This is a genomic window from Stenotrophomonas sp. YJH_SMC_53 (assembly GCF_059369995.1).
In genome coordinates, this window is the sequence record NZ_JCAFTF010000004.1 from 1 (window position 1) to 227,347 (window position 227,347).

207 protein-coding genes, 1 tRNA gene and 1 pseudogene (1 of these 209 cut by a window edge) are annotated in these 227,347 nt (G+C 66.6%); 106 read left to right on the plus strand and 103 right to left on the minus strand.

Annotated elements, in window-relative coordinates:
* Together AC5P7X_RS07175 and AC5P7X_RS07180 are read right to left on the minus strand one after the other, a co-directional pair.
* Positions 1-10,155: hemagglutinin repeat-containing protein (locus tag AC5P7X_RS07175; protein ID WP_495214670.1), on the minus strand; the 10,155-nt coding region annotated here is incomplete at its 3' end.
* A 21-nt stretch (positions 10,156-10,176) separates the two neighbouring features.
* A complete protein-coding gene (locus tag AC5P7X_RS07180; RefSeq protein WP_495214672.1) occupies positions 10,177-11,865 on the minus strand; it encodes a ShlB/FhaC/HecB family hemolysin secretion/activation protein in 1,689 nt (562 codons plus the stop codon).
* A gap of 422 nt (positions 11,866-12,287) precedes the next feature.
* On the opposite strand from AC5P7X_RS07180, the gene AC5P7X_RS07185 reads away from it, so the two are divergent.
* From AC5P7X_RS07185 to AC5P7X_RS07200, 4 genes are all read left to right on the plus strand, one after another.
* Entirely contained in the window at positions 12,288-12,680 is a 393-nt protein-coding gene (locus AC5P7X_RS07185; protein WP_053498144.1) for a barstar family protein, read from the plus strand.
* Between the two features lie 133 nt (positions 12,681-12,813).
* On the plus strand, positions 12,814-15,405 hold the full coding sequence (gene mutS / locus AC5P7X_RS07190; protein WP_495214673.1) for a DNA mismatch repair protein MutS: 2,592 nt from the start codon (positions 12,814-12,816) through the stop codon (positions 15,403-15,405).
* 189 nt (positions 15,406-15,594) lie between these two features.
* Positions 15,595-17,238, plus strand: coding sequence for a catalase (locus AC5P7X_RS07195; protein ID WP_005415744.1), 1,644 nt, complete (start codon positions 15,595-15,597; stop codon positions 17,236-17,238).
* A 107-nt stretch (positions 17,239-17,345) separates the two neighbouring features.
* Positions 17,346-17,948, plus strand: coding sequence for a DUF937 domain-containing protein (locus AC5P7X_RS07200; RefSeq protein WP_065178082.1), 603 nt, complete (start codon positions 17,346-17,348; stop codon positions 17,946-17,948).
* 38 nt (positions 17,949-17,986) lie between these two features.
* Here the strand turns inward: AC5P7X_RS07200 and AC5P7X_RS07205 are convergent, their stop codons facing one another.
* A complete protein-coding gene (locus AC5P7X_RS07205) occupies positions 17,987-18,394 on the minus strand; it encodes an RNA-binding S4 domain-containing protein (RefSeq protein ID WP_005415742.1) in 408 nt (135 codons plus the stop codon).
* A 9-nt stretch (positions 18,395-18,403) separates the two neighbouring features.
* Positions 18,404-18,643, minus strand: a complete 240-nt coding sequence (locus tag AC5P7X_RS07210; RefSeq protein ID WP_053498135.1) for a hypothetical protein — start codon at positions 18,641-18,643, stop codon at positions 18,404-18,406.
* Positions 18,644-18,705: 62 nt separating this feature from the next.
* Between AC5P7X_RS07210 and AC5P7X_RS07215 the strand changes: the two genes are divergently transcribed.
* Entirely contained in the window at positions 18,706-20,166 is a 1,461-nt protein-coding gene (locus AC5P7X_RS07215; RefSeq protein ID WP_171958153.1) for an MATE family efflux transporter, read from the plus strand.
* An 82-nt stretch (positions 20,167-20,248) separates the two neighbouring features.
* On the opposite strand, the gene AC5P7X_RS07220 is transcribed toward AC5P7X_RS07215, so the two are convergent.
* The 10 genes from AC5P7X_RS07220 to ffh form a co-directional block, all read right to left on the minus strand.
* Positions 20,249-20,656 (minus strand): DUF1801 domain-containing protein, encoded by a 408-nt coding sequence (locus AC5P7X_RS07220; RefSeq protein WP_053498491.1) that lies wholly within the window; start codon positions 20,654-20,656, stop codon positions 20,249-20,251.
* 38 nt (positions 20,657-20,694) lie between these two features.
* The gene (locus AC5P7X_RS07225) at positions 20,695-21,129 is read right to left on the minus strand and encodes a DUF1801 domain-containing protein (protein WP_070489271.1); all 435 of its coding nucleotides are present in this window, start codon (positions 21,127-21,129) and stop codon (positions 20,695-20,697) included.
* Positions 21,130-21,207: 78 nt separating this feature from the next.
* On the minus strand, positions 21,208-21,588 hold the full coding sequence (locus tag AC5P7X_RS07230) for a DUF6404 family protein (RefSeq protein ID WP_053498494.1): 381 nt from the start codon (positions 21,586-21,588) through the stop codon (positions 21,208-21,210).
* An 82-nt stretch (positions 21,589-21,670) separates the two neighbouring features.
* Positions 21,671-22,072 (minus strand): 50S ribosomal protein L19, encoded by a 402-nt coding sequence (gene rplS, locus AC5P7X_RS07235; protein ID WP_005415736.1) that lies wholly within the window; start codon positions 22,070-22,072, stop codon positions 21,671-21,673.
* Positions 22,073-22,226: 154 nt separating this feature from the next.
* Positions 22,227-22,985, minus strand: a complete 759-nt coding sequence (gene trmD / locus AC5P7X_RS07240; protein WP_005415735.1) for a tRNA (guanosine(37)-N1)-methyltransferase TrmD — start codon at positions 22,983-22,985, stop codon at positions 22,227-22,229.
* 8 nt (positions 22,986-22,993) lie between these two features.
* Entirely contained in the window at positions 22,994-23,506 is a 513-nt protein-coding gene (rimM, locus tag AC5P7X_RS07245) for a ribosome maturation factor RimM (RefSeq protein ID WP_329841592.1), read from the minus strand.
* Between the two features lie 44 nt (positions 23,507-23,550).
* On the minus strand, positions 23,551-23,811 hold the full coding sequence (gene rpsP / locus AC5P7X_RS07250; protein WP_005415733.1) for a 30S ribosomal protein S16: 261 nt from the start codon (positions 23,809-23,811) through the stop codon (positions 23,551-23,553).
* Positions 23,812-23,910: 99 nt separating this feature from the next.
* The gene (locus tag AC5P7X_RS07255; protein ID WP_188248309.1) at positions 23,911-24,723 is read right to left on the minus strand and encodes an aminotransferase class IV family protein; all 813 of its coding nucleotides are present in this window, start codon (positions 24,721-24,723) and stop codon (positions 23,911-23,913) included.
* Positions 24,720-25,790, minus strand: a complete 1,071-nt coding sequence (locus AC5P7X_RS07260; protein WP_070489277.1) for an NAD(P)H-dependent flavin oxidoreductase — start codon at positions 25,788-25,790, stop codon at positions 24,720-24,722. The genes AC5P7X_RS07255 and AC5P7X_RS07260 overlap by 4 nt, the downstream gene beginning before the upstream one ends.
* Before the next feature lie 152 nt (positions 25,791-25,942).
* Entirely contained in the window at positions 25,943-27,319 is a 1,377-nt protein-coding gene (gene ffh / locus AC5P7X_RS07265) for a signal recognition particle protein (protein ID WP_005408591.1), read from the minus strand.
* A 122-nt stretch (positions 27,320-27,441) separates the two neighbouring features.
* Here ffh and AC5P7X_RS07270 point away from each other — a divergent pair, with 122 nt between their 5' ends.
* Entirely contained in the window at positions 27,442-28,236 is a 795-nt protein-coding gene (locus AC5P7X_RS07270; protein ID WP_005415730.1) for a cytochrome C assembly family protein, read from the plus strand.
* 41 nt (positions 28,237-28,277) lie between these two features.
* Here the strand turns inward: AC5P7X_RS07270 and AC5P7X_RS07275 are convergent, their stop codons facing one another.
* The 4 genes from AC5P7X_RS07275 to radA form a co-directional block, all read right to left on the minus strand.
* Positions 28,278-28,736, minus strand: a complete 459-nt coding sequence (locus tag AC5P7X_RS07275; protein WP_495214675.1) for a YqhG/Tai3 family protein — start codon at positions 28,734-28,736, stop codon at positions 28,278-28,280.
* Between the two features lie 92 nt (positions 28,737-28,828).
* Positions 28,829-31,135: a tetratricopeptide repeat protein gene (locus tag AC5P7X_RS07280; RefSeq protein ID WP_171958145.1), complete on the minus strand. Its 2,307-nt coding sequence runs from the start codon at positions 31,133-31,135 to the stop codon at positions 28,829-28,831.
* A 49-nt stretch (positions 31,136-31,184) separates the two neighbouring features.
* Positions 31,185-33,041 carry an ATP-binding protein gene (locus AC5P7X_RS07285; protein WP_053498505.1) on the minus strand — a complete coding sequence of 619 codons (1,857 nt, stop codon included), beginning with the start codon at positions 33,039-33,041 and terminating at the stop codon, positions 31,185-31,187.
* A 112-nt stretch (positions 33,042-33,153) separates the two neighbouring features.
* Positions 33,154-34,530, minus strand: a complete 1,377-nt coding sequence (gene radA, locus AC5P7X_RS07290) for a DNA repair protein RadA (RefSeq protein ID WP_005408586.1) — start codon at positions 34,528-34,530, stop codon at positions 33,154-33,156.
* Positions 34,531-34,680: 150 nt separating this feature from the next.
* On the opposite strand from radA, the gene AC5P7X_RS07295 reads away from it, so the two are divergent.
* Positions 34,681-36,738, plus strand: coding sequence for a putative bifunctional diguanylate cyclase/phosphodiesterase (locus AC5P7X_RS07295; RefSeq protein ID WP_495214677.1), 2,058 nt, complete (start codon positions 34,681-34,683; stop codon positions 36,736-36,738).
* Between the two features lie 158 nt (positions 36,739-36,896).
* On the opposite strand, the gene cyoD is transcribed toward AC5P7X_RS07295, so the two are convergent.
* The 4 genes from cyoD to cyoA are packed head-to-tail and all read right to left on the minus strand — an operon-like array spanning position 36,897 to position 40,913.
* Positions 36,897-37,238 carry a cytochrome o ubiquinol oxidase subunit IV gene (cyoD, locus tag AC5P7X_RS07300; RefSeq protein WP_005415725.1) on the minus strand — a complete coding sequence of 114 codons (342 nt, stop codon included), beginning with the start codon at positions 37,236-37,238 and terminating at the stop codon, positions 36,897-36,899.
* Complete coding sequence (gene cyoC / locus AC5P7X_RS07305; RefSeq protein ID WP_005408583.1) at positions 37,238-37,876, minus strand: cytochrome o ubiquinol oxidase subunit III; 639 nt, start codon at positions 37,874-37,876, stop codon at positions 37,238-37,240. Before cyoC ends, cyoD begins: the two co-directional genes overlap by 1 nt.
* The gene (gene cyoB / locus AC5P7X_RS07310) at positions 37,873-39,870 is read right to left on the minus strand and encodes a cytochrome o ubiquinol oxidase subunit I (RefSeq protein ID WP_032954024.1); all 1,998 of its coding nucleotides are present in this window, start codon (positions 39,868-39,870) and stop codon (positions 37,873-37,875) included. Before cyoB ends, cyoC begins: the two co-directional genes overlap by 4 nt.
* A gap of 2 nt (positions 39,871-39,872) precedes the next feature.
* A complete protein-coding gene (gene cyoA / locus AC5P7X_RS07315) occupies positions 39,873-40,913 on the minus strand; it encodes a ubiquinol oxidase subunit II (RefSeq protein WP_005415723.1) in 1,041 nt (346 codons plus the stop codon).
* A gap of 353 nt (positions 40,914-41,266) precedes the next feature.
* Here cyoA and AC5P7X_RS07320 point away from each other — a divergent pair, with 353 nt between their 5' ends.
* Together AC5P7X_RS07320 and AC5P7X_RS07325 are read left to right on the plus strand one after the other, a co-directional pair.
* Positions 41,267-41,902: a GyrI-like domain-containing protein gene (locus AC5P7X_RS07320; protein WP_495214678.1), complete on the plus strand. Its 636-nt coding sequence runs from the start codon at positions 41,267-41,269 to the stop codon at positions 41,900-41,902.
* Between the two features lie 13 nt (positions 41,903-41,915).
* Entirely contained in the window at positions 41,916-42,248 is a 333-nt protein-coding gene (locus AC5P7X_RS07325) for a hypothetical protein (protein ID WP_206620226.1), read from the plus strand.
* 95 nt (positions 42,249-42,343) lie between these two features.
* Here the strand turns inward: AC5P7X_RS07325 and AC5P7X_RS07330 are convergent.
* From AC5P7X_RS07330 to AC5P7X_RS07345, 4 genes are all read right to left on the minus strand, one after another.
* A tRNA-Thr gene (locus AC5P7X_RS07330) sits at positions 42,344-42,419 on the minus strand.
* An 85-nt stretch (positions 42,420-42,504) separates the two neighbouring features.
* A complete protein-coding gene (locus tag AC5P7X_RS07335) occupies positions 42,505-42,831 on the minus strand; it encodes a hypothetical protein (protein WP_111201640.1) in 327 nt (108 codons plus the stop codon).
* A gap of 51 nt (positions 42,832-42,882) precedes the next feature.
* Entirely contained in the window at positions 42,883-43,893 is a 1,011-nt protein-coding gene (locus AC5P7X_RS07340) for a 2-hydroxyacid dehydrogenase (RefSeq protein ID WP_171958140.1), read from the minus strand.
* 97 nt (positions 43,894-43,990) lie between these two features.
* Positions 43,991-46,864 (minus strand): autotransporter domain-containing protein, encoded by a 2,874-nt coding sequence (locus AC5P7X_RS07345; RefSeq protein ID WP_495214679.1) that lies wholly within the window; start codon positions 46,862-46,864, stop codon positions 43,991-43,993.
* A gap of 236 nt (positions 46,865-47,100) precedes the next feature.
* Here AC5P7X_RS07345 and AC5P7X_RS07350 point away from each other — a divergent pair, with 236 nt between their 5' ends.
* The 5 genes from AC5P7X_RS07350 to AC5P7X_RS07370 are packed head-to-tail and all read left to right on the plus strand — an operon-like array spanning position 47,101 to position 53,109.
* Positions 47,101-47,628: an RNA polymerase sigma factor gene (locus AC5P7X_RS07350; RefSeq protein WP_080352916.1), complete on the plus strand. Its 528-nt coding sequence runs from the start codon at positions 47,101-47,103 to the stop codon at positions 47,626-47,628.
* The gene (locus AC5P7X_RS07355; RefSeq protein ID WP_329841522.1) at positions 47,625-48,593 is read left to right on the plus strand and encodes a FecR family protein; all 969 of its coding nucleotides are present in this window, start codon (positions 47,625-47,627) and stop codon (positions 48,591-48,593) included. Before AC5P7X_RS07350 ends, AC5P7X_RS07355 begins: the two co-directional genes overlap by 4 nt.
* A gap of 11 nt (positions 48,594-48,604) precedes the next feature.
* Positions 48,605-51,403, plus strand: coding sequence for a TonB-dependent receptor plug domain-containing protein (locus AC5P7X_RS07360; RefSeq protein ID WP_053498522.1), 2,799 nt, complete (start codon positions 48,605-48,607; stop codon positions 51,401-51,403).
* Between the two features lie 45 nt (positions 51,404-51,448).
* Positions 51,449-52,405, plus strand: a complete 957-nt coding sequence (locus tag AC5P7X_RS07365) for a hypothetical protein (RefSeq protein WP_188248300.1) — start codon at positions 51,449-51,451, stop codon at positions 52,403-52,405.
* Complete coding sequence (locus AC5P7X_RS07370) at positions 52,402-53,109, plus strand: hypothetical protein (protein WP_495214680.1); 708 nt, start codon at positions 52,402-52,404, stop codon at positions 53,107-53,109. The genes AC5P7X_RS07365 and AC5P7X_RS07370 overlap by 4 nt, the downstream gene beginning before the upstream one ends.
* 82 nt (positions 53,110-53,191) lie before the next feature.
* On the opposite strand, the gene AC5P7X_RS07375 is transcribed toward AC5P7X_RS07370, so the two are convergent.
* From AC5P7X_RS07375 to murJ, 9 genes are all read right to left on the minus strand, one after another.
* A complete protein-coding gene (locus tag AC5P7X_RS07375) occupies positions 53,192-53,857 on the minus strand; it encodes a lysoplasmalogenase (protein WP_171958134.1) in 666 nt (221 codons plus the stop codon).
* Positions 53,854-55,737, minus strand: a complete 1,884-nt coding sequence (locus tag AC5P7X_RS07380; protein ID WP_495214681.1) for a M61 family metallopeptidase — start codon at positions 55,735-55,737, stop codon at positions 53,854-53,856. The genes AC5P7X_RS07375 and AC5P7X_RS07380 overlap by 4 nt, the downstream gene beginning before the upstream one ends.
* 161 nt (positions 55,738-55,898) lie before the next feature.
* Positions 55,899-56,477: a hypothetical protein gene (locus tag AC5P7X_RS07385; RefSeq protein ID WP_329841512.1), complete on the minus strand. Its 579-nt coding sequence runs from the start codon at positions 56,475-56,477 to the stop codon at positions 55,899-55,901.
* A 58-nt stretch (positions 56,478-56,535) separates the two neighbouring features.
* Complete coding sequence (locus tag AC5P7X_RS07390; RefSeq protein ID WP_329841511.1) at positions 56,536-56,763, minus strand: hypothetical protein; 228 nt, start codon at positions 56,761-56,763, stop codon at positions 56,536-56,538.
* A gap of 311 nt (positions 56,764-57,074) precedes the next feature.
* Complete coding sequence (ispH, locus tag AC5P7X_RS07395) at positions 57,075-58,025, minus strand: 4-hydroxy-3-methylbut-2-enyl diphosphate reductase (RefSeq protein ID WP_005415710.1); 951 nt, start codon at positions 58,023-58,025, stop codon at positions 57,075-57,077.
* Positions 58,026-58,052: 27 nt separating this feature from the next.
* Entirely contained in the window at positions 58,053-58,577 is a 525-nt protein-coding gene (gene lspA, locus AC5P7X_RS07400; RefSeq protein ID WP_005415709.1) for a signal peptidase II, read from the minus strand.
* Positions 58,577-61,408, minus strand: a complete 2,832-nt coding sequence (ileS, locus tag AC5P7X_RS07405) for an isoleucine--tRNA ligase (protein ID WP_495214682.1) — start codon at positions 61,406-61,408, stop codon at positions 58,577-58,579. The genes lspA and ileS overlap by 1 nt, the downstream gene beginning before the upstream one ends.
* The gene (locus AC5P7X_RS07410; protein WP_005415707.1) at positions 61,405-62,352 is read right to left on the minus strand and encodes a bifunctional riboflavin kinase/FAD synthetase; all 948 of its coding nucleotides are present in this window, start codon (positions 62,350-62,352) and stop codon (positions 61,405-61,407) included. Before AC5P7X_RS07410 ends, ileS begins: the two co-directional genes overlap by 4 nt.
* Positions 62,353-62,426: 74 nt before the next feature.
* Positions 62,427-64,031, minus strand: coding sequence for a murein biosynthesis integral membrane protein MurJ (gene murJ / locus AC5P7X_RS07415; protein WP_095377769.1), 1,605 nt, complete (start codon positions 64,029-64,031; stop codon positions 62,427-62,429).
* A 116-nt stretch (positions 64,032-64,147) separates the two neighbouring features.
* Here murJ and rpsT point away from each other — a divergent pair, with 116 nt between their 5' ends.
* The gene (rpsT, locus tag AC5P7X_RS07420; protein ID WP_005408560.1) at positions 64,148-64,417 is read left to right on the plus strand and encodes a 30S ribosomal protein S20; all 270 of its coding nucleotides are present in this window, start codon (positions 64,148-64,150) and stop codon (positions 64,415-64,417) included.
* 194 nt (positions 64,418-64,611) lie between these two features.
* Here the strand turns inward: rpsT and cgtA are convergent, their stop codons facing one another.
* From cgtA to rplU, 3 genes are all read right to left on the minus strand, one after another.
* Positions 64,612-65,664, minus strand: coding sequence for an Obg family GTPase CgtA (gene cgtA / locus AC5P7X_RS07425; protein WP_495214683.1), 1,053 nt, complete (start codon positions 65,662-65,664; stop codon positions 64,612-64,614).
* 177 nt (positions 65,665-65,841) lie between these two features.
* Positions 65,842-66,105 carry a 50S ribosomal protein L27 gene (rpmA, locus tag AC5P7X_RS07430; RefSeq protein ID WP_005415704.1) on the minus strand — a complete coding sequence of 88 codons (264 nt, stop codon included), beginning with the start codon at positions 66,103-66,105 and terminating at the stop codon, positions 65,842-65,844.
* Positions 66,106-66,123: 18 nt separating this feature from the next.
* Positions 66,124-66,432, minus strand: a complete 309-nt coding sequence (gene rplU, locus AC5P7X_RS07435) for a 50S ribosomal protein L21 (RefSeq protein ID WP_005408557.1) — start codon at positions 66,430-66,432, stop codon at positions 66,124-66,126.
* Positions 66,433-66,749: 317 nt separating this feature from the next.
* On the opposite strand from rplU, the gene uvrA reads away from it, so the two are divergent.
* From uvrA to AC5P7X_RS07450, 3 genes are all read left to right on the plus strand, one after another.
* Positions 66,750-69,743, plus strand: a complete 2,994-nt coding sequence (gene uvrA / locus AC5P7X_RS07440) for an excinuclease ABC subunit UvrA (RefSeq protein WP_053501121.1) — start codon at positions 66,750-66,752, stop codon at positions 69,741-69,743.
* Positions 69,743-70,150 carry an acyl-CoA thioesterase gene (locus AC5P7X_RS07445; RefSeq protein ID WP_053501120.1) on the plus strand — a complete coding sequence of 136 codons (408 nt, stop codon included), beginning with the start codon at positions 69,743-69,745 and terminating at the stop codon, positions 70,148-70,150. The genes uvrA and AC5P7X_RS07445 overlap by 1 nt, the downstream gene beginning before the upstream one ends.
* 90 nt (positions 70,151-70,240) lie before the next feature.
* Entirely contained in the window at positions 70,241-70,966 is a 726-nt protein-coding gene (locus AC5P7X_RS07450) for an enolase (RefSeq protein ID WP_235649520.1), read from the plus strand.
* 92 nt (positions 70,967-71,058) lie between these two features.
* Here the strand turns inward: AC5P7X_RS07450 and AC5P7X_RS07455 are convergent, their stop codons facing one another.
* Positions 71,059-71,505, minus strand: a complete 447-nt coding sequence (locus AC5P7X_RS07455) for a copper chaperone PCu(A)C (protein WP_495214684.1) — start codon at positions 71,503-71,505, stop codon at positions 71,059-71,061.
* A 34-nt stretch (positions 71,506-71,539) separates the two neighbouring features.
* Between AC5P7X_RS07455 and AC5P7X_RS07460 the strand changes: the two genes are divergently transcribed.
* The 4 genes from AC5P7X_RS07460 (at position 71,540) to AC5P7X_RS07475 (ending at position 75,222) form a co-directional block, all read left to right on the plus strand.
* Positions 71,540-72,316, plus strand: coding sequence for an enoyl-CoA hydratase/isomerase family protein (locus AC5P7X_RS07460; RefSeq protein ID WP_070489574.1), 777 nt, complete (start codon positions 71,540-71,542; stop codon positions 72,314-72,316).
* 87 nt (positions 72,317-72,403) lie between these two features.
* On the plus strand, positions 72,404-73,324 hold the full coding sequence (tesB, locus tag AC5P7X_RS07465) for an acyl-CoA thioesterase II (RefSeq protein ID WP_005408551.1): 921 nt from the start codon (positions 72,404-72,406) through the stop codon (positions 73,322-73,324).
* Positions 73,325-73,327: 3 nt separating this feature from the next.
* The gene (locus tag AC5P7X_RS07470; RefSeq protein WP_372485722.1) at positions 73,328-73,822 is read left to right on the plus strand and encodes a pathogenicity-like protein; all 495 of its coding nucleotides are present in this window, start codon (positions 73,328-73,330) and stop codon (positions 73,820-73,822) included.
* A 182-nt stretch (positions 73,823-74,004) separates the two neighbouring features.
* Positions 74,005-75,222 carry an RNA polymerase sigma factor gene (locus AC5P7X_RS07475; protein ID WP_495214685.1) on the plus strand — a complete coding sequence of 406 codons (1,218 nt, stop codon included), beginning with the start codon at positions 74,005-74,007 and terminating at the stop codon, positions 75,220-75,222.
* A 59-nt stretch (positions 75,223-75,281) separates the two neighbouring features.
* Here AC5P7X_RS07475 and AC5P7X_RS07480 read toward each other — a convergent pair whose 3' ends face one another.
* Positions 75,282-75,842: an EF-hand domain-containing protein gene (locus AC5P7X_RS07480; RefSeq protein ID WP_495214686.1), complete on the minus strand. Its 561-nt coding sequence runs from the start codon at positions 75,840-75,842 to the stop codon at positions 75,282-75,284.
* Positions 75,843-75,998: 156 nt separating this feature from the next.
* On the opposite strand from AC5P7X_RS07480, the gene AC5P7X_RS07485 reads away from it, so the two are divergent.
* Positions 75,999-76,754 (plus strand): arginyltransferase, encoded by a 756-nt coding sequence (locus AC5P7X_RS07485; RefSeq protein WP_053500802.1) that lies wholly within the window; start codon positions 75,999-76,001, stop codon positions 76,752-76,754.
* Between the two features lie 37 nt (positions 76,755-76,791).
* Positions 76,792-78,000, plus strand: a complete 1,209-nt coding sequence (locus AC5P7X_RS07490; protein WP_495214687.1) for an endonuclease/exonuclease/phosphatase family protein — start codon at positions 76,792-76,794, stop codon at positions 77,998-78,000.
* Between the two features lie 85 nt (positions 78,001-78,085).
* Here AC5P7X_RS07490 and purT read toward each other — a convergent pair whose 3' ends face one another.
* Positions 78,086-79,273 (minus strand): formate-dependent phosphoribosylglycinamide formyltransferase, encoded by a 1,188-nt coding sequence (gene purT, locus AC5P7X_RS07495; RefSeq protein ID WP_139726818.1) that lies wholly within the window; start codon positions 79,271-79,273, stop codon positions 78,086-78,088.
* 137 nt (positions 79,274-79,410) lie between these two features.
* Here purT and AC5P7X_RS07500 point away from each other — a divergent pair, with 137 nt between their 5' ends.
* From AC5P7X_RS07500 to AC5P7X_RS07520, 5 genes are read left to right on the plus strand one after another with little or no spacing between them, the layout of a single operon-like run.
* Positions 79,411-80,292, plus strand: a complete 882-nt coding sequence (locus AC5P7X_RS07500) for an SPFH domain-containing protein (RefSeq protein WP_053500808.1) — start codon at positions 79,411-79,413, stop codon at positions 80,290-80,292.
* A 45-nt stretch (positions 80,293-80,337) separates the two neighbouring features.
* Positions 80,338-80,517, plus strand: coding sequence for a type II toxin-antitoxin system antitoxin (locus tag AC5P7X_RS07505; protein WP_065178114.1), 180 nt, complete (start codon positions 80,338-80,340; stop codon positions 80,515-80,517).
* Positions 80,514-80,693 carry a DUF4177 domain-containing protein gene (locus AC5P7X_RS07510; protein WP_005415690.1) on the plus strand — a complete coding sequence of 60 codons (180 nt, stop codon included), beginning with the start codon at positions 80,514-80,516 and terminating at the stop codon, positions 80,691-80,693. The genes AC5P7X_RS07505 and AC5P7X_RS07510 overlap by 4 nt, the downstream gene beginning before the upstream one ends.
* Positions 80,694-80,696: 3 nt before the next feature.
* Positions 80,697-81,290 carry a PH domain-containing protein gene (locus AC5P7X_RS07515; RefSeq protein ID WP_065178115.1) on the plus strand — a complete coding sequence of 198 codons (594 nt, stop codon included), beginning with the start codon at positions 80,697-80,699 and terminating at the stop codon, positions 81,288-81,290.
* Positions 81,291-81,299: 9 nt separating this feature from the next.
* Positions 81,300-82,109 carry a M15 family metallopeptidase gene (locus AC5P7X_RS07520; protein ID WP_329841497.1) on the plus strand — a complete coding sequence of 270 codons (810 nt, stop codon included), beginning with the start codon at positions 81,300-81,302 and terminating at the stop codon, positions 82,107-82,109.
* Positions 82,110-82,615: 506 nt separating this feature from the next.
* Here the strand turns inward: AC5P7X_RS07520 and AC5P7X_RS07525 are convergent.
* The 4 genes from AC5P7X_RS07525 to AC5P7X_RS07540 all read right to left on the minus strand — a co-directional run bounded on the left by AC5P7X_RS07525 (position 82,616) and on the right by AC5P7X_RS07540 (position 86,238).
* Positions 82,616-82,987, minus strand: a complete 372-nt coding sequence (locus tag AC5P7X_RS07525) for a DUF423 domain-containing protein (RefSeq protein WP_005415687.1) — start codon at positions 82,985-82,987, stop codon at positions 82,616-82,618.
* A gap of 105 nt (positions 82,988-83,092) precedes the next feature.
* Positions 83,093-84,166, minus strand: coding sequence for a polyketide cyclase (locus AC5P7X_RS07530; RefSeq protein WP_005415686.1), 1,074 nt, complete (start codon positions 84,164-84,166; stop codon positions 83,093-83,095).
* Positions 84,167-84,400: 234 nt separating this feature from the next.
* A complete protein-coding gene (locus AC5P7X_RS07535) occupies positions 84,401-85,042 on the minus strand; it encodes a response regulator (protein WP_006424175.1) in 642 nt (213 codons plus the stop codon).
* The gene (locus AC5P7X_RS07540) at positions 85,042-86,238 is read right to left on the minus strand and encodes a sensor histidine kinase (RefSeq protein ID WP_053497662.1); all 1,197 of its coding nucleotides are present in this window, start codon (positions 86,236-86,238) and stop codon (positions 85,042-85,044) included. Before AC5P7X_RS07540 ends, AC5P7X_RS07535 begins: the two co-directional genes overlap by 1 nt.
* A 151-nt stretch (positions 86,239-86,389) precedes the next feature.
* On the opposite strand from AC5P7X_RS07540, the gene AC5P7X_RS07545 reads away from it, so the two are divergent.
* The 5 genes from AC5P7X_RS07545 to AC5P7X_RS07565 are packed head-to-tail and all read left to right on the plus strand — an operon-like array spanning position 86,390 to position 89,411.
* Positions 86,390-86,986, plus strand: coding sequence for a GNAT family N-acetyltransferase (locus AC5P7X_RS07545; protein WP_005415684.1), 597 nt, complete (start codon positions 86,390-86,392; stop codon positions 86,984-86,986).
* A complete protein-coding gene (gene minC, locus AC5P7X_RS07550) occupies positions 86,932-87,777 on the plus strand; it encodes a septum site-determining protein MinC (RefSeq protein ID WP_049413254.1) in 846 nt (281 codons plus the stop codon). Before AC5P7X_RS07545 ends, minC begins: the two co-directional genes overlap by 55 nt.
* A gap of 35 nt (positions 87,778-87,812) precedes the next feature.
* Complete coding sequence (minD, locus tag AC5P7X_RS07555; protein WP_346607752.1) at positions 87,813-88,622, plus strand: septum site-determining protein MinD; 810 nt, start codon at positions 87,813-87,815, stop codon at positions 88,620-88,622.
* Between the two features lie 2 nt (positions 88,623-88,624).
* The gene (gene minE / locus AC5P7X_RS07560) at positions 88,625-88,885 is read left to right on the plus strand and encodes a cell division topological specificity factor MinE (protein WP_005408532.1); all 261 of its coding nucleotides are present in this window, start codon (positions 88,625-88,627) and stop codon (positions 88,883-88,885) included.
* 46 nt (positions 88,886-88,931) lie between these two features.
* Positions 88,932-89,411 carry a hypothetical protein gene (locus tag AC5P7X_RS07565; RefSeq protein ID WP_053497660.1) on the plus strand — a complete coding sequence of 160 codons (480 nt, stop codon included), beginning with the start codon at positions 88,932-88,934 and terminating at the stop codon, positions 89,409-89,411.
* Between the two features lie 63 nt (positions 89,412-89,474).
* On the opposite strand, the gene AC5P7X_RS07570 is transcribed toward AC5P7X_RS07565, so the two are convergent.
* From AC5P7X_RS07570 to AC5P7X_RS07580, 3 genes are all read right to left on the minus strand, one after another.
* Positions 89,475-90,719, minus strand: coding sequence for a DUF819 family protein (locus AC5P7X_RS07570; RefSeq protein WP_005415680.1), 1,245 nt, complete (start codon positions 90,717-90,719; stop codon positions 89,475-89,477).
* Positions 90,720-90,859: 140 nt separating this feature from the next.
* A complete protein-coding gene (locus AC5P7X_RS07575) occupies positions 90,860-92,938 on the minus strand; it encodes a S9 family peptidase (protein WP_495214689.1) in 2,079 nt (692 codons plus the stop codon).
* A gap of 233 nt (positions 92,939-93,171) precedes the next feature.
* The gene (locus AC5P7X_RS07580) at positions 93,172-95,136 is read right to left on the minus strand and encodes an OPT family oligopeptide transporter (RefSeq protein ID WP_049435318.1); all 1,965 of its coding nucleotides are present in this window, start codon (positions 95,134-95,136) and stop codon (positions 93,172-93,174) included.
* A 199-nt stretch (positions 95,137-95,335) separates the two neighbouring features.
* Between AC5P7X_RS07580 and AC5P7X_RS07585 the strand changes: the two genes are divergently transcribed.
* Together AC5P7X_RS07585 and AC5P7X_RS07590 are read left to right on the plus strand one after the other, a co-directional pair.
* Complete coding sequence (locus AC5P7X_RS07585) at positions 95,336-96,484, plus strand: acetyltransferase domain-containing protein (RefSeq protein WP_495214690.1); 1,149 nt, start codon at positions 95,336-95,338, stop codon at positions 96,482-96,484.
* 79 nt (positions 96,485-96,563) lie between these two features.
* Positions 96,564-98,318: a peptide MFS transporter gene (locus AC5P7X_RS07590; protein ID WP_253134266.1), complete on the plus strand. Its 1,755-nt coding sequence runs from the start codon at positions 96,564-96,566 to the stop codon at positions 98,316-98,318.
* A 56-nt stretch (positions 98,319-98,374) separates the two neighbouring features.
* Here AC5P7X_RS07590 and AC5P7X_RS07595 read toward each other — a convergent pair whose 3' ends face one another.
* Together AC5P7X_RS07595 and AC5P7X_RS07600 are read right to left on the minus strand one after the other, a co-directional pair.
* Positions 98,375-100,363, minus strand: a complete 1,989-nt coding sequence (locus AC5P7X_RS07595) for an alpha/beta hydrolase family protein (protein WP_053497655.1) — start codon at positions 100,361-100,363, stop codon at positions 98,375-98,377.
* Between the two features lie 163 nt (positions 100,364-100,526).
* Positions 100,527-101,162, minus strand: a complete 636-nt coding sequence (locus AC5P7X_RS07600) for a LysE/ArgO family amino acid transporter (protein ID WP_005415673.1) — start codon at positions 101,160-101,162, stop codon at positions 100,527-100,529.
* A 138-nt stretch (positions 101,163-101,300) separates the two neighbouring features.
* On the opposite strand from AC5P7X_RS07600, the gene AC5P7X_RS07605 reads away from it, so the two are divergent.
* From AC5P7X_RS07605 to AC5P7X_RS07620, 4 genes are all read left to right on the plus strand, one after another.
* Positions 101,301-102,206 (plus strand): LysR family transcriptional regulator ArgP, encoded by a 906-nt coding sequence (locus tag AC5P7X_RS07605; protein WP_005415672.1) that lies wholly within the window; start codon positions 101,301-101,303, stop codon positions 102,204-102,206.
* A 183-nt stretch (positions 102,207-102,389) separates the two neighbouring features.
* A complete protein-coding gene (locus tag AC5P7X_RS07610; RefSeq protein ID WP_053497651.1) occupies positions 102,390-102,869 on the plus strand; it encodes a GNAT family N-acetyltransferase in 480 nt (159 codons plus the stop codon).
* Positions 102,870-103,023: 154 nt separating this feature from the next.
* The gene (mqo, locus tag AC5P7X_RS07615) at positions 103,024-104,715 is read left to right on the plus strand and encodes a malate dehydrogenase (quinone) (RefSeq protein ID WP_005415670.1); all 1,692 of its coding nucleotides are present in this window, start codon (positions 103,024-103,026) and stop codon (positions 104,713-104,715) included.
* Positions 104,716-105,069: 354 nt separating this feature from the next.
* Positions 105,070-107,262: a TonB-dependent siderophore receptor gene (locus tag AC5P7X_RS07620; RefSeq protein WP_329841487.1), complete on the plus strand. Its 2,193-nt coding sequence runs from the start codon at positions 105,070-105,072 to the stop codon at positions 107,260-107,262.
* Positions 107,263-107,390: 128 nt separating this feature from the next.
* On the opposite strand, the gene AC5P7X_RS07625 is transcribed toward AC5P7X_RS07620, so the two are convergent.
* Positions 107,391-107,711, minus strand: coding sequence for a hypothetical protein (locus AC5P7X_RS07625; protein WP_329841485.1), 321 nt, complete (start codon positions 107,709-107,711; stop codon positions 107,391-107,393).
* Positions 107,712-107,863: 152 nt separating this feature from the next.
* Here AC5P7X_RS07625 and AC5P7X_RS07630 point away from each other — a divergent pair, with 152 nt between their 5' ends.
* On the plus strand, positions 107,864-108,811 hold the full coding sequence (locus tag AC5P7X_RS07630) for a nucleoside hydrolase (RefSeq protein WP_005415667.1): 948 nt from the start codon (positions 107,864-107,866) through the stop codon (positions 108,809-108,811).
* A 4-nt stretch (positions 108,812-108,815) separates the two neighbouring features.
* On the opposite strand, the gene AC5P7X_RS07635 is transcribed toward AC5P7X_RS07630, so the two are convergent.
* The 6 genes from AC5P7X_RS07635 to AC5P7X_RS07660 all read right to left on the minus strand — a co-directional run bounded on the left by AC5P7X_RS07635 (position 108,816) and on the right by AC5P7X_RS07660 (position 114,745).
* Complete coding sequence (locus AC5P7X_RS07635; protein ID WP_171958110.1) at positions 108,816-110,075, minus strand: MFS transporter; 1,260 nt, start codon at positions 110,073-110,075, stop codon at positions 108,816-108,818.
* Positions 110,076-110,153: 78 nt separating this feature from the next.
* Entirely contained in the window at positions 110,154-111,167 is a 1,014-nt protein-coding gene (locus AC5P7X_RS07640) for a hypothetical protein (RefSeq protein ID WP_329841484.1), read from the minus strand.
* A gap of 84 nt (positions 111,168-111,251) precedes the next feature.
* Positions 111,252-112,607, minus strand: a complete 1,356-nt coding sequence (locus tag AC5P7X_RS07645; protein ID WP_329841482.1) for a sensor histidine kinase — start codon at positions 112,605-112,607, stop codon at positions 111,252-111,254.
* Positions 112,604-113,344, minus strand: coding sequence for a response regulator (locus AC5P7X_RS07650; RefSeq protein WP_005415664.1), 741 nt, complete (start codon positions 113,342-113,344; stop codon positions 112,604-112,606). The genes AC5P7X_RS07645 and AC5P7X_RS07650 overlap by 4 nt, the downstream gene beginning before the upstream one ends.
* Positions 113,345-113,401: 57 nt before the next feature.
* Positions 113,402-113,947, minus strand: a complete 546-nt coding sequence (locus tag AC5P7X_RS07655) for a redoxin family protein (RefSeq protein WP_095377751.1) — start codon at positions 113,945-113,947, stop codon at positions 113,402-113,404.
* Between the two features lie 3 nt (positions 113,948-113,950).
* Positions 113,951-114,745, minus strand: coding sequence for an alpha/beta fold hydrolase (locus AC5P7X_RS07660; protein ID WP_329841479.1), 795 nt, complete (start codon positions 114,743-114,745; stop codon positions 113,951-113,953).
* Between the two features lie 342 nt (positions 114,746-115,087).
* Here AC5P7X_RS07660 and AC5P7X_RS07665 point away from each other — a divergent pair, with 342 nt between their 5' ends.
* From AC5P7X_RS07665 to AC5P7X_RS07690, 6 genes are all read left to right on the plus strand, one after another.
* Positions 115,088-115,732 carry an HvfX family Cu-binding RiPP maturation protein gene (locus AC5P7X_RS07665; RefSeq protein WP_206620963.1) on the plus strand — a complete coding sequence of 215 codons (645 nt, stop codon included), beginning with the start codon at positions 115,088-115,090 and terminating at the stop codon, positions 115,730-115,732.
* A gap of 100 nt (positions 115,733-115,832) precedes the next feature.
* Positions 115,833-116,309, plus strand: a complete 477-nt coding sequence (locus AC5P7X_RS07670; RefSeq protein WP_069139051.1) for an HvfA family oxazolone/thioamide-modified RiPP metallophore — start codon at positions 115,833-115,835, stop codon at positions 116,307-116,309.
* Between the two features lie 56 nt (positions 116,310-116,365).
* The gene (locus AC5P7X_RS07675; protein ID WP_346607745.1) at positions 116,366-117,211 is read left to right on the plus strand and encodes an HvfB family MNIO-type RiPP peptide maturase; all 846 of its coding nucleotides are present in this window, start codon (positions 116,366-116,368) and stop codon (positions 117,209-117,211) included.
* Complete coding sequence (locus AC5P7X_RS07680; protein ID WP_495214696.1) at positions 117,204-117,392, plus strand: HvfC/BufC family peptide modification chaperone; 189 nt, start codon at positions 117,204-117,206, stop codon at positions 117,390-117,392. The genes AC5P7X_RS07675 and AC5P7X_RS07680 overlap by 8 nt, the downstream gene beginning before the upstream one ends.
* A gap of 9 nt (positions 117,393-117,401) precedes the next feature.
* Positions 117,402-117,938, plus strand: a complete 537-nt coding sequence (locus tag AC5P7X_RS07685) for an HvfC family peptide modification chaperone (RefSeq protein WP_495214697.1) — start codon at positions 117,402-117,404, stop codon at positions 117,936-117,938.
* Between the two features lie 82 nt (positions 117,939-118,020).
* Positions 118,021-118,659, plus strand: a complete 639-nt coding sequence (locus AC5P7X_RS07690) for a ferric reductase-like transmembrane domain-containing protein (RefSeq protein WP_053497626.1) — start codon at positions 118,021-118,023, stop codon at positions 118,657-118,659.
* Between the two features lie 136 nt (positions 118,660-118,795).
* Here AC5P7X_RS07690 and AC5P7X_RS07695 read toward each other — a convergent pair whose 3' ends face one another.
* From AC5P7X_RS07695 to AC5P7X_RS07720, 6 genes are all read right to left on the minus strand, one after another.
* The gene (locus AC5P7X_RS07695; RefSeq protein ID WP_053497624.1) at positions 118,796-119,932 is read right to left on the minus strand and encodes a metallophosphoesterase; all 1,137 of its coding nucleotides are present in this window, start codon (positions 119,930-119,932) and stop codon (positions 118,796-118,798) included.
* A 102-nt stretch (positions 119,933-120,034) separates the two neighbouring features.
* Positions 120,035-121,576: a TerC family protein gene (locus AC5P7X_RS07700; RefSeq protein WP_138952972.1), complete on the minus strand. Its 1,542-nt coding sequence runs from the start codon at positions 121,574-121,576 to the stop codon at positions 120,035-120,037.
* A 43-nt stretch (positions 121,577-121,619) separates the two neighbouring features.
* Positions 121,620-121,844, minus strand: coding sequence for a helix-turn-helix domain-containing protein (locus AC5P7X_RS07705; protein WP_171957758.1), 225 nt, complete (start codon positions 121,842-121,844; stop codon positions 121,620-121,622).
* Positions 121,844-122,311 carry a DUF2975 domain-containing protein gene (locus AC5P7X_RS07710; protein ID WP_032954010.1) on the minus strand — a complete coding sequence of 156 codons (468 nt, stop codon included), beginning with the start codon at positions 122,309-122,311 and terminating at the stop codon, positions 121,844-121,846. The genes AC5P7X_RS07705 and AC5P7X_RS07710 overlap by 1 nt, the downstream gene beginning before the upstream one ends.
* Before the next feature lie 204 nt (positions 122,312-122,515).
* On the minus strand, positions 122,516-123,097 hold the full coding sequence (locus AC5P7X_RS07715) for an NMCC_0638 family (lipo)protein (protein ID WP_495214698.1): 582 nt from the start codon (positions 123,095-123,097) through the stop codon (positions 122,516-122,518).
* A gap of 94 nt (positions 123,098-123,191) precedes the next feature.
* Entirely contained in the window at positions 123,192-123,623 is a 432-nt protein-coding gene (locus AC5P7X_RS07720) for a pyridoxamine 5'-phosphate oxidase family protein (protein ID WP_053497616.1), read from the minus strand.
* A gap of 285 nt (positions 123,624-123,908) precedes the next feature.
* On the opposite strand from AC5P7X_RS07720, the gene AC5P7X_RS07725 reads away from it, so the two are divergent.
* Positions 123,909-124,346 carry a hypothetical protein gene (locus tag AC5P7X_RS07725; protein ID WP_495214699.1) on the plus strand — a complete coding sequence of 146 codons (438 nt, stop codon included), beginning with the start codon at positions 123,909-123,911 and terminating at the stop codon, positions 124,344-124,346.
* A 37-nt stretch (positions 124,347-124,383) separates the two neighbouring features.
* Entirely contained in the window at positions 124,384-124,890 is a 507-nt protein-coding gene (locus tag AC5P7X_RS07730) for a PaaI family thioesterase (RefSeq protein ID WP_188248272.1), read from the plus strand.
* Between the two features lie 9 nt (positions 124,891-124,899).
* On the opposite strand, the gene AC5P7X_RS07735 is transcribed toward AC5P7X_RS07730, so the two are convergent.
* The 4 genes from AC5P7X_RS07735 to AC5P7X_RS07750 form a co-directional block, all read right to left on the minus strand.
* Entirely contained in the window at positions 124,900-126,642 is a 1,743-nt protein-coding gene (locus tag AC5P7X_RS07735) for a GGDEF domain-containing protein (RefSeq protein WP_495214700.1), read from the minus strand.
* Between the two features lie 162 nt (positions 126,643-126,804).
* On the minus strand, positions 126,805-127,830 hold the full coding sequence (locus AC5P7X_RS07740) for an AI-2E family transporter (protein ID WP_495214701.1): 1,026 nt from the start codon (positions 127,828-127,830) through the stop codon (positions 126,805-126,807).
* A gap of 116 nt (positions 127,831-127,946) precedes the next feature.
* A complete protein-coding gene (locus AC5P7X_RS07745) occupies positions 127,947-128,999 on the minus strand; it encodes a sensor domain-containing diguanylate cyclase (RefSeq protein WP_053497609.1) in 1,053 nt (350 codons plus the stop codon).
* 149 nt (positions 129,000-129,148) lie between these two features.
* The gene (locus AC5P7X_RS07750; protein ID WP_053497607.1) at positions 129,149-130,153 is read right to left on the minus strand and encodes a LacI family DNA-binding transcriptional regulator; all 1,005 of its coding nucleotides are present in this window, start codon (positions 130,151-130,153) and stop codon (positions 129,149-129,151) included.
* Positions 130,154-130,248: 95 nt separating this feature from the next.
* Here AC5P7X_RS07750 and AC5P7X_RS07755 point away from each other — a divergent pair, with 95 nt between their 5' ends.
* From AC5P7X_RS07755 to AC5P7X_RS07775, 5 genes are read left to right on the plus strand one after another with little or no spacing between them, the layout of a single operon-like run.
* Complete coding sequence (locus AC5P7X_RS07755; protein ID WP_188248270.1) at positions 130,249-131,301, plus strand: sugar phosphate isomerase/epimerase family protein; 1,053 nt, start codon at positions 130,249-130,251, stop codon at positions 131,299-131,301.
* Positions 131,302-131,328: 27 nt separating this feature from the next.
* Complete coding sequence (locus AC5P7X_RS07760) at positions 131,329-132,546, plus strand: nucleoside permease (protein WP_005415643.1); 1,218 nt, start codon at positions 131,329-131,331, stop codon at positions 132,544-132,546.
* Between the two features lie 12 nt (positions 132,547-132,558).
* Positions 132,559-133,683 (plus strand): Gfo/Idh/MocA family protein, encoded by a 1,125-nt coding sequence (locus AC5P7X_RS07765; protein WP_495214703.1) that lies wholly within the window; start codon positions 132,559-132,561, stop codon positions 133,681-133,683.
* 19 nt (positions 133,684-133,702) lie between these two features.
* Positions 133,703-134,569: a sugar phosphate isomerase/epimerase family protein gene (locus tag AC5P7X_RS07770; protein ID WP_206620969.1), complete on the plus strand. Its 867-nt coding sequence runs from the start codon at positions 133,703-133,705 to the stop codon at positions 134,567-134,569.
* Between the two features lie 18 nt (positions 134,570-134,587).
* Positions 134,588-134,884, plus strand: coding sequence for a c-type cytochrome (locus AC5P7X_RS07775; RefSeq protein ID WP_005415640.1), 297 nt, complete (start codon positions 134,588-134,590; stop codon positions 134,882-134,884).
* Between the two features lie 10 nt (positions 134,885-134,894).
* On the opposite strand, the gene AC5P7X_RS07780 is transcribed toward AC5P7X_RS07775, so the two are convergent.
* The 6 genes from AC5P7X_RS07780 to AC5P7X_RS07805 all read right to left on the minus strand — a co-directional run bounded on the left by AC5P7X_RS07780 (position 134,895) and on the right by AC5P7X_RS07805 (position 139,847).
* Positions 134,895-135,653 (minus strand): 3-keto-disaccharide hydrolase, encoded by a 759-nt coding sequence (locus tag AC5P7X_RS07780; protein WP_053497599.1) that lies wholly within the window; start codon positions 135,651-135,653, stop codon positions 134,895-134,897.
* Positions 135,653-136,228 (minus strand): gluconate 2-dehydrogenase subunit 3 family protein, encoded by a 576-nt coding sequence (locus AC5P7X_RS07785; RefSeq protein WP_005415638.1) that lies wholly within the window; start codon positions 136,226-136,228, stop codon positions 135,653-135,655. Before AC5P7X_RS07785 ends, AC5P7X_RS07780 begins: the two co-directional genes overlap by 1 nt.
* The gene (locus tag AC5P7X_RS07790) at positions 136,228-137,913 is read right to left on the minus strand and encodes a GMC oxidoreductase (RefSeq protein ID WP_206627239.1); all 1,686 of its coding nucleotides are present in this window, start codon (positions 137,911-137,913) and stop codon (positions 136,228-136,230) included. Before AC5P7X_RS07790 ends, AC5P7X_RS07785 begins: the two co-directional genes overlap by 1 nt.
* 27 nt (positions 137,914-137,940) lie before the next feature.
* Positions 137,941-138,837 carry a hydroxypyruvate isomerase family protein gene (locus AC5P7X_RS07795; protein ID WP_346607588.1) on the minus strand — a complete coding sequence of 299 codons (897 nt, stop codon included), beginning with the start codon at positions 138,835-138,837 and terminating at the stop codon, positions 137,941-137,943.
* Between the two features lie 318 nt (positions 138,838-139,155).
* Complete coding sequence (locus AC5P7X_RS07800; protein WP_171957768.1) at positions 139,156-139,380, minus strand: hypothetical protein; 225 nt, start codon at positions 139,378-139,380, stop codon at positions 139,156-139,158.
* Positions 139,381-139,454: 74 nt separating this feature from the next.
* Positions 139,455-139,847: a tetratricopeptide repeat protein gene (locus AC5P7X_RS07805; RefSeq protein WP_329841463.1), complete on the minus strand. Its 393-nt coding sequence runs from the start codon at positions 139,845-139,847 to the stop codon at positions 139,455-139,457.
* A gap of 469 nt (positions 139,848-140,316) precedes the next feature.
* Between AC5P7X_RS07805 and AC5P7X_RS07810 the strand changes: the two are divergent.
* Together AC5P7X_RS07810 and AC5P7X_RS07815 are read left to right on the plus strand one after the other, a co-directional pair.
* A pseudogene (locus AC5P7X_RS07810) lies at positions 140,317-140,834 on the plus strand (tyrosine-type recombinase/integrase); the annotation flags it as partial.
* 81 nt (positions 140,835-140,915) lie between these two features.
* Positions 140,916-141,287, plus strand: a complete 372-nt coding sequence (locus tag AC5P7X_RS07815) for an H-NS histone family protein (RefSeq protein WP_171957771.1) — start codon at positions 140,916-140,918, stop codon at positions 141,285-141,287.
* 92 nt (positions 141,288-141,379) lie between these two features.
* On the opposite strand, the gene AC5P7X_RS07820 is transcribed toward AC5P7X_RS07815, so the two are convergent.
* The 5 genes from AC5P7X_RS07820 to AC5P7X_RS07840 all read right to left on the minus strand — a co-directional run bounded on the left by AC5P7X_RS07820 (position 141,380) and on the right by AC5P7X_RS07840 (position 148,762).
* On the minus strand, positions 141,380-141,757 hold the full coding sequence (locus tag AC5P7X_RS07820; protein WP_171957772.1) for a tetratricopeptide repeat protein: 378 nt from the start codon (positions 141,755-141,757) through the stop codon (positions 141,380-141,382).
* 10 nt (positions 141,758-141,767) lie between these two features.
* Positions 141,768-142,607: an RHS repeat domain-containing protein gene (locus tag AC5P7X_RS07825; RefSeq protein ID WP_425520225.1), complete on the minus strand. Its 840-nt coding sequence runs from the start codon at positions 142,605-142,607 to the stop codon at positions 141,768-141,770.
* A 142-nt stretch (positions 142,608-142,749) separates the two neighbouring features.
* Entirely contained in the window at positions 142,750-143,166 is a 417-nt protein-coding gene (locus AC5P7X_RS07830) for a tetratricopeptide repeat protein (RefSeq protein WP_049416238.1), read from the minus strand.
* Positions 143,153-147,688, minus strand: coding sequence for an RHS repeat-associated core domain-containing protein (locus tag AC5P7X_RS07835; protein WP_495214704.1), 4,536 nt, complete (start codon positions 147,686-147,688; stop codon positions 143,153-143,155). Before AC5P7X_RS07835 ends, AC5P7X_RS07830 begins: the two co-directional genes overlap by 14 nt.
* A gap of 501 nt (positions 147,689-148,189) precedes the next feature.
* Complete coding sequence (locus tag AC5P7X_RS07840) at positions 148,190-148,762, minus strand: single-stranded DNA-binding protein (protein ID WP_043034165.1); 573 nt, start codon at positions 148,760-148,762, stop codon at positions 148,190-148,192.
* A gap of 291 nt (positions 148,763-149,053) precedes the next feature.
* Here AC5P7X_RS07840 and AC5P7X_RS07845 point away from each other — a divergent pair, with 291 nt between their 5' ends.
* The 3 genes from AC5P7X_RS07845 (at position 149,054) to AC5P7X_RS07855 (ending at position 154,941) form a co-directional block, all read left to right on the plus strand.
* Positions 149,054-150,085, plus strand: coding sequence for a LacI family DNA-binding transcriptional regulator (locus tag AC5P7X_RS07845; protein WP_053496894.1), 1,032 nt, complete (start codon positions 149,054-149,056; stop codon positions 150,083-150,085).
* A gap of 356 nt (positions 150,086-150,441) precedes the next feature.
* Positions 150,442-151,344 (plus strand): ABC transporter ATP-binding protein, encoded by a 903-nt coding sequence (locus AC5P7X_RS07850; protein WP_005412555.1) that lies wholly within the window; start codon positions 150,442-150,444, stop codon positions 151,342-151,344.
* 12 nt (positions 151,345-151,356) lie between these two features.
* Positions 151,357-154,941 carry an ABC transporter permease/M1 family aminopeptidase gene (locus AC5P7X_RS07855; protein ID WP_329841461.1) on the plus strand — a complete coding sequence of 1,195 codons (3,585 nt, stop codon included), beginning with the start codon at positions 151,357-151,359 and terminating at the stop codon, positions 154,939-154,941.
* A 132-nt stretch (positions 154,942-155,073) separates the two neighbouring features.
* Here the strand turns inward: AC5P7X_RS07855 and AC5P7X_RS07860 are convergent, their stop codons facing one another.
* The 5 genes from AC5P7X_RS07860 to AC5P7X_RS07880 form a co-directional block, all read right to left on the minus strand.
* Entirely contained in the window at positions 155,074-155,391 is a 318-nt protein-coding gene (locus AC5P7X_RS07860; RefSeq protein WP_329841459.1) for a hypothetical protein, read from the minus strand.
* 141 nt (positions 155,392-155,532) lie between these two features.
* Complete coding sequence (locus tag AC5P7X_RS07865; RefSeq protein WP_005415624.1) at positions 155,533-155,919, minus strand: SseB family protein; 387 nt, start codon at positions 155,917-155,919, stop codon at positions 155,533-155,535.
* Positions 155,920-156,046: 127 nt separating this feature from the next.
* Positions 156,047-157,762, minus strand: a complete 1,716-nt coding sequence (locus AC5P7X_RS07870; protein ID WP_495214705.1) for an alpha-amylase family glycosyl hydrolase — start codon at positions 157,760-157,762, stop codon at positions 156,047-156,049.
* Positions 157,762-159,249 (minus strand): MFS transporter, encoded by a 1,488-nt coding sequence (locus AC5P7X_RS07875; protein WP_053496886.1) that lies wholly within the window; start codon positions 159,247-159,249, stop codon positions 157,762-157,764. The genes AC5P7X_RS07870 and AC5P7X_RS07875 overlap by 1 nt, the downstream gene beginning before the upstream one ends.
* Positions 159,246-161,447 carry a glucosidase family protein gene (locus AC5P7X_RS07880; RefSeq protein WP_329841457.1) on the minus strand — a complete coding sequence of 734 codons (2,202 nt, stop codon included), beginning with the start codon at positions 161,445-161,447 and terminating at the stop codon, positions 159,246-159,248. The genes AC5P7X_RS07875 and AC5P7X_RS07880 overlap by 4 nt, the downstream gene beginning before the upstream one ends.
* A 237-nt stretch (positions 161,448-161,684) precedes the next feature.
* On the opposite strand from AC5P7X_RS07880, the gene AC5P7X_RS07885 reads away from it, so the two are divergent.
* Together AC5P7X_RS07885 and AC5P7X_RS07890 are read left to right on the plus strand one after the other, a co-directional pair.
* Positions 161,685-163,739: a glycoside hydrolase family 97 protein gene (locus AC5P7X_RS07885; protein ID WP_329841830.1), complete on the plus strand. Its 2,055-nt coding sequence runs from the start codon at positions 161,685-161,687 to the stop codon at positions 163,737-163,739.
* Positions 163,740-164,013: 274 nt separating this feature from the next.
* Positions 164,014-166,770, plus strand: a complete 2,757-nt coding sequence (locus tag AC5P7X_RS07890; RefSeq protein ID WP_171957780.1) for a TonB-dependent receptor — start codon at positions 164,014-164,016, stop codon at positions 166,768-166,770.
* 326 nt (positions 166,771-167,096) lie between these two features.
* Here the strand turns inward: AC5P7X_RS07890 and AC5P7X_RS07895 are convergent, their stop codons facing one another.
* Positions 167,097-168,710 (minus strand): alpha-glucosidase family protein, encoded by a 1,614-nt coding sequence (locus AC5P7X_RS07895; protein ID WP_053496882.1) that lies wholly within the window; start codon positions 168,708-168,710, stop codon positions 167,097-167,099.
* A gap of 214 nt (positions 168,711-168,924) precedes the next feature.
* Between AC5P7X_RS07895 and AC5P7X_RS07900 the strand changes: the two genes are divergently transcribed.
* A complete protein-coding gene (locus AC5P7X_RS07900) occupies positions 168,925-169,923 on the plus strand; it encodes a polyprenyl synthetase family protein (RefSeq protein WP_253136511.1) in 999 nt (332 codons plus the stop codon).
* Positions 169,924-170,181: 258 nt separating this feature from the next.
* Here the strand turns inward: AC5P7X_RS07900 and AC5P7X_RS07905 are convergent, their stop codons facing one another.
* On the minus strand, positions 170,182-170,973 hold the full coding sequence (locus AC5P7X_RS07905; RefSeq protein WP_053496878.1) for a dienelactone hydrolase family protein: 792 nt from the start codon (positions 170,971-170,973) through the stop codon (positions 170,182-170,184).
* A 133-nt stretch (positions 170,974-171,106) separates the two neighbouring features.
* Here AC5P7X_RS07905 and AC5P7X_RS07910 point away from each other — a divergent pair, with 133 nt between their 5' ends.
* Entirely contained in the window at positions 171,107-171,703 is a 597-nt protein-coding gene (locus AC5P7X_RS07910; protein ID WP_053496876.1) for an SMI1/KNR4 family protein, read from the plus strand.
* Positions 171,704-171,763: 60 nt separating this feature from the next.
* Here the strand turns inward: AC5P7X_RS07910 and AC5P7X_RS07915 are convergent, their stop codons facing one another.
* The 4 genes from AC5P7X_RS07915 to AC5P7X_RS07930 form a co-directional block, all read right to left on the minus strand.
* The gene (locus AC5P7X_RS07915) at positions 171,764-172,297 is read right to left on the minus strand and encodes a hypothetical protein (RefSeq protein ID WP_053496874.1); all 534 of its coding nucleotides are present in this window, start codon (positions 172,295-172,297) and stop codon (positions 171,764-171,766) included.
* Between the two features lie 99 nt (positions 172,298-172,396).
* Positions 172,397-173,806 (minus strand): UDP-N-acetylmuramoyl-L-alanine--D-glutamate ligase, encoded by a 1,410-nt coding sequence (gene murD / locus AC5P7X_RS07920; RefSeq protein WP_053496872.1) that lies wholly within the window; start codon positions 173,804-173,806, stop codon positions 172,397-172,399.
* Entirely contained in the window at positions 173,787-175,139 is a 1,353-nt protein-coding gene (gene murL, locus AC5P7X_RS07925; protein WP_329841454.1) for a UDP-N-acetyl-alpha-D-muramoyl-L-alanyl-L-glutamate epimerase, read from the minus strand. The genes murD and murL overlap by 20 nt, the downstream gene beginning before the upstream one ends.
* 76 nt (positions 175,140-175,215) lie before the next feature.
* Positions 175,216-177,810, minus strand: a complete 2,595-nt coding sequence (locus tag AC5P7X_RS07930) for a bifunctional aspartate kinase/diaminopimelate decarboxylase (protein WP_061479209.1) — start codon at positions 177,808-177,810, stop codon at positions 175,216-175,218.
* A gap of 75 nt (positions 177,811-177,885) precedes the next feature.
* On the opposite strand from AC5P7X_RS07930, the gene AC5P7X_RS07935 reads away from it, so the two are divergent.
* Positions 177,886-178,761, plus strand: a complete 876-nt coding sequence (locus AC5P7X_RS07935; protein WP_495214706.1) for a PhzF family phenazine biosynthesis protein — start codon at positions 177,886-177,888, stop codon at positions 178,759-178,761.
* A 71-nt stretch (positions 178,762-178,832) separates the two neighbouring features.
* Positions 178,833-179,711, plus strand: coding sequence for a PhzF family phenazine biosynthesis protein (locus AC5P7X_RS07940; protein ID WP_495214707.1), 879 nt, complete (start codon positions 178,833-178,835; stop codon positions 179,709-179,711).
* Between the two features lie 99 nt (positions 179,712-179,810).
* Here the strand turns inward: AC5P7X_RS07940 and AC5P7X_RS07945 are convergent, their stop codons facing one another.
* The gene (locus AC5P7X_RS07945; protein ID WP_005415607.1) at positions 179,811-180,242 is read right to left on the minus strand and encodes an OsmC family protein; all 432 of its coding nucleotides are present in this window, start codon (positions 180,240-180,242) and stop codon (positions 179,811-179,813) included.
* 372 nt (positions 180,243-180,614) lie between these two features.
* Between AC5P7X_RS07945 and AC5P7X_RS07950 the strand changes: the two genes are divergently transcribed.
* The 4 genes from AC5P7X_RS07950 (at position 180,615) to AC5P7X_RS07965 (ending at position 182,889) form a co-directional block, all read left to right on the plus strand.
* Positions 180,615-181,013 (plus strand): HU family DNA-binding protein, encoded by a 399-nt coding sequence (locus AC5P7X_RS07950; protein ID WP_005415606.1) that lies wholly within the window; start codon positions 180,615-180,617, stop codon positions 181,011-181,013.
* Positions 181,014-181,306: 293 nt separating this feature from the next.
* Positions 181,307-181,615: a DUF3861 family protein gene (locus tag AC5P7X_RS07955; protein WP_005415605.1), complete on the plus strand. Its 309-nt coding sequence runs from the start codon at positions 181,307-181,309 to the stop codon at positions 181,613-181,615.
* Positions 181,616-181,671: 56 nt separating this feature from the next.
* Positions 181,672-182,211, plus strand: a complete 540-nt coding sequence (locus tag AC5P7X_RS07960) for a hypothetical protein (protein WP_329841452.1) — start codon at positions 181,672-181,674, stop codon at positions 182,209-182,211.
* Between the two features lie 81 nt (positions 182,212-182,292).
* On the plus strand, positions 182,293-182,889 hold the full coding sequence (locus AC5P7X_RS07965) for a YceB family lipoprotein (RefSeq protein WP_005415603.1): 597 nt from the start codon (positions 182,293-182,295) through the stop codon (positions 182,887-182,889).
* Positions 182,890-182,927: 38 nt separating this feature from the next.
* On the opposite strand, the gene AC5P7X_RS07970 is transcribed toward AC5P7X_RS07965, so the two are convergent.
* Together AC5P7X_RS07970 and AC5P7X_RS07975 are read right to left on the minus strand one after the other, a co-directional pair.
* On the minus strand, positions 182,928-183,470 hold the full coding sequence (locus AC5P7X_RS07970; protein WP_005415602.1) for a type 1 glutamine amidotransferase domain-containing protein: 543 nt from the start codon (positions 183,468-183,470) through the stop codon (positions 182,928-182,930).
* Between the two features lie 129 nt (positions 183,471-183,599).
* Positions 183,600-184,067 (minus strand): SET domain-containing protein, encoded by a 468-nt coding sequence (locus AC5P7X_RS07975; protein WP_012479369.1) that lies wholly within the window; start codon positions 184,065-184,067, stop codon positions 183,600-183,602.
* 211 nt (positions 184,068-184,278) lie between these two features.
* Between AC5P7X_RS07975 and AC5P7X_RS07980 the strand changes: the two genes are divergently transcribed.
* From AC5P7X_RS07980 to AC5P7X_RS08000, 5 genes are all read left to right on the plus strand, one after another.
* Positions 184,279-184,734: an SUF system Fe-S cluster assembly regulator gene (locus tag AC5P7X_RS07980; protein ID WP_049414161.1), complete on the plus strand. Its 456-nt coding sequence runs from the start codon at positions 184,279-184,281 to the stop codon at positions 184,732-184,734.
* A gap of 18 nt (positions 184,735-184,752) precedes the next feature.
* Complete coding sequence (gene sufB, locus AC5P7X_RS07985) at positions 184,753-186,228, plus strand: Fe-S cluster assembly protein SufB (RefSeq protein WP_019659402.1); 1,476 nt, start codon at positions 184,753-184,755, stop codon at positions 186,226-186,228.
* 74 nt (positions 186,229-186,302) lie between these two features.
* Positions 186,303-187,067, plus strand: a complete 765-nt coding sequence (sufC, locus tag AC5P7X_RS07990; protein WP_049414163.1) for a Fe-S cluster assembly ATPase SufC — start codon at positions 186,303-186,305, stop codon at positions 187,065-187,067.
* Positions 187,067-188,329, plus strand: a complete 1,263-nt coding sequence (sufD, locus tag AC5P7X_RS07995) for a Fe-S cluster assembly protein SufD (protein WP_053496862.1) — start codon at positions 187,067-187,069, stop codon at positions 188,327-188,329. Before sufC ends, sufD begins: the two co-directional genes overlap by 1 nt.
* Complete coding sequence (locus AC5P7X_RS08000) at positions 188,326-189,582, plus strand: cysteine desulfurase (RefSeq protein WP_005415596.1); 1,257 nt, start codon at positions 188,326-188,328, stop codon at positions 189,580-189,582. Before sufD ends, AC5P7X_RS08000 begins: the two co-directional genes overlap by 4 nt.
* 54 nt (positions 189,583-189,636) lie before the next feature.
* Here AC5P7X_RS08000 and AC5P7X_RS08005 read toward each other — a convergent pair whose 3' ends face one another.
* Positions 189,637-190,128, minus strand: a complete 492-nt coding sequence (locus tag AC5P7X_RS08005) for a hypothetical protein (RefSeq protein WP_372485639.1) — start codon at positions 190,126-190,128, stop codon at positions 189,637-189,639.
* Positions 190,129-190,196: 68 nt separating this feature from the next.
* On the opposite strand from AC5P7X_RS08005, the gene AC5P7X_RS08010 reads away from it, so the two are divergent.
* From AC5P7X_RS08010 to AC5P7X_RS08070, 13 genes are all read left to right on the plus strand, one after another.
* Positions 190,197-190,736 carry a GNAT family N-acetyltransferase gene (locus tag AC5P7X_RS08010; protein ID WP_065177925.1) on the plus strand — a complete coding sequence of 180 codons (540 nt, stop codon included), beginning with the start codon at positions 190,197-190,199 and terminating at the stop codon, positions 190,734-190,736.
* Positions 190,733-191,065, plus strand: coding sequence for a non-heme iron oxygenase ferredoxin subunit (locus tag AC5P7X_RS08015; protein ID WP_495214709.1), 333 nt, complete (start codon positions 190,733-190,735; stop codon positions 191,063-191,065). Before AC5P7X_RS08010 ends, AC5P7X_RS08015 begins: the two co-directional genes overlap by 4 nt.
* 174 nt (positions 191,066-191,239) lie before the next feature.
* Positions 191,240-191,644, plus strand: a complete 405-nt coding sequence (locus AC5P7X_RS08020; RefSeq protein WP_329841444.1) for a hypothetical protein — start codon at positions 191,240-191,242, stop codon at positions 191,642-191,644.
* A gap of 149 nt (positions 191,645-191,793) precedes the next feature.
* On the plus strand, positions 191,794-194,085 hold the full coding sequence (locus AC5P7X_RS08025) for a TonB-dependent receptor (RefSeq protein ID WP_495214710.1): 2,292 nt from the start codon (positions 191,794-191,796) through the stop codon (positions 194,083-194,085).
* 71 nt (positions 194,086-194,156) lie between these two features.
* Positions 194,157-194,876, plus strand: a complete 720-nt coding sequence (locus AC5P7X_RS08030; RefSeq protein WP_005415590.1) for a tetratricopeptide repeat protein — start codon at positions 194,157-194,159, stop codon at positions 194,874-194,876.
* Between the two features lie 10 nt (positions 194,877-194,886).
* A complete protein-coding gene (locus tag AC5P7X_RS08035) occupies positions 194,887-195,564 on the plus strand; it encodes a Fe2+-dependent dioxygenase (protein WP_495214711.1) in 678 nt (225 codons plus the stop codon).
* Positions 195,565-195,728: 164 nt separating this feature from the next.
* Complete coding sequence (locus tag AC5P7X_RS08040; RefSeq protein WP_053496847.1) at positions 195,729-196,130, plus strand: hypothetical protein; 402 nt, start codon at positions 195,729-195,731, stop codon at positions 196,128-196,130.
* 145 nt (positions 196,131-196,275) lie between these two features.
* A complete protein-coding gene (locus AC5P7X_RS08045; protein WP_495214712.1) occupies positions 196,276-198,696 on the plus strand; it encodes a TonB-dependent receptor domain-containing protein in 2,421 nt (806 codons plus the stop codon).
* A 169-nt stretch (positions 198,697-198,865) separates the two neighbouring features.
* A complete protein-coding gene (locus AC5P7X_RS08050) occupies positions 198,866-199,504 on the plus strand; it encodes a PepSY-associated TM helix domain-containing protein (protein WP_053496843.1) in 639 nt (212 codons plus the stop codon).
* 40 nt (positions 199,505-199,544) lie between these two features.
* On the plus strand, positions 199,545-200,063 hold the full coding sequence (locus AC5P7X_RS08055; RefSeq protein ID WP_053496842.1) for a DUF2271 domain-containing protein: 519 nt from the start codon (positions 199,545-199,547) through the stop codon (positions 200,061-200,063).
* Between the two features lie 75 nt (positions 200,064-200,138).
* A complete protein-coding gene (locus AC5P7X_RS08060) occupies positions 200,139-200,942 on the plus strand; it encodes a DUF4198 domain-containing protein (protein WP_053496840.1) in 804 nt (267 codons plus the stop codon).
* 56 nt (positions 200,943-200,998) lie between these two features.
* Positions 200,999-201,970 (plus strand): FAD:protein FMN transferase, encoded by a 972-nt coding sequence (locus tag AC5P7X_RS08065; protein WP_053496839.1) that lies wholly within the window; start codon positions 200,999-201,001, stop codon positions 201,968-201,970.
* A complete protein-coding gene (locus AC5P7X_RS08070; protein WP_053496837.1) occupies positions 201,967-203,571 on the plus strand; it encodes a sulfite reductase subunit alpha in 1,605 nt (534 codons plus the stop codon). The genes AC5P7X_RS08065 and AC5P7X_RS08070 overlap by 4 nt, the downstream gene beginning before the upstream one ends.
* Before the next feature lie 414 nt (positions 203,572-203,985).
* Here AC5P7X_RS08070 and AC5P7X_RS08075 read toward each other — a convergent pair whose 3' ends face one another.
* The 4 genes from AC5P7X_RS08075 to AC5P7X_RS08090 form a co-directional block, all read right to left on the minus strand.
* A complete protein-coding gene (locus tag AC5P7X_RS08075; RefSeq protein ID WP_329841439.1) occupies positions 203,986-204,594 on the minus strand; it encodes a HutD/Ves family protein in 609 nt (202 codons plus the stop codon).
* Positions 204,595-204,628: 34 nt separating this feature from the next.
* Complete coding sequence (locus AC5P7X_RS08080; RefSeq protein ID WP_010483599.1) at positions 204,629-205,354, minus strand: murein L,D-transpeptidase catalytic domain family protein; 726 nt, start codon at positions 205,352-205,354, stop codon at positions 204,629-204,631.
* Positions 205,355-205,371: 17 nt separating this feature from the next.
* Positions 205,372-206,457, minus strand: coding sequence for a L,D-transpeptidase (locus tag AC5P7X_RS08085; RefSeq protein ID WP_053496834.1), 1,086 nt, complete (start codon positions 206,455-206,457; stop codon positions 205,372-205,374).
* Between the two features lie 352 nt (positions 206,458-206,809).
* Positions 206,810-207,136: a ComEA family DNA-binding protein gene (locus tag AC5P7X_RS08090; RefSeq protein ID WP_032953992.1), complete on the minus strand. Its 327-nt coding sequence runs from the start codon at positions 207,134-207,136 to the stop codon at positions 206,810-206,812.
* A gap of 199 nt (positions 207,137-207,335) precedes the next feature.
* Between AC5P7X_RS08090 and AC5P7X_RS08095 the strand changes: the two genes are divergently transcribed.
* The 4 genes from AC5P7X_RS08095 to murU all read left to right on the plus strand — a co-directional run bounded on the left by AC5P7X_RS08095 (position 207,336) and on the right by murU (position 210,964).
* A complete protein-coding gene (locus tag AC5P7X_RS08095) occupies positions 207,336-208,829 on the plus strand; it encodes a M20 family metallopeptidase (protein WP_053496832.1) in 1,494 nt (497 codons plus the stop codon).
* Positions 208,830-208,898: 69 nt separating this feature from the next.
* Positions 208,899-209,168 (plus strand): GlsB/YeaQ/YmgE family stress response membrane protein, encoded by a 270-nt coding sequence (locus AC5P7X_RS08100; protein ID WP_005415577.1) that lies wholly within the window; start codon positions 208,899-208,901, stop codon positions 209,166-209,168.
* Between the two features lie 63 nt (positions 209,169-209,231).
* Complete coding sequence (locus tag AC5P7X_RS08105) at positions 209,232-210,257, plus strand: aminoglycoside phosphotransferase family protein (RefSeq protein ID WP_065177936.1); 1,026 nt, start codon at positions 209,232-209,234, stop codon at positions 210,255-210,257.
* The gene (gene murU, locus AC5P7X_RS08110) at positions 210,254-210,964 is read left to right on the plus strand and encodes an N-acetylmuramate alpha-1-phosphate uridylyltransferase MurU (RefSeq protein ID WP_329841435.1); all 711 of its coding nucleotides are present in this window, start codon (positions 210,254-210,256) and stop codon (positions 210,962-210,964) included. The genes AC5P7X_RS08105 and murU overlap by 4 nt, the downstream gene beginning before the upstream one ends.
* A gap of 526 nt (positions 210,965-211,490) precedes the next feature.
* Here the strand turns inward: murU and hda are convergent.
* The 3 genes from hda to AC5P7X_RS08125 are packed head-to-tail and all read right to left on the minus strand — an operon-like array spanning position 211,491 to position 214,503.
* The gene (hda, locus tag AC5P7X_RS08115) at positions 211,491-212,198 is read right to left on the minus strand and encodes a DnaA regulatory inactivator Hda (protein ID WP_053500213.1); all 708 of its coding nucleotides are present in this window, start codon (positions 212,196-212,198) and stop codon (positions 211,491-211,493) included.
* Positions 212,198-213,367: an AI-2E family transporter gene (locus AC5P7X_RS08120; RefSeq protein WP_053500214.1), complete on the minus strand. Its 1,170-nt coding sequence runs from the start codon at positions 213,365-213,367 to the stop codon at positions 212,198-212,200. Before AC5P7X_RS08120 ends, hda begins: the two co-directional genes overlap by 1 nt.
* Positions 213,364-214,503, minus strand: coding sequence for a DUF2066 domain-containing protein (locus AC5P7X_RS08125; protein ID WP_032953985.1), 1,140 nt, complete (start codon positions 214,501-214,503; stop codon positions 213,364-213,366). Before AC5P7X_RS08125 ends, AC5P7X_RS08120 begins: the two co-directional genes overlap by 4 nt.
* Before the next feature lie 99 nt (positions 214,504-214,602).
* Here AC5P7X_RS08125 and purM point away from each other — a divergent pair, with 99 nt between their 5' ends.
* The 7 genes from purM to AC5P7X_RS08160 all read left to right on the plus strand — a co-directional run bounded on the left by purM (position 214,603) and on the right by AC5P7X_RS08160 (position 219,523).
* Entirely contained in the window at positions 214,603-215,661 is a 1,059-nt protein-coding gene (gene purM / locus AC5P7X_RS08130; RefSeq protein WP_111175579.1) for a phosphoribosylformylglycinamidine cyclo-ligase, read from the plus strand.
* Positions 215,662-215,682: 21 nt separating this feature from the next.
* Entirely contained in the window at positions 215,683-216,171 is a 489-nt protein-coding gene (locus AC5P7X_RS08135) for a hypothetical protein (protein WP_053500217.1), read from the plus strand.
* Entirely contained in the window at positions 216,168-216,590 is a 423-nt protein-coding gene (locus AC5P7X_RS08140) for a hypothetical protein (RefSeq protein WP_329841429.1), read from the plus strand. The genes AC5P7X_RS08135 and AC5P7X_RS08140 overlap by 4 nt, the downstream gene beginning before the upstream one ends.
* Before the next feature lie 38 nt (positions 216,591-216,628).
* Positions 216,629-217,291 carry a DUF2238 domain-containing protein gene (locus AC5P7X_RS08145; protein WP_005415568.1) on the plus strand — a complete coding sequence of 221 codons (663 nt, stop codon included), beginning with the start codon at positions 216,629-216,631 and terminating at the stop codon, positions 217,289-217,291.
* Positions 217,288-217,947, plus strand: coding sequence for a phosphoribosylglycinamide formyltransferase (purN, locus tag AC5P7X_RS08150; protein WP_065185831.1), 660 nt, complete (start codon positions 217,288-217,290; stop codon positions 217,945-217,947). The genes AC5P7X_RS08145 and purN overlap by 4 nt, the downstream gene beginning before the upstream one ends.
* 68 nt (positions 217,948-218,015) lie before the next feature.
* Positions 218,016-218,837 carry a DUF3108 domain-containing protein gene (locus tag AC5P7X_RS08155; RefSeq protein WP_005415566.1) on the plus strand — a complete coding sequence of 274 codons (822 nt, stop codon included), beginning with the start codon at positions 218,016-218,018 and terminating at the stop codon, positions 218,835-218,837.
* Positions 218,838-218,839: 2 nt separating this feature from the next.
* Entirely contained in the window at positions 218,840-219,523 is a 684-nt protein-coding gene (locus AC5P7X_RS08160) for a DUF3108 domain-containing protein (RefSeq protein ID WP_005415565.1), read from the plus strand.
* A 122-nt stretch (positions 219,524-219,645) separates the two neighbouring features.
* Here the strand turns inward: AC5P7X_RS08160 and AC5P7X_RS08165 are convergent, their stop codons facing one another.
* The 3 genes from AC5P7X_RS08165 to AC5P7X_RS08175 are packed head-to-tail and all read right to left on the minus strand — an operon-like array spanning position 219,646 to position 221,483.
* Positions 219,646-219,963: a hypothetical protein gene (locus tag AC5P7X_RS08165; protein WP_053500219.1), complete on the minus strand. Its 318-nt coding sequence runs from the start codon at positions 219,961-219,963 to the stop codon at positions 219,646-219,648.
* Positions 219,960-221,231, minus strand: a complete 1,272-nt coding sequence (gene murA / locus AC5P7X_RS08170) for a UDP-N-acetylglucosamine 1-carboxyvinyltransferase (RefSeq protein ID WP_005415563.1) — start codon at positions 221,229-221,231, stop codon at positions 219,960-219,962. The genes AC5P7X_RS08165 and murA overlap by 4 nt, the downstream gene beginning before the upstream one ends.
* A gap of 21 nt (positions 221,232-221,252) precedes the next feature.
* Positions 221,253-221,483: a BolA family protein gene (locus AC5P7X_RS08175; RefSeq protein ID WP_005408396.1), complete on the minus strand. Its 231-nt coding sequence runs from the start codon at positions 221,481-221,483 to the stop codon at positions 221,253-221,255.
* Positions 221,484-221,537: 54 nt separating this feature from the next.
* Between AC5P7X_RS08175 and AC5P7X_RS08180 the strand changes: the two genes are divergently transcribed.
* The 8 genes from AC5P7X_RS08180 to AC5P7X_RS08215 form a co-directional block, all read left to right on the plus strand.
* Entirely contained in the window at positions 221,538-222,539 is a 1,002-nt protein-coding gene (locus AC5P7X_RS08180) for a KpsF/GutQ family sugar-phosphate isomerase (RefSeq protein ID WP_329841426.1), read from the plus strand.
* A gap of 66 nt (positions 222,540-222,605) precedes the next feature.
* Positions 222,606-223,154, plus strand: coding sequence for a KdsC family phosphatase (locus tag AC5P7X_RS08185; protein ID WP_065177942.1), 549 nt, complete (start codon positions 222,606-222,608; stop codon positions 223,152-223,154).
* Positions 223,151-223,726: an LPS export ABC transporter periplasmic protein LptC gene (lptC, locus tag AC5P7X_RS08190; RefSeq protein WP_005415560.1), complete on the plus strand. Its 576-nt coding sequence runs from the start codon at positions 223,151-223,153 to the stop codon at positions 223,724-223,726. The genes AC5P7X_RS08185 and lptC overlap by 4 nt, the downstream gene beginning before the upstream one ends.
* 101 nt (positions 223,727-223,827) lie before the next feature.
* Positions 223,828-224,394, plus strand: coding sequence for a lipopolysaccharide transport periplasmic protein LptA (gene lptA, locus AC5P7X_RS08195; RefSeq protein ID WP_495214714.1), 567 nt, complete (start codon positions 223,828-223,830; stop codon positions 224,392-224,394).
* The gene (gene lptB, locus AC5P7X_RS08200) at positions 224,394-225,113 is read left to right on the plus strand and encodes an LPS export ABC transporter ATP-binding protein (protein WP_005415558.1); all 720 of its coding nucleotides are present in this window, start codon (positions 224,394-224,396) and stop codon (positions 225,111-225,113) included. Before lptA ends, lptB begins: the two co-directional genes overlap by 1 nt.
* A gap of 40 nt (positions 225,114-225,153) precedes the next feature.
* Complete coding sequence (locus AC5P7X_RS08205; protein WP_495214715.1) at positions 225,154-226,575, plus strand: RNA polymerase factor sigma-54; 1,422 nt, start codon at positions 225,154-225,156, stop codon at positions 226,573-226,575.
* A 58-nt stretch (positions 226,576-226,633) separates the two neighbouring features.
* Positions 226,634-226,951 carry a ribosome hibernation-promoting factor, HPF/YfiA family gene (hpf, locus tag AC5P7X_RS08210; protein ID WP_005415556.1) on the plus strand — a complete coding sequence of 106 codons (318 nt, stop codon included), beginning with the start codon at positions 226,634-226,636 and terminating at the stop codon, positions 226,949-226,951.
* A gap of 21 nt (positions 226,952-226,972) precedes the next feature.
* Positions 226,973-227,347, plus strand: partial view of a PTS sugar transporter subunit IIA gene (locus AC5P7X_RS08215; protein WP_053500223.1) — the 5' portion only. Its footprint extends 78 nt past the window's final position; only the first 375 of its 453 coding nucleotides appear in the window; its start codon is at positions 226,973-226,975; the stop codon falls past the right edge of the window.

The window sequence follows — 227,347 nt, forward strand, 5'->3', positions numbered from 1 at the left end:
CTTCATCGAGATGTTCTTGCCGGTCAGCGTGGTGTTCTGCCAGGTGCTGCTCTCGGCATTGGCCTTGCTGCTGCCAACACTGGCTTCGGCGTACACGTACACGCCGGTCTGCGCCCCTACCGAGACGCCCACGCCGACTTCGGCACCGGCATTGCTGCTCTTGCTGCGGTCGGTCACATGCGCCTTGCCTGCTTCCAGCAGGATGTCGCCGGCCGAATCCAGGCTGAGGGTGTTGCCTGCACTCAGATTGCCCTGCACCACGTGGATGTCGCCCTGGGTGCTGGTCAGGTTGACGTTGCCGCCGCCCTGGATGGTGGAGCCACGCGACACCCTGCTGCTGCCATCGGCACTGCTGTTGGCGGTCTTGAAGCCGATGCCTGCTTCAGCACGGAACAGTTCGCCACTGCCGCCACGGCCGGACAGTGCCGAGATCGCACTGGCTGCCTGGTACGCGTTGGCGCCCGCTGCCATGCCCTGCATCTTCTGCAGGCGATCATCCGACTGACGGGCCGCGTCCACGTTGTTGATCAGGTCGATCAACGGCGACTTCACCCGCGCGAACACGCCGATCTTCAGGTCCTTGTCGCTCTGCGAGTAGTGGCCGCTTTCGTCGGCGGTCAAAAGCTCGATCTCGGCGGCGGTGATGTTCACGTCCTTGGTCGCCACCACGTTGCTGGCGGTCTGCGTGTACTTGCCGCCAGCCGTCAGGTTTACGCTGCCGCCCAGGCTGCCGATGCTGCTGGCCACCTGTGACACCTGCGCGCTGTCGTCCTGGTGCTGCTCGCGGTGCCAGCCGGAGAACTTCTCGGTATCCGATATCTGTACCGTGCCGATCGCCTTGCTGTCGGACGTATTGGCGTTGCTGACCGTATCCTGCCCGCTGCGCACCAGCAGATCACCGGCCGCACGGATGTTCACGTCCTTCTCGGCGGCGATGTTGGCTGCGGTCAGGCTGATGTTGCCCTCGGTGGTGGCCATGCGCACGCCGCCGCCGACCGACAGCTGCGTGCCAGTGATGGTGTCACTGCTACCGCTGCCCTGGCTCTGCGAGTTGTTGGTACCGAACGGTAGGCCGCTGGTGTTGTTGGCAAAGCCCCAGCCCTTGCCGCGGCTGCTGCTGTCGCTGCGCTCGGTGTTGTGGGCCACGTCGAACACGATGTCCTTGGTGGCCAGCAGCACAGCGTTGCCCTCGGCCGACATCTGCGTGCCCTGGCTGAGGATCGAGCCGCCGTTGGCAATCAACGTGAGATCGCCACCTGCAGCCAACTGGCTGACACGGGCATCACTGGTCGAATGGCTCTGCTCGCTGTTGGTGCGCTGGCTGCCGGCAGTCACCACGGTCGAAGTGGTGGCCGCACGCAGGCCGGAGGCTGCGCCTTCAGCGGTGCGGGTGATCCGCCCCATCGCCGAGCCACTGTCGGCCATGCCGTCGGTGGTTGAATCGCGGGCGCTGCGATAGGCCTTGGTCGGGTCGTAGGTCACGCCCACCGAGAACCCGCTGGACTTGCTGGCCTGGCTGGATTGGCTGTCCGTGGTGTCCTGTCGCGCCAGCAGCGCAATGTCCTTGCCCACCAGTGTCAGGTTCTCGCCTGCGGCGACGTCCGAGGCCTCGATCGTCAGTGTGTTTCCAGCATTGATCAGCACATTGCCGTCGCGCGAGGCGATCGCCGATCCCACCTGGGTGGTGGACTGCTCGGCGTGGGTGCTGCTGTTCTTCGCGCTGCTGTAGCCGACCGATGCCACGCCGTTGCCAAAGCCTCCGGTAACGCCGGATTTCTTTTTGCTCTCGCTGGACTCACTGCTGTGATGGTCCTCGGCGGCAGTGATCAGCACATTGTTGCCAGCCCCCAGAATCACGTTACCGGTGGCATCGACCACCGCACCTACCGCAGTCAGATCGCGGCCAGCCGTGATGTTGATGCGCTCGCCCTGGATCGCCGTGCCGATGGCATAGCTGTCGCTGGCGTCGACGCTGCGCGTGGTGGTGGTGCTGGAGAGTGTCTTCTTTTTCTTGTCGTAGCTGTCCAGGCTGTAGTCGTGCGTCTCGTTGGCCGAGAGCAGGTTGACGTCGCGGCCCGCAGCCACGCTTACCGCGCCGTCATTGCTGTCGACCAACGCGGCTGTAAAGCTCACGTCCCGGCCCGCGTTCAGCAGCAGATTGTCCCCGGCCTGCAATGTACTGCCGCGCACCGTCTCATCACGCTGGCTGACCTGCAGCGAGCTGCGCTTGCCTGCATTGGCAAAATCCCGGCTCTCACTGTCCACCAGCGCCTGGCTGTTGATGTCCCCACCGGCCTGCAATGCCAGGCCACCACCAGCATTGATCTGCGCTGCAGCAAGGTTGATGTCCTTGCCAGCGGCCAGCACCACGTCGCCAGCGCCCTGCACCGACGAGGCAGCGTGTGTCGTCTTGCTGCTGCGCTGGTGGTTGCGTTCATCGAAGGTGGCGTCGCGGCGCTCCTCCAGCGCAATCGCGCCAACATCCAGAGTGCCGCCTGCGGCCAGCTGGGTCAGGCCGTCGGCGCCGGCGTTGCGGATCTGTGCGGCCTGCAGGCTGATGTCACCGCCAGCCACCACCGACAGCATGCCGTCGCCACTGGGGTTGGTTACATACAGACCAGCAACCCGATCAATGCGGTTGGTCTCGTACTGGTAGGTGCCACCGCCCTGCTGTGTCTCCACCGTGGAGGCCACCGTGACATTGCCCGCGGCCTTGACCGACAGCGCATCAGTGGCCGTCACGGCGGCACCGACAACGCGGATGTCCTTGTCCGACGACAGCCCGACGTACTGGCCGGAAATGCTGCCGCCCAGATGCTCGATGTTGCCGGCATCGATGGTCACCAGCTTGCGGCCAGCGATGTTGCCGGTGTTGACCAGGCCATTACCCAGTTTGATATCGACATTGGCGCCGGCCAGCAGTGCACCGTTGCCGTCCAGATCGCCCGGGCGCAGGCGCAGGTAGACCTGCGGCACCAGCGCGGTGGTGGTGCTGCCATCGGCCAGGGTGACGGTCTGCTCGACCAGCCAGACGATGTCACTGGTCAGCTGTGCCATCTGCGCTTCGGTCAGCGCCACGCCGGGGCGAAGGCCCCATTCGCTGGCCACCGTGGCACCGGCCTCCAGCAGCGCGCGGTACTGCGCCTCGTCACTGGCGTAGCCGTCCAGGAAGCGGCGACCGGTCAGCTGGCCGATCTGCTCGCGCACCAGCTTCTGCTCGTAGTAGCCATCACCCAGCCGCTTCTGCACGGTATCGGGCGAGTAGCCCATCTGGCCCAGCAGGTGGTCCGAACTCAGCCAGGTCTTGTGGTCGGTGAAGCGCGGATCGGTCTCGACCAGATAGTGGCCGCCGTTGGGATTGACGTTGAACAGGCTGGCGCTCGGCGTGCGCGTGTCCGGTGCACCCATCGCGATGCGATCCGGCGATCCTCCACTGGCTGCGACCACGCGCGGCCCGGACGTACCGGTGTTGCCGCTCACGCCGCCGACGCTGCTCCCTTGCTGGGTACTGGCACCATCGGCCGCCTGTGCCAGCGCGCGTTCGGCACCGGTGCCGGCGGACTGGCCCGGCCCCTGCGCACCGCCATGGCCCGGCCCATCCGGCAGCGCCTTGGGCCCCTGCACGTTGAGGTTGGCCATGGCCGAACCGTTCTGCACGTTCGGCGCGTTTCGCCCCTGGTTGAGGTTGCTCAGGTCACCGACGTCGATGACCAGCGTGCCTCCACTGGTGATGCTGCCACCGATCCTGCCGATCTCCTCGGAGATCGTCTCATTGCTCCAGGTGACCCGTTCGTTGCTGTAGGTGTGGCCCACATTATTGAATTCATGGGTGCGGAACAGCGTCTGCGCCAGATTCTCGACCTTCGCCGTCGCGGTCAGCCCCACGATGCTCAGGTTGCCCCCTGCGGCGATGCTGCCGTAGTGGTTCTTCAGGTTGTTCGTGCCGATGCGCATCGCCCCGCCGGAGCGGATCACCGCATCGGCGCCTACTCCGGCGCCGAGCACATCTTCGGTCACCGTCCGGGTGGCAATGCGGTACTGCTCGTTGCTGCTGACATTGTTGCCACCCGAGCCGCGCGGATTGGTCAGCGTATGATCCGGATCGTTGTAGTCCTTGTAGGTCCACAACTGCACGCAGTTGGTGGTGCAGGTTCCGTAGTTGCTGGAATAGGTCAGCTTGTCGTCGACATAGCGGAATGGCGGCGCATCGGGATGCAGGGTGCTCAGCTCGGCGAACGGGTCATCCGCGCCGACGCGCACCTGGTCCGGATTGACCTGGTTGTCTTGGCGACCGACGTAGTACATCACCACCGTGCCATCCTGCACGTTCAGGCGCGCGCGTTCGCCCAGGCCGGCATACAGGCCACCGCGCCCGAAGAAGTAGGCACTGGTCTTCGAGCTCAGGCGCACCACCGCGCGATGCACGGTGAAGCCATCAGGCGTGATGTGCGGCGTGTCTTCGAGGATGTCGGCCGGGTCGAGGTAGTACACCTCGTGCGCGGAGTAATGGCTGGTACTGCGGATGTCCTCGGTGCCGTTCTTGCCGTTGCGCCACCATGCCGGGCGATCCAGCCGCACCGGATCCATCACGGTCCTGGTCTGCGAAACGACCACGTTCTCGCGGATGTTGTTGACCTCCTGCGCATCGATGGACAGGTTGCCGCTCACATCGATGACCGAGCTGATGTTGTCGATCCGCCCGGCAATGCCGCTGGCGATCCGGTCGGCGCCGAGCGCGCCACCGATGGCCGCATCACCGCCGCTGTAGATCAGGCCCTTGCCGGTGTTCTGCAGTTCGCGCACGCCCAGGTCCAGCCGCTCGCGTGCGGCCACGGTGCCGACGCGGGTGGCACCACCGGCCTCTTCGGCGCGGTTCTTCAGCACGCCGGTGGAGATCGCCACGCGATCACCGTAGATGCGCCCGGTACCGAGATTGTCGATTTCGCCGGCCTCCAGGAGGGTCAGCGCGCCATCAATCAGGCCCCGGTTGGTCAGCTGGCCACGGGCATTGAGGTGGGTCGTGCCCTGGCTGGAGATCTCACCCGAAGCCGCATTGGTGATGTTCTGGGCGTTGAGGTCGAGGTTGCCACCGCGCACCACGCCCTGGTTGTCGAGGTCGCCGGACAGGTTCAGCGACAGCGTGCCGTTGGCGATCCATTCGCCACGTTGGCGCATGCCCTGCTGCAGGGTGAGGCCGAGGTCACGCTGCGCATGCACCTGGCCATCTTCGCTGAGCGCACGAGCGACCAGGGTCTGGCTGCCATCGGCGCGCAGCAGGCCACCGCTGTTGGCGACGTTGTCCGCCTGGCTGTCCAGATTGCCGCCGGTGCTGATCACGCCGCCGGTGTTCTGCAGCTGGCCGTTGATCTCCAATCGTGCACCGCCATCGGTGACGACCTGGCCCTGGCTGTTGTCCAGCCACTGTGCGCCGAACTGCAGCTGGCCCGCCTGCAGGCCACGCGTGCCGTCGCCGCCACGGGTGTTGCGGTTGTCCACGCTGGCGGCCGTGAGGGTCAGCAGCTGGCCGGCCGCGATCGCGCCGGCGGCGTTATCCAGGTGCCCGCCCAGGGTCAGGTCGAGGTTGCGCCCGGCCTGCACGCGACCACTGGCATTGGCCAGGCTCGCCGTCTGCAGCGACAGATTCGCGGCGCTGGCAAGTGTTCCACCGCCACTGTTGTCGACGCGGGCCAGCAGCAAGCGCGCATCGCCTTGTGCATTGACTGCGCCGCCACGGTTGTCCAGCACGCCACCATCCAGCTGCAGCTTCCCGGCCGCCAGCAATCCACCGCTGCCGGCGGTGGCGCGGTTGTCGATGTCCTGCCCGGCCGTGTTGATGGCCAGGTCGGCCGCCGACTGCACGCGACCGCCCTGGTTGTCCATCGCGCCACTGCGAACGATCAGGTCGCCCTTCTGCGTGCCCAGCGTGCCGGCGCGGTTGTCCAGCCGCTGGCCGCGGGTATCGATGTCCAGCTGGCCGCCCAGCAGCGTGCCGCGCTGGTTGACCAGGCCGTTGCCCTGCAACTGCAGCCGTTCGCCGGCCTGCATCGCGCCGTCGCTGTTGTCCACGCCTGCCGCCGTGGTCGCGCTCAGGTCCTTGCCAGCGACCAGGGTGCCGTGGCGGTTGTCGAGACTGCCGGCGCCCAGGGTCATCGTGCCGGTGCTGGACAGCAGCCCCTGCTCGCCATTGTCGAGACGACCGTCAACGCCCAGCACCAGCGCGCTGCCGCCCGCATGCACGGTGCCGCCCTGGTTGCCGAGGCTGGCCGCGGTGACCGTGCCGGCACCGCCCAGCAGGATGCGGCCCTTCTGGTTGTCCAGCGCCTGGCCGATCGCCAGCGTGGAGTGACCGCTGCCTGCACCCTGCAGCGTGCCCTGTGCATTGATCAGCTGCTGCGCGGTGAGATCCAGCACGCCATTGCCCGCCAGCGTGCCACCACGATTGTCCAGCACACCCTGTACGCGCAGGCGCAGCGCGTCTTCACCGGTTGCGGTGAGCGTGCCACCGGCGGTGGTCAGGGTATCGGCGGTGATGTCGACGCGGCGCGCCGAGGTGGTTGCCGCGGTCAGATCGAGGTTGGCGCCATCCAGCGCGAAGCTGCCATTGCTGAGCACGCTGCCGCCGTTGCCCAGCAGGGTCTTCGCCGAGACCTGCAGCTGGCCGCTGCCGGCGTGCTGGATCCTGCCTGCACTGTTGTCGAGCGTCTGTGCCAGCAGGGCCAGGTCGCCATTGCTGGCCAGCGTGCCACCGGCATTGCCCAGCGTCGTGGCCTTGATGCGACTGGCGCCTTCGCCGCTGGCGATGATGCGGCCACCGGCGTTGTCGAGCGTAGTGGCCTCAAGGTCGAGGCGATCGGCGCCCAGCGTCGCGTCACGATGATCCACGTCGCCAGCACGCAGGGTCAGCGTGGCCGAGGAGACCAGCGTGCCCTTGCTGCCGTCCAGGCGGCCGGTGGTGATGTCCAGGCCCTGGTTGCCGGCCTGGCGGATGCTGCCGCCACTGTTGTCCAGCCGTGCGGAAGTGACCGTCAGGCGATTGGCATTGCTGGCGATCGTGCCTTCGTGGTTGTCCAGCGCAGCGACGATCTGCAGCGTGCTGTCAGCCGTTCCGGCACCGCTGAGCGTGCCCTTGCGGTTGATCAGTTCACCGGCCTGCACATCCAGTGCCCCGTTGCCGGCGATCGTGCCGCCGCTGTTGTCCACGCCCTGCGCCACGTGCAGCCGCAGCGCGTCGCTGCCGGTCGCGCTGAGGTTGCCACCGGTGTTGTCCAAGCGCTGCGCATCGATGGCAATGCGCTCTGCCTGGGTAGTGCTGCCGGCCCCCAGCAGCAGGTCGCCGCCCTCAAGTTCCAGCGCCGACTGGCTGAGGATGCGGCCGCCCGCACCCAGCAGGCTGTCGGCGCGGATCTGCAACGTACCGCCGCCGGCGTGTTCGATTGCACCGCTGCGGTTGTCCAGGCTTGCCGCCTGCAGCCGCAGATCACCGGTACCGGCCAGGCGGCCGCCGTTGCTGTTGTCCAAGCGCTCTCGGGCCTGCACCTGCAGCGCGCCGCTGCCTGCCGCCAGCACCTTGCCGCCCTGGTTGACCAGGCTGCCAACCTGCAGCTGCACCTGGCCATTGCCGGAGATGCCGCCGCCGCTGTTATCCAGCGTGTCGCGCACCGTCAGCGCCACGCCCTGCGTGCCGGCCGACTGCAGCGTGCCCTTCTGGTTGTCGATGCGACCGGCGTCGATGCGCAGGCCGCCGTTGCCGACGATCTGGCCGCCCTGATTGTCGAACGCATGGCGCACGTCCAGCGCCAGCGCCGAGACACCCTGCGAGACGATCTGGCCCTGGCGGTTGCGCAGTGCCCCGGCGTGGATCTGCACACTCTGCGCCGATGTCGTGCCACCACTCACGTCCAGCTCGCCGCCGGACAGCACCAGCGCGCCGTTGCTGAGCAGACGCCCTTCGCTGCCACGCAACGTATCGGCCTGCACGCTCAGGATGCCGGTGCCAGCCTGCTGAACCAGGCCGTTGCTGTTGTCCAGCGTGGTCGCGACCAGTGCCAGATCGCCGTTGCCGGCCAACGTGCCGCGGGCACTGTTGTCCAGCGTCGTGGCCTTCACCGAACTGGCCCCGGTACCGAGCGACAGCAGGCTGCCGCCGCGGTTGTCCAGCGTCGCGGCGAGGATGTCGAACGCCGCCGCACTGAGCGAACCGTTGCGCAGATCGGCGTTGCCGGTCGACCATTGCAGGCGGCCCAGGGTACTCAGTCGCCCACCGCTGCCGGCCCAGTCGCCCGTATCCAACGCGAGACCACCGCCACCGGCGTGTTCGATGCGGCCACCGGCATTGCCGACCTGGCCTGCGCGCAACGCCAACTGCGTGGCATTGGTGGCCAGCAGGCCACCGTCGTTGTTGAACAGGCCCTGCACCGTCCACGACGATGCCGCTTTGCCGGCGTGGCGCAGTTCACCACCGCGGTTGTCGAGCGCCTGCGCATCCAGCGACAGGTCGCCGGCCACGCTCAGCGCACCCTTCTGGTTCGACAACAGGCCCACCCGCAGCGCGGCATCGCCATGTACCTGCAGCGTGCCGCCATCATTGCGCAGATCGCCACCCGCCCGCAGCGCGGCCACACCCAGGCGGCCTCCACTGTTGTCGAGGCCGGCACGTGTGGCGAGCGATACCGCACCACCGTTGGCGATGCTGCCGCCGTCGTTGTCCAGCGTACCGGCGATGGCGATCAGGCCCTCGGCCAGGGGCAGCTCCGGCGACGTCGGCGTGCCCGCCGAGCCGCCATTGCCGCCTCCGGTTCCCGGCGTTCCCGGCGTGCCGGTTCCGGGTGTTCCGCCGCCATTGCCGGGCGACGCGCCGCTGCCAGCGCTGCTCCCGTTACCACCTGATGCCATGGCATCCAGTGCACCCAACAGGCCATTGCTACGGTTGCTGGCTGCGTCGGCCTTGAGTGCCAGCGCTTGCACACCGGTCTGTTGAATGGCGCCGCCATGGTTGCGCAACCCCTGCGCCTGCAGCTGCAGGCGCTGTGCATTGAGCGTGCCGTTGCTGTTGTCCAGCGTGCCACCGGCGGTGATCGCAACTTCGCGCGTGGCCGCGATGGTGCCGCCATTGGCAAGATCGCCACCGGCCTGCACGCGCACGTTCTGCCGCGACTGCAGGGCGCCTGTGTTTTCCAGCCGGCCATCCACCGTCACCACCAGCTCGCCGGCCTGTGCGCCAATGCTGCCGGCATTGCGCACGCCCACGCCGTGCTCATTGCCGACCAGCCAGATCTTGTTGGCGAACATGCCGCCCAGCGCACCAACGTCCAGCGCGAAGGCCGGCGCCTCGCCGCTGGCCGCGGTCGCACTGGCCTGGCTGTGGTCGGCACTGACCACGTTGTTGCCCAGCGTCGCCTGCAACTGATTGGCCCAGATGCCGGCGTTGACCTGCAACGAACGGGTGATCAGGTCGGTGTAATCGGCACGGCTGGTGTCCAGGCCATCGCCATCGATCTGGATCGCGCCCCCTGTGACGCGGTAGCCCTCAAGTGCGCCTGCACCCGTGAACATCGGCGTGCCGGTGGTCAGGGTCACCCGGCTGGCATTGAGGAAACCGCCGCCATTGACCTGGATGCCGGCCGGGTTGGCAATGATCACCTCGGCGCGCTGCCCGGCCACTTCCACATAGCCGTTGAGCCGGCTGGCCGGACCATTCACTTCATTGAGGATGACCCGTGCACTGCCGGTGGCAAGCCACGGGTTGCCCTGCACCCAGCCGCCCAGCTGCGTCTGCACCTGGCCGCGGGCGTTGTTGAGGATGACGCCATCGCGGCCCACGTCGAACTGCGAATAGCGGTTGCGCGACACACCCGCCGCCGACGGCGTGGTGATGTTCACCATCGGCACGCCATTGGGTGCCGTCACCATCGTCGGCCGTTCACGGCCCGGCGCATTCGGATCGGAAATGATGCGCGCATCGGACTGCGCCAGCGCAGGCGTTGCCAGGCTGACCCAGCCCAGTGAGCACATCAGTGCGAAGCCCAGCGGCGACAGCGCAGCGCTCTGCCGGCCCGGCACATGGCCGACCAGGCCACCGCCGCCCTTCACCAGCTCCGAAGCCACCTGCCAGACGCGCAGCGCGCGGTTGAAAACCAGACGATAGATAGTGTTCATGTCACGTGTCCTTGTGGCAGATCAGTAGCGCCAGGCCAGGCTGAAGCCGAATGTGGTGTAGTCGGTGGGGAAATGGGCGGGTTTGCGCAGCGCCGAACCCACGAAGCCATCCCAGGAAAGCTGCTGCCAGCCGCCGCGCAGGCCCAGTGCCATGCCGGCCAGGTCATGGCCGGACTGCCACTGCGCGGATGGGCCGCCGATGCGGCCGTAGTCGGCAGCCACGTAGAACTCCTGGCCGCCACCGATACCGAGCGAAAGATCGTTGCGCAGCGACCAGCCGCGCTCACCGCTGAGCGAGCTTTCACCATCGAAACCGCGCACGGTATAGCGGCCGCCGATGGCGAAGCGGTCCTGTGGCGAGAGCGGCGTGCGGTTCCACTGCGCCCGCCATGCGGCGGTGTAGCGCAGGCGCTGCCTGCCCAGCTGGAACGGCACGCTGAACTGCGCGTCGGCGGTAATCAGCTTCATCCGCGAGGTCCCTTCCAGCGGCAGCGTCGGATCCCACTGCTGCGCCATCTCTTCTGGCGAGCGCAAGGCGTGGAAGGCCCCCGTGCCACGCCGGTAGGCCACGCTGGCATCGAGCGTGGCGTTGCCGATGAACTGCTTGTGGGTCAGGCCCAGTTCCCAGCCCGCGGTGCGGCGACGCTGTACTTCGATCTCGGTATCGTCGATGTAGTTCTTCGACTCTCGCTGCCAGCCGCGCGCGTAGGCGCTGAACTTGACCTTGGCATTGCGCAGCAACAGCCGGTCCACCCGCGCTTCGGCGTTTTGGCTGCGGCCGCTGTAGTCATAGCTTTCAAAGGCACCAACCACGTTCTGGCTGTAGTCGTAAGCGCTGGCGGTGGCACCGAACAGCCAATACCCGTAGGGCACGTCGTAGTGCGCGGTCCAGCTGTTGGTGTCCTTGCCGCGGCCGTTGAACACGCCACGGCCCGCACTGACGTAGAACAGCTCGTTCAGGCCCAGCGGATTGTCCAGCGACAGCGTCGCGTTGGCCTGCAGCTTGCCGGTGCCGCGGCTGCCGGCATCGTCCAGGGTGACGCTGGCGCGCACCGGCGAGCGCTGCGTCCAGTCGATCTGCAGGTCGCTCTGGCCCGGCGCCGCGCCCTCGCCGTCGGCCGGCGCGATCTTGATGTCGGCGCTGACGGTGGGCACGCGCTGCAGGTTCTCCAGGCCCTGCTCGATGTCACGCAGGTTGAGCAGGCCGCCACTGCGGATCGGTAGTGCATTGGCGAGGGCCGGATGCCGTCCCTGCGGATCGGAGAACGCGGCCTCGCGGAACCGGCCCGGCACCACCGACAACGCCAGCGTGCCCTGGTTGAGGTCCTGCGGTGCCGACAGCACGCGCGTGGTGACATAGCCACGCGCGATGATCGCGTTCTGCACACGCTTCATCACCACGTTGATGCCTTCGGTCCCCAGGCAACGGCCGGTGGCCGGATCGTCGACCGGATCGGCGGCCGCCAGTGCCCAGCCGAAGCGTTGGCTGCCTTCGCCTTCCAGCACGATGCGATCGATGCGTACGCACGGGTGCTCCTGCGCCGGCAGGCGGTCGCTCTCCTTCTGCGCGTCCCGCTCCAGGCGGACGTCGGGGCGTTGTTCCTGCTGCTCGCGCAGCACGCGTTCGCGCTCCTGCTGCCGCAGCAGTTCCTGCGCGGCGGGATCACCGGCCTGCTGGGCGGTCGCCGGCCATGCGGCAACGGCGAGCATCAACGACCAACCACGATGGAGCCTCGGCCCCGGGTGCTTCTTCCCTGTTTCCACGCTACGTTCCATTCGAAATCGTCCTGCCAGCCGCGGTGCTGCAGGAACGTGAGCCGAGGCTGCGCCACCATGGACAGCCACGGCATCGCGCGACAGGCGCAATGCCGCAGTACAGATCGGCCGGCGCGGGAGTTTCTGAAGGATGAATTTCCGCAGGGCGCGCGTCAGCCCGGCGCAAGGGCTCGCGGCAAAGCGTTGGCAGGTGGCGGAACGAGCGTTCGCCTCGTACCTGCAAAGCGGCACATGCGGCTGCACGACAGCCGTGCAGCGAAGTGCAGCCGCGAAGTATGCGGTGCACGGCCCACGCCCGCAAAGCGAATCCGTTCAGCCGCACACACCCTGCGCGCGGGTCACGCTACAGTCGGCGCATGACCATCGTCCTACAGATTGAAGGCGCCGCCATCGATGACATCGCCAGCCTGTACGCGGAGATCAACCGCGTGTTCATGGCTGGCGAGGCGTGGCAGCTCGGGCCAAGCCTGGATGCGCTGGACGACCTGCTGCATGGCAGTTATGGCGCGTTGGCCGGCCAGGCGCAGGCCACGCTGATCTGGCGCGATATTGCCCACAGCCGCACGGCCCTGGGCATGGAGACCACCCGCCAATGGCTGCAGGCAAAGCTGGACACACCGGGCAGCTTCAATACGCAGGCCATTGCCCACCAGCTGCAGGCCCTGCAACGGGGCGAAGGCCCGACCTACTTCGAGATCGTCATGGAGATTTTCACCAGCCACCGGCAGATCACGCTGGTCCCGGCCTGACTCCTTTACGTGCCGTACCGGCCTGCCACCGGTGGCGGCAGCCCTGCGCCCCAGCAGTTACCATGGACGGCCCTGTACCCGCTCCGCTGCGGCCGCCCTCCGGCGTGGCCGGATGCCCAGATCCACGAGTCCCATGTCCAAAGACAAGTCCGCCGAACACACCCCGCTGATGAAGCAATTCTTCGCAGCCAAGTCCGAGTACCCGGACCTGCTGCTGTTCTTCCGCATGGGCGACTTCTACGAGCTGTTCTACGACGATGCGCGCAAGGCCGCGCGCCTGCTCGACATCACCCTGACCCAGCGTGGCAGCTCCGGCGGCGCACCGATTCCGATGGCCGGCGTGCCGGTGCATGCCTACGAGGGCTACCTGGCACGGCTGGTGGCGCTGGGCGAGTCAGTGGCGATCTGCGAGCAGATCGGTGACCCGGCGCTGGCCAAGGGCCTGGTCGAACGCAAGGTGGTGCGCATCGTCACCCCCGGAACCGTCACCGACGAAGCGCTGCTGGACGAGCGCCGTGACACCCTGCTGATGGCGCTGTCGCGCACGAAGCAGGGCTACGGCCTGGCCTGGGCCGACCTGGCCGGTGGCCGCTTCCTGGTCAACGAAGTGGAAACCGACGATGCGCTGGAAGCCGAACTGGCCCGACTGGAGCCGGCCGAGCTACTGGTGCCCGACGAAGAAAACTGGCCGGAATTCCTGCGCCAGCGCACCGGCGTGCGCCGCCGTGCGCCGTGGCTGTTCGATGCCGACAGTGGCCGCCGCCAGCTGCTGAATTTCTTCAAGCTGCATGACCTGAGCGGCTTCGGCATCGATGACAAGCCACGTGCGACCGCTGCCGCAGGTGCCCTGCTCGGCTATGTCGAGGAAACCCAGAAGCAGCGCCTGCCGCACCTGACTTCGATCGCGATGGAAACCGCCGGCGAGGCGATCGCGATGAATGCCGCCACCCGTCGCCACCTGGAACTGGATACGCGCGTCGACGGCGATACCCGCAATACCCTGCTGGGCGTGCTCGACAGCACGGTGACGCCGATGGGCGGCCGCCTGCTGCGGCGCTGGCTGCACCGCCCGCTGCGCCTGCGCGAGGTGCTGGTGCAGCGCCACCATGCGGTGGAAACCCTGATCGATCGCGGCAGCGACGCCGACATCCGCGAACAGTTCCGCCGCCTGGGCGACCTGGAACGCATCCTCACCCGCGTCGCGCTGCGCTCGGCGCGCCCGCGCGATTTTTCCACCCTGCGTGATGGCCTGGGGCTGCTGCCCGCCGTGCGCGAGGTGCTGGCGCCACTGGATTCGCCGCGCCTGCAGGCCCTGCATACCGCGCTGGGCGAACACGATGAGTGCGCGCAGCTGCTGGCCAGCGCCATTGCCGAAATGCCGCCACTGAAGCTGAGCGACGGCGGCGTGCTGGCCGACGGCTTCGATGAAGAGCTGGACGAGCTGCGCCGCCTGTCCACCCATGCTGACCAGTTCCTGGTCGATCTGGAACAGCGCGAACGCGAAAGCAGCGGCATTCCCACCCTGAAGGTGGGCTACAACCGCGTGCACGGCTACTACATCGAGATCAGCAAGGGCCAGTCCGACCGTGCGCCGGTGCACTACACCCGCCGCCAGACGCTGACCAATGCCGAGCGCTACATCACCGAAGAACTGAAGGCGTTCGAAGACAAGGTGCTGTCCGCGCGCGACCGTTCGTTGTCGCGCGAGAAATACCTGTACGAGCAGCTGCTGGACACCCTCGGCGAACAGCTGGAACCGTTGAAGCAGTGCGCCGCTGCGCTGAGCGAACTGGACGTGCTGGCCGCCTTCGCCGAGCGCGCGCAGGCGCTGGACTGGTCGCGGCCGGAACTGGAAACGGCACCGTGCCTGAAGATCGAGCGTGGCCGCCATCCGGTGGTCGAAGCGGTGCGTGAGCAGCCGTTCGAACCGAACGACCTGGACTTGCATCCCGACCGTCGCATGCTGGTCATCACCGGCCCGAACATGGGCGGTAAATCGACCTACATGCGGCAGAACGCGCTGATCGTGCTGCTGGCCCACATCGGCAGCTTCGTGCCGGCCAGCCGTGCGGTTATCGGTCCGATCGACCGCATCCTGACCCGCATCGGCGCCGGTGACGACCTCGCCCGCGGGCAGTCGACCTTCATGGTCGAGATGGCCGAGACCAGCTACATCCTGCATCACGCCACCGCCCATTCGCTGGTGCTGATGGACGAGATCGGCCGCGGCACCTCCACCTACGACGGACTGGCGCTGGCCGATGCGGTCGCACGTCACCTGGCCTACCAGAACCGCTGCTATACGCTGTTCGCGACCCACTACTTCGAGCTGACCGCGCTGGCCGACGAACAACACGAGGGCGGCCGCAGCGGCATTGCCAACGTGCACCTGGATGCCGTCGAGCACGGTGAAGCGCTGGTGTTCATGCACGCGGTGAAGGACGGTCCGGCCAACCGCAGCTTCGGCCTGCAGGTGGCCGCACTGGCCGGCCTGCCGCGCACTACCGTGGCGCAGGCACGGCGGCGCCTGGCCGAGCTGGAGCAGCGCGGCGGTGAAAGCCATGCCGCCGAGCTGGCGCCGCAGGCATTGGATGCGCCGCAGCAGTTCGGCCTGTTCAGCGCCCCGGCCAGCAAGGCGCAGGAAGCGCTGGCGGCGATCGACCCGGACGAACTGACGCCCAAGCAGGCGCTGGAAGCCCTGTACCGGTTGAAAGCGCTGCTGTAACTGCAACGCATAGAGACGGCCTCCGGCTGCCATGCAGGAGGCCTCTTGAAAGTCTCTGCAAATCCGATTCTGCGTTTCAATTGACAGAATCTATCGATCTGAACGGATCATTCGATTATTCATTTCATCTGGCCCTAGCTAAAGTCGAGTGAAGATGTTCCACCCCGTCTTCACCCGCAGGAGCCAGCCATGAGCCAGTCCGATAACAACAGTCCCAAGTGCCCGTATCACACCGCTCCGTCGCCGGCAGAAGGCGCCCAGCAGCAGCGTGAGCTGAGCACGACGCCGAAGCAGAAGCACGGCGACGATCCGGTCACGCCGATGACCACGGCCTTCGGCGCACCGGTGGTGGACAACCAGAACAGCAAGACCGCTGGCCCGCGCGGCCCGCTGCTGATGGAAGACGTGTGGCTGCTGGAAAAGCTGGCCAACCTCAACCGCGAGATCATTCCCGAGCGCCGCATGCATGCCAAGGGATCGGGTGCGTTCGGTACCTTCACCGTCACCCACGACATCAGCAAGTACACCCGCGCCAAACTGTTCGAGAAGGTGGGCAAGCAGACCGAGATGTTCGCGCGCTTCACCACGGTGGCCGGCGAGCGTGGTGCCGCCGACGCCGAGCGTGACATCCGCGGCTTCGCACTGAAGTTCTACACCGAAGAAGGCAACTGGGACCTGGTCGGCAACAACACGCCGGTGTTCTTCCTGCGCGACCCGCGCAAGTTCGCCGACCTCAACAAAGCGGTCAAGCGCGACCCGCACACCAACCTGCGCAGCGCGCGCAACAACTGGGACTTCTGGACACTGCTGCCCGAAGCCCTGCTGCAAGTGACCGTGGTGATGAGCGACCGCGGCATTCCGCGCAGCTTCCGCCACATGCATGGTTTCGGCTCGCACACCTACAGCTTCACCAACGCCGACAGCGAGCGCTTCTGGGTCAAGTTCCACTTTGTCAGCCAGCAGGGCATCGAATCGCTGACCGACGCGCAGGCGCAGATCCTGGTCGGCCATGACCGCGAAAGCCACGGCCGCGACCTGTTCGACGCGATCGAGAAGGGCGACTTCCCGAAGTGGAAGCTGTTCATCCAGGTCATGCCGGAGCTGGAGGCGGAAACCTACCGCATCCATCCGTTCGACCTGACCAAGGTATGGCCGAAGAGCGACTACCCGCTGATCGAAGTGGGCCAGTTCGAACTGAACCGCAACCCGGTCAATTGGTACCAGGACGTGGAGCAGTCGGCGTTCGCACCGAGCAACCTGGTGCCGGGCATTGGCCCGTCGCCGGACAAGATGCTGCAGGCACGCCTGTTCGCCTATTCCGATGCGCAGCGCTACCGGCTGGGCGTGAACCACCACCAGATTCCGGTGAACGCCGCACGCTGCCCGGTGCACAGCAATCACCGCGATGGTGCGATGCGCGTGGATGGCAACTACGGCGGCCTGCCGCATTACGAACCGAACAGCTATGGCCAGTGGCAGGAACAGCCGCAGTACCGCGAACCGCCGATGAAGATCCGCGGCGACGCCGACTTCTGGAACTTCCGTGAGGACGACGCCGACTACTTCAGCCAGCCCGGTGCGCTGTTCCGCAGCTACAACCAGGCACAGAAGGACCGCCTGTTCGCCAACACCGCCCGCGCCCTGGGCGATGCACCGGACTTCATCAAGCAGCGCCACATCGACAACTGCAGCAAGGCCGACCCGGCCTACGGTGCCGGCGTCGCCGCAGCCCTCAAGGCGCTGGCCAGCCAGCCATCGGATCCGTTCAAGCCGGCGCAACCGGAAGCGGACTTCCCTACTGCGACCCCGGGCGCGGAAGACATCGAACTCTGATCGCCCTCCCCGTGTACGGCACGCCGCCTCCCTGTGAGGCGGCGTCGCCGTTTTAACGGTCCGCGTCGTACCTTCTGCACGCCCCACCCCAATCAAGGAATCCGCAGATGAGCCTGACCGATGAACTTCTCGCCAAACTGCAGGGCGCGCCGCTGCAGCAGGTCTCCCAGCAGCTCGGCATCAGCGATACCCAGGCCTCCGGTGCGATCAGCGCCGCACTGCCGGTGCTGATGGGCGCGCTGGGCAACAACGCCTCGCAGCCACAGGGCGCACAGGCGCTGCTCGGCGCACTGCAGAACAACCACAGCGGCCTGGACCTGGGCAGCGTGCTCGGCTCGGTACTGGGCGGCGGTGGCGGTGGTGCCGCCAGCGATGGCGCCGGCATCCTCGGCCACATCTTCGGCGGCAGCCAGCAGAAGGTCGAAAGCGGGCTGGCGCAGGCTACCCAGCTCGACAGCGGCCGCACCAGCCAGTTGCTGCAGATCCTCGCACCGATCGTGATGGCCTTCCTCGCCCAGCGTCTCGGTGGCGGCCAGGCCGATGCCGGCTCGCTCAGCCAGGCGCTTGGCCAGGAAAAGCAGCACGTGCAGCAACAGGGTGGTCTTGCCGGTGGCCTGCTCGGCAGCCTGCTGGACCAGGACGGTGACGGCCAGCTCGGCGTGGGCGATCTGCTGAAGATCGGCGGCAGCCTGCTCGGCGGCAAGCGCTGACGCCTGCGGGCGCCGGACCTGGTCCGGCGCCGCATCATTTACAGCGCGTCAATATCGCCCAGCGCGCGGATCAACCGGCGCGCGCGCTTGTCCGGCTTGTGCTCCGGCGGCTGGAACCCATCGCGCGCGGCGATGCGCAGCGCACGCTGTTCGGCACGACGCGCCTTGGAGGCCTCGCTCTCGGCATACAGCTGCTGCGCCGTCGCTGCGGGCCCGCGCTGATCGCTCAGGCCGAGCACCTGGACCTCGAAATGCTCTTCACCACGGTCGACCTGAAGCTGCTCGCCCACGCGCACCGCGCGTGAGGATTTCGGACGCTGCCCGGCAACGCTGACCTTGCCGGTCTCGATCGCCTGCTTGGCCAGGCTGCGGGTCTTGAAGAAACGGGCCGCCCACAACCAGATGTCCAGGCGGACACTGGGTGACAGCGGGGAAAGCTCGGGCATGGGGGCAGACTACTCCAGTGGCTTGTTGAGGGGACGCGGGTTGTCCGGGTCGGCCCGGCAGCCGGTGCCGCCGATCAATGGCCGCACCCCGGAGGCCAGGTCCTGGCGCTGGCTGCCGACCAGACACTCGGGACGGTCGGTTGGCCGGATCTGGGTATCACCCAGCCGGTCGTCCATCGAACATGCGGCCAATACGACGCTGATCAAGGCCAGCGCCAGCCTCCGCTCCACCTGCAGTCGTTGATGCATTGCCACATCCCGCAAACCGGCTTGGTGCTAGTGTGCGCCTCCCGGGATTCGATCACCACTCCATGGCCAAGGCACCGCTTGACCTGACCTCCGGCCCGATCGGGCGCAATCTCCTGTTGTTCTCCCTGCCGATCCTGGCGGGCAACATCGCGCAGTCGCTGAACGGCTCGGTAAACGCGGTCTGGGTGGGGCGCTTCCTCGGCGAGGCGGCACTGACCGCCACCGCGAACGCCAACAACATCATGTTCTTCCTGATCGGCTCGGTGTTCGGTTTCGGCATGGCCTCCACCATCCTGATCGGCCAGGCGATCGGCGCGCGCGACATCGTGCAGGCGCGGCGCGTGGTCGGCACCAGCGCCACCTTCTTCATCGGCCTGTCGGTGATCATCGCCCTCGCCGGCTGGTTCATGGCCCATCCGCTGCTGGCGGCGATGGGCACGCCGGCCGCTTCGCTGCCATTGGCCGAGGCCTACCTGCAGATCATCTTCCTGGCGATGCCGACGCTGTACGCGTTCGCCTTCCTCACCGCCGCGCTGCGCGGTGCCGGTGATTCGCGCACGCCGTTCCGCTTCCTGATGGTGTCGGTGGCGCTGGACATCGTGCTGAACCCGGTACTGATCTTCGGCATGGGGCCGTTTCCCGCGCTGGGTATCGCCGGCTCGGCGTGGGCCACGCTGGTCGCGCAGACGCTGTCGCTGGCCGGCCTGCTGCTGTACATGCGGCACAAGCGCCACACCCTGTGGCTGGGCCGCGCCGACATGCGCCTGTTCAAGCTCGACATGACCATCCTCAAGGCGCTGGTGGTCAAGGGCGTGCCGATGGGCCTGCAGATGGTGCTGATCTCGCTGTCGGTGATCCTGCTGATGACCATGGTCAACCAGTACGGGACCGACACCGGCGCGGGCTACGGCGCTGCCCTGCAACTGTGGAACTACCTGCAGATGCCAGCGATGGCGATCGGTGCAGCGTGCTCTTCGATGGCCGCACAGAACGTGGGGGCGCAGCGCTGGGATCGCGTGCGCGGCACCGCGCGCCAGGGCGTGCTGTTCAACTTCCTGCTGACCGGCGCGTTGATCCTGCCGCTGGTGCTGTTCGATCGCCAGCTGCTGGCGCTGTTCCTGCCACCGGCCAGCCAGGCGCTGGAGATCGCGCGCCACCTCAACCACGTAGTGATCGGCTCATTCCTGTTCTTCGGCGTCAGCTTCGTGATCTCCGGCGTAGTGCGCTCCACCGGCGCGGTGATTCCGCCGCTGCTGATCCTGGCTGGCTCGCTGTGGGGCGTGCGCGTGCCGTTCGCCGAACTGCTGCAGCCGTACTGGGGCGCCGATGCGATCTGGTGGAGCTTCCCGGTCAGCTCGCTGGTGTCGATGCTGCTGTCGCTGGCGTATTACCGCTGGGGTGGCTGGCGCAAGGCGAAGATGATGGGCAAGCCCTCGCATGCCGAAGAACTGGCCACGCCCTCTGAGATTCCCGCCTGCCCACCCTCGCCGGTGGCCGACCCGGATGCAGCACTGGAGCGGTAGTGCCGCCACGTTGAGGTGGGTGCGGACCGTTGGTCCGCACAGGCCTGTCAGCCGAGCATGGGCTCGGCTCTACAGAAGACGGTCAGCGCTTCTTCTTCGCCGCGTTGAACGTCGCCGCCGCGCGCAGCAGCGCCTTGAACGCAGCGGCATCCGGCATCGCGCCTTCATGGATGTCGATCGCACGCCGCGTGTTGCCGTCCAGGCTTGCGTTGAACAGCCCCTTTGGATCGGCCAGCGCCGCACCGTTGGCGAAGGTCAGCTTCACTGCCTGCTTGTAGGTCTCGCCGGTGCACAGGATGCCGTTGTGCTCCCACACCGGTGTACCCCGCCATTTCCAGGTTTCCTGCACGTCGGGCAGCGCTTCATGGATCAACGCACGCACGCGTGCCAGTGTTTCACCGCGCCAGTCTGCCAACTCGGCGATGCGTGCATCGATCAACTCGGTGGCCGGTGTTCCGGCATCGGCCGGGTTGGGGGCATGCGTGGCCATCAGGAGCTCTCGTCGGGAAAGGAATGAGAAGGTCGGGGTTACATGCGCTCGCCGGGCAACGCGGCGGCCTGGCGCACCCAGTCGAGGAACTGTGCCTCATCCAGCAGGCCGTCCTGCGGGATGTGCAGGTAACGCGTATCGGCGCTCCTGGACGGCTCGGGCGGCACTGGCGCCAGTGCCGCGCCACGGAAGAACGCCACCTTGATGTAGCGGGTGAAGCAATGGAAGCCGAGAAACCACCCTTCGCCCGGCGCAACCGCATACATCGGCGAGTTCCACTTCACCGCCTTGTGCACCCCAGGTACGGCCTGCTCGATCAATGCATCCAGTCGCGCGCCGATCGGACGTTTCCAGTCCGGCATGGCGGCGATGTATGCCTGCACCGGCGCATCGCCCTCGCCCTTGGCGATCTGCGGGTTGCCACCGGACAGCAGCGTGGGCGCAGTGGAAGGTGCGGTTCGCTTGGCAGGCATCGCACGCTACGTCCATCGGGATGAAGCTGCAGCCTAGCGCGGGCCCGCCCGGTGGTCACGGCGCAGTGCGCCATCGGCTCAGCCCGCCTGCCGTGCGCGGAACCGGCGCCAGTCCGGCAGCTTGCGGTGGCGGCGCAGCGAGCGCATCAGCGCTGCCATCACGATACCGAACAGCACGCCAGCCGACAGGCCGGCCACCAGCAACAGCGCCAGCGGGCGCTCGCTGCCCTGCCACAGCATCAGCCACATCAGCGCGGTCCAGAACAGCCCGAACAACAGGCCCTGCACCAGCGCATTGGTGCCGAAGCCGGCCAGGATCGGTGGCGGCAGGGCAATGCCCAGGCGCCATAGCAGGCGGTGCAGCAGCGGCGCCGACTGCACGCGCGCCAGCCCCTTGCCGTCGAGAAAGCGCAGTGCCGACTGGATCACGGCGGGATAGCGCGGGTTGATGTCGCTCATCAGCTGATCGTGGCCGATGCGATGCCGGAAACGCAAACGGCCACCCGAAGGTGGCCGTCGCGGCAACAACCGAAGTTGTTTATCAGGCCTTGTCGGCCAGACGGGCAGCCTTGGCGGCAGCAGCGGCAGCCAGGTCTTCCTTGATGCGGGCAGCCTTGCCTTCCAGGCCACGCAGGTAGTACAGCTTGCCGGCGCGGACCTTACCACGACGCTTCACTTCGACCGAGTCGATGATGGCGCTGTGGGTCTGGAAAACGCGCTCGACGCCGTAGCCGTGCGAGATCTTGCGCACGGTGAACGAGGAGTTCAGGCCGGCATTCTTGGTGGCGATGACGACGCCTTCGTAGGCCTGCACGCGCTCGCGGCTGCCTTCCTTCACCTTCACGTTGACGACAACGGTGTCGCCCTGGCTGAACTTCGGCAGTTCACGGGTGATCTGGGCGGATTCGAATTCCGCGACGATGGACTTGTTCAGCTTGCTCATGGGTTACACCGATTCTTGTTCGGGTGGGCGTGTCGTATCGACAACGTGGGCTCATGCAGTCACCGGACTGTGCTGCACGTTTGTTTTGGGTACTGCGCGCGCCAACCGGGGCTGGCGGGAATTGGCCATGATAGCCGATAAAGCCAGCCCTGCGCTAGGGGCTGGCCTTCTGGTTCCGGGCCTGGCGGCCCTGCTCCAGCAGTTTGCGGTCGGCCTTGCCCAGTGCCTGTTCATCCAGCAGGTCCGGGCGCCGCTGGGCGGTCCGGAGCAGCGACTGCTGGCGGCGCCAGGCGGCGATGGCCGCGTGGTTGCCCGAGCGCAGCACCTCCGGCACGTCCCCCAGCGGGTGCTGGGCCGGCTGGCTGTAATGCGGGCAGTCGAGCAGGCCGAGGTCGCCCTCGAAGCTGTCCTGCGCCGCCGACTCCGCATCGTTCAGGGCACCGTCCTGCAGGCGGGCCACGGCGTCGATGATCACCGCCGCGCCCAGCTCGCCCCCGGACAGCACGTAGTCGCCGAGGGAGATTTCCTCGTCGACATTGGCCTCCAGGAAACGCTCGTCGATGCCCTCGTAGCGGCCACAGAGCAGGACCATGCGCGGCAGCGCCGCCAGTTCCCGCACCTTGGCCTGGGTCAACGGCGCGCCCTGCGGACTGAGGTAGATCACCCGCGCCGGGGTGGGATCGGCCTCTCGGATCGCCTGCAGGCAGGCCTGCAGCGGCTCGATCAGCATCACCATGCCCGGACCGCCGCCGAACGGACGGTCGTCCACGCGGCGGTAGTTGCCTTCGGCGTAATCACGGGGATTCCAGCCATGCAGGCTGAACAGCCCCTTCTCCTGTGCACGCCCGACCACGCCCAACCCAGCGGACTGGGCGAGGAACTCGGGAAACAGGGTGATGACGTCGAAACGCATGCTCACACTCAGAACTCGGGATCCCAGTCGACCACGATCAGGTTGGCCTCGAAATCGACCGATTTGACGAAGTCCGGCTGCACGAACGGAATCATCCGCTCGCGGTCACCCCGGACCACAACCACGTCATTGGCGCCGGTGCTGAACAGGTGCGAAACCTGGCCCAGGGCGACGCCCTCGGTGGTCGTCACATCCAGGCCTTCCAGGTCCACCCAGTAATACTCATCGGGCTTCGGCGGCGGCAAGGCACTGCGGGCCACGTAGATCTCGGTGCCGCGCATCGCTTCGACCACATCGCGATCCTCGACCCCGGGAAAACGGGCGACCAGGTGCTTGCCGCTATCGCGGCCGCGCACACCTTCAACCGTGGTTTCCACGCCGGATGGGCTGCGCACGATCCACGGCTGGTAACGGAAAATGGCGGAACGTGGCTCGGTCCAGGACTCGAGCTTGATCTCGCCGCGCACACCAAAAGCGCCGACAACCCTGCCCAGCAGGATGCGGCGCTCGATATCTTTCATCTGCTTCAACCAAGAGGGCCACGCCGAAGCGTGGCCCGTCAGGATCAGGCCGCAGCGGCCTGGGACTTGGTCGCTTCCTTGATCAGGTTGCGGACCTTGTCGGTCGGCTGGGCGCCGTTCTTGACCCAATGGTCAACGCGGGCCAGGTCCAGCTCGATGCGCTTCTCGGCGCCCTGGGCGACCGGGTTGTAGAAGCCAACGCGCTCGATGTTGCGGCCGTCGCGCGCGCTGCGCACGTCGGTGACGATGATGTGGTAGAACGGACGCTTCTTGGCGCCGCCGCGGGTCAGTCGAATCTTGACCATGGTGTTTTTCCTATTGCCCAGTCGCCAGGATGGCGAGGTAAGCGGGCGATTATAGCGGCAGATCGCGGCCGGGCCAACCCCGGGGATGAACTCCCGGGGTCAGATCCCCTTTGCGGCGCAAAAGGGATCTGACCCCAATTTGTCCCAGGCCACCGCCGCCAGCACCGCCCTGCCCTGTTCAGCCAGCGCCTGGGAGCCGGCCAGGGCATGCCCGTCAATGGCCTCCAGCGCCCACAACCCGCTGGCGTTGCAGGCAAAAGCCGCCTTCACGCCGGCCAGATCGGCCAGCCGCAGCGGCTGAGTGGCCTGAGGCCCCGGCCAATGCTGCTTCAGCAGTGCCTCGGCAGTCCCGCGCAGGGCCGGCGCCTGCGGCCAGAGCAGCCGTTCACCATCGTGCACGGCCAGATTCCAGGTGCTGCCTTCACTCACGCCGGCATCGGCGGTGACGAACAGCACATCGTCGAATCCTTCCGCCATCGCCGCGCGACGCTCGGCGAACAGGCCGAAGGTGCCCACATGCTTGATCTGCGGCATCTCGCGCTGCCAGGCCACGCTGCGCACACGCTTGGAGGCGGTCAGCGTCATCGGCGCGGACACCGCCACCAGGACGTCCACCGGCACCGCCGCCAGCGGATTGCGGAAATCAAAACGGCGCGAGTACACGGTCACCCGCAGCGAGGCATCGGCCTGCCCTGACTGCTGCAATGCCTGCGCCATCCACGCCTGCACCTGCACCGTGTCCAGTTCGCTGCCGAACAGTTCGCGCGTAGCCTGTGACAGCCGCGCCAGATGCAGGCCCAGCCCCTGCACTGCACCACCACGCACCTGCAGCGAAGTGAAGTGGCCATAGTTCACCAGCGCCGGCAGCAGGTCTTCCACCTGTGCCGGCAGGCCGTTGCAGGTCAGCGTCATCGCAGCAATGCCTGCGCCTGTTCCCACATGCCGCGCAGCACGTCGGCGGCCGGCTGTGCCGGCGCCATCCATGCTGACTGCCCGGCCCAGGCCTGCATCGCCGCCAGACGATTTTCCTGTGCCGCTTGCCTGCGCATCGGGGCGGTCAGGCCGCGCTGCACCGGGTATGGACGCGGCGCGGGGGCGCCTTCTGTGGCAGCGGCGCGCACATAGGGCGTCGCCAGGCCACGGCCCAGGCGACCACTGAAGGCGCGGGTCGGCCAGGTGTCTTCCGGTTCGCTGGCGGCCAGCCCATCGGCCCACGCCGAAGCGATCGCCGCTTCCGGCGTGCGCAGGAAGGCGGTGCCGATCTGCACCGCACTGGCGCCCAAGGCGAGTGCGGCAGCGATACCACGGCCATCGGCGATGCCGCCGGCGGCAATCACCGGAATCTGCAGGTGATCGGCCAGGCGCGGCAGCAGCGCGAACAGGCCGACCAGCTGGCGCTCGGCCATCGCCGGATCGAAGGAACCACGATGGCCGCCGGCCTCCGCGCCCTGCGCCACCACCGCATCGGCACCGGCGTCCTGTGCCGCGCGCGCCTCGGACAAGGTGGTCGCGCACGCGATCCAGGCAATGCCTGCATCCTTCAACTGCTGCACGTGGCGCGGCAACAGCACGCCCATGATGGTCGAGGCCACCGCAGGACGCGCCGCCAGCAGTGCGGCAAACTGTTCCTCGAAGTCGGCCGGCGTGGCCTCGGCGGCGCTGGCCGGCACCTCCGGGCCCCATTGCGCCAGGAAGGCGCGGCTGGCGGCCTCGGCGGCAACGTCACGGGCCGGTACAGGGTCCGGCACCCACAGGTTCACCTGCGCCGGACCGCTGGAGGCTGCGCGGAAGTCATCCATCCAGCGACCGATATCGGCCGACGACGACAGCACCGCGCCCATTGCGCCCATGCTGCCGGCGTTGGCCAGCGCAGCCGACAACGGTACCGGGCAGGCACCAGCCATCGGTGCCAGCAGGATCGGAACGGAAACGCCAAAGCGCCGGCAAAACGCCTCGGCGCGGGAAGTGACAGCGGACATCTGCGTGGGAAGCCTATCGTTTCGGACAGGCCCCCATGGTGCGCGCTGGACGGGGCTGGCGTCGAGCTTGCCCGGCGGCCCGTTGCGCCGCCTGCGCGGCGTCGCCCGAGCGTCGGCCCGGGCGCTACATCAGATTGCGGATGGGGCCGTCATCAACGGAACGGCATGCCGCGGCCGCCCATGGCGCCCATCATCCCCTTCATGCTGCGCAACATGCCCTTCATGCCACCGCCGGCCATCTTGCTCATCATCTTTTCCATCTGCATGTACTGCTTCATCAGCTTGTTGACGTCGGCCGGCGTCACGCCCGAGCCCTTGGCGATGCGCGCGCGGCGCGAGCCGTTGAGCAGGTTCGGATTGCGCCGTTCCTTCTTGGTCATCGAGCTGATGATGGCGATCATGCGCGGCACTTCCTTGCCCTGGCTGACCTGCTGCTTCAGATGGTCGGGGATGTTGCCCAGGCCCGGCAGCTTGTCCATCAGGCCGCCGATGCCGCCCATGTTCTGCATCTGCTCGAGCTGGTCACGCATGTCGTTCAGGTCGAATTTCTTGCCCTTGGCGACCTTCTCGGCCAGCTTGGCGGCCTTGTCCTTGTCGACCTGCTGCTCGACCTGCTCGACCAGCGACAGCACGTCGCCCATGTCGAGGATGCGGCTGGCGATACGGTCCGGGTGGAACACGTCCAGGCCTTCCGGCTTTTCACTGACACCGACGAACTTGATCGGCTTGCCGGTGATGTAGCGCACGCTCAGCGCGGCGCCGCCGCGGGCGTCACCGTCGGTCTTGGTCAGCACCACGCCGGTCAGCGGCAGGGCATCGCCGAAGGCCTTGGCGGTATTGGCCGCGTCCTGGCCGGTCATGGCGTCGACCACGAACAGCGTTTCGGCCGGATTCACCGCAGCGTGCAGGGCCTTGATCTCGGCCATCATCGCTTCGTCGATGGCCAGGCGGCCGGCGGTATCGACCAGCAGCACGTCGACGAACGACTTGCGTGCATCGTCGATGGCTGCGCGGACGATGGCTTCCGGCTTCTGGTCGGCGCTGGACGGGAAGAACAGCACGCCCACCTGCTCGGCCAGGGTTTTCAGCTGCTCGATCGCGGCCGGACGGTAGACGTCGGCCGAGACCACCATCACCTTCTTCTTGCGCTTTTCCTTCAGGTGCTTGGCCAGCTTGCCCACGGTGGTGGTCTTGCCGGCGCCCTGCAGGCCCGCCATCAGGATGATGGCCGGAGCGGGCACATTGAGGTTCAGGTCGCTGGCTTCAGCGCCCATCACCGCAGTCAGCTCGTCGCGCACGACCTTGATCAGCGCCTGGCCCGGGGTCAGCGACTTCAGCACTTCCTGGCCAACCGCGCGCACCTTGATGCGCTCGATCAGGGCCTGCACCACCGGCAGCGCAACGTCGGCTTCGAGCAGCGCGATGCGCACTTCGCGGGTCGCCTCGCGGATGTTCTCCTCGGTCAGGCGGCCGCGGCCACGCAGGCGCTCGATGGTGCCGGAAAGGCGCTGGGTCAGGGACTCGAACATGCGGCGCAACCTGTCTGAAAGCGGGGGACAATAATGTAGACAGTATAACGGGTCTGGCTGTCTCCCCGGACTGCGGCCACGGGGCCGTCGCCAGCATCACGGGGGTATGCGAAACTGCAACGATGACAATCGTTCTCATCGCCGTCCTGCTCTACCTGGCTGCCAGTGCCCTGCTGGTGCGCGCGCTTGGCCGCGATGAGACGACCGGCTCCCCCATCTGGCTATGGCCGGCCCTGCCCGCCATGCTGCTGCACGGCGGCTACCACGTGATGGTGGCGATGCGCACCAACGGCGGGCCGGACATGCACTTCTTCGCCGCACTGTCGCTGGTCGGCCTGGGCATGGCCTGGCTGACTTCGCTGGTCGGCGCGCGCGGGCGGATGTCGGCGCTGGGCGTGGTGGTGTTCCCGCTGGCCGCCGTGCTGCTGCTGGCCTACCACGGTTACGGCCACGAACCGAGCAAGGTGCTGGGCTGGCGCCTGGCCAGCCACGCCTGGCTGGCCCTGCTGGCCTACGCCACGCTGAGCATCGCCGCGCTGCTGGCGATCATGCTGTGGCTGCAGGAACGCGCCCTGCGCCGCCGCGAGTTCCGGCCTTGGCTACGCGCGCTGCCGCCGCTGGCCGACCTGGAATCACTGCTGTTCCGGGTGATCACCGTCGGCTTCGCGCTGCTGACCCTCACCCTGGTCACCGGGGTGCTGTTCGTCGACGACCTGCTGGCGCAGAAGCTGGTGCACAAGACCGTGCTGAGCGTGCTGTCGTGGATCGTGTTCGGCGTGCTGCTGATCGGCCGCCGGCGCTACGGCTGGCGCGGCATGAAGGCGGTGCACTGGACGCTGGCGGCGATGCTGTTGCTGCTGCTGGCCTTCTTCGGCAGCCAGTTCGTGATCGAACTGGTGTTCGGGCATTCGCGATAGGCGGTGTGCCGACCAACGGTCGGCACCCACCGGCGCTACCGTCAAGGCTGGGCCAGGATCTTCCGCACCGAACGACCACTGTTGGTGACGATGTCATCAACCTGCCAGCATCCCTGCCCGTGGCGCACCATCGGCAGGCGGGTCAGGTAGGCCTTCTTCCACACCGAATAGCGCATCTCGACCTGGCCGGCGGAGGCCGAAGCCTCCTTCCAGCTGTAGCGCACCGGGGTTTCGATGTCACCGTCCTGCGCATCCAGCCACGGATCCGAATCGATTGTGCAGATGCCCTCTTCGCGCTGCTGGCAAGCGCGCTCTCCGCGCAGTGCCTTGCCGAAGGCAGGGCTGACCAGGGCCGGGGGTGGCTCCAGCAGATCACCGTTGCCCGTCGTTGCCTGGTAGAAGGCGCGGGCCACCGCCTCTGGTTCCTGGCAGGCGAGTGACGCCTGCACGGTGGGGGCAAGCAGCAGCCCGGCGATCATCAACATCCATGTCTTTCGCATGTATTTTTCCCTGAGGTAGTGCCGGCCGCTGGCCGGCAATACAGGATCTCCCGGTGCTGCCGGCCAGCGGCCGGCACTACCCGATATCCGGCCTACAACCCGTAACGCTCGATCACGTCCAGATGCGGCTGGCGATCCTGGTCACAGGCTTCAGCCAGGCGCAGCCAGCAATGCGGATGCGGCCACGTCGCGGTGTGCTGCTGCAGGAAGCGGTGCAGTGCCAGCGGTGCGTGGTCCTGCGGCTGGGCCACGGTGAACAGCAGGCCGGGCAGCGTCCCCTCTTCCACGTCGGGGTCGGTGACGGTGTAGTCCGGCCGGCTGTGTGACCACACCTTCCAGCCCTGTGCCTCGGCCGCCTCGACGAAGGCATTCCAGGCCTCTTCGCCCGGGTGCGCGCCATCGATCATCCAGCTGCGGGCGAAACCGCCGCGCTCCAGTACATGCACCTGCGCATAGGTCGGGATGAAATGCTCGCGTGCTTCCTCCTCCTCCGGGGCCGGATGCACCAGCGCGGCATCGAACACCACCCAGTCACCCACCTGCTGGGCGCGGTTGGACGGCGCGTTCTCGACGATGCGCGCGGTCACCGGACCGCTGCGACGGGCGTAGTACTCCATCGGTTCGCCGTTCTCTTCGCTGCGGATGATCACCCAGCCCCACGGCTCCTCGACCACGCCATCCTGGCTCGACAATTCCATGCCGATCGCCGCCGCCGAGCGGCGCACCGCGTCCCAGTCGCGCGCCGCGCTGGCTGCACTCATGTGGTCCCAATACGCGGCATTGGGCTCCTCCAGCAGCTCCACCAGCTGTGCATAACAGGCCTGGGCCTCGCTGAAACGGCCGGTTTCCATGTACATGCGCGCCAGCGTGCCGCGCGCGCCGTGCGAGCCCGGAGACAGCTCCAGAAGCGATCGGGCCGCCTGCTCCAGCGCCGGCCAGTCGGACACGCGGCGTGCACGCTGCACCTCGCACCAGTGCGCGAACACCGGCACGCTGCCGCGATAGAGATCGGCCAGCTGGCGCAGTCCGTCGTCGTCGCCCTGTTCGGCCAGCCAGCGCATCAGCGTGTAGGCCGCGGGGCCATCGTGCTGGGTATGGCCGCGTACGAACCGCCACAGCAGCGACCGCGCCTCGGCCTGCGCGCCGCAGGCATTCAGCGCTGAGGCAGCCATCTCGGCAAGCGCCTCGTCATCGGGCAGCTCGGCATGCGCCTGCAGCAACCACTGCGCTTCGCGCTCGGGATCGCGCGACTGGTTCTGTTCGCCCTGCGCGTCCAGCCATGCCAGCAGCTCGCCCGCCGGCACCGGCAGCGGCGCGACGTCCGGCAATGCCTCGATGCGCGCGGCCAGGCCGGCCACCAGCGCCGCAGCACCCCGATCCTGGCGCAGCTGCGCCAGATGGGTGCGGGCCAGTTCCAGCTGCCGCAGTGCGACCCAGCGCGCGCCACGCTGCAGCGCCAGCTCCAGGCTCAGCGCCGCGACTTCGATCAGCAGGCGGTGCGAACCGACCCGTGCGAAGTGCTCGATGATGGTGTTGAAGCGCGTGCCCAGATCCCACGTATTGCGCGCGGGATCACGCTGGCACAGTGCTGCGGCGGTGTTTGCCCACAGCCGCCAGTAGTTCGGGGTCAGCTCGCTCCACGGCACCAGCTGCTGCAGCGCCTCTTCGTCGCGGCCCAGCTGGGCCAGCGCCCAGGCCTTGGACAAGCGACGCGGCACCGTGCAGTTGGCCGGTTCGTACTCCCCGGAGGCTGCCACTTCGGCCTCGCGCTTCTCGATCAGCGCCAGTGCCTCGTCGGCGCGGCCGACAGCGAGCAGGATCTTGATCTGCATCTCGGGGAAGCTGTCGAACACTTCCTTGCCGCAGGCTTCCACGGCATCGGCCTGCACCTGCAGGTAATCCAGCGCCTCCTGGCCACGGCCATCATCGAGCAGCGCATCGGCCTTCTCGCAGCTCAGGCACTGGAAACAGGCCCAGCTCGGATCGATGCGGCCAAGGGTTTCGTCGCAGACCTCGATGCGCTCGGGCACCCAGCCCGGGCCATCGATGTTGCCGTAGCAGGCGGCCAGGTCCTGGGTCACGCAGATCGACTGCGGGCATTCCAGGGTGTCCTCGCGGTGCGCGCGCTCGAACAGCGCTACGGCTTCGCCGAGTGCGCTCTCGCCTTCCACGCGGTTGCCGACGCGGTTGCGCAGCGCCCAGTGGCCGACATAGACGTCAACCCAAGGGTTGTCCAGCGCCTTGCCCAGGGCGCGTGCTTCGGGCAGCAGGGCATCGACGCGGTCGATCTGCAGTTCACTGACCTCGTCGGCGAGACGGTTCAGCAGGTGCGCGTTCTGCGCCTGGCCGGCCTGGCGCAGGTCACCCTGCAGCTTTTCGACCCAGTTCCAGATGTCCATGGGGATAATTGCTCCTGTCTAGCGAAGGCTGGATGAGAGGGTGCGGTGCTCAGCGCAGCATCTGCTGCAGGGCACCGGCGATATCGGTGAAGGCACCATTGAGATCCGGGCCCGGCGTAGCGGTCGCGCGCGCCAGCGGGCGGCCCTGCGCGGCGACGATGACTTTCAGCGAGCGCAGCAGGCGCGCCGCAGCCTCGGCCTGTGGGTGGCCCTCGCGCTGGGCGCGCAGCAGTGCCTGCACCGCCGGGTTGTCGAGGTTGAGGTAGAGCCGCGAGGGTGCGCGTGATTCGATGCGCGCGGTGAACTGGCGCGCCAGGCGCAGCGCGGCCATCGAGACGCGCTTGTCGTTCTCGTCGTCTTCCAGCCGCTGCTTCAGCTCGGCCTCGCGGTCGGGCACCACCACCACCGGCAGCGCCTCCGGGCTGAAACGTGCGGGCAGCAGCTGCTCGCCGTCGCCCAGCTGTTCGCGCAGCCACGCCAGCTGCGCCTCGTCGAGGCTGTCATCACTGCGGAACAGTGCGCGGTTGCCCTGCTCGGTGCCGAGCTCGACCAGGCGCAGGCCCTTGGCCTGGGCCCAGCGCCGCAGGAACGGCACCACCGCGTAGCGATGGCCATGCGCGACCGGTACGCCCATCGCGCGGAACAGCATCTCTTCAAAGCCGCCGCCGTTGTCGAGGATGACATGCACGGCACCGCGCGCCGGCAGCGCACTGGCCGGCAGGTCGCCCTGCGAGGTCGGTACCCGCACATGCTCCATCAGCAGTTCGAACAGGCGCTCATCGCACAGTGCCGCACCCAGCAGGGCCTCGTTGTGGCGGGTCAGCACGCGCCGCCAGGCTTCCGGTTGCTGCTTCGCAACGTCGGCCAGGCCGTCGATCAGCGCCTCCAGCAGTGCATGCTGCACCGCGCGGTACTGGTCATCGCGCTGCAGGTCTTCGCGGCTGGCGGTGGGCGTCAACCGCGAGGATTCGATCACTCCGCCGATGAATCCGGCCCACGGCGGCAACAGGTCGCGCGCGTCGTCATCCAGCAGCATCCCACGCACGAACACCGACAGGTTGCGGTTGTCGCTGGTGCCATAGGTGGCGCCATCCTGCACCCACAGCAGGCCAGTGGCATCGCTGTTGCCATCGGCGCGCAGCGGCACGGTGACGATCGGTTCGAAATCGTGCTCGAACCGCGCTGCGAACTGCAGCGCCTGCCGACGCGCCTGCACCGGATGCACGGCGACATCCCCCTGGCCGCGCCACGGCGGCGGCTCGGGATTGAGCGCCTCGCCCGCAGCACCGATGAAGATCGGCTCGGACAGCAACGCGCAGTAGCGGCCCAGCACCTCATGCAGGCGCGCCTCGTTGGCCAGCGGCAGAAAGTCCGGATGCAGCTCCAGCTCCACCTCGGTGCCGACCGCGCGTGCAGGCACTTCGCTGACGGTGTATTGCTCGGCGTTGCTGGACACGTACAGATGGCCCAGATCCGGCGCCTGGTACGAGGTGGTTCGCACACTGACCCGGCGCGCCAGCACGAAGGCCGACAGGAAGCCGAGGCCGAACATGCCGATCAGCCCTTCATCGTCCTCACCGCCCTGGCGCAGGCCACGGGTGTAGCCGACGCCGACGGTGGCCAGGTAATCGTGGATCTCCTGGCGGGTCAGGCCGGCCCCAGTATCGGTGATGCGCAGCACGCCGGCACCGGCATCAACCTGCACCGAAATGCGCGAAGGCACGTCAACACCGGGCTGCTCGATGCGGCGGCGGATGATCGAGTCATGCGCGTTCTGCACCAGCTCACGCAGCGCCACCACCGGGGTGGAATACAGGTGCTTGCCCAGCACCGTCATCAGTCCATTGAGATCGACCCCGGCGCGACGGATCTCGGCGTTGGGGGCGGTGAGTGCGGTGTCCTGCATGTAATCGTTTACTCCTGGGCACGGAAAGACGCCAGAGGGCGTCTTCGTCGAGCGGGAAAAACTAGCACAAGGAAGCTGACCGTTGCCGTGATTGACGTTTGCAGGGCCGGCCTCACGCCGCGTCGATGGCCTCGGACAGGCGTTCCACCGCGATCACCTCCATGCCTTTCACCGAACCGCCCTTGGGCGCATTGGCCTTGGGCACGATGGCGCGCTTGAAGCCATGGGTGGCGGCCTCGCGCAGGCGGTCTTCGCCATTGGGCACCGGGCGGATCTCGCCGGACAGGCCCACTTCACCGAAGGCGATGGTCTTCTCCGCCAGCGGCCGATCCTGCAGCGACGACAACACCGCCAGCAGCACCGGCAGATCGGCGGCAGTCTCCTGCACGCGGATGCCACCGACCACATTGACGAACACGTCCTGGTCGCCGACCAGTACGCCGCCATGGCGATGCAGCACCGCCAGCAGCATCGCCAGGCGGTTCTGCTCCAGGCCGACCGCGACACGGCGCGGGTTCGACAGCGGCGATGCATCGACCAGCGCCTGTACCTCCACCAGCAGCGGCCGTGTGCCCTCGCGGGTGACCATCACGCAGCTGCCCGGTTGGTGGGTGCTGCCGCCGGAGAGGAAGATCGCCGAGGGGTTGGAGACCTCCTTCAGGCCCTTGTCGCCCATCGCGAACACACCCAGCTCGTTGACCGCACCGAAGCGGTTCTTGAACGCGCGCAACAGGCGGAAGCGGCTGCCGCTCTCGCCCTCGAAGTACAGCACCGCGTCGACCATGTGTTCCAGCACGCGCGGGCCGGCGATGCCACCCTCCTTGGTCACGTGGCCGACCAGGAACACGGCAGTACCGGTCTCCTTGGCGAACCGCACCAGCCGCGCCGCACTCTCGCGGACCTGGCTGACCGAACCCGGCGCAGCGGTCAGGCTCTCGGTCCACAGGGTCTGCACCGAATCGGCCACGATCAGCCGCGGCCCAGCCCTGGAGGCATGCTGCAGGATCGACTCGACCCCGGTCTCGGCCAGCGCGTTGACCCCGTCCAGTGGCAGCTCCAGGCGGTGCGCGCGGCCGGCCACCTGGGCCAGCGACTCTTCACCGGTGACGTACAGCACCGGCAGTTCGGCCGCCATCTTCGCCACCGCCTGCAGCAGCAGCGTCGACTTGCCGATACCCGGGTCGCCGCCCACCAGCACCACCGCGCCTTCGACCAGGCCACCACCCAGCACGCGGTCGAACTCGCCGATGCCAGTGGAGACCCGGCGATGCTCGGTCTGCTCCACGTCCTTCAGCGCGGTGATCTTCGGCGGATCGATCTTGCCGGCCCAGCCCGCCCGCCGCGACGCCGGTGCCTTGGCCGCCGCCGCGCTCTCCAGCACGATTTCAGACAGCGAGTTCCAGGCGTTGCACTCCGTGCACTGGCCCTGCCATTTGCTGAATTCGGCGCCGCATTCATTGCAGACGTAGGCGGTGCGGGCTTTGGCCATCGGATGATTTCCAGCAACGGGAACAGGCGTGGCAGGATAGCCGAGCCCGGTCGCAGCTGCTGCGACCGCTCAAGTCCTGCCCACCCGCGCCGATAGGGGTCGCGGGCGTGCGCCTTGCGGGCGCCCCCTTCCTCCCCCACTGGATTCAACATGACTGGCAGTTACAGTCAGAGCCTGGTCATCATCTCCCTGCTGGTGGCCATTCTTGCTTCGTACACGGCGCTGGACATGGCCGGGCGCCTGGCCACCGCCGAGGGCCGCGTGGCCCGCTGGTGGCTGGCGGGGGGTGCGGCGGCGATGGGCCTGGGCATCTGGTCGATGCACTTCATCGGCATGCTTGCCTTCGACCTGCCGATTCCGCTGGGCTACGACCTCGGCATCACCCTGTACTCGCTGACGGTCTCGATCGGCGCCTCCGCCTATGCGCTGTGGCTGGTGTCGCGCCCCACCCTGCCGTGGCGCCGGCTGTTGGCCGGGGCCGTGCTGATGGGCCTGGGCATCGCAGCCATGCACTACCTGGGCATGGCTGCGATGCGCATGCAGCCCGGCATCGACTACCACCCGGGCTGGTTTGCCGCCTCCATCGCGGTGGCCATCGGTGCCGCTGGCGCCGCCCTGTGGATCGCCTTCCGCCTGCGCGCCGAGCAGCGCCACACCCTGCTCCTGCGCGTGCTCGCATCGCTGGTGATGGGCCTGGCCATCGTCGGCATGCATTACACCGGCATGGCGGCGGCGCGCTTCCCCGAAGGCAGCATCTGTGGCGCCGTCGGCAGTGGCGGCATCGACACGCGCTGGCTGGCCGTGCTGGTGATCGTCACCACCGTGGCCACGCTGGGCATCGCCCTTGTGGCCTCGCTGTTCGACCGGCAGATGCGCGTGCGCACCGGGCTGCTGGCCGATTCGCTGGCGCACGCCAACGACAAGCTGATCCAGGCGGCACTGCATGATCCCTTGACCCAGCTGCCCAACCGCATGCTGCTGCAGGACCGCATCGAGCAGGCCATCGAGAAGGCGCGGCGCCGCAATCATGCGGTGGCGGTGATGTTCTGCGACCTGGATGGCTTCAAGGCGGTCAATGATGCCTATGGCCACCAGCTTGGCGACCGCCTGCTGGTGGCGGTGGCGCAGCGCATCGGCGGCCTGCTGCGCCCGCAGGACACGTTCGCCCGCCTCGGCGGCGACGAGTTCGTGATCGTGCTGGCCATCGATATTCCCGACGATGCGGTAGTGGTGGCCGAGCGCATCATTGCCGCCGCCGGTGAGCCGTTCACGCTGGATGCGGCCGAACTGCAGGTCAGCGCCAGCCTGGGCATCGCCCTGTATCCGGATGACGCCAGCAACGAGCGCGAGCTGATGGCGCACGCCGATGCGGCGATGTACCACACCAAGGAGACCGGGCGGAACGGCTATACCTTCTTCACCCCCTCGATGCAGCTCAGTGCCAATCGCCAGCTGCGCCTGCTGCAGGACCTGCGCAAGGCCATCGCCCGCAACGAACTGATCCTGCATTACCAGCCCAAATTTCCGGCCGCGGGCGCACCGGCCACCGGGGCCGAGGCGCTGCTGCGCTGGCAGCACCCGGAGCTGGGGCTGCTGGCACCGGATCTCTTCATTCCGATCGCCGAACGCAGCGGCCTGATCCTGCCGATCGGTGACTGGGTACTGGACCGGGCCTGTGCGCAACTGCGGGCATGGCACGATGCCGGGCATGCGGAATGGACAATGGCGGTGAATCTCTCGCCGTTGCAGTTTGCCTCGCCGGCACTGCTGGACAGCGTGCGCGAGGTGCTGGAGCGGCACCGGATCGAACCGGCACGGCTGACCCTGGAGATCACCGAGACCACGGCGATGAAGGACGTCGATGCCAGCCTGGCGATCCTCAGCGACCTGACCGCAATGGGCGTGCACATCGCCATCGATGATTTCGGTACCGGCTATTCCAGCCTGCTCTACCTCAAGCGGATGCCAGCCACCGAACTGAAGATCGACCGTGCGTTCGTGCACGACCTGGAGCGCAATGACGAGGACGCCGCCATCGTCTCGTCAATCATCGCGCTGGGCCGCACCCTGCAGCTGCAGGTGGTGGCCGAAGGCGTGGAGACCCAGGCGCAGCGCGAGTACCTGAGCGAGCTCGGCTGCGACCAGCTGCAGGGCTACCATCTGGGCCGGCCGATGGAGGCCGAAGAGTTCCTGCGCCGGGTGGGGTGAGGCGCGCGGCTCCCCCACGCACGGGGTGGAACCACGGGTAGAGCCGGCCGCTGGCCGGCGTCCCGCGATTGCCGGCCAGCGGCCGGCACTACCGGACAACGGAAAACCAGAAAGGCCGCCCGAGGGCGGCCTTTCTGTGTGGCAACGTCGCGAGGACGTCAGTGCATCATGTGCACGTTCATGTTGTGCATGACCCACAGGGTGCCGATCACGATGATGCCGATCACCACGACGGTGAAGGCCGCAGCGTTGACGTTCCAGCGACTTTCCGAAGAACGATCCAGGTGCAGGAAGAACACCAGGTGGACCAGCATCTGCAGCACCGCGGTGACTGCGATCACCACACCGTTGACGGTGCGCGAGAAATCGCCCGACATCACCATCCAGAACGGGATGACGGTCAGCACCACCGCCAGCACGAAGCCGATCAGGTACGACTTCACGCTGCCGTGGCTTTCGCCGCCGGTGCCGTGGTCGTGTGCATGGTTGTCATGTGCCATTACAGCGCTCCATTGAGGTAGACGACGGAGAACACGCCGATCCAGATCAGGTCCAGGAAGTGCCAGAACAGGCTCAGGCACGCCATGCGGGTCTTGTTGGTCGGGGTCAGGCCGTACTTCTTCAGCTGCACGAACATCACCAGCAGCCACAGCAGGCCGGCGCTGACGTGCAGGCCGTGGGTACCGACCAGGGCGAAGAATGCCGACAGGAAGGCACTGCGGTCCGGACCGTAGCCCTGATGGATCAGGTGCTGGAACTCCCACACTTCCATGCACATGAAGCCGAAGCCCAGCAGCCAGGTGATGCCCAGCCACAGGTACATCTGGCCCATCTGCTTGCGGTGCATGGCAATCATGCCCAGGCCGAAGGTCAGCGACGAGGTCAGCAGCAGCGCGGTTTCCCACGCCACGAACGGCAGCTCGAACAGGTCCTTCGCGGTGGGACCACCATCGGTACCGCCCGCCAGCACCACGTAGGTGGCGAACAGCGAGGCGAAGATGAGGCAGTCGCTCATCAGGTACACCCAGAAACCGAAGACGGTGTTGCCGCCGGTATCGTGGTGCTCGTGGTCGTCATGGCCATGGGCCGCCGCGTGCGCGGCGTGCCCGTGGCTCAGGGTCGAGGTATTGGTGCTCATGCCTTCAGCTCCGACTTCACCAGGCCCTGGGCTTCCAGGTGCTTGCGGTGTTCGTTCTCGATGCGTTCCACCTCGGCGGCCGGGACCCAGTAGTCCACGTCCTGGTCGAAGGTGCGGTAGATGAACGTGGCGATCATGCCGACGAAGCCGACGATGGCCAGCCACCAGATGTGCCAGATCATCGCGAAGCCGAACACCAGGCTGAAGGCACCGATGACAACGCCCGTGCCGGTGTTGCGCGGCATGTGGATGTCGGTGTACTTGGCCGGCTTCGGCCAGGCTTCACCCCGCTGCTTGCGTTCCCAGAAATCGTCCAGCTCGGTGACTTCCGGCAGCGTGCCGAAGTTGTAGAAGGCCGGCGGCGAAGAGGTTTCCCACTCCAGCGTACGGGCATCCCACGGATCGCCGGTCAGGTCGACGGTCTTCTTGCGATCGCGGATCGACACGGCCACCTGGATGATCTGGCACAGGATGCCGGCGCCGACGATGAACGCGCCGCAGGCGGCAACCAGCAGCAACGGCTCGTAGGCCGGGTTCACCGTGCTCTGCAGGCGACGGGTCATGCCCATGAAGCCCAGCACGTACATCGGCATGAAGGTCACGTAGAAGCCGATGAACCAGCACCAGAACGCGCACTTGCCCCAGAACTCATTGAGGCGGAAGCCGAACATCTTCGGCCACCAGTAGGTGATGCCGGCGAACATGCCGAACACCACGCCGCCGATGATGACGTTGTGGAAGTGGGCGATCAGGAACAGGCTGTTGTGCAGCACGAAGTCGATGGCCGGGATCGCCAGCATCACGCCGGTCATGCCGCCGATGACGAAGGTGACCATGAAGCCGATGGTCCACAGCACCGGGGTGGTGAAGTGCACGCGACCGCGGAACATGGTGAACAGCCAGTTGAAGATCTTCACGCCGGTCGGGATCGAGATGATCATCGTCGTGATGCCGAAGAAGGCATTGACGTTGGCACCCGAACCCATGGTGAAGAAGTGGTGCAGCCACACGATGAACGACAGCACGCCGATGCAGGCGGTGGCGTAGACCATGCCCTTGTAGCCGAACAGCGCCTTGCGCGAGAAGGTCGCGATGACTTCGGAGAACACACCGAACGCCGGCAGGACCAGGATGTACACCTCCGGGTGACCCCAGATCCAGATCAGGTTGATGTACAGCATGGCGTTGCCGCCACCGTCATTGGTGAAGAAGTGCGTACCCAGGTAACGGTCCAGGGTCAGCAGCACCAGGGTGATGGTCAGCACCGGGAACGCGGCCACGATCAGCACGTTGGTCACCAGGGCGGTCCAGGTGAACACCGGCATCTGCATCAGCTTCATGCTCGGGGTGCGCATCTTGAGGATGGTGATGAAGAAGTTGATACCACTGAGCGTGGTACCCAAACCCGCCACCTGTAGACCCCAGATGTAATAGTCCATGCCGACGCTTGGACTGTATTCGATGCCCGACAACGGCGGGAACGCCAGCCAGCCGGTGGCAGCGAACTCACCGATCCACAGCGACAGCATGATCAGCACCGCACCGGACACGAACAGCCAGAAGCTGAGCGAGTTGACGAACGGGAACGCGACGTCGCGCGCACCGATCTGCAGCGGCACGGCCAGGTTCATCAGGCCGGTGATCAGCGGCATCGCCACGAAGAAGATCATGATCACGCCGTGGGCGGTGAAGATCTGGTCGTAGTGGTGCGGCGGCAGGTAACCCTCGGAACCACCGACGGCGATGGCCTGCTGGGTACGCATCATGATGGCGTCGGAGAAACCGCGCAGCAGCATGACAAAGGCGACGATGAGGTACATCACGCCGATCTTCTTGTGATCCACCGAAGTGAACCACTCCTTCCACAGATAGCCCCACAGCTTGAACTTGGTGATCAGGGCGACGACGCCCAGGCCACCAAGAACCGCGCCGACCAGGGTGGTCAGCACGATCGGATCGTGGGGGATCGACTCAAGAGAGAGTTTTCCCAACATGTTCATTCTCCCGAACCCGCGTGGCCGGCATGGCCTGCGTGTTCGTGTTCGGTGGCATCCAGGTTTTCACCCGATTCCTTGGAATCATGCGCGTCACTCGGGGCATGGCCCTCGTGCGCTTCATGGGTGGCGGCATCGGCAGCGGCGGCACCGGCATGCGAGTGCTTCATGCCGTAATGCTTGTTGTCGCCCATGTGCTTGGCGATGACCCAGTCGAACAGGCCTTCTTCGGTCTTGCCGAAGTAAGTGACCGGATACCACTCGGCGTTGCGCGCTTCACCCAGCGCCTTGAACGAGGCCTTGTCCAGGGTCTGCTCGCCGGCGCGGACCTGGTCCAGCCACTGGCGGTACTCGGCATCGGTGACCGAGTAGGCGGTGAAGTGCATCTTGGCGAAGCCCGCGCCGCTGTAGTGCGAGGACATGCCCGGGAATTCACCGGTCTCGTTGGCGATCAGGTGGAGCTTGGTCTCCATCGCAGCCATCGAGTAGATCATGCTGCCCAGGTGCGGGATGAAGAAGGCATTCATCACCGAATCGGACGTGATCTTGAAGTTCAGCGGCGTGTTGACCGGGAACTTGATTTCGTTGACGACCGCCACCTTCTCTTCCGGATAGATGAACAGCCATTTCCAGTCCAGCGAGATCGCCTCGATGGTGACCGGCTTGACGTCCGAATCCAGCGGACGATACGGGTCCAGTGCGTGCGACGAACGCCAGGTCAGGACCGCCAGCACCAGCACGATCATGCAGGGAATGGACCACACCACCACCTCGATCGCCGTCGAGTGGGACCACTTCGGCTCGTAACGGGCCTTGGTGTTGGAGGCGCGATACTTCCACGCGAACGTCAGGGTCATGATGATGACCGGGATGACGACCAGCAGCATGAGCACGGTGGCCGTGATCAGCAGGGTCTTCTCATCCTGGCCGATCTGGCCCTTCGGACTGAGGATGGCCACGGCATCGCAGCCGGTGAGCATCACCAGCAACGACAGCAGCAGGCCCGGGCGCAACCAGCGCCCAAGGGTTTTCAACGGAATCATCGGTCGATCCAATTGCGAGGGAATGCCGTTCCCCGTCCCTGCCTGTTCCGGCCAAAGCCGGTCCCACCGGTCCGGAAGACAGGCAGGGAGGTGGGGTCGAGTCAGCCTTTCAATTTTAGGCCGTCACCCACCATTTAAGAAAGGCATTGACATTGATCGAGCGCAGGAAAGGCCCGATTCTGGCTGCGACACGTTGTCGCACCGCGCAGGCGCGGCGGGCAGGACGCCCGCGGCCGGCATCCTGGCATCAGGTGCTGGCCGGCAGTCCGCCCTCGTTCGGCAAAGTCACCTGAATCTGTTCAGGCGTGCTGGCGGGAGCCTGGCGTGGGATGCTCGGCGCAGGAGGAAGGCCCGTGGACAAGATCGACTTCAAAAAGCGTGACCGGGCGCTCTATCAACCGCCCGCCGGCAGGTTCGTACGCGTGGATGTACCGCCCATTCCCTACGTGATGGTCGATGGTCGCGGCGACCCGAACACGGCCCCCGCCTACCTGCAGGCCGTGCAGTGGCTGTATTCGGTGAGCTATGCACTGAAGTTCGCGCTGAAGGCCGAAGGGCGCGACTACGTGGTACCACCGCTGGAAGCGCTTTGGAGTGCCGAGGACCCGGCCAGCTTCGTCGCACGGCGCAAGGATGAGTGGGCCTGGACCGTAATGATCCGCACACCCGAGGGCATCGGCCCTGCGCAGTGGCAAGCGGCGATCGGAAAGGCGCGCGCGAAGCTGGGAGATGCGCCGCCCAGCCTCCGCCATGAAGTCCTTGCCGAGGGCCCCAGCCTGCAGACCTTGCACGTGGGCGCCTACGACGACGAAGGCCCCATCCTGGCGCAGCTGCATGACGAAGTGATGCCCGCACTGGGATACACCTTTGCCGGCCCCCATCATGAGATCTACCTGAGCGACCCGCGCAGGACCGACGCAGCGCGGTTGAAAACCGTGCTGCGGCAGCCGGTGCGGCCGATCGGGCCTGATGAGGACTTGCACACGTGACACAGGGAATGCCATGCGCCTGATCAGCCGACTGCTGCACTGGACCACCCTGCCCGCCGGGCGCCGCCTGATGGCCGTGCTGGGTGCTGCACTGGTGATCGTGCTGGCCTGCAATCCGGATCTGCTGCCGTTGTTGCCGGTGGTGGATGCGCTGGGGCTGGACGTGCTGATGCTGTTGCTGGGTGCGCAGGTGGTGGCGGTACTGCCTTGGGTGCGGGAGCGGGCCGCGCGCGGGATCAGAGTGCTTGCACGCCTGATGATCGGCGCATCGGCGGGAGCAGCAGGTGGTTATCTCCGGCAGCTGGCATGGTGGCTGGCGCGGGATGCAGGGATGACGAGGCATTGATGAAGGCTTGCAGCCTTCAGTGAGGTGGCCATCCAAGGATCACCGGCGGGCGCAAACGAAAAGCCCCAACCAAGGCCGGGGCTTTTCATTACAACTGGTGCCGGAAACAGGAGTCGAACCTGCGACCTACGCATTACGAATGCGCCGCTCTACCAACTGAGCTATTCCGGCCTAGCTGGACATTGTAGGACTACAAGCAACATGCGGTCAATGGCTGCGCATCTACCCTCTTCATGGGCCAACAAGCCGCTACCAGCTACTGATAGTGGCTTTCACGGATGACCTTGGAACATCGCTGGTCGAGATCAACATGAAATGACTTCAGTCCACCTTCTGGCAGCAGAACCCTGTCATGGACGTGCTGGACCGAGAAGCCAATATCTGCGGTGCCGGAAGACTCCTCCGCAATCCGATACATCTCCCGTTTCCATCCCCTCGTCTCTTGAACGTAAGTCTCGATTGTTGTCACGCATCGTTCTAGCCCTTCCCACCCCTTCTCGCCTCGGGACTCCTCCGCTGCACAGCCGCCCGCCATCAGCAATGGAAACAGCAGCCCAACTTTCAAGGTGACTAAGCGTTTCATCTGCGCCCCTCAATGATAGGTATGAAAACGCACACCCCTCATGACTTCCAATCATCTCAGCGATGTCTCCACCCGGTTCGCACACACCCGCCCCTCGGCGAAATCCCGCAGGTTCCCCAGCGTGATTGCCGAGATCTCCTGCAGCGCCTCTACGGTGAAGAAGCCCTGGTGGCCGGTCACCAGCACGTTGGGGAAGGTCATCAGGCGCTGGAAGGCCTCGTCGTCGATGATCTCGCCGGAGAGGTCCTGGAAGAACAGCGCGCTTTCCTGCTCGTAGACGTCGATGGCCAGATGACCCAGCCGCCGCGACTTCAGCGCGCGGATCACCGCATGGGTATCGACCAGCGCGCCGCGCGAGGTGTTGACCAGCATCGCGCCGGTCTTCATCCGCGCCAGCGAGGCGTCGTTGATCAGGTGCCGGGTATCGGGCGTCAGCGGGCAATGCAGCGACACGATGTCGGCGCGCGCCAGCAGTTCATCCAGCCCAACCATGTCGCCCACGCCGGCGAAGGCCGGCGATGGATACGGGTCATGCCCCAGCACGGTGCAGCCCATGCCGTGGAAGATGCGCGCGGTGGCCAGGCCGATCTTGCCGGTGCCGACGATGCCGACCGTGCGCCCATGCAGAGTGCGGCCGAGCAGGCCATCGAGCATGAAGTTGCCCTCGCGCACGCGATTGTAGGCGCGATGGGTCTGCCGGTTGAGCGTCATCACCAGCGCCAACGCGTGCTCGGCCACGGCTTCGGGGGAATAGGCCGGCACCCGTGCGACGAACAGCTCCAGCGCTTTCGCGGTGGCCAGGTCCACATTGTTGAAGCCGGCGCAGCGCAGCAGGATGGCGCGTACGCCCAGCGCATGCAACGCGTGCAGAACCGGCGCGTCGAGACGGTCATTGACGAACACGCAGACGGCGGCGCAGTCCTGCGCCAGTGCGGCGGTATGCACGTCCAGCGCGGCATCGAAGTACACGAACGCAAAGCCCTGCCCGGCCGCATCGCGCTGGTTGGCCTCGTCGAGGAAGCGACGATCGTAGGGGCGGGCACTGAAAACGGCGATCTGCATGGACAGGCCTGGCTGGAATTCCCTGCCGACCATACCGCAGCACCTGCCCTGATGGGATGGTCCCGGCGATACGGATATCGCCGGGACCGAGTGCCCCTTAGAACCGGTAGCCCAGGCCCAGCATCACGCCGTTCTGGATCTGCCCGTCGCGGCGCTCACCCACGTAGTCGGCCATGATCGACAGGCGCTCGCTGGCGCGACTGGTCACGCCGACGTTCCAGGCCAGCACCTGCTCGCCCACGGCTTGGCTGCTGGCACCAAACACCAGGTCCGGGGCCGCAGCAAAGCCGGTGCTGTAGCGCGCCTGCGAATCGCCCAGCTCCTTCTGCCAGACCACGCGGGCACGCGGGGTGATGCGCTCACCGTTGTTGCCTTCGAAGGTCTTGAACAGCTGCAGGCCGGCACCCACCCGAATGCTCTCCAGGCTGCCGCTGCGGCCCACCAGCGCACCGGCGCCCTGCCCTTCATTGAAACGGGTGGCCGAGGTCCGTGCGTAGTCCACCACCGGCAGCAGCGGCTGGATCACCAGACCCTTTCCAGTGGTGAAGGAGAACGCATGCTCCACCCGTGCCGAGATGGCATCGTTGCTGTACTTCGCGCGCAGAGGCTGCTGCAGCCCATCAATGCCGCCGACACTGCGGCGGGTGTCATGCCGCAGGTCGGTGTAGCGCACGGCCGCCGACAGGTAGCCCCGCGAATAGGTCGCATCCAGGTAGCCGCCCACATCCAGCGCGCGTACATCGCCACTGAAGCCGGAGCCGTCGCTGGCCTTGGTCGACATGTCGGCGGCGGCCACGCTCACGCCGAGGGTCACGCGGTCATCGGCCACGCGGGTATCGGCACCGATCACGATGCCGCCGACAGTGTGGCTCAGGCCGGCCACACCACCGTCGGCGTCGATGCGGCCATGGCTGGCGAAACCGCGCGCCCACAGGCCATGGCTGCGCCCCGCCACGCGGCTGTCGCCAGCAGCCTCGCCGGCCGGTTCAACCAGATGCATGGCCAGCTGGTTGAACAGGCTGCCATGGCGCATGCCCGGCTGCGCCGAGACCGACTGCGCCGCCTGCGAAGCCAGACCATCGGCATCGCCACCACTGCGCATCGCCGCCTGGTGCTGCTGAACCACGTTGCCGATGCTGCCCAGCAGTGCATTGTCGGCCAGGCGCAGGCTGGCATGTGCGTCACCGCGCAGGGCGCCAGCCTGCTGTGCGATCACATCGCGATCGGTGAACTGCAGCGCACCGAGCAGCGACTTCAGGCCGCTGTCCTGGCGATCCGATGCGGCCGCCAGCGCGCGCCCCAACCCATCGCCGGAGGTGCCGTTGGCAAACAGGCCCAGCTGATCGAAGCCCGGGTTGGCGGTCAGCCACAGGCCGTCGGCGGTCTGGTTGACGTTGAAGCTGAGCAGCGAATTGTGGCGCGGGCGGAACACTTCACCGGCCGTGATGCTGGCGCTGTAGCCGGCATCGCCCAGCCGCACGGCATCCTGGAAGCCCCCCTGGTAGATCGGTCCTTCCACCAGGTCGCGACGGTAGGTGCCGGCATAGAAGCCCTGGGCCACGTTCAGCGCCAGATGTGCGCCCTGCGCGATCACCAGCGCGCCCTCCTCGGAGCCGCCATCGTAGAAGCTGCCGACGCGCAGGCGGCCACTGCCGGTACCACCGGTTTCGGTAACATCGAACAGCACCTGCCCGCCGGGCATGATGTTGACGTAGCCGTGGGTCACCAGATCGCCACCACGCGGCATCAGCGTGCCGAACACGCGCAGGCGGTTGAAGCCATCTTCGCGGTAGGACGGGCCGGTGCCATCCAGCAGCGCATCGCTGTCGGTGCCGACCGATGCGATATCACCGTGGCCAACCACGATGCTGCCCGGCATCACGCGCAGCTCGGGGGTGCGCAGCGCACCACCCTCCAGTGCGATGGTGCCGTTGTCCACCAGAATGAAATCGGCGCCAGTGGTTGCGGCGGTGCGCCAGGTAGCGCCATTGCTGACACGGATCACGCCCGCCGAACTGGCCAGGGTTGAGGCATCCAGATCGGCCAGCCGCAGCTGGCCGCGCAGTTCATTCTGGACGTCGGGATCGGCGAGCAGCTGCTGCAACGACTGCGCGCCGATACCGTTCGCCCCCCGCGTGGAGACGTTGTACAGGCTCACCGCATCGTTGATGTAGGTGCTGGCCCAGTCAGTGTTCCAGCGCGCGAAATCGTCGTCGACGAAGACCTGCAGCTGGCGCGCGGTGCGCAGGTAGCCCGGGTTGATGTCGCCGCTGACGTTGCTGGTGACACGGAGGGTGTCGCCCGGATCGCGATAGCCTGCCGTGTTGATGATGTTGTTGCCGCGGATGTCCTGGCCCGGGAACGACTCCAGCTTGCTGCCGCTGCCATCCGGATCGAAGGTGACCGACGTACCCGTGGTGCGCGCCGGGTCGCGGAATACCAGCAGGCCATTGGGTTGAACCACTTCATACATCGCCTTGTGCAACAGGCCCGCATCCATCCCGCCGCCGTAGTTGCCTGTGTAGATCTGGGTCATGCGCGCTGACGGCGCATAGGTGATCTTGCCGCCACTGCTGGCGGCGTGGATCTGCACCGAGTCGACCAGTGGCAGATCGCCGCCGAGGTAACGGTTGACGCCACCGGACTGCATGATCGAGCAGGACGAGATGCAGTGGCCGGACACGATGGTGTCCAGGCCCTGGGTGCGGATCACCGCCTGCAGCCACTCGCCGGCGATCAGCGCGCCACCATTGGATGTGCGCAGCACGACTTCGCGGATCGGACGGCCTTCAGCCTGTGCCTTGGCCAGCAGCGCGGGCAGCGCCACCACGTCAGCAACGGTGACGCCGCCGCTGAGGAAGACGCGATCGTCCCGCACGTGATAATTCATTGCCATGACGTCATCAACCGCCGCCATGGCGGTGACGCCCATCAGCCCGGCCAGGGCCAGGCTCAACTTCGAATGTTTCATGCGTTCTCTCTCCACCCGCAACACACGGGTCAGGAGTTCAACGTCCGGGCGGCGCAAACTCCCCCAGCGCACCAGCCCCCGAAACATGAATGCATTCACAATGAAATCAGGGGCCATGCACACTCTTCCCCATCCGGTCATCGTCGCGTAAAACTCGAAGACGCACCCGCCACCGACGCCCGAGGCCAGCCCTGTCCACCCCCTCTCCTCTGATCCATCGCGCGCCGGACCTGTCCGTGCCGACGGACGCGTTCATTGCGTTCGTACGGGAAGAACGCGCGCCGTTGTGCGCTTTCCTGCGCACGCGCGGCGTTGGGCCGGAGGATGCCGAGGACATCGCGCAGGACTGCATGGAGCGGCTGATCCGCTATCGCGCGCACAGTGCCGACGAGCTGCGGTTGCTGCTGTATCGTATCGCCCGCAACCGCCTGGCAGACCGTGGCCGCTCGTCGCAGTCGCGGCCACACCTGTCCCTTGCCGAACACGATGGCGGCGACGAGCCCTCCAGCACGTCGCCCGATCCATTGCGCCAGGCCGAGTCCGGGCAGATGCTGTCCCTGCTGCGGCAGGCCCTGTTCAAGCTGCCCGAGCGCGCGCGCGAGGTGTACCTGCTCAACCGGATCACCGGCATGAGCTATACGCAGATCGCGCGGCACTGTGGAATCACCGCCAAGACCGTGGAAAAACATATCGCCCGCGCCCTGCAGGGCCTGCGCCAGGAACTCGGATCGGATCCGCTGCACAACGACAGGGACAACGGATGAGTCACGCCAGCCCCAGGGAAGACACCCTGCTGTTTGAACGCGCCAGCGCCTGGGTGGCGCGGCTGGAGGCTCCGGACTGCACGCCGGGCGAGCGAGAGAGGTTCGAGGACTGGCTGGCCGAGGACCCGGCCCATGTCAGCGCCTGGATCCAGGCCGAGACCCTGTTCCAGCGGGGCGAAGAACTGGCCGCCGACCCTTGGCTGCGCACCGCCGCAGCACGTGCGGCACGGCCGGCACAGCGTCGCTGGCTGCCGGCAGTGGCCGCCGCCGCAGGCGTCTGCCTGGCCATCGGGATCGGCTGGATGGTCGCCATCGACGGCAACCCCACGCCGCTGCGCTATGCCAACGATTCCCACCAGCCCCGGCAGCAGACGCTGGCCGACGGCAGCGTGGCCACGCTGGATGCGGGCACCACGCTGCATGCCCGATTCGGTTGGCGCCATCGCAACCTGGTGCTGGAACGGGGCCGCGTGCAGCTGCAGGTCGCACCGTCGAGCAAGGCGCTGCAGCTGCGCGCCGGCGACAGCACCATCCGCGACATCGGCACCACCTTCCAGGTGGAGCGCCTGAACGACGGCCTGGTCGAAGTCGCACTGCTGGAAGGTGCGGTGGAAGTCAGCAATGGGGGGACGCAGCACACCCTGGCACCCGGCCAGCAGCTGCAGGTGCTGCCATCGGGCCGCTTCCAGCCCGGCCCGGCGCTGTCGTCCAATGCCGCTGCCGAAGGCTGGCTGCAGGGACAGCTGGTGTTCGATGCCACGCCGCTGTCGATCGTGGTCGAGCGCATGAACCGCTACGGTCGCACGCCGCTGGTGATCGCCGATCCCGAGATCGCCAGCCTGGCCGTGAGTGGCACCTTCCGTGCCGGCGATGCGCAGGAACTGCTGTCGGCGCTGGAACTGGGCTGGTCGGTGGCTGGCCAGGCGCGACCGGATGGCGCGCTGGAACTGCGCCGCACGTACTGAGGAGGCCTGCAGTGAAGGCAGTACCGGGCGCGCTGCGGGAGGGGCTGCTCTGCACCCTGTTCTGCTTCGCGCTGAGCATCGCCGCGCTGCCCTCTGCCGATGCAGCCGAACAGGCCGGCACCCTGGAGGTCCATGTGGGTTCAGGCCCACTCGCACCGGCCCTGCAGCAATGGGCGCGCCAGAGTGGCATCGCCCTGCTGTTCGATGCGCGTGAACTGGATGGCCTGCGCACGGCCGGCACCCATGGCCAACGCGATGCGGCCGCAGCCCTGAAGGAACTGGTCGCCGGCATGCCAGTGACCATCCTGCGCACGCCTGCCGGTGGATTCGTCGTCCGCCGCACCCGGCCAGCACCGCCATCGCCCCCGCCGGTCGCGACGCGTGCGATGCCCGCGGTACCGTCGCCGGGCGAGGTACCCGAGACGCCACCGCAGGTGGAGCTGGCGCCGATCCATGTCACCGGCAGCCGGCTGCCGCGCACCTCCGTGCAGACCACGCTGCCGGTGACCATCATCGACCGCGATGACATCCTGCGCAGCGGTTACGGCAGCCTGTTCGACCTGCTGCGGCACTTGCCGGGCATGAACGGCCACCCGGCGATGAGCACCTCGCGCAGTGGCGATTCGCAGTACCTGCCGGTGGGTGCGGCCACCACTACCAGCCTGGACGGCATGGGCCCGCGTGCGACCTTGTTCCTGGTCAATGGCCGGCGCCTGCCACGCTATCCGATGGTGTCGCTGGAACAGGGCGGGCTGACCGACCTGGGGGGCATCCCGCTCAGCTTCGTCGAGCGCATCGAACTGGTGCGTGGCGGTGCGTCGGCCATCTATGGTGCCGACGCGATGTCCGGCGTGGTCAACATCATCCTGCGTGACCAGGCCGATGGCCCTGAAGCCATGCTGCAGACCGGCCTGAGCGGGCGCGGCGACGCCGGCCAGTATCGCCTGCAGGCGGCCACCGGCGGCGTGCGCGACGGAGGGGACCGCTGGTTCGCTGGCGTCGACCTGCACCGCATCGACCACGTGGCCGGCGATCGCCGCGAATGGCATGCGGAAACCTCGCAGTACCTGATCGGCGCGTTCCGCGATGGTCGCTACTGGCCGGCAAAGCGCTGCGAAGGGCCATTGAAACGGCGCGATGGTGCCTGCTGGTTCGACAGCGCACGCCCGCGTTCGCTGCAACCGGCCTCGGACACCGCCTCGGCCTACCTGCGCTATCGGCATGAGCGCGGCGAAGGTCGCTACGCCTACGCCGAGGCGCGGGCCAGCCACAACCGGCAACGCTTCGACCTCGGCCCGACCGCCGTAGCCATCGGGCTTTATGGGTTCACCTTCAACAGCGTGCTGCGCGAAGCCGGCAACGTGCGTCCGCATGTACGTGCCACCGATGCCGACGTCACCTTCGGCATGGGCCGCGACCAGGGCCGCCGCAGCTGGGATGCCGGCATCAGCGCACAGCGCAGCGATGTCACCCTGACGACGTCCGGCACCGTGCGCGCCCAACCACTGCTGCGCGCTGCCGAGACGCTGGATTTCCTGCCCGGCTTCACCTCGTTGCCGGCAGAGACCGCCGCACAGTTGTTCCCGTCGATCCGCAACCGCGGGCGCACCGAGCAGTGGCAGGGCTGGTGGGGCATGCAGCGCGAGTTGATGCCATTGGCCGGCGGTGCTGCACAAGTGGCCACCGGCATCGACCTGCGCCAGGAACGCTGGACGTCGCATCCCGACGCGCTGCTGAGCCAGGGCGACCTGGCGCTGGGCCTGCCACAGGAACAACGCCACCTGTCACGCCGCAGTGGCGGTGCCTACGCCGAACTCGGCCTGCCATTGGCGCGCACGCTGCGCATGGACCTGGCAGCACGCTGGGACCGCGATGGCGATTACCAGGCTTTCTCGCCCCGCGTGGGCGTACGCTGGAGCCCGACACCGCGGTGGTCATTCCTGCTTGCCACCGGGCGCGGCTACCGGGCCCCCAGCCTGTTCGAGCAACGGCGGCCGCCGGGCTATTTCGGCGCGATCGAACTACCCGCCTCCAGCGCACTGCCCAACTGCGCGCAGAGCAACGGCAACGGACGCTGCAGCGTAACCGTGGACGTGGTGGAGAACGATGCGCTGAAAGCGGAGCGGTCGCGCAGCCATTCCCTGGGTGCGACCTGGACACCGACCGATGCGTTTTCACTGTCGCTGACCCACAACATCGTCGAACTGCGCAACGAGATCCTGGCCCTGCAACCGGCCGACGCAGTGTGGAATTCAAGCACGTGGGAGTTGGACGAGGACGGCAACCTGCACAACCTGCGCCTGTCCTTCGACAACATCGGCCGCACCACGTCGCGCAACCTTGTTCTGCGCGGGGAGTACCACATCGACACCGGCAGCACCGGCCAGTGGCTGTTCTCCGTCGATGCCTTGAAACAGCAGGAACTGCGCCGCGAGCGTGGCCACGAAGCGACGGTGGACCTGCGTGGCCATGTCACGCCAGCGATGGCCGCCGTGCTCAATGTGCAGTGGCAGAACAGCAACTGGGACATCGCCCTGCGCGGCAACCAGGTAGGGCGCACGCGTGCCTGGCTGCCCGGTGCGGAATGCCCGGAGGAACAGCGCGAGCAGAACCATTGCATGAATCCGCGGCAGCTGCGCTGGAACCTGCACCTGGCAAGGCGGCTGGGGCCGCGCGTGGTCGCCGCGCTGGACGTGCACAACGTGCTCGACACGCAACCGGTGAACTACCTGGTCGGCAATGGCGGCCAGATGCCGGGGCTGGACGATCCACTTGGCCGCTACTTCCTGCTGACCCTGCAGATCCGCTGAGCGTAGTACCCTACGCGCCCTGTTCCATCGGTCCCCCACCACCCCATGAAGGCCTATCTCTGGTTCTGGGGCGCGTTCCTGCTGTTCTTCGCGTTGCCCTTCCCCTGCATCCTCTACTTCGGCACATCGTGGCCGGTGCCACTGGCCGACCGCAGCGCGCCATGGCTGGCCCTGCTGCTGCTCGCCCTGTCGCTGGCCCTGTGGCTCGCGTTGCTGCTCGCCTTCCTGCACTACCTGCTGCTGGGCCCGCCGCGCGCGCTGCATCGGGTGCGCACCATCCTGGCCGACGGTGAGCCGCGTGATGCGTTGATCGAACAGGCCGAGCAGACCGGCGTGCACGTGCGCGGCTTCGCGCAGTGGAGACTGAAGCTTGGCTTCCAGAACCTGTCCGGCACGCCGATCAACGAACAGATGCTGGTGGTGGACAGCAAACCGCAGCTGCAGCGTTTCGTGGCCGGCCAGCGCATCGAGGTTCGCCTGAGCCGGACGCCGGGTGCGTTCCCCAATGTGGTGCTGGAGGGCGCCCAGCCCGAACTTGATGTCGCCAGCCTCTGGCGCCGCGGCGCCGGCGCGGTCATCGGCATCGTCGTGGTTGCCAGCGCCTACGTGCTCGCCTATCGGCTGCAGAGCGAGGGCCTGGGCTGGACGTTCATGTCCTTCGGCCACCCACTGCTGGTGTGCCCGCTGGTGTTGTGCGGCTACGCCCTGGGCCTGCGCGTCCTGGGGCGCCTGCTGCAGGCCGATGCACGCGGAGACGCGCTGAAGTACCGCGGCATCGGCGTGGATGCGAAGGTGCTGAAGCTGCGCCAGACCGGCACCTACCTCAACGAGCAGCCGCAGGTGGAGTTCCAGCTGGAGTACACCGACCACGAAGGTGGCATACAGCAGGTGAGCGTGCGCCGCTTCATCCCGTTGATCGAGCTGGCCAACCTTCCACGCGAGCAGGTCACGCTGCTATACGACCCGGAAGATCGCGGCAGCGTGCGCCTGGAGGGTATATGAAGCAGCCACCCTCGACCCTGCTGGTGTTCTCCGTGGTACTGCTGGTGCTGGCCGGCGTCGCCGTGGCAGGCGGGGCACTGCAGACCCTCGGCGAAACGATGGGCCATGTGGTGCAGGATGACCGCGCAACCACGCCGATCACCACGCCCCCACCGCGCGAGAGGCCTGCTTCGGCCGCACCGATTCCCGAACCGCGGTCGATGCCGATGCCCGAACGCAGCAACCGCTTGTTCGATGCGGACTACCTGCTGGCCGCCCGCCAGGCACTGGAACAGATGCCAGCCCTGGCCGGGCACCGGTTGATGGTGTTCCACAGCATCCACTTCTACGATGATGGCCGCATCAATCTGGATCTGGTCGATCCGCAGCAACCTACGCACGTGGACAGCTACCACTTCGAGCACGGCCAGTGGCGCAAGGGTGACCCGGTCGATCCGCAGCGCTTCGCGCCCACCATCACCCTGCGCCGCAGCAGCACGGCGCTGGCCAACATCGATTTCGAGGCGGTGCCACGCGTGGCCCAGGCGCTGCAGGCACAGCGGAACGCGTTGATGGGCACGCCGGGTGACGTCGGCCACGTCTATGTGATCGTGCGCAAGGGCGGCAGGCTGGTGTGGCTGCCGGACGAGGTCGCCGGCGATCGCCAGTCCGCACGACTCTCGTTCGACGCACAGGGTCGTTCCGGCCACGCGAACCGACGATAGTCAACGCAAAAAGGGGACGGAGGGGATTAAGTCGCATGTGCCTTGGTGCGGTCTGCGACTTAATCCCCTCCGTCCCCTTTTTCTATTTCACCGAACGGGCGATGGCGTACTGCGCGCCGTAATAGGTGGACAGCACCAGCAGGCTGGCCAGTGGCAGGCCGCCGGCGAAGCGGTCCCAGGCCAGCAGCGAATCGCTGGCGACGAACAGCAGCGCACCGGCGGCCGACCAGCGCGCACTGCTGGCTTCCACCGCACCGGGCCGTTGCCGGTGCCACTGGCGTGCCAGTGCCAGCACCGCCATCGACGCCAGCACCACCACGTACGCCAGCACCGGAATGCGCATCGGTGCGGGCAGGTGCGGCCACAGGCCAAGTACATTGAGCACAGCGAACGCGCCGAGCAGGACGCTGACGGCGAGCAGGCCACGTCCGGCACGCAGGCCATCGCGGAACGCGACGATGTAGCAGAGGTGCGCCAGCAGGAACGCGATCAGCCCCGGTACGAACGCATCCATCGGCAGCATCAGCGCGATGTCGCCCACGCACGACAGCAACATGCCAGCCAGCACCGCACGCCGATAGAACGGCTGCGCGGGATCGTGCACGCGCCAGGCGATGGCAGCGATCAGCAGCGTGGTCACCGGCTTGGCCAGCCAGTGCAGCCAGCGCCCGTCGCCATGCAGGAACGCACCGACGATGGCGAGGATCGCCATCAACAGGATCACGCCATCGCGGGCGCGCGGTTTCATCGCGCCTTCCACAGGTCCGCCAGGCGGTCAGGCTTGCCGGCGATACGCTCCAGCACCGGATACTGCAGGCCACCGTGGTAGTCGATGTTCATCGTCTCGATGCGGTCGAACTGCTTCACCAGCAAGACGATCGGCGCCTTGTCCTTGGCCGCCGTCGTCACCGCATCCTTCAAGCGCTGGCTGCTGTACTCGCGCCCGCCAACCGCAATCACCTTCATGCCGGGTGCAAGACCGGCGTTGAACGCCGGGCTGTCCCAGATCACGTCCCCGACCACGCCGCTGTCGAGCACGGTCGCGCCCAGCGAATAGGCCAGCAGTGCGGCCTTGGCACGCTTTTCCTGCGCCTTGTAGGCGTCGTTCGGGGTATCGCGGTAGACCAGCTTCCAGCCCGCCAGTTCCAGCCCCCCGGTCAACGAACCGTGGCCGTCCAGGCGCCCGCGCAGGAACGTCGCCCAGTCGTAGGGCGCGATGCCGTTCAAGGTCGCCACCACGTCGTCGAAGGTGTAGGGGTTGACGTCCCAGTCACCGTTGCCAACCCCGAAGAAGGCGCGCGCGAAGTCATCCAGGCTGCGGCGGTTGCCGCTCAGTTCGCGCAGCTTGCCCTCCACTTCCAGCCACAGCATCTGGCCACCGGAGTAATAGTCTTCGCTCATCTGGTAGTTGCGGTACGGCAACGTCCGGCGCTGGGCGATGGTCGGGTCGTTGGTGGTGTCCTGCAACGGGCGCCAGGCCAGGCCCGGGCGGCCGCGATCATAGGTCGCGGCTACATTGGCCAGCATGTCGCGCGCCTGCGCCGTCGACCACAGCCCCGAGCGTGCCGCCAGCACCTGTCCCCAGAACTGGGTCTGGCCTTCGTAGACCCACAGCAGGCTGTCGCCCATCGGCGTGTTGAAGTTGGCGGTTGCCAGGTCAGCGCCACGCCGGTACTTGCCGTTCCAGGAATGGGTGTACTCGTGCGGTAGCAGATCGCGCATCCAGGCATTGCTGTCCCACTCGGTGAAGTAACCCGGGTCGGCACTGTTCTCGCTGGAACGGTGATGCTCCAGGCCGATGCCACCGAGACGATCGGTCAATGCCAGCAGGAATTCATAGTGGTTGTAGTGGCGGGCGCCATAGAGCTTGTCGGCCTGCTGCACCAGCGCGCGGTGCATCGTGATCTGCGCCTCGCTCGGCTTCAGCGACTTGGCATCGTCGGCAAACACGTTGAGGTGCACCGGTACCTTCGCGCCCGGATCGAGATCGATGCGCTGGTAGTGCTCGCCGGCGAACAACGGCGAATCGACCAGGTGGTCATACGTGATCGGCTTGAACACCACGGTGTCGCCGTCGCGGTGTGCGGTCTCCAGCGCAGTGGCAAACGACCAGCCCTTGGGCAGGGTCACGCTGGCCTGCGCCTGCAGGTCGCGTGCATCGACGCCGGCCGGATACAGCGAGTTGGCATTCCACTGCAGGTTGAGCATCTCCGGGGTCATCACCACCCGGCCCTGGCTGCCGCCCTGCGAGGACAGGAAGTCGAAGTGGGCGACGATCTCGCTGACGCCCTCGGGCACGTCTACCTTGAACGCATAGACGTTGTACTGGTCGCGCTGCCAGGCCAACGGCTTGCCGTTGGCGGTCACGCGCAGGCCGGCCAGTTTATCGATCGGGCCGGTGGGCGAATGGTTGCCGGGAATCCACTGCGGGTACAGCAGGGTCATCGGACCGGGTTTGGCCGGCACCGTGGCGGTCACCTTGAAGATGCGGCGAGCGAGATCGCGCGCATCCACATCGATGCGCAGCAGGCCGGGAGCCGCGGCGTCGGCAGGCGGCGAGGCCTGCGCCAGTGCAGGCGAAGCAGCCAGCGCGAACAGCAACGACATCGCCAAGGCACGGGTCTTCATCGGGCAGGTTCCAACAGCGGAGAATCTCCCGATGCTAGGCCTGTGCGATGGTCGGCCCCATGGCCAAAGGTCATGGGGCGAAAGAACTGTCTACGCAAATCCATCAGGGAACGTGCTTGCCAGACCGATCGCCGGCCTGGCAAGCCACCAGGAAGGGAAGTCTAGTTTGATGCGCCTTCTTTGTAAGCCGCCTCAATGGCCCCCTTCAATCTCGTCGGATCTTCGATCCTCACACCGGTCAAGCACCTGGAGCCGGTCGCATCAAAAAACACTGTCGATGCGGAGCCGCCCTGGAAGTGTGCATAACCAAACACCGGTCCGGGGGAATCGGCCAACGGCGCCCATACGATTTTTCCGAGGAGCAGCCTAGCCTTGGCAACATCCCGCTCGATGCATCCGCCCGACGCCTTCACGACGAACGTTACCTGGCCAGATCGCTCTTCAAGTTGGGTCAGAAGCGCGATATCGCCGAAATTGCGGGCGATGCCGGAAGCCGAAGCGGAGTTCGCGCGGAAGCGATTCCCAATACCCAATGCATCAGCGGCGGCCTGCGGCCCAGCACTTCGCGCAACCTCCAGCCTCTCGATGTAATCCAGTGCTGCCAGTTGGGAGTCTCTTGAGGCGGCACTCCACATTTGAGAAGGAGGTGTCGCCGCAACCGCTGCAAGGGGAATGACCGCAGACAAGATGAGTAGTGCTTTCAGGGGCACTCTCACGAATTCACCAAGGATAGTTGGCATCGTAGTAGTCCTCATGCTGCCTGGTATAGGTTTTCCCCGATGCGACATGGTTGTTGTCTCAGAATGCCTTGCCAATATCCACAAGCGAAGCACCACTTGACCACATGCCCCAAAGCGTAGCGGAATTCTCGGAAATCAGCGGAATCTCAACGGTTCCTTCCGAAAATCCTCGAATCTGACTACTCACGACCGCGTTGTTGACAACGGCCTTGGCCTCCCACACACAATTTCTTTCGACGTACTGCGCCTTGGTAATCGGAGCATCAATATTGGGAATACCAGCCACGTGATGACCAAGCTCATGACTGAGATAGCCTACGGTCTTGTAGAGCCCAGGCAGATCAAAGCGTCAAAATGATCACCCTGTTAAACAAGCCGTGAGCGGCGCGAGAGCACGGGTCTTCATCATCAGACAAGTTCCAGCCATGAGAGAGGCCCGCTGCAGACCAGTAGCAGGCGCAGCACCGTCACCAAAGGCCATGGTTGTAGCATCCATCCAGATATGGAGCGGAGGATGCGCATGCAGGCGCGTTGCGCAGTGCGAACCAAGGTTCGCACCCACCTTGTGCAGTTCTCACCTACCAGGGGCAGGCCCGGTCAGTCGACCAGGCGCAGACGCAGTTCCTTCGGCAGCGCGAACACCATCGATTCCGGTTCGCCTTCCAGCTCGCCCACGCCGGTTGCACCCAGCTCGGCCAGGCGCGCCAGCACGCCATCGACCAGTACCTGCGGCGCCGAGGCGCCAGCGGTCACGCCGATGTGCTGCTTGCCCACCACCCACGCCGGGTCGATCTCGTGCGCACCGTCGATCAGGTACGACTCCACACCTTCACGGCGGGCCAGTTCGCTCAGACGGTTCGAGTTGGAGCTGTTCGGCGAACCGACCACCAGCACCAGGTCGCAGCGCTTGGCCAGGTCGCGCACGGCGTCCTGGCGGTTCTGCGTGGCGTAGCAGATGTCGTCGTTCTTCGGGCCCTGCATCGCCGGGAAACGCTCGCGCAGCGCATCGATGATGCCGCGCGTATCGTCCACCGACAGCGTCGTCTGGGTGGTGTAGGCGAAGTTGTCCGGCTGGTTGATGTGCAGCGTGGCAACCTGCTCGACATCCTCGACCAGGTAGATCTGGCCGGTACCGGCTTCGCGGTTCCACTGGCCCATGGTGCCTTCCACTTCCGGGTGACCGGCATGGCCGATCAGCACCACGTCACGGCCGGCACGGCAGTGGCGGGCGACTTCGAAGTGGACCTTGGTCACCAGCGGGCAGGTCGCATCGAACACCTTCAGGCCACGGCGCTCGGCTTCCTGGCGCACGGCCTGGGACACGCCATGCGCGCTGAAGATCACCGTGTTGTTGTCCGGAACCTCGTCCAGCTCTTCGACGAAGATCGCGCCGCGCTGCTTCAGGTCGTCGACCACGAAGCGGTTGTGCACCACTTCATGGCGGACGTAGATGGGCGCGCCCAGCGTTTCGATCGCGCGCTTGACGATCTCGATCGCACGATCGACACCGGCACAGAAACCACGCGGGTTGGCGAGCAGCACATCCATCAGTTCAATCTCCCGGCAGCGGCCGGCTTACGGTTTCGGGTTGGCATTATCCGCCTTTTTGGCAGACTTGCCGTCGAACAGGCCAAACAGGGCGATGCCGATGGCACCCACCACGATGGCCGAGTCGGCGATGTTGAACGAGGGCCAGGTATAGCTGCCCACGTACCACTGGATGAAATCAACCACGTGACCGTGCACCTGGCGGTCGATCACATTGCCGATGGCGCCGCCGATGATCAGTGCATACGGAACTGCGGCTTTCCAGTTGCCGCGGGCGGTGCCGCGCAGCCACCAGGCCATCAGGCCGCTGATGGCGATCGCCAGCGCGGTGAAGAAGTACTTCTGCCAACCACCGGCGTCACTCAGGAAACTGAACGCCGCACCGGTGTTGTAGGTGCGGTACCAGTTCCAGAAGCCGTCGATGACCACCACCGGCTGGAACTCCGGCAGGCTCGACAGCACCCAGGCCTTGGACCACTGGTCCAGGCCGATGATGGCGGCCGACAGCAGCAGCCAGACCAGGGCGTTCGGATGCGGACGGGACGCGGCCATCAGAACCAGCTCCGCACTTCACCGGCACCGGTGATGTTGCTCACGCAGCGGCCGCACAGTTCCGGATGGTCGGCGTTGCTGCCGACATCGGCGCGATGGTGCCAGCAGCGCACGCACTTGGTCTTGGTGGTCGGCTGGGCGCTGACGAACACCTCGTCGGTGGTCGCCGGCCGCACCTGCACGTCGCCGCTGATGAACAGGAAGCGCAGTTCATCGGCCAGCGGCTGCCACTTCGCGGCCTGCTCTTCGCTGGCGGCGATGGTGATTTCCGCTTCCAGCGCGGCACCGATCGCGCCGTTGGCACGCATCGGCTCGAGCACCTTGGCCACCTGCTCGCGCACGGCCAGCAGCTGGTCGAAATCGGCGGCGTTGAGCTGGGCATCGGCCGGCAGCGGCGCCAGGCCGTCGTACCAGGTGGTGAACAGCACATGGCCGGCACGTTCGCCCGGCAGGTAACCCCACAGCTCGTCGGCGGTGAAGGTCAGGATCGGCGCCACCCAGCGGGTGAACGCTTCGGCGATGTGGTACATCGCGCTCTGGGCCGAACGGCGACCGTGCGAATCGGTCGGCATCGTGTACAGGCGGTCCTTGGTCACGTCCAGGTACAGCGAGCCCAGGTCCACGCTGCAGAAGTTCAGCAGCAGCTGCACGATCTCGGCCATGTTGTAGCCGTCGTAGGCTGCCTTGATCTTCTCCTGCAGCTCCCACGCGCGATGCACGATCCAGCGGTCCAGCGCGACCATCTGCTCGAGCGGTTGCAGGTGCTGGGCCGGATCGAAGCCGTCCAGGTTGCCAAGCAGGAAGCGTGCGGTGTTGCGCAGGCGACGGTAGGCGTCGGCGTTGCGCTTGAGGATCTCCTGCGACAGCGACATCTCGTTGCTGTAGTCGGCCGAGGCGATCCACAGGCGCAGGATGTCCGCGCCCAGCTTGTTCATGATGTCCTGCGGCTCGATGCCGTTGCCCAGCGACTTGGACATCTTGCGGCCGTGCTCGTCCACGGTGAAGCCGTGGGTCAGGCACTGCTTGTACGGGGCACGCTTGTCGATCGCCACGCCGGTCAGCAGCGAGGACTGGAACCAGCCGCGGTGCTGGTCGGACCCTTCCAGGTACAGGTCGGCCGGCTTGCCGAAGCCACGCGCGGCGAGCACGCCTTCATGGGTCACGCCCGAATCGAACCAGACGTCGAGGATGTCGGTGACCTTCTCGTAGTCGGCCGCGTCGGCGCCGAGCAGTTCGGCAGCGTCCAGCGAATACCACACGTCGATGCCCTCGGCTTCGACGCGGTCGGCAACCTGCTGCATCAGCTCCACCGAGCGCGGGTGGATCTCGCCGGTCTGGCGATGGGTGAACAGTGCGATCGGCACGCCCCAGGTACGCTGGCGCGAGATGGTCCAGTCCGGGCGACCGTCGACCATGCTCTGGATGCGCGCCTTGCCCCAGGTCGGGAACCAGCCGACGGTGTCGATCGCGGCCAGCGCATCGCTGCGCAGGTTGGCCTTGTCCATCGAGATGAACCACTGCGGAGTGGCGCGGAACACCACCGGTGTCTTGTGGCGCCAGCAGTGCGGATAGCTGTGGCGGATCGGGTGGAAGGCCAGCAGCGAACCATTGTCACGCAGCACGCCGACGATGGCCTCCTGCGCCTTCCACAGGTGCTGGCCGGCCAGCACCACCTCACCGGCCGGCGGGGTCGATTCCAGGTACACGCCACGGCCGTCGATCGGGGTCACCTGCCCGGCGTTGTACTTGTCCAGCAGGCCGTACTTCTGGCTGACCACGAAGTCTTCCTGGCCGTGACCAGGGGCGGTGTGCACCGCACCGGTACCGTCCTCGTCGGAGACGTGGTCGCCATTGAGCAGCGGGATGTCGCGCTCCGGATAGAACGGATGCGCCAGCAGCTGGTTCTCCAGCGCCGCACCGGTGGTTTCACCGTGCAGCACGACGCTCTCGACGCCGTAGCGCTGCAGCGAGCGCTCGGCCAGCGCGGCGGCCAGCACCAGCCAACGGCGCTTGCCGTTGTGGGCCGGGCCTTCGGCCAGCACATAGTTGATTTCCGCGCCAAGCGACACCGCCAGCGAGGCCGGCAGCGTCCACGGGGTGGTGGTCCAGATCGGCACGGCCACTTCGACGTCGGCCGGCACGCTCACGCCGAACGCCTTGCCGATGGCCTGGGCATCGCGCGCGGCGTAGGCCACGTCGATCGCCGGCGATTCCTTTTCCTGGTACTCGATCTCCGCCTCGGCCAGTGCCGAGCCACAGTCGAAGCACCAGTACACCGGCTTGGCGCCACGCACCAGGTGACCGTTGGCGACGACCTTGGCCAGCGCACGGATCTCATTGGCTTCGAAGTCGAAACTCAGGGTCTTGTACGGGTTGTCCCAATCGCCGGTCACGCCCAGGCGCTTGAAGTCCACGCGCTGGATGTTGATCTGCTCTTCGGCGAACTCGCGGCACTTCTGCCGGAATTCAACCGCATCGAGCTTGGTGCCGACCTTGCCCCACTTCTTCTCGACCGCGATCTCGATCGGCAGGCCATGGCAGTCCCAGCCCGGCACATAGGGCGCATCGAAGCCGGCCAGGTAGCGCGACTTGACGATGATGTCCTTCAGGATCTTGTTGACCGCATGGCCCAGGTGGATGCGGCCGTTGGCGTAGGGCGGGCCGTCGTGCAGCACGAACAGCGGGCGGCCGGCGGCGTTGTCACGCAGCTGCTGGTAGAGCCCCTGCGCTTCCCACTGCGCCAGAATGCCCGGCTCGCGCTTGGGCAGGTCGCCGCGCATCGGGAATTCGGTGGCTGGCAGGTTCAGGGTGGTCTTGTAGTCCTGGCTCACGCAGTGGCTCGCAATCTATGTTCGGAAAGGAGGGCGCGCGCCTGTTCGGCGTCGCGGTGCATCTGGTCGGTCAGTGCCGCCAGATCATTGAATTTCTCTTCGTCGCGCAGCTTGGCGACAAACTCCACGTCGATGTGGCGCCCGTACAGGTCGCCCTGGAAATCGAACAGGTGGGCTTCCAGCAGCGGCTCCACGCCCTCCACCGTCGGCCGAGTGCCGAAGCTGGACACCGACGGCCACGGCTGGTCGAACACGCCGTGCACCCAGGTTGCGTAGATGCCCGACAGCGCCGGGGTCTTCGGGAAGCGCAGGTTGGCGGTGGGGAAGCCCAGCGTACGGCCAAGCTGGCGACCGCGCACCACGCGCCCGCTGATCGCATACGGGCGACCGAGCAGGTCGTTGGCGCGGGCGAAATCGCCCCCCTGCAGCAGCTGGCGGATGCGGGTGCTGGAGATGCGCTCGCCATGCAGGTCCACCGCTTCAATCTCGCCGGCGCTGAAGCCCAGTTCGGCGCCCATCTCCTGCAGCAGTGCCAGATCACCGCGGCGGCGGTTGCCGAAGCAGAACTCCGGCCCGATCCAGACTTCGCGGGCGCCCAGCCGGTGCACCAGCAACCGGCGCACGAAGGTCTCGGCCGGCATCGCCGCCATCGCCGCGTCGAAGCGCAGCAGGCCGACCGCATCGACACCGAGCTCGCGCAGGATCTCGACCTTGCTGCGCGCCAGGGTCAGCCGCGGCGGCGGCGTGCCCTGGGCGAAGAATTCACGCGGCAGCGGCTCGAATGCCACGGCCACTGCGGCCACGCCCAAGGCGCGCGCGCGGGCGACCGCGTGGCGGACCAGCGCACGATGGCCCAGGTGGAGGCCGTCGAATGCACCGATACAGACCACGCTTCCGTTGGGGAACAGCTCCCCGCCCTCGACGCTTCTGAACAGCCTGCTCATCAACTCTCGTTCCGGCCCGACCGGGCCGCCGCTTCAATGGTGTAACCCTGAAGTATAGCCGCCACGGACCGCGATCAATGCCCGCGCAGGTCGCGCGGACGGAAGCCCATCGCCAGCATGGCCACGGCATAGGTCGCGCCGCCGCCGCCGACCAGCAACGCAAGGGCGCCGATCCGCTCCCAGACACGCATCGCGGAGAAACCCGGCAGCCAGTGCAGCAGGGCCAACAGCACGCCAACCATGGCCGCACAGGCCAGCACCAGGCGCAGCAGATAGCCGCCCCAACCCGGCCGGCGCTGGTAGACATCGGTCTTGCCCAGCCAGTACCAGAGCAGGCCCAGGTTCAGGTAACTGGACAGCGCGCTGGCGATGCCCAGTGCCAGGTGCAGGCCCGGCTGCTTGCCGATGGCCGCCATCACGCCCTGCGCCTTCAGCGCGTCGGGCACCATCACCTGGTACAGCACGGCCAGCAGGGCGAAGTTGAACACCATGTTGGCCACCAGCGCCGCCACGCCGGCGCGTACCGGGGTCTTGGTGTCCTGGCGGGCGTAGAAGGCCGGCAGCACCACCTTCAGCAGGGCGAATGCCGGCAGGCCGAAGCTCAGGCCATACACCGACAGCGCGGTCATGCGGGTGTCGAAGGCGCTGAACTGGCCGTGCTGGAAGATGGTCGCGATCAGCGGCTCGGCCAGCAGCAGCAGGCCCAGCATGGCCGGCACCGAGATCAGCAGGGTCATGCGCAGGCCCCAGTCCAGCGAGCGCGAGAAGCCCTCGCGGTCGGTGCTGACATGGTGGCGGGCCAGCGCCGGCAGGATCACCGTGCCCAGCGCCACGCCGAACACGCCCAGCGGCAGCTCCAGGAAGCGGTCAGCCAGCGACAGCCACGACTGCGAGCCGTCGGTCAGCTTGGCCGCGATCACCGTATCCAGCAGCAGGTTGATCTGCGCCACCGAGGAACCAAACAGGGTCGGCACCATCAGCGTCATGACCTTGCGCACACCCGGGTGGCGCCAGCCCCAGCGCGGCAGGGTCAGCAGGTTGATGCCCTTCAGCGAGGGCAGCTGGAACAGCAACTGCAGGATGCCGGCGGCCAGCACCGCCCAGCCCAGCGCCAGGATCTGCTTTTCCGGCGTGCCGCCCAGCCGCGGTGCCAGCCACAGCGCGCCGGCGATCATGCACAGGTTGAGAATGACCGGGGTCAGTGCCGGCATGGCAAAGCGCTGGAAGCTGTTCAGCGCACCACCGGCCAGTGCGGTCAGCGAGACGAACAGCAGGAACGGGAAGGTCAGGCGGAACAGGTCGACCAGCAGGCCCTGCTTGACCGGGTCGGTATCAACGCCACTGGAGAAGACCGAGGCCAGCTGCGGCGCGAAGATCAGCGCCAGTGCGGTGACCAGCATCAGCACCCCGCCCAGGGTGCCGGCGGTGCGGGCCATCAGTTCGCGCAGCTCGGCGTGGCTGCGGGTTTCCTTCACTTCCGTGAACACCGGCACGAAAGCGGTGGCAAAAGACCCTTCGGCGAACAACCGGCGCAGGAAATTGGGTACCCTGAAGGCGACCCAGAAAGCATCAGTGATGGCGTTGGTGCCGAACGTGGTGGTCACCACGAAGTCCCGGACAAGTCCGAGAACGCGCGAGACCATGGTCATGCTGCTGAACGACAGCAGGCCCCGCAACAACTTGGGTGAACTCACTCAGCGTCCCTCTTGACAATCGACTTGACGTGCATTTCTTACGCCATCATACTAGCTAGCTTGCTGTTCCCATAACACCGATTTTTCAGGAAACCACCACCGTGGCCAATATCAAGTCCGCCAAGAAGCGCGCCAAGCAGACCGTCGTGCGCAACGCGCGCAACGTGGCTCAGCGCTCGATGCTGCGCACCGCTGTCAAGAAAGTGATCAAGGCGCTGGACGCCAACGATGCCGCCGGCGCCGAAGCCGCCTTCGCCGTTGCCCAGCCGATCCTGGATCGCTTCAGCGCGCGTGGCCTGATCCACAAGAACAAGGCTGCTCGCCACAAGAGCCGCCTGAACGACCGCATCAAGGCCCTCAAGGCCGCCTGATCCGGCGTTGCCGCCCTGCCCTTCGGGGTTGGGCTGCAGACAAAAGCCCGGCCCCGGCCGGGTTTTTTGTTGCCCGCGATCCGGGACTTTTGACACGTCCGGGGTCAGATCCCTTTTCCAGCGGAAAAGGGATCTGACCCCGGCAACAAAAAACCCGGCCAAAGCCGGGTTTTTTGCACGGAGCCACAACGCCATCATTGCGCGTCGCGGGCTTCCTGCTCTTCTTCCTTCTGGCGATCGAAGAAGGCCATGATGCGGCTCATGATCGGGAAGGTGCCTTCGCGACCCAGTGCGGAGACCAGGAACCACGACTCCTTCCAGCCCAGCTCGGCAACGATCTGCTCGGCCGCGGCCTGCGCCTCGTCTTCGAACATCAGGTCAGCCTTGTTCAGCACCAGCCAGCGCGGCTTTTTCAGCAGTTCCGGATCGTGCTTCCCCAGCTCGCGCTCGATCGCACGCACCTGCTCCACCGGCGAGATGCCGTCCACGCCACCTTCCATCGGCGAGATGTCCACCAGGTGCAGCAGCAGGCGGGTGCGCTGCAGGTGGCGCAGGAACTGCGCGCCCAGGCCGGCGCCATCGGCCGCGCCTTCGATCAGGCCGGGAATGTCGGCGATCACGAAGCTGCGGTGGTTCTCCACCTTCACCACGCCCAGGTTCGGGTACAGCGTGGTGAACGGGTAATCAGCCACCTTCGGCGTCGCCGCCGAAACGGCGCGGATCAGGGTGCTCTTGCCGGCGTTGGGGAAGCCCAGCAGCCCGACATCGGCCAGCAGCTTCAGCTCCAGCTTCAGCGTGCGCTCCTCGCCCGGCTCGCCCGGCAACGCCTGGCGCGGCGAGCGGTTGGTCGAGCTCTTGAAGTGCATGTTGCCCAGGCCGCCGCGACCGCCCTTGGCCACCAGCAGGCGATCGCCGTGCTGGGTCAGGTCGCCGATGACTTCATCGGTCGCCACGTTGATCACCACGGTGCCGACCGGCACGGTGATGGTCAGGTCTTCGCCACCCTTGCCATAGGCCTGGCGGCCCATGCCGTTCTCGCCGCGCTGCGCCTTGAAGATACGGTCATGGCGGAAGTCGACCAGGGTGTTCAGGTTTTCGTCGGCGCGGATGTACACGCTGCCGCCCGCACCGCCGTCGCCGCCGTCCGGGCCGCCGAGCGGAATGAACTTCTCGCGACGGAAGCCAATGCAGCCGTTGCCGCCGTTGCCGGCGAACACTTCGATTTCTGCTTCGTCTACCAGTTTCATTGTTTCGATGCCTGCGATGGGCGTGGCCTGCAGGCCGCCGCCTTGAATGTTATGCCTGCCGATGGCCGGCAGCCCGGCCTGGCCGGTCTTGCTTCAACTCTAACGAAAAGCCCCGCCGAAGCGGGGCTCTTCATGCAGCACTCCCATGCCGGGGCACGGGTGCCGGCGATGCCTGGATCAGGCGTCGGCCGAGACGATGCTGACGGTGCGACGCTTCTTGGCGCCCTTGACCGAGAACTCCACCTTGCCGTCCACGAGGGCGAACAGGGTGTGGTCACGGCCCAGGCCAACGCCCGAACCCGGGTGGAACTGGGTGCCGCGCTGACGCACGATGATGTTGCCGGCTTCGATGGCCTGGCCGCCGAAGATCTTGACGCCCAGGTACTTCGGGTTGGAGTCGCGACCGTTGCGCGAGGAGCCTACGCCCTTTTTATGTGCCATGACTGCTTCTCCTGATGCTTAGCCGGCGATGCCGGTGATCTCGATTTCGGTGTAGTACTGACGGTGACCCTGACGCTTCATGTGGTGCTTGCGGCGACGGAACTTGATGATCCGGACCTTGTCAGCACGACCCTGGGACAGGACCTTGGCGGTGACGGCAGCGCCCTTCAGCGCATCGCCCAGCTTCACGCCGTCGCTGTCACCCAGCATCAGGATGTTGTCAAACTTGATCTCGCTGCCGACTTCGACTTCGAGCTTTTCAATGCGGAGCTTTTCGCCCTGCGCCACGCGGTATTGCTTACCGCCGGTGACCAGTACTGCGTACATGACCAGGCCTTCCTCTGTAGTTATTGTGGTCTGAGCTGCCGCCATCGAGGGCGGACAGGAGCGGGATTGTACGCAGATCATCGGGCGCGGGTCAAGTCAACCCCTGAACGCCGCAGAGGGCGGCGTCGGAACGGGGTCAGATCCCTTTTCACCCCGTGAAAAGGGATCTGACCCCTGCCTGTCGGCCTGTCTCACAAGGTGAGACACCGGGCTGGCATTGTCGCCCATTGCCCCCATCTGGTCACCTCGGTAGGCTGACCGATTGCCGTTCCCTGCTGGCCCGGCACCCAGCCAACGCCCCCACAACCGGATCCCCCATGGCGATGGATTTCATCCGCATCCGCGGCGCGCGGACGCACAACCTGAAGAACCTCGACCTCGACCTGCCCCGCGACAAGCTGATCGTGATCACCGGCCTGTCCGGCTCGGGCAAGTCCTCGCTGGCGTTCGACACCATCTATGCAGAAGGCCAGCGCCGCTATGTCGAGTCGTTGTCGGCCTATGCGCGCCAGTTCCTGAGCGTGATGGAAAAACCGGACCTGGACCACATCGAGGGCCTGTCCCCGGCGATCTCGATCGAGCAGAAGTCGACCTCGCACAACCCGCGTTCGACGGTCGGCACGATCACCGAGATCTACGACTACCTGCGCCTGCTGTACGCCCGCGTAGGCACCCCGCGCTGCCCAGACCACGGCTATCCGCTGGAAGCGCAGACGGTCAGCCAGATGGTCGACCAGGTGCTGACCCTCGACCCGGAACAGCGCTACATGCTGCTGGCGCCGGTCATCCGCGACCGCAAGGGCGAGCATGCCCAGGTGTTCGACCAGCTGCGCGCGCAGGGCTTCGTGCGCGTGCGCGTGGACGGCGAGCTGCATGAGATCGACGCGGTGCCGCCGCTGGCGCTGCGCCAGAAGCACACCATCGAGGCGGTGATCGACCGCTTCCGCCCGCGCGAGGACATCAAGCAGCGCCTGGCCGAGAGCTTCGAGACCGCGCTGAAGCTGGGCGACGGCATGGCCTCGGTGCAGAGCCTGGACAACACGGAAACCGCGCCGACCCTGTTCTCCTCCAAATACTCCTGCCCGGTCTGCGATTACTCGCTGCCGGAACTGGAGCCGCGCCTGTTCTCGTTCAACGCGCCGATGGGCGCCTGCCCCGGCTGCGATGGCCTGGGCATGGCCGAGTTCTTCGATCCCTCGCGCGTGGTGGTGCACCCCGAGCTGTCGCTGGCCGCCGGCGCGGTGCGCGGCTGGGACCGCCGCAATGCCTACTACTTCCAGCTGATCGCTTCGCTGGCCAAGCACTACCGGTTCGACGTCGACGCGGCCTGGAACTCGCTGCCGGACAAGGTGCAGCAGGCCGTGCTGTACGGCAGCGGCGATGAAGCGATCACCTTCACCTACTTCACCGAAGCCGGTGGCCGCACCCAGCGCAAGCACCGCTTCGAGGGCATCATTCCCAACCTCGAGCGCCGCTACAAGGAAACCGAATCGCCGGCGGTGCGCGAAGAGCTGTCCAAGTACATCAGCGAACAACCCTGCCCGGAATGCCATGGCGCGCGCCTGAACAAGGCTGCACGCAATGTGTTCGTGGCCGACCGCCCGCTGCCGGAGCTGGTGGTGCTGCCGATCGACGAGGCGCTGAAGTTCTTCAGCGAGCTGAGCCTGCCGGGCTGGCGTGGCGAGATCGCGGCGAAGATCGTCAAGGAAATCGGCGAACGCCTCGGCTTCCTGGTCGACGTGGGCCTGGATTACCTGACCCTGGAGCGCAAGGCCGACACCCTGTCCGGTGGCGAGGCGCAGCGCATCCGCCTGGCCAGCCAGATCGGTGCCGGCCTGGTCGGCGTGATGTACGTGCTCGACGAACCCTCGATCGGCCTGCACCAGCGCGACAACGAACGCCTGCTGGGCACCCTCACCCGCCTGCGCGACCTCGGCAACACGGTGATCGTGGTCGAGCATGACGAGGACGCGATCCGCCTGGCCGACTACGTTCTGGACATCGGCCCGGGCGCAGGCGTGCATGGCGGCGAGATCGTCGGCCAGGGCACCCTGCAGGACATCCTGGAGGCACCGCGCTCGCTGACCGGCCAGTACCTGTCGGGCAAGCGCGCGATCGAGATCCCGGCGCGCCGGCACAAGCCGAACCCGAAGATGACCCTGCACCTGCGCGGGGCCAGCGGCAACAACCTCAAGGGCGTGGACCTGGCGATTCCGTCGGGCCTGCTGACCTGCGTGACCGGCGTGTCCGGCTCCGGCAAGTCGACCCTGATCAACGACACCCTGTTCTCGCTGGCCGCCAACGAGATCAACGGTTCCTCGCACCCGATCGCCCCGTACAAGGAGATCGATGGTCTGGACCTGTTCGACAAGGTGGTGGACATCGACCAGTCGCCGATCGGCCGCACCCCACGTTCGAACCCGGCCACCTACACCGGCCTGTTCACTCCCCTGCGCGAACTGTTCGCACAGGTGCCCGAAGCGCGTGCACGCGGCTACTCGCCGGGCCGCTTCAGCTTCAACGTGCGTGGTGGCCGCTGCGAGGCCTGCCAGGGCGATGGCCTGATCAAGGTCGAGATGCACTTCCTGCCGGACGTGTACGTGCCGTGCGATGTCTGCCATGGCAAGCGCTACAACCGCGAGACGCTGGAGATCCTGTACAAGGGTTTCAACATCAACGACGTGCTGGAAATGACCGTCGAGGATGCGCTGAAGCTGTTCGAGCCGGTGCCGTCGATCGCACGCAAGCTGGAAACACTGGTCGACGTCGGCCTGAGCTACATCAAGCTGGGCCAGAGCGCGACCACGCTGTCCGGTGGTGAAGCGCAGCGCGTGAAGCTGTCCAAGGAGCTGTCGCGCCGCGATACCGGCCGCACCCTGTACATCCTCGACGAGCCGACCACCGGCCTGCACTTCCACGACATCGAAGCGCTGCTGGGCGTGCTGCACAAGCTGCGCGACGAAGGCAACACGGTGGTGGTGATCGAGCACAACCTGGACGTGATCAAGACCGCCGACTGGATCGTCGATCTGGGTCCGGAGGGTGGCCACCGCGGCGGCACCATCCTGGTCACCGGCACGCCGGAAGACGTGGCGGCCTGCCCGCAGTCGTACACCGGCCAGTTCCTGGCCCGCATGCTGCCGTCCACCAGCGCGCGCCCCGAGCAGCCGGCCGCCGTGGCCAACAAGCCCGACGCCCGCCCGCCGCGCAAGGTGAAGCCCGAGAAGCCGGCCAAGGTGGCGAAGAAGGCCGTGGCCGCCAAGAGCACCGGCAAGGCCAGCAAGAGCACGTCGAAGAAGAAGGACGCCTGATGAGCAGCGAACACAAGATCCTGGCCCGCATCCCGATCAGCGTGCGCTGGCGCGACATGGACAGCATGGGCCACGTCAACAACGCCAAGTACATTTCCTACCTGGAAGAAGCGCGCGTGCGCTGGATGCTGGGCGTGGACGGCGTGTCGATGACCGACCGCATCGCACCGGTGGTGGCCGCGACCAACGTCAATTACCGGCTGCCGATCGTGTGGCCCAACGACATCGTGGTCGAATTGTTCGTCGAGCGCCTGGGCACCAGCAGCGTGACCATCGGCCACCGCATCGTCGACCAGCAGGACGCGTCGAAGCTGTACTCGGATGGCAACGTGGTGGTGGTGTGGATGGATACCCAGACCGGCAAGAGCGCGCCGCTGCCTGAGGCGATCCGCAACGCTTCCACCTGAAGGTAGTGCCGGCCGCTGGCCGGCAACCTCCAGACGCTTCGCGCATGCCGGCCAGCGGCCGGCACTACCGATCCAATTCAAAGGACTGACATGATCCACCAGACTGAACTGAGCGACCTGCTGCCCGGCATGGTCCCCTTCCCCACCGACGTCTTCCCCGCCGACCAGGCCTGGCTCGGCCAGCACCTGCTGCCGCTGCTGAAGATCGACCTCGGTGTGCTGCGCCCGGAACTGGCCGGCCAGGTGGCGACGATGCTGTGCCCGATCGAGCCGTACGACGGCTGCATCGGCGAAACCACCGAAGAACACCACAACGATTTCACCGCCACCAACTGGATCGCCTTCGAGCTGACCGCCGGCAACCAGATGCGCTTCCTCGGCAACGAGGGCTATTTCATCGGCGATGCAGTACAGGACAAGGACGCGCAGGAACACATTGCGCAGATGCGCGACAGCTACGCCAAGGCCCGCGACTACCACGCCATGCATGGCCGCCTCGCCTGCTACTCGCGCTACGGCAAGGGTGAGGCCAGCGAGCGCGATTATCTGGATACGCTGGGGGGACAGATTTCCTGTGGCAACTGGATCGAAACGGCCGATATTCCTGCCGCCTTCACCCTGGAATTCACCGACGCCGCCAACGACCGGCATGCTCCAGATGATGCCGAACTGGCGGTCATCCGCCGCGATGGCCACAAGTTCTTCGCCGTCGCCGAAGTCGCCGGCTACAACTGGTGCGCCACCGGCGCCGACGCGATCGTGATGCTGTATGAGCCGGTGAGCCGCACGGTGCTGTTCTCGTACGACTGGTCGTAGCATCCCGCCGGGCATGGCCCGGCGCTACCCAGGCATGACCGCCGGATCATCACCGGTAGCGCCGGGCCATGCCCGGCGGAACGGGCGACGCGTTACGGCGCAGCCTTGCGCACGGTCAACGTCGCGCTCGCTTCACCACCACCTTCCAGCTGCAACTGCAGCGGCAGCGCCTGGCCTTCCTTCAGCGCGCCCCGCCCCTGCATCAGCATCAGGTGCAGGCCACCAGGCTTGAGTTCGGCACGCGCGCCGGCTGCCAGCGGCAGGCGCTCGATCGCGCGCATCCGGCTGACGCCATCGACGATCGTGGTCTCGTGCAGCGACACGTCGCCGAAACTACTGCTGGTCGCACCGGTGATCACCACCGCCCTGCTGCAGCCGTTGTGGATCACGCCATAGCCGGCAGTCATCGGCATCGCCGGATTCGGTGGCAACCGCGCCCAGCCCTGCTCCACCGTGACGCAGCGTGATTCCGCAGCCGAAGCCGATGCTGCAACCGCACACAGCACCCACAATACGCCAACGAATGGTTTGGTTATCATCGCCCAGGTTCCTTCTTCGCAACGAGACCGCAGCATGACGACGCTCATCGAGGTGATCAACCACGGCCCCATCCGCGAACTGCGCCTGGCGCGGCCGCCGGTCAATGCACTGGACACCGATCTGTGCCGGCAGCTGATCCATGCCATCGAACTGGCCATGGCCGAAGACGCGCACGGCGTCGTGCTGTCGGGCAGCGAGCGCATCTTCACCGGTGGAATGGACGTGCCGCACCTGCTCTCGCATGGCGATGACAAGCACAAGCTGCTGGACACCTGGAACGCTTTCTTTGGCGCCGTGCGCACACTGGCCGAGAGCCGCATCCCGGTGGTCGCAGCGATCACCGGCCACGCGCCGGCCGGCGGCTGCGTGCTGGCCCTGTGCTGCGACTACCGGGTAATGGCGCGCAGCGCCGATCCGTCGCGACCGTATGCCATCGGCCTGAACGAGGTGCAGGTGGGCCTGATCGCGCCGGAGGGCATCCAGCGCCTGCTGCGCCGTGCGGTGGGCGTGCACCGCGCCGGCGTGCTGCTGACCACCGGTTCGCTGGTACCGGCCGAACAGGCGCTGCAGATCGGCCTGGTCGACGAGCTGGCTGAGGGTGACCTGGTGGTGGCCCGCGCCGTGGCCTGGCTGCAGAACCTGCTCAAGCAGCCTCGGCAGCCGATGCTGCTGACCCGCGCCATCGCTCGCGCCGACCTGCACGAAGCGCTGCACCCGGACCTGATCCAGCTGGACCGTTTCGTCGAGGCCTGGTTCGCCCCGGACGCGCAGAACGCCCTGCAGGCCCTGGCGGCGCGCCTGGGCAAATAGCGGTTGCCCCGCCCGGGGTCAGATCCCTTTCGCCGGGCGAAAGGGATCTGACCCCTGACCGGTATAATCAGGCCCTCTTTCACTGCTGTGGCCGCCCCCTTGAACGACACGCCCGAACCCGTCGTCTCCGAGCTGATCGACCTGCTCACGCTGGAGCGGCTGGAGGACAACCTGTTCCGCGGGCAGAGCCGCGACATCGGCACCAAGTACGTGTTCGGTGGGCAGGTGCTGGGCCAGGCCCTGGCTGCGGCGCAGGCCACGGTCGACAACGGCCGCCACGTGCACTCGCTGCACGCCTACTTCCTGCGCGCCGGCAACATCGACCACCCGATCGTCTACGACGTGGACCGCACCCGCGATGGCGGCAGCTTCTCGGTGCGACGGGTCACCGCGATCCAGCACGGCAAGGTGATCTTCTTCTGCGCGGCCTCGTTCCAGCAGGCCGAGACCGGCGCCGAGCACCAGCACAAGATGCCTGAAGTGCCGCAGCCGGAAGACATCGAACCGAACCGGCCGCTGCCGGCCGAAGTGCTGGAGCGGCTGCCGATCAAGGTGCAGCGCTGGCTGTCGCGTGGCGGTCCGTTCGAGTTCCGCCACGTCTACCCGCGCGACGAGTTGAACCCGCCCAAGCGCCCGCCCTACCACCAGGTGTGGCTGCGCCTGAGCGAGCCGGTCGGCGATGCCCCGGAGCTGCACCAGGCGCTGCTGGCCTATGCCTCCGACTTCCACCTGCTGGGCACGGCGACCTTCCCGCACGGCATCAGCTACTACCACCCGCACGTGCAGATGGCCTCGCTCGACCACGCAATCTGGTTCCACCGCCCGTTCCGCGCCGACGACTGGCTGCTGTACTCGCTGGACAGCCCCAGCGCGCAGGATTCGCGCGGCCTGGCCCGCGGCCAGTTCTTCACCCGCAACGGCGTGCTGGTGGCCAGCACTGCGCAGGAAGGCCTGATCCGCGTGGTTCCCGACCAGGCTGCGGCCGCCGCCGTGCCGGCCAAGGAGTAACCCATGCGCCAGATCTTCAGCAGCCAGCGCGTGGAAACCGTCGAAGGCGTGGCCGAGCTCCTGCGCGGGCATGGGATCGACGTCAAGGTGACCAACGGGCGCTCGTACAAGACCCGTCGCCGCGGCCAGTTCAGTTATACCGACCTGGGCAACGCCAACGCCTACCCGGCGGTATGGATCGTGCGTGCCGACGACCAGCCGCGCGCGCGCGAAATCCTGCGCGAAGCGCGCCTGCTCGACACTACCCGCCGTGACCACCCCACCGCCGAATTCGCCTTCCGCGACGCGCCGGAACCGGGCAGCGGCGGCCGCAGCTGGGCCTGGCGCATCCGCATCGCGCTGCTGGTGGTGATCGCTGGCGTGGCGCTGGTGATCGGCCTGCGCCATCGCGGCGCCCCGGTGCCCGCCCCGCAGGCCCAGCCGCAGCAGGCGCAGCCGACCCCGCAGGCCGCGCCGGAAGAGGAAGAAGTCCGGGTCCGCATCCAGCCCTCGAAATGACTCGCGGGTGAAAAAGGGGACGGAGGGGATTAAGTCGTTTGTGGCACAAACGACTTAATCCCCTCCGTCCCCTTTTTGTCATGAGGATGCCGGCCAGCGGCCGGCACTACCGCACAGAATGCTGGTCACACTTCGCGCGCGGCTCCGTCATGGGACACAATCCCCGCAGGAGAGCCGCCGCCATGACGACGTTCACCGCATCGATCGACCAGACCCTGGAACGCGAACTGCCCGCCGCCGCCAGCGGTTGCCAGCACGCCTACGGCCGCATCGTGCTGGCCTGCCAGAACACGGTCACCGCCATCGCGCTGGCCATCACCCGGGACCGCCAGGCCAGCGAGGACATCGCCCAGGAGGCCTTTGTGAAGGGCTGGCAGCAGCTGCACCAGCTGCGCAGCGCGACCAGCTTCCTGCCGTGGCTGCGGCAGATCACCCGCAACCTCGCCCGCGACTGGCTGCGCGCCCAGCGTGGCCGTCCACTGACCGGCGAGGCGGCCGAGGTGGCGATGGGGATGGCCGCCGATCCGTCCCCGGGCGCAGCCGATCGCCTGCAACGGGTGGAGGAAGAAATCGCCGCCGAGGACATCATCTCCACCCTGCCCGCCGACAGCCGCGAAGTCCTGTTGCTGTACTACCGCGAAGGCCAGCGCTCGCAGCAGGTGGCCGACCTGCTCGGGCTCAGCGACGCCGCCGTGCGCAAGCGCCTGTCGCGCGCCCGCGCGCTGGTGCGCGACGGCCTGCTGCAGCGCTTCGGTGAGTTCGCGCGCAGCAGCGCGCCGAGCGCCGCCTTCGCCACCGCCGTGGTGTCGATGGTGCTGGTGGCCGCACCCGGCACCGCCAGTGCCGCGATCCTGCTGAGCGCCGGCGTCGGCGTGGGCAGCAGCAAGCTGGGCCTGGGCGGGGCCAGCGTGGCCGGGGGTACAGCCATGGGCTCGGTCACCGCCACCCTGGGCTACCTGCACATGATTCCGGCCAGCACTTGGGGCGCGTTCGCTGGTGGCGTTGCCGGCGGCGTGATCGGCAGCTACCTGGGCGGTCGATTCCTGCTCTCCTATGCCAAGACCGATGCCGAACGCGCGCGGGTCTGGCGCTTTGTGCGCATGAACACCTGGACAGCCATGGCCTGCTGCCTGGCAGTGCTGGCGATGGTACTGCTGCAGACCCCGACGTGGGTGCATCTGCTGGTGCTGGTGCTCGGCATGGGTCTGGTGAACTACCAGTGCCTGGGACCGCTGCAGCAGATCATGGCGCCGCTGATCGCGCGCGATTCGTCGCGGCGTGGGCGCACCGGCACCAACTGGGTGTATGAATCGCTGTATGGGCGTACCGGGATCATCGCCATGAACATCGTGGTGCTGGGCGTCGTGCTGTATGCCGTGGCCCATTCCAGCGGCCGCTAGGGCCTCAACGCACGACGCCGGCAGTACGCCGGCGTCGTGGTCGGTCAGCGCGCGATGAATCAGCGCTGCGACTTCGGTGCACCGCCGTCGCGCGGACCGCCTTGGCGCGGGCCACCGTGCATCGGGCCCCTGGCCGCGTCGAACTCGGCCTTGCTCAGCTGGCCATCCTTGTTGGTGTCGGCGGCAGCAAACCAGGCATCACGATGCTGCTTCATGCGCAGCTCGCGGTCAGCCTTGTCCAGGTAACCGTCCTTGTTGAGGTCGAACTGGTCGAAGCGCGCGGCCAGGCGCGGGTCGGCCTTGGCCTCGTCGCGGCTGATGCGGCCGTCCTTGTTGACGTCCAGCCTGGCCCAGCGCTCACCGCCGTGGCCACGACGGCCATGCTGCCAGCGCGGCATCTCATCGCGCGAGAGCTTGCCGTCCTTGTTCCTGTCCAGCTCGTCGAACTTCGCGGCCAGGCGCGGGTTGGCAGCCGCCTCGCTGCGGTCGATCACGCCGTCGCCATTGGTGTCCAGCTTGGCCGGGCGCTGCGCCGACGTGGCCGGGGTGTCGGCCGCCAGCGCGATGCCGGAGGCGGAAGTGCCGAGCAGCAGGGCCAGCAGCAGGGGGGTACGGATCATGGGGTCACTCCTGGGAATGGGAATTGCGTCGGGGTGATCACTTCACCCTCGAGTGACAACAACGCCCGGGCGCGACATCGGTTGACGCCGTGGCCGGTTCCATTCATCCGGCGGACAGTCGCCGCCACTGCGACGGGCTGGGGCTATGCTGTGCCCATGGCACTACACGGCGACAGAGACGACGAACTGCGGCTTTTCCAGACCGGCGAGCACCCCTGCGGGTACTGGTCCGACCGGGTGGCGCGCGACCTGGTGCTGGACCCGCACGATCGCCGGCTGGGTGGCCTGTACCCGCTGGCACTGAGCTGGGGCTTCCGCCGCAGCGGTGATCTGGTCTACCGGCCGCACTGCGCGCACTGCCAGGCCTGCGTGGCGGTGCGCATCCCGGTGGCCCGCTTCGCCCCGGACCGCAGCCAGCGCCGCTGTGCCGCCCGCAATGACGACCTGGAGGTGCGGATCACCGCCGCCACCGCCCGTGACGACCTGTTCGCGCTGTATCACCGCTACCTCACCCACCGCCACGCCAATGGCGGCATGGACGACCATGGCCCGCACGAGTTCGAGCAGTTCCTGATCGGCAGCTGGTCGCACACCCGCTTCATGGAGATGCGCCTGCCCGGCCACGACGGCCAGCCCAGCCAGTTGCTGGGGGTGGCGGTGACCGACGTCACCGAGCATGGCCTCTCGGCGGTCTACACCTTCTTCGACCCGGACCACGCCGCGCGCGGCCTGGGTACCTTCGCAATCCTCCAACAGATCGAGTGGGCGCGCCGCGAGGGGTTGCCGCACGTGTACCTGGGCTACTGGATCCGCGGGCACCAGAAGATGGACTACAAGCGCCGCTTCCATCCCCTTGAGGCCTACGACGGCCGCCGATGGCACGATTTCGACAACGAACTGGACGGGCGCTGACAAACCGCTGACACCGGGCCGGGTGCAGAATAGGGGGATGAACGCCAAACCCCTGATCCTCGCCCTGGCCCTGCTCTGCGGCGCCACCGCCCCCGCCTTTGCCACGTCCCCCGCGATGACCGAGAAGCCGTCCACTGCGCTGCGCCTGGCCACCTACAACACTTCGCTGTACTCCGATGATGCCGGTGGCCTGATCAAGGAACTGGAGGGCGACAGCGAGCACGCACGCAAGATCGCCGCCGTGCTGCAGCAGGTGCGCCCGGACCTGGTACTGCTGAACGAATTCGATTTCGACGATGCCCATCGCGCCGCCGACCTGTTCCAGAAGCGCTACCTGGAAGTCGCCCAGCCCGGCGGCGGCAAGCCGCTGCACTTTGCCTACCGCTACCTGGCGCCGGTCAACACCGGTGTGCCCAGCGGCCTGGATCTGGACAACAACGGCGTGGTCGGCGGCGAAGGCCGCAGCCGTGGCAATGACGCGTGGGGCTACGGCCTGCACCCGGGCCAGTACGGCATGCTGGTGCTGTCGCGCTACCCGATCGATGAAACCAAGGTGCGCAGCTTCCAGCTGTTGAAGTGGAGCGCGATGCCCGGCGCCATCCGCCCGGTCGATCCGCGTACCGGCCAGAGCTTCTACAACGACCACGCGTGGTCGCAGCTGCGCCTGTCCTCGAAGTCGCATTGGGACGTGCCGGTGAAGACCCCGGGCGGCGTGGTCCACGCGCTGGTCTCGCATCCGACGCCGCCGGTGTTCGACGGCCCGGAAAAGCGCAACGCGGCACGCAACCACGACGAACTGCGCCTGTGGCAGGAATACCTGTCCAAGGGTGAGAAGCCCTGGCTGTGCGACGACAAGGGCCAGTGCGGCGGCTTGGCGGAGGACGCGCGCTTCGTGATCCTCGGCGATCTGAACAACGACCCGGTCGATGGCGATGGCCGCCACGAGGCGATCGTCGAGCTGATCGAGAACGCGCGCGTGCTGCGCTACCCCACCCCGCGCAGCGTCGGCGGCGAGCAGACCAGCCTGGCCTATGCGGCCAAGGGCATCGAACGCAAGGGCGCACCGTTCCACGCCACCGGCGATTTCGGCCCGAAGTCCGGCACCATGCGCCTGGACTACGTGCTTCCCTCGACCGGTTTCGAGTACGTGGGCAGCGGCATCTTCTGGCCGGCCAATGAAAGCCCGGAAGCGAAGATCGCCGACGGCAGCGACCACCACCTCGTGTGGGTGGACGTGAAGCCGTAACCGTCCGCCCCCTTTTTTTGTACCGACCAACGGTCGGTACCCACCGGGTTTCGGTAGGCGACGACCGTTGATCGTCGCTCCTTTTTTACGGGCGCAGTTCGACGCCGATGGCGTCGGCGGCATCACGCGCGATGGCGCGTGCTTCGTCGATGGTTTCCGCGCGCGCCAGGGTCACACCGACGCGGCGGTGGCCATGCACGCTCGGCTTGCCGAACAGGCGCACGGCGGTATCCGGTACCTGCAGCGCGGCGGCGACATTGTTGAAGTACGGCACACCCTCGCCGTGTGCCAACAGCGCGCACGACGCCGACGGGCCACTCTGGCGGATCACCGGAACCGGCAGGCCGAGGATCGCGCGCGCGTGCAGCGCGAACTCGCTCAGTTCCTGCGAAACCAGGGTCACCAGGCCGGTATCGTGCGGGCGCGGCGACACTTCGCTGAACCACACCTCGTCGCCCTTCACGAACAGCTCGACGCCGAACAGGCCCCAGCCGCCAAGGTCGTCGGTGATCGCACGCGAAATCTCTTCGGCACGCGCCAGTGCCGCGCTCGACATCGGCTGCGGCTGCCAGCTTTCGCGGTAGTCGCCATCCTTCTGCAGGTGGCCGATCGGCGCACAGAATGAGGTGCCGCCGGCATGGCGCACGGTCAACAGGGTGATCTCGTAGTCGAAATCGATGAAGCCTTCGACGATGCAGCGGCCGGCACCGGCACGGCCACCGGTCTGTGCGTACTCCCAGGCCGGAGCGATGTCCGCTTCGCTGCGCAGGGTGCTCTGGCCCTTGCCCGAGGACGACATCACCGGCTTGACCACGCACGGCAGACCGATGGCAGCCACGGCAGCGCGGTATTCGGCCTCGGTATCGACGAAGCGGTAGGGCGAGGTCGGCAGGCCCAGGGTTTCGGCGGCGAGGCGGCGGATGCCCTCGCGGTCCATGGTCAGGCGCGCGGCGCGTGCGGTCGGGATCACCCGCAGGCCTTGCTCCTGCTCCAGCTGGACCAGGGTCTCGGTATGGATGGCCTCGATCTCCGGCACCACCAGATGTGGCTGCTCCTGGGCGATCAGGGCGCGCAGCGCCATCGCATCGAGCATGTCGATCACGTGCGAGCGGTGGGCGACCTGCATGGCCGGGGCATCGGCGTAGCGGTCAGCGGCGATCACTTCCACGCCCAGCCGCTGCAGCTCGATGGCCACCTCCTTGCCGAGTTCGCCCGAGCCCAGCAGCAGCACGCGGGTGGCGGAGGGGGACAACGGAGTTCCAAGCTTGGCCATGGCGGTTCCAGCAGCGACGTGAAGGCGGGTGGGCATTCTAGCTGGCCGCGCACCCTGACCATGGCATCCGACGAACGGTAGTCGACAAGTGATATCAATTTGATATCTTCAATTCGAACCCTCAAGGACGTACCGCCATGAAAGAGAAGTCGCTTGCCTCCCTCAACGGCCTGGGCACCCTGGCCGGATCCCTGCTGGTCGCGCTGGCGGGTACCGCACTGTTCGTACTCGGGGCGACGACCAGGACCGGTTCCGGCTCACCGAACCTGCTGCTGATGCTGGCCGGCATGCTGGTGATCTTCGCTGCGGTCTTCATCCTGGCCGGCCTGTACACCATCCAGCCCAACCAGGCGGCGGTGCTGAGCCTGTTCGGCAAGTACATCGGCACCGTCAAGGACAACGGCCTGCGCTGGAACAACCCCTTCTATGCCAAGCGCCGGGTCAGCCAGCGCGTGCGCAACTTCGAGAGCGGCAAGCTGAAGGTCAACGAGCTGGACGGCAGCCCGATCGAGATTGCTGCGGTCATCGTCTGGCAGGTGGTCGATGCCTCCGAGGCCGTCTACAACGTGGACGACTACGAGAGCTTCGTGCACATCCAGTCGGAATCGGCGTTGCGCGCGATGGCCACCAGTTATCCCTACGACCAGCACGAGGAGGGCCAGCTGGCGCTGCGCAGCCATGCCAGCGAGATCTCCCAGCACCTGAAGAACGAGCTGGCCGAACGCCTTGCCGATGCTGGCGTGCAGGTGATCGACGCACGCATCAGCCACCTCGCCTACGCCGCCGAGATTGCCCAGGCGATGCTGCAGCGGCAGCAGGCCAACGCAGTGATCGCTGCACGCACGCGCATCGTGGCCGGTGCGGTCGGCATGGTTGAAATGGCCCTGGCCGAGCTGCAGAAGAACGGCGTGGTGCAGCTGGATGAGGAACGCAAGGCGCACATGGTCAGCAACCTGCTGACCGTGCTGTGCTCGGACCGCGGCACCCAGCCGATCGTCAACGCCGGTTCGCTGTACTGAACCACCCTCGCAACGGGGTGCCCCACCGCCCCGCCAGGAGTCTTCATGAGTGAGAAGAAAGCCTATCCGCTGCGCATCAACGCCGAAGTCCTGGCCGCGGCGCAACGCTGGGCTGACGACGAGCTGCGCAGCCTCAACGCACAGATCGAATACGTGCTGCGCGACGCCCTGCGCAAGGCAGGACGCCTGCCGAAACCCACGCCATCTTCGGAGGACAAGGAATGAGCAAGCGTTGGAGCTACCAGACGATCGAGGTCAAGACGTCCATGATGGGCCTGCTCAAGGCCGAGGACATCCAGAGCGAGCTGAGCCGCCAGGGCCAACTCGGCTGGGAACTGGTCAACATCATCATCCCCGCACCGATGCGCCCGGCGATGCTGGTGTTCAAGAAGGAGGCCTGAGCCATGGGCGCCAGCGATCCGAAACAGTACGAGGTGGCCGAGAGCTCGCCGTTGCGCGTGCTGTGGATCGTGCTGCCCCTGCTCGCCGCCTTCGTGGCCTGCTTGTATGCGCAGTTGTACAAGGCGCCGGCGACGGCGCCCTGGATCGAAGTAACGCTGTCGCCACCCTGGTTCCGGATGGGCGGCAGCGCCGCCTGGAGCCTGCTGGTCATTGCAGCGCTCGGCATCGGGCTGGGCGCAGCATTCTTCCGCCGCCGGGTGGAACTGGCCGATGGCATGCTGGACGTGCGTTCGACGATGTACCGCCGCCGCGTTCCGGTGGCGCAGTTGCGGCTGGACCAGGCCGAGGTGGTCGACCTGCAGCGTGACCCCCGCTATGGCATCCGCTTCAAGACCAACGGCTACGCGATGCCGGGCTTCTATTCCGGTCACTTTCGCCTGCAGGGCGGTGGCAAGGGTTTCGCGCTGGTCACCAACCGCGCGAGCGTCCTCGCCCTGCCGGTCCGCGATGGCAGCACCCTGCTGCTCAGTCTCGATCGGCCACAGGCGCTGCTGGAAGCACTGCGCAAGGTGGCCGTGCCGGGCCCGCGGCAGTAAGCTGCGGCGATGCAACGACGCCTGCCCCTGCTGATCAATACCGAAGCCATCGAGTTGTGGCCGGCCGGCCTGCTGCGTGCGCGCAGCAATCTCGACGCGCGCCTGCTGTCACGAGCGAACTGGGTGCTGCGGCGCAAGTGCGATGGCCGTTACCTGGCGGCGGTGGTGGAACACGGCGTGCACGCCATGGTGCCGCGCCTGGCGCGCGAGCCCGGGGCCGAGGAAGCACTGGCCTTGCTGGATGCAGCTGCGGCCCGGCCGTTCGGTGCAAATCTGGAAGCGCAGTGGCTGCCCCTCGCCGGGCTGCAGCAGCGCCTGCAGCAGCTCGGCCTGGATGCCCAGCGCTATGCCGACGACAGTGGCCTGCCGCTGGAACCCGAACCGTGCCTGCTGCACTTCGCTGGCCGCGACCGCTTCGGCCGCCCGTTGTGGCTGCGCCGTGGCGCCGCGCAGGGCTGGCGACGGATGCGCCTGCACGCCGCGCAGGATGGCATCGCACTGGATGCAATCTCCGGCTTCCGCAGCCATGCCTACCAGCTGGGCATCTTCGAACGGAAACGGGCGCGCGGGCTGAGCGTGGCCGAGATCCTGAAGGTCAATGCCGCGCCGGGGTTCAGTGAACACCATAGCGGCCATGCGCTGGACATCGGCACGCCGGGCGATGCCCCGGCCGAGGAATCGTTCGACGCCACTGATGCATTTGCTTGGCTGCAGGCCCATGCCGGCGAGCACGGCTTCCACTTGAGTTACCCGCGCAACAACCCGCACGGGATCGTCTACGAACCCTGGCACTGGTGCTGGAGACCGGCCAACGGCTGAGCCCCTCGTGGCGGCCGCAAGGCGAAATTCATGGAGCGGTCCGGGCGGGCAGGCTGCGCAGGGGACGCCGTAAATACGTCCCTGTAGGCTCGGGCGCGCCATCCATGGCGCTTACGCCCCTGCGCAACCCACCCGCCCGGCCACGGACAGATTCCGCGTGCGTCCGCCACGGGATGGAACAAGAGAGCAAAGACAAAACCGGGTCGCTTCGCTCGAAGTCTCTACAACGGGTCAGCGCGCGGCTGTTGGGTCCGCCTTCAAGCGAGCCGAGCACCGCAGGTCCGGCGAGGGTGAAGAGGTGCTTGCGATTCTGTAGAGCCGAGCCATGCTCGGCTGCTCTCCGCACCGCCCCTCGACGGGCCGAGGAGCACAGGGGACCGGTGCGCAGCATCGGCTCGCGGCCGGCGGCGCGTTTGGTTGCTTTTCATTTCGCGCGAAAAGAAAAGTAACGCCCCTGAGCGATGCAGATCGCATCAGCAGGGATCGAAACGACGCCGTCGACTCAGTCACCGCCTCAACGCATTGATCGCCAGCAACACCCATCCAGCCATCATGCTGGTGCCACCGATCGGCGCCATCCGTGTCGGCCACTGCCACAACGCCCCACCCACCAGGCTGCCGGAAAACAGCAGGACCCCCAGCAGCAGCACGTACAGCGCCAGGTGTGCGATCACCCCCTGCGCGCGCGGCCCAAGCGCGACCAGCACCGCGCCATGCGCGAACGCATACAGCGCCGCCATGTTCAGATGCTGCTGCGCCAACGGGTCGGCCACGCCATGCGATGCATAGGCAGACAGGCCGATCGAGACGGCAGCCAACAGCGCCCCCAGGCAGGCCAGCAGGGAAGGCTTACGTGCGCGACGTTCCAGATTGAACATGAGGGCTCCTTGCGCAGCGCCCCTTGCCGGGCGCCGGATGAAAAAAAAACGCGCCGCAATGAGCGGCGCGTTTTCGTGTCCAACACTACATGGGTCAGCCGGGGATTACTTGACGGCCCAGTAGATGTCGTAGGTACCTTCCGGGGTGAACGACTTGTCGATGCCGTCCTTCCAGGTTTCGTACGGACGGTCGATGACTTCGTTGCCCGAGGTCACGGCCCAGGCACGCAGGCCGTTGCGCGCCACGTCCAGACCCGCCATGTGGCCGGTGTAGGCCGCATGCGCCGAACGGTGCGGAGCAACGTGCACGTACTTGACCGGAGCGCCGCCGTCGATCTTGACGGTCAGCTCGTCGGCAGCAGCACCTTCGGCACCCTTCTTCTTCACCGGCTGGGCAATGTCGAAGGCGTACTTCTCCTGGCCGAAGTCGGTGGTGATGATGCGGAACGGACCGGCAGCTTCAAGGCCATTGGCCTCCATCACGCGCTTGATCCACTCCTGGTTGTCCTTGATGGACTTGGTGATGGTGTCCTGACCGCGGTCCACGTTGCCGGCGTTGACCACCAGCAGGTTCTCGGCCGGCACTTCAACGATGGCCAGGTCGGTCAGCGGGGCTTCCGGCGTGCGGTAGTCCACGTTCGGCACGGTTGCGAGCATGTTGGCCATGCGCGACAGACCCATCTTGATGTCGTCGCCGATCTGGCGGCTGACATACAGGCCGGCGTAACGGCCGAACAGGTCGAAGCCGTACTTCACCGAGTAGTCCTGGGTGATCTTGACGTTGCGACCGCCCTTGCCGGTCGGCTCCAGGTTGAAGGTGGTGACCTTGTCGTGACCCTTGGTGGCGTCCTCGATGGCGATCACAACACGCTTGTTCTCTTCGGCTTCGGTGATCTTCCAGGAACCGGTACCCAGGTCCTTGGAGGTGAAGTCGAGGGTGGCACCGACACCCGAGGCCGGGCCGGACAGCTTCAGGTCAACGGCGGGATCGCGCAGTACCAGCGGGTTCCAGTCCTTGAAGCGGCGCAGGCTGCTGACCGTGTCGTACACGATCGTCATCTTGCGGTTGGTCTCGATGCTTTCGGTGATGTGACGCTCGCCCGGCAGACATACGCCAATGATGACGAACAGGCCAGCCACGATCCCCAAGGCGATCAGGAACTCGATAATACGGGTCATTCAGAGAGTCTCCGGGGCCGATCCCACGGCCGGGTTGATTGAAGCGAAGCGCCAATCCTAGCAGGCTTCGCGGGCATTGTTTATCGGGATTGGCGCACCGGTTTCCCTGCCGGCTGCGTATTTGTATGGACAAAGGATTCGAAGGGTAACGCATACCGCTACCCGGCAAGTAGGGGGCAACCCTGGCGGAACCCCCCGGCCACGACCCAAGTCTTTGTACTTGAAAGATTTTTCTTATACCAGCTGGAGTTCGAAGGCCTTCAATACGGCACGCGTACGGTCGCGCACACCCAGCTTGGAAAGGATGTTGGACACGTGGTTCTTGATGGTGCCCTCGGCGACGCCCAGCGAATTGGCGATCTCCTTGTTGGAGAAGCCACTGGCCATCAGCCGCAGGATCTCGGTCTCGCGGTCGGTCAGCGGGTCCGGGCGGTCCAGGCTGACGAATTCATTGCGCATGTGCTCCAGGCCGGACAGCAGGCGCTGGGTTACCGCCGGCTGCACCAGCGATCCCCCGTCGGCCACGGTGCGGATGGCACCGACCAGCTGTGCCAGGGTGACGTCCTTGAGCAGGTAGCCCTTGGCACCGGCCTTGAGCCCGGCCAGCACCAGCTGATCGTCGTCGAAGGTAGTGAGGATGATGGTCGGCGGCAGCTGTTCCTGCCTCGACAGCACCTGCAGGGCCTCCAGCCCCGACATCACCGGCATGCGCATGTCCATCAGCACCACGTCGGGGCGTACCTGGGGGATCAGCTCGACCGCCTGCCGGCCGTCGCCGGCCTCGGCCACCACCTCGATGCCGTCGTCGAGCGCCAGCAGGGAGCGGATTCCCTGCCGCACCAGGGTTTGGTCGTCGACCAGGCAGACGCGAATCATCAACGCACTCCTTCAGGAACCTTGGTAAGGGCCGCCACCAGCACCGTTGCCGGCACCGTCGCCCGCAGCCGGAAACCCTCACCGGGGCGGGTTTCGATCTGCAGCTGGCCACCACATTGTTGCAGGCGCTCGCGCATGCCGCGCAAGCCATTGCCCACATTGACCATATCCGCGCCGACACCGTCGTCGCGGGCCTCGACCACCACCCGATCGGGGGCTTCACGGTACACCTTGATCCACAGGTGGCGGGCACTGGCATGGCGCACCGCGTTGGTGATGATCTCCTGGGTGCAGCGCAGCAGTACGTGGGCCCGCTGCGGGTCCTCCACGTTCAGCGGATCCTCGATCTCCAGCTGGATGTCCAGCGAGGGCACGTTCTCGGTCAGCGGGCGCAGGGCCGCGGCCAGATCGATCGCGCCGGTCTCGCGCAGCTGGCTCACGACCTCGCGCACGTTGCCCAGCAAGAGCTTGGCCAGCGCGTGCGAGCGCTTCACGTGATCCAGGGCCTGGCCCTCGGCCAGGTGCCCGGCGACCTCCAGGTTCAAGGTCAGCGCGGTCAGCTGGTGGCCCAGCAGGTCATGCAGTTCGCGCGAAATGCGGGTGCGCTCGTTGACCCGCGCGCTCTCGGCCAGCAGGGCGCGGGTGGCGCGCAGCTCTGAATTGAGCCGGCGCTGCTCGTCGCGGGCCTCGGTCTGCTGACGCGCAACCAGGCTGGTCACGAAGATGAACATGGAGAAGCCGCCGTACAGCAGCGACTGCATCACCGCTTCGAACAGCGGGAAGCGCAGCAGCATATAGTAGACCGGAGCCACGGCCAGCTGGCTGACCAGCAGCCACAGCACCCCCAGCCGTACCGACAGCATCCACGGAATGACCCCGGCGGCCACCATCATCAGGATGCTGCCCAGGCCCGACCCGCTGAGGAAGCTGACCCCCAGCGCCGAGACCGTCAGCAACAGCAGCAGGCTGCGGTCCAGCCAGCTGGTGTGGCTGTCGCTGCGCAGGATGCGGGTCAGCCAGTAGTAGGCCGTGCCGAAGGACAGGTAGGCAACGAACAGCAGGATCGCCCAGCCGCCCATGTCAGCGCGGCTGTGCAGGTTCTCGAACTGCGAGTATGCCAGCGGCAGGCCGACCATGACCCAGGTGAACAGGCCGGCCAGGCGGAGGACGCGGGTATGGCTGAGGACTCCCAACATGCCAGCACTCTACGGGCCCGGCCTGCGTCGCGCACTCCCACGGAAGTCATGCCCCTGCAGTCGCCTGTTCATGCCGCAGCCCACCCCGGGCATGCAATAATCGTGCGCAGGGTCCCTTGATGGACCAACCGCGTTACCCCACGGAGTCACAATGTCGATTGTCATCCGCGACGTGCGCGAGCACGAGCTCGATTCCGTCCTGGCTTTGAACAACAATGCTGGCCTGGCCATCCTTCCCCTGGATGCGGCCCGCCTGCGCCTGTTCTATGAAACCGCTGAATACTTCCGCGTCGCCGAGCGCGACGGTAACCTGGCCGGCTTCCTGATCGGCTTTGGCAGCGACAGCCAGCACGACAGCAGCAATTTCGCCTGGTTCAAGCAGCAGCTGGACACCCCGTTCTTCTATATCGACCGCATCGTGGTCGCCAGCCGCCGTCGTGGCGGCGGCGTCGGCCGTGCGTTCTATGCCGACGCGCAGAGCTTCGCCGAACTGCGCTACCCGCAGATGACCTGCGAAGTCTTCCTCGACCATGGCGCCGATGCCGCCCTGCTCTTCCACGGCAGCTTCGGCTTCCGCGAGCTGGGCCAGAACACGATGCCGCAGGTCGATGTGCGCGCCAGCATGCTGGCCAAGGAACTGTGCAGCTACCCCTGGGTCAAGGAGACCTACGGCGGCAAGCTGCCGGATGTGGCATGGACACGCGCACGGCAGCTGCCGGCGCAGGCACAGCGGCCGACGGGGACCTGAGCGTGGCGGTGAATTTCGATTACGAACAGGCCGGTGAACTGAAGATCGGCCAGGTGGGCATCGCCAACCTGCGCATCCGTACCCTTGATGTCGAACGCCTCGTGCAGGAAATGCGCGAGCGCGTGACCCGCGCCCCGAAGCTGTTCGGCCGCGCCGCGGTGATCCTCGACTTCGGCGGCCTGAGCCAGGTGCCGGATGTGGCCACCGCGCAGGCGCTGGTCGATGGCCTGCGCAGCGCCGGCGTGCTGCCGGTGGCGCTTGCCTATGGCACCAGCGCGATCGACCTGCTCTCGCAGCAGCTCGGCCTGCCGCTGCTGGCCAAGTTCCGAGCGCAATACGAGCGTGCCGAGGCCGAACCGGCCCCGCCACCGCCTGCACCGGAGCCGCGCCGCGCAGCCCGTGCCGAACCGAAGCCGGCCCCGGCAACGCCGGTGGCCAAGGTGGCCGACGCGGCTGCACCGAAGCCGGGCCGCATGCAGCTGGGCAACGTGCGTTCGGGCCAGCAGCTGTACGCGGAGAACTGCGACCTGACCGTGATGGCCACCGTCGGCGCCGGCGCCGAGGTCATTGCCGATGGCAGCATCCACATCTACGGCACCCTGCGCGGCCGCGCGCTGGCAGGGGCCCAGGGCAACACTGCGGCACGCATTTTCTGCCGTGATTTCCATGCGGAACTGGTCGCCATTGCCGGCCATTACAAGGTACTGGACGATGTCCCGGACAACCTGCGCGGCAAGGCCGTGCAGGTCTGGCTGGAACAGGACCAGATCAAGATCGCTGCGCTGGACTGACGCAGCCCCCAAACAGAATCATCAGGAGAAGTCCTTTGGCTGAAATCATCGTAGTCACCTCCGGCAAGGGCGGCGTCGGCAAGACCACTTCCAGCGCGAGCCTGGCCTGCGGCCTGGCGCGGCGCGGCAAGAAGGTGGCGGTGATCGACTTCGACGTCGGCCTGCGCAACCTCGACCTGATCATGGGCTGCGAACGCCGCGTGGTGTACGACTTCGTCAACGTCGTGCACGGCGAAGCCACCCTCAAGCAGGCCCTGATCAAGGACAAGCGCTTTGACAACCTGTACGTGCTGGCCGCCTCGCAGACCCGCGACAAGGACGCACTGACCCAGGAAGGCGTGGGCAAGGTCCTGAAGGACCTGGCCGCCGACGGTTTCGAGTACATCATCTGCGACTCCCCGGCCGGCATCGAGAAGGGTGCCTTCCTGGCGATGTATTTCGCCGATCGTGCGGTGGTGGTGGTGAACCCGGAAGTGTCGTCGGTGCGCGACTCCGACCGCATCATCGGCCTGCTCGACTCGAAGACCCACAAGGCCGAGTCCGGCCAGGACGTGCCGGCCTTCCTGCTGCTGACCCGCTACACCCCGCTGCGCGTGGAAAGCGGCGAGATGCTGAGCATCGCCGACGTCGAGGAAGTGCTCGGCCTGAAGGCGATCGGCGTGATTCCGGAATCGGGCGACGTGCTCAACGCCTCCAACAAGGGCGAGCCGGTCATTCTGGATGTCGAATCCGCTGCCGGCCAGGCCTATGAAGACGCCGTCGCGCGCATCCTCGGCGAAGAACGCCCGATGCGCTTCACCAACGTCGAGAAGAAGGGCTTCTTCAGCAAGCTGTTCGGAGGGTAAGCATGGGCCTGTTTGATTTCCTCAAAGCGAAGAAGACCACCGCCGAAACCGCCAAGAACCGCCTGCAGATCATCATCGCGCAGGAACGCAGCCACCGTGGTGGCCCGGACTACCTGCCGCTGCTGCAGCGCGAGCTGCTGGAAGTGATCAAGAAGTACGTGAACATCGACGTCGATGCGGTGAAGGTCGACCTGGTAAAGGATGGCCAGCACGACGTGCTGGACATTTCCGTGGCGCTGCCCGAAGGCCCGGACAAGCCCTGATCCCCTGCCCCGCCCGTGCCTGCATGGGCGGGGCTGTCTGACCCGCATGACCGATACGACAACCGCCGTGGACATCACCTGCGTGGGCGACATCGCCTTCGCCGACGCGCAGCGCCTGCTCGCCGCGCATGGCCTTCGGCTGCACCACGTGGCGGCCGGTGAACCGATTCCCGGCAGTTACTGGGGCGAGCCAGAGGCCGGCATCATCGCCAGCAACGTGTACGTACGCGATGACACGCCCGTGCACTCGATGCTGCATGAGGCCTGCCACCTGATCGTACTGCCGCCGGAGCGGCGTGCGCAGGTGCACACCGATGCCACCGACTCGGTGGCCGAGGAAGACGCGACCTGCTACCTGCAGATCGTGCTGGCCGGGCAGCTGCCCGGTGTCGGCAGCCAGCGGCTGATGGCCGACATGGATGCGTGGGGATATACGTATCGGCTGGGATCTACCCAGGCGTGGTTTGAACAGGACGCCGAAGACGCGAAGGCGTGGTTGATCGAACGCGGATTGCCGGTGGCGTGATTCACCGGGAACCGGGGTCAGATCCTTTTTGCGTCGCAAAAGGGATCTGACCCCATCACCGTATCAGCCCTGCCCGGCCAGCGCGCGCAGGGTGATGCCGACGATGTAGGCCAGGTACGTGCCGGTGGCATAGCCCATTGTCCCCAGCAGCACGCCGACCGGCGCCAGGGCCGGATGGAACGCCGCGGCCACCACCGGCGCCGAGGCTGGGCCACCGATGTTCGACTGCGAACCGATGGCGAAATAGAAGAACGGTACCTTCAGCAGCTTGCCCAGGCACCACAGCAGCACGATGTGCACGCTGATCCAGATGATGCCCAGCAGGAACAGCCACGGGCGGTCCAGCAGCGCCAGCAGATCCATCTGCATGCCGATGCAGGCGATCAGGAAGTACAGCAGCAGCGAGCCCAGGCGCGATGCGCCCGCGCCTTCCAGGTTGCGCGCACGGGTGAAACTCAGGCTGAGGCCGAGCGTGGTCGACAGCACCACCACCCACACGAACGGCGCGTCCAGGCTGAACTGCGCAGCCCAGCTGACATTCGCCTTGAACCACGCCGCCAGCGGTGCGCCAATGGCGTGAGCCAGGCCGACACCGCCGAAGGCCACCGCCACGATCAGCATCAGGTCGGTCAGGCTGGGAATGCGTTCGTGTTCGGCCTGGAAGCGCGCGATGCGCTCCTTCAGCTCATCGATGGCCGAGGTATCGGCGCCACTGCGCGCGTCGATCTTCGCCGCGCGCCCGGCCAGGAAGATCAGCGCGGCCATCCATACGTAGCCGACCCCGACGTCGACCACCGCGAACTGTCCGAAGGTGGTCGCATTGACGTCGAAAACTTCACGCATCGCCAGCATGTTGGCGCCGCCGCCGATCCAGCTGCCCGCCAGCGCGGCCATGCCGGCCCAGGTGTCTCCGGCCACGGTTTCCGGATGCACGGCACGCATCAGCAGGAACGCCACCACCGCACCGAGCATGATGCTGGCCGAGGCACCCAGGTACATCAGCACCAGCTTCGGGCCAAGCCGCAGGATGCCCTTGATGTCGACCGCAAGGGTCAGCAGGATCAGCGCCGCCGGCAGCAGGATGTCGCGCGCGATCGGGTTGTAGAGCCGGGTGTTCTGCCCGTCGATCAGGCCCACAGTGTTGTAGATGCCGGGAATCAGGTAACACAGCAGCAGGGCCGGCACGAAGGTGTAGACGCGCTTCCACAGGCCCTGCTCTCGCGAGGCGGTCCAGAACACGGCGCCAAGGGTGGCGGCGATCAAACCGAAGACGACGATGTCGTTCTGGATCAGGGCAGTCGAAGGCATGCAGGCGCTCTGGTAGAGCCGGCCGCTGGCCGGCTGCTGTTGGCGGCAGATCCGGAAGGTGCACCGACCAACGGTCGGCACCCACCGGTAAAGCAAAGGGTGAAACAAAAGCGCCGCCCCGAAGGGCGGCGCTGCAATCATCAATTGCCGATGTGCTGCTTCAGCCAGGCATTGACGGTGTCATGCCACAGGATGCTGTTGTTCGGCTTCAGCACCCAGTGGTTTTCATCCGGGAAGTACAGGAACTTCGATTCAATGCCCTGGCGCTGGGCGGCGGTGAACGCGGCCAGGCCCTGCTCGACCGGAATGCGGAAGTCCTGCTGGCCGTGGATGACCAGGATCGGCTTCTTCCAGTCCGCCACGTGGTTGACCGGGTTGAACTTCTCGTAGTTGGCGGCCTTCTGGTACGGCGTGCCGCCCTGCTCCCACTCGGTGAACCACAGTTCTTCGGTGGCGTAGCCCATCATGCGCTGGTCGAACACGCCGTCGTGGTTGACCAGGCACTTGAACGGGCCGTTCCAGTTGCCGGCGATCCAGTTGACCATGAAGCCGCCGTAGCTGGCGCCCAGCGCGCAGGCCTTGTCACCGTTGAGGAAGGAATACTTCTTCAGTGCCGCATCCCAGCCCTTCTGCAGGTCTTCCAGCGGGCGGTCGCCCCAGTGCTGGCTGATCGCATCGGTGAATGCCTGGCCATAGCCGGTGGAGCCGTGGAAGTCGATCATCACCACCGCGTAGCCCTGGCCCGCGTAGGTCTGCGGGTTCCAGCGGTAGCTCCAGCCATTGCCGAAGCTGCCCTGCGGGCCGCCGTGGATCAGGAACGCCACCGGGTAGGACTTGCCTTCCTGGTAGTTGTGCGGCTTGACCACGTAGCCGTGCACGGTGTCGTTGTTCCAGCCCTTGAACTCGAACTGCTCGTAGTCGCCGAAGGACACGTCCTTCAGCACCTCGCCTGCGGCCGGGGTCAGCGCGCGCAGTTCGCCGATGGCTTCGCCCGTGGGCGGCAGCAGGCCGACCAGCACCTGGTCGTTGCTCTTCAGGCTGTTGCGGGTGATCGCCACGCTGTTGCCGGCCACGTCGACCGCGGTCACGCTGCCGTCGCCGATCAGCTTGGTGGCCTTGCCGCTGGCCACGTCGATCTGGAACAGCGGGTGTTCGCCGAGATCATCGGCAGTGGTGTAGATGCTGGCGCCGTCGGCGGACAGGGTGATGCCACCGGCCGAACGATCCCACTGCGGGGCAATCTCGCGGGTCTTGCCGCTGGCAACGTCCATCGCCATCAGGCCGAAGCGGTCGGCCTCGAAGCCCGGGCGCTTCATCGCGCGGTAGAACAGCGTCTTGCCGTCGGCACTGAACACCGGGCCGGCATCCCAGGCCGGGTTGGAGGCCGTCAGGTTGACCGGCGCCTGCTTGCCGGCGGCGTCGAAGCGGTACAGGTCGAAGTTGGTCGACCACGGCTCCTGCTTGCCGGCCACGCGGATGCTGGCCACCACGCTGGCGCCGTCCGGCGACCAAACGAAGTCGTCATTGCCGCCGAACGGCTTGGACGGCGCATCACCATCGATGGTCGCGCTCAGCGCCGAAGCGCCCTTGACTGCACCGGCCTTGGCTGCCGGCAGCGGAGCGACGAACAGGGTATTGCGGCGACCGTCGTTCCAGGTATCCCAATGGCGCACGAACAGCGAATCCCACACCTGGCCGCTGGCCTTGGCGTCCTTCTTTTCCTTCAGCTTCTTCTCGGTGCAGGCCAGGTCCGAGGCGCACGCCTGGAACACGCCGGCGCTGAACAACACGCGGTCGTCCTGCGGCGACACACGGTAGCTGTCCACGTCGACCGGGAAGTCGGTCAGCTGGCGCGGGGTGCCGCCGCTGATCGGCTGCGCGTACAGCTGCTGGCTGCCGTTCCTGGCACTGAGGAAATACACGGTCTGGCCATCGGCCGACAGCGAAGCGGAATTGACGTTCCAGCCGGCCGGGGTGATCTGCTTCGGCGGCGCTGCGTCGCGGGTGCGCAGGTTGCGCGCGTACAGCGCGGTGGAGGCCTTGAGATTGGCATCCACGCTGCGCTTGGCGAACACCACGGTGCCGCCGTCAGCGGTCAATACCGGCGCGGAGACGCGGTCCATGGCCACCATGTCGCGGACTTCCAGGCCACGGGCAGCGGCGACGCTGGGCAGGGCGGCCAGCAGGCTCAGTGGCAGCAGGGCATGACGCAGTTTCATCGGGGTCTCCGCAGGACGGCAAAAAACCGATGGTAGGCCCGCATGGCCGGGGCTGCCAAGGCCATCGGTCATGGCTGCAGGCGGGCAATCGCCAGAAACCGCAAACCCCGCCGAAGCGGGGTTTGCGGGGACGCCGGGGTCGGATCCGATTCCGGCGGAATCGGCCCTGACCCCAGACGCTGTCAGCGCGGGGTCGGAGCCCTTCCCTGCGGGAAGGCGTCCGACCCCATTGCTTACGCCTTGGCGTACTTGCCGGTGCGGTAGATCAGCCAGCCGACCAGGAACAGCACGGCCAGGCCGATCCACTGTGCGCCCGGCAGGTGGAACGGCACCGCCAGCACGTCGGCGCGGCTGCTGACCACGATCGGAATCGCGATGGCGATGCCCATCAGTGCCTCACCGGTGATCAGGCCGGCGGCAAACAGCACGCCCGGCTTGTGCACGCGGTCGCGGCCTTCTTCGTCATCGGCGCGCACCTTGTGGAAGCGCTCGACCAGATGGGCGATCAGGCCGCCGAGGAAGATCGGCACCATCAGTTCCAGCGGCAGGTAGATGCCGATAGCGGCGGCCAGCACCGGCACGCGGAAGCGCGCGTTGCGGGACTTCAGCCAGCTGTCGAAGGCGATGATGGCAGCGCCGACCACAGCACCAATGCCGATGAAGGTCCACGGCAGTTCACCACCGAACAGGCCCTTGGCCACCGAGGCCATCAGGTTGGCCTGCGGCGCAGCCAGCGCGTTCGGGTGCAGCTCGGACTTCACGCCGATGCCGTAGGCAGTGGCCAGCAGGTTCAGTACCGGGGCCATGATCAGTGCGCACGAGAACGCACCGATGCCCAGCATCAGCTGCTGCTTCCACGGGGTGGCACCGACGATGTAACCGGCCTTGAGGTCCTGCAGGTTGTCACCACCGACCGCGGCGGCACAGCACACCACCGCACCAATCATGATCGCGGCCACCGCGCCCAGCGGCGCCCCGCCGGCACCGACCGGCTTGAGGCCGTCAGCGCCCAGCAGCACGACCAGCACGGCCGAGGCGAACAGGATGGTGGAGATGGTGATGCCCGAAACCGGGTTGTTGGACGAACCGATCAGGCCGGCCAGGTAGGCCGAAACCGAGACGAACAGGAAGCCGGCGACGATCATGATGAGGGTCATCGGGATCGACACGTGCCACTGGCCGACGATGGCCTGATACAGGGCCAGCAGCGGCAGCACGAACGCCACCAGGGCGACCAGCATCCACTTCATCGGCAGGTCGCGCTCGGTATGCGCCAGCACCGGGCCACCACTCTTGCGGGCCGCGGCGAAACCGCTCTTGACGCCGTTGAGCAGCGACTTGCGCAGCGAGATCAGGGTCCAGATGCCACCGATCAGCATCGCACCAACGCCCAGGTAGCGCATCTTCGCGCCCCAGATGGCGAACGCGGCCTCGGTGGAGGAAGCCGCAGCAACCGACGCGGCCAATGCCGGATCGGTGTTCATGAAGAACGCCTGGTAGATCGGAATGGCGATGTGCCAGGTCAGGATCGAACCGGACACCACCACGATGCCGACGTTGAGGCCGACGATGTAGCCCACGCCCAGCAACGCCGGTGACAGGTTGGTACCGATGAAGGCGGTGACCTTGGAGCTGCCGACATAGGCCGAGGTGGCCCAGGCATCTGGAATCAGGCGCATCCCGCTTTCCGCGGCCAGCTTGACGAAGGCGCCGATCACCGCCGACAGGCCGAGGATCTTCAGGCCCGGGCCCGGGTTCTCGCCGGCCTTCAGCACTTCCGCCGCCGCCTTGCCTTCCGGGAACGGCAGCGGGTCTTCAACGATCATCGAACGGCGCAGCGGCACCGAGAACAGCACGCCCAGCAGGCCGCCCAGGCCGGCGATGCCCAGCACCCACCAGTACTTGAAGTCCGGCCAGTAGCCCATGATCACCAGCGCGGGGATGGTGAAGATCACACCGGCGGCGATCGACGAGCCGGCCGAGGCGCCGGTCTGCACGATGTTGTTCTCGAGGATGGAACCACCACCCAGCAGGCGCAGCACGCCCATGGAAATCACCGCGGCGGGAATGGCGGTGGCGATGGTCAGGCCTGCGAACAGGCCGAGGTAGGCGTTTGCGGCCGACAGCACCACCGCCAGCACGATGGCCAGGGCCACTGCGCGGAAGGTGAGCTGCTTGGGCGCAGCGTCGTGGTTCATGGAAGCCCCTGCTGGCAAAAAATCCCTGTCACGCTAGCGTTCAGGACAGATCAAGTCCAGCGTGCCAAAGGATGGGGCAGCCGCCACAGCGCAATGAGGCTGTGCGTGAAGCCGGAATCGGCAGACACGGCAAAGTCCGGCTGGGATCACCTGAATTGATATGTTATATCTTAATACTACCCTGTAGCTTCCGCATCGCATGCCCCCTTCCCCCTCCTCTCGCCTGGCCTCCATCGACCAGCTGCGCGGCACCGTGATGCTGCTGATGCTGCTGGACCACGTGCGCGAGACCTTCTTCCTGCAGCACCAGGTGAGCGACCCGATGGACGCAGCCACGGTCTCCCCTGCGCTGTTCGCCTGCCGTCTGCTGGCCCACCTGTGCGCACCCGTGTTCGTCCTGTTGACCGGCCTGTCGGCCTGGCTGTACGGCCAGCGCCAGCCGGATTCGCGCCGGGCCACAGCCGCCTTCCTGCTCAAGCGCGGGCTGTTCCTGGTGGTGCTGGAACTGACCCTGGTGAACTTCGCCTGGACCTTCCAGCTGCCGCCGCACACGCTGTACCTGCAGGTGATCTGGGCCATCGGGCTGAGCATGATCGCGCTGGCCGGCCTGCTGTGGCTGCCACGCCCGGCCCTGCTGATGCTGGCAATCGCAGTGGTGGCCGGGCACAACCTGTTCGACGGCCTTCGGGTGCAAGGCAATGGCCTGCTGGCGGTGCTGTGGAAAGTGCTGCACCAGCGCGACTGGATCGAGGCTGGCACGCTGCGCCTGCGCACCTCCTATCCGGTACTGCCGTGGATCGGGGTGATTGCGCTGGGTTATCTGATGGGGCCCTGGTTTGGCCGCGCGCGCGCGCCGGAGCAGCGCCAGCGCTGGCTGCTGTGGGCAGGCGTCAGCGCGCTGGCCCTGTTCGCATTGCTGCGGTTGGCCAACGAATACGGCGATGCGCCCTGGCAGTACCAGGCCACCACGCTGCGTACCTGGCTGAGCATCTTCAACGTCACCAAGTACCCGCCGTCCTTGCAGTTCCTGTTGCTGACCCTGGGCGTGGGAGTGTTGCTGCTGCGGCTGTACGAATGGCCGCCGCTGGCGCGGGCACTGCAGCCGCTGGCCGATATCGGCGCTGCGCCGATGTTCTTCTACCTGCTGCACCTGTACGTACTGAAGGGGCTGTACCTGGCCGCGTTGGCGGCCTGGGGGCCGACCCATGGCGAGCTGTATGCCCTGGATTCGGTCAGCGGCCTGCTGCTGGTGGCCTGTGCGCTGGCGGTGGTGCTGTACCCGCCGACGCGGGCCTTCGCGCGGTTCAAAGCGCGAAGGCGCGATCTGCCTTGGTTGCGATACCTGTGATCGCCCAGGCCAGCCCGGCAATCCACGCATGGCGTGGATCTACTGAAAGTGGATCAGGCCACAGGCCTATAATTCCGCGATGAATTCCACCGCTATCGCTTCCGACGACTTCCTGGGCCACCCCAAGGGCGTCTACGTCTGCTTCTTCACTGAAATGTGGGAGCGCTTCTCCTTCTACGGCATGAAGGCGCTGTTGCTGCTGTACCTGACCAAATATCACCTGTTCGGCGACAAGGCCGGCCTGGACCTGCTCGGTGCCTACGGTGGCCTGGTGTACTGCATCCCGGTGTTCGGCGGCATGCTGGCCGACCGCTGGCTGGGCATGCGGCGGGCGGTGCTGTTCGGCGGCATCCTGCTGGTGCTCGGCCACCTCGGCATGGCCTTCGAGGGCCACGCCGCTTACCGGGTAAACGGCGAAGTGGTGCGCGACACCTCGGCGCTGGCGGTGACCTACCTGTCGCTGGCGCTGATCATCATGGGCGTCGGTTTCCTCAAGCCGAACATCTCCACCATCGTCGGCAAGCTGTACGCCAAGGATGACCCGCGCCGCGATTCGGGCTTCTCGCTGTTCTACGCCGGCATCAACCTCGGCGCGCTGTTCTCCTCGCTGGTGTGCGGCTTCCTCGGCGAGGCCTATGGCTGGAAGTACGGTTTCGGTGCAGCCGGCATCGGCATGCTGGCCGGCCTGGCGATGTTCCTGTGGGGCCAGAAGTACCTGCAGGGCCACGCCGAACCGCCGCAGCCGGCGGCGCTGAAGCAGAAGGTGATGGGCCTGCCGCGCGAATGGCTCATCTACCTGTGCGCGGTGCTTGGTGTGCTGCCGGTGGCGTGGCTGATGTGGGCCGCCGGCAACGGCGCGTTCGCGCTGGGCGGAGAAATCAGCCTGGCGCTGATGCTGATGCTGGTGGTGCTGGGCGGCGTGCTGGTCTGGTTCGCCTGGTTCACCGGCAGCAAGTGCACGCCGGTGCAGCGCCAGCAGATGATCGCGCTGATGGTGCTGATCTTCATGGCGCTGGTGTTCTTCACGATGTACGAGCAGTCCTACGGCTCGTGGGTGACCTTCACCGACCGCCTGCTGACCAAGGACATCGTGCCCTCGCTGGTGATCACCGGCGGCACGCCGCTGCCGTGGTCGATCATCTCGCTGCTGCTGGCACCGCTGGGCTTCGTGGTCAGCGCGCGCCTGTCGGAACGGCGCCCGGGTTCGGCCGCACCGCGCGCGTTCTTCGCCGCCATTGTCGTGCTGATGCTGGTGCTGCTGGTGCGCGACTGCCTGGTGATCCCGCAGACCGCAGGTTCGCTCACCTACCTCGGCGGCCTGTTCCTGGTGCTGCTGGCGCCGGCCTTCGCCGCGCTGTGGACGTGGATGGACCGCCGCGGCTGGGAGCCGGGCAAGCCGGTGAAGTCGGCCTGGGGCCTGGTGATTGGCGCACTGTCGTTCGTACCGCTGGCACTGGCGGCGCAGCAGGTGGGCGCCACTGGCGAGATGGCCAGCGTGTGGTGGCTGGTGCTGGCCTACTTCCTGCTGGCCAGCGGCGAGATGTGCCTGTCGCCGGTCGGCCTGTCGGCAGTGACCCAGCTGGCCGTGCCGCGGGTGATGAGCCTGATGATGGGCACCTGGTTCCTGGCCACCGCATTCTCGGAGACGCTGGCCGCGCTGTTCGGCAAGCTGGCCGCGATCGAGGTGCCGGAAGGCGAATCTCTGGACATGGTGGCCGCAGCCGGCGCCTATGCGCACCTGTTCTGGCTGCTGATGTGGATCGGCCTGGGTTGCGCACTGGCGGCCTTCATCGCCGCACCGCTGCTGAAGAAGATGATGCACGGGGTGAAGTAAACCCCGCGCTTGCGGAAAACCAGGGCGGCGGAATGATCATCCACCGCCCTGTCAGCTCAGGGCGCCTTGTCCTTGCCGGTCGCGGGCGCGGTCGTCGCAGTCTTGCCGCCCAGGCTGCGCGCCAGGAAGGCCAGCAGCTTGTCGTAGTACTCGCTGCGATGGGCCTCGGTGTAGAAGCCGTGGCCTTCGGTCTTGTAGTACAGGCTTTCCACCGGCGTGCCGGCGCGCTTGAGCGCTGCTTCCATGCGCTCGGTGTGCTGGATCGGCGCGCGCTTGTCTTCGCCACCGGCGGCCAGGAACACCGGCACCTTGATCCGTTCGGCCATGTTCACCGGCGACACCGCACCCAGCTTGGCCGGATCCCCCAGCCATTCGCGCAGGTAGGTCACGCCTGAACCCCGGTCCTGGATGTCGCCACGGGTGTACATCATCGGCAGGTCGTAGACCCCGACATAGCCCGCCGCGCACTGATACAACCCGGGTTCGCGGGCGGCACCCATCATCGCCGAGTAGGCCCCGTAGCTGGCGCCGTAGATACAGATGCGACGGCCGTCGGCGATGCCTTCGCTGATTGCCCAGCGGGTGGCATCGGTGACATCGTCCTGCATCGCCGCGCCCCACTGCTGCGCCCCGGCCTGGGTGTGGGCCCGGCCGTAGTTGCCCGAACCACGGAAGTTGACCTGCAGCACGGCATAACCGGCCGCGGCCAGCATCTGCGTTTCGCGGTCGTACTGGCCGGAATCGAAGATGTCGAACGGGCCGCCATGCGGCATCACCACCATCGGCAGGTTGCGCCCGTCGCTGCCGGCCGGCAGGGTCAGGAAGCCATGCAGCGGCAGCCCGTCGCGCGCCTTCAGTGCAATCGGCTTCACGCTGGCACTACGGTCCACGTCGATCCAGTCGCTGCGGCTGATCAGGTGATCGGCCTTGCGCGCCACCGTGTCGTACACATAGAAATCGCCTGGGTTCGAGCCCGACCAGGTTTCCACCAGCACGACACGGCCATCGCGGGTGCTGGAGGTGATGTAGACGGGCCCTCCGAAGGCGGCTTCCAGGCTGCGGTACAGGCGCGCATCGGCCGAGCCTTCATCGAAGAAGCGCGTGCGCGGTTTGTCACCCAGGTACAGCGCGCCTACCGGCACATGGGTGCCGGGCCGGTGGATGATGCGGTACGGATTGACCACCTCGTCGCGCAGAAGCGTCGCGCGTTCGCCGGTCTGCGGGTTCCAGCTGACGATCGCATCCGGGCCTTGGGTCTGCTCGACGTTGAGGTAGGCCAGGCTGTCATCGGCCGAGAAGCCGAGGGCGGTTTCGATGCGCTTGCTGACCGCCTCATCATTGATCAGCTTCCAGCTGTCGCCACTGCGTTCGCGGAAATACAGCTTGTTGATGTTGTCGCTGCCCGAGCCGTGCACGAAGCGGACCTCGCCGGCGCCGTCGGTGGTGAACTCACCGCGCCGTACCGGCGAAGACGCCACCCGCGAGCGACGACCGGTGGTCACATCCATGCGATCGACGCGGGTGAACGGATCCTCGGCCAGCGGCCATACGGTCACCAGCACGTTGCGCTCGTCACCCGGCAGGTCGTCGGCCAGGAAGGCGGCCACGGCTTCGACTTTCTTCGGCTGGATGCGGGTCCCCGGGCCCTTGCTTTCGACGCGATAGCCGACCAGCAGCTCGCCACGGTTGCCATTGGCGTCGATGGCATAGAGTTCGCCGGTGGGATTGGGCTGGTCGAGCGAGCCCCACTTCTGGGCCAGGCCGATCAACAGGCGCTCGTTGCTGACCCAGTCGAATTCCTGCGCATGATTGCGGCTGGGCGGCCAGAAACTGCCGACCACCTCCTTGTCCTTCAACCGCAGGATCGCGATCGCGGTGCTGTCTTCCTTCGGCACTGTTGCCGCCACGTACTCGCCCCCCGGCGAGATCTTGATATCGGTGAAGGTCTCCCGGCGCAGGTACTGCGTCAGGTCCACCGCCCCCGCGCTGCCTGCGGCAACGCCCCCGATGACGGCCAGTGCGGCCGCCAGAATGGTCTTGTGCATCCTTCCCCTGCTCCTGTGGACACCTTGTCCTGGTGGCCGATTCTAGGCAGGGCCGAGCGTTTGACGCCAGAGCCGGAAAAGACGACGGCACCGTTGCCGGTGCCGTCGTTGCCACTACCTTGGAGAGAGAGTCAGGACGTGGGTTCGGGGGGCGTGCACCGGGTCAGTGGACCCCGCGCACCGCCAACATGAGGGCCAGGATGCTGAGGATCACGGCGATGGTGCCGTCGAGCACGCGCCAGGTGCTGGGCTTGGTGAACAGCGGCGCCAGCAGGCGGGCGCCGAGGCCCTGCGCGGTCAGCCACAGGCAGCTGGCGGTGACCACGCCGGCGGCGAAGGCCATGCGGGCGTTGCCGAAGTTCTCGGCGATGGAACCGATCACCATCATGTCCAGCCAGAAGTGCGGGTTGATCAGCGAGAAGCCGACCGCGGCCATCAGCACCGCGCGGCGGCTGCCGTCATCGCTGTCGGCCTCGCCCATGCCACCCCCCCCGGCGATCGCACGGCGTGCCGACTTCATCGCATACCAGGCCAGGAACGCGACACCGGTCCACAGCACGGCGGTCGTCAGCCACGGCAGCGCCGAGGTGAGCGTGCGCAGGCCGGCCACGCTGGCGAAGATGAAGATGGCATCGATGGCCGCGCAGGTGGCGACCACCGGCACGATGTGCTTGCGCAGGATGCCCTGGCGCAGAATGAAGGCGCTCTGGGCGCCGACCACCGCGAACAGGCCGATGCCGGTGGCTGCACCAGAGAACCAGGCACCGAGGCCGGTGCTGGCGGAGATGACCGAGAACATGGGATTCACTGCCTTGTATTGCTTGGGGGGACGGTGCCTCGCGAAGGCGGACAGCACCGGAACGGACGCCATTGTCGCGCCGCAACATGGAAAAGACGAGCTAAACTTCCTAAACCAACATTAGCGGAGCTTAATTCGATGCGCATCGATCATGCCCAGCTGCGCGCCCTGGCCGCGGTGATCCGCGAAGGCAGCTTCGACCGCGCCGCACAGTCGTTGAATGTCACGCCCTCGGCCATCTCGCAGCGGGTCAAGGCACTGGAGGACCGGATCGGCCGCCTGCTGGTCAAGCGCGGCACGCCTGCCACGGCCACCGCCGAGGGGCAGCTGCTGGTGCAGCTGGCCGAGCAGACCGCCCTGCTCGAACACGATGCGCTGCACCGGATGGGCCTGGCCGATGAGGATCTGCCCCAGGCCAGCATCCCGGTGGCGGTGAACCACGACAGCCTGGAAACCTGGTTTCCGCAGGCCGCCTACCAGTTCGCGCAGACCACCGGCACCACCCTGGACCTGCGCGTGGAAGACCAAGACCACACCGTGGAGCTGCTGCGCCAGGGCACGGTGCTGGGCGCAGTGACCACGCTGGACGAGCCAGTGCAGGGCTGCCAGATCCATGCGCTGGGCAGCATCCGCTACGCCGCCACCTGTACCCCCGAGTTCCGCGAACGCCACTTCGCCAAGGGCGTGACCGCGCAGGCGCTGGCACAGGCGCCGGTATTGGTGTTCAACCGCAAGGACGAAATGCAGTCGCGCTTCGCCCGGCGCATGGCCGGCGACGACCTGCCCAGTACCGCACCGACCTGGTGGATCCCCTCCACCCGGGCCTTCGTGCAGGCCAACCTCGGCGGACTGGGCTGGACCATGAACCCGCTGCCGCTGGTCAAGCGGCACCTGGACGCAGGCCGCCTGGTCTACGTGCGCCAGCGCGCGTGGGAGGACGTGCCGCTGTACTGGCAGCACTGGAAGGGCGACGTGCAGACCATGGCCCTGCTGACCCGCGCGGTACTGGATGCGTCCTCCGCGCTGATCCGGCGCAAGCGCTGACGCCCAGCGGGAAAAAGGGGACGGAGGGGATTAAGTCGTCTTTGCCCCGGATGTCGTTTGGGTCTTAAACGACTTAATCCCCTCCGTCCCCTTTTTTGCTCCATCGGATCTCCACGTAAGCTCCACACCAGGTCCATGCGTGATGCGGATACTGGTCGGCCGATCACTGCAAGGATGCCCTGCATGCCTGTATTCGTCCGCGACGCCCGCCCCGAAGATGCCGCCGCCTGCATCGACCTGCGCGGGCGCACCCGCGAGAACGCCTTCAGTGCGGCCCAGCTGGCAGAACTGGGCATCACCGAGGACAGCTGGGCAGCCGGCATCGCCCAGGGCGATTCGATCGGCCGCGTCGCCTGGGACGGCGAGCGCATGGCCGGTTACTGCTTCGCCGATCGTGACAGCGGCGAGGTGCTGGTGCTTGCCCTGCTGCCGGACTACGAGGGCCGCGGCATCGGCCGCCAGCTGCTGCAGGACGTGGTCAGCCTGACCCGCGATGCCGGCCACCAGCGGCTGTTCCTGGCCTGCTCGGCCGACCCGCGTTCGCGCTCGCATGGCTTCTACCGCCGCCTGGGCTGGCGCCCGACCGGCGAGCTCGATGAGGCCGGCGACGAGATCCTTGAGCTGGTCCCCACCGTCGCCGGGCGCCGCCTGCCGCCCACGTGACAGCGTCGCGAAACGTCGGATGCTGCGTTGCATCAAAAAACGACCGGATCCGGTTAGAATCGCGGATGGATGCTGCAAGGCGTTGTTTCTTCACGCCCTTTCCCTGCCCCACGCGCATCCTGACCCCTTCCCCTCCGCCAACGATCCCGCCCCCATGAAGAAATTTGGCAAGGCCCTGCTCGCCCTGCTCGTGCTGCTGTTGCTGGCCGCCGCGCTGTTCCTGTACTGGCCGCTGACCCAGCGCTCCGTGCCCGCCGCCAGCAACGACAAGCCCGTCGATGTTGTGCTGGTCGGCGCCGGCATCATGAGCATCACCCTGGCCACCTACCTGCAGGAACTGCAGCCGGACTGGAACATCCAGGTCTACGAACGCCTCGACGGCGTCGCCGGTGAAAGCTCCGATGGCTGGAACAACGCCGGCACCGGCCACTCGGCGTTCGCCGAACTGAACTACACCCCGGAACTGCCCGACGGCAGCATCGAGACCAAGCGCGCGGTCGGCATCGCCGAATCGTTCGAGGTCTCGCGCCAGTTCTGGTCGCACCAGGTGAAGGAAGGCCGGCTGAGCCAGCCCAGCGACTTCATCAACCCGACCCCGCACATGAGCTTCGTCTGGGGCGACGACAACATCGCCTACCTGCACAAGCGCCAGCAGGCCCTGGTGAAGAACCCGCTGTTCTACGGCATGCAGTACTCCGAGGATCCGGCGCAGATCAAGCAGTGGGCCCCGCTGCTGATGGAAGGCCGTGACCCGAAGCAGAAGGTTGCCGCGACCTGGATGCCGCTTGGTACCGACGTCAACTTCGGTGTGATCACCCGCCAGCTGACCGCCGGCCTGCAGCGCAGCCCGAACTTCAGCCTGCACCTGAACCATGAAGTGACCGCCCTGCGGCAGAACGCCGACAAGAGCTGGAACGTCACGGTGAAGGATCTCAAGGCCGGCACCGAAACCACCACTCACACCCGCTTCGTGTTCATCGGTGCCGGCGGCGCCGCGCTGAAGCTGCTGCAGATGTCGGGCATTCCGGAATCGAAGGACTACGCAGGCTTCCCGGTCGGTGGCCAGTTCCTCGCCTTCCAGGGCCAGGACGTGACCTCGCGCCATGGCGTAAAGGCCTACGGCATGGCCGAAACCGGTTCGCCGCCGATGTCGGTGCCGCACCTGGATGCACGCAAGCTGGACGGCAAGCCGGTGGTCCTGTTCGGGCCGTTCGCGCTGTACAGTACCAAGTTCCTCAAGCACGGCTCGTGGTGGGACCTGTATTCCTCGGTGACCCACAACAACGTTGGCCCGATGCTGGAAGTGGGCAAGGACAACCTGGACCTGGTGCAGTACCTGATGGGCCAGGCGCGCCTGAACGATGCCGACCGCCAAGCCGAACTGGTCAAGTACTTCCCCAATGCCAAGCCGGGTGACTGGAAGCTGGTCACCGCCGGCCAGCGCGTGCAGATCATCAAGCGCGATCCGCTGAAGGGCCCGGTGCTGCAGTTCGGTACCGAGATCGTGACCGACAAGGACCACACCATCGCCGCGCTGCTCGGCGCGTCGCCGGGCGCGTCGACCTCGCCGCCGATCATGCTGGACCTGATGGCCAAGGCCTTCCCGGACCAGATGAAGGCCGGTTGGGAAACCCGCCTGCGCGAGATCGTGCCGTCGTACGGGCGCAAGCTCAACGACAGCGCCGCACTGGTCAACGAGATCCGTACGCTCACCAGCCAGACCCTGCACCTGCCGTACCTGGAGGTGCCGGTGGATGCGAACGCGGCGGTGCCGGCTCCGGCCGCTGCGGCTCCGGCACCGGCCAAGGAAAAGCGCAATGCCAATGAGGAACTGCAGGCGCTGTAAGCCCGCGCGTTCCTTCGATGCAGACGGACGGCCACCTTCGGGTGGCCGTTTGTTTTTGTGCGAGGTGGGTCGGATCCCTCCCGCACGGGAGGGCTCTGACCTGCGATTGGGCGTCGATGATGGGGTCAGAGCCCATTGTCTGCAGCAACGGGATCCGACCCCAGCCCGCCACTGCTCCGCGCCGGGAAGCCCCTGCACAATGACGCGAATTGTAATGTTGTTAAGAATTATTTACATTTGCACCCTGCGCAGTGATCGCGCCGCTCCAGATGGACCTGACCGTGCCCGAAGCCGCCGCCCCGGGTGCTGGACGACTGTTGCCGCCCTTCCCCGTTTCCAAGCCTCGAGCCCACCATGCCCCTGCCTGTCCGTAACCGCCTGCCCCGCCGCGCGCTGCTGCCGGCTGCCCTGCTTTCGTCGCTGACCCTGCTGGCCACGCCCGCCGCGTTCGCCGCCACCGATGCCGCCGGCGATGCCAAGACCCTGGACCGGGTCAGCGTCCGGGCCGAGCAGTCCGCTCCGCCGGCCAGCACCACGCGCCTGCCGATCACCCTGCAGGAAACCCCGCAGTCGGCCACCGCGATCAGCCTGCAGCGCCTGCAGGACGAATCACTGTTCAGCATCAACGATGTGATGCGCAACGTGACCGGCGTCAGCGTGTCCTTCTATGACACGCAGCGCCCGCTGTACTACGCGCGTGGCTTCGCCATCACCGACTTCCAGGTCGACGGCATTCCCACCTACAGCGGCTCCACCAACCAGGAATACGACACCGCCTTCTACGACCGCATCGAAGTGATCCGCGGTGCCAACGGCCTGCTCAGCGGCGCCGGCGTGCCGTCGGCCACGGTCAACCTGCTGCGCAAGCGCCCCGGCAAGGAATTCGACGCGTCGTTCGCGGTCAGCGCCGGTAGCTGGGACTACCGCCGCATGGAAGCCGACGTCACCGCGCCGCTGACCGATGACGGCCGTTTCCGCAGCCGCGTGGTCGCCGCTTACACCGATCGCGGGCTGTACTACGACCGTTACGACGAGAACAAGATGGCCGGCATGGCGGTGCTGGAAGGCGATGTCACCGACAGCACCACCCTCACCCTCGGCTACCAGACCCAGGACAACAACCCGACCGGTTCGACCTGGGGCACCGTGCCGTTCTTCGACAGCCAGGGCAATTTCGCCCATCTGCCGCGCTCGACCAACCTGTCGCCGAAGTGGAGCTACTGGAAGCGCGAGAGCAACACCGCCTTCGCCAACCTGGAGCAGCGTTTCGGCGACAACTGGCTGTTGAAGATCAACACCGCCTACACCCGCGGCAACGTGCAGAACGTGCGCCTGTACGGCACCGGCAACCCGGACCCGGTGACCGGCTCGGGCATCTACCTGCGTGCCGCCGCAGGTGATTCGAAGGACACCCGCCGCAATGTCGATGCTTACCTGACCGGCAGCTTCCCGCTGTTCGGCCGCGACCACGACCTCACGATCGGCGCCCAGTGGTCGGACCTGGAAGGCACCACCAATACCGTGTCGCTGAACTTCCCGGGGGACTGGGCCACCTGCGGGCGTGAGCGCTGCTACTACATCCCCAATGTGTACTCCTGGAACGGCGACATTTCCGAGGTGACCTACACCCGCACCGGCGCACGCCGCGTAGCGAAGACCACGCAGAGCGGCGTCTATCTGGCCACCCGCCTGCACCTGGCCGATCCGCTGTCGTTGATTGCCGGTGCACGCCTGAGCCGCTGGGAAACCCTCACCCGCTCCTACAACGCCACCGGCGCCTATACCGGCACCAGCGGTGCATACAAGGTGAGCGATGAAGTCACTCCGTACCTGGGCCTGGTCTACGAGATCACCCCGAACGTGTCGGCCTATGCCAGCTACACCGAGATCTTCAATCCGCAGAACTACAAGGACCGCAACGAGAACCTGCTGGCGCCGGTGCAGGGCTCGAACCTGGAAGCGGGCATCAAGACGCAGTGGTTTGATGGCCGCCTGACCGCAAATGCCGCTGTGTTCGAGGCCAAGCAGGACAACTACGCGGTGCGTGACATGGGCGTGCCGGAAGGCACGCTGAGCGACGGCAGCTCGGCCTACATCGGCGTGAACGGTACCAAGGCGCGCGGTTGGGAGATGGACGTCAACGGCGAGATCCTGCCGGGCTGGACGGTCAATGCCGGCTACACCCACGTCAAGGTCACCCGCGCCGCCACCGACCTGCTGTACGCCAACCCGCCCAAGGACCTGCTGCAGCTCAACACCCAGCTGCAGCTGCGCGGCGCGCTGGAACGCCTGAGCATCGGCGGGGGCCTGCAGTGGCAGAGCAGGGTGCAGGGCTACAACATCGCCTACCCGCTGGGCGGCACGGTAACGGTGAACCAGCCAGCGTATTCGCTGGTCCAATTCAATGCCAACTACCGAATCAGCGACAACTGGACCGCGACGCTGAGCGTGCGCAACGCGCTGGACAAGACCTACTGGGCGAACCTGGACTACAACAACTTCGGCGAGCCGCGATTCGTATCCGCCAGCCTGCGCTGGAAGTTCTGAGGCAGCCAGGGGTTGCCGGGCTGTGCCCGGCACCTTGTAGCGTCGAGCCATGCTCGACTGCTTTCTTGCTCAGGCACGGCGACGTTGAAGCGAAGAGCAGTCGAGCATGGCTCGACGCTACAGGGACCTCAATCGCCGCAGCTGCCGCCGCCCCCCCCGCCGCCATCACTGCTGCAGTCGGAGCTGCTGTGGCTGTGATGGCTGTGGTTGTCATCTGAGTAGCCACCTGAGCTGTCGTAGCTTGCGCCGCCATCCCCCCGGCTGCCCGAGCCATCGGCCGTAGCCACCGCCATGCACAGGATGGCGCCGACCAGCGGCAGCAGCCAGACCAGCAGCAGCTGCACCGTCCGGCCACCCGCCGACAGTCCATCACGCCTGACGATCACCACGGTGGCCACCACGTTCAGGCCCAGCACCAGCAGGACCAGCAGAAGGGCAACGATCAGCATTCGGCGACTCCATGCCTGGACTGGAGGCATTATGGCCTGCCACCCCGGCAATGGCCCTGCCTGTCATGAAGATGGGACAATGTGGGGGCGCGCCGGCCTGCCCCGTGGCCGCCGGCGCCCCTCGCACCACACGGAAGAAGAAGAACAACAACATGCTGAAAGTCATTTTCGATACCGACCCGGGCGTCGACGACGCCCTGGCCCTGCTTTACCTGCACAAGCACGCCCAGATCGACCTGATCGGTGTCACCACCACCTTCGGCAATGCCTCGGTGGAGTCGACCACGCACAACGCGCTGTACCTGAAGCAGGCCTGGGGCTTCGCCGCCCCGGTAGCGCGCGGTGCCGATGGCCCGCTGCAGCCGGAAGCCACCCCGGAAGCGTGGCCGGTGCACATCCACGGCCACAACGGCCTGGGCAACCACCCGGTGCCGGCCAGCCTGGACGTGGCCGCCGATGCCCGCCCGGCCCATCAGCTGATCATCGATCTGGTCCGCGCCCATCCGGGCGAAGTGACCCTGGTCGCGGTCGGCCGCATGACCAACCTGGCCCTGGCCCTGCAGCAGGCCCCGGACATCGCCGGCCTGGTACGCGGTGTGGTGATCATGGGCGGCGCCTTCCACGTCAACGGCAACATCACCCCGGCCGCCGAGGCCAATATCTGGGGCGATGCCGAAGCCGCCGACGTGGTGTTCACCGCCAGCTGGCCAGTCACCGCGATCGGCCTGGACGTGACCACCCGCGTGGAAATGGACCGTGACGGCCTGGATAAGCTGGCCACCATCGGCGGTGCCGACGCCGAGCTGGTCCGTGCGCTGTCGCAGGATTACGTGGACTTCTACCTGCAGGCCGGCCACAAGGGCATGGTCGTGCATGACTGCTGCGCGTGCATCGCGCTGACCCGCCCGGAACTGTTCCAGTTCGAGCGCGCCAGCGTGCGCGTGGCCACCGACGGCGTCGCCCGCGGCATGACCATTCCCAAGCCGGAAGGCCTGGCATTCGGCCCCAGCGTGTGGGACGGCCACGTGGTGCAGTCGATCGCCATCGGTGTGGATGCGGCCGCGGTACTGGCCGACATCGAGCAGACCCTGAAGGTCTGACCGGCTAGCGCCTGGCCCTGCCCGGGACCGTCTCGGGCAGGGTCCACAGCACCGGCAGCACCAGCACCGCCACCAGCGCGATCATCGCGCCCGGCGCCGCCGCCCAGCCGCTGCGCTCCACCCACCATTGCGCCAGCCATGGCGTTGCCCCGCCGAAGAAGGCAGTGGCCATTGTTACTCCCAGTGCCAGGCCGCTGACCCGGCCTTCACCTGGGAACTGCTCAGCCGTGGCCGGGGCGGCCACCGCGCTTACACCGCCGGCCACGCAGGCCAGCAGCACCGCCGCCAGCACGATGCCCAGCGCCGTCGCCTGTGCCATCCACGCAAACAGGGACAGCGGCAGCAGCGCTGCCAGCACGGTCAGGCCCAACAACACCGGCCGTCGTCCGACCCGGTCCGACAATGCGCCACACAGGGGCGTGATCGCAATCACTGCCACCGCCGCGATCGTCGACAGCCACAGTGCGTCACCCTCATCGTGGCCCTGCGCGTGCAGGAATGCAGGCACATAGGTGATGCCCACGTAGTAGGTGATCGATCCCAGCGCCGAAATCGCGAACGTGCGCGCCACCGCCAACGGATGATGCTGCAGCACATGCCGCAGCGGTGTGGCGGGAATGCTGCCTTCGCGGCGCTGGCGCTCGAACTCCGGCGACTCGTGCATGCCCGAACGCGCAATCAGGATCACCAGCGCAAGCGCAGCGCCGACGAGGAACGGAATCCGCCAGCCCCAGCTGTCCAGCTGCGGTGTGGGCAGCAGCGCGACGGTAAGTGCAGAGATCGCCACCGCCAGCAGTGCGCCCACTTCGCTGGCCGCCGAAGCCAACGACGTAACCAGGCCGCGTCGGCGCGCCGGTGCGCTTTCCAGCAGGTACGCCACCACGCCGGTATATTCGCCGCCCACCGAGAACGCCATCACGCAGCGCAGCACCAGCAGCAGCACGCCGGCCGTGGCGCCTGCGGTGGCCGCAGTCGGCAGCAGCGCGGTGGCCAGCATTGCCGCTGCCATCAACGCCATCGACGCAAGCAACATCCATCGCCGGCCGAGCCGGTCACCCAGGTGACCAAAGCACAGCGCGCCCAGCGGACGCATCAGGTAGGACACGGCGAATCCGGCCAAGGTGACCAGCAGCGCCTGCTCGCCACCGCCGAAGAACACCCGCGACAGCACCGTGGCGAAGTACAGGTACAGGGTGAAGTCGTACCACTCCACCACCGTGGACAGGCCGGCCACCCACATCGAGCGCTGTCGCGCCACAGTCATTGCGTATTCGCCTTCAACAGCCTCGATCCCGGATGTACAGGTTCGGCGCAGCGTGGCATGGACGGGGTGAAATACCGGTCATCGGCTGTCCGCTGCCTGCATGTACTGGGTTTCATGGCCGGTGAAACGTTCGCCGTCAAAGCCGAAGCAGAAGCGCCCCTCCTCGAACACGCGGTAGACCAGCAACGCGCCATCGAGGCAGAACTGCTGCTGGTCCACGCCCGTTTCCAGTGTCCCGTATCCGGTTGCATCACCGTCCTTCCCTGCCGGCCCGGTGAAGGCATCGAACGGCAGTGGCGTCGCCCTGCCTGTGCGGGTATCGACCAGTACCAGCGTGCGCTGGAAGTACTCGGGTCGATCATCGACCTGTACCAGCAGATAGTACTGGTTGAAATTGGGTTTCCGATGCTGGAGGGCATCTTCGATGGCTGCGCGGTGCCGCGCATCGCAGAAGTCGACCGGGCTGTAGCGGTAGCTGCAACCGTCGTGATCGTAGGGCAGGTTCATGCCGGAATAGCTGATGCTTCCCTCGCTGTCCACGTCGTGGCCCAGTTCCGGGGTGCTGCACAGCAGCCACGAACGCTGCGCATCCTCCGGGTCGGCCAGCAGCTTCGGCTCGCGCCCTTCCTCGTAGGCCGCACCACCCGGGAAGTCCTGCCCGAAACGCTGGCGGACGATGGGACGTGCCTTCTCCAGCGGCAGGCCGATCCTGGCCCCACGGAACGAAACGAACGTCATCGTCGGCAGGATCACTTCCTCCACCGGCAGCCCCTTCCATTGCCCCTGCACGCAGAACGTGGCGATCTCGTTCTCCCCGTCTTCCTTGCAGGGTTTCGGTGCGTTCGCCGCCAACCAGGGATGGGCCGGGCGCCCGGTCTGCTGATCGATGTACCAGCCGTCCAGCGCGCAGGTCGGCAAGGCATCCAGTAGTGGAGAGAGGTCTGCTGCGGTGGCCGGGGCGGCAAGCGGTGGGCCCGCTGTGGGTGCCACGGTCGACGCGTCCGGTGTGCGCTGGCAGGCCGCCAGCGCGAGTAGACCGGACAGCAGCGCGACGTGGCGCGGACGCCGGATTGAATGCTGCGTTCCCTGCATTGCGTGTTTCCTGGTTTCGACACTCCCTGCAGATGATCGCCGATCCCGGGGCCGTGCAGGATTGCCGCGGATCCCACATCGGGGTCAGAGCCCTTTGCCACCGGCCAAGGGATCCGACCCCGCCCGTTGCCCCGGCAGCTGCAGTTCCGCCCGCAGGCCGCCACCCTCGCGGTTGTGCAACCGCAGCGAGCCGCCCAGCGACTGCGCCAGCTGCACCGCGATGGCCAGGCCCAGGCCGGTCCCGCCGGTATCGCGATTGCGCGAGCTTTCCAGCCGGTGGAACGGCGCCAGCACTGCCTGCAGCTGGCCCTCGGGAATACCGGGGCCACGGTCGGAAATGCTGATCCACACCCTTCCGGCCTCATCGCGACCCGCCTCGATCTCGGCGGCACCGGCGTAACGCAACGCGTTGTCGACCAGATTGCCGACCACCCGGCGCAGCGGCTGCGGCCAGGTCTGCACGACCAGTCCAGCGGGCGCACCACCAATGACCGGCTTTCCCATGTCCTCGTAATCGCCGACCACACTGGCCAGGAACGCGCCCAGGTCCATCGACACCGGCGCGCCACTGGCGACGTGGCTGCTGCGCGCATAGGCCACGCCCTCACGCACCAGTTGACCCAGGTGGTCGAGGTCGGCCAGCAGCCGCTGCTGGGTGCTGTCTTCAGGCAGGGTCTCCACCCGAAGCTTCATGCGCGTGATGGGGGTCTGCAGGTCATGCGAGATCGCGGCCAGGATCTGCAGGCGCTCACTGACATGGCCACGAATGCGTGCCTGCAGTGCATTGAGTGCAGCCGCCGCGCCGCCCACTTCCGCAGGGCCATCTTCAGGCAGTGCAGGCCCGTCCTTGCCCGGCTGCAGATGCTCCACCGCATGCGACAGCTGCTGCAGCGGGTGCAGGGCCAGGCGCACCGCCAACCACGCGCACACCAGCAGCAGCGCCAGCTGCACCAGCAGCACGGCGGGCAGCCAACGTGCCAGCGGCAGGCCCGACGGAGTGACTTCAATGGTCAAGGGTGTGCCGTCGTGCAGGCGCAATTCCACCTCGAACCGCTCCGGCAGGCGAGCCACCTGGCGCGCCTGCAACGGATAGCGGTGCTGCAGGCTGTCGTCGATGATCGCCGTGACCTGGCGTGCACGGTCGGTCTGCAGCCCTGGTCCGGCCGCGGCCGGGCGCAGCAGGTAACGGTAGGTGCGCCGCTCCAGCCGCGGCACCCAGGCCTCACGCTGCGCCACAGGCAGGTGCTCCAGCAGCGCGACACTCACCGCCACATCCTCGTCGAGGTTGCGCAGCATCATGCTACGGGTGGACTGGTAGCGTTCGAAGAACAGCAGGCCGAAGGACAGCGCGTGGGCCAGGGTGAGTCCGCCCAGCAGGACCAGCAGCAGCCGCGCCGACAGCGTGCGCGGCCAGCGTGGACGGCGTGCGCAGGTGTTCATTCGTCCGGCCCCAGCAACTGCACCGGCACGCTGAACACATAGCCTTCGCTGCGCACGGTCTTGATGTAGGTCGGCTCGCGCGCGTCGTCACCCAGTCGCTGGCGCACGCGGCTGACCAGCAGGTCGATCGAGCGATCAAACAGTTCGGCATCGCGGCCCTGGGTGAGGCTGAGCAGCTGGTCACGACTAAGCACCCGATTGGCGTGGTCGAGGAACACGCGCAACAGGCGGAACTCGGCGCCACTGAGCGGATACGCAGTGTCCTGCGCATCCAGCAGATGGCGCGCGGTGGTGTCCAGGCGCCACTCGCCGAAGGCGAGCTGGCGCCCGGCCTCGCTCACCTGCAGGTTCGGCGGCAGCATCTGCGTGCGGCGGATCACGGCGTTGATGCGCGCCAGCAGTTCGCGCGAGGAAAAGGGCTTGGTCACGTAGTCGTCAGCGCCCATTTCCAGGCCGATGATGCGATCGGTTTCGTCATCGCGGGCGGTCAGCAGCACCACCGGCACCGCACGATGCTTGCCGGCGCGCAGGTTGCGGCACAGGCTCAGGCCGTCCTCGCCCGGCATCATCACGTCCAGCACCACCAGATCCACCGCATGGGTATCCATCAGCGCGCGCATGGCCCGGCCACCGTCGGCCTGGCTCACGCGCAGGCCGTTGCGCTGCAGGTAGTCGGCCAGCATCTGGCGGATCTCGCTGTCATCGTCGACGACCAGGATGTGCGGTACATGGTTCATTGCGTTCTCGATGAAGACGGAGGTCAGGGCCGCGCTGCGCGGCCATGGTAGCGCGGCTCAAGGGCTGGCCAGCAGGCGCTGGATCTCGCTTTCGGTACGTGCGTAGTCGCCCTCGCCGTAATGGCGGTAGACCACCCGCCCCTGCCGGTCGAGCAGGTACAGCGCGGGCCAGAAGCGGTTGCCCCAGGCGTTCCAGATCCGGTACTGGTTGTCCTGCACCACCGGCCAGGTGATATCCAACCGCGCGATGGCCTTGCGCACGTTGCCGGGCAACCCTTCATGGGCGAATTCCGGCGTATGCACGCCGATCACCTTCAGGCCCTGCGGCGCGTAGCGTGCATGCCACTGGTGGACATACGGCGCCACGTTGAGGCAGTTGCTGCAGGTGTAGGTCCAGAACTCGACCAGCACCACCTGTCCCCGCAACTGCTTCAGTGTGAGCGGTGGGCTGTTGTGCCAGGGCCCGCCACCGTCGAACCCGGTGGCGGGAACGGCCTGTGCCGGCCGCGCATCGGCCTCCGGGCTGGGCCATGCCAGCAACAACACCGCTCCGCCCAGCAGGCCCAGCAGCAGCGGCAGTGCGTACCCTCGCAGTGCGGCCATCGCTCAGCCCCCCTGCTCGGCCAGCGGCAGCTCCACCGGCTTCACCCCCGCCGCTTCCAGGATGCTGTCGGCCACCTGCGCCGGATGCGAAAGCAGCGACACATGGCTGCTGCCGATCGATTGCAGCTGAGCACCGATGCGACGTGCGGTCGCGGCCTGCAGCTGTGGCGACAGCATGCGGTCATCACGGCTGAGCACGTACCAGCTCGGCTTGCTGCGCCAGGCCGCCACGTTCACCACCTCGCCCAGCGCGCTGGCCTTCAACGGGACCTGCGTGCTGTACAGCAGTGCGGCCGACTTTTTCATCACGTCCGGGGCGAAGTCCTGGGCGATGGCATCGGCCGGCAAGGTCAGGTAGCCATCCCTCTCCTGCAGCCGGGCCAGGCCCGGCCCAACCGGGAAGCCTTCGCCCTGTTGCGCCGAAGACTGCCCTGCATCCGGTGCGAAGGCCGCCACGTACACCAGCGCCTGCACCTTCGGGTCATTGCCCGCTTCGGTGATGACCGTGCCACCCCAGCTGTGGCCGACCAGCACCACCTTGCCAGGCGCGGCGGCAATCGCGCGGCGGGTGGCCGCCACATCGTCGGCCAGTGAGGTGAGCGGGTTCTGCACCGCCACCGCCGGCACCTTCCAGTCGTGCAGCGTGGTGAGGACCTTGCTCCAGCTGGAGCCATCGGCGAAGGCGCCGTGCACCAGGATGACGGTGGGCGGTGCAGCGGTATCGGCCTGGGTAGCGAAGGCGGGGGCGGCAGCGCCGGCCAGGGCGAGAGCGGCGACAAGCAAGGAGGTACGGATCATGGGTGTCACTCCGGTGTTGGGAGTGGCCATTTCCGCCTGCCGGTGTATCGGCGCTGTTTCTCCGTGGCGCGGGGTTGTACCGGACTGTAGGGCGCAGGCGGGTTTCTACACTGGGATACATTTGCGCGACGGGCCAGGCCGGCTACTACCGGCCGGACATCGTTCCCCGCCCGCGTGCGCACAACGCCCCGGTGTGCATCCACGCATCGTCTTTGTATCGGACTGTACGAAACCCCGGTCGCGGCCACAGTCGCTGACAAAACCCCGGGCAACGGCACACGTTGCCGATACCTGCACCACCTGGAATGGCCTCCATCGACCACTGGCCCGCAGGACACCATCATGATCAGCACCGCCTCTTCCGTGTATACCCCCCGCCTGGACGCCGTCGGCCGCTGGCTGTCGCCATTGGCGCTGCGCACCCTGCTGGCCTGGGAGTTCTTTGAGTCCGGCCGCGAGAAGCTGGGCGGCCAGAACTGGTTCGCCGACCTGGAAGGTCGCTTCCCGTTCCCGTTCTCCACCCTGCCCGCATCGTTGAACTGGCAACTGGCCACCTGGCTGGAACTGGTGGGTGCGGTGATGCTGCTGCTCGGCCTGGCCACGCGCTCGGTGGCCTACGTCTTCTGGGTGTTGACGGTGGTCGCCATCGCCGCCGTGCACTGGCCCGACCAGTGGAACGGCCTGAGTGAACTCTGGCAGGGCTACGCGATCACCGACCAGGGCTACGGCAACTTCAAGCTGCCGCTGCTGTTCCTGGCCATGCTGCTGCCATTGATCCTCAACGGCGGTGGCGCGCTCAGCGTGGACCGGCTGCTGGCCGGCCCACAGCATGCCCCCGTCGGCAATGACGGCCTGGGCTGGGGCGTCAGCCTGATCGCCCTGTTGCTGCCGGTTGCCGCGCTGTTGCCCGGCGTCGGCTTCGGCGGCGCCCTGCTCGGTGGCGTGCTGCTGCTGGGCTACGCGCTGCGCCGTCGTCGCACCGCCTGACCTGCTTCGCCCCTTCCCGCGCTTCTTCCTTTCGTTTCCGTCGCCTTCAGGCGGCGTCCATCCCGCACGCCTGGCGTGCCATCCCCAAGGAGTCACCACCATGTCCGTCTCGACCAAGAACACCCCCTCCTCCCGCCTGCCGCGCATTGGTGCCATCGGCATCGCCCTGGCCGGTGGCCTGCTGCTGGCCGGCCAGGCCGCAGCGATCCAACCGCTGGCGATCAGCGCCGTCGCCATGAGCGCCGCCGCCGAAGGCAAGTGCGGCGAAGGCAAGTGCGGGGCCAACAAGGCCACCACCGGCAAGCCCGCCGGCAAGGCCAAGGTGGCCGAGGGCCAGTGTGGCGAAGGCAAGTGCGGCGACGCCTCGTTTGCCCGCACCGACCGTGACCACGACGGCAAGGTCTCGCGCGCCGAGTTCAACGCGGTGGCCGCCAAGCGTGCCGCCGAGTTCGACCGCATCGACACCGACCACGACGGTTACATCAGCGAGCAGGAAGCGCACGACTACCTGCGCAGCGTCTACACCGCCAACGGCAAGCCGATGCCGAAGGGTCTGTTCTCCCGCGTTGCCGATTGATCGACGTCCAACCGGCGCCGCCTTCAAGGCGGCGCCCTCTCTCTGGAGCATCCGCCATGTCCCTGCCCCTGCCCTCCAATGCCGCCGGTCTTGGCCTGCGCCGTGGCCTGATCGACGAACTGCTGGCAATGCCGGCCGGTGCCATCGACTTCCTCGAAGTGTCCCCTGACAACTGGATCGGCGTCGGCGGTGCACACGGCGCCGCGCTGCGCCAGCTCAGCGAGCGCCACCCCCTGACCTGCCACGGCCTGTCGCTGTCGCTGGGAGGTCCTGATCCGCTGGACCGCACCCTGCTGGCACAGACCCGTGCCTTCCTCGACCTGCACCAGGTGCAGTTGTACAGCGAACACCTGAGCTACTGCGCCGCCGGCGGACATGTCTACGACCTGCTGCCGCTGCCGTTCACCGCCGAAGCCGTACAGCATGTCGCCGGTCGCATCGCCCAGGTGCAGGACATGCTGGGCCGGCGCATCGCCGTGGAGAACATCTCCTACTACGCCGTTGCCGGCGCGGACATGAGCGAGATCGACTTCATCAACGCCGTGCTCGCCGAAGCCGACTGCGACCTGCTGCTGGACGTCAACAACGTCTTCGTCAACGCCTGCAACAACGATTACGACGCTTTCGAATTCCTGGCCCGCGTGCCGTCCCACCGTGTTGCCTCGCTGCATGTGGCCGGCCATTTCGATGAAGGTGATGGCTTCAAGATCGATACCCACGGTGCCCCGGTGAAAGGCGTGGTCTGGGCGCTGTTGCGCGAGGCCTATGCGCGGGTCGGCGTGCGCCCCACGCTGCTCGAACGCGACTTCAACTTTCCGACGCTGGCGGAGTTGCTGACCGAGGTTGCGCGGATCCGCCAGGCGCAGGTCGAGGCACGTTCACCCGGGGTGGCCCATGGCTGAGTCGCTGGCTACCCTGCAACGGCGCTGGGCCGATCATGTGCGCGACCCAGCAATGGCCGCACCCGACGGCGTCGAGGCGGGCAGGCTGGCGGTATACCGCCGCCTGTGCATCGACAGCCTGGACGCCCTGCTGGCCGGCAGCCTGCCGCGCCTGCAACAGCAGTTGGGCACGCCACACTAGCGCGACACAGTGGAGCACTACTACGCCCACCACGCCTGCCAGACCCCGTTGTTCCCACAGATCGCCGGCGAATTCACGGCCTGGCTGGCAGTGCAGGACACGCTGGCACTCCCGGCTTGGGCAGCGGAACTGGCGCACTACGAGAGCACGCTGCAGTCGCTGCACATTGAAGCGCGTGACGCCGGGCAGTCGCTGCACAGCGTTCCCGAGGGCAGCGATGTGCTGGCGGTTTCGCCGCTGGTGCGGGTGCTGGGCTACAAGTCGCCGGTGCACGAGGACGAGGGGCTGGAACCGGTGCCGAGCGCTGCGCCCACGCTGCTGCTGATCCGGCGCCTCGCCGATTTCAGCCTGCAGGTCGAGCAACTGTCGCCGCTGGCCTACGCGCTGCTATCGATCTTTGGTGACGACGGCGCAGCTGTGGAAGCAGCACTCCGGGCGCTGTCCGAGGCACATGGCGTGGCAACGGACGCATTGCGCGCGGCCTGCGCGCCGGTACTGGGCGAGCTGTGTGCGGCGAGCGTGCTGGTTGTGCCGAACGACTGTTGAGGGTGCCGGCCAGCGGCCGGCGCTACCCACTCATCGCCCGGCCAGCGGCCGGTGCTCCCCATTCCTGCTTCGAGGTCTCACCATGCCTGCTTACAACACTTCCTTCCTGCACGGCTGGCGCCTGTTTGTGGCCATGGCCGTGGTCCTGATCGCATTCGCGCTGGCGGCCTTCGCCCTGTATCCCGATGCAGCCGAAGGCAGCCGTGCGGCGATACGGGTCACTGCACGTACATCGTTCCTGCTGTTCCTGGCGGCGTTCACCGCATCGTCGTTCGCCAGTCTTCTGCCCGGCCCATTCACCCGGTTCCTGCTGCGCGAACGGCGCACCGTCGGTTTGTCCTTCGCGTTTTCGCACCTGCTGCATGCCATCGCCATCACCAGTTTCGGCATCCTCAACCCGGCGTTCTGGCCAGCACGATCCGCGCTGGCCAACCTCCCGGGCACGGTGGGCTACATCGCCATCCTGGCGCTGGCCATCACCTCGCATCGGGGGATCGCCCGCCGCATGGGCCCCACCGCTTGGCGTCGCCTGCACCTGACCGGCATGTGGATCATCGCGGCGGTGTTCACCTACTCGTACTTCAAGCGCGTGCCAGGCAACTTCTGGTATGCGGTGCCATCGGCACTGCTGTTCACCGCCTTCGTGGTGCGCTGGATAGCCAAGCGGGCGCAGTCACTGCGGCGCAATGCGCATGCGCGGCCGCCGCTGCGGAGTTCTTGAGGTGGCGGTTACTTGTAGAGCCGAGCCCATGCTCGGCTGCCTCTCTGGTTCAGCCGAGCATGGGCTCGGCTCTACAGAGGGATCCCAGCGCGATAGGCAGCGAACTCACTGCGCAAAGGGACCTCCCCACTTCAGGTCACGGCGCGCGGCGCAATGTCACCAGGGTGATCTCCGACGGCACGCCGATGCGCGCCGGGAAACCGGCCCAGAGGCCCGCACCGTTGCCCACGTACAGCGTCATCCCATCCACGTCATAGCGGCCGGAGACAAAACCGCCATTGGCTCGCTTCACCAGCTGGTCCATGCCGATGATCTGCCCACCGTGAGTGTGCCCGGACAATTGCAGCTTCACGCCGCGCGCCGCCGCCTCGCGTGCATTGCGCGGGCGATGATCGAGCAGGATCACCGGCGCGGACGGATCGGCACCCTCCAGTGCAGCCTGGAGATCCGGCAGCGGCAGGCCGTAGCGTGCCGCCACCGGGTCGGTGACACCGGCGATGGTGAGCGCCGCATCGCCGCGTCGTACCTGCAGATGACTGTTCTCCAGCACCTGCATGTGCAGCGCGCGGAACGCCTGCATCCACTCCTGGTACTGCGCGTAGTACTCGTGGTTGCCGGTAATGGCAACGACACCGTCCGGCGCCCGCAGATCGGCCAGGGGTCGCGCGTCGTCGCGACGGGCCTCGACGCTGCCGTCGATCAGATCACCGGTGATCACGATCAGGTCCGGCTTCAGCGCGTTGCCCTGGTCCACCACCCTGCGCACCCAGTCACCTGTCAGCAGGCGGCTGGCATGGATGTCGGTCAGCTGCAGCACGCGATAGCCGTCGAACGCCGCTGGCAGCCCGGCAATGCTCACCTCGATCTGCCGCGGCTGGGGCACTGCCATGCCCTGGCTGACACCATAACCACTGACCAGCAGGGCCAGCACGCCGGCCGCCGGCCGCAGCTGCGGTGCACGCAGGGCCGATACCATGCGCGGCCAACGCAGCAGGCGCGAAACCAGCAGGCCGGCGTCCAGTACCAGCATCACCAATGCCAGCAGCAGCACCGCCGTGGAGCCGGTGGCCAGCGTGGCGATGGCCAGTTTCGGAATTTCCGGCGACGCCATCGTGCCCCAAAAGGTCGCCACGATGCGCAGCTGCACGGCCACAGCCACCATCAGCAGCGACAGCACGACCTTCAACCCGATGGGCATGCGCAGCGGCCAGAACAGGCGCCAGGCCACATACAGGCCCATCAACAAACCGATCGTACTCAGCACTGCAACCATCCATGACAAAAAGCGGGCCCGCCATGGTGACGGCTGCGGGCCATGTTGTGTAGAGCCGAGCCATGCTCGGCTGCATCCCCGAAGCCCAGCATGGGCTCGGCTCTACAACGGCTGGTCGAGGTGTTCCACCCGCAGGCGGGCAATGCGGCGCTTCTCCATCGCCAGCACGGTGATGCGCACACCCGCCACCTCCACCGCATCGCCGGTGTCCGGCAGCCGGCCCAGCTGCTCCAGCACCAGCCCGGAGATGGTCATGTAGTCGGCACTGCGTGGCAGCGATACGCCGGTCAGCCGCTGCAGGTCGTCCAGGGTCAGCGCACCGTCGGCCTCCCACTGGTCCTCGCCCTGTGCGACCACGCCATAGCGCTCGTCCTGGGTATCGACCAGATCGCCGGCAATCGCCGCCAGCAGATCGTTGGCGGTCACCAGGCCCTCCACGCTGCCGTACTCATCCACCGCCACCGCCAGCGGTACCGGATGCTGGCGGATCAGTTCCAGCGCCTGCAGCGCACTGGCGCTGGACAGCACGTACTGCGGCTCGCGCAGGTTGCCTTCCAGCTGCAGCGGCCTGCCCTGCAGCAGGTCAGCCAGCAGGTCGCGGCTCTGCACCACGCCACGCAGGCTGTCCAGGTCACCATCGCCCACCAGCAGCCGGGTGTGTGGCGAGGCCACCAGGCGGGCCACCACATCCTCCTGGCCCCGCGCCAGGTCGATCCACTGCACATCCGCGCGCACGGTCATTACGCTCGACACCGGACGGTCAGCCAGGCCCAGCACGCTACGGATCATCTCGTGCTCGGCCGGCTGCAGGCGCTCTTCGGCATCTACCGGCTCGTCCACGCCGTCATCGGCATGGCCGTTGGCCGGGCGCGCCCCGAGCATGCGCAGCACCGCATCAGCGGTGCGCTGGCGGAACGGCTGGCGGCGCTCGTTGCGCTCACGATTGAAACGCACCCACTGATTGAACGCCTCGACCAGGATCGAGAAGGCGATCGCCGCGTACAGGTAGCCCTTCGGGATCTTGTAGCCCAGGCCCTCGGCCACCAGGCTGAAACCGATCATCAGCAGGAAGCCCAGGCACAGCACCACCACGGTGGGATGCTTGTTGACGAAGCGGGTCAACGGCTTGCTCGCCAGCAGCATCAGCGCCATCGCGATGGTGACGGCGGCATACATCACGCCCAGGTTGTCGACCATGCCGACCGCGGTGATCACCGAGTCCAGCGAGAACACCGCATCGAGCACCACGATCTGCGCCACCACCATTGCGAAGCTGGCGTAGACCTTCTTGCCGTCTTCGTGGTGCGCGCGGCCTTCCAGCCGTTCGTGCAGCTCCATGGTGCCCTTGAACAGCAGGAACAGGCCACCGCCCAGCAGGATCAGGTCACGCCCGGAGAAGCTGTGCTCGAACAGCGTAAGCAGCGGCGCGGTCAGTTTCATGATCCAGGCCAGCGCCGCCAGCAGCACCAGCCGCATCAGCAGGGCCAGTGCCAGGCCGATCACCCGCGCGCGGTCGCGCTGGTGTGGCGGAAGCTTGTCGGCAAGGATCGCGATGAACACCAGGTTGTCGATGCCGAGCACGATCTCAAGCACGACCAGGGTTGCAAGGCCCATCCATATCGAAGGGTCAGCCAACCATTCCATTTCAGGTCCGTTTCGTCAGTAGGTAAGGGAGAAGAACAAACACTCAGTCTGCGTCCTGCGCCCGCGACGGGTCGTACCCGAGCAGGTCGCCAGGCGTGCATTGCAGCTCCCGGCAGATCGCATCCAGCGTGGAAAAGCGGATGGCGCGCGCCTTGCCGGTCTTCAGGATCGACAGGTTCGCCAGGGTGATGTCGATGCGACCGGCCAGCTCGGACAGGGTCATGCCCCGTTCCTGCAGCACGCGGTCCAGGGTGATGACGATTGCCATCAGATGACACCGTCGAGGTCATCGCGCATCGCCGCGCCCACGGCGAAGACGCGTGCCAGCACGAACAGCATCAGCACCGCCACCAGCCCGGTGATCGACATGCCGCCGCCCACCTCCATCCAGCTGAAGTCCGGGCCCATCCAGGCCGCGTAGGCGCCGATCAGGATCGACAGCAGCTCCATCGCCAGCATCAGCCACGCCATGCGTTGCAGGCGCTGCGCATTGGCGTGGGTGAAGGGCCTTTCGCGCGCCGCCGATTTCAGCAGCCGCAGCAGATGGCGCAGGAACAGCAGGCACAGCACCAGCAGCGCGACGATCACAGCCAGCCCCAGGCAGAAGTGCAGGAACAGGGCGTTGCCGTGCGCAGCAGCGGCAGCGGCATCGTGGACGCTGTCGAGCAGCCAGCGACGGTCGTGCGCGACCAGCGGCACGGCCAGCAGTGCGGCCAGGATGCCCAGCCAGCACATCGCCCGGACGGCCTGGACGGCGGCCTGGGCCAGGGTGAACAAGCCTCGCGCGGGTCTGGCGCGGGCGGGACGAGCGGTCAAGCGGCCTCCGGCATTGGGGCGGCCTCGCCGCCCCGGGGTGTATTTATCGATAAACGATATATCACAACCAGCGTGAAAGGCTGAATCGCGGGCATGGGCAGCCTGCGCGGCGCGGGGCCAGCGTTACCGACTGGGTGCAGCCTGCTCCAGCATTGCTTCGCCCGGCGTCACCGAGGCCATCGCCTGCACGCCGGCCTCGGCCGCCTGCCGCGTGACCAGCCGGAAACGCACCTGCAGCTTGGCCTGCCCGGGCGTGGCCCAGCCGTACTGGATCGCCACCTGGTCCGCCGACAACGGCCCACGGCCTGGCAGCGAGCGCGCCTGCAACGGCGTCGGCGCCGCCTGCACCAACCGGGCGAAGCCCTTCTGCACGACCGCCGCGTCGGCCTTTTCGGCGTAGACCGTGCACGTGCCATCGTCAGCCCAGCTGACTGCATAGCGGCCGCTGGCCAGCGGCACCATCCAGGCCACGCCCGACTGCCCCTGCAGCAACGTTGCCGCCTCGGCAGGCTGCAGCGGTGACAGCCCGTTGGATTCCATCAACGACTGCAACCGCGCTGGCGCGCCGATGTGCTGCATGCAGGCGGTATCGAACAACTCACTGAAAGGGTCCTGCGCTTGTGCGCTGGCCCTGGGTGCACGCGCAGGCTGCGCCGCCGCCAGGGCAGGCAGCAGCGCCAGGATCAGCCAGGAGGCAGGGCGCATTGGAACTCCACGGTACGGAACGCAGCGGGGAGGATGGCAAAGCCCGGGCGTGGCGTGCAACGGCCGCGTTGCCGCCGGCCTCCCCGCACCGGGATCAGGCTGTGATTTCGCCCTCGTCCTCGCCATCCCAGTAGTGGATGCGGCTGGCGCGCACATGGATCAGCACCAGTCCTGGTGTATCCACTCCCTGTTCGAACCACCGCTCCAGGTCCTTCACCCAGTGCTCGCGCATCGTGGCCCGATCGCGCACCAGCGCTGCCCTTCCCTGCACGTGCACGAACAGCGGCGGCTTGCCCAGCAGCGACTTGCTGCCGGAGAAACCCAGTGCGACGGCAGGGTCAGCCTCGATCTCGCGCACCATGTCGGTGTCTTCCATGGTGAAGAACCAGCTGTCACCGTCATAGTCCACGTCACCGTTGTTGCTCATGGGGCGACCGGCAATTTCTCCACCGGCGTGAGTCTGCAGCATCGTGAAATCGATGCCGGCCATTTTCTTGGCAAGTTCTGGGAGGGTGAGCTGGGTCACGGCGCGGTCCTTGATCGGAGGGACGCTCAGCGTCTGCGCAGAGCGGTGACCGGAAAGTGGATGAGCACTTGCGGCTTCTTCACGGGAAACGAGATACGGCGCATGGTCCGTGCGTGACGCACTCCACACCACCATATCCACGTTAAAAGCAGATGGAGGAACGCCCCTGCGAAGCACCACAGCCGGCTAACAGGGGGCTGCCGGAGAATCGCGCAACCCCGTGGCACGACCGGCATGGCAGCCGGCATGCGCGCGGCGACTCCTTCGCAACCGCATGGCCTCCACATGGATCTGTTCGCCTGGCTCGCGTTCGGCTGCTACCTGTTGGTGTTCTTCATTGTCTCGCTGTTTGCTGCGGCCTATCTGAAACGTTCCGACTTCATGCCCTACCACGGGCAGGCGGTGGGTGTGCCGTGGGCGGAGATCGAACCGCGCATGCAGGTGCTGCTGATGGCACTCATCCGCGTGGTCGGCGCCGGGTGGATCGCACTGGCCGGTGCTGGCGTGATGCTGGCCTGCCTGATCTTCTTCGGGGGTCACTTCGCACTGCCGCAGCTGCTGGCGTTCCAACTGTTCTGCCTGGTCGCCACGCTGCCGCCGGTCCTGGTCGCTTCGGGTGTGCGGAGACGCACCGGTGCACGTACACCGGTGCCCGCTGGCGCCGCAGTGGTGCTGCTGTCCGTCATTGGATTCGTACTGGCCCTGTTGTCGCTACCGCGGTGAGTTCCCTTTCTCTCCCCTCCCCCCACGAGGCTCCACGATGAATCCCGAATCGATCTTCTACAGCGTGGTCAACGGTGATCTGCCACCTTCCCAGGCCGGCACCCTGCTCGGCTGGCGCTTCGTCGGCTATGACGATGCACTGCGCCGCATCCAGGTCGAGTTCGACGCCGGGACGGTGCTCACCAACCCGATGGGCAACGTGCAGGGCGGATTCCTGTCAGCGATGCTGGACGACTGCATGGGGCCGGCGATCTACGCCACCCTGCCAGCCAACCGCATCGCGGTCACGGTGGAATCCAAGACCAGTTTCGTCAACCCGGCGCGGCCGGGGCGGATCATCGGCTGGGGCGAAGTCGAGCACAGCAAGGACAGCATCGCCTTCACCCGTGGCTGGCTGACCGACCCGGACGGCAAGGTACTGGCCACCGCCAGCGCCACCTTCCGGGTGGGTGCGCTGCGCTGGCGCGGGTTCTCGGTGCCGCGTCCCATCGCGCGACGGATGATCGCGCGCACGCTGCGCCGCGTGCATGCGCGGATCGGCTGATGCGTGTCCTCAACGTGCGTTGCGGCCGCCGCCGGACACCCGCACGCGGTCGCGGCCCTGCGCCTTGGCCTGGTACATGGCCGCGTCGGCGGCACGCAGCAGGGTGCGCCAGCCCAGCGCATCGGTGCCCCCCTCGGCTACGCCGAAGCTTGCAGTGACCCGCAGCACCTTGCCACCGACCAGGGCGATGTCCAGCCGCTGCAGCGCAACGCGCAGCGACTCAGCCAACTGGCGGCCACCGGCCAGGTCGCCGTCGGCCAGCAGCACCAGGAATTCCTCGCCACCGTAGCGGGCGATGCGGTCGCTGCGGCGCAGGTGGCGCTGCAGCAGCTGCGCCACCTGCACCAGCACCTCGTCACCGGCATCATGCCCGTGGCCGTCGTTGATCGCCTTGAAGCGGTCCACGTCCAGCAGGATCACCACCGCACTGTTGCCGCCGTCGGCATGACGCTGCTGCACCAACTCGTCCAGCGCGCGCCGGTTCAACAGCCCGGTCAGCTCATCGGTGCCGGCCAGCTGGCGCAGCTCGCTGGTCAACGCCGAGCGCTCGCGCGACTTCTCGCGCAGCACTTCGATGGCATCGAACAGGCGCTGCATCTCGGCCAGCGGGTGGGTCACATGCTGCTCCGGGCCGGGCGCTTCCGAGGCGATCTGGATGACCTGCTTCTGCGCCTGCAGCAGCGGCCGCAGGATCTGCAGATGGGCGATGCGCAGCGCCACGCCCAGCACCACCAGCGTGCCCAGCACCGTCGCCACCAGCACCACCAGGCGCGTCGCTTCGCGGTTGCGGGTGCGCTCGAAACGGGCGATGGACACGCTCAGGTAACCATCACGCAGCGCTTCCAGCGACCGCAGGGTCGGTACGTAGCGCGTGGTGAACTCGGCGGCGGTCCACGGCGGCGGTACGCCCCGCCGGCCATCTTCGATCAGCTGTTCGATCATCGGCAGCGATTCGCCGAAGAACTGGCGGCGTGCCATGTCCCAATGCCAGGACAGCGTCGGATCGCTGCGGAACACGGCTTCATGGCTGCCTGCCAGCCGCCACAGCTCCAGCAGGCGGCCTTCGGTCTGCAATGCCGCCCGCACCTGTTCGTCACGCCAGGCCCCCGGTACCGCCACCGGCGCCATCACGTTCGAGGCCAGGCGGCCGCCATGCTCGCGCAGGTCGATCAGCACCTGGCCCTGCATTGCCGGGATCGCCGCTTCGCGGTCGGCACTGACCAGCACGCCGATCTGCGTCGAGGTCAACACGTGCAGGCGATCGACCACGGCGAACATGCTGCTGATCGCGCGCTCCACGTCTTCCACCCGGCGCGCGTCGTGCGGCTGTGCCGCCACCTGGTCCACTGCGGCCCGCGCCGACTGCAGGCGACGTTGCACGTCGGCCAACAGCCCATGTTCGCCGACCACGCCGGGATCGGCCTTGAACACGGTGTCCAGTTGCAGCAGGGCGGTGTCGACCCGCTTGCGCGCAACCGCCAGCTGCGCGGCCAGCCGGGCCTGTTCGGCCGCATCGGCCGTATTGGCTCCCAGCAGGCTGTTGGCGGGGCCGCGCTCGGCCGACACCCGGTTGGCCAGGTCGAAGGTCTGCTGCAGCCGGCGCAGGCTGACCAGGTTGTCCTCGGCGGCGGTGAAGCGCAGCGTGCCCTGCACCAGTGCGATGGCCATCAGCGGCAGCGTACAGACTACGAACAACCCGGCCAGGATCCAGACCCAGGTCCGCAATCCGATGGGCGACGCCTTGCGGGCCATGCACATTTCCCCTGTCGTGCGGAACACTGTAGCGGCCGCCTGCACAGGCGCCAAGCCGCTGACGGGCCAACCGTGGCCGTGGGTACACCGTGCGCGCCGCGAACGCACCGACAAGGCCGCGCGGACGCTCGAATCGGGACAAATACGTCATGCCCCGCCGCGTCAGATCCAGCGCTGGTCGACCAGTTCGCGCTTCACGTAGGCATAGAACACCGGCGCGGCGACCAGGCCCGGCAGGCCGAAGGCCGCCTCCATCACCAGCATGGCCAGCAGCAGCTCCCAGGCCCGCGCCTGGATTTCGCCACCCACAATGCGCGCGTTGAGGAAGTACTCCAGCTTGTGGATCACGATCAGGTACAGCAGCGCCGCCACCGCCACATAGAACGAGACCGACAGTGCAACGATGGTGATGATCGTGTTGGAGATGATGTTGCCCACCACCGGCAGCAGGCCGGCCAGGAAAGTGATCAGCACCAGGGTCTTGGACAGCGGCAGGTGCACGCCGAACAACGGCAGCACGCCCAGCAGGAAGATCGCGGTGAACACGGTGTTGAGCAGCGAGATCTTCACCTGCGCGAACACCACCTGACGGAACGCGGTGGCCAGGCGGCTGGTGCGCCCGACCAGCTCCTGCGCCAGCGGACCCATCTTCGGCAGCGGCAGTTCGTCATACAGTGCGATCATCGCACCCAGCACCATGCCGATCAGTACGCGCACACCCACCTGGACCACCGAGGTACCGGCCACGCCCAGCTGGCGCTGATGCTCGGCGGCCCAGTCGTTCAGCGCCGCGCGCAGCGCTGGCATGTCTTCGGGAATGTAGGGTTGCAGCAGCGCCGGCACCTGGTGCCGCGAGGTGTTGAGGATCTCCATCAGGCGCGCCAGCAAAGCGTCCGGGCCACCGGTCTCGTTGCGGAAGAACGAGGCCACGCCGATCCCCGCCAGCACCAGCGCGCTGATGATGATCGCCGACAGCACGATCACTGCGATCGCCCGTGCGCGTCCCGGCGGCAGCCTGCCTTCCACGGTGGAGGCCAGCACGTGGGTCAGCTGGAACACCAGCAGGCCGGACAGCAGGGTGACCACCAGGCCCAGTTTCAGCGCCAGCCACATGCCCAGCAGCATCATCAGCCATGCCGCGATCCTTGGGATGGGGGGCTTGGGCTGGGCAACGAGAGCGTCTTGCATGGGAGCGCGTCCGGGCGGGGTGGCCCATGGTAGAGGATTGGCGTGCTGATTCCGCGTGCAGGATGAATGGGCATTTCATCCGCGTTCGGCGGCAGCCGTGCCGTCCCCACGCGCGCTCACTCGCCGTAGCTGGCGGTGTTCTTGCCCTGGCGCTTGGCGTGGTACAGCGCGCGGTCGGCCAGTGCCAACCAGTCCTCGACACTGCCGCCACGCGGCGTGGCCGCAATGCCGATACTGACGCTGAATTCCACCCCCGGCGTGGCCTGCCGCGCGGCCTCGAGCAGGTGCAGGCGCACCCGCTCGGCCACCTGCATCGCGTCGACGGGCGCGCAGTCGCGCAGCAGCACGACGAACTCATCGCCCCCCAGCCGCGCGGGCGTATCACCTGGGCGGGCAACGGTGCGCAATGTCGCCGCGATATGCCGCAGCACCTCGTCACCGGCGCGGTGGCCGTGCGAGTCATTGATGCGCTTGAAGTCGTCCACATCGAGCATCAGCAGGCAGGCAAAGCCGCCCTGGCCCTGTGCCCGGTCCAGCGCCTGCTGCGCACGCAGGATCAGGAAGCCGCGGTTGGCCAGCTCGACCAGCGGGTCCATCCGGCTGAGACGCTGCAGCTGGCGGTTCTGCGATTTGACCCGGCGCGCCAGCTGCCAGCTGAGAATGCTCAGGCCGATGCCATACACGAACAGGAACGGGACACTCAGCATGATCGTGCGCTGCGAGGTGACCGGCTGGTAAGGGAAGCCGAGCGCCCACCAGGTGAGCGCGAAGCCCACCAGCAGGGCCAGCGTGGCGCGCATCGCCAGGCGAACGCCACCGGCAGCGATCTTGTCGGCCACCAGCAGTGCGGCAAACAGTGCACTGGGCACTACGCTCAATGCCATGAAGGCGATCCAGCCACCGCCGAACAAGGAGTCGGCCACCATGCAGCGGAACTGGACGAGCGCGGGCTGGCCGGAGCGCTGGGTCAGCATCAATGCCAGCGCAGGCCACGCCAGCGCGTTGAGCAGCAGCAGGGCCCATGCCAGCGGCCCATCGTGGCGCTCGAGGATGATCGAAGCGATGGGGATCGCCCCCAGCCCATTGCCGACGAAACGCATCCAGCCGATGCGACGTGCCGCGCCAATGCCTTCGACCGCGCCTTCCGCCGAATCGGTAAAGAATGGCATTGCCCCCCCCCTGCGCGATCGCACCCGCTGCTACGGCCCTTGCCGGGCTGCCTGCGATGAGTCTGACAGCTTTGCGTCAATTCGGGATCAAGGTCGCGGGACGACGCGCGGGCCGATCGCCCCGCTCCGGCTGCTCTGCCTCGCCTCCGCTACCGCCGAGGCGCCGCTGTCGAACCGCGCAGCATGAAGCTGAACTCCAGCGTCTGCTGAAGCGGTACATCGACCTGTTCAATGATGGCGAGCAGCAGGTTGACCGCGCGCTCGCCGATTTCACGCATCGGCTGCTGGATGGTCGTCAGCGGCGGGGTGAGGTAACGCGACGAGGCCAGGTCGTCGAAGCCGACGATGGAGAGCGCTTCCGGAACGCGGATGCCCCGGTCGCGACAGGCCGCCAGTGCCCCCAGTGCCATCTGGTCGCTGAAGCAGAACACCGCGGTCGGCACGGGCGTGCCGTCCAGCAGCGCCATCACCGCCGCATGCCCGGACTCAACGGAAAAGTCCCCGGGCACGATGCTCAGCTGGCGCAGGCGACCCCGCGCCTTGCCGGCGGCCCGGACCCCTTCCAGCCGCTGCTGGTGCAGGGGGTTGTCAGGTGGCCCGCCGACCACGGCGATCCGTTCGTGCCCCAGGCCGTACAGGTGCTCCATCACCGCGCGTGCGGCGGCCGCGTTGTCGATATGGACGCTGGGGATGCCCAGTGCGGGGTCGAACTCGCATCCATTGACCACCGGCGCAGCTGCGCCGCGCTGCTCGACGATCTCGCGCGCGGTCGGTGGCAGGCGATGGCCAAGCACGATCATGCCGTCTGCCTCGTTGCGCCGGAGCATCTGCGCGTAGCGCTCCTCACGATCGGGTTGATGCTGGGTATCGCCCAGCAGAACCGCGTAACCGACCGCCTGCGCGGCCTCCTCCGCACCCTGCAGGATCTGTGCGAAGAACGGATTGGCGATGTCCGGGACGGTAACCAGGATCTTGCCGCTGCGCTGGGTCTTGAGCGTGCGGGCCACCGTGTTGGGCACATAGCCCAATGCGGCGGCGGCCTGCTCGATGCGCGCACGGGTGGCCGGCAGCACCTTGTCCGGCCGGGAAAGCGCCCGTGACACCGTGCCTGCGGAGACGCCGACGTGCCTGGCGATGTCGTAGATGGTGGCCATGGCGTTAGTTCTCCTGTCCGCTGTGCAGTGCACAACAGGTCCTGCGTGCGCCCCTGCTAGGATAATGCAATCGATTGCATCGAGGGCGAATCACGTTGAAGACGCTCAAGGGTCCAGCGCTGTTCCTGGCGCAGTTCATCGGCGACACAGCTCCTTTTGATCGGCTGGACACGCTGGCCGGATGGGCCGCGGGTCTGGGCTATTCTGGCGTACAAGTTCCCACCTCCGCGCCCCACCTGTTCGATCTGGCCGCGGCGGCACGCAGCCAGGCGTACTGCGACGATGTTGCCGGCATGCTGGCCGGGCACGGCCTGCAGATCACCGAACTGTCGACCCACCTGCAGGGGCAGCTGGTCGCGGTCCATCCCGCCTACGACAGCCTGTTCGACGGATTCGCACCCGCCGATGTGCGCGGCAACCCGCCCGCGCGCCAGGCCTGGGCCGTGGAGCAGCTGCGGCTCGCCGCGCAGGCCAGCCAGCGCCTGGGGCTGACCGCGCACGCCACCTTCTCCGGTGCACTGGCCTGGCCCTACTTCTATCCGTGGCCGCAGCGCCCGCCGGGCCTGGTGGAAGAAGCCTTCGCCGAACTGGGCCGTCGCTGGCGCCCGATCCTGGATGTGTTCGACGCCTGCGGCGTGGACCTGTGCTTCGAACTCCACCCCGGCGAGGACCTGCACGACGGCGCGACCTTCGAGCGCTTCCTCGATGAGGTCGACCATCATCCCCGCGCGAAGATCCTGTACGACCCCAGCCACCTGCTGCTACAGCAGATGGACTACCTCGGCTTCATCGACCGCTACCACGCCCGCATCGGCATCTTCCACGTCAAGGACGCGGAGTATCGCCCCAGCGCGCGCAGCGGCGTGTATGGCGGCTACCAGGACTGGATCGATCGTCCGGGCCGGTTCCGCTCACCCGGTGACGGCCAGATCGACTTCAAGGCGATCTTCTCGAAGTTCGCCCAGTACGACTTCCCCGGCTGGGCGGTGCTGGAATGGGAGTGCTGCCTGAAACACCCGGAGGACGGCGCGCGCGAGGGTGCCGCCTTCATCCGCGATCACATCATCCATGTGACCGAACGCGCCTTCGACGACTTTGCCGGGAGCGATACGGACGTTGGATCACTGCGCCGCATGCTGGGAATCTGAGCCACGACCGCCCCGGGAGGGCAAGCCATGACGCACGCCATGTCGCGCCTGGGCGCGATGATGTTTCTGCAGTTCTTCATCTGGGGGGCGTGGTTCGTCACCCTGGGTACCTACCTGGTACAGGGCCCGCTGCAGGCCAGCGCAAGCCAGGTGGCAACGGCGTTCCTCAGCCAGTCCATCGGCGCCATCGTGGCGCCATTCCTGGTCGGCCTGATCGCAGACCGCTACTTCGCGGCGCAGCGCATCCTGGCGATACTGCACCTGGCCGGCGCGGTGCTGATGTGGCTGGCGTCCACCGCCACCAGCTTCAGCATGTTCTCCGCCTGCGTGATGGGCTACATGCTGCTGTTCATGCCGACGCTGGCACTGGCCAACAGCGTCGCCATGCGGCACATGCAATCGCCGGAGAAGCAGTTCCCGCTGGTACGCGTGGCCGGCAGCATCGGCTGGATCATCGCCGGGGTGCTGATCGGCTGGCTGGGCTGGGAACAGGCGCACCGGCTTGAACTGACCTTCCGCATGGCCGCATTGGCATCGCTGGTGCTGGGCCTGTATGCGTTCACCCTGCCGCACACGCCGCCGCTGGCGCAGCAGCGCGATGCCGGGCTGGGACAGATCCTGGGGCTGGATTCATTGCGGTTGCTTAAGTCGCGCGCCTACCTGGTGTTCTTCCTGGCTTCCATCGCCATCTGCATCCCGCTGTCGTTCTACTACAACTTCACCAATCCGTATCTCAACGACCTCGGTGTGCACGGCGCCGCCGGACTGCAGTCGCTGGGCCAGGTCTCCGAAGTGCTGCTGATGCTGGCCATGCCGTTCCTGTTCGTGCGGCTGGGGGTGAAGACCATGCTGGCGGTCGGCATGGCGGCCTGGGTCGTGCGCTACGCGCTGTTCGCCTTCGGCGATGCGGGCAGTGGCTTCTCCCTGCTTGTGATCGGCATCGTACTGCATGGCATCTGCTACGACTTCTTCTTCGTCACCGGCCAGATCTACACCGATGCCCACGCCGGCCCCGCCGCGCGCAGCAGCGCGCAGGGCTTCATCACCCTGGCCACCTATGGCGTGGGCATGCTGATCGGCACCTTCCTGTCCGGCGCGGTAGTGGAGCACTTCACCACTGCAGCGGGCCCGGACTGGCAGCAGATCTGGTTGTTCCCGGCCGGCGTCGCACTGGTCGTGCTGATCGCCTTCCTGCTGCTGTTCCGCGACCGCCCGGTAGCTGCGGCCGCGTCGTCCACCCCCTGAGGAGACCGGCCGATGCCCCCGCTTGGAATCGCCATCGTTGGTACCGGCATGATCGGTGCGGTGCATCGCCGCGCGGCACTGCTGGCTGGCGCCGAGGTGCGCGGCGTGGCCGCCTCGTCGCCGCAGCGCGCGCGCGAGGTGGCGCACGCGTGGAATGTCCCGCGCGCCTATCGCGATATCGAGGACGTCGTCGCTGATCCCCAGGTACAGGTCGTGCACATCTGCACGCCCAATCATCTGCACCGCACGATGGCGCAGGCCGCACTGGAAGCCGGCAAGCACGTGATCTGCGAGAAACCGTTGGCGACGACGCTGGACGATGCGCAGGCGCTGGCGGCGCTGGCCGCCTCGACCGGATTGGTCGCCACCGTCCCCTTCGTCTACCGCTACCACCCGGTGGTCCGCGAGGCACGTGCACGCATCGCGCAGGGCGACCTGGGGCCACTGCACCTGATCCATGGCAGCTACCTGCAGGACTGGCTGCTGGACCCGGCCAGCAACAACTGGCGGGTTGACCCGGCACTGGGTGGTACATCGCGCGTGTTCGCTGACATTGGATCGCACTGGTGCGACCTGGTTGAATGGGTCAGCGGCGAGTGCTTCGCCGAAGTGAACGCGGCGTTTGCCACGGTGATCGCCGAACGCAGCGCAACCACCTCCCAGAGCTTCAGCACGCCGGCGACAGACAGCGCAAAGCAAGCGGTCGAGAGCGAGGACGTGGCCGCAGCGATGTTCAGGACCGGCGCGGGCACGCTGGCGTCATTGACGGTCAGCCAGGTCTCGGCCGGACGCCACAACCGGCTCTGGTTCGAGATCGACGGCGCCAACGCCAGCGTGGCGTTCAACCAGGAGGATGCCGAGCGGCTGTGGATCGGCCTCCCCGAACAGCGCGAGGAAATCTTCGTGCGCGGCCCGGGCGCCGGCAGCGCCGAACAACGCCGGTTGTCGCCGCTGCCAGCGGGGCACGCGCAGGGCTACGGGCAGTGCTTCGAAGCGTTCGTGGCCGACACGTATCGCGCCATTGAAGGCGAGCGGCCGCAGGGCCTGCCCACCTTCGAAGACGGCCTGCGCTCGGCGCGGATCGTTGATCGTGTCATTGCATCGGCCAGGTCACGCACCTGGACCGCCATCGGTTGAATCCCGGGAGGATCTGTTGATGAACGTCCCTGTCCGTAGAACTGCAACCCTCGTCCTGCTGCTGCTCGCAGTCCTGCCCGCCTTCGCAGGAAACACAGCCGGTGCGCAGAAGCCCATCGCCGTGCAGATGTACACGCTGCGCAATGCCGGGCCGCTCGACCAGCAGCTGAAGATCGTCCACGACGCGGGTGTGCGTGCGGTGGAGACCGTCGGTACGCAGAATGCAAGCGCTGTGGAACTGAAACAATTGCTGGACCGTTACTCGATCAAAGCGGTTTCGTCGCACGTTCAGCTGGCCGAGCTGCGCGACAACCTGGATGCCGTGGTGGCCTTCAACCGCTCGATTGGCAACAGCACGCTGGTGGTGCCCTACCTGGACCAGAAGGACCGCCCGCACGATGCCGCCGGCTGGACCGCATTGGGACGGGAGCTGGGCCGGATTGCCAGGCAGGTGCGCGGCAAGGGGATGCAGCTGGCCTACCACAACCACGACTTCGAGCTGGTCGACTTCAATGGCAGAACCGGACTGGAGCTGCTGTTCGACGCCGCCGGCCCCGAGCTGCAGACCGAACTGGACCTGGCCTGGGTCGCGCGCGCGGGCCTGGACCCGGTCGTGATGCTTGGCAAGTTCCGCGGCCACGTATTTGCGGTACACGCCAAGGACAATGCGCCCAAGGGCCAGGCCGAAGACGAAGGTGGATTCGCTGCGGTCGGCCAGGGCGTGCTGGACTGGAACGCGATCCTGCCAGCCGCCGCCAACGCTGGCGTGCAGTGGTACATCGTGGAACACGACCAGCCACGCGACCCTGCCAAGGTCATCCAGGCCGGCGCGGACTACCTGCGTGAACACCTGACTACCAACCCGCCCACCCGCGCCCACCGCTGACGCATCAAGGAGCCCCACATGAAAATGATCCTGGCAGTGGCCGTGGCCCTGGGCGGCATGAACGTTGCGACGGCAGCGTGGGCCAAGGACGACCCGGCCGCAGGTGCGAAACTCTACGCCCAGCACTGCACTGCCTGCCACGGTGCTGAACGCACCGGTGTACCACCGACGTTCCCGGCGCTCACCGATGTCGGCAAGCGGCTGCAGCCCGCCCAGGTCAAGGACAGGATCAGGAAGGGCGGCGGCCTGATGCCACCCTTCCCGCAGCTGTCACAGCAGGAGATCGATGACATCGCCAGCTACCTGGCGAAGTAGCCGGTGAGCGCTACAGCTCGCGCACCCAGATGTTGCGGTAGCTGACCTTGGAGTCATGTTCCTGCAGATACAGCGGCGCGCACCCATGCGGTGCGTACGAAGGCGCACCGATGTATTCGGTCCTGCCCGCCAGCACGGTGTCGTCCTGTACCAGCACGCCGTTGTGCAGCACGGTGATCCGTGCGGGCGACGTCAGGCCGCCGCCCGGCGAGAAGCGCGGGGCCTTCCAGATGATGTCGTAGACCTGCCACTGGCCCGGTGCGCGCGAGGCGTTCACCCGTGGCATGGCCTGCTTGTAGATGGAACCCGCCTGGCCATTGGCATAGGTCGGGTTGTGGTAACTGTCGAGCACCTGCAGTTCATACAGTTCCTGCAGGAAGATCCCGCTGTTGCCCCGGTTCTGGCCGTCGAAGCCCTTCGTTTCGGTGGGCGTGCGCCACTCGACATGCAGCTGGACATCGCAGAAGCGTTGCCGGGTGCGGATGCCCTTGCTGCCCGGAACGACAGTCATGGCGCCATCGGCCACCTCCCAGGGCACGCTGCCACCCTGCTCCGCCTCCCACGCGGAGACATCCTTGCCATCGAACAGCACGATCGCATCGGACGGTGCCTTGCCAGGTGGCGTTGCCACGGTCGCGGGCACAGGACTCCACACTTCGGTCTTCTTCGGGTCACGCACAGCGTCGGCATTGTCCTGTGCGAACGCAGATGCAGCGGCCAGCAGGCCGGCGGTGATCAACGCAGGGCGGATCATCAGGTTGGTGTCCATCAGCTGGTCCCCCAGGCAGGTGTGCCGGGGACATAGGCGAGGTCACCGTCGTAGCGCCCCGGCACGGCGACATACTGCAGCACCCCGGTCGCACCGACCTTGGAGGTGAAGAAGCCGAAGATGGCCAGCTGCTTGATCATCGTGAAGTAATGCGGCATGGCTTCGCCCTCTTCGGGCGTTCCGGTCTCGGTCACGTCTGCATTGCGCGCCTTGGCTTCGGCATCCAGTGTACGCAGCAACCCGGTGCGCGCCTCCGGCGTGAGCGACACGAAGCGGCCACCGGCGCGCTTGTCGATGTCCGCCAGCCCGGCGCGGAACACCGCCTGCTGCCTGGCGGTGTAGCAGTCGCTGACGAACGTCGCCATGAACGCACCGGCGCCCGCGTCCTTCGCCCCGGGTGTCCGGGTCCGCGGCAGGATGGTTTCGGCAATCTCGTCCAGCGTGCCGATTTCGGCATCGGAGAACGCGGCCATCATCCCGGCCGCTGGTGCTTTGCCATGCACCAGCGCTGGCAGGCCAACCATCGCCGCACCGGTGGCGGCGACGATCATCTTCAGCAGTTCGCGGCGATCCATCACAGGTTCCCCGCTTTCAGTTCGCGTACCGCGTGGTCGGCCGCGCGCGCGGTCAGCGCCATGTAGGTCAGCGACGGATTCACGCAGGCGCTGGAGGTCATGCAGGCACCGTCGGTGACGTACACATTGGGCGCATCCCACACCTGGTTGTGCGCGTTCAACACCGAGCTCTTCCGGTCACGTCCCATACGCGCAGTCCCCATCTCATGGATGCCCTTGCCCGGGGCATAGTCGTTGTCGTGCATCTTCACGTCCTTGACCCCGGCCGCCTCCAGCATCTCGGCGGCGTCAGCGGCCATGTCCTTGCGCATCGCCAGTTCGTTGGCGCGCATGGACACATCCATCGCCAGCACCGGCAGCCCCCACTTGTCCTTACGGTCGCGGTCCAGGTGGATCGTGTTGTCGTGGTGCGGCAGCATCTCACCGAACCCGGTCATGCCGATGCGCCAGTCACCCGGCACGGTCAGCGCCTCCTTCAGGTCGGCACCGATGTTCAGCTCGGCGATCTCGCGCGACCAGCCGGTGCGGCTGGCACCGCCCTGGTAGCCGAATCCGCGCAGGTAGCCACGCTTGTCGGCGGCGACATTGCGGAACCGCGGAATGTAGAAGCCGCACGGACGGCGGCCGAAGTAGTACTTGTCTTCGTAGCCCTCGACCCGGCCCGAGGCGCCCGCACCGAAATGATGGTCCATCACGTTGTGCCCCAGCTCGCCCGACGAAGAGCCCAGCCCGCCTTCCCACACATCGGTGGCCGAGTTCATCAGCAGCCAGGTCGAGTTGAAGGACGATGCGTTGAGGAAGATGACCTTGGCCGTGTACTGATAGGTCTGCCCGGTCTCGGCGTCGATCACCTCCACGCCACGCGCACGCTTGCGATCCTTGTCGTAGAGCACTTCCTTGACGATCGAGAACGGCCGCAGGGTCAGGTTGCCGGTCTTCATCGCCGCCGGCAGCGTCGCCGACTGGGTGGAGAAGTAGGCACCAAAGGGACAGCCCAGAATGCACTTGTTTCGATACTGGCAGTTCACGCGCCCCTGCTCGGGCATCGGCTGGGTGATGTTGGCAGTGCGCGAGTGGATCATGTGCCGCGTGCCACCAAAGGCCTTCTTGATCCGTGCGGCCACGTCCTTCTCGACGATGTTCAACGGAACCGGCGGCAGGAACTCACCATCCGGCAGCACGTCCAGTCCCTCGCGCGTGCCGGCGATGCCGGCGAACTTTTCCACATGGTCATACCACGGCGCGATGTCGGCGTAGCGTATCGGCCAGTCGGTGGCGATGCCGTCCTTGAGGTTGGCTTCGAAGTCCAGGTCGGAAAACCGATAGCTCTGCCGGCCCCACATCAGCGAGCGCCCACCGACGTGGTAGCCACGGAACCAGTCGAAACGCTTGGTTTCGATGTAGGGTGAGTCCTGCTCGTTGGCCCACATTCCTTCCAGGTTCTCGGCGAGGCCGTAGTCGCGCATCAGCACCGGAAAAGCGGCCTTCATCGCCTGCGTTGGCCGATTGCGGTGCGGGAAGTCCCACGCTTCCTTCATCGCATTGACGTAGTCCTTGACGTGCTCGATGTTGCGTCCTCGTTCCAGCATCAGGACCTTCAGGCCCTTCTCGGTCAGCTCTTTTGCCGCCCAACCGCCACTGATTCCCGAGCCAACAACGATGGCGTCGTAGTGATTATCTGCCATGGGTCTCTCACCTGGGTGGATATCGTTTCAGACGTCGCAGAGGCGGATCGCCTCGCGCAATGAGGCAACGGGATCGGGCGCGGCAGGCATGAACTCCTGCGCCAGATACCCCTTGAAACCGGTGTCGCGGATCGCGCGACAGATGGCCGGATAGTTCAGCTCCTGCCGGTCTCCGATCTCGTTCCGGCCGGGCACGCCTGCGGTGTGGTAGTGCTTGAAACAGGCATGGTGTTTTCCGATGGTGGCGATGATGTCGCCCTCCATGATCTGCATGTGGTAGATGTCGTAGAGCAGGCCGAAATTGTCCGAGCCGAGCCGCTGGCACAGCTCCACGCCCCATGCGGAGTGGTCGCACAGGTAGTCGCGATGGTCGACCCTGGAGTTCAGCAGTTCCATCACCAGCACGACGCCGCGCTTCTCGGCATGCCCGAGGACGCGCTTGAGGCCGGCCTCGGCATTGGCCATGCCGTCGTGGGGGTCCATGCCATTGCGGTTGCCGGAGAAGCAGATGAGATTGCGATAGCCGGCATCGGCGACCAGGTCGATGTGCCGCGTGTAGCGCTCCACCAGCGGGTCGTGGAACTCACGGCCGGCAAAGCCCTTGGTCAGGCCCAGCTCCGCACCGTTGCACATCGAGCTGTAGACGCCGTGGGCTTTCAGCGTGGGCCAGTCATCCGGGCCGGCCAGGTCGATGGCGGCGAAGCCGATGTCCTTCACCGTCGTGCAGAGCTGGGCGACCGACAGCTGCGGGAAGGTCCAGCGGGCGACGGAATGCTTCAGGTTGCCCTTGAGCGCTGCGGTGGCGGCGAATGCAGGCAACGCTCCCGCAGTACCCAGGGCTACGCCTCCAGCAACCGCCATGCGCAACGCATCACGCCGCGTGAGCCCCGTGGCCGGAGCCGGTCTGATCGAATGGACGGACATCCACCTGCCGGCCTCCCAACCGGTATCAAACGCAACGATTCACTGCAATGCAATCGATTGCACCATAGGGGAGGAAATTGTCTGTTTGCAAGTCGCGGTGCACGAAAACTGATGCTGCGAAGCACAACTCCGCAGGAATCGCGGACAAAGAAAAGCCCCGCATGAGCGGGGCTTTCTTTTCTGCTGCAGGCGAGCGTCCGATCAGAACAGTTGTGACTACCAAACGTGTAAACAAATCCTCGCTGGTCAAGCAAGGTAGGCGTTCTGTTCGATTGAGCCTGTTCTAACGTAAACATCTGCACTCGTCAGGTGCACCCGTCAGTCAAGAGCATCGACACGGCCCGGCAGGCGCGCGCCAGGGATGTCCCCGCCTTCAAGCCATTCCTTTACTTCATCCAGGCCCAAGAACTTCGCCATCCTCATCATCCAAACCAAGGCAACGCCTGCCTTGGGCGAATCAAAAACAAAGTTCTCGCGCAAAAGCTTGAGAAATTCATCGAAGATAACGCTGCCAGCCACGCACGGCTGGGAGAGCAACCTCATCAAGGCGCAGAGCTCGTGACGTCGAGCGAAAGTAATCGATCAAACCAAGGCTTCGCGATTAGCAAACGCGTCAGCTATTCGTCTTCGTCACCTGCAGCCTCAACGCTATCGTTGATGAACTGAAGGGCCCTGCGATGTTCTTCGAGGACTGTGTCATGGGCGGGCATACCAAGACAAGCAATCTTGGAGAAGGCATGAATGACCTCCTTAGCTTCCTCATATCGTTTCAGCCGAAGCAGGCTGTCCACGAGTCCAGACGCGACCAACACATCGCGAGGACGAAGCTTCTCAAGCGCACGAAGCGCCCAGAGGGACAACTCCGCGTCATCGCTCCGAAAACCAATCCCAACAAGAAACAACCACGCGACCTCACAAGCGGGATCGCGCTTTACAAGATCCAAAAGGTGGTGACGCGCGGCATTGTCGTCACCCGCCTCAAGCATACTGGTAATTTTATCAATATCCATCAAGGTCGCTCTGCTTCATTAACTTCTGGCACCGATAGGGAACGCACCCAAGCATACAGCGTGCCAAGTTCCCACCCCAGAGACCCGGCTGGTTGAAATCATCTTTAGCGCGAGTGCAGGTAGTCTTACAGCCCTGGATATAGCTTTGGCGGTCAGCAACGAAGTCGTCGTCATCTCCGTCGGCACACGCAGATTTGATCAATGCAACAGCCATCTGCGACGCTGGACTATTCGGATTCAGAATACCTTGGCCCAACTCCCAGCATCTCCCCTGCCTTAAGGGCATTCCGAAGGCTATCGCTGTTGATCATTGGGCCAAAGTCCCAGTTGCCGTTCGGATTGCGGAGGTCGCCTCCATTGTACGCCCCAACAGCACCCGGGGCGCCCGTGACCACGGGGGGCGGGGGCAGCAAAGGAATTGCCTGCATCCCATCGGGATCAACTGATGCGAGCGGGTTGCCCTTCACGTAAGAACCGAGGCAGAAGCCGACAACGCTTGAAAGGCAGATCCGCCATCCGGGACGTGCCCATCGCACAGCAACTCATTGACGCTGACTTCCTGGACTTCGTGGAAGACATTCGACAATGCGGCCATCCTCGGCTTTTCCTCACCTCTCGGCGGGTGTCAACCGCAAAACGGGCGACTCAAACGCTCGCTACAGCCAAGCGGCACTCAACCAGTTCAGCACCTACATGAAGCGTCTGGGCTTCAGAAAGGGTGTTGGGTTTCATGCATTCCGCCACACCATCGCCACGGAACTTCATCACCAGGACATCCCGGAAGAGGTCATCGCACTGATCACCGGGCACTCGCCCAACAAGCGTGTCGCCGTCTTGCACGAGGCCTACTTCCACAAAAAACCAGCGTTGGCTCAAAATAAGAAGGTTCGCACCATCAAGCGTTACCAGCCTAGCGTTGAACTGCCTAAGTATGAGCGAGGTCAGTTCGCAGCACAGCTTTCCGACCCCAGCAAGTTCTACCCATAATGGCCACCCGGCCACCGCGCGTGTGGCAATCAAGCTCGTTCAACACTAGGCTAACGGCTGTCCATTTTGAGGAAATCTCTAATGCCTATCGATTTGACGGGATTGTCGGTCAAAGAGCTGCGCTCTTTGATCAGCACCGCAGAGAAGCAGCAGACCAAGATCCTGACACGCCCGAAGGCTGCTGCCATGCGTGCCAAGATCAACAAATACGTCAAGGATCATGGCTACACAATCGAGGAACTCTACGGAGTTCCTGATGCGGCGGCGCCCAGCAAGTCCAAGAAGACAAACGTCCGGAAAAGCCCTTCGGCCCGCAAACTGGGCAAGGTGGCTCCGAAGTATCGCAACCCGGCCAATCCTGAAGAGACTTGGACTGGGCGCGGTAGGCAGCCCAAGTGGATGGCCCTGCTGGTTGCTAAGGGAGCATTGCCTCAAGATTTCCTGATTAGTTAATCCTGCGACTAATCAAGGCGGCCGGCTTCTGCCTAGCATGCAGCCGGCCGACCGGCCGGCCGGCCGGCCGATGAATGATGCAGGACTGAATGTCAGGGTGAGCCCGAGCTCTTGCCTGCAGCCTCAAGTCTATCGTTGATGAACTGAAGTGCTCTGCGATGTTCTTGCAGCACGGTATCGTGAGCAGGAATTCCAGGAACGGCTGCATCCGAAAAGGCGCGAATGACCTCCTTCGCCTCGCCATAGCGCTCCAGCTGAATCAAACAGTCCACCAACCCAGAAACAACGAACGCGTCACGCGGTCGGGTTTTTTCAAGCTGGCGCAACGCTTGCAGCGATAGATTCGCGTCATTTGTTCGAAAACCGAGGCCGACCAACAATAGCCAAGCGCGCTCGGAAGAGGGATCACGCTCAACGATCTCCAACAGTTGTTTACGAGCACCATCCAGGTCGCCCGACTCCAGCAGCAACTTGGCACTCCTAATATCCATTGACATCGCTCTCCTTGATCAAGTCTTGACAGCGGTGCGGGACGCAGCCGGTCATGCAACGAACGAAGCTTCCCCCCCAAACACTAGGCTGTCTGAAGTCACCGCCTGCGCGCGTGCATGTCACTTTGCAGGCTTGAATGTGCTCTTGGCAGTCTGCCTCAAGATCATCCTCCCCATCCGCACATGCCGACCGAATCAACGCAACCGCCATCTTGGACGCGGAACTCTGCGGATTCAGGATGCCATTCGGCCCAAGGAGACCGTTTGTCCCAACCCCCAGCATCTCACCCGCCTTAAGGGCATTCCTAAGGCTATCGCTGTTGATCTTTGGACCAAAATCCCAATTGCCGTTCGGATTGCTGAGGTCGCCCCCATTGTACGCCCCAACGGCACCGGGGGCGCCCGTGACCACGGGGGGCGGGGGTAGTAAAGGAATTGCCTGCATCCCATCGGGGTCAATTGATGCGAGCGGGTTGCCCTTCACGTAGCCGTAGGTGCTGATCCCCCCCTGCAATCCGAGCGGGTCTGACGTCACGAAGCGGCCACTGGCGGGATCGTAGTCACGCTGAACGTTGTAGTGAAGACCGCTCTCAGCGTCGTATCGCTGCCCAGGGAGGCGCATCGCGAACTCAAACAGCGTGCCGTCCTGGTCCGGATCCTCGTTTGGTGCCGTCGCACCGAACGCTTCCCCCTTCAGATCCCAACTCCAAACTGCGACGTCACGGGCTGGGTCAACGACAACGCGAGGGGTGCCCAGATGATCCGGCTGAACGTAGTAGAGGGCGCTGCCCTTCAACAATCCGACGGGCAGGTTGTCCGACCAGATCACCTGCTGAAGTGCAATACCCGGTCGCCGAAAGCCACCGACGCGGCCCTGGAGGCGTCTTGATTGCTCAAGCTGAAGCGCCTCCTATTGACAATCAGATGACTGGACCTCAACCAGGGGAGGGAATGCCCCTCTCCTGACATCTTCAATCACCGCTCCCAGTTCGGCCGTCACCCAACGACGGCTGCTCCGCACGCATTCGCTCTTCAATCAAACTCAGTGCGTCCTCGTGTTCTTCCAAGACTGCATCGTGGAAGGGAGCGCCTCTTTTAGCCACCTTACGGAAGGAGAGGATTACCTCGCGGGCCTCCTGGTAGCGCTCGATACTCATAAGTGCATCGACCAACCCAGACGCCACATAGGCATCGTGAGGGCGGGTCTTTTCGAGTGCCCGAAACGCGCGAAGGGACAATTCTGCGTCATTCGCGCGCATGCCGATGGCTGCGAGAAGTAGCCAAGCCCCTTCCGTTTCATGGCCTTGGTCAACGAAATCAATCAGCCAAGCGCGCGCTCTAGGAACGTCTCCCGCTTCAAGCCAGCTTTTTACTTCATCGAATTCCATTGAGGTCATCTTCAGTTATTTTGTCTTGGCAACGCCAAGATACGCATCCAGTAAGGCAACGGGCCCTGCTTCCACCCCATACTCCCTTAAGGTCGGGATCCCTGCGAGCGCGACTGCAGATTGACACGCAGTGCTCAATCTCCTTCCTGCAGTCCTCATCCTTGTCTCTGTCCGAGCAGGCTTGCTTCAGCACTGCCAATGACATCTGCGACGTAGCGCTATTGGGATTGAGCAAACCGTTGGGACCGATCCCCATCATTTCTTGGAGCATCAAAACATTCTTGAGGGAGTCCAAGTTGATTTTCGGACCAAAATCCCAATTGCCGTTCGGATTGCTGAGGTCTGTCTCATTGTACGCCCCAACGGCACCCGGGGCGCCCGTGACCACGGGGGGCGGGGGCAGCAAAGGAATTGCCAGCATCCCATCCGGGTCAACCGAGGTGAGAGGGTTGCCCTTCACGTAGCCATAGGTGCTGATTCCCCCCTGCAATCCGAGCGGGTCTGACGTCACGAAGCGGCCACTGGCGGGATCGTAGTCACGCTGAACGTTGTAGTGAAGGCCGCTTTCAGCGTCGTATCGCTGCCCAGGGAAGCGCATCGCGAACTCAAACAGCGTGCCGTCCTGGTCCGGATCCTCGTTTGGTGCCGTCGCACCGAACGCTTCCCCCTTCAGATCCCAACTCCAAACTGCGACGTCACGGGCTGGATCAACGACAACGCGAGGGGTGCCCAGATGATCCGGCTGAACGTAGTAGAGCGCGCTACCCTTCAGCAATCCGACAGGCAGGTTGTCCAACCAGATCACCTGCTGACGCGCAATACCCGCCTGGTCGTATTCCCCCAGCCATTGCCCGCGCTCATCGTAGAGACTCAGCGCTGAGGCACCTCCGGCCTTACGTGCTATCTGCTGGCCAAGATCGTTGTAATGGTATTCCGCAGCAACCGCGCCGTTTCGCTTCACCGCACTCAGGCGCCCCATTGCGTTGTAAGCAAACTCGCGTTCTACGCCTTGGATCGAAAGCGTGTTGCCAGCCGCATCGTAGGCACGCGACACGCCCCCGGCGCTTTGCAGGCGATGACTGTCTGACGGATAGACGTAGGCTTGATCAACTCCATTGACCTTCGCGGACGTGCGATTGCCCGTGGCGTCGTAGGCGTAGCTGTCGATGATCGAGCCAGTCGCCGCATCCTTGAAGGCAGTCAGTCGGCTCAATGCGTCATAGGTCATCGATACGGACGTTGCCCCAGTCCCTCCGGAGGTGAGGCCGGTCAACTCGCCCACGGCACTGAACGAGAAGGCTGCATTCAGTGCTCCCGAGCCACTGCCGATCAACGCTGACGGACGGTAATCCTGGTCAACGTCTCGCGCCAGCGTACGCCCGTTGCCGTAGGCCCAGCCTGCAGTGGGGCCGAAGGGATGGCGCTTTGCACTGGAAAGCAACACGACACGAGCAGCACCCGGTCGCGTCACGCCGATCTCGGTGACCATGCCGGCTGCATCTCGCTTGTAGTCCGCCACCATTCCGTCAGGATAGGTGACAGAACGAAGTCGGCCAGCATTGGTATAGGCATAGCTGACGCCTACGCTCTGCCCCGATGACGTCTGCACCTTGCGCGTCACATTTCCGGCGCGATCGTAGCAATACTGGGTTTTAGCGCCGTCATCCTGCATGGATGAGAGCCGGCCGCTTGCAAACGACTCACCGGCTGAGCAGATGTCCTCGACTTGGTCATACACGTATGACGCAACAATCGCTTGGTCCCCATAAACCTTGCGCACCACGCGTCCCAGGGCATCGTATGTGTAGCTGCTAGCCGTGCCATTGGCGTCAACCTGCTTCGCCGGCTGCCCTGCACTGTTGTAACTGGCAGTGGTTGCGCCCGTGTCAGGACTCTGGCGGCTCAACAAGTCGCCCAGCCCTGAATAGCCGTAAATGGTCGCCAGGCCTTTGGGATCGACCACCTTGGTGGTCCGGCCTTCGACGTCATACTCGTATCGCGTCTCGACCGCCATTCCGGAAACGTCCTGAAGCACCCTGCTGGGCCTTCCATAGGGATCGTAGTCAAACTGCGTCTTGCGCTTCAGGGCATCGGTGATGAGCTGGACGTTGTTCGCCAGATCATACGTAAAGTCGGTTGAATTCCCCGCTGCCGTCTTCTGGGACACCAGTTGCCCCAGCTTGTTGTAAACGCGAGAGAGCGAACGCTTCAGTCCACCACCTGCGTCGAACACCTCCTCTTTCGTGCGATTGCCTGCCACATCGAGGGTGTAGCGAATGTTGTTCCCGGCCCCGTCATTGATCTGGACGAGACGGTGCGCATCATCGTAAGCGTAGCTGAGGGATACTCCATCGGGGTCAGCAACCGATGCGACATTACCTGTTGCGTCATAGGACAGGGAGGTCACTCGATCGTTGGTGGACGCAGCTCCGTCCATGCTGTTCCGCTCGGTTATCGAGGTAAGCTTGCCTCGAGTGGAATAGCCAAAATCATGGATCGTGCCGGTCACGTCTCGAAGGCGGCTGACACGTCCATTTCGGTCGTAGGCCAGCCGTGTCGTCACTTGACCGAGAGCATTGGTCTCGGACTGAAGGTCACCAGCGCGGTGGCAGGAGCCCCCGAGAACGCCGCAACCCGACTCATCCGCGGCCAGGTAGTAGCTGTACCTGGTAACGTCCTGAACATCGGTCCGAGGCCCGTCTTCTGCAAGGACAAGACCGATTTGCGGGCATTGGGTGGCATCCACCGCCGAGCAGTAGGCGGTGGTCCATTGACGAACCCCAGCGGGTGCATTGGTTGCAGCTCCGCACGCATACCCGACCGCAGCCGAATTAGCAGGATCCACCTCGCACCGCGCGACCTCCAGGCCCAACGCGTTGTACTTCCATGAACTGCTGGAAACGGCCACGCCCGCAGAGTTCTTTACCACCCGACTCAGGGGCAAACGCAGTGCGTTATCCCACGTGGTCGTCGTGGTGCGCTGCTGGGGGGTGTCGGCGGCGTCAACCTGTTCGGCCAGCAACCCGTCTGCCGTGTAAGTGGTCCTTGTAGTGATTCCCTTGAAGTCCGTGACCGACGCCGGGTAGCCGTTCACGTCATAGGTCATGGCCTTGTAGGGTTGGTTGCATTGGTCACCGCAGGCGGCCGAACCGCCCGCGGGCATCAGACGCCCCTTTCCTGTATCCACGAAGCCTAACTTGGAAGTGGCTCCGAGTGGCCCCTTGACGGTTACTGGCAGCGTTCCCTTCCAGGTGGAAGCGGCGTAGTCCAAGGTTGTGGTATCAACTCCGCCAGCGAACTCTGCGTGATAGGCGCGATGGTTGTAGTCGAATTTAATGGTCTCGTGACGAACGCCTTTCTCATCCACAATCCCTGTGAGGAAGGACGTCCCTGCGACAGTGGGGCTGTTGGCTGTTTCGTTGTAGATGTAACCCTTGCTTGTGGCGTCCGGATAGGTCACCGAGGCAAGCTGTCCTGCGGGGTTGTAGCCAAACGTTTGCGATGCACCGTCTGGCAACATCATCGTGGTCAATCGCGATGAGGCATCATACTTGAAGCTCAACGTGCGCCCGCTGGCGTCGCCAACGGTCAACAGGAGTCCAGCGACTGGCGCCACATCTGCCGGCGTGGTTGCGTCCGAATACTGCAAATACAGAAGCTTCCTGCCTGCAGAGTCATAGACCTCCTTCAGCAAGCCTGTTGCATCGTAGATTTCGGTTTGGCGGTTCGCCGCCAACTGCAATGCATAGCCGGTGCCCGCCTCTCGATCAACGAGCACGTCTGCCACATCGGCGTCGACGGTCCAGCCGCTTGAGGTTCGAGTGAACCGCTCTGAACTGCCATCCGGCCGAATAGCACGGATGAACGTGTATTCTCCGGCGGCTCCAGTATTGGAAGCTAGCACCTCAAGTCGCCGATCAAACAGGTGGCGCCACTGACGCCCCAAGGAAGAACCCGGGGCACGGGGAGAACTGTTGTAGAACCGCCGGAACATCAGGCCTGACGGAGACTCGAAGTCCGTTTCCTGCCGATAGAAGTTGCCAGTGGAGGTATTGATCGGATCACCCTCAAACGGGCTTCCTGGATCACGGGCATTGGCCTTTGAAGCACTGTCAGCAGCACCTCGAGCCCCAGTTCCATCGGTAGCGGAGCCAAGCCCAGCCGAGCAACGCTTCTGGCACCCGCCGAAATTTTTCTGGGGCTGCCCAATCAATATCTCGGAAGCAAAAACATTGTCACTTGCACTCCCGTTGACGTAGATCGTCGCCGCCCAGCCATCGTTGCCGTATCGCACGGTAACAACGGGCGGCTTGGTGCACTTGGGGTCCTGTTGGCAAGGCGCTTGGATCTTCCCGACCAGGAAGTTGACCGCAGCACCGACGCTCTCAAACGAGCCAACCCCACGGAACGACTGGACCTTGTAGGGAGGGCCGTAGTAGGTGGCTGCACTTGCAGTCGATGCACCGCCTAAAGCTAGGCAGAAGGAGAGAATCGCGGCAGCCTTGTGGCTGCGCAGGGGCATTGCAAATGCCATTGGTACACACTCCATGTGAAAGAAAACTGGCAATTCCGGCCAAAGGATTCCATCCGACATCCGTCCTTAATGCGCGGAACGAACATCTTCTCCCCCAACCTTGCTGGGGATCGGCAAATCCTAGAGCAAGCTAATGACAGATTTTGTGCGACAAGACAAGCTTTGGAGAAGCACACCGCAATTGAGCATAGGCCCGCGGTAACCGTGTCCACACGGTGTGCAACAGCCCGGCGCCAGCTCGTTAGGCTTACTCCTGTCCTTCGCACGCCGTATCAAGACCCGCCGAAGCCATGCACCACCGATGGGCTCGCGCAGACGGCTTTCCCGTGCCGCTCTCCATTCTGATTCGCTATGGTGTGTCGCCAGTCATCCATCAACACCCTGCCGCAAGTAGAAGGTTAGATCACGGCCGGATTCTGCCGAACGAAAAAAAGGCCCCCATCCGCAACGATGAGGGCCTCTATCAACACTAAAACCGTCAAGTGGGAATCAGAACGGAATATCGTCGTCAGCGAAGTCGTCCATCGGCGGCGCCTGCTGCGGCTGCGGACGCTGGTTGCCACCCTGGTTGCCGTAGCCGCCGCCCTGGTTGCCGCCCTGGTTGCCATAGCCACCGCCCTGGCCACCACGCTGGCCGCCGCCACCGCCGCCGTACTCCTGGCGCGGTGCCTGCTGGCGCTGCGGACGATCGCCGCCGTAGTTGCCGCCACCACCGCCGCCGCCTTCACCGCGGCCGCCCAGCATCTGCATTTCATCGGCGATGATATCGGTGGAGTACTTCTCCACGCCGTCCTGGCCGGTGTACTTGTCGTAACGCAGGCTGCCTTCGACGTAGACCGAGCTGCCCTTGCGCAGGTACTCGCCGGCGATCTCGCCGAGCTTGCCGAAGAACACCACGCGGTGCCATTCGGTGCGCTCCTGCTGGTTGCCATCCTTGTCCTTGCGGACGCTGGTGGTGGCCAGGCTGATGCGGGTGATCGCCATGCCGCCCTGGGTGTACTTCACGTCCGGGTCGTTGCCAAGATTGCCGACCAGGATGACTTTGTTGATGCCGCGCGCCATAGGTACCTTCGTCCGTTGTCCAGGGGCAGACCGCCAGTGATAGCACAGCCCCGGGCGGGGTGCAGTACGCTGGGCCGCCCCTGGTGAAATTTTGGGGAATGCGAGAACGACGCATCTTACCATCGCCGCCGCCGTCCGCCCGGTCAGGAGACCCCGACCGCACCGAAGGATCAGGCTGATTTCCTTGTCCGGCAATGACTTACCTTCGCCCCGACCGACGTCCAGAGAGGCATTCGCGTCTGCGCATGGCATCATGCCCGGGCACCTTCCACCTGCCCGCTCCGCCCGCCCATGACGATCAAAGGCAAAGCCACCTCCCTGGACATCGCCCACCTGGCCGGGGTCTCCCAGCCGACCGTGTCGCGGGCCCTGCGTGGCAGCCCGATGGTCAACGCCGAGACCCGCGAGCGCATCCTGCGCATCGCCCGCGAGCTGAATTACAAGGTCGACAAGAACGCCTCCAGTCTGCGCCTGCGCAATGCCGGCACGCTGGCCCTGCTGTTCTTCGAGGATCCGACCAACGACGATTCGCTGATCAACCCGTTCTTCCATTCGATGCTGGGCTCGATCACCCGCGCCTGCGCCCTGCACGGGCAGGACCTGCTGGTGTCGTTCCAGCAGCTGTCCACCGACTGGCAGGCCGATTACGAAGACAGCAACAAGGCCGACGGCATCATCCTGCTCGGCTACGGCGACTACCACGAATCGCGCGACCGCCTGCAGCGGCTGGTCGAACAGGGCACGCACTTCGTGCGCTGGGGCGCCGCCCTGCCTGGCCAGCCCGGTGTCTCGATCGGCAGCGACAACTTCCAGGGCGGGCATGACATCACCACCCATCTGCTGCTGCAGGGCTGCCGCCGCATCGCCTTCCTTGGCCATGCCTCCAGCCACTACCCCGAATTCCAGGAGCGCTACCGCGGCCATGTCGCGGCGCTGCAGGACCACGGCCTGGCTGCCGAACCGGCGCTGCAGCACGATGCGATCACCACCGAGGCCTCCGGCCAGGAGGCCTGCCAGGCCCTGCTGGCGCGCGGCGAGCCGATCGATGCGATCTGCGCGGCCAGCGACCTGATCGCCATCGGTGCGATGCGCGCCCTGCGCGAGGCCGGGCTGCGGGTACCGCAGGACGTGGCGGTGACCGGCTTCGACGACATCCCGCTGGCCGCTTCGGTATCCCCGGCGCTGACCACCGTGCAGCAGGACACCAAGCAGGCCGGGCAGCTGCTGGTGGAACGCCTGCTGGCGCTGATCGGGCGGCAGCCGGTGGACAGCCAGAGCATCCCGGTGAAGCTGGTCGTGCGCGAATCATCCCTGCGCGGGTAGGCGCCGCGCCGCTGGGCCGGCGCTCCGGCCAACGCACGATGGCGGGATTCTCCCCCCATGACCAACGGCGGATGACGCCTGCCTGCTCGTAAGCGATAAACACGACGCACGTGTGGCATATCGGGGGCACCCGTCCTGAACTGCCAGCTGGTGGTCGAACGGGAGCCAATCGCATGCGATCCGGTGTTGCAGCCCTGCGCCTGCAGGACATCCGCGAAGATCGGTGATCTCTGGGACATGTCCTATAGGACGTTGCAGCTGCACGTCCCAGAGTTTCAGCCTTCAAGGCCGGCAACCCGATTTCAGGTCGCCCGGTCGATTCCATCTCGGTCCGCCTCTTCTCCTGGAGCTGCCAAGTGCTGAAGATCGATTCGCTGTCCAAGACGTACGCCAACGGCGTGCATGCCCTCAACAACGTCACCCTGGACATCCCGCGCGGCATGTTCGGCCTGCTCGGCCCGAACGGCGCTGGCAAGTCGTCGCTGATGCGCACGCTGTCCACCCTGCAGGAGGCCGACAGCGGCACGGCGACGCTCAGCATTCCGGGCGAGGCGCCGATCGACGTACTGCGCGACAAGGATGCGGTGCGCCGCCGGCTGGGCTACCTGCCGCAGGATTTCGGCGTGTACCCGAAAGTCAGCGCGCTGGACCTGCTGGAACATTTCGCGGTGCTCAAGGGCCTGACCCAGCGCGCCCAGCGTCGCGAGGTGGTCGATGGACTGCTGCAGCAGGTGAACCTCTGGGACGCGCGCAAGCGCAAGCTGGGCACCTACTCCGGCGGCATGCGACAGCGCTTCGGCATCGCTCAGGCGCTGTTGGGTGACCCACGCTTGGTAATCGTCGACGAACCCACCGCCGGCCTCGATCCGGAGGAACGCAACCGCTTCCTCAACCTGCTGGCGGCGATTGGCGAGAACGTGGCGGTGATCCTGTCCACCCACATCGTCGAGGACGTGACCGACCTGTGCCCGACGATGGCGATCATGAACAAGGGCCAGGTGCTGCTGACCGGGCGACCGGCCGATGCCATCGATGCCCTGCAGCAGCAGGTCTGGCGCAAGCAGGTCGATCCTTCGGAACTGGCCGACCATGAAGCACGCTACGTGGTGCTCTCGACCCGCCTGGTCGGGGGCCGCCCAGTGATCCACGTGCACAGCGCCAACGACCCCGGCGATGGCTTCGCGGCCGTGGCTCCCGACCTCGAGGACGTGTACTTCCAGCGCCTGCGCCTGCAGGCCCGTGCCCGCGCGGCAGCCTGAGCGGAGCACACCATGATCCTCGATTTCTTCCGTTTCGAGCTGCGCGAGCAGCTGCGCTCCCCGCTGCTGTGGCTGCTGGCCGGGCTGTTCGCCCTGCTCGCCTTCGCCGCCGCCTCCAGCGATGCGGTGCAGATCGGTGGCGGTAGCGGCAACGTGCACAGCAACGCGCCCACCGTGATCGCGCAGATGCTGGGCATCTTCACCCTGCTCGGCATGCTGGTCACTGCACTGTTCGTCAGCAATGCGCTGCTGCGTGACTTCGAACTGGGCACCGCCGAACTGATCTTCGCCAGCCCGGTGAAACGCCGCGACTACCTGGCGGGGCGCATCGCCGCTGCCCTCGCCGCCGGGCTGCTGGTTTACGTGGTGATCGCGTTCGGGCTGTGGCTGGCACCGTTCATGCCGTGGGTCGATCCCGAGCGCATGGGCCCGATCAGCTGGCAGGGCTATGCGTGGACGTTCGCGGTCATCGTCATTCCGAACCTGTTGTTCACCACCGCACTGCTGTCGCTGCTGGCGGCACTGACCCGCTCGATCCTGTGGGTCTACATCGGCCTGGTGGCCTACCTGGTGCTGTACGGTGCCAGCGCGGCCCTGCTGCGTGACATCGACAATACGTGGATCGCGGTGCTGAGCGAACCGCTGGGCATGCGCGCCCTCGGCCGCACGATCCGCTACTGGTCCACCGCCGAACGCAACAACGGGATTCCCGAGCTGGCCGGTTACCTGCTGGCCAACCGTGCTCTGTGGCTGGGTGTGGCTGCCGCGCTGTTCGCCGCCACCTTCGCGCTGTTCCGTACCGAACGCAGCGGCAGTGGTCGTCGGCGCTGGGGCCGCAGGCAGGCGCCACCGGTTGCCGATGCCGCCAGTGTCCGCCCCACCCGCGCAGCACTGCCGCGCGTGGTGCCGGCGTTCACCGCCACCACGGCGTGGCGGCAGTTCCTGCGCCAGGTGCGCTTCGATACACGCGGCGTGCTGCGCAGCGTGCCGTTCATCGTGCTGCTGGTGCTGGGCCTGGCCAACTTCCTGCCCAGCGCGCTGTTCCGGCAGACCCTGTACGGCACCTCGATCTGGCCGGTCACCTCGCAGATGATCATGGCCCTGCAGGGCGCCTTCAGCTGGCTGCTGGTGATCATCGTGCTGTTCTTCGCCGGTGAACTGGTCTGGAAGGAACGCAGCGCGCGTATCAACGAAGTGACCGATGCCATGCCGGTGCCGAACTGGGTGCCACTGCTGGCCAAGTTCACTGCGCTGCTGGCGGTGATCGTCTGCTTCCAGGCCGCCGGTGCGCTGGCCGCGATGGGCGTGCAGCTGGCCAAGGGCTACACCCATCTGGAGCCGCTGCTGTACCTGCGCAGCCTGGCGCTGGATTCGGTGGTCTACATCCTGATGGGGGGCCTGGCGCTGGTGCTGCAGGTACTCACCAACAACAAGTTCGTCGGTTACGCGCTGCTGATCGTGGTGATGATCGGCCAGGGCGTGCTCGGCCTGCTCGACTACACGCAGCACCTGTACAACTTCGGCAGCTGGCCCAACGCGCCCTATTCGGACATGAACGGCTACGGCCACTTCCTGCCAGGGCAGCTGGCCTTCCAGGGCTACTGGGCGCTGTTCCTGCTGACGCTGATGTGCCTGGCTTCAGCCTTCTGGGTACGCGGTGTCAGCCAGGGCCTGCGCCAGCGCCTGGCGCTGGCTGGCCGTCGGCTGCGCGGCCCTACCGGCGCCTTTGCGGCGCTGGCAGCAGTGGCGTTCGTCGGCGTGGGCGGCTGGCTGTACTGGAGCACCAACATCCGCAACGAGTTCATCCCGCCCGACCAGCAGCTGGACCTGCAGGCCCGCTACGAGCGCGAGCTGTCGAAGTACCGCAACCTGCCGCAGCCACGCATTGTCGCCGTGGACAACCGCGTGGACCTGTTCCCGGAATCGCAGTCAATGGTGATCGATGCGAACTGGACCATCCGCAACCTGCACGCGCAGCCCATCCAGGAACTGCATGTCTCAATGGGCGACGACAAGCAGCTGCTGGCCGCCGACCTCGGCGGGCAGAAGTTGACCTTCCACGACAAGGATCTCGGCTACCGCATCTACCGGCTGGACAGGCCGCTGCAAGCGGGCGAAACCCGCAGCGTGCATTTCCGGGTGGTGCAGAAGCCCAACGGCATCACCGCCGGCCAGGCCCCGAGCAACATCGTGGACAACGGCACGTTCTTCAACAGCCGCGTACTGCCGTCCTTCGGCTATAACGAGGGCGCCGAGATCAGCGACCGCAACGAACGCCGCAAGCGCGATCTCGGTGAACCGCGGCGCATGCCCAGGCTGGAAGACGAGGCAGCGCGGGCCAACACCTATATCTCCAATGATGCCGACTGGCTCGATTTCCGCACCACGGTGTGCACCGCGCCGGACCAGGTCGCGCTGGCACCGGGCTACCTGCGGCACGAGACCACGGTGAATGGCCGGCGCTGCTTCAGCTATGCCATGGACCGGCCCATGCTGAACTTCTACGCCTACCTGTCGGCACGCTGGGAGGTGCGCAAGGCGAAGTACAAGGACATCCCGATCGAGGTCTACTTCGATCCGGCGCACGGCTACAACGTGGACCGGATGATCGAGGCGGTGCAGAAATCACTGGCCTACTACGAGGCGAACTTCACGCCGTACCAGCACCGCCAGGTACGCATCATCGAGTTCCCGGGCTATGCCCGCTTCGCGCAGTCGTTCGCCAACACCATCCCCTACTCCGAGGCCATCGGTTTCATCGCTGACCTGCGTGACCCGGACAAGGTGGACTACGTGTTCTACGTGACCGCGCACGAGATCGCACACCAGTGGTGGGCGCACCAGGTGATTGGTGCCAACGTGCAGGGCGCAACGGTGCTGTCCGAATCGTTGTCGCAGTACTCGGCGCTGATGGTGATGGAGCAGGAGTACGGCCGCCAGCACATGCGCCAGTTCCTCAAGCGCGAGCTGGACGGTTACCTGTCCGGCCGCGGCGGCGAGGCCATCGAGGAACAGCCGCTGGAGCGCGTGGAGAACCAGCAGTACATCCACTACCAGAAGGGTTCGCTGGTGTTCTATCGGCTGCGCGAGGAAATCGGCGAGCAGGCCCTGAACCGGGCGTTGAAGCGCTTCCTGCAGGACAAGGGCTACCAGCAGCCGCCGTACACCACCTCACGCGAGCTGCTGGGCTACATCCGCGCCGAGACCCCGGCTGACCGCCAGCAGCTGGTCACCGATCTGTTCGAGAAGATCAGCTTCTACGACAACCGGGTGATGGCCGCCAGCGCCCGCAAGCGCGATGACGGGCGCTACGACGTGACCCTGGACCTGCACGCCGCCAAGCAGTACGCCGATGGCAAGGGCAAGGAGAGCGACGCGAAGATGGATGACTGGGTCGAGATCGGCGTGTTCGCCAACGGCCCGTCGGGCAAGGAGCGCGACCAGAAGGTGCTGTACCTGCAGCGCCACCACATCACCAGCGCCGAGCCGAAGATCACGGTGACGGTGGACGGGAAGCCGGATGAAGCGGGCTTCGATCCCTACAACAAGCTGATCGACCGGGTGAGCGATGACAACCGGCGCAAGGTGACGATGTGAGGGAGGGGGCGCGGGCCTGTGCGCCGGCGCTCCACGCAACGCGTGCGGGCTTGGCTCGGCCTTGCTGCTTGGCTTGGCCCTACTGTAGTGCCGAGCCATGCTCGGCACATTGTCCACGGCAGCCGCGAAAACTCAGTGCACCGCGGCCTTCGGCCCCAGCAACGCCAACAGCACATAGACCACGATCGAAGCGACGGTACCGAGCACCGCCGGCAATCCGAATGCCCACGCCGAACGACCCTGCTCGCGTGCCCACTGGGCCAGATACCAGGCCGAACCCAGGTTGATCAGCCAGGCAATGGCGAAGGCCGGCCACTGCACCATGCCCACCGCGCGCAGCAGGGGCATGGACACCAGCGCGGCAATGATGGCTGCGATCAGGAAGATCAGTGCGGAGCGGGAATGGCGTGATCGTGCCGGTGAGCCGACAGGTAATTCCTTCAATTCCACAGCAGAGCCTCGATCCTGGTGTTATCCAAAGGGGACCACGTACGGCACCCGAAGGGAAGCGTTCTGTAGGGTCGGGCCGTGCTCGACTGATCCGGCATGGCGCGAACGGCAGCCGAGCATGGGCTCGGCTCTACATGACAATCAACCCTGGGCGAAGTCCTTCAGGATCTCGCCGATGCCGCTGGGCGAGATCTCGAAGCCCAGCGGGGTGCCCGGATTGATCACCACGCCGTAGCCACCCGGCACGCGACGCAGCACGTCCAGCATCAGCCAGCGGATCTGGTGTTCGGCCTGCTGGCTGTAGATGCCCACCCGCGACGGATCGGTGAACACGGCCACGTGCAACGTGCCCTGCTTGTCGAACAGCAGCGGGTCGAAACCGCTGCCATCGGGGGTCACCAGGCTGCCGGTCTGCAGCACCACCTCGGAGGCGACGAAGGCTTCCATGAAGGCGCGGATCGGCACCGCCCCGTCCATCGCCGCCTTCAGCAGGGTTTCGATCGGAGTCTGCGGGACGAGGTCGGTCATGGCGGCACGGCGGGGAGATAGGGGCTCCTATTGTAGAGCCGAGCCCACGCTCGGCTGCCCCTATCTGCGTTCCTCAGAAGCGCAGCCGAGCAGTGGCTCGGCTCTACAGCCGCCTGGCCCAGGCCCATCAACGCGCCAGGCGCTGGTCCCGTGCCCGCTGGTTGGCCATCGCCTTGTCCAGTTCGGCCTGCAGTGCCGGCTGCTGCACGGTGGCGTCCAGCACATAGACCTTTACCCCATGCGCCGGCACGTCAGTCTTCAGCTGCCGCTCGACCTTCACCGTGCCGCCATCCAGCGCGTCACGCCAAGTGCCGGCTTGCAGGTAGCGATCCACCTCGAAGGCATGCGCGGCATCGCCCTTGTTCAGCAGCACCAGCACGGTCTGCGCCACCTCGCCCTGTTGCAGCACGCGGAAGAACACCGCCTCGTTGCCCTGCAGGCGCTCGTTCACCTGCAGGCCGCGCTGCAGCGCCGGGGTGGCTGCGCGCAGCCTGGCGATGCGCTGCAGCGGCGCGAAGATCGGGCTCTGCGGCGCAGCGTCCACACGCGGCTGGCCGAAGTAGGCACGATTGCCGGCATGCTCGGCGCGACCACGCATGAAGCCGGTTTCCGAGCCGTAGTAGACCACCGGAATGCCGCGCGCGGTGAACAGCCAGTTGTGCGCGTCGATGAAGCCATTGTCGCTGGCCTGCAGGCGCGGCATGTCGTGGTTGTCGTAGAAGCTCATCAGCTCGTACGGATTGGCATACGGGCCACCGCTCAGGTGCAGCGGCTCGGCCAGCGTCTCAAAGCCCTTGCCGGCGGTGCCGAAGGTCTGTTCCAGTGCGCCGCGCAGCGGGAAATCGAGCACGCTGACATTGGCATTGGCCGGCCAGGTGTGCTCGGCAATGGTCGCCGCGTTGTAGTCGAAGGCTTCGCCGAACATGAACATGCCCGGGTGCTCGGCGCGGATACGCTTGACGAATTCATGCCACCACGGGTGCGGCAGCCAGCCGATGGTATCGATGCGCAGCGCGTCCACGCCCTGCGCGGTCCACTGCAGGTAAGCGCCGACCAGATAGTCCATCACCGCCGGATTGTCCTGGTTGAAGTCGGACAGTTCGGCGAGGTTGCCGTCGAAGATCGAGCCGTCCTTGCTGTCGACCGGGCCGATGTTGTTGTAGAACGCGTGCAGCGGGTTGTGCTTCGGGTCCAGCTTCTGCGGTGGCAGGTTCTGGTGGTCGGCAATCAGCGTTCCGTCCTTGTCGAAGATCTGGCCAAACTGCGGCTGCCGTATCGGCATGGTCCAGGCCGGCGAACCGTGGTTGCCGACGATGTCCAGCACCACCTTCAAGCCGGCACCGTGCAGGCCCTTGGTCAGCCCGGCAAAGTCCAGGTCCTTGCTGGGCAGGTGCTCGTCGAGTTTGTAGAAGTTGATGCCCCAGTAACCGTGGTAGCCGGTCTTGCCGCGATCGGTCAGCGTGCTGGTGCAGCTGATCGGCTTGCTGCCGGTGAAGGCTTCGTCCGGGTTGTCCACGATCGGCGTGATCCATACCGCGCCGAAACCCAGGTTGCGGATGTACTGCGCGTTGTCGAGTACACCACGGAAGTCGCCGCCGAGATAGCCGATGTTGCCATCCACCTTGTCCGGGCATGGCACCGGGATGTCGAAGGTGCGGTGCGCGCCACCCTGGTCGCGATGGTCATTGGATGGATCACCGTTGACGAAGCGGTCGGTGACCACGAAATACACCGCATCGCTGGCGAACGGTTCGGTGGTGCCGACGTAGTCCGGGCGCGGCGTGGCCACGGCCTGGCCGGCGAACAGGGCAAGGGAAACGGCAACAGCCAGGACACCACGCATCACACCACCTCCGGACGGGACGGAACCCGCAGCACGCACAGGCCGGCGATGAACAGGCTGCAGCCGCCCAACACCAGCACATGCATCGGCTGGCCACCCAGCCATGCGCGCAGGGCAAAGCCGAGCGCACTGGCCGCCACCAGCTGCGGGATCACGATGAAGAAATTGAAGATGCCCATGTACACGCCCATCTTCGACGCCGGCACGCTGTCGGACAGCAGTGCATACGGCAACGACAGGATCGATGCCCAGGCAAAACCCACACCCACCATCGACAGCAGCAGCCAGTGCGGGTCGCGGATGAACATCAGTGAGACCAGGCCGGCAGCGCCCAGCCACAGGTTGACCAGGTGGCTCCAACGCAGGCCGATCGCACGCACCATCGGCGGAATCAGCACCGCGGCCAGCGCGGCGAAGCCGTTGTAGGCGCCAAACAGCACGCCCACCCAGTTGGCACCTTCGTTGTAGGCCGCCGACTGTGGATCGGTCGAACCGAAGTGGGTACCGGCCACCGCAGCAGTGGTGTAGATCCACATGGCGAAAAGCGCGAACCATGAGAAGAACTGCACCCACGCCAGGCGGCGCATGGTCACCGGCATCGCGCGCAGGTCGCCGACGATGGCGGCCAGCATATGCGTGGCCGGCAACGCGCGCGCGGCCGCCAGCAGCAGGCCGTAGCCGGCGCACAGGCCTGCCAGCACGTACAGCATCCTGTCGCCTTGTCGCCAGGTGATCAGCAGCGCCAACAGCACACCCAGCCCTAGCCACAGGGCCACCCGCGTCCATGGGGCCGGGCCGTTGATCACCGCTCCCGCATGATGCGCCGGCGGTTCGGCATCATCGAAGGCAGCCAGTTCTGCTGGTGAATATTCGCGGGTACTGACCACCGTCCAGGTGATCGCCGCCAGCAGCACCACCGCGCCGAAGTAGAACGCATAGCGCACGGTGTCCGGCACCTCACCGGCGGCGGCCGTATTGGCGACCCCGAAGTGGGCCAGGATGAACGGCAGGAAGCTGGCGACGATGGCGCCCACGCCGATGAAGAAGCTCTGCATCGCGTAGCCGGCCGGACGTTGGCGTGGCGCCAGCTGGTCGCCGACAAAGGCACGGAAAGGCTCCATCGATACGTTGATCGAGGCATCGAGCACCCACAGCGTGCCGGCCGCGATCCACAGCGCCGGCGAATTCGGCATCACCAGCAGGGCCAGCGTGGTCAGCACCGCACCGATCATGAAGAACGGACGGCGCCGCCCCCAGCGCGTCCAGGTGCGGTCGGACAGGTAGCCGATCACCGGCTGCACCAGCAGGCCGGTCAGCGGCGCGGCGATCCACAGCCCCGGTACCGCGTCGATGTCCGCGCCCAGCGTCTCGAAGATACGGCTGGCGTTGGCATTCTGCAGGGCGAAGCCGAACTGGATGCCGAGAAAACCGAAACACATGTTCCAGATCTGCCAGAACGACAGCTGGGGTTTGGCGGGGCGATTCATCGTGCGCCCTCTACAGCCACGGGCGCCACCGTCAGCGCCTGCACCTGCGCCTGGTTGAGCACGCCGTCGCGCCCGCCCTTGCCCCCGGTGTAGTGCGCGAAATGCTGCAGTGTGCTCATGTTGAAGCCCTCTTCAAGCGTAACCGCGCATCGGCCCTTCGGCACCGGGAACGTCGCCGAGGTCGAGTCCTGCACGGCCACGCTGTGCGGCAGGGTGACGGTGTGCCGCTGCAACGGCTGGCCAGGGCACTGCAGCGCCAGCTGCTTTACCGCGGCGGTCACGCCCGTGTTGATCGGCCCATTCGGGTTGCTGTACTGCAGGCGCAGGCGCACCTGCCCCGCCTTGGCCGAGGTGAACTGCCAGCGCTCGGCACCCTTCAGTCGCTGCTGCGGACCGACGCAGACCATCGGGCTGTGCAGCGATTCCAACGCGCCGTCGCGCCGGGTCAGGCTCAGGCAATGCTGCAGGCCATCGTCACCGATGCGTGCCAGGCCATTGCTGGCGGTGAGCGCGCGACCGTCCTGCCACAGCACCTGGCCGGCAGCGACCTCGATGTTCCAGCCCCTGCCCTTGCGTCGCGCCTGCGGCGCGGCCGGCGTGGCCGGTGCGCGCGCATTGGCGTCGGCCGTCGTCGCCACGCTGCGCGGTGCCGCTGCGGTGGCCACCAGCTGCACGGTGGTGGTGGCACCACGCGTCTTTACCTGGCCCGCCACCAGCAGACCATCACCCACCTGCTTCGGCCGCTCCAGCACATAGCGCTTGCCATCGGCCTCCAGGGAGATGCGGCGCTGCTTGCCGAACAGTTCGGGGACCAGCGCGGCTGGCAGCTTGGGCTGCACGCGGCCGCCAGCCTGTACGCCGAATACGCCTTCGAGCACCATCGACAGATACCCAGCCACCGACCACAGCTGGCGCTCCGAATTGACCACCGGCCCGCTGAGCGCGCCTTCATCGACATGCACGGCCTGGCTGACCAGCTCGTAATTCTCCATGTTGGAACCGGCCAGCGCGGCACCCTGCATCAGCGAGCGGATCTCGGCGGCGATGCGCGGCGCATCGTCCAGCTGCCGCGCCGCACGCAGCGAGTAGGCACTGACGAACGGCCAGATCGCCCGGTTGTGATAGATCGGCTGTTGTGCTTCCTGCGGCCAGACCACCGGGCTGCCGGCTGGCCCCATCGGATACGCCGCCAGCGCACGCCGCGCGCGCTCGGGCGGCAGCACCTCGGCAAGGATGCCCAGCGAGAGGCCGAGCAGATCGACCTTGGCGTACGGAACCGGGTGCGCCGCTTCGCCGATGTAGCTCATGTACTGGCCGATATCCTCGCGCCAGAAGCGCGCATCGATCTGCTGCGCCAATGCGTCGGCCCAGGCCTTGTAATCGGCCGCGCGGGCATCGCCGTGCTGCCCGGCCAGGCGTTCGGCCAGGCGCAGTGCCTGGTAGTGCAGCACGTTGGTGGACAGTGCATAGGAATCACCGATGAAGCGCACGTCCTCGCGGGTCCAGTCCGGATAGGTCTGCTCGCGCCAGTCCAGGAACGAAGTCTCGCCACGGTACAGGCCCATCTGCGCGTCGAACACCATCGCGCGGTCCTGCGCCAGCGTGCCCTGCAGCGCCTGCCAGACCTGGTCGGCAAATGCGCGATCCTCCAGCAGCTGGCGAGCCGCCAGGAACCACACCACGCGGTCGCTGCTGATCGGCCAGCTGCCACCGGAACCGGTGTCCTGCGCGACGAACAGGCCGGGCGTGTGCCCGTCGCGCGCCGCCGACAGTTTGAACTGCAGCGACTGCCGGGTGCGCTTCGGGTCCAGGCGTGCGAGCGCCAGATCGGCGGCAAAGCTGACATCGCGCGTCCACACATAGGGCCAGCGCGCGCCGGTCTGGAAGCACTCGCACGGCACCGGTCGGCCTTCGTCGAACGCGGGATCGCGAATCGCGTCCACGCGGTCCTGGTCCATCTCCTGCTGGGCCAGCGCGAACAGGGCATCGAACATCACGCTGCCGGTCTGGCTGCGCATCGGCATCGGCGCGATGCGCACCTCGCCGCGCCCTTCCGGTGTGCGCGCATGCAGCACGAAGCTGCCGTTGGCAGCGGCTTCGGCACGCGCATGGCGGCCATCGAATTGCAGGTCGGCCGCCTGCGCGGTCGATCCCAGCGCTGCCCCCAGGGCAGCGGTCAGGCAAATGATCTTCAGCATCGAAGCGGCGGACCGGCTTGCGCCCGTCGGCCTCCCTCCCTCTCTGCACGCGTTGTAGGTCCGCACCGACGTTGCCGGCGGGCGGGCGCGGCCCCTCCCTCAAGGTGCCCTGGCCCCATGGTAGACGCGGGGCTGTCGGCTGCGTCCAGTTGCATACGTATTCATGGCGTCACGCGGTAGCGCACCTGCCGCGCTGGCTTATGGTCCGGGTCTGCCAACGGCGCCTTGGGAGGGCAACTGCCGATGTCACCCACTGCTGTACGCGCGGTGTTCGCGCACATGCTGGGCCTGGCCCTGATCGGATGGGCCACGCTGGTACAGGCCGCGCCCCAGGTGGCCAGCGTCGAATCGCCGGGCAAGGTGTTGAAGGTCAGCCTGGTGCTGGACGGCGGCACGGCCCGCTACCGGGTCGAGCGTCTGGGCGACACTGTGGTGGAGGATTCGAAGCTCGGCTTCGCCCTGCGCGACGGTCGCCTGGACCGCGATTTCACCCTGTTGGGCCAGCAGCGGCACAGCGTGGATGACACCTGGGAACAGCCGTGGGGCGAACGCCGGCTCACTCGCAACCACTACAACGAGCTGACCGTGCAGCTGGCCGAAACCACCGGCAGCAAGCGCCGGCTGGATGTGGTGTTCCGCGTCTACGACGATGGCCTCGGCTTCCGCTACGTGTTCCCCGAACAGCCGAATCTGCGCGAGGCCATCATCGATGACGAGCTGACCGAGTTCGCCATCGCACAGGATTCCACCGCCTGGTGGATCCCGGCCGGCGAGCCGATCCACTACGAGTACCTGTACCAGCGCACCCCGCTGCACGAAGTACCGCTGGTGCATACGCCGATGACCCTGCGCAGCCGCGATGGCCTGCATGTGGCCATTCACGAGGCCGCGCTGGTGGACTACGCCGGCATGTGGCTGCGCCGCAGCGGTGGACAGCGCCTGCGCGCGCAGCTGTCGCCCTCGGCCGAAGGCTGGAAGGTGCGCCGCACCCTGCCCTTCGCCACGCCGTGGCGCACGTTGCAGATCGCCGACCGTGCCGGCAGCCTGGTCGAATCGGACCTGATCCTCAACCTCAACGAACCCAACGCGCTGGGCGATGTGAGCTGGGTGAAGCCAGCCAAGTACCTGGGCGTGTGGTGGTCGATGCACCTGGACAACGAGAGCTGGGCGACCGGGCCGAAGCACGCGGCCACCACCGCCAAGACGAAGAAGGTGATCGATTTCGCCGCTGCACACGGCTTCCGCGGCGTGCTGGTGGAAGGTTGGAATCCGGGCTGGGACGGTAACTGGGTCGGCAATGGCTACGATTTCGATTTCACCCGTGCCACGCCCGATTTCGACATCGAAGCGCTGTCGGCGTATGGCCTGAACAAGGGCGTGCATCTGATCGGTCACCACGAAACCGGCTGCGCCATCGAACATTACGAGGCCCAGCTGGGCGCCGCGCTGGACTTCTACGCACGACTGGGCGTGGACCAGTTCAAGACCGGCTACGTCTGCGACGACGGCCAGGTCGACCGCCGCAATCCCACGGGGGGCCCACTGTGGCGCGAGTGGCATGACGGGCAGTTCATGGCCCGCCACCATCTGAAGGTGGTGCAGGAAGCCGCGCGCCGGCACCTGTCGGTGAACCCGCATGAGCCGATCAAGGATACCGGCCTGCGCCGCACCTATCCCAACTGGATCTCGCGCGAAGGCGCTCGCGGCATGGAGTACAACGCCTGGGGCCAGCCACCGAACCCGCCTGAGCACGAGGTCAACCTGGTGTTCACCCGCATGCTGGCCGGGCCGATGGATTACACCCCCGGCATCCTCAGCCTGAAGGGCCGCCACGGCCAGGCCATCCCCAGTACGTTGGCCCGCCAACTGGCGCTGTACGTGGTGCTGTACAGCCCGATCCAGATGGCCGCCGACCTGCCCGAACACTACCTGCAGCATCGCGAGGCGTTCCGTTTCATCGAGGACGTGGCGGTGGACTGGGAGCAGAGTCGCGTGCTCGATGGCGAAGTGGGTGACTACGTGACGATCGTGCGCCGCGACCGCAACAGCCGCGACTGGTTCCTCGGCAGCATCACCGATGAACACGGCCGCGTGCTGCCGGTGTCACTGGGCTTCCTGGAACCTGGCGTGCGCTACCGCGCCGAGATCTACCGTGATGGTGAAGGCGCGGATTTCCGCAGCAATCCATTCGCGTTCATGCGTGAAACCCGCGAGGTGACCAGCGCCGATGCACTGACGCTGGTGCTGGCACCAGGCGGTGGCCAGGCCATTCGCTTCACGCCGATCCGCTGAACGTTTTCCTGCCTGCGCCCCCGTAGCGCCCGAGCCCACGCTCGGGCGGCGGTGCGTAGCGCCGAAATGCAGCCGAGCATGGCTCGGCTCTACAGAACGAGACACTTGAAAGCGATTACATCCCTGCAGACGCCATTGAATACGTATGCAGGGTGATTCCCGCGAAGAACGCGCTGCCTACCATAGCGGCGACGACAGCGGCCACCGCGTCGCACGTTCACGGCGCCGCCGGAACGCTCACAAATCGATCTGCAACATTGCCTGGGAGGGGAAAATGTTGAACCACAAGCGCAGCGCGCTCAGCATCGCGCTGGCCGTTGTCCTGGCGCCGACGCTGGCGTCGGCACAGTCCACGCAGAGCACCACCACGCCGGCCGGCACCGCCGCCACCAACCTCGATACGGTGCAGGTCACCGGCATCCGCCGCGGCATCGAGAGCGCGATCGCGGTCAAGCAGGACGCCACCTCTGTGGTCGAAGCGATCTCCGCCGAAGACATCGGCAAGCTGCCCGACGTCAGCATCGCCGAGTCCATTTCGCGCCTGCCCGGCCTGGCCGCCCAGCGCGTTGCCGGCCGTGCGCAGGTGATCAGCGTGCGCGGCCTGTCGCCGGACTTCGCCACCACCCTGCTCAATGGCCGCGAAGTGGTCAGCACCGGCGACAACCGTGGCGTCGAGTTCGACCAGTATCCGTCCGAACTGGTCAACGGCGTGACCGTGTACAAGACCCCGGACGCGGCGCTGGTCGGACAGGGCCTGTCGGGCACCATCGACATGCAGACCGCTCGCCCGCTCAGCTTCGGCGAGCGCGTGATCGCGGTCAGTGGCCGCTACCAGAAGAGCTCGCTGGGCCGCGCGGCCAACACCGATCCGTACGGCAACCGCTTCAGCGCCAGCTACATCGACCAGTTCCTGGACAAGACCCTGGGCATCGCCATCGGCTATGCGCACAGCGACATGCCGATCCAGGAGAACCAGGTCGGCCTGTACGAACCGTGGACCACCGAGCACACCGACAAGGGCGACCGTCCGGGCGTGGGTGCCGGCACCTACTTCTCCGATGGCATCAAGGCGCTGCGCCGCACCGGCAACAACAAGCGCGACGGCGTGATGGCCACGATCCAGTTCCGGCCGAACAACAGCTGGACCAGCACCTTCGATGCATTCCACACCGAAGCCGAGCAGATCGACACCGCCAACCAGTTCGAGCTGAACCTCAGCAACTACAACGGCAACTACACCCCGGGCCTGCTGGTCAGCAACCCGCAGGTCAACGCCAATGGCTCGTTCACCGGTGGCACTGCCAGTGGCGTGTATCCGCTGGTGCGCGGCATGTACAACAAGCGCAAGGACAAGATCGATGCGTTCGGCTGGAACAACGAGTTCAACTTCAGTGGCGTCAAGCTGGTCGCCGACCTGAACTACTCCAAGGCCACGCGCGACGAGCTGAACCTGGAAAACAACCTGCAGCTGACCCCGATGCCGCAACTGGATACGGTCGGCGTGACGATCCGCCAGGACGGGTTCTCGCAGATCAGCCCAGGGCTGAACTATTCCAACCCCGACGCCCTGTTCCTGACCAACACCATCTACGGTTCCGGCTACGGCAAGGTGCCGAAGGTGGAAGACCGCCTGAAGGGTGGCAAGCTGGCCGCCACCATTGCCCTGCCCGATGCCCTCGCGTCGTGGGCGCCGGACATCGACATCGGCGTGAACTACGCCGACCGCCGCAAGGTGAAGACCCAGTCCGAAGGCAACATCCTGCTGGGGGCGCAGGGCGACGCCAACATCGCCTCGGACCTGCAGTACCGCCCGGTCAACCTGGGCTTCGCCGGCCTCGGCACCATCCCGGCCTGGGACGTGCCGGCCGCAGTGGGCCGCTACATGACCTTCAACCCGGTCGACAACCTGGACTACCTGATTCCCAAGTCGTGGACGGTACAGGAGAAGATCACCACCGCCTGGGCGCGTCTGAACATCAACGCCGACATCGGTGAAGTCGGCGTACGCGGCAACATCGGCGTGCAGATGCAGCACACCGACCAGAGTTCGGATTCGCGCTACTGGGACAGCTCGCAGTCGGCCGGCAACAACGTGCAGCCGTACTCGAACGGCCGCACCTACAACGATTGGCTGCCGAGCCTGAACCTGGCCTTCCTGTTCCCGCACCAGCAGACGCTGCGCTTCGCCGCTGCAAAGCAGGTCGCACGCCCGCGTGTGGACCAGATGCGCGCCGGCCTGGAGTTCGGCGTGGACACCGGCACCGGCCGCCCCGGCGGCAGCGGCGGCAATCCGCTGCTGGACCCGTGGCGTGCCACCGCGCTGGACCTGTCCTATGAGAAGTACTTCGGCGAGAAGGCCTACGTGGCCGCCGCGATCTTCTACAAGGACCTGAAGAGCTACGTCTACACCCAGTCGGTCGACAACTACGACTTCACCGCGCTGCTGGGCAGCTACGTGCCGCCGCCGGGCATGACGGCACCGGTGCTGACCACCGGCACCTTCTCCGCCCCGCAGAACGGCAAGGGCGGCACGCTGAAGGGCCTGGAACTGACCGCATCGTTCCCGCTGGAGATGCTGACCGACAGCCTGCGTGGCTTCGGCGTGCAGGCCAGCGCGACCTTCAACAAGAGCGACATCACCATCCTGGACCCGGAGAGCGCCTCCAGCGTGGGCAGTGATCCGATCAGCCTGCCGGGCCTCTCCAAGCGCGTGTACAACTTCACCGCCTACTACGAGCGCAGCGGCTTTGAAGCACGCGTCAGCCAGCGCCGGCGTTCGGACTTCATCGGCGAGATCGGCAACTTCAACGGCAACCGCAGCCTGCGCTACGTTGTCGGCGAGAACGTGACCGATGCGCAGGTCAGCTACACCTTCAGCGACAGCAGTGCCCTGCGTGGCCTGACCCTGCTTCTGCAGGGCAGCAACCTGACCAACGAGCCGTACCGCACCTACGCCGGCAGCAAGGACCGCCCGCTGGAGTACATCGAGTGGGGCCGCACCTACATGCTGGGCGTGAACTACAAGTTCTGATCACGGCCGGGTCGTGCCGGCCGCTGGCTGGCACCCCGAACCCGGTAGCGTCGGCCGCTGGCCGGCAACACAAAGGGAGCAGGACCGGAAACCCGCTGCGCAGGCAGCGGGTTTTCTTTTGCGTGGATGCCGGCCGTTGGTTGGCAAGGCCCATCCACGCATGGCGTGGATCTACTGAACGGGCGAGGCGACCTTCGCACGGCACGAGGTCAACGGGCCGGTAGATCCACGCCATGCGTGGATGCCTTTCACCGGAATCCCACCCACAAAAAAGGGACGGGGCGCTTCGGCCCCGTCCCCGCAAGTACCGCCACCGGAGAAAACGGTCAGCTGCGTCGGGCGCAATACACCGCACGCGGCGGCAGCTGGAGTTCGTTGCCCTGCACCGTGCCCGCATCCGGGCCCGGTACCGCCACCTGCTGCCAGTTGCCCGGCGGCAGCGGATGGGTCACCGCCTCGGCCGACAGGTTGAAGGCCAGCAGGAGGGTTTCATCTGCAAGCATACGCTCGAACAGCAGCACTGGCTCGGCGCTCTCGATGAATCGGATGCTGCCATGCAATAGGGCCGGCTGGGTATGCCGCCAGGCCAGGAAGGCCCGGAATGCGGCCAGGACCGAGAGCGGATCGCGCTCCTGCACGGCCACCGCCGCCGCCCGGTGCTCGGCCGGAATCGGCAGCCAGGGCTGGCCGCTGGTGAAGCCGGCCAGCGGTGCATCGGTCCACGGCAGCGGGGTGCGGCAGCCATCACGGCCCTTGAAGTTCGGCCAGAAGGTGATGCCGTAGGGGTCCTGCAGGGCCTCGAATGGCACCTCGGCCTCGGCCAGGCCGAGCTCCTCGCCCTGGTACAGGCAGACCGAACCGCGCAGCGAGCACAGCATCGCCACCAGCATCCGCGCCAGGCGCGGGTCAGCCGGATGGCCGCCCCAGCGGCTCACCGCCCGCTCCACGTCGTGATTGGAAACCGCCCAGCACGGCCAGCCTTCGGTCATCGCCGCTTCCAGGCGTGAGACCGTGTCGCGGATGTAGGCCGCGCTGTAGTCGTTCACCAGCAGCTCGAAGCTGTACCCCATGTGCAGGCGGCCATCGCGGGTGTACTCGGCGGTGGTCGCCAGCGAGTCCTCCGAGGAGATCTCGCCCAGGCTGACCGCGCCCGGGTACTGATCCAGCAGCGCGCGCAAGCGCTCCAGGAACGGCAGGTTCTCCGGCTGGGTATTGTTGTAGTAGTGGTACTGGTAAGCGTACGGGTTGTCCGGGCTGAAGCCGCGCCCCACCCGCTTCTCCGCCGGCTTGGGCGGGTTGTCACGCAGCTGCGCATCGTGGAAGCAGAAGTTGATCGCATCCAGGCGGAAGCCATCCACGCCGCGATCGAGCCAGAAGCGGACATTGTCCAGGGTGGCCTGCTGCACGTCCGGGTGATGGAAGTTCAGGTCCGGCTGGTCGACCAGGAAGTTGTGCAGGTAGTACTGCTCGCGGCGCGGCTCCCATTGCCAGGCACAGCCGCCGAACAGTGACAGCCAGTTGTTGGGCGGGGTGCCGTCCTCGCGCGGGTCGGCCCAGACGTACCAGTCCGCCTTCGGATTGCTGCGGTCCTGGCGGCTCTCGCGGAACCAGGCATGCTCGATCGAGGTATGGCTCAGCACCTGGTCGATCATCACCTTCAGGCCCAGGCCGTGGGCCTTGGCCAGCAGGCGGTCGAAGTCGTCCAGGCTGCCGAACAGCGGGTCGACGTCGCGATAGTCGGCGATGTCGTAGCCGAAGTCGGCCATGGGGGACTTGAAGAACGGCGAGATCCAGATCGCATCCACGCCCAGCGCGGCAATGTAGTCCAGGCGCTCGATGATGCCCGGCAGGTCGCCCACCCCATCGCCGTTGGCATCGAGGAAACTGCGCGGGTAGATCTGGTAGATGACGGCTCCGCGCCACCATGGATAGTGCGACATCGACAGCCCCCCTCCGGGCATGCGGGACCCGCCGGCAGCGGGCCGAAATCCTGATCCGGCAAGCTTAGCGGTGGCCTCGCGGGCATGGCGCAACCTGCATACGTATTCACGCGAAGGGCCGCGCAGGCCGGGCTGGAATTGCCGCTCGGGCCGGTTTGCGCCCGAATTCACGGCCAGCGCCTATAATCGATGGTGAGCCTGAAAGCCTGATCGCATGACCATCACCGAAGACACCCGTCCCGCCCTGGGCCTGCCCCAGATCCAGTCGCTTGCCGCGGCCGACATGGCCGCCGTCGACGCCCTGATCCGGCGCCGGCTGTCCTCGGACGTCGTGCTGATCAACCAGATCGCCGACCACATCATTTCCGCCGGCGGCAAGCGCCTGCGCCCGATGCTGGTGATGCTGGCCGGCCACGCGGTCGGCCAGGCCGGCCCGGAGCACCACCAGCTGGCGGCGATCATCGAGTTCATCCACACCTCTACCCTGCTGCACGACGACGTGGTGGACGAATCCAGCCTGCGCCGTGGCCGCAGCACCGCCAACGCACTGTGGGGCAACGCGCCCAGCGTGCTGGTGGGCGACTTCCTGTACTCGCGCAGCTTCCAGCTGATGGTCGAGCTGGAGCGCATGCCGGTGATGCAGATCCTGGCCGACGCCACCAACCGCATCGCCGAGGGTGAAGTGCTGCAGCTGCTGCATGTGCACAACCCCGATACTGACGAAGCCGCGTACCTGCGCGTGATCGAGCGCAAGACCGCGGTGCTGTTCGCCGCCGGCACCCGCCTGGGCGCGCTGGCCAGTGGCGTGGACGAAGCCAAGCAACAGGCCCTGTTCGACTACGGCATGCACCTGGGCTACGCGTTCCAGATCGCCGACGACGTGCTGGACTACTCGGCCAACGCCGACGAGCTGGGCAAGAACCTGGGCGATGATCTGGCCGAAGGCAAGGCGACGCTGCCGCTGATCCACGCGATGGCGCACTCCGACGGCGCCACCCGCGAGCGCCTGCGCACCATCGTGCAGGACGGCGATGCCTCGGCGATGCCGGAGGTGTTGGCCGCGATCCGCGCTACCGGCGGCCTGGAGTACAGCCGCCGCCGTGCCGAAGAGTACGCCGAAGCCGCCGAGCGTGCGCTCGACGGCCTGGGCGACAATGACGCCGTGGCTGCCCTGCGCGGCCTGGCCCGCTACGCGGTGCAGCGCTCGCATTGACCGGCTGAGGTGTGCCGACCAACGGTCGGCACCCACCAAACCGGCATTCCGGTCGGTGCCGACCGTTGGTCGGCACTGAAACGGTCGCATTGACCACATCTGGTAGTGCCGGCCGCTGGCCGGCATTGAAGCATCGGTAGGTGCCGACCGTTGGTCGGCACTGAAGCATCGGTAGTGCCGGCCGCAGGCCGGCATTTCCGATGACGTCCGCAGCATCATGAGGTTGCCGGCCAGCGGCCCGCACTACCACTACACGGCTCAACGCTTCTCGAACCGCTCCTCGAAGAACTCATCCAGCGCCTTCCACGCGCGCTTTGCCGCCCGCTCGTTGTACTGGCACCCCGGCGGGCTGTTGGCGTCGCGCTCGGCGAAGCAGTGCACGGCACCGCTGTAGTTGGTGAACTCCCAATCGACCTTGGCCGCGTCCATTTCCTTCTGGAAAGCGGCGATGTCCTCGGCGGTCACGCTCTTGTCATCGGCCCCATTGAGCACCAGCACGGACGGATGGGTGCCACCGGCCTGCGCCGGCAAGGGCGAACCCAACCCACCGTGCAGGCTGACCACAGCGGCCAGCGGCGCACCGGCGCGGGCCAGCTCCAGCACCGTGGTGCCACCGAAACAGAAACCGACCGCACCGATCCGGCTGGCATCCAGCGGCACCTTGCCGGCCTGCGCCTTGAGCACGTTCACCGCTTCCAGTGCACGCGCACGAAGCAGCGGCCGGTCATTGCGCAGCTTGCTGGCCACCGGCCCCGCCTCCGCATCACTCTTCGGCCGCACGTCCTTGCCATAGACATCGGCCACCAGCACCACGTAGTCATCACCGGCCAGCTGCTTGGCCTTCTCGATGGCCGACTCGTTCACACCCTTCCAGTTCGGCACCATCACCAGGCCCGGGCGCTTGTCGTGCCCACCATCGTCATAGACCAGCACGCCACTGAAGGTCGTGCCCTGGTGCTTCCACTCCACCGGCTGCGTCTTCATCGCCGCCCAGGCCGGCATCGTCGCCAGCCCCAGCATCATCGCCACACCGCATCGCCAACGATTCATGCGCCTGCTCCACAAGAAAAAGGGGACGGAGGGGATTAAGCCGTATTCGCCCCTCCCGCGTCGCATTCTGCATTGGCGGCGTGACGCAGGTGTGGTTGGATACGACTTAATCCCCTCCGTCCCCTTTTTTTGCATGAATCTTGTTGATCGCTTTCTGTCTGGCCTGATCCCGCGTTTGCCTGCCGAGGATGCCCCGCAGTGGGCACATGTCCAGGGCGCCAGCGCCGAGGACCTGCAGCGCCTGCGTGTGCAGTGGCCGCAGGTGCCGGGCAGCCTGGTGGAACTCCTATCGCGCGTGGATGGCACCCACTACCGGGAGTACCCCGGCGGCAAGGTCTGCGTACTGATGCTGGGCTCGGACGTGGAGGACGGTGGCTACCCGTACTACCTGCGCTCGGTCGCGCAGATCTTCGAGGACCAGCAGCAGTGGGACGACAGCATCCGTTCCATCTACGAAGAGTGGCTGGATGAGGAGCCGGAGATCCTCGGTGAAGGCATCGACGGTGATCTGCCGATGAGCAGGCGCCTGTGCTTCTCGCACTGCATGAACAACGGCGGCACCTCGATGCTGTACCTGGATTTCGATCCGGCACCGGGTGGTACGGTCGGCCAGGTGGTGCGCTACCTGCACGATCCAGACAGCTACGCAGTGATCGCCCCCAGCTTCGACGCGTACCTGCAACAGATGATTGATCGCGATTATGCGTTCATCGACCAGGACGAGGATTGAAACCCAGCCGAGCATGGGCTCGGCTCTACAGTAGATTCACGCCATGCGTGGATGACGACCTCACCCACGCTCGATCCAATGCAACGTGCCCGGCTCGAACGCCAGCAGGTCCGCTGCGGCCAGCTGATCCCGCGACCAGCGCCGTTCCGGCGGCTTCGGCTGCCGGGCACCCACCGAACCGTCATAGTCGCGCACCAGCAGGCCGATGCGCGCGGCCCCAGCCTGCAACAGCGCGTCGATACGCTGCAACCACTGGCCGGCATCATCCAGGGCTTCATCGCGGCGTGCCTGCTGATCCTGTTCATGCCGCGCCAACTGCGCCGCCAACGCGCGCGCGATCTTCGCTTCGCTCCAGCCCTTCCTGCGCCAGCGTTCGGCATCGCCGTTCCACTCACGAACCGCCTGCGCCGAGGCCAGCGACGTGCCGCAATCGCAGTGCACGGCACTCAACCACGGCTGCCAACCGGGCCCGACCGCTGACTGCAGGCTGGGCGAATCCTGCGCAAACAGGCGCCGGCCACTGCGCTGCATGATCGCGGCGGCTTCAACGTGCGATAAGGATGCGGGCAGGAACAGGGTAATGAAGGTGCACATGCGGGCATCCGGGTCCGTCCGGGGATGCCTGCATGATAAATGCACGATGGGGTCAGAACCCTTTCCCGCGGAAAGGGATCCGCCCCCCGATCCCGCCGGTCAGGCGATGCCCAACCCCGGAATCGCGCTGATGCTGTCCGGATCGAACCCGGCCAGTTCGGCGAAATGGCGTCCGCGCGCCACGTAATCGCGGTAGGCCCCGAAGCTCGGCGCACCCGGCGACAGCAGCACCACCCCGCCCTGTGCGCCCAGCGCCATGCGCGCCAACGCCATCGCCTCGGCGAGATCGCCCGCAGCGTGCAGGCCAAAGCGGCCAGCATCGGCCAGCGGCTGCAGCATCGCGTGGATGCGCGGGCCGTTGCTGCCCATGGTCACGATCTCCACCGGCGGCACATCGTGCGCCATGTGCTGCATGAAGTCGGTCCAATCCAGGCCACGGTCGTGCCCGCCCACCAGCAGCGCGATGCGCTGCCCAGCAAAGCACTCCAGCGCGGCCAGGCTGGCATGCGGCGTGGTGCTGATCGAATCATTGACGTAGGTCAGGCCATCGGCCACGCCGATGCGCTGCAGGCGGTTCGGCAGCGGGCGGAAATCCTGCACTGACGGTGCCAGCGCCACGGCATCCAGGCCCAGCGCTTCCAGTGCAGCCAGCACCGCGCACAGATTGCCGCGGTTGTGGCGTCCCGGCAGCGGCGTGTCGCGGGTATCGAACACCGCCTGTTCGCCGCGATGCACGATGTCGCCCCGCATATGCCAGCCCTGCGGCTGGTTGAACCAGACCACCTCACTATCGGGCAGCGACAGTGCCGCCAGGTGCGGATCGGCCGCATTGAGCACGGCAATGCGCGGCGCGGCTTCCGTCACCAGCCGCAGCTTGTCTTCGATGTAACGCCGTTCGCTGCCGTGCCAGTCCAGGTGTTCCGGGAACAGGTTCAGCACCACTGCCACCTGCGGGTGGGCGCCACTGCGCGCCACTTCACCGGTCTGGTAGCTGGACAGCTCGACGGCCCAGTACTCGGGCGCCGGCTGCGGGTCCAGCACCTCCAGCAGCGGCAGGCCGATGTTGCCGACCAGTCCGGTGCGGTGGCCGGCCGCGCGCAACAGGTGCGCGACCAGCGCGGTGGTGGTGCTCTTGCCCTTGGTGCCGGTCACGCACACGGTGTCGTGCACGATGCCATCGTCAGCCGCATGCTCGGCGAACCACAGCGCAGTGCCGCCGATGAAGGTGGTGCCCTGCGCTGCCGCCGCCAGCGCGATCGGCTGATAGGGACTGATGCCGGGCGATTTGATCACCACGTCGAACGCGGCCAGCGCTTCAGCGGAAGGCTCGCCACGCACGTCCAGGGCGCCCTGTGTTTCCATGCGTGCGGCCCCGACTTCGGCCGCCGGGCAGAACAGGCTCAGCGGCAGCGTGGGCAGGCGCTCACGAAGTACCGCAAACGCGGCACGGCCCTCGCGGCCCCAGCCCCACAGCGCGACGCGCTTTCCTTCAAGCTTCGAAATCTTCACGCACCCGGTCCCACAGCGCAGCCGGAACGCGGTGCTCGCCCTGCAACTGCAGCAGCGGCGCCAGTTCCAGTTCGGCGGCATCCAGCTGCGGCTGGATTTCATTGCAGAAGCGCTTCACCAACACGTCTTCCTTCCATTCCGGGCGCTGGGCCAGGGTCGCCATCGCCGCACGCGATTCGCGGCCTTCGCCCACGCACTCGAACGGCTTGTGGTCCTGGAACTCCAGCAGCGCGTCGAAGCCAGCGGCCTGCTCGGCATCGTCCAGCAGGTTGCGGCCGAAGATGCGCACCAGGCGCGTCTTGGGCATGAACGGAGCCAGCGCCAGGAACACGAAATGGCACTTCGGGCAGACGCCGCACCAGCGGTTCACCGGGCGCTCGCCGAGGATGTGGAAATTGCGGTTGCAGCTGGAGAAGTGCGCGTCGTAGAAATCGGTCTTGGCGAACTGGCGGGCCACCGCCAGCTCGGACATCGGGCGCAGCAGCGAGTAGTACTGCAGGTCCGCCGCAACGTACTTCTGCACATGGCTGCCGAACGCCTGCTCACAGGCCCAGCCCTTGGACCACTGGTGGTTCACTTCGCCGGTGCCCGGAATCTGGCTGCCGTAGCTGGCCGAACGCTCGTTGGAGAACACGACCTGGTCCACGCCGTGCAGCAGGGCCGCCAGCACCATGATTGCCGAGTTCACCACCGTCACCGGGATGTGGCCGTTCCAGGCGCCCTGGCGGTTCAACTCGAACAGTTCCGGTGCCAGCGTGCGGCCCAGGTTCAATGTCGGCAGGCCGGTGCGCTCGGCGCAGGCGCGGATCAGCTGCGAACCACCGATCCAGGTCACGGTCTCGTCCACGCCGGCACGGCGCAGCGCTTCGATGCTGACCAGCGAATCCTTGCCGCCGCCGATGGCCACCAGTGCGTGCGGCTGCAGGCCCAGCGCCGGCGCCTGCCCGGCCTCGCCCTGCACCGGCAACCGGAAGCGGCCGCGCAGGTTCAGGCCGTTACGGTAGGCGAATTCGCCCAGGCCATTGAGGTAAATGGTCTCCACCAGTGCGGCGGTATCGGCATCGATGCTGTAACTGTCGATGCTGACCGTATCCGGTACGCCGGCCTTGTAGTAGCTGACGCCGGCAATCAGGTGCAGCAGCTGCAGCGCGCGCTGCACGGCAGCGGCGCGCGCCTCGTCCAGCACGAACGGGGCACCCGGCACAGTGATGGTCTCCACCATCTCGGGGCCGTCGTCGAAGGCATAGACCAGCCGGGCCACGCCGGTATCCGCTGCGAAGTCGCAGCGGACGAAGCGGAAGCGGGAAACCTGGTGTTTGTCGAAAGCAGTCATGGTGTATCCGGTCAGGCACGGGCCCGCGCGAGGGCGCGGGGCGTGTCGGTGGGCGGGTGCAGCCCGCGTGCGGTGGTCATTCGATCACGTCTTCGCGCGGCAGCATCCGCTGGTTGTAGGTGTTGGCCATCACATAGCCGTAGGCACCGGCATCGGCGATCAGCATCACGTCGTCCGGCGCGGTCGACACCGGCAGCTTGCGGCGCTTGCCGAACACATCGCTGGATTCGCAGATCGGCCCGACCACATCGAACGCCGCTTCGGCATAACCGCCCTGGCGGCTGAGATTCTCGATGTCATGCCAGGCGTCGTACAGCGCCGGGCGCATCAGTGCGTTCATGCCGGCGTCCAGGCCCACACGGCGCACACCGTCCTTTTCCACCACCTGGGTGGCATGGGTCAGCAGCACGCCCGATTCGGCCACCAGGTAGCGGCCCGGCTCGATCGCCAGGCGGAATGCCGGGTGCAGTGCCTTGACCTCGGCCAGGCCCTCGGCCCAGGCGTCCAGGTCGAAGGGTTCGTCTTCGTCGCTGTACGGAATCGGCAGGCCGCCACCGATATCGATGGTCTGTACGCTGCCGATGCGGCGAGCGAAACCGGCGAGCTCATCGCACATCAGGCGCCAGTGCTGCGCGGTTTCCACGCCGCTGCCCAGGTGCGCATGCAGGCCCACCACGCGGCTGCCCAGTTCGGTGGCCGCGCGCACGAACTCGTCGACGCGGGCGATCGGCAGGCCGAACTTGGACTCCTTGCCACCGGTACGGACCTTGGCGTGGTGGCCCTCGCCCCGGCCCAGATCGACGCGCAGCCACAGCTCGCGGTTGCGGAACAGGTCCGGCCAGCGCTGCAGCGCTTCCACGTTGTCGACGGTCACGGTCACGCCCAGCGCGAACGCCGCCTCGTACTCGCTGCGCGGGCAGAAGCTGGGGGTGAACAGCACGCGCTTGGGCGACAGTTCCGGCAGGTGCTGGAACACATGCTTCAGCTCACCGTGCGACACGCACTCCAGGCCGAAGCCCTCCGCTTCCAGCAGCTGCAGGATGGCCGGGTGGCTGTTGGCTTTGATCGCGTAGTAACGCTGGTCGATCGGCTTGATCGCGGCCAGCGCACGGGCGCGGGCACGCACCGTCGGCAGGTGGTAGACGTAGCGCGGCGTACCAGCATCGGCCAGCTGCAGCAGGTGCGCACGCTGGCCGCGCCACCACGGCGTGCCGCGCGGGCGCACGGTGCCGGCAATCTCGCGCCAGCGCGGGCCGAACACTTCGGTCTCTTCCACCGGCATCGCGCCGCTGTCGATCAGCTCTGCGTGCAGGATCGGCAGCAGGCCATCGGCATCGGCCTCGTCGATGACGAAGGTCAGGTTCAGGTCGTTGGACGACTGCGAGATCATGTGCACGCGCTCGCGGCCGAAGGTGGCCCACACGTCCGACAGCTTGTGCAGCAGCGACCGCATGCCGCGGCCCACCAGGGTGATCGCCGCGCACGGCACGATCACCTTCACCTTGCAGATCTGCGACAGGTCGGCCGACAGCGCGGCCAGCACATCGGTGTTGACCAGGTTCTCGGACGGGTCCAGCGACACGGTGACGTTGGTCTCGGCCGAACCGATCAGGTCCACCGACAGGCCGTGCTTCTTGAACAGGTTGAACACATCGGCCAGGAAGCCGACCTGCTGCCACATGCCGATGCCTTCCATCGACACCAGCACGATGCCATTGCGGCGGCTGATCGCCTTCACCCCCGGCACCGGTGCGGCGCTGCCATCGATGCTGGTGCCCGGCAGTTCCGGGCGCTCGGTATCGAGGATGGCCATCGGCACGCCGGCATCGCGGCACGGCTTGATCGAGCGCGGGTGCAGCACCTTGGCGCCGGTGGTGGCGATTTCCTGCGCCTCGTAATAGTCCAGGCGGGTCAGCAGGCGCGCGTCCGGCACGTCCTTCGGATTGGCGCTGAACATGCCCGGCACATCGGTCCAGATCTCCACCCGGCTGGCGCCGAGCAGCGCACCGAAGTACGCCGCCGAGGTATCCGAGCCACCACGGCCAAGGATGGCGGTACCGCCATCGGCATGCCGCGAAATGAAGCCCTGGGTGATCAGCAGGCGGGTCGGCTGCGCGCGGAAGCGCTGCATCCACTCCGCGTCTGCGCGCCACTGGCAGTTCACCGACAGGCGCTGCGACCAGTCGCTCTGGTTCGGCTGCGGCGGCATCGCGTCCAGCCACTGGCGGGCGTCCATCCAGCCCATGTCCAGGCCCGAGGCGCGCAGATAGGCCGCGCCCAGGGTGGAGGACAGCAGCTCGCCCTGGCCCAGCACTTCGGCCTGCCAATCCAGCGGACGGGTGGCCGCCCGCGCATCGTCGAGCAGGCCCTGCAGCGCCGCCAGCCGTTCGGCCAACACCTCGCGGCCCAGGCCGAGTTCGGCCAGGAAGCCCTCATGGCGCTCGACAAGCGCTGCCACTCGATCACCGCTGTCCGGCGCGCCGTCGGCAATCGCGGTCAGTTCGTTGGTGACCCCGGACAGCGCCGATACCACCACCAGCACGCGCGATCCGGTCTCTTCCGCGCGTTTTTTCGCCAGCTTCCCGATCGTGTCCCAGCGGTGACGACGCGACACCGAAGTGCCGCCGAACTTCAGTACGATCCAACGATCGACAAGGGGGGAAGCTGACATGGATTGGCTATGTAGAATGTGGGGAAGCCGCCCTCGGGGGCGGAACCTTTGATTCTAAGCGCAATATCCCCGTAGATGGCCGTCCTCCGTTACCTGCAGCTCGATGTCTTCGCCCCCCGCCCCGGAACCGGCAATCCACTGGGCGTCATCCTGGACGCCGACGCGCTCTCCAGCAGCCAGATGCAGGCCCTGGCCGCCTGGCTGAACCTGTCCGAGACGGTGTTCTTCCTGCGCCCCACCGCGCCCGGCGCCGACTACCACATCCGCATCTTCACCCCGACCCGTGAGCTGGCCTTCGCCGGCCACCCCAGCGTCGGCGCCGCCTGGGCGGCGGTGACCTACGGCCTGGCCCAACCGCGCGACGGCGCCCTGCTGCAGCAATGCGCGGCAGGGGTGCTGCCAGTACGGGTGAGCGGCCCGGCCGAGGCACTGGAGATCCAGCTGGCCAGCCCGCCGGCACGGCAACTGGACACGGAGGCAGACGGAGCGCCCGCCGCGCTGTTGGCGCTCGCTGCCGACGGGCAGGTGCCCGAACTCTGGGACAACGGCGCACGCTGGTGGCTGCTGCCACTGCGCGATGCCGCCGCCGTTCGCGAGCTGGCACCGGACATGGCCGCGCTGGCCGACTGGAGCCTCGCCACCGACGCTACAGGCCTGGCCGTCTTCGCCGATGAAGCCGGCACCGGCCACACCCGCGTGGTGCGTGCCTTCTGCCCCGCTGATGCGCCCGCCGTGCCCGAGGATCCCGTGACCGGCAGTGCCAATGCACTGATCGGCGCCTGGCTGCGGCAGCGCAATGCCCTGCCCGGCCGCGAGGGCCGCTACGTGGCCAGCCAGGGCCGCGAAGTCGGTCGCGATGGTCGCGTGCAGGTACAGGTCGATGCGCAGGGCACGGTGTGGATCGGCGGCCAGGTGCAGCCGGTCATCGACGGCCAGATCCGTTGGCTGTAAAGCCGAGCGTAGGCTCGGCGCTGCAGCGGCGCGTTAAGCTGCGCGCCACCCGATCCTGGAGTTTCGCCCCGATGACCACCCGCCGTTTCCTGCAGCTGGATGTGTTCTCCCCGCGCGCCGGCGCTGGCAACCCGCTGGCCGTGGTACTCGATGCCGAAGGCCTGGACGACGCCAGCATGCAGGCCATCGCACGCTGGACGCGCCTGCCCGAGACCACCTTCGTGTTCCCGCCCCAGGCCGCCGGTGCCAGCTACCGGCTGCGCATGTTCAGCCCGCAGAAGGAAGTGCCGTTCGCCGGCCACCCCAGCGTCGGCACGGCGCATGCGGTACTGCAGGCAGGCCTGGCCACACCGATCGACGGCGTGCTGGTGCAGGACGGCATTGCCGGCGCCCTGCCGCTGCGCGTCAGCGGTGAGGGCGCGCAGCAGCGCATCGCCATCCGCACCCCGCGCGCGCAGTTGGCGGAGACCGCTGAAGCCACCGATCCGCACCTGCGGGCAGCACTGAAGGACTGGCCACTGGGCTCGCTGCCGCCGGCGCGCATGCAGGGCGGACGCAGCTGGTGGGTGGTGCAGGTGGCCGATGAAGCAGCACTACGCGCGCTGCGCCCTGACTGGGACGCGGTGGCTGCGCTGGCCGAGTCCACCGACAGCATGGGCGTGTTCGCCTATGCCTTCAGCGATGGCAGTGAGGGATTCGATCTGGCCGTGCGCGCTTTCGTCGGCAATGGTCGGCGCTTCGAGGACGCCGCCTCGGGGGCCGCCAATGCAGTGCTGGCCGCGTGGCTGGACCTGCGCGACGCGCTGCCACGTGGCCGTGCGCCGTTCGAAGTCAGCCAGGGCCGCGAAGTCGGCCACGATGCGCGCCTCACCCTGCGGGTCGACGAGGACGGCGAGGTCTGGTCGGGCGGCCAGGTGCAGACGGTGATCACCGGCACCCTTGATTGGTAAAGGGATACTGTAGAGCCGAGCCCACGCTCGGCTGCTCCTCGGCCAGATCACGGGACCTGCAGAAGCCGAGCATGGGCTCGGCTCTACAGATGCGCCGGCTCAGCCCAGTTCGGCTTCCAGGCTGATCGGCACCGCGCTCAGCGCCTTGGATACCGGGCAGTTCTGCTTGGCGTCATCGGCAATGGCACGGAACTGCGTCGCATCGATGCCGGGCACCACCGCCCTGACCTTCAGGCGGATCTGCGACAGCTGCGGACCGCCTTCCAGCGACAGGTCGACCTTGGCTTCGGTGTCCAGCGAGGTCGGGGTGAAGCCTGCTTCGCCGAGCTTGGCCGACAGCGCCATGGTGAAACAACCCGCGTGCGCGGCGGCGATCAGCTCTTCCGGATTGGTGCCCTTTTCGTCGCCGAAGCGGCTGTTGAAACCGTAGCGGGTCTTCTCCAGCAGCCCACTCTGCGGCGTGCTCAACTGGCCCTTGCCCGTCTTCAGATCGCCTTCCCAGTGCGCGGTGGCGTGTCGCGAGATTCCCATTGTGCTGCTCCTGCGTGGCGGTGATGAACGGCTACCCTGGCACGCCACGCGTTAGCCCTGCGTCGCTCCGCCGCACGCCGGACGTCGTCCCCGAGCCCGGCGCGTGGACACTTCCTCGCCAGCCCGGAACGCATTTTCCTCTTGTTTTCAGTGGTTTCGCGCACCCCACCGATCGGCGGGCGCCGGCGATCGAACACGCTGGCGTGCCCCCATCCCCCACCGCCGACCATGTACTGAATCGGCCTGGATATGAAAAAACATGCACTTTCCGCGCTTCGGGCTATTGGCGGCGCCCAAGAGTTGCCCTACATTGCGCTTGCCGACGGGGTTCGGCGCCGACCAAACAACCAACCGTTCACGGAACAGGAAACCATGGCAAAGACCGCTAAGAAGGCTGCCCCGAAGAAGGCAGCGAAGAAAGTCGCGACGAAGGCAGCCGCCAAGCCGGCCGCTCCGAAGCCGATCAAGGAAGTGCTGACCAAGTCCGGCCTGGTTGCACACATCGCTGAAGCCTCCGGCGTCATCGCCAAGGACGTCCGCGCTGTGCTGGCCTCGCTGGAAAGCGCCGTCGCCTCCTCGGTGCACAAGAAGGGCGCTGGCTCCTTCACCCTGCCGGGCCTGCTGAAGATCACCACCGTCAATGTGCCGGCCAAGCCGAAGCGCAAGGGCATCAACCCGTTCACCAAGGAAGAGCAGTGGTTCGCCGCCAAGCCGGCCACCACCAAGCTGAAGGTGCGTCCGCTGAAGAAGCTGAAGGACGCCGCGCTGTAAGCGCGCGCCCCAACGTGGATTCCGACGGGACGGCTCTGGCCGTCCCGTTTTTTTTGCGTGCCCGGCGGTAGATCCACGCCATGCGTGGATGCGTCGCGCTGCGGCAATCCGCAACACAGCGTTGCCGCCTCCCCGGCAATGCCCGTACAGGCCCGTCGCCACTGGCCGAGCGCGGCTTGGGCAGGTGCTGGAACGTACCGGGTGGAACACTGCGTGCAGCGCCGGCCGTCGCCTCAGGCCGTGGCCTTGCCTATGGTGGGCACATCCTCCACAGCTACGGCGAGCACACCCTCATGGCCAGCCCCTCCACCCGCTACCGGATCTCGGTGACCCCCATCGAAAAGGACGGGCTGCAGTGCACAGGGCGCTGCACCATCGAACTGGAGCATCGCGCCAGCCGCGACCTGATGCGCCTGCTGGAGGCGGCCCCGCGTACCGCCGGTATCAGCGGCGACGAGCGTGCGACCCTGGTGATCGCCACCCAGCTGCTGCGCGATATCGTGCAGCGCCATGCCGAGACCGGCGGCCACGCACTGGCGGCCATCGCCGGCCAGGTCCTGCCAGCGCTGGACGCTCTGGATCAGCTGCCCTCCTCCCGCTGATCCCGGCGCAATCGCTACACTGCCGCCCTCCAGGTTGCCTCGCGGAGGAGGCAGACATGCGCAGGAACCTGTTGCTGATCGCACCCTTGGTGCTGCTGGGCTGTTCACGCCCGGCAGCACAGACGACCGGCGACATCGCGGCAGCGTCCGCTCCCGTCGCTGCCACCGCAGCCACGGACACCCGCACCGGCCGCGATCCCGCAGCAGTGCAGGCAAGTGAAATGCCGGTGCTGTCTGCTGTCGCCGACGGTGCCGAGCCGCCATCGACGATGCTCAACCGCTACGTAGCGGCGTTGCTCAACCGCGACCGCGCCGCCAGCGATGCCGCCTGGACGATCCCGCCCAGCGACCCGCGGCATGCGGACGACGCCGCACTGCGGCAGCTGCAGGACCTGCGCACCCTGCGCCTGCACAGCGACCCCCCGCTCGCCCGCGACGATCGGCAGCCACCGCAGCTGCTTGAAGTGCCGGTGCAGATCCGCGCGGTCACCGCCAACGGTGCGTTCCGCTTCGGTGGCTGGTACCGCGTGCAACCCAGCAGCGATGGCAGCGCCTGGCAGATCCAGTCGGCGCAACTGCGTCCGATGCTGGACTGAACCGTTACAGCCGCATGCACGCGCGATTCAGCCTGCACGGCTACTCTTTGATCCATCCATTCCCTGCCATCGGTCACCGCCATGCGCCTGCGTTCCCTGATGACCCGCCTCGCTGCCTCCACCGTACTGATCGCCGCTGCGATCGGCGCGCAGGCGGCTCCCTCCATTTCCGGCCGCGAACTGTCGGTGGGTGCCAGCGACGTGCAGCAGTACCTCGATGGCAGCTTCCCGCGCACCCAGGATGCCCTTGGCGGCCTGATCTCCCTGACCATGAGCCATCCTCAGCTGAGCCTTCCGGCCGGCGAGCGCTTGAACCTTGGCATGGACGTGGCACTGGCCACCGCCGGCGGCAACCCGGCCAAACTGGGTACGGTGAAGCTCAGCAGCGGCCTGCGCTACGACGCGCAGACCCAGGGCTTCCACCTGCAGCAGCCCAGCGTGGATGACTTCACCCCGGCCAACCAGGGCGGCCGCCTCGACTCACGCACCCGCGGCCTGCTCAATGCCTGGCTGAGCGACTACGCCCAGCGCGAACCGATCTACAAGCTGGACCCGGCCGTGGCCGGGGTGCTCGGCGCGCTGCAGGTGCAGGCGGCACAGGTCAAGAACGGCAAGCTGGTGGTCACCTTCAACCAGAACCTGGGCAACCTGGTGCCGGCAGGCCTGCTGGGCAAATAAGGTAGTGCCGGCCGGCGGCCGGCACTACCGGCAAGGCATCACGCGGCAAGTGCCTTGACCACCGCCTCGCTGAAAGCAGGAATGTCATCCGGCTTGCGGCTGGTGATCACGTTGCCGTCGACCACGACCTCGGCATCGCGCCAGTTCGCGCCCGCGTTGGCCAGGTCCTGCTGAAGGGAGGGCCAGGAGGTCAGCTCGCGGCCATCTGCCAGCCCGCTGTTGATCAGCAGCCACGGACCATGGCAGATCGCCGCGACGGGCTTGCCGGCTTCATCCACTGAGCGGATGAAGCTGAGCACCGCGTCGTCGGTGCGCAGTGTGTCCGGATTGATGACGCCCCCTGGCAGCACCAGGGCATCAAAGCCCGCCGGATCCGCCTCGTCCAGCGGAATGTCGACCGCGACGGCGTCGCCCCAGTTCTTCTCTTTCCAGCCCTTGATGGTCGCCTCCTTTGCGGGCGACACCACGCTGACCCGCGCACCTTCCGCTTCCAGCAGCCGTTTGGGCTCGGTCAATTCGGACTGTTCAAAGCCGTGGGTCGCGAGGATTGCGATCTGTTTGCCCTTCAATCGCTCTGCCATGGGTGCACTCCAGTTGGGGGAGTGCACAGCGTGGACGAACGGCCCTTGCACGGCGGTGACCCTGCCGTGCACGGCAGGTGGAGAGCCTCCCGCTAGTGCCGGCTGCTGGCCGGCACTCCCCGTCGCGGGTCAACGCTTGGGCTGCAGCATGGTGCCGGTGCACTTGGGCGAGCCGCAGCGGCATTCCCAGATCTTCTTCAGCTTGGCGGTGTGGCGCTCGGCCAGCGTGATGCCGTAGTTGTAGGTCAGCTCTTCGCCAGCCTTGATATCGCGCAGCGCCTCGATGAACACCTTGTCGCCACGGCTGTCGCCATCCTCATCCTCCTCGATCACCGCCTCGCAGTTCGGGTCGCAGCTGTGGTTGATCCAGCGCGCATCGTTGCCCTTGTAGTTGGCATCGATCACCCAGTCGTCATTGAGGGTGAACAGGAAGGTATGGCCGCTTTCGACGTCGCCGCTGTCATCGGCATCAACGTCGCCATGGCTGCGCAGCAGGCCCTTGTACTGGATCACGCGCTCGCCCTGCTTGATCGGGGCGACGGCGAACACGCCGTTGCCATGGATGGCGGACTTGCGGGCTTGGATCTTCTTCGGCATCGGCACGGGCTGTTTGCAGCGGATGGAACAGGGATTCTCGCCCATTCCGGGTGATTGCGAAAATCACCCGGTTGGCGCAGCATGGCGCCCCCGGCAGCGCCCGCTGGCAACGCCTCCCGGCCCGGCCCCAGCGCCGGCTGAATGCCCGGGTTGGATGGTGGCGAATAAAAGCGTACAATTTCAGTCCGCTTTAAGAACCACTCGCATCCCCATGTTGCGCGTCACCAAGCTCACCGATTACGCCACCGTCGTGCTGACCGTGCTCGCCGCCCGTCCGGGCGAGGTGCTCAGTGCCACCGAACTGGCCGAATTCACCGGCCTGGAGCCGCCCACCGTCAGCAAGGTACTCAAGCCGCTGGCCCAGGCCGGCCTGGTCGAAGGCCTGCGCGGCGTCCGTGGCGGCTACCGGCTGACCCGCCCGGCCATCGAGATCTCGCTGTTCGAAGTGGTCGAAGCGATGGAAGGGCCGCTTGCCCTGACCGAATGCAGCCACGACCACCACCAGTGCGGCATGGCACCCAAGTGCGGCGCGCGCAGCAGCTGGCGGTTGATCAACGACGTGGTCTCCGAGGCCCTGCGCGACGTCAGTCTTGCGCAGATCCTGCCCCCTCTTCCCCTTGCCGATGACGAACAGCGCCGCACCATCGCTGTCGACGTCGTCTCCTGATCCACAGGCAGCCCCCCCATGGCCACCGAAACCATCGAAAACGTCGCCCACGACGACACCCCCAACCGCGAGATCCACGAGCAGCTCGGCCGCAAGTATTCGGCCGGCTTCATCACCGAGATCGAGTCGGACTCCCTGCCGCCGGGCCTGGACGAGGACACCATCCGTGCCCTGTCGGCCAAGAAGGACGAGCCGGAGTGGATGACGCAGTGGCGCCTGGACGCCTATCGCCACTTCCTGACCCTGCCGATGCCGGACTGGGCCAAGCTGGAGATCGCCCCGATCGACCTGCAGGCGCTCAGCTACTACTCCGCGCCGAAGGGCCCGAAGTACGCCTCGCTGGACGACGTGCCGAAGGAACTGCTCGACACCTACGACAAGCTGGGCGTGCCGCTGCACGAGCGCGCCAAGCTGGCCGGCGTGGCGGTGGATGCGGTGTTCGACTCGGTCTCCGTCGGTACCACCTTCCGCAAGGAACTGGCCGAGAAGGGCATCATCTTCTGCTCGATGTCCGAGGCCATCAAGGAACACCCGGAGCTGGTGCGCCAGTACCTGGGCACCGTGGTGCCGGTGGGTGACAACTACTTCGCCGCACTCAACTCGGCGGTGTTCTCCGATGGCAGCTTCGTGTTCATTCCCAAAGGCGTGCGCTGCCCGATGGAACTGAGCACCTACTTCCGCATCAACGCCGGCCACACCGGCCAGTTCGAGCGCACCCTGATCGTGTGCGAGGACAAGGCCTACGTCTCCTACCTGGAAGGCTGCACCGCACCGATGCGCGATGAGAACCAGCTGCACGCTGCGGTGGTCGAACTGGTGGCACTGGAAGATGCGGAGATCAAGTACTCCACGGTGCAGAACTGGTACCCGGGCGACGAGAACGGTGTCGGCGGCATCTACAACTTCGTCACCAAGCGTGCCGAATGCCGCGGCGCGCGCAGCAAGGTCACCTGGACCCAGGTCGAGACCGGCTCGGCGATCACCTGGAAGTACCCCTCGTGCGTGCTGCTGGGCGACGATTCGGTCGGTGAGTTCCACTCGGTCGCGCTGACCCATCACCGCCAGCAGGCCGACACCGGCACCAAGATGATCCACGTCGGCAAGCGCACCAAGAGCAAGATCGTCAGCAAGGGCATCAGCGCCGGCCGCGGCCAGAACACCTACCGCGGCCTGGTGCGCGTGGACCGCAATGCCGACGGCGCGCGCAACTACACCCAGTGCGATTCGCTGCTGATCGGCAAGCAGTGCGGTGCCCACACCTTCCCCTACATCGAGGTGAAGAACCCGGGCGCCACCGTCGAGCACGAAGCCACCACCTCGAAGATTTCCGACGACCAGCTGTTCTACTGCCGCGCCCGTGGCATCAGCCAGGAAGACGCGGTGTCGATGATCGTCGACGGCTTCTGCAAGCAGGTGTTCCGCGAACTGCCGATGGAGTTCGCAGTGGAAGCCAAGAAGCTGCTGGAAGTCTCGCTGGAAGGTTCGGTGGGCTGACCGCCCGCCCCTGCCCCTCGCAAACGCATTCTCTTTACCGGCGGGCCCAGGCCCGCCCCACGGAAACCCCCACCATGCTGAAGATCGACAATCTCCACGCCCGCATCGGCGACAAGGAAATCCTCAAGGGCCTGTCGCTGGATGTGAAGCCCGGCCAGGTGCACGCCATCATGGGCCCGAACGGCGCAGGCAAGTCCACCCTGGGCAATGTGCTGGCCGGCCGCGACGGCTACGAAGTGACCGAAGGCAGCGTGCAGTTCGACGGTGTCGACCTGCTGGAGCAGGACCCGGAAGCGCGTGCCGCTGCCGGCCTGTTCCTGGCGTTCCAGTACCCGGTGGAGATCCCGGGCGTGAACAACACCTACTTCCTGCGCGCGGCACTGAACGCCCAGCGCAAGGCACGCGGTGAGGACGAACTCGACTCCATGCAGTTCCTCAAGCTGGTGCGCCAGAAGCTGGCCGTGCTGCACCTGAAGGACGAGCTGCTGCATCGTGGCGTCAACGAAGGCTTCTCCGGCGGCGAGAAGAAGCGCAACGAGATCTTCCAGCTGGCCGTGCTGGAACCGAAGCTGGCCATCCTCGACGAGACCGACTCGGGCCTGGACATCGACGCGCTGAAGAGCGTGGCCGACGGCGTCAATGCGCTGCGCGCCGCCGACCGTTCGTTCCTGGTCATCACCCATTACCAGCGCCTGCTGGACTACATCAAGCCGGACGTGGTGCACGTGCTGGCCGATGGCCGCATCGTCAAGAGCGGCGGCCCCGAGCTGGCGCTGGAACTGGAAGCGCACGGCTATGATTTCCTGAAGGACCGGGTCGTGCCCGAGGCGGCGGTCTGATGAGCGCCCTGCTCGACTCGATGGCCCAGGCCTTCTGCGGCAGCGATGCGCGCCGCGAAGTGCTGGATGCGGCCCTGCGCGATGGCCTGCCGGCCGCTCGCAATGAAGCCTGGAAGTACACCTCGCTGCGCCAGCTCGAACGCCGTGCGTTTGCTGCGGCACCGGTGCAGGGCCCGGCGCTGGACGCCGCGCTGCTGGACGACATCCCGGCGCCGCGCCTGGTGTTCGTCAACGGTCGCCTGGATGCCGCGCTGAGCGACGTGCAGGCCCTGCCGTCCGGCGTGCAGCTGCAGCCGCTGTCGGCCGCGCTGGCCGCCGGCGAAGACGCCGTGCGTTTCCTTGGCCGTCGCTACGAACGCAGCGAAGAGATCTTCGCCCGCCTGAATGCCGCGCTGGCCGATGAAGGCGTGGTGCTGCGCGTGGATGAAGGCGTGCAGGTCGAAGCGCCGCTGCAGCTGGTGTTCGCCAGTGTGGCCGGCGAGACCGACCTGGCCTGGCATCACCGCCACCTGATCGAACTGCGTGCCGGCGCCAGCCTCGGCGTGGTCGAGCACCGCTTCAGCGTGGGTGACTCCGCCCACCTGGACAACACCGTGCTGCATGCCCACGTCGCGCGCGACGCCGTGCTCAAGCACGCCCGCGTGCAGGCCGGCAGCGCGCGCCAGACCAGCTTCCTGCGTACCGACGCGGTGCTGGCCCGCGACGCGCAGTACCACCGCGTCGACCTGGAACTGGGCGCCGCGCTCAGCCGCCATGAACTGAACGTGCGACTGGAAGGCGACAACGCCCAGCTGACCGCCAACGGCGTGCTGCTCGGCAATGGCCGCCGCCACGTCGAGACCCGGCTGGGCATCGATCACATCGCGCGCGATACCGCCTGCGAACTGCTGTGGCGCGGCGTTGCCGCCAACCGCAGCCGCGTGGTGTTCCATGGCGGCATCCAGATCCGCGAAGGCGCCGACGGCACCGATGCGAACCTGTCCAACAAGAACCTGCTGCTGTCGGCCGACGCCGAGATCGATACCCAGCCGACGCTGGTGATCGACGCCGATGAAGTGAAGGCCGCGCATGGCGCCACCGTCGGCCAGCTCGATGCCAATGCGCTGTTCTACCTGCGCTCGCGCGGCCTGCCGCAGGCCCAGGCGCAGGCGCTGCTCAGCGCTGCGTTCTGCCATGAGCCGCTGAAGATCCTGCCGGAAGCCCTGCGCGAGCAGCTGGCACGCCGTTTGGACAAGGCCCTGGCCGAGGCGGGTGTGGCATGAACCTGTCCACGCCGCGCCCGATCGAAGAACGCACCGGCGCGCCCGACTGGGACCGCGTCCGCCTCGACTTCCCGCTGCTGATGCGCGAAGTGCACGGCAAGCCGCTGGTCTATTTCGACAATGCCAACACCGGCCAGAAGCCGGTGCAGGTGATCGGCGCGGTGGACGAGTTCTACCGCCGCTACAACGCAAACGTCAGCCGCGCGGTGCACGCGCTCGGCAGCGAAGCTACCGACGCCTACGAAGGCGCACGCAACACGCTGGCCCGCTTCCTCAACGTGCGCCCCAGCGACCTGGTGCTGTGCAGCGGCACCACCTTCGCCATCAATCTGGTGGCGTATTCGTGGGCGCTGCCGCGGCTGAAGGCCGGCGACGTGATCCTGGTGTCGCGCATGGAGCACCACGCCAACATCGTGCCGTGGCAGCTGGTCGCGCAGCGTACCGGTGCCACCATCCGCGTGGCCGAGATCACGCCTGACGGCGCGCTGGACCTGGATGCGCTACGCGCGGCGATGACCCCGGAGGTCAAGCTGCTGGCGGTCACCCATGTCTCCAACGTGCTGGGCACGGTCAACCCGGTGCGCGAGATCTGCCGTGAAGCGCGCAAGCGCGGCATCATCACCGTGGTCGATGGCTCGCAGGCAGTACCGCACCGCAAGGTCGACGTCGCCGCGATCGGCTGCGACTTCTACGCGATCACCGGCCACAAGATGTGTGGTCCGACCGGCACCGGCGCGCTGTGGGCCCGTCGCGAGCATCTGGACGCGATGCCGCCGTTCCTCGGCGGCGGCGAGATGATCAAGGAAGTCAGCTTCGACGGCACCGTGTTCAACGACGCCCCGCACAAGTTCGAAGCCGGCACCCCGAACATCGCCGGTTTCATCGGCCTGGGCGTGGCCGCCGACTACCTGCAGCAGCTTGGCCAGGACAACGTGGAAGCGCGCGAAGCCGAACTGCTGGCGCACTTCACCGAGGAACTGCGCCGCGTCGACGGCCTGCGCATCATCGGCCAGGCACCGGAGAAGGCGGCCGTGGTCTCGTTCCTGATCGATGGTGCGCATGCGCACGACCTGGCCACCCTGCTCGACCTGGAAGGCGTGGCCGTGCGATCGGGCCAGCACTGCGCACACCCGCTGCTGCAGTACTTCGGCGTCGCCGCCACCTGCCGCGCCTCGCTGGCGTTCTACAACACGCACGCCGAGATCGAGCGGTTCATGACCGCGCTGACCAAGGTACGCAAGCTGCTGGGGTAAGACTCACAGCGCAGCCGGAAGCAACGAGAACGCCGCGGGAAACCGCGGCGTTTTTCATGGCGCCGCCAAGGGAAGGATCGAAGACACGCAGAGCTCCGCAGGCCATTGCCCAAGGTGCCCCTTGCCGTAAGGGAACGCGGGTTGGCCCGCCGATACGATTCCGGTGAGTTCAACCGCCTGCTCCGACGGCAGCGCCGTGACGGGAATTCCATTCACCCACACGCCGTCGGCCGCCCATGGATCCTGCACCGGTGGCCCCGGGTGCAGCGCAGACATTTCGAAGCTCTCAACGTAGGCACCCCGTACGCGCACCAGTCTGCCGTGATAACGCATGGGATCGGCACGCAGCGCCTCCACCGTCACTGGCAACGCACGGGACGCACTGAAACGCGGGCATCCCAGGCCGTTGGGCGCGATGCCGCCACTCTCCTCCTGCGCCGGCAGGCAAGCCAGAAGAGCCACAAGCAGGACAGTTGCGGCCAGCGCGATTCCCTTCGGTATGCCCACCCCTGCACTCCGCCTGGCATTTGAAGAATGCACGAGCATAGCGGTTGCCAGGGCCGCCGAGGGCCTCCCCCATTTGCGCCCGCCTACTGCCCACCTAAAATGCCCCCATGAGCACCCTGACCTTCCGCGCCGCCACGCCGGCCGACATCCCCGCCCTGATCGCCCTCGTCACCTCGGCCTACCGTGGCGACGCCAGCCGCGTGGGCTGGACTACCGAAGCCGACCTGCTGGATGGCGCCCGCATCGACGCCGAAGGCATCCAGGCCGACCTGGACCGCCCCCGCTCCACCATCCTGCTGGCCGAGCGCGAAGGCGTTCTTGTGGCCTGCGCCCACGTTGCCGACGTTGAGGGCAAGGGCTACTTCGGCATGTTCTCGGTCGACCCCGCACAGCAGGGCGGCGGCGTCGGCAAGCAGCTGATGGACGCCGCCGAAGCCCACGCCGCACGCGAATGGAACGTGCCGGTGATGCAGATGACGGTGATCGACGTACGCGACGAACTGATCGCCTTCTACGAGCGTCGTGGCTACCAGCGGACCGGCATCAAGAAACCCTTCCCATATGGCGACGAACGCTTCGGCATCCCCAAGCGCGACGACCTGCGCTTCGAGATCCTGGAAAAACCGCTGGCCGGAGCGGCCGCGTGAGCGATACCTGGACCTTCGTGTGCGCCAGCAACGAGCTGCTGCCCGGTGAAATGAAGAGCGTGTTCGACGAGGTGACCGGCACCCCGATCGTGGTGTTCAACCTCGACGGCGAGCTGTACGCGCTGGAAGACCAGTGCACGCACGAGGAATTCGAGCTGTCCTCGGGCGAGTTCAACACTGCCGAAGGCAGCGTGGAGTGCGTGCTGCACGGCGCGCGCTTCGACATACGCGATGGCCGCGCCCTGTGCGCACCGGCCTATACCCCGGTGCCCAAGTTCCCGGTGAAGCGCGAACACGACGCCGTCTGGACGCGCGACGACCGGGATTGAGGCGGCGCCCCGACCTGGGGGTATCCTCCCTGGGCTGGATCTGAAGGAGGTCCGCAAGGGCCTTTGCAGGGCGTTCCCCGGCCGCCCCGGCGTCCCGCAACACCCCGTACATGCGAATCATTATCGTTGATGTTATTCTACGTAACATCTTCGTAACGACTTCGCCCTCGCGCCATGGCTTCGCCCGCGCCCACTGCCACGTTGTGCCAGCTCGCCCGCCAGGGGTGGCCACTGGCCGTGGCCGTGCTGCTGACGCTGCTGCTGGGCTGGTCGGCGCTGCACGAAGGACGCAGCAACGCCCCGACTACCCAAGGCTGGCAGGCACATGCCGAAGGGTTGCGCCAGGTCATGCCATTGCCGGCGCCGTCGGCAGACGAATGCCCGCAACATGCTGCACCTGCACCGGAGCCGCCGCTTGATGGTGAGGGCAACACGCCCTGCACCGGAGTGGCACCCCTGCGCGCGCCCCTGGTCGCACATATCCCGCTATGGCGCTCCGATGCCCTGCGCCGGCAACTGCACGATCCCGCACTGCGCTTGAACCCCGGCCACGCACCGCCCGCACGGCACGCCAGCTGAGGCGCCCTGCGGCTGTTGCCGTGCGCCTGAAGTCGTTCGCCGCATCGCCGGGCATCAGCTCGGCTCTACAGAAGACGCCCCCTCCCTGTCGTCGCGCTGTCTGCGCTTCGGCCTTCGCCGTTTCCCGATCCACGCCACTACCCAAAGCCATGACCCACATCACGTCCCGCAAGCACGCCCCGCGCGTTTCCCTGCTCGCCACCGCCACCCTGGCCGCAGGCTTCGCGCCGCTGGCCGCGCAGGCTGCCGACAGCGCTGATGCCGCATCCAGCAAGGCCACCGACCTGGACAAGGTGCAGGTGCGCGGCAGCTGGTTCAATCCGTCCTCGCCGAAGTTCACCGCCGAACTGCTGGACACCCCCAAGTCAGTGTCGATCGTGTCGGAGAAGCTGATCGCCGAAACCGGTGCGACCAACCTGCAGGATGCGCTGCGCATGGTGCCGGGCATCACCTTCGGTGCCGGCGAAGGCGGCAACCCGACCGGCGACCGCCCCTTCATCCGTGGCTTCGATTCGCAGAGCAACGTCTTCGTCGACGGCCTGCGCGACGTCGGCTCGCAGACCCGCGAGATCTTCGATCTGGAGCAGGTGGAAGTGGTCAAGGGCCCGAGCTCGGCCTACGGTGGCCGTGATTCCGGTGGTGGCAGCCTGAACCTGGTGAGCAAGACGCCGAAGCTGAAGAACGAGACCAGCGCCAGCATGGGCATCGGTACCGACAGCTACGCACGCGGCACCGTGGATGCCAACTACGTGCTGGGCGATGGCATCGCCGCGCGCCTGAACCTGATGAAGCACGAGTCGGACATCCCCGGCCGTGACGCTGCCAATGTCAGCCGCTGGGGCATCGCACCGTCGATCGCGTTCGGCCTGAACGGCCCGGCGCAGCTGATCGCCAGCCACTACCACATGCAGAGCGATGACCTGCCGGACGCGGGTGGCTTCCCGTATGGCAACCCGAACGGGGCGCCGGCCTCGAAGTGGGTCGATGGCCGCCCGATGGTGCCGGACCGCAACAACTACTACGGCCTGGTCGATCGTGACTTCCAGCGCACCCGCGCCGACATCAGCACCCTGGATGCCAGCTACGATTTCGGCGGCCACAAGCTGCGCAACATCGCGCGCCTGGGCAATACCAGCAACGATTACCTGTGGACCCAGCCGGACGACAGCCAGGGCAACCCGAACAACTACGGCACCCTGTGGCGCCGTACCAACGCCCGCGCCGTCGACGTCAAGAGCTTCGCCGACCAGCTGGGCCTGACCGGTGCCTTCCAGACCGGCGCGCTCAAGCACAGCTACAGCGCTGGCGTCGAATACAGCGACGAGAAGATGACCCGCGGCAGCTACCTGATGACGCCGGGCACCAGCAACCCGCTCACCGGCAACAGCAAGTGCCCGACCACCGGCGCGGCCACCGGTTACAACTGCACCGATTTCGCCAATCCGGATCCGCGCGATCCGTGGGCAGCCACCCATTCGGTGTACCGCAGTGACAAGGCACTGGACGTCGAGCAGCGCACCAGGACCACCTCCGCCTACGTGTTCGACACCATCGAGCTCAATGAGCAGTGGATGATCAACCTCGGCCTGCGCTACGACGACTTCCGCACCACCCTGACCACTCCGGTGGCCGGCAAGGCACCGACCCGCGTGCGCAACAGCAACGACTTCCTGAACTACCAGGCCGGTGTGGTGTTCAAGCCGGCCGCCAACGGCAGCATCTACCTGTCGTGGGGCACCTCCTCGACCCCGCCGGGCATGGACGGTGGTGACGGTTCGGACGGTCTGAGCGCCGCCGTGGCCGACCTCAAGCCGCAGGACACCAGGAACCTCGAACTGGGCACCAAGTGGGACCTGTTCGGCCAGCGCCTGAACCTGACCGCAGCGATCTTCCACACCGTGATGAACAACGCACGCGTGACGGTCGACAACGGCACCAGCCAGAACGCCGGCAAGAAGGAGATCAACGGCTTCGAACTGGGCTTCACCGGCCAGCTGACCGACGCCTGGAGCCTGTACGGCGGCTACACCTACCTGGACTCGGAACTGAAGGACAACGGTTTCGTCTGTGGCGCACCGGTGGGCCGCACCTGCCCGTCCAACGTGTACGTGCCGTCGCCATACAACGGCAACGTGTTCCCGAACACTGCCAAGCACAGCGCCAACCTGTGGACCACCTACCGCTTCCCGATCGGCCTGACCATCGGCGCCGGCGCGTTCTACTCGGACAAGCAGTACGGTGATGTCGCCAACACCAAGTGGATCCCGAGCTACACCCGCTTCGACGCGATGGCCAGCTACGCGATCCAGGACAACATCAGCCTGCAGCTCAATGTGCAGAACCTGACCGACAAGACCTACTTCACCAAGGCCTATGCCTCGCACTACGCGAGCATCGCCCCGGGTCGCTCGGCCACCCTGGCACTGAACGTCAAGTTCTGATGTAACGGCGCTCCACCACGGCGGCAGGGGCTCCTGCCGCCGTTTTTGTTTCCGGCGATACTCACCCCATCATGGCACCCCGTACCCCCATCGACAGCGACGCCCTGGCCGAGCTGCTCCAGCACGATCCACAGGCTGCGTTCGCACGCGTGCGCGACGCCGCACAGGCCGGGCAGGTCGATGCACAACTGCTGCTCGCGCAGATGCACATGGAAGGCAAAGGCACCGCGCAGGACGCCTCGGCTGCGCTGCTCTGGTACGAAACCGCCGCCAACAACGGCGCGCCGATGGCGATGAACATGCTCGGCCGCTGCCATGAGCTGGGCCAGGGCACCACGCCCGATCCCACGCTGGCCGCGGTGTGGTACCGGCGCGCGGCCGACACCGGGCTGGACTGGGGCCTGTACAACCTGGCCAACCTGCTGGCCACCGGCCGCGGCGTGCCCCAGGACCGCGCGCAGGCACTGGCCCTGTACACCCGTGCCGCGCACCTGGGCCATGCCAAATCGATGAACCTGCTGGCCCGCCATCTCGAAGACGGGCTGGATACCGCGGCTGATCCGCAGGCGGCACTCGCCTGGTACCAGCGCGCGGCCGAGGCCGGTGATTTCCGCGGCCAGGCCAACTACGCCTCGATCCTGCTGCAGGCCGGCCAGGTCGAGCAGGCCGTGCACTGGCTGCGGCTCGCCCTGGCGCACGGCAGTCCGGCGTTCATGGCGCACATCGTGCCGGAACTGGCCGCGTCGCCGCATCCCCAGGTGCGCGCCCTGATCGCACCGCCGTCCCTCTGAGGAGTCCCGCATGCTGCTGCACATCCCCGACATTCTCAGCGCCGACCAGGTCGCCGGCTTCCGGCGCCGCCTCGACGACGCCGATTGGACCGATGGCCGCGAAACCGTGGGGCATCTGGGCGCACAGGCCAAGCACAACCAGCAGCTGCCCGAGGCTTCCCCGCTGCGCCGCGAACTGGGCGAGATCATCCTCGTCGCGCTGGCCCAGCACCCGCTGTTCTTCAGCGCCGCGCTGCCGCTGAAGTACCTGCCGCCGCGCTTCAACCGCTACAGCGGTGGCGGCGCCTATGGCTACCACGTCGATGGTGCGGTGATGAACCTGGCCAATGGCGAGCAGCTGCGCTCGGACATCTCCTGCACCCTGTTCCTGTCCGCGCCCGAGGAGTACGAAGGCGGCGAGCTGATCATCAGCGACACCTACGGCGAGCACGAAGTGAAGCTGCCGTCCGGCGACCTGGTCGTGTACCCGTCCAGCAGCCTGCACCAGGTGCGGCCGGTTACCCGTGGCGCACGCGTGGCTTCTTTCTTCTGGGTGCAGAGCATGATCCGCGACGACGTGCAGCGCCGCCTGTTGTGGGAAATGGATGGCTCGATCGAGCGCCTGCGGCAGACCGGCGGCGACGCCGAGGCGATCCTGCAGCTGACCGGCGTGTACCACAACCTTTTGCGGCGCTGGAGCGAAGTCTGAGCCTTGCCGGGCCGGCCTGCGGCATTTTGGCAATCATTCTCATTTGCAACAGCTAACGGCTCTCATTACAATCACGCCCCGTTGGTGCCGGCCGCTGCCGGCAGACCCCTGGGGACCCCTGCTTGCTGCGTCCGCTTCGCCCTCGCCCACTCATCCATCGCAAGATGGGCACCGCCATGCGCGGCCAGCGTCCGGCGCTGGCCAGCCTGCTGGCATGGGTGGCGATGCTGGCGTTGTTGCTGGGCACCCTGCCACTGCTGCCACAGGCCCAGGCCGGAATGGCCATGCAGATGCCGCTGGAAGAGCGCGGTGGCGAAAGCCCCCTGCAGGAAGAGGCGCCGGCCAAGCTGCGCCGCTGTGCCGCCACCCCGGTGAAAGCGGCCGAGCAGGCACACCCGCCGTTGCTGCTGGCCAGCCACTGGCTGCGCACTGAACTCGAACTCGTACCCGCCACGCCGGCCATGCCCGGCGTGCGCCCGGACTGGCCGCTGGCCGCTCCGGACACGCCCTGGGCCGATGCGCCCGGGCGCCGCCAGCAACGCGGCCAGGCGCCGCCGCTCGCCTGATCCACGGCCTGGCGTGACCGCCCGCGCGGTCGCGCCTGCACGCCGCTGTCTGCTTCATCCCTGCCGCCCCTGACCGGGCCTTCCGTGCCTGCCGCGCCCTTCGCGCACGGCATCGCGCCACCCTGCATCCTTCGAGGTAACTGCCATGGCCCAGCGCCATCGTGTCCGTTCGTCCCTGTCCCGTACCCTGCTGACCAGCGCCGTGCTGGCGGCTTTCGCCAGCCCCGCCTTCGCCCGCGGTGACGCCGCCGGCGCACCGCAGACGCTGGACAAGGTGGTGGTCACTGCCTCCGGCTTCGAACAGAAGGTGATCGATGCCCCGGCCAGCATCAGCGTGGTCAGCCGCGAGGAACTGAGCAAGCGCCCCCATACCAGCCTGGTCGACGCGCTGCGCGACGTCGAAGGCATCGACGTGGGCCTGGAAGCGACCGACAAGAACGGCCGGGCCACCGTGTCGATGCGCGGCCTGCCGTCCGAGTACACCCTGGTGCTGATCGACGGCCGCCGCCAGAGCAATGTCGGCCAGATCTATCCGAACAACTTCGGTGGCGGCCAGTTCGCCTACCTGCCGCCGCTGGAGGCGATCGAACGCATCGAAGTCGTGCGCGGGCCGATGTCCACGCTGTATGGCTCGGACGCGATGGGTGGTGTCATCAACATCATCACCCGCCGCAACCAGGACAGCTGGCACGGCTCGGTCAGCCAGAGCTTCACCGTGCAGCAGGACGACCAGTTCGGCGATGCGCGCACCACCGACCTCTACCTCAGCGGCCCGCTGCTGAAGGACCGCCTCAGCCTGGCGGTGCGCGGCAGCTACTACGACGCCAAGGCCTCCAATCCGGAGTGGGATGCACTGACCCTGCCCGACGGCAGCCTGTGGGAGCGCAGCATCGGCTTCGGCGGTGGCGGCAAATCGGTCGCCAACACCAACTGGAATACCGGCGTACGCCTGGACTTCCGCGTCAACGATGATCACGAACTGTGGCTGGACTACGACGTGTCGCGGCAGAAGTACGACAACAGCGAAGGCCAGACCGGCACGCTGGACAGCCTGGCCAGCCTGTGGCGCGTCGGCAATGCGGTCATCCCCAACCCGAACGGCAGCGGCACCGTCACCCGCCGCGTGGTGCAGCCGCGCGTGGGCTACACCGCCTACCAGCGCTACGAGCGCGATCAGCTATCGTTGACCCACCAGGGCCGCTACAGCTTCGGCACCTGGCAGACTTCGCTGACCCACAGCAAGAGCAGCAATCTCGGCCGTTCTTTGCCGCTGACCCTGGACGAGCGTGCCAACCTGCAGACGCTGTGGAATGACGTCTGCCGTCGCACCGGCGCTTCCAACAACTGCGCGGCCGGCCGTGGCAATGCGCTGGCCGCACTCCATCCCAGCGAGATGGCGCGCCTGCAGGCGTTCCTGCCGCGCCCGCTGCGCACCATGGAGCTGGAAGGCTACGTGCTCGACACGATGCTCGACCTGGACTTCGGCGCACACAAGCTGACCGTGGGTGGCCAGTACAACAACACTGACATGGTCGATGGCGTGTTCGGCATGGATGGCGCTGGCTACCGCAGCAACACCAGGCAGAAGCACCGCATGTGGGCGCTGTTCGCCGAGGACAACTGGGCGCTGACCGACACCCTCACCGCCACCTTCGGCCTGCGCTACGACGACCACAACGTGTTCGGCAGCCACGTCAGTCCGCGTGGCTACCTGGTGTGGAACGCCAGCGATGCGTGGACCTTCAAGGGCGGCGTCAGCACCGGCTACAAGACCCCGCGACCGGACCAGCTGTTCCCGGGCATCACCGGCTTCGGTGGCCAGGGCGTGCTGCCGTTGGTGGGTTCGCCGAACCTGAAGCCTGAAACCAGCACCAACTACGAGCTGGCCGCCTACTACGAGGGCCAGCGCTGGGGCTTCAACGTCACCGGCTTCTTCAACACGTTCGAAGACAAGATCGCCAGCGGCGGCACCTTCCCCAACTGCGAAGTGGCGCGCGCCGGCAGCGGCTACTGCGTGGACATCGGCCCGGGTTGGGCGGCACTGGGCTACAGCACCTTCACCCAGAGCGTGAACATCGACAAGGCCGAGACCCGCGGTGCCGAACTGGCCGCGCATGTCGACCTGCTCGACACTCTGCAGCTGCGCGGCAACTACACCTGGACGAAGAGTGAGCAGACCAGTGGCGCACAGAAGGGGTTGCCGATCAGCGGCACCATGCCGGCAAGACACATGGCCAACGCCAGCCTCAACTGGCAGATCAATGAAGCGGTCAGCCTGTCGCTGATCGGTGAGGGCCGCTACGACCGCTACCGCGACACGCTGCTGGATGCCAACGGCGCCAGCAACGCCCGCTACTACGAGGACTACACGATCTTCCATCTCGGTGGCAGCTGGAAGGCCACGCCCTGGCTGACGGTGAACGCGCGGGTCAACAACCTGCTCGACAAGGATTTCGTCTCGCAGTCGTGCCTGTTGATCAGCCAGAGCGAATTCAACTGCGTGGACGACTATGCGACCAAGGACCAGCGGCGCAGCTACTGGATTTCGCTGAACGCGAAGTTCTGATCGCCGCGCCCTGCTCCGGCTCCACGCATGGCGTGGATCTACCGATCGGTAGTGCCGGCCGCTGGCCGGCACCCCGGAATGCCTGCTCCGGGATACAGAACGACACGCAATTGCGAGCTATTCTCATCAATGATGTAATGGGCAGTCCCCGTCCGCTTCGAACCGTGCCGTGAGCCGTCCTGCCTCTTCCACCGTGCAGCAGCAACAGAACCGTGGCTTCTGGCTGCGGACGCTGCACCAGTGGCACTGGATCAGCTCCGCGGTTTGCCTGATCGGCATGCTGCTGTTCGCGGTGACCGGCCTGACTCTTAACCATGCCGCGAAGATCGAGGCCAAACCCCAGGTGCAGAACCAGCATCTGGAACTGCCGGCCGCGCTGCTGGGCCAGCTGGGCACGCGCGAGGACGGCAACGCGCCGATTCCGCGCCCGGCCCGGCAATGGCTGGACACGCAGCTGGGCATCGCCATCGGTGGGCGCCCGGCCGAGTGGTCGGCCGAGGAGATCTACCTGTCGCTGCCGCGCCCCGGTGGCGACGCCTGGCTGAGCATCGACCGCGAAACCGGCGCGGTGGAGTACGAATCGACCTCGCGCGGCGTGGTCTCCTACCTCAATGACCTGCACAAGGGCCGCAACGCAGGCCCGGCGTGGGGATGGTTCCTGGACCTGTTCGCCGTGGCCTGCCTGGTGTTCTGCATCACCGGCCTGTTCCTGCTGCACCTGCATGCGCGGCAACGGCGCATGACCTGGCCGCTGGTCGGCCTCGGCCTGATGATCCCGCTGTTGATCGCCCTGCTGCTGATCCACTGACTTCCACCGTGAATTCCATCCGTCCCTCCGGAGCCGCCCCATGCGCGTCACCCTGACCATCGCCCTCAGCGGCCTGCTGGCCACCTCGCCGGCCTATGCCACCACCCTCGACATCAACGTCGAAGTGCCCAAGCTCAACGTGGCCGAGTACCACCGCCCGTATGTGGCGGTGTGGCTGGAAGGCGCCGACCAGAAGGTCGCGGCCAACCTGTCGGTCTGGTACCAGCAGACCAGCAACAGCGAGGGCCACGGCACCAAGTGGCTGCCCGACCTGCGCCAGTGGTGGCGCAAGAGTGGCCGTACCCTGCAGGTGCCGGTGGACGGCGTGACCGGCCCGACCCGCCCGGCCGGCAAGCACGCACTGTCGTTCAGCGACAGGCAGCCGGCACTGAAGCAGCTGGCCCCGGGCAACTACACCCTGGTGGTGGAGGCGGTGCGCGAAGTCGGCGGCCGCGAACTGCTGAAGATCCCCTTCACCTGGCCGGCCACCGCCGCGCAGAACGGCAAGGCGCAGGGCGCCACCGAACTGGGTCAGGTCACCCTGTCCGTCAAACCCTGAAAAGGGGACGGAGGGGATTAAGTCGTAATCCCCTTCTCCTTGCCGCATCACCCCGCATCCACTGGAGTCTTCCGCATGAAGCGCACGCTCGTCCTCGCCGCCGCCCTGGCCGCTGCCCTTCCCTTCTCCGCCCTGGCCCACAAGGCCTGGCTGCTGCCCTCGCAGACCGTGATCGCCGGCAACGCACCGTGGATCACCGTCGACGGTGCGGTCTCCAACGACCTGTTCTACTTCAACCACGTGCCGCTGCGACTGGAATCGCTGGTGATCACCGCGCCGGACGGCAGCACCGTGCAGCCTCAGAACGCGACCACCGGCAAGTACCGCAGCGTGTTCGACATCGAACTGAAGCAGCCGGGCACCTACCGCATCGCGTCGGTCAATGACGGCCTGTTCGCCACCTACGAGCAGAACGGCGAGCGCAAGCGCTGGCGCGGCAGCGTGGCGACCCTTGGCGAACTGCCCAAGGACGCGAAGAAGCTGGAACTGAGCCAGTCGGTGGGCCGCGTGGAGACCTTCGTCACCAACGGTGCGCCGAACGACACCGCGCTGAAGCCGACCAACCGGGGTATCGAGCTGGTCGCTGTTGGCCACCCGAACGACCTGTTCGCCGGCGAGGAAGCCACCTTCCGCGTGCTGGTCGATGGCAAGCCGACCGCTGGCCTGGAGTTCGAGATCGTGCGGGGTGCCACCCGCTACCGCAACGCACAGGACGAACTGAAGCTCACCAGCGACGCCAGGGGCGAGATCAAGGTGACCTGGCCGGAAGCCGGCATGTACTGGCTGGAAACCGGCACCGAAGACAACAAGACCTCGGTGAAGCAGGCCGCCAAGCGCCGCCTGAGCTACGTCGCCACGCTGGAAGTGTTGCCGCAGTAACAGATGTGGACCGCGATGCCGGGCAGGCCCCGGCATCGTGCCTGCGGTAGACCACCATGACCGATCCCCAGCTCGACATCGCCCGCCTCGGCGGCACCACCATGGGCACCACGTGGAGCGTGTCGCTGGTCGCGCCGCGCCAGCGCGACCTGCATCCACTGCATGCCGGCATCCAGGCGCGGCTGGATGCGGTGGTGGCGCAGATGAGCACCTGGGAGCCCGGCTCGAACCTGAGTCGCTACAACCGCGCCAACGCGGGCCAATGGTGCGTGCTGCCGGCCGAGACCCGCCACGTTCTGGCCTGCGCACAGGCCATCGCTGCCGCCAGTGGCGGCGCCTTTGATCCCACCATCGGTCCGCTGGTTGCGCTGTGGGGCTTCGGTGCACACGCCGGCGAACGCCGCCAACCCGATGCCACCACCGTACAGGCCACGCGCGAGCGCTGCGGTTGGCAGCGCCTGCAATGGCGCGGCGATGCGCTGCTGCAGCCGGGCGGACTGCAACTGGATCTCTCTGCGATCGCCAAGGGCTTCGGCGTCGATCACGTGGCTGCCTGGCTGCGTGGGCAAGGCATTGCGGCAGCGCTGATCGAAGTCGGCGGCGAGCTGGCCGGCTACGGCCGCAAACCGGATGGCCATCCCTGGCGCGTGCTGGTGGAATCCGCACCCGAAGAAGACGCGCACACCGAAACACCACTGCGGGTGCTGGCGCTGGATGGCAAGGCGGTCGCCACCTCCGGCGATCGCTGGCATCAGTACCAGGCCGATGGCGAGGCCTACAGCCACAGCCTCGACCCGCGCAGCGGCAGGCCGGTTCGCCAGGTTGCAGCGGCGGTGACGGTGGTCGCCGACGACGCGATGCATGCTGATGCCTGGGCCACCGCACTGACCGTACTCGGCCGCGAGCACGGCATGGCGCTGGCCGAACGCGAAGGACTGGCCGCGCGCTACCTGCATCGCGCAGCGGATGGCCCACTCGAATTTCTCAGCAGCGCCTTCCAGCGCCTGCTCGACGAGCAAGGCGCATGAGCACCCGTCCGTCGCGCGCGTGGCTCGGCAACGCTCTGGTGCTGTTCCTGCTGGCAGTGATCGGCTGGGCGCTGCTGCGGCTGCATCTGGGCGAAGCCTGGTGGCAGGGCGCGCCACCGGCGCGGCAGTCGCAGATCGCGGTGCTCGCTACGGCGTTGTATGCGCTGGCCTGCGCCGCACTGTGGTGGCGTGGGCGACCGCGCGACCATGCTGCCTTCGGCGATGCCGCACCGATCCTGCTGGTCTGGTCCAGCCAGACCGGCTTCGCCCGCGAACTGGCCGAACGCAGTGGCGAGGCATTGCGTGGTGCCGGCGTGCCGGTGCGCGTGCGCGGTCTGCATGAGGTCGACGCCGCCTTGCTGGCCGGCAGCCAGCGTGCATTGTTCATCGCCAGCACCACCGGTGAGGGCGATCCGCCTGACCACGCGCTGCCGTTCCTGCGCGATGTCATGGTCTCGTCGCCTTCACTGCCGCACCTGCACTACGGCGTGCTCGCGCTGGGCGACCGCAGCTACGGCCACTTCTGCGGATTCGGCCACCAGCTTGACCAATGGCTGCGGCAGCACGGCGCGCATCCGCTGTTCGATGCGATCGAGGTCGACAACGCCGATCCGGCAGCGCTGCGTCATTGGCAACAGCTGCTGGGACAACTCGGTGGTGGCGCCAGTGAACTGCCCGACTGGAGCCCGGCCGAATACCAGCCGTGGACGCTGCTGCAGCGCGAACATCTGAACCCGGGCAGCCCCGGCGGTCCAGTGTACTGGTTGCGCCTGCGGCCACCGGCCGGCGCAGATGTGCAGTGGCAGGCCGGTGACATCGCCGAGATCGGCCCGCAGCATGCGTCGCACACCGTGCGTGCCTGGCTGGACGCACAGCGCTTCGATGCGGACAGGGTGCTGGATGACGGGCAGACGTTGCTGGCACGCGTCGCGCACTCGCACCTGCCTTCATTGGTCCCCCCGGGCGATCTGCCCGCGCTGCTGGCGACCCTGCAGCCGCTGCCGCATCGCGAGTACTCCATCGCCTCAGTGATGGCCGACGGCGCGGTGGAGCTGCTGCTGCGTCGCCAGCTACGCGCCGATGGAACACCCGGCATCGGCAGCGGCTGGCTGTGCGACCACGCCGCACTTGGCGAACCGGTGCAACTGCGCCTGCGCCGCAACGACAATTTCCATGGCGTCGCCGCCGAGGTACCGCTGCTGCTGATCGGCAACGGCACCGGCATCGCCGGCCTGCGCGCACACCTGCACGAACGCGTACGCAGTGGCGCGCGCCGTACCTGGCTGCTGTTCGGCGAGCGCACCGCCGCGCATGACTTCCATTTCGGCGAAGAGCTGCAGGCGATGCTGGCCGACGGCACGCTGGCGCGGCTGGATGCTGTGTTCAGCCGCGATGGCGGTGTGCATCGCTATGTGCAGGACCGCCTGCTGGCCGAAGCAGCAACACTGCGGCAGTGGGTGGATGAAGGCGCGACGATCCTGGTCTGTGGCAGCCTGCAGGGCATGGCCCCGGCGGTGGATGCGGTGATCGAGCAGGTGCTGGGGACTGCGGACAAGGAAGCGCTACTGCTGGCCGGTCGTTACCGGCGCGATGTGTATTGAGGTCGCCGCATCCACGCATGGCGTGGATCTACAGCGGGTTCGAGCTGCCTCCTGGTGGGTGCGAACCTTGGTTCGCACCATGACGCGACATTGGCGGCCCCATCCACGCATGGCGTGGATCTACTGAACGGCGTCGATGCGTGCGAACTGCCTCCTGGTAGGTGCGAACCTTGGTTCGCACCATGACGCGGTGTCGGTCGCCCCATCCACGCATCGCGTGGATCTACTGAACGGCATCGACGCGTGCGAACCGCTTTCTGGTGGGTGCGAACCTTGGTTCGCATCATGACGCGGTGTCGGTGGCCCCATCCACGCATGGCGTGGATCTACTGGACGGCGCGTCCAGGCAGGGTGGCAACCGCATGTGCAGTAGATCCACGCCATGCGTGGATATCGCCAACAGACGCCCAGGAATCATCCCTCTGCCGCACTCACCCGGATCGCCAACAACTCGCCCCCGCCCTGCAACGCGTGCCGCTGCCGTTCACCCGCTGACAGCCACGCGGTATCGCCGGCCTGCAGCGGCGGCAGGCCACTGTCGGCACCGAACTCGGCATGACCGGCCAACAGGTAAAGCGCCCAGGCAACACCTGGTTCGCAGAAGAAGAACATGCTGCCCACCAGTGGCCGGTGCAGGAGTTCGGCCTGCAGCAGGTCGCGCTTCCACATCAGGTTGAAGTCGTGGGTGGTGCCGTCGACCAGTTCGCCGTGCAGCGTTTCCTCGCCGGCAAAGCGCACGCGCCCGTGCGGCGGCAGGACTTCCGCCAGACGGCCATCCTCGAAACGAAGACGCACGCCATTGCCCTGCAGCAGCACCAGTTCGCGCTCCACGCCGGGGAAGGCGGAGAACGCCGCGTCCTGCTCGATCTCGGCCACCGACAGGCGCAGCGCCCAGTCATCCCCCTGCGCGGGCAGGCGCAGGATCTCGCGGGTCCAGCCCAGGCCGTTGCGCCAGCGTTCGCGGCGGTAGTCCAGGCGTGAGATGACCTGGCTCGGAGTGTGCAGCAGGGAGTCGACGTTCATCGGCGCATTGCATCACGCCGCGCGCCATCGTGCATCACCGCGTGGCGAGCGTGCCCTGGCCGCCGCACCCGCCGGCCAGCAGCTGCGAGTGTTTCAACCAGTCCTGGTCGGGGTAATAGGCGAACACCATCGTGCCGCCACGCAACGCATCGATCAGTGGCTTGGCCACCGACAGGCGCACCGCCGGGCAGCCCAGGCTGCGGCCCAGCCGCCCCTGCAGCTGCGCGGTGGCCGGGTTCACATACGGCGCGCCGTGGATGACGATCGCGCGATCGCGCGCGCGGTCATTGAAGCCCGGCTCCAGCCCGGCCAGGCGCAGCGAATAGCCGTTGCCGCCCATGTAGGTCTCCTGCGCGGTGAACGCGCCGAGGCTGGACATGAAACTGCCATCGCGGTTGGAGAAGTGCTCGGTGCGGTTCTCGCCGCTGTTGCGGCCATGCGCCACCCATTCCTCGAACAGCAGGCGCTGGTGGGCCAGGTCGAACACCCACAGGCGCGGCTCGGTGGACGGTCGCGAGTAATCGATAACGCTCAGTCGATCACCGTTGATGCCAAGCTCCGGCCGCTGCAACGCACAGCGCATGGCGTGCGCCGCCAGCTGCAACACGTGGCGGTCGGCCTTGGGCGCACTGCGCGACAGCAGGGCAGCCAGATCATCGGCACTGGTGGCGAGGGCGGGCGTCTGTGCCAGCGCCGGGGCGCTGGCGGAGGTCGCCAGCAGGCCGAACGCGGCCAGCCGGCACAGGCGGGATGCAGTCATGGGCACAACGAAGGGACTCAGTTGCCCTTGAGGGTGGACCCTGGCGGCTCGGATTCCAAGACCGGCTGCATTCCGGATTCAGCCGGGCTTGGGCGGACCGCCGGCAGCGAGGTGACCAGCAGGGTCGTGCCCGGCACCAGTACCTGGTACAGCTGGCGGGCGAACTCGGCCGGCAGCGCCATCGGCAGCGAGGGCGTGGCCAGCAGGTCCGGGGTGGCCCGGGCGCGGTCCTGGCCCAGCAACGGGTAGGCCGTCCACTGGTGCAGGCGCTGGTTCGCGTCCAGCGGGCTGGGCGTATCGCTGAAACCCTGCCCCATCACGAACAGGGTGGTGCCCTGGAAGGCCGGCAGCGCGTCGGCCTTCAGCGGCGACTCGCCGATCATCACGCCATCGCGCAGCACGTACAGGCGCTGGTCGTGCAGGCTGACCAGGATGCCGACCTGCCCGGTCGGCGCCGCGTTGTCGTTCCACCAGGCCTGTGCCGGCGCCCCACCCTCCGTCTCCGGCAGGACCTGGCCGCGTGCATTGACCGGTGCCAGCACCGACGGATAGGCCAGGGTCATCGGCGAGCTCTTGGCATCGGCCACCACGACGGTATCGCCGCGCTGGGTTTCGCTGAACAGCTTCTGCGCGAAGGCCTGCGGCAGGCGCACGCAGCCGTGCGAGGCCGGATGCCCGGGCAGGCTGCCGCCATGCAGGGCGATGCCGTCCCAGGTCAGCCGCTGCATGTACGGCATCGGCGCGCTGTTGTAGAGGTTGGACTTGTGGTCCTTGTCCTTCTGCAGGATGGTGAACACACCGGTCGGTGTCTCGTGCCCGGCCTTGCCCGAGCTGATCGTGGTCAGGCCGATGGCAATACCGTTGCGGTAGACGTAGGCACGCTGCTCATCGAGGCTGACCACCAGCACGATCGGGCCGGTCGGCGAGATTTCCGGATGCCACAGGTATTCGCCCGGCTTCAGGTCGGTCGGCCCGCGCACTTCGGCGGTGCCGGCAGTGGCAGCTGCGGGCTTGGCAGCCGGTGCCGGCGCAGCGGCATGGGCCAGCAGCGGCAGGGCCAGTGCCAGGGCGAGCATCAGGGTGGTGGGGCGGTGCGGAAGCATCCAGCGGGGGTCCTTTCCATGCGGTGCAGCCACCGTACACCATCGGCCCGTGGTGGCCGCGGCAAAACCAGGCGCCGGAAATGAAACTGCCCGGCGACACAGCCATGTGTCGTACCGGGCAATCGTTACGTCCTTGTCGGCCTGCTGCCGCCCCCTCGCATCCTGCGCTGTGGGGGCAGCGTTGCATCCTGCACGCGGCCGCGTCTGTCCTGTTTGTATCTCAGCCCCTTCCACAGGTCTGTGATGCCACCATCCTGGTGATTGGTGCCGCGTCCTGCGGCGGTCGGTGGTCACGGCCTTCCTGTCCGCGACCGCTGAACCAGCCTCCTGCCGGTTCCGACGATTCCTGCTGTCAGCGCCTGGGTACGGTCCGCACCGGTACCGATCCGGGTACCGGATCCGCCGGCAACAACCTGTTGCCTACGGTGATCCGCTGTCGATTCCGTTCGACGATCGCTTTCCCTATCCCCTTCACCTGCGCCAGGTCCTCGACGCGATGAAACGGGCCGTGTCTGCGCCGGTGCTCGACGATCGCCTCGGCCTTGGCGGCTCCGACCATCGTCAATCCCTGCTGCAGCGCCTGGGCATCGGCGCGGTTGATGTCGATCGGTTCGGCGGCATGCGCCCCAGCGATCCCCACTACCAGCACCAGTGCCCTCAACACGACACTCCAAGGCACGACGTGTATCTCCCTGTGATTCTGGCCGCCCCGACCGGCAATCCCGTCGGCAGGAACAGTGTCCGTCACCACATGTGCACAGCCTATCGGTTTCCCGGATTTCCGTAAGCCAGCCAAATACCCGACGTGATGTAGGAAAAACCCTACCCATGGCACAGGCGTAGAATGGCCGGATCAGCCCATGCAACCGGAGTTTCAGATGGACAGCGCCAAGCTCGGCCAATTCGTCAATGACAAGTGGGACAGCGAAATCGTCCCGCAGTTGGTCGACTACATCCGCATTCCCAACAAGTCGCCGATGTTCGACGCCAATTGGGTGCAGAACGGCTATATGGAACAGGCGGTCACCCTGATGGAGAACTGGGCCAGGGCCCAGCAGCTGCCCGGCCTGAAGGTTGAAGTGGTGCGCCTGGAAGGCCGCACGCCGCTGATCTTCCTGGAAATTCCAGCGACCGGCGCCGAAACCGGCGACGACACCATCCTGCTCTACGGCCATCTGGACAAGCAGCCGGAAATGACTGGCTGGGATGACGATCTCGGCCCGTGGACGCCGGTCCTTCGCGGCGACAAGCTGTATGGCCGCGGCGGTGCGGACGACGGCTACGCCATCTTCGGCTCGCTGGCCGCGGTGCTGGCGCTGCAGGCCCAGGGCCTGCCGCACGCCCGCTGCGTGGTGCTGATCGAGGCCTGCGAAGAGTCCGGCAGCTACGACCTGCCGGCCTACGTCGACCACCTGGCCGAGCGCATCGGCAAGCCCTCGCTGGTGGTCTGCCTGGATTCGGGCTGCGCCAACTACGACCAGCTGTGGTGCACCACCTCGCTGCGCGGCCTGACCGGCGGCAACTTCACCGTGAAGGTGCTCAACGAAGGCGTGCATTCCGGCGATGCCTCCGGCGTTGTGCCGTCCAGCTTCCGCCTGCTGCGCCAACTGCTGTCGCGCATCGAGGACCAGGACACCGGCCGTATCCTGATCGACGGCATGAACGTCGAAATCCCCGCCGAGCGCCAGGAACAGGCCAGGCGCGCTGCCGAAGTGGTCGATACCGAGATCTTCGAGAAGTTCCCCATGGTCGACGGCCTGCGTCCGATGAACGAGGACCTGACCGAGCTGGTGCTCAACCGCACCTGGCGCCCGGCGCTGTCGGTCACCGGCGTGGGCGGCATGCCGCCGCTGGAATCGGCCGGCAACGTGCTGCGCCCGCAGACCTCGGTGAAGCTGTCGCTGCGCCTGCCACCAACCGCCGATGGCAAGACCTGCGGCGAGCTGCTGAAGGAAGCGCTGCTGCGCGACCCGCCGAACGGCGCGCAGGTCACCCTGGACCTGGAAAAGGCCTCCACCGGCTGGAACGCCCCGGCCATGGCGCCTTGGCTGACCCAGGCCATCGACGATGCCAGCCAGGCCTTCTTCGGCAAGCCGGCAATGTACATGGGCGAAGGCGGCTCGATCCCGTTCATGGGCATGCTCGGTGAGAAGTTCCCGGGTGCGCAGTTCATGATTACCGGCGTGCTCGGGCCACACTCCAATGCGCACGGCCCGAATGAGTTCCTGCACATCCCGATGGGCAAGAAGGTCACCGCCTGCGTGTCCAAGGTGATCAGCGAGCACTACGCCGCCAGCCTGCGTGGCGAGACCAGCGGTTCGCCGGTGGCTGCCGACAGCGGCACCCGTCACGGCGACCACGGCTGCTGCTGATCCGGCACCGGTGACGGACGCAGCCTGGCCTTGCTAGGCTGCGTCCACACTCAAGCGGAATCCGCGCGCATGAATGGTCTGTTCGGCAGCAGCAGCTGGTTGTACATCCTGCTGGTCGGCTTCTTCGTCGGCCTGCTCGGGCGTTTCTTCATGCCCGGCAACAACCGCATGGGCTGCCTGCTGACCATCGTGCTGGGCATCCTCGGTGCGCTGCTGGCCGGTTGGTTCGGCCAGTACATGGGCTGGTACGCCCCCGGCGAACCGGCCGGTTTCCTCGGTGCGGTGGTGGGCGCGGTGGCCGTGCTGGCCGTCCTGCGCCTGTTCAGCGGTCGCCGCTGACCCCGTCCCCCTTCCCTTCCTGTTCCCGACGTTGGCGCGCCCGGCGCGCCCGGATATGCCCGCATGACCGAACCCGCCTCCGATCCCCAGCGCAGCGCGCGGCGCCTGCAGTGGGCCCGTACCCAGCTCGACGATGCCAGCGCGGTGGTGGAGCGCGCTTCGGTCGATGCCGGCATGCGCAGCTACTGGCGCACCACCAGCACCCGTGGCAGCCACATCGTGATGGACGCCCCACCGGGGCTGGAAGATCCGCGGCCGTGGCTGCGCATGCGCGGCCTGCTGCACGACCACGGCCTGCGCGTGCCCGCGCTGTTGGCACAGGACCTGGAGGCCGGCTTTCTGCTGCTGGAAGATCTCGGCGGTCCGACCCTGGCCAGGATCCTCGACGCGCGCAATGCCGATGAATGGTTTGGCCGCTCGATCGAACAGCTGCTGCGCCTGCAGGCGATTGCGGTGCCAGCCGACTTCGGCCAGTTCGGCGAGGCGCTGCTGCAACGCGATGCCGGGCTGTTCGACGAATGGTTCCTGCAGCGGCACCTGAACCTGGAACTGGACTGCGGTGAGCTCGAGGGGCTGCAGCTGGTGCATCGCCGGTTGATGGACAACGCGCTGGGCCAGGCCCAGCTGATGACCCACCGCGATTACATGCCGCGCAACCTGATGCCGGTCGACGACGGCCCCGCGGTGCTGGATTTCCAGGACCTGGTGCGTGGCCCGATCGCCTACGACGCGGTGAGCCTGTTCAAGGACGCCTTCCTGAGCTGGCCGCTGCAGCGCGTTGACGAGTGGCTGGCGCAGTACCACGAACGCGCGCGCGACGCCGGCCTGCCGGTGCCCGACCGCGCCACCTTCCTGCGCGATGCCGACTGGATGGGCATCCAGCGCCACGTGAAGATCCTCGGCCTGTTCTGCCGCCTGCGCTACCGCGACAACAAGGGCCATTACCTGGACGACGCACCGCGCTTCATCGGCTATCTGGATGAAGTGCTGCCACGCTATCGCGAGCTGGCCCCCCTGCAGCAGTTGCTGGAAAACCGCATCAAGCCGGCGCTGGCCGACCTGGGCGCACCAATGCGCGTGGCCCGATGAAGGCGCTGGTGTTTGCCGCCGGGCTCGGCGAGCGCATGCGCCCGCTGACCCTGCACACACCCAAGCCGCTGCTGGAAGTGGCCGGCAAGCCGTTGATCGTCTGGCACCTGGAACGCCTGGCGGCGCTCGGCGTGCGCGAGGTAGTGGTCAACACCGCGTGGCTGGCCGAGCAGTTCCCGGCGACGCTGGGTGATGGCAGCCAGTGGGGCCTGCGTCTGCATTTCCTTTACGAAGGGCAGACCCCGCTGGAAACCGGCGGCGGCATCCTCAACGCATTGCCGGTGCTGGGCGATGCCCCGTTCCTGGTGGTGAACGGCGATATCTGGACCGATTTCGATTTCGCCACGCTGCCGCGCGAGCCGCAGGGCCAGGCACACCTGGTGCTGGTCGACAATCCGGCGCAACACCCCGACGGTGACTACCGACTCGATGCGCAGGGCCTGCTGCACCACGACCGCGCAGGGCCGTGCCTGACCTATGCCGGCATCGGCGTGTATCGCCCCTCCATCGTGGCCGACTGGCGCACGGTGATCGGCGATGCGCCGGGTAGCGAGCGTGTTCCGCCGAAGTTCTCGGTGGTGCCGCTGCAGAAGCATTTCATGGCGCAGGGGTTGATGACGGGGCAGCACCATCGCGGGCGTTGGACCGATGTCGGGACCGTGGATCGGCTGCGCGCGCTGGATGTGGAGTTGGCAGCGAGCGGCTGAGCCCCTCGTGGTTGGTCGCGTAAAGCGGATCGCGTGCTTGGCCGGGCGGGTGGGCCATGCAGGGGACGCTGCAAGTACGTCCCTGTAAGCTCGATGGCGCCATCCATGGCGCCAACGCCCCTGCATGGCCCACCCGCCCGGCCTCTGACAGTTTCCGTGGGCGTCCAGCCACGGAAGAAAGGAAAGAAAAGCAAAAGCGGGTCGCTTCGCTGCGCTTGCTCTGATGTCGACCAAGGTCGACACCCACCACAAGCAAGACACGTGTCGACCATGGTCGACACCCACCAACAGCAGTGCAGTACGCAGTCCCGGCAGATCGCGGGAACCTGTCGAAGGCGGGGTGGCTCAGGTTGCGGGGGCGTGAGCGCCATGGATGGCGCGATCGAGGCTACATGGACGTACTTGCGCCGTCCCCCGCAACCTGAGCCACCCTGCCTCCCCTCAGGAAGCCAGCCTTTGACGTTGACGTTGACGTTGCTTCGGCTTCGGCGGGTGCAGGGCGCAGCCCTGCAAACAAACCCCACCCTCAGTAACGAGGCCGGCCTTCTTCCAGCACCTGGCGCAGGAACGGCACGGTGATCCGCCGCTTCGCCGCCAGCGATTCGCGGTCCAGCCAGTCCAGCAGGGTGATCAATCCACCCAGTTCGCGACCGGTGTGCGACAGCAGCCACTCGATGGCCGCTTCGTCGATGGCCAGGCCACGTCGCAGTGCACGCTCGCGCAGCACCGCAGCACGACCTTCCTCATCCAGCGGCTGCAGCAGCACGCGCACGCACTGGCCCAGGCGCGAACGCAGGTCCGGCAGCACCAGGCCCAGCTCGCCCGGTGCCTTCTGCGCCGTGTACAGCACGGTCACACCTGCAGCGCGCGCGCGGTTGTGGAAATCAAACAGCGCGATCTCGTCCTCGCGATTGCCGGCAACCTCGTCCAGTCCGTCCAGCGCCACCAGTTCGCGTGCGTCCAGCCCATCCAGCGCTGCACGGACACGGCCTGCTGCGCTGGCCAGTGGCACGTACGTCGGCAGGCGCCCGGCCTGCTCGGCGCTGGAGCACATCGCCAGCGCCTGGTGGGTCTTGCCGGTTCCCGCCGCACCTTCCAGGTAGACCCAGTCGTGGCTGGCACCAACCGCGATCGCGCGCAGCTGCGCCAGCGCGCCGTCCGGCGCGCCGATGAAGGTCTCCAGGCGCTGGTCCCGCGGGTAATGCAGGGCCAGCGGCAGTTGCGGCACACCCATCACTTCAGGTCGGGGCCCTTGTCGTTCGGAACGATGATATGGGGGGCGTCCACTACGCCATCAAGCACGATCGCCGGCTTCTCACCCACGTACAGCTCGCTCTGGCGGTAGCGCTGATGCGCATAGCGCAGCAGCACGTTGGTCACCGCCGCCACCGGCAGCGCCAGCAGCATGCCGAGGAAGCCGAACAGCTGGCCGCCGGCCATCACCGCAAAGATCACTGCCACCGGGTGCAGGCCGATCTTGTCGCCGACGATACGCGGGGTCAGCACGTAGCTTTCCAGCAGCTGGCCCACGGTGAACACCACGCCCACCAGGATCAGCAGCTTCAGGTCGAAGCCCTGCGCCTGCACCAGTGCCGCGATCACCGCCATCAGCACGCCAGTGGTCGCGCCCAGGTATGGGATGAAGCTGATGAGGCCGGCAATCAGGCCGATCAGCAGGCCCAGCTTGAGGCCGACCAGCGACAGGCCGCCGGCATAGATCACGCCCAGCGCCAGCATCACCAGGAACTGTCCGCGGATGAACGCCCCCAGCACTTCGTTGGACTCACGCGCCAACGCGCTGATGGTGCCGATGTGGTTGCGCGGAATCACCGACGCCACCCGCTCGACCAGCTTGTCCCAGTCGCGCAGGAAGTAGAACGCCAGGATCGGCAGCAGCAGGATGTTGACCACCCAGGTCACCATCGCAAAGCCCGAACGCGAGACGTAGCCCATGAATGTGGTGGCGAAGCCGCCGGCCTGCTGCCAGTGGCTGCGCACCCATTCGATCAGGCGGTCCGGATCCAGCCACTGCATCACTTCCAGGCCGGTCTTCTGCTCGAACCAGGGGATCCCCTTCTCCATCAGCCACGCCTGTGCCTGCGGCGCGACCGCAATCAGGGTGGTGATCTGGCGCTCGATCATCGGCACCAGTACCAGCAGCAGCGCCACGATCACCAGCACCATCGCAGCGAACACCAGCACCACGCCGGTCATGCGCGAACGGCCGGTGGCCTCGATGCGGTCCACCAGCGGATCGCCCAGCCACGCCAGCGCCAGCGCCAGCACGAACGGGGTCAGGATCGGTGCCAGCAGCCACACCACCCAGCCGACCAGGCCGGCGAACAGGATGTACTTCAGGCGGCGCAGGAACTGCGCGATTTCGGCTTCCGGGGTCAGGGTCATCGCAAGCGGTACTCGTTGCTGACCGGCGCGGCCACCGGGGCACCGGTGGTGTCATCGATCGGGGTCGGCAGGGCCGGCAGCGTCGCGCTGGGCACCAGCACGCCATTGTCGCCCAGCATGCGGTTGAAGCCGGCCAGGCCGGTGGTCATCTCCAGGCTCAGCTCCAGCTGGCCGGCCGAAGCGTGCAGCGGGGTGACGTTGCGCACCACCGGCACCTCGCGCAGGCCGGCGGCAAGGCGCAGGTAATCGTCGGCACTGTTGATGCCGGTGACCACCACGCGGTAGGTCCCGGCCTGACCGACGGCGGCACCCGCCTTGGCATAGCGCTTGACCAGCGCGTCGGCGGCGCCATCGGCACCGGCGGCCATCGCACGCATGGCGTTGGCGTCCTTGCTGGTCCACTTGTTCAGCTCGCGGCCGTTGTCGACGAACACCCAGTCCGCCTGCCAGCCGCCGTTGGCGCGGTAGAGCTTGCCGATCAGCTGCATCGGCGGCGAGTAGCGCGACGAGGCGCGGGCCACGGCGGCACTGTCCTGGCGCCAGATGGCACCGGCCAGCGCCTGTTCGGCGGCACCGCCGCTGGGCAGGCCCAGCTTGTAACCCCGCTCGATGGCGCGGTTCAGCAGCGGGCGGGCGGCGTTGGCCTGCTGCACGCTGACCAGGCGCGGGCCACTGCCGTCGTCGACGGCCAACCACACCACCGGTTTCGGCCGCGGCTGCGGCCACAGCGGCAGGCCCAGCGCCGAGACCAGCGAGTCGACGTCATCCTCGCGGAAGCGGGCCACCAGCAGGGTCCTGAAGCTCGGCGCGCCGCTGGCGCCCACGCTCTGGTCCTGCTTGTAGTCGTAGCTGGCCACGTAGTCCTTGGCGTTGCGCAGCGCCTGCACCACGCCGGGGCGGGACATCACGTTGCGGTCGCCGGACAGTTTGCCCAGCACCACGCTCAGGGCACGGGCCAGGGCGCCGTTGCGATCAGCTTCGGCCTGGCTATTGACGGGCACTTCGGCCTCGTACGCACCCGAGGCGGTGGCAACATCTCCCTCGGTGCGCAGGCCGCTCTGGGCCATCGTGGCCACCGGCAGGCTCAGTGCAAGGAGCAGGGTCAGAATCAGGCTGCGGCGCATCAGGACATCCATTGGCTCGACGAATCCGGGGGAATTGTTGCCCGAATACGGCCTTTGCGCCAATGCGGCCTGTTAAAATCGCCCGTTCAACCCCTGCCAGCGCCGACGCCCGTGACCAACACCCCGTCTTCCGCCCCCTCCCCCCTCACCTACCGTGACGCGGGTGTCGACATCGACGCCGGCAACGCGCTGGTCGAGCGGATCAAGCCCCTGGTCAAGCGCAGCTTCCGCCCGGAAGTGATGGGCGGCCTGGGCGGCTTCGGCGCCCTGTTCGACCTGTCCAACAAGTACCGCGAGCCGGTGCTGGTGTCGGGTACCGACGGCGTGGGCACCAAGCTGAAGCTGGCCCATCAGCTGAACCGCCACGATACGATCGGCATCGACCTGGTCGCGATGTGCGTGAACGACGTGCTGGTGCAGGGCGCCGAGCCGCTGTTCTTCCTGGACTACTTCGCCACCGGCAAGCTGGACGTCGATACCGCCGCGGCGGTGGTGGGCGGCATCGCCAACGGCTGCACCGAGGCCGGCTGCGCGCTGATCGGCGGTGAAACCGCTGAAATGCCCGACATGTACGCCCCGGGCGAGTACGATCTGGCCGGCTTCACGGTGGCTGCGGTCGAGAAGAGCGAGCTGAAGGACGGCGCCAGCGTGGCCGCCGGCGACGTGCTGATCGGCATCGCCTCGTCCGGCCCGCATTCCAACGGCTACTCGCTGGTGCGCCGCATCTACGACCGCGCCGGCCGCCCGGCCGATCTGGAACTGGAAGGTGGCGTGAAGCTGGTCGACGCGCTGATGGCACCGACCCGCCTGTACGTGAAGCCGATCCTGTCGCTGCTGAAGTCGCACGGCGATGCCATCCACGGCATGGCCCACATCACCGGTGGCGGCCTGACCGAGAACATCATCCGCGTGGTGCCCGATGGCCTAGGCCTGGACATCCAGGCCTCGTCCTGGACCCTGCCGCCAGTGTTCCAGTGGCTGCAGAAGGAAGGCGCGGTCGCCGACAGCGAGATGTGGCGCACCTTCAACTGCGGCATCGGCTTCGTGCTGATCGTGGCAGCGGACCAGGTCGCTGCCGTGTCCGAGGCGGTCCAAGCCCAGGGCCTGGACCACTGGACCATCGGCCAGGTGGTCACCGCCGAAGGCGCCGAACGCGTCCGCATCGGCTGAACCCGACCCCGAGGAGCCCGCATGGACGCAACGCCCCCCCTGGCACCCACCCCGGTACCGCCGCCGTTGGCGGCCGCGCCGGTCTTCAGCAGGCAGGACGCCGACCACCTACGCGCGCTGTCCATCGCGCACTATGTGTTCGGTGGCCTGATCGCGCTGCTCTCGCTGTTTTTCATTCTGTACATCGTGCTCGGCATCAGTGCGCTGAGCGGCCATCTGCCGATGAACTCCGGGGGCCAGCCCTCGTCGCCGGCCGAACAGCGCCTGTTCGGCTGGGTGTTCACGGTGCTGGGGACCGTGTTCGTCGCCGGTGGCCTGGGCATGGCCGCATTCGTCATCCAGGCCGGACGCTGCCTGGCCCAGCGTCGTCGCCACCTGCTGTGCCTGATCGTGGCCGGCCTGCTCTGCCTGTGCGCGCCGCTGGGCACCGTTCTGGGGGTATTCACCCTGGTTACGCTGCTGCGCCCGCAGGTCAAGGCCGCCTTCGATGCAAGTGGTGCAACGACATGACGACACCTGGCGCACCACCGCCGCTACCACAGCAGACCCTGGCGCAGCTGCAGCTGGCCAGCCACCTGCAGACGCTGAAGGTGCTGTTCTACGCGCTGGCGGTTTTCCACTGGATGGCCGCGCTGGCGTTCCTCGGTTTCATCGGCCTGGTCGCCAGCTCACGCGGGCTGGCCGATGGCGCGGTACTGGCCACGGTGTACGGGGTCATTTCGCTGCTGGCGGCCGCGCTTGGCGTCGTGCAGCTGCACACCGCACGCCTGCTGTCGCGCCGCACCGGGCTGGCCTGGTGCCAGCGCGCGGCCTGGCTGGCGGTACTGGCTGGCCCGCTGGGCATGGCCCTGGCCGCCTATGCCTGGGTGTTCCTGTCCAAGCCTGACATGGCCGCACTGTTCGACCGCGGCGACCATCTCAGCGTCTGAGCTTGCCGGCAGACGCCCCCCTTCCTGATTGACTCCCCATGTCCGCGCCTGCCCTCTCCACGACCGCCTCGCCTGCCGCTTCCCGTTTCACGGGCCCCAAGAAGCTGGCCTTCGCCGCCGTGCTGGCGGTGTTCGCGATCAGCTGGATCCACCCGCTGTGGCCCACCGAGCAGGCCCTGCACAGCACCCTGACAGTGATCGGGCTGGCCGCACTGCTATGGGTCGATCGCCGGGGTGGCTGGCTGGGCAACGGTGCCTTCATCGCGATCTGCGGCTTCATTGCACTGCACTGCGTGGCTGCGCGCTGGCTGTACTCGAACGTGCCCTACGACGCATGGGCGCAGGCGCTGACCGGCTGGTCGCCGAATGCGGCGTTTGGCTGGCAGCGTAATCATTTCGACCGGCTTATCCACTTCCTGTTCGGCGTCTGCTTCACGCCTGCGCTGCTGCAGCTGGCACGCCATGCCTGGCCGGCGCTGCGCCGCGGCCAGGCTTTCACCCTGGCGGTGATGGCAGTGATGTGCGCCAGCCTGGTCTACGAGTGGTTCGAGTGGGCCATCGCGCTGGCCCTGTCGCCGGACGCCGCCGAGGCCTACAACGGGCAGCAGGGCGACATGTGGGACGCCCATGCCGACATGCTGCTGGCGACCGTGGGCAGCCTGCTGAGCTGGCCGTTGATCCGCCGGAGTGCCGCGCAATGACCGCGCCCACCCGCATCGCGGTGCTCGCCTCTGGGCGCGGCAGCAACCTGCAGGCCATCCTCGATGCCATCGCGGCCGGGCGCCTGCCCGCCGAGGTCGTCGGCGTGTTCTCCGACCGCCCGGCCGCCGCCGCGCTGCAACGGGTCGGCGCCAGCCTGCGCTGGGCACATGCGCCGAAGGAATTCGACGACCGCGCCGCCTACGAGCAGGCCTTGGGCGATGCACTGGCCGCGGCCGCGCCGGACTGGATCGTCTGCGCCGGCTACATGCGCATTCTCGGCGCCGCCTTCGTGCAGCGCTTCAATGGCCGCCTGGTCAACATCCACCCCTCCCTGCTGCCACTGCACAAAGGGTTGGATACGCATGCGCGGGCTTTGGACGCCGGCGATGCCGAGCACGGGGCCAGCGTGCATCTGGTCGTTCCCGAACTGGATGCCGGCGCCGTGCTGGCCCAGGTACGGGTACCGGTGATGCCCGGCGATGACGCCGACAGCCTGGCCGCGCGCGTGCTGGCGGTGGAGCATCCCCTGTTGATCGCCACCCTCCAGCTGCTGTGCGCCGGCCGCCTGACTGAACGGGAGGGGCAGCCGCACCTGGACGGTCACCCCCTGTTTAGCCCACTGGCCCTAGATTCCGCCGGGAACCTGAACCGGTAACGCCCACGCACACGCCCCGCTGACTGCGGGGCTGGCATCCTGCCCCCCTCCTGCAGCTCCTGTCCTCCATGAAGACCACGACCCTGCTGTCCACTTCATTGCTGCTGTCGCTTGTCGTGCTTCCCGGCGTGGGTTGGGGCCAGGTGCAAGCGCCTGCGGCCCCTGCGCAGCCGGCGCCTGCAGTCCAACCGCCTGCGGAACCGGCCGTGCCGATGCCGCCGGCGCTGGCCTGGGAGCCGCCGCCGCTGCAGCCGTTCACCGCGACCTACCAGGCCTTCTACAAAGGCAAGGAGGCCGGCGACGCCAGCATGCAGGTCACCCACACCGGCGGCAACCAGTGGCGGGTGGACATGCAGGTGGTGGGCCGCCGCGGCTTTGCCAGCGTGCTGGGCCTGAACATCGAACAGAGCACGGTGTTCGAAGAGCGCAGCGGCGTCTATGCGCCGCTCAGCCAGAGCACGGTACGCAAGGGCCTGTTCCTGGGCAAGAAGGCGGTCGGCACGTACAACTGGCAGGCCGGCACCGCGCAGTGGAGCGGCGACGTCAAGAAGGAACGTGCGCAACCGATCCCGCTGCAGCCGGGCGACCAGAGCGCGCTGCTGATCAATCTGGCGATCATGCGTGATGCCCGCCCGGGCGCCACCATGCATTACCGCTACGTGGACATGGGCAAGGTCCGCCAGCACGACTACCAGGCCGCGCCGCAGACCGAGAACGTCGAGGTCGGCGACCTGTCCTACAACGCGCTGCGGGTCTACCGGACCAACGGCGGCAACAACGAAACCATCCTCTGGATCGCCAACGGTGTCCCCACCCCGGTGCGCATCCTGCAACGCGAAGACGGCGAAGACCGCGTCGATCTGCGCCTGATCGAATACCAAGGAGTCTGAGCATGAGCACCCTGACCCGCCCCCTCACCTGGATCGCTGCAGCCGCACTGTCGGTGGCCAGCCTGCCGGCCATGGCCCTGCAGCCATTCAAGGCCGATTACCTGGCCAGCTACATGGGCATGCAGGCCAATGGCAGCATGACGCTGAGCAGCGAGGGAGCCAACAAGTGGCGCTACACGCTGCAGGTGAAGAACCAGCTGGCCGACCTGAGCCAGAGCACCGTGTTCGAAGAGGTGCGCGGCCAGTTGCGCCCGCTCAGCAGCCAGGACCGTTCGGCACTGCTGGTGAAGAAGCGCAATGTGCAGGCCAACTACAACTGGACCAGCAACCAGGCCACCTGGACCGGCGACATCAAGCCGGACCGTGCGGGTCCCATCGCGTTGAAGACGGGCGACATGGACGCGCTGCTGATCAATCTGGCGATCGCCCGCGACCTGGCCGCCGGCAAGCCGCTGACCTATCGCATGGTCGACGAAGGCCGCATCAAGAACATGACCTACCGCGTGATCGGCAAGGAATCGATCACCGTGGGCGGCAAGAGCTACGAGGCCACCAAGGTCTCGCGTGCCGACGGCAACAAGGAGCTGATCGCCTGGATCGTGCCGGAATTCCCGGTGCCGGCGCGCATGCTGCAGCGTGAGAGCGGCCGCGATGCGCTGGACCTGACCATCAAGGCGATGAACTGAGCGCCCGGGGTCGGATCCCTTCCCAACGGGAAGGGCTCTGACCCCGACAGCGACCCGGCGCCTTCATCCACGCATGGCGTGGATCTACCGTAAAAAAACGCCCGCTTTCGCGGGCGTTGTTCTTACTTCTTTTGCTCGGCCGCGGCCGGCTTGAACTCGGTGCGGCAGTCCACGCGGATCTGTTCGCCGGTGCTGCGCCAGACGAAGGTGCGGCAATGGCGGTTGCCGTCCTGGCTGTCGTTCACCGCGACCGCGTAGAACGATTCGATGATCTCGTCACGCGAGACCGTGCCGTCGCCATTCCAGTCCATGTCCTTCTGCTCGATGCCCTGGGTGATGGCGATGTTGGCGTACCAGGCATAGCCCAGCCACGCCAGCACGATCAGCACCAGGGCCAGCAGCGCCTTGCGGCGCGGGCTGAACTTGCCGCGCAGGATCATGGCACGCGCCGGATGGTGGCGCCGAGCGAAGACAGCTTCTCTTCGATGTTCTCGTAGCCACGATCAAGGTGGTAGATGCGGTCGATGGTGGTCTCGCCGCTGGCCATCAGGCCGGCCAGGATCAGCGAGGCCGAGGCACGCAGGTCGGTGGCCATTACCGGCGCACCGCTCAGGGTCTCGCTGCCACGCACGATGGCGGTGTGGCCTTCGACCTGGATGTCCGCGCCCAGGCGCAGCAGTTCGTTGACGTGCATGAAACGGTTCTCGAAGATCGTTTCGTTGATCACGCCGACGCCGTCGGCCACGCAGTTGAGCGCCATGAACTGCGCCTGCATGTCGGTCGGGAATGCGGGGTACGGCGCGGTGGTCAGGTTGACCGCCTTCGGCCGCTTGCCCTGCATGTCCAGGGTGATGGTGTCTTCGGTGGTCTCGATCTTCGCACCGGCCTCGACCAGCTTGGACAGCACCGCGTCCATGGTGTTCGGGCGCGCACGGTTGACCGTGACCTTGCCGCCGGTCATCGCCGCAGCGACCAGGAAGGTACCGGTTTCGATGCGGTCGGGCAGCACTTCGTGGCGGCCGCCGGACAGGCGCTCGACGCCTTCAATGACCAGGCGGGCAGTGCCCAGGCCTTCGATCTTCGCGCCCAGCGCGATCAGGCAATGCGCCAGATCGGTCACTTCCGGTTCCATCGCGCAGTTGTCGAGGATGGTGGTGCCTTCGGCCAGCACCGCGCCCATCAGCACGTTTTCGGTGCCGGTGACGCTGACCATGTCGAAGGTGAAATGGCCGCCCTTCAGCCGCTTGGCAGTGGCCTTGATGAAGCCGTTCTCGACCACGATCTCGGCACCCAGCGCCTGCAGGCCCTTGATGTGCTGGTCGACCGGACGCGAACCGATCGCGCAGCCGCCGGGCAGCGACACTTCCGCCGCGCCGAAGCGGGCCAGCAGCGGGCCCAGCACCAGGATCGAAGCGCGCATGGTCTTGACCAGCTCGTACGGTGCCACGTGCTGGTTGACCGAACGCGGGTCGACCACGATCGCGCTGCCACGCGACAGCGTGCCCTGGTCGATGGTGACCTTGGCGCCCAGCTCGCCCAGCAGCTTCACCGTGGTGACCACGTCGTGCAGGTGCGGCACGTTGGTGATCTCCACCGGCTCATCGGCCAGCAGGGTCGCGCAGAGGATGGGGAGGACGGCGTTCTTGGCGCCGGAGATGCTCACTTCACCGTGCAGCGCAGCGCCGCCGGTCACAACGATCTTGGCCATGTATTCGGGATCTTCTGCGGTTCAGCCGGCTTCGGCCGGGGTCACGGTTTTCAGCGCCAGCGCGTGGATCGCGCCGCCCATCAGGTCGCCCAGCGTGGCATAGACCATGCGGTGGCGGGCCAGCGGCATCTTGCCGGCGAACGCCTCGCAGACCACGGTCGCTTCGAAATGCACGCCATCATCGCCCTGCACGTCGGCGCGGGCGCCAGGCAGGCCGGTTTCGATCAGATTGCGGATGGTGTCGGCGTCCAACGGGCTTTCCTAATAAAATGTGCCTCCATTCTACTTCCGCTGCGTGGCGTCCGCATGGCCGAATCCCTGTTGCCCCCCCGTTCCGTCGACCCTGCCGGCCTGGTCGCCAGTGGCCGCCGCGTGTTCGAGATCGAGCGGCAGGCGCTGGATGCCGTCGCCGACCGCCTTGGCGAGGCCTTCCAGCAGGCCTGCGATGCGATCCTGGCCAGCCGCGGCCGGGTGGTCGCCACCGGCATGGGCAAATCCGGCCACATTGCCCGCAAGATCGCCGCCACCCTGGCCTCCACCGGCACACCGGCGTTCTACGTGCATCCCGGCGAAGCCGGCCACGGCGACCTGGGCATGATCACCGAAGCCGACGTGGTGCTGGCCCTGTCCTATTCGGGCGAGTCCGATGAGGTGCTGATGCTGCTGCCTGTGCTCAAGCGCCAGGGCAACGTGCTGATTTCCATGACCGGCCGCCCGCAGTCGAGCCTGGCCACGGCCGCCGACATCCACCTGGATGTGAGCGTGCCGGCCGAGGCCTGCCCGCTGGCGCTGGCGCCGACCTCCAGCACCACCGCCTCGCTGGCGATGGGCGATGCGCTGGCCGTAGCCCTGCTTGACGCGCGCGGCTTCACCGCCGACGACTTCGCCCGCTCGCACCCGGCCGGCAGCCTCGGCCGTCGCCTGCTGCTGCACATCACCGATGTCATGCACACCGGCGAGGACCTGCCCAGCGTGGGCGCCGATGCCAGCCTCAGCGAGGCGCTGGTGGAAATGAGCCGCAAGCGGCTCGGCATGACCGCCGTGGTCGACGCCGATGGCGTGCTGATCGGCCTGTTCACCGACGGCGACCTGCGCCGGGCGCTGGACAGCGCGCTGGACGTGCGCACCGCGAAGATCGCCGATGTGATGACCCGCAACCCGCGCACCATCGGTGCCGACCAGCTGGCCGTAGAGGCCGCGCGGCAGATGGAGACCCAGAAAATCAACGGCCTGATCGTGGTCGATGGCCAGGGCCGTGCGGTCGGCGCCCTGAACATTCATGACCTGTTGCGGGCCCGGGTGGTTTAACCGACAGTCCGTAGACCCCATTCAGTCTGTAATGCCCCACCTGCCCCCACCGAGCCTGATCGCCTGATGCCCTGGTCCCCGCTGCCCGCGTTCCCCGCCCACCTGCATGCCGCTGCGGCCCGCGTCCGCCTGGCCTGCTTCGACGTGGACGGTACCCTCACCGACGGTCGGCTGTACTACGACAAGGACGGCAACGAGAGCAAGGCGTACTTCGTGCAGGACGGTCTGGGCCTGAAACTGCTGCAGCAGCACGGCATCCACCCCGTGCTGATCACCGCGCGCAACAGCCAGTCCGCGCTCAAGCGCGGCGCCGACCTCGGCATCGACACCCAGATCGCCGTGGGCGACAAGCTGGCCAGCGTGCAGACGCTGTGCGCACAGCATGGCATCGGCCTGGAGCAGGTGGCCTTCATGGGCGACGACCTGCCGGACCTGGCGCCGCTGGGCGCGGTCGGCCTGGCGGTGGCGCCAGCCAACGCCCACCCGTGGATCGCCGAGCGCGTGCACTGGCAGACCCGCGCCGATGGCGGACGTGGCGCCGCCCGTGAACTGTGCGACATCCTGCTGGCCGCCCAGGGCCATGTGGACGCGGTGCTGGCGAGGTTCGGCGCATGAACCTGCCCACCCTGAACTGGCGCACCGTGCTCGGCATCGGCCTGCTGCTGGCGGCCCTGCTCAGCAGCTGGGCGGCCCTGCGCAACCGCGACAAGGGCCCGGCCACTGCCGGCCAGGACGCCGGCGTGGACTACATCCTGCACGACTTCCAGATCGTCGCGCTGGATGAGCAGGGCAAGGAATCGACCACCCTGCGCGCACCGCGGCTGGAACGCCAGCGTGGCGACCAGACCATCAACATCGCCACCCCACTGTTCGAGATGCCGGACAAGGATGGCAAGCACTGGACCCTGCGCGCCGAGACCGGCTGGCTCAGCGCCAAGGGCGACGAAATGAAGCTGCGTGGCAATGTCGCTGGCGACAGCCCGGCCGATCCCGGCGTGGTGCCGACCACTTTCCGCACCGACCACCTGGACGTGTTCCCGAAGGAGAACCGTGCCCGCACCGATGCGCGGGTCACCATGACCCGCCCCGGCATGGAACAGTCCGGCGTTGGCTTCGAGGTGGATTCCAAGAACAACACGTATCATTTCCTCAGCCAGTCCAAGGGCCGCTACACGCCCCGACGCTGATTCCGCCGCCCTCCTGCGACGTCCCCGGACCGGCGCAAGGACGGCAGCCCACCCACCCGCCGCCGGTTTTCCGGACGGCCCCACCGGTAGAACGGACCCCGATGAAGATTCCCTTTGCAGCCGTACTCGCGCTCGGTTTCCTTGTTCCCAGCGCTGCCTTTGCCAAGTCCACCGACCGCAACGAGAACATGAACATCGAATCCGGCGCCCAGTCGGGCGTGCTGACCGGCGACGGCAAGACCGTACTGTCGCAGGGGGTGACCGTCACCCAGGGCACGCTGGACCTCCGCTCGTCCGAAGCCGAGATCTACCTGAAGGATGGCGAAGCCGTGCGTGCGGTGTTCACCGGCAAGCAGGCCACGATGAAGCAGCAGCTCGACGATGGCACCTGGATGGACGCGGTGGCCGATCGCATCGACTACGACATCAAGACCGAGATCATCACCCTGACCGGCAACTACAAGGTCACCAGTGCGCGCGGCACCAATGCCGGCCAGCGCATGGTCTACAACACCCGCACCGGGGAGATGAACTCCGGTGGTGATGGCAGCCGTGTGCGCACCGTCATTCCGCCGAAGAACAAGAACGCGGCAGCACAGCCGGCCGCCGCACCCAAGGCAGCGGCTCCGGCCAGCACGCCGGCCAAGCCGGCGGGGAGCAAGAAGTAATGCTCGTCGCCAAGGGCCTGCGCAAGCGCTACAAGCAGCGCGAAGTCGTCAAGGACTTCGGGCTGACCCTCGACGCCGGTGAAGTGGTCGGTTTGCTCGGCCCCAACGGTGCCGGCAAGACCACCTGTTTCTACATGATCGTCGGCCTGGTCGCCGCCGATGCAGGCAGCATCGTGCTCGACGGCAAGGACATCACCAGCGACCCGATGTACACCCGTGCCAAGCAGGGCGTGGGCTACCTGCCGCAGGAGCCGTCGGTGTTCCGCAAGCTGACCGTGGCCGACAACCTCCGCCTGGTGCTTGAACTGCGCGAAGACCTGGATTCGGCCGGCCGCGAACGCGAATTGAACAGCCTGCTCGACGAGCTGCAGCTGGGCCATGTCGCCGACCAGCTCGGTGCCAGCCTGTCCGGTGGCGAACGTCGTCGCTGCGAGATCGCCCGCGCACTGGCCGCGCAGCCGCGTCTGATCCTGCTCGACGAACCGTTTGCCGGTGTCGACCCGATCTCGGTGGGCGAAATCCAGCGCATCGTCACCCATCTCAAGCAGCGTGGCATCGGCGTGCTGATCACCGACCACAACGTGCGCGAGACCTTGGGAATCTGCGACCGCGCGTATATCCTCGCCGAGGGCACGGTGCTGGCCCAGGGTTCGCCGGAGGCGATCCTGGACAACGCTGACGTACGTCGCGTCTACCTTGGGGATTCCTTCAAGCTGTGACCGCAGGTGCTGGGTCCCTTTCCTTCCGTTCGGCACAGGCATGAAGACTCGGCTGCAGACATCGTTGGGACAGCAGCTGGTGCTCACCCCCCAGCTGCAGCAGGCGATCAAGCTGCTGCAGATGTCCACGACCGAGCTGGAGCTTGAAATCGCCCAGGCCGTGGAAAGCAATCCGCTGCTGGACTGGGCCGACAGCAACGACAGCAGTGCCGCCAATGAAGGCGGCGACAACACGGACGCCGATACGCCGGCCGAACGCACCGACAATGGCGACGACTGGGCACCGGCCGAGCTCGACTGGAGCGCTGCCGGCAGTGGCGGCAGCTTCGACGATGATGATGACACCGGCAGCGCCGCCGAGCGCGTGGCCGAAACCGAGACGCTGGCCGACCACCTGCTGTGGCAGCTGCACCTGTCGCATCTTTCCATGCATGACCGCAGCATCGGCGCTGCGCTGATCGATGCGTTGGACGATGACGGTTACCTGCGCGAACCGCTGGCCACCATCGCCGAAACCCTGCTGCCGTCGGTCCATGCCGATGAGGATGAAATCCTTGCGGTGCTGCATCGCATCCAGCGCTTCGACCCGGTCGGCGTTGCCGCGCGCACGCTCGGCGAATGCCTGCAGCTGCAGCTGGATGTGTTGCCTGGCGACACCGCGGGCCTGGCGCTGGCGCGGCAGATTGCCGCAGGCCCGCTGGAACGGCTGCCACGCAGTGGCGTCGCCGGTCTGGCCCATGAACTGAAACAGCCGCTGGACGAGGTCGAGGCAGCGGTCGCCCTGCTGCGCTCGCTGGACCCGCGTCCAGGGACTCAGATCGCGCCGCTTTCGCAGGATACCTACGTGGTGCCCGACGTGGTGGTGTGGCGGCAGAACGGCATCTGGCGCGCGGCGCTGGCCGCCCATGCCGGGCCAAAGGTGGTGATCCACCGTGGCTACGAACAGCTGATCCGCCGCTGTGGCGAGGCCGACGCCGGCTACCTGCGTGGCCAGCTGCAGGAGGCGCGCTGGCTGCTGAAGGGCCTGCAGCAGCGCGGTGAAACCCTGCTGCGAGTGGTGCGCAGCCTGATCCACCAGCAGGCCGGTTTCCTCGAGTTCGGCGAACAGGCGCTGCGTCCGCTGACCCTGCGCGAGATCGCCGCCGAACTGGGCCTGCACGAGTCGACGGTGTCGCGCGCGATCGCCCGCAAGCATGTGCGCACGCCGCGCGGCACGCTGCCGCTGCGTGCCTTCTTTGCCTCGGGCATCGATACCGAAGGCGGTGGCGAGGCGTCCAGCACCGCCATCCAGGCGATGATCCGGCGCCTGATCGACGACGAAAACCCGCGCAAGCCGCTTTCTGACGCCAAGCTGGCTGACCTGCTCAAATCGTCGGGAATTCCAGTAGCGCGACGCACCGTGGCGAAGTATCGTGAAGCCATGAACATCTCCGCCTCGCACGAAAGGGTCAGAATCGCTTGACGCGCCGCCGCGCCCGGCGGAGAGGTTCATTGGCACATCCGAACACAGGAGAAACCCGATGCGCATCGAAACGTTTGGCAAAGACGTCGAAGTCACCCCGGCCCTGCAGTCCTATGTGGAGGAGAAGCTGGCCCGGATCGGAAAACACTTCGACCAGCACTGCGAAGCGCGGGTGACCCTCAAGCTGCAGAAGACCGAACACCACGTCGACGCCAGCCTCAACATCCCGGGGCAGACCCTGCACGCCGAGGCCGGCGGCCAGACCATGTATGCCGCGATCGACCTGCTTGCGGACAAGCTTGACCGCCTGGTCATCAAGCACAAGGAGAAAAAACAGCAGCACGCACCGCTGCCGGTGGGTGACAATGGTGGCTGATCGCCACCGTTCCCCGCAGACATGCCCCTGACTGACCTCCTGGCGGCCGTGCAGACCCAGCTCTGCGCGGCCACCGACCGTGACAGCGTCCTGCAGGCCGCCGCCGGGTTGCTGGCCTGCCGCCAGGCCAATGCCGAACAGATCTATCTGAACCTGTGCCAGCGCGAGGCCCTGGGCAGCACCGCGATCGGCCACGGTATCGCCATCCCCCACGGCCGCGCGCCGACCCTGGACCGCCCCCGTGGCGCCCTGCTGCGTCTGGCGACCCCGGTCGACTTCGGCGGCGATGAGCCGGTGGACCTGGTGTTCGCGATGGCCGTCCCCGCCCACTACACCCACCAGCACCTGATGCTGCTGTCCGAGCTGGCCGAGCTGTTTTCCGCGCCGGATATCCGC

Bases quoted from the DNA above. Each gene is read 5' to 3' on its own strand.
- AC5P7X_RS08185 (WP_065177942.1), top strand. From the start codon at position 222,606: ATGCCCTGGTCCCCGCTGCCCGCGTTCCCCGCCCACCTGCATGCCGCT.
- murL (WP_329841454.1), bottom strand. From the start codon at position 175,139: ATGACTGCTTTCGACAAACACCAGGTTTCCCGCTTCCGCTTCGTCCGC.
- AC5P7X_RS07725 (WP_495214699.1), top strand. From the start codon at position 123,909: ATGGATCTGTTCGCCTGGCTCGCGTTCGGCTGCTACCTGTTGGTGTTC.
- AC5P7X_RS07710 (WP_032954010.1), bottom strand. From the start codon at position 122,311: ATGTGCTGGCTGGGCATCCTGGCCGCACTGCTGGCCGTGCCGCTGGTC.
- AC5P7X_RS07595 (WP_053497655.1), bottom strand. From the start codon at position 100,363: ATGCACAAGACCATTCTGGCGGCCGCACTGGCCGTCATCGGGGGCGTT.
- AC5P7X_RS07490 (WP_495214687.1), top strand. From the start codon at position 76,792: ATGAACGCCAAACCCCTGATCCTCGCCCTGGCCCTGCTCTGCGGCGCC.
- AC5P7X_RS07450 (WP_235649520.1), top strand. From the start codon at position 70,241: ATGATCCACCAGACTGAACTGAGCGACCTGCTGCCCGGCATGGTCCCC.
- purT (WP_139726818.1), bottom strand. From the start codon at position 79,273: ATGGCCAAGCTTGGAACTCCGTTGTCCCCCTCCGCCACCCGCGTGCTG.
- AC5P7X_RS07530 (WP_005415686.1), bottom strand. From the start codon at position 84,166: ATGACCCGTATTATCGAGTTCCTGATCGCCTTGGGGATCGTGGCTGGC.
- AC5P7X_RS07355 (WP_329841522.1), top strand. From the start codon at position 47,625: ATGAGTCACGCCAGCCCCAGGGAAGACACCCTGCTGTTTGAACGCGCC.
- AC5P7X_RS07670 (WP_069139051.1), top strand. From the start codon at position 115,833: ATGTCCGTCTCGACCAAGAACACCCCCTCCTCCCGCCTGCCGCGCATT.
- AC5P7X_RS07915 (WP_053496874.1), bottom strand. From the start codon at position 172,297: ATGTGCACCTTCATTACCCTGTTCCTGCCCGCATCCTTATCGCACGTT.
- AC5P7X_RS07535 (WP_006424175.1), bottom strand. From the start codon at position 85,042: ATGATTCGCGTCTGCCTGGTCGACGACCAAACCCTGGTGCGGCAGGGA.
- AC5P7X_RS07515 (WP_065178115.1), top strand. From the start codon at position 80,697: ATGGGCGCCAGCGATCCGAAACAGTACGAGGTGGCCGAGAGCTCGCCG.
- minE (WP_005408532.1), top strand. From the start codon at position 88,625: ATGGGCCTGTTTGATTTCCTCAAAGCGAAGAAGACCACCGCCGAAACC.
- AC5P7X_RS07750 (WP_053497607.1), bottom strand. From the start codon at position 130,153: ATGGCCACCATCTACGACATCGCCAGGCACGTCGGCGTCTCCGCAGGC.
- AC5P7X_RS07445 (WP_053501120.1), top strand. From the start codon at position 69,743: ATGAGCAGCGAACACAAGATCCTGGCCCGCATCCCGATCAGCGTGCGC.
- AC5P7X_RS07895 (WP_053496882.1), bottom strand. From the start codon at position 168,710: ATGTCGCACTATCCATGGTGGCGCGGAGCCGTCATCTACCAGATCTAC.
- AC5P7X_RS07900 (WP_253136511.1), top strand. From the start codon at position 168,925: ATGACCATCACCGAAGACACCCGTCCCGCCCTGGGCCTGCCCCAGATC.
- AC5P7X_RS07930 (WP_061479209.1), bottom strand. From the start codon at position 177,810: ATGTCAGCTTCCCCCCTTGTCGATCGTTGGATCGTACTGAAGTTCGGC.
- rplU (WP_005408557.1), bottom strand. From the start codon at position 66,432: ATGTACGCAGTACTGGTCACCGGCGGTAAGCAATACCGCGTGGCGCAG.
- AC5P7X_RS07645 (WP_329841482.1), bottom strand. From the start codon at position 112,607: ATGAACACCTGCGCACGCCGTCCACGCTGGCCGCGCACGCTGTCGGCG.
- AC5P7X_RS07865 (WP_005415624.1), bottom strand. From the start codon at position 155,919: ATGACCGACCTCGTCCCGCAGACTCCGATCGAAACCCTGCTGAAGGCG.
- AC5P7X_RS07835 (WP_495214704.1), bottom strand. From the start codon at position 147,688: ATGCCCCTGCGCAGCCACAAGGCTGCCGCGATTCTCTCCTTCTGCCTA.
- AC5P7X_RS07945 (WP_005415607.1), bottom strand. From the start codon at position 180,242: ATGGGAATCTCGCGACACGCCACCGCGCACTGGGAAGGCGATCTGAAG.
- AC5P7X_RS08055 (WP_053496842.1), top strand. From the start codon at position 199,545: ATGCGCGTCACCCTGACCATCGCCCTCAGCGGCCTGCTGGCCACCTCG.
- cgtA (WP_495214683.1), bottom strand. From the start codon at position 65,664: ATGAAACTGGTAGACGAAGCAGAAATCGAAGTGTTCGCCGGCAACGGC.
- AC5P7X_RS08045 (WP_495214712.1), top strand. From the start codon at position 196,276: ATGGCCCAGCGCCATCGTGTCCGTTCGTCCCTGTCCCGTACCCTGCTG.
- AC5P7X_RS07770 (WP_206620969.1), top strand. From the start codon at position 133,703: ATGAACGTCCCTGTCCGTAGAACTGCAACCCTCGTCCTGCTGCTGCTC.
- AC5P7X_RS07385 (WP_329841512.1), bottom strand. From the start codon at position 56,477: ATGCCAACTATCCTTGGTGAATTCGTGAGAGTGCCCCTGAAAGCACTA.
- AC5P7X_RS07890 (WP_171957780.1), top strand. From the start codon at position 164,014: ATGTTGAACCACAAGCGCAGCGCGCTCAGCATCGCGCTGGCCGTTGTC.
- AC5P7X_RS08010 (WP_065177925.1), top strand. From the start codon at position 190,197: ATGAGCACCCTGACCTTCCGCGCCGCCACGCCGGCCGACATCCCCGCC.
- AC5P7X_RS07275 (WP_495214675.1), bottom strand. From the start codon at position 28,736: ATGCGAAAGACATGGATGTTGATGATCGCCGGGCTGCTGCTTGCCCCC.
- AC5P7X_RS07195 (WP_005415744.1), top strand. From the start codon at position 15,595: ATGAGCCAGTCCGATAACAACAGTCCCAAGTGCCCGTATCACACCGCT.
- uvrA (WP_053501121.1), top strand. From the start codon at position 66,750: ATGGCGATGGATTTCATCCGCATCCGCGGCGCGCGGACGCACAACCTG.
- AC5P7X_RS07480 (WP_495214686.1), bottom strand. From the start codon at position 75,842: ATGATCCGTACCCCCCTGCTGCTGGCCCTGCTGCTCGGCACTTCCGCC.
- AC5P7X_RS07460 (WP_070489574.1), top strand. From the start codon at position 71,540: ATGACGACGCTCATCGAGGTGATCAACCACGGCCCCATCCGCGAACTG.
- purN (WP_065185831.1), top strand. From the start codon at position 217,288: ATGACCGCGCCCACCCGCATCGCGGTGCTCGCCTCTGGGCGCGGCAGC.
- rpsP (WP_005415733.1), bottom strand. From the start codon at position 23,811: ATGGTCAAGATTCGACTGACCCGCGGCGGCGCCAAGAAGCGTCCGTTC.
- AC5P7X_RS08155 (WP_005415566.1), top strand. From the start codon at position 218,016: ATGAAGACCACGACCCTGCTGTCCACTTCATTGCTGCTGTCGCTTGTC.
- hda (WP_053500213.1), bottom strand. From the start codon at position 212,198: ATGGGTGTGCCGCAACTGCCGCTGGCCCTGCATTACCCGCGGGACCAG.
- AC5P7X_RS07230 (WP_053498494.1), bottom strand. From the start codon at position 21,588: ATGAGCGACATCAACCCGCGCTATCCCGCCGTGATCCAGTCGGCACTG.
- rimM (WP_329841592.1), bottom strand. From the start codon at position 23,506: ATGAAAGATATCGAGCGCCGCATCCTGCTGGGCAGGGTTGTCGGCGCT.
- AC5P7X_RS07785 (WP_005415638.1), bottom strand. From the start codon at position 136,228: ATGGATCGCCGCGAACTGCTGAAGATGATCGTCGCCGCCACCGGTGCG.
- AC5P7X_RS07875 (WP_053496886.1), bottom strand. From the start codon at position 159,249: ATGAATCGCCCCGCCAAACCCCAGCTGTCGTTCTGGCAGATCTGGAAC.
- murA (WP_005415563.1), bottom strand. From the start codon at position 221,231: ATGGCCAAGATCGTTGTGACCGGCGGCGCTGCGCTGCACGGTGAAGTG.
- AC5P7X_RS07655 (WP_095377751.1), bottom strand. From the start codon at position 113,947: ATGGCCGCACTGCGAGGGTACGCACTGCCGCTGCTGCTGGGCCTGCTG.
- AC5P7X_RS08020 (WP_329841444.1), top strand. From the start codon at position 191,240: ATGGCTTCGCCCGCGCCCACTGCCACGTTGTGCCAGCTCGCCCGCCAG.
- sufC (WP_049414163.1), top strand. From the start codon at position 186,303: ATGCTGAAGATCGACAATCTCCACGCCCGCATCGGCGACAAGGAAATC.
- AC5P7X_RS07220 (WP_053498491.1), bottom strand. From the start codon at position 20,656: ATGGCCACGCATGCCCCCAACCCGGCCGATGCCGGAACACCGGCCACC.
- murU (WP_329841435.1), top strand. From the start codon at position 210,254: ATGAAGGCGCTGGTGTTTGCCGCCGGGCTCGGCGAGCGCATGCGCCCG.
- AC5P7X_RS08070 (WP_053496837.1), top strand. From the start codon at position 201,967: ATGAGCACCCGTCCGTCGCGCGCGTGGCTCGGCAACGCTCTGGTGCTG.
- AC5P7X_RS07610 (WP_053497651.1), top strand. From the start codon at position 102,390: ATGCCTGTATTCGTCCGCGACGCCCGCCCCGAAGATGCCGCCGCCTGC.
- AC5P7X_RS08145 (WP_005415568.1), top strand. From the start codon at position 216,629: ATGTCCGCGCCTGCCCTCTCCACGACCGCCTCGCCTGCCGCTTCCCGT.
- AC5P7X_RS08065 (WP_053496839.1), top strand. From the start codon at position 200,999: ATGACCGATCCCCAGCTCGACATCGCCCGCCTCGGCGGCACCACCATG.
- AC5P7X_RS07700 (WP_138952972.1), bottom strand. From the start codon at position 121,576: ATGGAATGGTTGGCTGACCCTTCGATATGGATGGGCCTTGCAACCCTG.
- AC5P7X_RS08125 (WP_032953985.1), bottom strand. From the start codon at position 214,503: ATGGATGTCCTGATGCGCCGCAGCCTGATTCTGACCCTGCTCCTTGCA.
- AC5P7X_RS08095 (WP_053496832.1), top strand. From the start codon at position 207,336: ATGGACAGCGCCAAGCTCGGCCAATTCGTCAATGACAAGTGGGACAGC.
- AC5P7X_RS08025 (WP_495214710.1), top strand. From the start codon at position 191,794: ATGACCCACATCACGTCCCGCAAGCACGCCCCGCGCGTTTCCCTGCTC.
- AC5P7X_RS07200 (WP_065178082.1), top strand. From the start codon at position 17,346: ATGAGCCTGACCGATGAACTTCTCGCCAAACTGCAGGGCGCGCCGCTG.
- AC5P7X_RS07545 (WP_005415684.1), top strand. From the start codon at position 86,390: ATGTCGATTGTCATCCGCGACGTGCGCGAGCACGAGCTCGATTCCGTC.
- cyoD (WP_005415725.1), bottom strand. From the start codon at position 37,238: ATGGCACATGACAACCATGCACACGACCACGGCACCGGCGGCGAAAGC.
- AC5P7X_RS07260 (WP_070489277.1), bottom strand. From the start codon at position 25,790: ATGTCCGCTGTCACTTCCCGCGCCGAGGCGTTTTGCCGGCGCTTTGGC.
- AC5P7X_RS07540 (WP_053497662.1), bottom strand. From the start codon at position 86,238: ATGTTGGGAGTCCTCAGCCATACCCGCGTCCTCCGCCTGGCCGGCCTG.
- AC5P7X_RS07960 (WP_329841452.1), top strand. From the start codon at position 181,672: ATGCGCAGGAACCTGTTGCTGATCGCACCCTTGGTGCTGCTGGGCTGT.
- AC5P7X_RS07680 (WP_495214696.1), top strand. From the start codon at position 117,204: ATGGCTGAGTCGCTGGCTACCCTGCAACGGCGCTGGGCCGATCATGTG.
- AC5P7X_RS07950 (WP_005415606.1), top strand. From the start codon at position 180,615: ATGGCAAAGACCGCTAAGAAGGCTGCCCCGAAGAAGGCAGCGAAGAAA.
- AC5P7X_RS07830 (WP_049416238.1), bottom strand. From the start codon at position 143,166: ATGGAATTCGATGAAGTAAAAAGCTGGCTTGAAGCGGGAGACGTTCCT.
- AC5P7X_RS07640 (WP_329841484.1), bottom strand. From the start codon at position 111,167: ATGCAGGGAACGCAGCATTCAATCCGGCGTCCGCGCCACGTCGCGCTG.
- AC5P7X_RS07375 (WP_171958134.1), bottom strand. From the start codon at position 53,857: ATGAAACCGCGCGCCCGCGATGGCGTGATCCTGTTGATGGCGATCCTC.
- AC5P7X_RS08120 (WP_053500214.1), bottom strand. From the start codon at position 213,367: ATGACCCTGACCCCGGAAGCCGAAATCGCGCAGTTCCTGCGCCGCCTG.
- AC5P7X_RS08205 (WP_495214715.1), top strand. From the start codon at position 225,154: ATGAAGACTCGGCTGCAGACATCGTTGGGACAGCAGCTGGTGCTCACC.
- cyoB (WP_032954024.1), bottom strand. From the start codon at position 39,870: ATGTTGGGAAAACTCTCTCTTGAGTCGATCCCCCACGATCCGATCGTG.
- AC5P7X_RS07815 (WP_171957771.1), top strand. From the start codon at position 140,916: ATGCCTATCGATTTGACGGGATTGTCGGTCAAAGAGCTGCGCTCTTTG.
- AC5P7X_RS07485 (WP_053500802.1), top strand. From the start codon at position 75,999: ATGGCACTACACGGCGACAGAGACGACGAACTGCGGCTTTTCCAGACC.
- AC5P7X_RS07335 (WP_111201640.1), bottom strand. From the start codon at position 42,831: ATGAAACGCTTAGTCACCTTGAAAGTTGGGCTGCTGTTTCCATTGCTG.
- AC5P7X_RS07790 (WP_206627239.1), bottom strand. From the start codon at position 137,913: ATGGCAGATAATCACTACGACGCCATCGTTGTTGGCTCGGGAATCAGT.
- AC5P7X_RS08040 (WP_053496847.1), top strand. From the start codon at position 195,729: ATGGGCACCGCCATGCGCGGCCAGCGTCCGGCGCTGGCCAGCCTGCTG.
- AC5P7X_RS07180 (WP_495214672.1), bottom strand. From the start codon at position 11,865: ATGCTCGCCGTTGCCGCATGGCCGGCGACCGCCCAGCAGGCCGGTGAT.
- AC5P7X_RS08075 (WP_329841439.1), bottom strand. From the start codon at position 204,594: ATGAACGTCGACTCCCTGCTGCACACTCCGAGCCAGGTCATCTCACGC.
- AC5P7X_RS07470 (WP_372485722.1), top strand. From the start codon at position 73,328: ATGCGCCAGATCTTCAGCAGCCAGCGCGTGGAAACCGTCGAAGGCGTG.
- minC (WP_049413254.1), top strand. From the start codon at position 86,932: ATGGACACGCGCACGGCAGCTGCCGGCGCAGGCACAGCGGCCGACGGG.
- AC5P7X_RS07690 (WP_053497626.1), top strand. From the start codon at position 118,021: ATGCCTGCTTACAACACTTCCTTCCTGCACGGCTGGCGCCTGTTTGTG.
- AC5P7X_RS08100 (WP_005415577.1), top strand. From the start codon at position 208,899: ATGAATGGTCTGTTCGGCAGCAGCAGCTGGTTGTACATCCTGCTGGTC.
- AC5P7X_RS07935 (WP_495214706.1), top strand. From the start codon at position 177,886: ATGGCCGTCCTCCGTTACCTGCAGCTCGATGTCTTCGCCCCCCGCCCC.
- AC5P7X_RS07855 (WP_329841461.1), top strand. From the start codon at position 151,357: ATGATCCTCGATTTCTTCCGTTTCGAGCTGCGCGAGCAGCTGCGCTCC.
- sufB (WP_019659402.1), top strand. From the start codon at position 184,753: ATGGCCACCGAAACCATCGAAAACGTCGCCCACGACGACACCCCCAAC.
- AC5P7X_RS07580 (WP_049435318.1), bottom strand. From the start codon at position 95,136: ATGAACCACGACGCTGCGCCCAAGCAGCTCACCTTCCGCGCAGTGGCC.
- AC5P7X_RS07845 (WP_053496894.1), top strand. From the start codon at position 149,054: ATGACGATCAAAGGCAAAGCCACCTCCCTGGACATCGCCCACCTGGCC.
- AC5P7X_RS07940 (WP_495214707.1), top strand. From the start codon at position 178,833: ATGACCACCCGCCGTTTCCTGCAGCTGGATGTGTTCTCCCCGCGCGCC.
- AC5P7X_RS07975 (WP_012479369.1), bottom strand. From the start codon at position 184,067: ATGCCGAAGAAGATCCAAGCCCGCAAGTCCGCCATCCATGGCAACGGC.
- AC5P7X_RS07870 (WP_495214705.1), bottom strand. From the start codon at position 157,762: ATGCGTGGTGTCCTGGCTGTTGCCGTTTCCCTTGCCCTGTTCGCCGGC.
- AC5P7X_RS08085 (WP_053496834.1), bottom strand. From the start codon at position 206,457: ATGCTTCCGCACCGCCCCACCACCCTGATGCTCGCCCTGGCACTGGCC.
- AC5P7X_RS07840 (WP_043034165.1), bottom strand. From the start codon at position 148,762: ATGGCGCGCGGCATCAACAAAGTCATCCTGGTCGGCAATCTTGGCAAC.
- radA (WP_005408586.1), bottom strand. From the start codon at position 34,530: ATGGCCAAAGCCCGCACCGCCTACGTCTGCAATGAATGCGGCGCCGAA.
- AC5P7X_RS07910 (WP_053496876.1), top strand. From the start codon at position 171,107: ATGAATCTTGTTGATCGCTTTCTGTCTGGCCTGATCCCGCGTTTGCCT.
- AC5P7X_RS07345 (WP_495214679.1), bottom strand. From the start codon at position 46,864: ATGAAACATTCGAAGTTGAGCCTGGCCCTGGCCGGGCTGATGGGCGTC.
- mutS (WP_495214673.1), top strand. From the start codon at position 12,814: ATGTCCAAAGACAAGTCCGCCGAACACACCCCGCTGATGAAGCAATTC.
- AC5P7X_RS07600 (WP_005415673.1), bottom strand. From the start codon at position 101,162: ATGTTCTCGGTCATCTCCGCCAGCACCGGCCTCGGTGCCTGGTTCTCT.
- hpf (WP_005415556.1), top strand. From the start codon at position 226,634: ATGCGCATCGAAACGTTTGGCAAAGACGTCGAAGTCACCCCGGCCCTG.
- AC5P7X_RS07475 (WP_495214685.1), top strand. From the start codon at position 74,005: ATGACGACGTTCACCGCATCGATCGACCAGACCCTGGAACGCGAACTG.
- sufD (WP_053496862.1), top strand. From the start codon at position 187,067: ATGAGCGCCCTGCTCGACTCGATGGCCCAGGCCTTCTGCGGCAGCGAT.
- AC5P7X_RS07775 (WP_005415640.1), top strand. From the start codon at position 134,588: ATGAAAATGATCCTGGCAGTGGCCGTGGCCCTGGGCGGCATGAACGTT.
- AC5P7X_RS07340 (WP_171958140.1), bottom strand. From the start codon at position 43,893: ATGCAGATCGCCGTTTTCAGTGCCCGCCCCTACGATCGTCGCTTCCTC.
- AC5P7X_RS07570 (WP_005415680.1), bottom strand. From the start codon at position 90,719: ATGCCTTCGACTGCCCTGATCCAGAACGACATCGTCGTCTTCGGTTTG.
- AC5P7X_RS07635 (WP_171958110.1), bottom strand. From the start codon at position 110,075: ATGACTGTGGCGCGACAGCGCTCGATGTGGGTGGCCGGCCTGTCCACG.
- AC5P7X_RS07295 (WP_495214677.1), top strand. From the start codon at position 34,681: ATGACTGGCAGTTACAGTCAGAGCCTGGTCATCATCTCCCTGCTGGTG.
- AC5P7X_RS07205 (WP_005415742.1), bottom strand. From the start codon at position 18,394: ATGCCCGAGCTTTCCCCGCTGTCACCCAGTGTCCGCCTGGACATCTGG.
- AC5P7X_RS08135 (WP_053500217.1), top strand. From the start codon at position 215,683: ATGGACGCAACGCCCCCCCTGGCACCCACCCCGGTACCGCCGCCGTTG.
- rplS (WP_005415736.1), bottom strand. From the start codon at position 22,072: ATGAGCAAGCTGAACAAGTCCATCGTCGCGGAATTCGAATCCGCCCAG.
- AC5P7X_RS07675 (WP_346607745.1), top strand. From the start codon at position 116,366: ATGTCCCTGCCCCTGCCCTCCAATGCCGCCGGTCTTGGCCTGCGCCGT.
- mqo (WP_005415670.1), top strand. From the start codon at position 103,024: ATGAAGAAATTTGGCAAGGCCCTGCTCGCCCTGCTCGTGCTGCTGTTG.
- AC5P7X_RS07325 (WP_206620226.1), top strand. From the start codon at position 41,916: ATGCGCCTGATCAGCCGACTGCTGCACTGGACCACCCTGCCCGCCGGG.
- AC5P7X_RS07955 (WP_005415605.1), top strand. From the start codon at position 181,307: ATGGCCAGCCCCTCCACCCGCTACCGGATCTCGGTGACCCCCATCGAA.
- ispH (WP_005415710.1), bottom strand. From the start codon at position 58,025: ATGGATGTGCTGCTCGCCAACCCGCGTGGTTTCTGTGCCGGTGTCGAT.
- AC5P7X_RS07965 (WP_005415603.1), top strand. From the start codon at position 182,293: ATGCGCCTGCGTTCCCTGATGACCCGCCTCGCTGCCTCCACCGTACTG.
- AC5P7X_RS07210 (WP_053498135.1), bottom strand. From the start codon at position 18,643: ATGCATCAACGACTGCAGGTGGAGCGGAGGCTGGCGCTGGCCTTGATC.
- AC5P7X_RS07455 (WP_495214684.1), bottom strand. From the start codon at position 71,505: ATGATAACCAAACCATTCGTTGGCGTATTGTGGGTGCTGTGTGCGGTT.
- AC5P7X_RS07185 (WP_053498144.1), top strand. From the start codon at position 12,288: ATGACCATCGTCCTACAGATTGAAGGCGCCGCCATCGATGACATCGCC.
- AC5P7X_RS07735 (WP_495214700.1), bottom strand. From the start codon at position 126,642: ATGGCCCGCAAGGCGTCGCCCATCGGATTGCGGACCTGGGTCTGGATC.
- lptA (WP_495214714.1), top strand. From the start codon at position 223,828: ATGAAGATTCCCTTTGCAGCCGTACTCGCGCTCGGTTTCCTTGTTCCC.
- AC5P7X_RS07410 (WP_005415707.1), bottom strand. From the start codon at position 62,352: ATGAGCAGGCTGTTCAGAAGCGTCGAGGGCGGGGAGCTGTTCCCCAAC.
- AC5P7X_RS07715 (WP_495214698.1), bottom strand. From the start codon at position 123,097: ATGCGCCCTGCCTCCTGGCTGATCCTGGCGCTGCTGCCTGCCCTGGCG.
- AC5P7X_RS08140 (WP_329841429.1), top strand. From the start codon at position 216,168: ATGACGACACCTGGCGCACCACCGCCGCTACCACAGCAGACCCTGGCG.
- cyoA (WP_005415723.1), bottom strand. From the start codon at position 40,913: ATGATTCCGTTGAAAACCCTTGGGCGCTGGTTGCGCCCGGGCCTGCTG.
- AC5P7X_RS07270 (WP_005415730.1), top strand. From the start codon at position 27,442: ATGACAATCGTTCTCATCGCCGTCCTGCTCTACCTGGCTGCCAGTGCC.
- AC5P7X_RS07740 (WP_495214701.1), bottom strand. From the start codon at position 127,830: ATGCAAGACGCTCTCGTTGCCCAGCCCAAGCCCCCCATCCCAAGGATC.
- AC5P7X_RS07695 (WP_053497624.1), bottom strand. From the start codon at position 119,932: ATGGTTGCAGTGCTGAGTACGATCGGTTTGTTGATGGGCCTGTATGTG.
- lspA (WP_005415709.1), bottom strand. From the start codon at position 58,577: ATGGCCGCGTCCCGTCCGCATCCGAACGCCCTGGTCTGGCTGCTGCTG.
- AC5P7X_RS07215 (WP_171958153.1), top strand. From the start codon at position 18,706: ATGGCCAAGGCACCGCTTGACCTGACCTCCGGCCCGATCGGGCGCAAT.
- AC5P7X_RS08000 (WP_005415596.1), top strand. From the start codon at position 188,326: ATGAACCTGTCCACGCCGCGCCCGATCGAAGAACGCACCGGCGCGCCC.
- AC5P7X_RS07880 (WP_329841457.1), bottom strand. From the start codon at position 161,447: ATGCTGAAGATCATTTGCCTGACCGCTGCCCTGGGGGCAGCGCTGGGA.
- AC5P7X_RS07510 (WP_005415690.1), top strand. From the start codon at position 80,514: ATGAGCAAGCGTTGGAGCTACCAGACGATCGAGGTCAAGACGTCCATG.
- AC5P7X_RS07705 (WP_171957758.1), bottom strand. From the start codon at position 121,844: ATGGCAATCGTCATCACCCTGGACCGCGTGCTGCAGGAACGGGGCATG.
- lptC (WP_005415560.1), top strand. From the start codon at position 223,151: ATGAACCTGCCCACCCTGAACTGGCGCACCGTGCTCGGCATCGGCCTG.
- AC5P7X_RS07575 (WP_495214689.1), bottom strand. From the start codon at position 92,938: ATGAAACTGCGTCATGCCCTGCTGCCACTGAGCCTGCTGGCCGCCCTG.
- AC5P7X_RS07660 (WP_329841479.1), bottom strand. From the start codon at position 114,745: ATGATCCGTACCTCCTTGCTTGTCGCCGCTCTCGCCCTGGCCGGCGCT.
- AC5P7X_RS08165 (WP_053500219.1), bottom strand. From the start codon at position 219,963: ATGATCCTGCGCGGCAAGTTCAGCCCGCGCCGCAAGGCGCTGCTGGCC.
- AC5P7X_RS07800 (WP_171957768.1), bottom strand. From the start codon at position 139,380: ATGAGGTTGCTCTCCCAGCCGTGCGTGGCTGGCAGCGTTATCTTCGAT.
- AC5P7X_RS07760 (WP_005415643.1), top strand. From the start codon at position 131,329: ATGACGCACGCCATGTCGCGCCTGGGCGCGATGATGTTTCTGCAGTTC.
- AC5P7X_RS07650 (WP_005415664.1), bottom strand. From the start codon at position 113,344: ATGAACCATGTACCGCACATCCTGGTCGTCGACGATGACAGCGAGATC.
- AC5P7X_RS07625 (WP_329841485.1), bottom strand. From the start codon at position 107,711: ATGCTGATCGTTGCCCTTCTGCTGGTCCTGCTGGTGCTGGGCCTGAAC.
- AC5P7X_RS07525 (WP_005415687.1), bottom strand. From the start codon at position 82,987: ATGTTCAATCTGGAACGTCGCGCACGTAAGCCTTCCCTGCTGGCCTGC.
- AC5P7X_RS07970 (WP_005415602.1), bottom strand. From the start codon at position 183,470: ATGGCAGAGCGATTGAAGGGCAAACAGATCGCAATCCTCGCGACCCAC.
- trmD (WP_005415735.1), bottom strand. From the start codon at position 22,985: ATGCGTTTCGACGTCATCACCCTGTTTCCCGAGTTCCTCGCCCAGTCC.
- AC5P7X_RS07630 (WP_005415667.1), top strand. From the start codon at position 107,864: ATGCTGAAAGTCATTTTCGATACCGACCCGGGCGTCGACGACGCCCTG.
- ffh (WP_005408591.1), bottom strand. From the start codon at position 27,319: ATGTTCGAGTCCCTGACCCAGCGCCTTTCCGGCACCATCGAGCGCCTG.
- cyoC (WP_005408583.1), bottom strand. From the start codon at position 37,876: ATGAGCACCAATACCTCGACCCTGAGCCACGGGCACGCCGCGCACGCG.
- AC5P7X_RS08030 (WP_005415590.1), top strand. From the start codon at position 194,157: ATGGCACCCCGTACCCCCATCGACAGCGACGCCCTGGCCGAGCTGCTC.
- AC5P7X_RS07730 (WP_188248272.1), top strand. From the start codon at position 124,384: ATGAATCCCGAATCGATCTTCTACAGCGTGGTCAACGGTGATCTGCCA.
- AC5P7X_RS07370 (WP_495214680.1), top strand. From the start codon at position 52,402: ATGAAGCAGCCACCCTCGACCCTGCTGGTGTTCTCCGTGGTACTGCTG.
- AC5P7X_RS07590 (WP_253134266.1), top strand. From the start codon at position 96,564: ATGAATTCCACCGCTATCGCTTCCGACGACTTCCTGGGCCACCCCAAG.
- AC5P7X_RS07805 (WP_329841463.1), bottom strand. From the start codon at position 139,847: ATGGATATTGATAAAATTACCAGTATGCTTGAGGCGGGTGACGACAAT.
- AC5P7X_RS08160 (WP_005415565.1), top strand. From the start codon at position 218,840: ATGAGCACCCTGACCCGCCCCCTCACCTGGATCGCTGCAGCCGCACTG.
- AC5P7X_RS07255 (WP_188248309.1), bottom strand. From the start codon at position 24,723: ATGACGCTGACCTGCAACGGCCTGCCGGCACAGGTGGAAGACCTGCTG.
- lptB (WP_005415558.1), top strand. From the start codon at position 224,394: ATGCTCGTCGCCAAGGGCCTGCGCAAGCGCTACAAGCAGCGCGAAGTC.
- AC5P7X_RS07795 (WP_346607588.1), bottom strand. From the start codon at position 138,837: ATGTCCGTCCATTCGATCAGACCGGCTCCGGCCACGGGGCTCACGCGG.
- AC5P7X_RS07280 (WP_171958145.1), bottom strand. From the start codon at position 31,135: ATGGACATCTGGAACTGGGTCGAAAAGCTGCAGGGTGACCTGCGCCAG.
- AC5P7X_RS07905 (WP_053496878.1), bottom strand. From the start codon at position 170,973: ATGAATCGTTGGCGATGCGGTGTGGCGATGATGCTGGGGCTGGCGACG.
- AC5P7X_RS08080 (WP_010483599.1), bottom strand. From the start codon at position 205,354: ATGACTGCATCCCGCCTGTGCCGGCTGGCCGCGTTCGGCCTGCTGGCG.
- AC5P7X_RS07365 (WP_188248300.1), top strand. From the start codon at position 51,449: ATGAAGGCCTATCTCTGGTTCTGGGGCGCGTTCCTGCTGTTCTTCGCG.
- AC5P7X_RS07765 (WP_495214703.1), top strand. From the start codon at position 132,559: ATGCCCCCGCTTGGAATCGCCATCGTTGGTACCGGCATGATCGGTGCG.
- AC5P7X_RS08035 (WP_495214711.1), top strand. From the start codon at position 194,887: ATGCTGCTGCACATCCCCGACATTCTCAGCGCCGACCAGGTCGCCGGC.
- AC5P7X_RS07780 (WP_053497599.1), bottom strand. From the start codon at position 135,653: ATGGACACCAACCTGATGATCCGCCCTGCGTTGATCACCGCCGGCCTG.
- rpmA (WP_005415704.1), bottom strand. From the start codon at position 66,105: ATGGCACATAAAAAGGGCGTAGGCTCCTCGCGCAACGGTCGCGACTCC.
- AC5P7X_RS08180 (WP_329841426.1), top strand. From the start codon at position 221,538: ATGGCCGAATCCCTGTTGCCCCCCCGTTCCGTCGACCCTGCCGGCCTG.
- AC5P7X_RS07565 (WP_053497660.1), top strand. From the start codon at position 88,932: ATGACCGATACGACAACCGCCGTGGACATCACCTGCGTGGGCGACATC.
- AC5P7X_RS07745 (WP_053497609.1), bottom strand. From the start codon at position 128,999: ATGCCATTCTTTACCGATTCGGCGGAAGGCGCGGTCGAAGGCATTGGC.
- AC5P7X_RS07225 (WP_070489271.1), bottom strand. From the start codon at position 21,129: ATGCCTGCCAAGCGAACCGCACCTTCCACTGCGCCCACGCTGCTGTCC.
- AC5P7X_RS07285 (WP_053498505.1), bottom strand. From the start codon at position 33,041: ATGCAGGACACCGCACTCACCGCCCCCAACGCCGAGATCCGTCGCGCC.
- AC5P7X_RS08060 (WP_053496840.1), top strand. From the start codon at position 200,139: ATGAAGCGCACGCTCGTCCTCGCCGCCGCCCTGGCCGCTGCCCTTCCC.
- AC5P7X_RS07980 (WP_049414161.1), top strand. From the start codon at position 184,279: ATGTTGCGCGTCACCAAGCTCACCGATTACGCCACCGTCGTGCTGACC.
- AC5P7X_RS07500 (WP_053500808.1), top strand. From the start codon at position 79,411: ATGAAAGAGAAGTCGCTTGCCTCCCTCAACGGCCTGGGCACCCTGGCC.
- AC5P7X_RS08005 (WP_372485639.1), bottom strand. From the start codon at position 190,128: ATGCTCGTGCATTCTTCAAATGCCAGGCGGAGTGCAGGGGTGGGCATA.
- AC5P7X_RS07620 (WP_329841487.1), top strand. From the start codon at position 105,070: ATGCCCCTGCCTGTCCGTAACCGCCTGCCCCGCCGCGCGCTGCTGCCG.
- AC5P7X_RS07520 (WP_329841497.1), top strand. From the start codon at position 81,300: ATGCAACGACGCCTGCCCCTGCTGATCAATACCGAAGCCATCGAGTTG.
- AC5P7X_RS08105 (WP_065177936.1), top strand. From the start codon at position 209,232: ATGACCGAACCCGCCTCCGATCCCCAGCGCAGCGCGCGGCGCCTGCAG.
- AC5P7X_RS07505 (WP_065178114.1), top strand. From the start codon at position 80,338: ATGAGTGAGAAGAAAGCCTATCCGCTGCGCATCAACGCCGAAGTCCTG.
- AC5P7X_RS07585 (WP_495214690.1), top strand. From the start codon at position 95,336: ATGCCCCCTTCCCCCTCCTCTCGCCTGGCCTCCATCGACCAGCTGCGC.
- AC5P7X_RS07665 (WP_206620963.1), top strand. From the start codon at position 115,088: ATGATCAGCACCGCCTCTTCCGTGTATACCCCCCGCCTGGACGCCGTC.
- AC5P7X_RS07380 (WP_495214681.1), bottom strand. From the start codon at position 55,737: ATGAAGACCCGTGCCTTGGCGATGTCGTTGCTGTTCGCGCTGGCTGCT.
- AC5P7X_RS07605 (WP_005415672.1), top strand. From the start codon at position 101,301: ATGCGCATCGATCATGCCCAGCTGCGCGCCCTGGCCGCGGTGATCCGC.